Source organism: Plantactinospora sp. CNZ321 (assembly GCF_004217235.1).
The window spans coordinates 4,148,846-4,379,531 of the sequence record NZ_SHKQ01000001.1 but is presented as its reverse complement, the minus strand read 5'-3'; the positions used below and the strand labels follow the sequence as shown (position 1 = coordinate 4,379,531).

The window sequence follows — 230,686 nt, the reverse complement described above, 5'->3', positions numbered from 1 at the left end:
TGACCGCCGAGCGGCACCGCCTGCTGCTCACCCACCACCACATCGTCACCGACGGCTGGTCGGCCGGGGTGACCCTGCGGGACCTGCTCGCCCGGTACGCACCCGGTGGCGAGCCGGACCGGCTACCGCCGGTCACCCCGTACCGGCGGTACCTCGAGTGGCTCGCCGGTCGGGACCGGGCGGCGGCCGGTGACGCCTGGCGGGCGGCGCTGGCCGGACTCGACGGTCCGACCCGGCTCGCCGCCGAGGTCGCGGAGGGACACGCCGGGATGTTCGACCCCGAGCGGACCCGGGTGGTGCTGCCGCCCGAGGTGGCCGCCGGACTGGCCGGCCGGGTCCGGGCGGCCGGGCTGACCGTGGGCAGCGTGCTGCACGCCGCCTGGGCGGTGCTGCTGGGCCGGCAGCTCGGCCGGCGTGACGTCGTCTTCGGCAGTACCGTCTCCGGCCGGCCCGCCGAACTGGACGGCGTCGAGGCGATGGTCGGGCTCTTCATCAACACCCTGCCGGTCCGGCTGCGTTGGAGTCCGGCGGAACCGCTGGTCGAACTCGCCGGTCGGCTCCAGCGGCAGCAGGCCGAGCTGCTCGACGCGCAGCACCTCGGGCTGCCGGCGATCCAGCGGCTGGCCGGCGGCGGAGAGCTGTTCGACACCCTGGTGGTGCTGGAGAACCATCCCGTCGACCCGGTCCCGACCGGGCGGTCCGGCGGGCTCACCCTGGCCGGCGTCGAGTTCCGGGAGGCGACCCACTATCCGGTCACCCTCCTGGTGTCCCCGGCCGGCGGGTCGCTGGATCTCACCGTGGAGTACGACCCGGAGCGGATCGACGCCGCTACCGTACGCCGGCTCCGGACCGGCCTGGCCGAGCTGCTCGGCACGTTCGTCGCCGAGCCGGACCGGCCGGTCGGCCGGATCGACCTGCTGCCGGCGGCCGACCGGGACACCGCGCTGACCCGGCTCACCGGTCCGGTCGCCCCGGTGCCGTCGGAGACCCTGCACGGACTGGTCGCCGCCCAGGCCGGCCGGACGCCGGACGCGGTCGCGCTGATCGACGGCGAACGGTGGCTCGACTACGCCGGGCTGGAACGCCGGGCGAGCGCGCTGGCCCGGCGGCTGGCCGCCCGGGGGATCCGGCCGGGCGACGTCGTCGCGGTGGCGGTACCCCGGTCGGCCGAGCTGGTGGTGGCGCTGCTCGGCGCCCTGAAGGCCGGCGCCGCGTACCTGCCGCTGGACGTCACGCACCCCGGAGAGCGGCTCTCCGCCGTGCTCGCGGACTCCGGCGCCCGGGCCGTGGTCTGCACGGTCGACGTGATGGGCCGGTTACCCCGGCCGGCCGGGGTGGCGCAGCTGCTGGTCTCCGCGACGGCGGAACCGATGGCGCCGGCGGGCGGCGGCGGTGACCCGATCGGCGGCGACGACCCGATCGGCGGCGGTGACCCGTCGGGTGCCGACGTCGGACCCGACCTCCCGGCCTACCTCATCTACACCTCGGGTTCCACCGGCCGCCCGAAGGGGGTACTCGTCGGCCACCGGGCGATCGTCAGCCAGCTCGCCTGGTCGCAGCGGCGGTTCGGGCTCGGCACCGACGACCGGATGCTGCAACTCGCGCCGGCCGGCTTCGACACCTCGGTCTGGGAGATCTTCTGGCCGCTGTCGGCCGGTGCCGCCGTGGTGCTGCCCGGCGAGGACGAGGCCGGTGACCCGGGCCGGCTCGCCGGGCTGGTCCGCCGGCACCGGGTCACCGCGGTCACCTTCGTACCGTCGCTGGTCGAGGCGTTCCTGCTCGCCGACGAACTGACCGCCGACCCCGGCTGGGCGGCCAGCCTGCGCTGGGTCTCCTGCGGCGGCGAGGCACTCTCGCCGGAACTGGCCCGGCGCTGGCACGCGCACACCGGCACCGCGCTGGACAACTTCTACGGGCCGACCGAGACCGCGGTGCAGGTCACCTGGTGGGCCAATGACGGCGGCGCGGAGCGTACGGTGCCGATCGGCCGCCCGGTGGCCAACACCCGGCTGTACGTGCTCGACGACTGCCTCCGGCCGGTGCCGCCCGGCGTACCCGGCGAACTGTACGTCGCCGGCACCCAACTCGGGTACGGCTACCACGCCCGGTACGGGCTGACCGCGCAGCGTTTCGTCGCCGACCCGTACGGGCCGGCGGGGCAGCGCATGTACCGCACCGGCGACCTGGTGCGGTGGCGCACCGACGGTGTACTCGAGTACGTCGGGCGCGACGACGACCAGGTCAAGATCCGGGGGCACCGGGTCGACCTCGGCGAGGTGGAGACGGTGCTCCGGTCCGTGCCGGGGGTGGCGCAGGCGGTCGCGGCCGCCCGGGTCGACGGCCGGGGCCGGACCGGGCTGGTCGGTTACCTGGTGCCGGTCGTTGGGCACCGGCTCGACGTCGAGGCGGTCCGGGCGGCGGTCCGGGCCAGGCTGCCCGAGTCGATGGTGCCGGGCCGGTTCGTGTTGCTCGACGCCCTGCCGCTGACCCCGAGCGGCAAGCTCGACCGGGCCGCCCTGCCTGCCCCACAGGCCGCGGTGACGACGGCTCCCGCCGCGGCGGCACCGGCTGTGCTGTCCGATCCGGACCCGGCGGTGCGCCCCGACGGGGGCAGGACGGCCGAGCGGCTGCTCCGGGAGATCTTCGCCGAGCTGCTCGGGCTGCCGGAGGTCGGTGCGGACGGAGACTTCTTCGCCCTCGGCGGCGACAGCATCCTCTCCATCGCGGTCTCCAGCCGGGCCCGCCGGCACGGCCTGGCGATCGCACCCCGCGACGTCTTCCGGCACCGGACCCCACGGGCGCTGGCCGGGGCCGGCGGTGGCGACGCGGCCCTGTCCCCGGGCGACCCCCCGACGGCGACGGGCCCGGCGACCGCCGCCGGGACGTCGCAGCGGACCACCGTGTCAGCCGGGGCGGCCGTCGCCCCGGTCGAGCCGGTCGCGGATCCGGACGAGACGGGTGAGGTACCGCTGCTGCCGATCGTGCACTGGCTCCGGGACACGGGCCTGCCGATCGACCGGTTCACCCTGAGCACGCTGCTGGTCGTACCGGCCGAACTGGACCTCGGGTCGCTGGCCGCCGTCCTGCAGGCGGTGCTGGACCGGCACGCCGGCCTGCGGCTCCGGCTGCACCGGATCGCCTCGGTGCTCTGGTCGCTCCAGACGCGACCGGCCGGCACGGTGCGGGCGATCGACCTGGTACGCCGGGTCGACGTGACCGGGCTCGACGACGCCGGGCTGCGTGCCGTGCTGGCCGCCGAGTCCGCCGCCGCCACCGACCGGCTCGACCCGGACGACGGGAGCATGCTCCGGGCGGTCTGGTTCGACTGCGGCGACCGGCCCGGCCGGCTGCTGCTCGCCGCCCACCACCTGGTGGTCGACGGGGTCTCCTGGCGGATCCTCCTGGCGGACCTGGCCAGCGCCTGGGCCTCGGTGCGGGCCGGTCGGCCGGCCCGGCTCGCCCCGGTCGGCACCCCGCTGCGGCGGTACGCCCGGGTGCTCGGCGAGCACGCGCACCGCCCCGAACGGCTGGCGGAACTGGCGCACTGGGTCGAGACGCTCGCCCCGGGCGCGGAGCTGCTGCCGGCGCGGTCCCGACCGCCGACGGGACCGGCCCGCCAGCACGTCGTACGCCTCGATCCGGCCGAGACGCTGCCGCTGCTCACCGCCGTACCGGCGGCGGTCGGCGGCGAGGTCACCGGGGTACTGCTCGCGGCGCTCCGGCTCGCGGTGACCCGGTGGCAGCACCGGCACGGCCGAGACGGTGCCGCCGACCTGCTGGTCGACCTCGAACGGCACGGCCGGGAGGAGGTCGAGCCCGACCTCGACCTGTCCCGTACCGTCGGCTGGTTCACCAGCGTCGCACCGGTACGCCTGCCGGCCGGCACCGACCCGGTCGAGGTGCTGGCCACGGTCGGTGAGCGGATCCGGGCGGTCCCGGACGGCGGCCTCGGCTACGGGCTGCTGCGCCACCTGAACCCCCAGGCGGCACCGGTGCTGGCCGGACTCTCCTCGGCGCAGGTGCTGTTCCACTACTACGGCCGGTTCCCCGGCGGCACCGGGCAGGACTGGACGCCGGCGGCGGAGTCCGACGCGATCGCCGTCGTCAACGGCGGGCTGGGCCTGTCCCACCTGGTCCAGGTCGACGTGGTCGCCACCGAGACCCCGGCCGGGCCGGCGTTGGCCGCGACCTGGACGTGGCCGGACGGCGTGCTCGACGAGCCGGACGTGACCGGGCTGGCCGCCGAGTGGCGCGCCGCGCTCCACCAGCTCACCGCCGCCACCACCGTCACCGTCACCGCCGCCGCCCCCGCAACCGCTGCCATCACCGCCGCTGCCGCCGTCACCGCCGCTGCCGCCGTCACCGCCGCCACCACTGCCCCTGGTCGGGTCGGGGACGGGCCCGTGGTCGCGGCCGGGCTGACGCTGGGCCGGGACGAGATCGAGCGGATCGAGCGGACCAGCCCGGTGCCGGTGGCGGAGATCTGGCCACTCTCACCGTTGCAGGAGGGGCTGTACTTCCACGCCAGCTACGACACCTCGGCCCTGGACGTCTACACCGCACAGGACGCCTTCGACCTCGGGTACCGGTTGGACCTGGACCGGCTGCGCCGGGCCGGCGCCGCGCTGCTGGCCCGCAACCCCGGCATGCGGGCCGGGTTCGCGAGTGTCGGGCTGCCCCAGCCGGTGCAGTTCGTCGGAGTGGGTCCGGAACTGCCGGTGACCGAGGTGGACCTGACCGACCTCGACCCGCAGGCCCAGCGGGCCCGGATGGCCGAGCTGATGGCCGAGGACCGGCGTACCCGGTTCGACCTGACCCGGCCACCGCTGTGCCGGCTGCTCCTGCTCCGGCTCGGCGCCGACCGGGACCGGCTGGTCGTCGGTCACCACCTGGTGCTCTGGGACGGCTGGTCCGAGGAGCTCTTCGTCGAGCAGCTCTTCACCCTCTACGAGCGCGACGGCGACGACCGGGACCTGCCACCGGCCGGCTCCTACCGGCACCATCTGGAATGGCTGGCCAGCCAGGACACCGAGCGGGCCGCCCGGGCCTGGCGGGATGCCCTCGCCGGACTCGCCGAACCGACCCTGGTCGCCCCGGAGGCGAACCTGGCGCCGGTCGTCCCGCACCGGGTCCGGGCCGAGCTGCCGGCCGCGCTGGGCGACCGGCTGCGCGGGCTGGCCCGCCGGCACGGGCTGACCCTCAACACCGTGCTCACCGCCGCCTGGGGGCTGGTCCTCGGCGGTCACCTCGGCCGCACCGACGTGGTCTTCGGGATGACCGTCGCCGGCCGGCACGCGGACGTGCCGCACGTGGAGAACACGATCGGGCTCTTCCTCAACACCGTGCCGGTACGCGTCACCGCCGAGCCCGCCGAGCCGGTGCTCCGGCTGCTGCGCCGGCTGGGGGAGCAGCGGATCGACCTGATGCCGCACGACCACCTTGGGCTCGGCGCGGTGCAGCGGGCCAGTGGGCACGCCCGGCTCTTCGACACGCTCTACGTGTTGCAGAACTTCGTCGACGAGGGGGAGTCGGCCCGGCTTCGGGACCGGCACGGGATCGCCGCCGTGGCCGGGGTGGACGCCACCCACTATCCGCTGACCCTGGTGGTGACCCCGGCGCAGCGGCTCCGGGTCGCCCTGGACCACCGCCCGGACGTCGTACCCGCCCCGGCGGCCGGGGCACTGCTCGACCGGTTCGTCGCGCTGCTGGCCCGGCTGGTCGCCGAGCCGGATCTCCCGGTCGGCCGGCTCGACCTGCTCACCGGGGCGGAACGGGCCGAACTGGCCGCCGAGTGGAGCGCCACCCGGCACCCGATCGGCACCGAGTCCGTCGCCGACCTGCTCGCCGAGCAGGCCGCCCGCACACCGGACGAGATCGCCCTGGTGTTCGCCGGCCGCACCCTGACCTACGCCGAGTTCGACGCCCGGATCAACCGGCTGGCCCGGCGGCTGGTCGCCAGGGGCGCCGGCCCCGAACGGGTGGTCGCGCTGGCGCTGCCCCGGTCGATCGAGATGGTGGTGGCGCTCTTCGCGGTGCTGCGCACCGGAGCCGCGTACCTGCCGCTGGAACTCGACCATCCGGCCGAGCGGCTGGCCTTCGTCCTCGCCGACACCGCGCCGATGTGCCTGCTGACGGTGACACCCGCCCGGTCCGGGCTGCCGGCGACCGACATCCCGGCGGTGCCGCTCGACGATCCGGCGGTACTGGCCGAGCTGGCCGGAGTGCCCGGTACGCCGCTCACCGACGCCGAACTGCCGGCCGGGTTCGCCCGTACCGATCCGCACCGGTTGGAACACCCGGCGTACCTGATCTACACCTCCGGCTCCACCGGGCGGCCGAAGGGAGTGGTGACGCCGTACCGGGGGTTGACGAACATGCAGCTCAACCACCGGGAGGCGATCTTCGACCCGACGGTGGCGGCGGCCGGCGGCCGGCGGCTGCGGATCGCGCACACCGTCTCGTTCGCCTTCGACATGTCCTGGGAGGAACTGCTCTGGCTGGTCGAGGGGCACGAGGTGCACGTCTGCGACGAGGAGCTGCGCCGGGACGCGCAGGCGCTGGTCGGCTACTGCGACCGGCACCGGATCGACGTCGTCAACGTCACCCCGAGCTACGCCCACCACCTCATCGAGGAGGGCCTGCTCGACCGGTCCGGTCCGGCCGAGGACGGAACTGGCCGGCACCGGCCGGTGCTGGTGCTGCTCGGTGGCGAGGCGGTCTCCGAGGCGGTCTGGAACCGGTTGCGGGACACCGAGGGTACGGCCGGCTACAACCTGTACGGGCCGACCGAGTACACCATCAACACCCTGGGCGGCGGGACCGCAGACAGCGCCACCCCGACCGTCGGCCGGGCGATCTGGAACACCCGGGCGTACGTGCTCGACGCGTACCTGCGACTCGTCCCGCCCGGTGCCCCCGGTGAGCTGTACATCGGCGGAATCGGGCTGGCCCGGGGCTACCACCGGCGGCTCGGGCTGACCGCGCAGCGGTTCGTCGCCGACCCGTACGGCGCGCCGGGGGAGCGGATGTACCGCACCGGTGACCTGGTCCGGCGCCGGCCGGACGGGAACCTCGACTTCCTCGGGCGCACCGACGACCAGGTGAAGATCCGTGGGTACCGGATCGAGCTGGGTGAGGTCGAGACCGCGCTCGCCGATCACCCGCTGGTGGCGCACGCCGCCGTGCTGGTCGACTCCACGAGCGGTCCCGGGGTGCGCCGGCTCGCCGGCTACCTGGTTCGCGCTGCACAGTGGACGGTGGCCGACGACGACACCGTGCTGGCCACCCTCCGGGCCGACCTGAAGCGGCGGCTGCCGGACTACATGGTGCCGGCCGCGCTGGTGCCGCTGGAACGGCTGCCGCTGACCGTGAACGGCAAGCTCGACACGGCGGCCCTGCCGGCGCCGGCGGTCCGGGCCGGTGTTGCATCCCGCCCGCCGGCCACCGCCGTCGAGGAGGCAATCCGTGCCCTCTTCGCCGAACTGCTCGGCGTGCCGGAGGTCGGTGTCGACGACAACTTCTTCGACCTCGGCGGTCACTCCCTGCTGGCGATCCGGCTGGTCAGCCGGGCCCGGGTGGCGCTCGGCGCCGAGTTGGCGATCCGGGACCTGTTCGAGGCGCCGACGGTCGCCGAACTGGCCGCCCGGGTCGACGCTGCCTGGACCGGCGGCGTCCGGACTGACGCCGCTCGACTCGGCGCCGCCGGGTCCGACGGCGCGGCCGGCGGAAGGGCTGCGCGGAGCCCGCTGGTCCGGGCAGCTGAACGCCCCGCCGTCCTGCCGCTCTCCTTCGCGCAGCAGCGGCTCTGGATGCTCCAGCAGCTCGCTCCGGAGTCGGCGGCCTACAACTTCCCGATCGCGGTACGGCTGCGCGGAACCCTGGACGTCGCGGCGCTGCGTACCGCGCTGGCCGACCTGACCGGCCGGCACGAGACGCTGCGCACCCTGCTCGCCGAGCACGACGGCCGGCCCTACCAGCGGGTACTGCCGGCGGCCGAGGCCGTGCCGGTGCTGGCCACGCTCACCGCTGCCCCGGCAGAGGTGGCCGGGATCGTCCGGGAGGTGGTACGCCGCCCCTTCGACCTGACCACCGAACCGCCGCTGCGGGCCACCCTCGTCGCCGTCCACCCGGCTCCGGGCGGGAAGCCGGAGCACGTCCTGGTGCTGGTGTTGCACCACATCGCCACCGACGAGTGGTCGGACGGGCCGTTCCTGCGCGACATCGGCACCGCGTATGCGGCCCGGCGGGCGGGACGGGCGCCGGACTGGGCGCCGCTGCCGGTCCAGTACGCCGACTACACGCTCTGGCAGCGCCGGCTGCTCGGCGACCCGGCGGACCCGGGCAGTCTCGCCGCCCGGCAGCTCGACCACTGGCGTACCACGCTGGCCGGCATGCCCGAGGAGCTGGTGCTGCCCACCGACCGGGCCCGCTCGGGGCGGCCGGACCCGGCCGGGGCCGAACTCTCCGTGCCGCTGCCCGCCGAGGTCGGCGCCGGGCTGCGCCGGCTCGCCTCCCGCACCGGCACCAGCCTGTTCATGGTGGCGCACGCGCTGGTCGCGGCGCTGCTGCACCGGCTCGGTGCCGGCACCGACATCCCGCTCGGCGCGCCGATCGCCGGCCGGGACGACGCGGCCCTCGACGACCTGGTCGGGTTCTTCGTCAACACCCTGGTACTCCGGACCGACCTGTCCGGCGATCCGAGCTTCACCGAGCTGCTGTCCCGGGTACGCCGGACCGACCTGGCCGCCTTCTCCGCCCAGGACGTGCCGTTCGAGGCCGTGGTGGAGGCGGTCAACCCGGCCCGTTCGGTCTCCCGGAACCCGCTGTTCCAGGTGATGGTGGTGCACCGCAACCGCACCGCCGGGTGGGAGGGTCTCGCCGGGCTGACCGTCACCGACGAGCCGGTCGACGCCTCGGCGGCAAAGTTCGACCTGGTCTTCGACTTCGCCGAGTCCGCCGGCGACCCGGCCGGGACCGTCGAGGAGGCGCTGAGCTGCCTGCTGAAGTACCGGACCGACCTGTTCGACCGGGAGACCGTGGCGCTGCTCGGTGCGCGGCTGCTCCGGCTGGCCCGGGCGGTCGTCGCCGACCCTGACGCGTCGCTGGGCCGGATCGACGTCTTCGTCGGCGACGAGCGGGACCGGGTGCTGCGCGAGTTCAACGCCACCGGCCGGGCGGTGCCGGAGGAGACCCTGCCGGCGATGTTCGCCGGGCGGGTGGCGCGGACCCCGGAGGCGGTCGCCGTCGTCGACCGGCAGCGGATCCTGTCGTACGCGCAACTGGACGCCGAGGCGGCCCGGATCGCCCGGCTGCTCGCCGGGTATGGCGTCGGCCCGGAAACCGTGGTCGGGGTGGCGGTACCGCGCTCGCTGGAGACCGTGGCGGTGGTGCTCGGGGTGCTGCGGCTCGGCGCCGCGTTCCTGCCGCTGGACCTCGGCCACCCGGCCGACCGACTGGGGTACATGGTCGAGGACTCCGGCGCCAGGATCCTGGTGACGACCCCGGAGGCCGCGCAGCGGCTGCCGGAGCTGGTCGGGGTGCACCGGCTGCTGGTCGGGCCGCTCCAGCCCGAGCCGGTGCCGAAGCCGGCGGACCGGACCGGACCGGCGGTGCCGGCCGGACTGGACCAGTGCGCGTACGTCATCTACACCTCGGGCAGCACCGGCCGGCCCAAGGGGGTGGTGGTGCCGCACGAGGGGCTCGGCAGCCTGGTCGCGACCGCCGTCGACCGGATGGGGGTGGACGACTCCTCCCGAGTACTCCAGTTCGCCTCGACCGGCTTCGACGTCTTCGTCTTCGAGTTGGCCATGGCGCTCTGTGCCGGTGGCCGGCTGGTGATCGCCCCGGACGAGGTCCGGGCACCGGGCCGGCCCCTGGTGGAACTGCTGGAGCGGGAGCGGGTCAGTCACGCGATCCTGCCGCCGTCCCTGGTGTCGGCGCTGCCGCCGGACTGCCAACTGCCGGCCGGACTGACCGTGCTGGTCGGCACCGAGACGGTGCCGCCGGACGTGATCGGCCGGTGGGCACGCCGGCTGCGGCTGCACGCCGCGTACGGGCTGACCGAGGCGACGGTGAACTCGACGCTCTGGCGGGCCGCGCCGGACTGGTCGGCCGCGGTGCCGATCGGCCAGCCCGACCCGAACACCCGGGCGTACGTGCTGGACGAGCGGCTCCGCCCGGTGCCGCCCGGGGTGGCCGGCGAGCTGTACGTCGGCGGGCGCGGTCTGGCCCGGGGCTACCTCGGGCGTCCCGGGCTGACCTCGGAGCGCTTCGTCGCCGACCCGTACGGCCCGGCCGGGGCCCGGATGTACCGCACCGGTGACCGGGCACGGTGGCGGGCCGACGGCATCCTGGACTTCCTCGGCCGGGTGGACGACCAGGTGAAGATCAGGGGCTTCCGGATCGAGCTGGGCGAGGTCGAGGCGGTGCTGGCCCGACACCCGGGGGTACGCCAGGCGGCGGTGGTGGTGCACCGCGACGCCGACCTGACCCGACTGGCCGGGTACGTCGTGCCGGCGGCCGGACCGCTCGAGCCCGCCGAGGTACGCGCGCACGCCGCCGAACTCCTGCCCGACTACATGGTCCCGGCCGCCGTGCTGGTGCTCGACGGGCCGCTGCCGCTGACCGCCAACGGCAAACTGGACCGGCGTGCCCTGCCGGTGCCGGACTGGGCGGCGCTGACCGGCGACGAGGTGCCGGTCACTGCGGCACAGCGGACTCTCGCCGACCTGGTCGCGGAGGTGCTCCGGCTGCCGGAGGTGGGGATCTCGGACAACTTCTTCGCCCTCGGCGGGCACTCGATGGCGGCGATGCGGCTGCTCGGCCGGGTCCGGGCGGTGCTCGGCGTCGACCTCGCGGTCCGGGACATCTTCGAGGCGCCGACCGTGGCCGGGCTGGCGGACCGGCTCGCCGGGGCGGTGGCGGAGCGTCCGGCGCTGCTCCCGGCGCCGGAGAGCGCCGCGCCGGTCGCGGCCCCGGTGCAACAGATCTGGTGGGACCGGCACCGCGGCGGCGCCGAGCGGAACCCGTCCGGCCGGACCGGCTGGGACCTCGCCCTGCTGGTCCGGGCCGCCAATGGGTCGGGTGGCGCGGCGACGCTGGACCTGCCGGCGCTGGCGGCGGCACTGACCGACGTGATCGAGCGCCACGAGCCGCTGCGTACCGCGCTCGCGGCGGGTGCGGCCGGCGAACCCGTGCCGGTGCCGGTGACCGCCCGGGCACCGCTGGAGGTGCTGCCGGCGAGCGGGCTGCCGCTCGACGACCGGATCGCCGAACTGGTCGGCGACGGCGTGGACCCGACCCGGGAACCGCCGCTGCGAGCCCGGTTGCTGACCGGGTTGGACGACGATTCGGTACTGCTGCTGACCATGCACTATCTCGGCGTGGACGAGTGGTCGGTGGTGCCCCTGGTCCGGGATCTCGGCACCGCCTACGCGGCCCGGATCGCCGGCCGGCCGCCGGAGTGGTCGCCGCTGCCGGTCGATTACTCGGACTACGCCCGCTGGGCGGGTACCCTGCTCGGCGATCCGGCCGACCCCGGCAGCCGGCACGCGAGGCAACTCGACTGGTGGCGGGGAGCGCTTGCCGGCGTACCCGATCGGCTGGCCCTGCCGACCGACCGGCCGCGACCGGCGGCGCTCTCCGGGCGCGGCGGCCGGGTCGAGTTCGTGCTCGACGCGGCGTCGCACCGGGCCGTCGACGAGCTGGCCGGACAGACCGGGACCAGCATGTTCATGGTGTTCCAGGCCGCGCTGGCCGCGCTGCTGCACCGGATCGGCGCCGGCCCGGACGTTCCGATCGGCACCCTGGTCGCCGGCCGGACCGAGCCGGCCCTCGGCGACCTGGTCGGCTGCTTCGTCAACCCGTTGCTGCTGCGGATCGACACCGGCGGCGACCCGACCTTCACCGAACTGCTCGGCCGGATCCGGGAGGCGGACCTGAGTGCCTTCGACCGCCAGGACGTTCCGTTCGACGCGGTCCGCCGCATCCTGCCGGACGGTGCCACAATGCCGCAGGTGATGCTGGTGCACCACGAGGAGGCCGGGTTGGACGGTCCGGACGGCAGGGCGGCGTTGCGGTTCGCGTCGGTGCCGACCGGGACGACCCGGGCCGAACTGACGGTCAGCTTCTACGAGCCGGTCGGCGACGGCCCGGTGCACGGCGAACTGGAGTACGCGGTCGAGCTCTTCGACCCGGCGACCGCCCGCCGGCTCACCGACGACCTGCTCGGGCTGCTCGCCTCGGCCCTCGCTCGGCCCGACCTGCCGCTCTCGGCGCTCGGAGCCGATGCCGCCGACCAGCCGGCACCCCTGCCCACCCAGTCGAACGGCGCCGCCGCCGACGACCCGGAAAGGATCGACGCATGACCACGAATCCGTTCGAGGACCCGGACGGGCAGTATCTGGTGCTCGTCAACGATGAGGACCAGCACTCGCTCTGGCCGTCTTTTGTGGACGTACCGGCCGGCTGGACGGTGGCGTTCGGCGCGGACGGCCCGCAGTCCCGGGACGACTGCCTGGCGTACGTGGAGGCGAACTGGACCGACCTGCGTCCCCGCAGCCTGCGGGAGCGGATGGCCGCCGCCGAGCCGGATTCCGGTGTCGGAGAGGCGCCTGCCGCCATCTGAGCGGCCGCCTTCCCATGCTGACTCTTCCGCCCGCCCCGAGTTGGGCCTCAGTTCAGGTTCGCCGGAGCCGGTCGAGCCCGCGCGCGGCATCGCCGAAGAGGCGGTTCAGCACGGCCTCACCACGCTGGTCGTCGGCTCCTGCGGCGATGATCGTCTGCACCGCCGGATAGCCGCGCAGGCCGACCTCGGTCGGTCGGCCCACAGAGATGATCGTGTAGATCTCGCGTACCGGGTAGGTGTGGATTGCTCGCACGTATTGGGCAAGTCCGTCGTCGGCGTCCGCCAGGAGATCGCGGATGACGTCCTCGTCGCGCACCGCGAGCTCGATCCAGCCAAGGTAGGTGTCGTCGTTCGGCCACCGGTGCGGTACACCAGGCGAACTCATCGCCGATTCCTGGTACGGGGGAAGCGGCTCGACGCGCAGACGCAGGACATCCGGGTGCCCGCTCCACGGGTGTGCGAGATGGTCGGTCAGGTAGCGGTGGAACGCCTCGGCCGATGCGGCTCCGGCTCTCGGAACAAGGCAGACAGCGAAGGTTGGCACTGGGGGTGGGCCCTGCACGGTGGGACTGTCGATGCGGTCGACCAGGGTGCGGCCGCGGCCGGGGGGTGAGAGCTGGGCACCGATGCGGCCGATGAAGTTGTGGACGTCGTTGGGAATCGTCTCCATCGCGATCGGATTGCTGCCGAACGCGGTCAGGTCGGCCTCGCTCAGGAAGAGCCCGTGGGGCATGCCGTGAGGCTGAGCCACCTCTGACGCCTCGAACGAGATGCCCCGGGTCGCTGGCCAGAGATCGGGTCGATTGGCTGCAAGGCGCAGTTGCCGATATTGCCACAGGCCGGGAACGCGGGCGAACATGATTCCGTGCACGTCGCGCCAGTAGGCCTCGCATACGTCCTGCCGTAGGTCGGCGCGCCACCAGCAGAATGCCGTCAGGGCCAGCTCGGCAGCGTTCTCCCGATCGGCCGTGCCCACCATCCGAGCGACCATACCCATCCCGTCGCAGCCCCTGCAAGCGCACCACAGCCCTCTCGACCACGTCGTAGTCGCCGCCCCTCGTCTGCCTGATCCGGGACGGCGAGCCACCCGACGGTGCCGGGACCCCCGCTCGGCGGCCCGGAGGCGGCCGCCGAGGCCACGCGGTTCAGCCGGTCGGGGTCAGCCGGATCATGTTCCAGGAAAGCGGCGGCAGCACCGCTGCCAGCCGCCCGTTGTCGACCTTGCCCTCGCCGCGCCGGCTCGGCGTCACCCGTTCGGGCGCCTCGGCGCTGTTCGTCGCCTCCGGGTCCGCGTCGTGCAGCGCGACGTGCTCCCCGACCGCGAGGTCGCCGCAGGCCCGCAGGTCGACGTCGAGGGCGAGCGGTTCCCGCTGGTCCCGGTTGACCGCGAAGAGGGTGACCGCACCGGACTCGTCGTCCCGGACGGCGGTCGCGGTGAGCGTCGACACCTCGCCGTGCCGGGCCGTGTCGTGCCGGGGGCCGGTCGGCTCGACCCGCAGCACGGTGCCGCGACCGTGCCGGGAGGTGAGCGCGAACGGATGGTACGTCGGCTGCACCCAGGCCGGTCCGCCCGGTTCGCTGCGGATCGGGGCGATGACGTTGACGAGCTGTGCCAGACAGGCGATCTTGACCCGGTCGGCCCGCCGGAGCAGCGAGATCAGCAGGTCACCGACGACCACCGCGTCGACCACCGAGTAGACGTCCTCGATCAGCCGGGGCGCCTCCGCCCAGTCGAGCTTCTCCTCGCCGACGAACCGGCTCTGGTACCAGACGTTCCACTCGTCGACCGAGAGGTTGATCCGCTTCTGGTGCTTGCCGACCGCCCGGACATGGTCGCAGGTGGCCACCACGGACTCCATGAACCGGTCCAGGTCGACCGCGCTGGCCAGGAAGCTGTCCCGGTCGCCGTCGTGCTCCTGGTAGTAGCTGTGTACCGAGACGTAGTCGACCAGGTCGTAGGTCTCCTCCAGTACGGTCGCCTCCCAGGTGCCGAAGGTCGGCATCCCGCTGCCGGAGCTGCCGCAGGCGACGAGCTCGATGGAGGGGTCGACCCGGCGCATCGCCTGGGCGGTCTGCGCCGCCAGCCGGCCGTACTCCCGGGCCGTGGCGAACCCGGTCTGCCACGGGCCGTCCATCTCGTTGCCGAGACACCACAGCTTGATGTCGTGCGGCTCCGGGCTGCCGTGCTGCCGCCGCAGGTCGGACCAGTACGTCCCGCCCGGGTGGTTGGTGTATTCCAGCAGGTTCCGGGCGGCGTCCACCCCCCGGGTACCGAGGTTGACCGCCATCATCGGCTCACTGCCGACCCGGCGGGTCCAGCCGACGAACTCATCGACGCCGACCTCGTTGGTTTCGATCGACCGCCAGGCCAGGTCGAGCCGGCGGGGCCGGGACTCGCGCGGGCCGATCCCGTCCTCCCAGTTGTAGCCCGAGACGAAGTTGCCGCCCGGATAGCGCAGTACGGGCACGCCGAGCGCCCGGACCAGTTCCGCCACGTCCCGGCGGAACCCGTGCTCGTCGGCGGTCGGATGTCCCGGCTCGTAGATCCCGGTGTAGACGCAGCGCCCGAGGTGCTCCACGAACGAGCCGTAGATCCTCGGGTCGACCTCGGCGATCCTGAACGCGGGATCGACGGTCAACGCGGCCTGGTGCACGAAACCTCCAACGGTTGTTCTTCGGTACGGTGTCAGCCTTTCAGACCGGTGCCGGCGATGCCCTCGACGATCCGTCTCTGGAAGAGCAGGAAGACCAGGACAAGTGGCAGCGCGCCGAGGATCGCCGACGCCATGGTGTCGGCGTAGCGGATGCCGTAGGTGCCCTGGATCGCGGCGAGGCCGACCGGGATGGTCATCAGTTCCGGGTCGGTGACGGCGAGCAGCGGCCAGAGCAGGTTGTTCCAGCTCCAGACGAAGGTGAAGATCGTCACGGCGGAGACCGCGGGCCGGGACAGCGGCATGACGACCCGACGGTACGTCCGGAGGAAGCCGGCGCCGTCCATCCGGGCGGCCTCGTCGAGGTCCCGGGGGATCCCGTCGAAGAACTGCTTGAAGATGAAGATCGCGATGGCGGTGGGGATCTGTGGCAGCAGCACCGCCCACCAGGTGTTGAGCAGGTGCATGCCGCTCATTTCCCGGAACTGCGGCACGATCAGCACCTGGCTCGGGATCAGCAGGCCGCAGAGCAGGAACCAGTAGACCAGCCGGCGGTACCGGAACCGCAGCCGGGACAGCGCGTACGCCGCCATGCTGGCGGTGAGCACGGTACCGGCCGCGGCCAGCGTCGAGGTGACGAAGCTGGCGAGGTACCAGTTGAGGATGTCGCTCTCGGTCAGCACGGTGCGGTAGGCGGCCAACGTCGGATTCTCGATCCACCAGGTCGGGTCGGTGGTCTCCCCGTTCGGCTTGAGCGAGGTGTCCAGTGCCCAGGCCAGCGGTACCAGCCAGAGCAGCGCGAACGCGACCAGGATCCCGATGCAGCAGCGGTTGAACAGCCGGATCCGTCGGTCCACCGAGTTCGCCAGGGCCGCGCCACCCGCCTCGGTGCGGCGGTCCCGGTCGGTGTCGCGGGTCGATTCGAGCAGCGCCATCGTCACACCTCCGATTCCTGGCGACGGGTCATGACCAGCCATATCACCGAGACCGCCAGCACCAGCAGGAAGAACAGGGTGGACGCGGCGGCGGCGTAGCCGGTCCGGTAGTCGGTGAAGCCGACCTCGTAGACGTACTGCAGCGCCGAGCGGGTGCTGAAGTTCGGGCCGCCATTGGTCATCAGGTACATCTGGTCGAAGACCTTCAGCGAGGCGATCACCTGGAGCACCACCACCAGCGTGGTGGTGCGGGCCAGCAGCGGCAGGGTGATCCGGCGGATCTGCTGCCACGGCCCGGCGCCGTCGATCGCGGACGCCTCGTACAGGTCCCGGGGTACGTCCTGCAGGCCGGCGAGGTACAGCACGAAGTTGAACCCGAGCGTCCACCAGACGGTGCTGATCGCCAGCGAGCCCATTGCCCAGGCCGGGTCGCCGAGCCAGTTTGGCGCGGTGAGGCCCACCGCGTCGACGGTCCGGCTCAGCAGGCCGAGTTCCGGCGTGTAGATCCACAGCCAGATCAGCGCCACCACGGCGGAGGGCAGCACGTACGGCAGGAAGAAGGCCAGCCGGAAGAACCAGCGTCCCCGGCGGGCGCGTTCGGCCAGCAGCGCGAAGACCAGCGCCAGGACGACCAGTGGCGGGGTGGTCAGCAGGGTGAACCAGGCGGTGTGCCAGAGCGCCCACCAGAAGTCGGAGCTGCCCAGCGCCTCGGCGTAGTTGCTCAGGCCGGCGAAGTCGCCGAGCCCGGGCCGGACCATGCTGGTGTGGAAGAAGCTCATCACCAGCCCGTACAGCGCGGGTCCGATGATGAAGAGCAGGTAGAGCGCGAGGAACGGGGCCAGGAAGAACAGCGCCGGCCGGCCGTTCCCGCGCCGCGGGTGCGCTGCCGGTGGTGAACCGGATCCGGCGCCGGTCCGGTCGGGGGAGTGGGTGGTAGTGGTGGCCACGGCATACCTCCTCGATGAGGTCGGGTCACACCGGTGACGGAGTCTGGGCGAGGATGGTCAGCTGTGACCGGATCTGCGCTATCGCGGCCTCGGGGGTGAGCTGGCCGCCCTCCACCGCGCCCACCGCCGCGCCGATCACCCTCTCGAAGTTGGAACCGGAGCCGGAGTACCAGGCGGGCGGGTCGTAGACGGCGGTGTCCGCCGCCGCGGCGTAGCTCGACTGCGGACTGAGCCGGCGGTAGGCGTCGCTCTCGGCGAACGGCAGCCAGGTCGGGACGTGGCCGCCCTCCGCCCAGGTGAGGCTCTGGTCGAGCACGAACCGGACGAAGTGCAGCGCCCGGTCCAGCCGGGCCCGGTCCAGGTCGGGGCGGACCGGCAGTACCAGGGTGTGCGAGTCGGCCTGCACGGCGTGCGGCCCGCCGAAGACGTTCGGTATCAGCGTCATCCCGAACGGCATCTTGGCGGTCTGGAAGGTGCTGATCTCCCATTCGCCGTTCAGGTGGAAGCCGGCCTGCCCGGTGGCGAACATCGCGATCGCGCCCGGGTAGTCGGCGCCGCCCGGGATCAGCCCTTCTTCGACGGTGAGCGCGCGCAGGTAGTCGAGCACCCGGCCCGCCTTGGCATCGTCGAGCACCACCCGGGTGCCGTCGTCGGCCAGGATCTCGCCCTCGAGCTGTGAGTAGAGGGTCTGGAAGAGCCGGAACGGCGAGGCCGGGTCGGAGTTGATGCCGTGCGTGGCGCCGTACCGGCCGGTCACCTGCTTGGCCCGGGCGAGCGCGTCGGCAAACGCCGCCTCGCCGACGATCGGCTTGAGCTGTCCGTCGGAGTCGAGCAGTCCGGCCTGCTGGCAGATGTCGGTGTTGTAGAAGAGGACGAACGGGTGGGTGTCCAGCGGGATCGCGTACGCCCGGCCGTCGACCAGCCCGGCCTGCCAGGCCCGCTGGTTGAACTTCTCCGGTGTCATGCCGTGCCGGGCCAGGTCCTCGGGGCGCAGTTCCTGGAGCAGCCCCGCGTCGACCAGGGTCTTCATCCGGGTGAGGTGCGAGATCGCCACGTCCGGCGGTTCCTCCCCGACCGTGGCCAGGGAGAGCTTGGTGTAGTAGGGGTCGCCCCAGGCCAGGATGATGGCCTTGAGCGGGGTGGCGGGGTGCGCCCGGCGGAAGGCGTCCTGGATCTGCTGCATCCGGACGCCGTCGCCGCCACCGAACAGGTTCCAGTACTCGACGGCGCCCGGCGCCGCCTCGGTCTTCAGCAACCCGGCGCCGAGCGGGGTGGCGCAGCCGGTGAGGGTCGCGGCACCGGCACCGGCGAGCGCGCCGAGCAGTACGCCGCGGCGGCTCAGTGCCGGCCCGGCAGGTCGGTGGGTGGGCGGTGGATCGTGCATGGTTCCCCTCCTGACCGGTGTAGTTCATGAACCGTTTCAGGTATCAATACCGGGGCCGGCGGCACTGGCGGCGCGGGGCTGCGCCGGTGGTGGCTGCCGGAGCGGCCCTATGTTAACGATCACACTGGTCCAGATTGTTGCCGGTCGGGTGGGGGCCGTCAATCCATAGCCGCTGTTTTCCTGACGAAAAACCCGGGTAGCTGTCCCGCCGTCGGTCACCCCGCCGACACCGCCGCGCCGCGGGACGAGCTGACAGATTCTTATCGTTTCAACCGGTACTCGGCCGATGACGACGGCAGCGGCGGCGGCGAGTGGCAGCCCCTCAGCCCTCAGCCCTCAGCGCTCGGCGTCGGCCGTCGGCCCCTGCTGCTCCGGCTGCCGCTGCTCCGGCACCGGGTCTGGGTCTGGGGCTGGCCGGGGCGTCTCCCGGGTGCCGGCCCAGGCGGACCAGAGCGCCGCGTACCGGCCGCCAGCGGCGACCAACTCGTCGTGGGCGCCGACCTCCGCCACCCGGCCGGCGTCCAGCAGGATGACCCGGTCCGCGGCGGCCGCCTGGGTGAGCCGGTGCGCCACCACCAGTCCGGTACGCCCGTCCAGCGCCCGCGCCGCCGCCGTCTCCAACTCCCGTGCGCCGGCACTGCCGGCCTCGGCGGTCGCCTCGTCCAGGATCGCCACCGGCGGGGCCACCAGCACCAGCCGGGCCAGGGCCAACTGCTGGGCCTGCGCCGCCGTCAGCCGGTGCCCGCCGTCGCCGACCACCGTGGCCAGCCCGTCCGGCAGCGCGCGTACCCAGCCCAGCGCGCCGACCCGGTCCAGCGCGGCGAGCAACTCCTCGTCGGTGGCGTCCGGCCCGGCCAGCCGCAGGTCCTCGGCGAGCGGCCCGGCGAAGACGTGCACCTCCTGGCTGATCAGCGCCACCGTCCGCCCGGCCACGGCGGCACCGAGATCCTCGATCGGTACGCCGCCGAGCCGGATGCCGCCGCCGCTGGGCCGGTGGATCCCGGCGATCAGCTTGGCCAGCGTCGTCTTGCCTGCACCGCTCGCCCCGACCAGCGCGACCCGCTCGTTCGGCGCCACGCTGAACGTGACGTCGTGCAGTACGTCGTGCCCCGGCACGTAGGCGTGCCGCAGTTCCTTCGCCTCGATCCCGCCGTCCACCGGCACCGGACGGTGCTCCGCCGGCCGGTGCGCCGGCAACCGGGTGACGCCGACCAGCCGGACCAGGCTGGCGGCGGCCGACTGCGCGTCGTCGACCAGGCTCAGCGCGGAGTTGAGCGGACCGAAGAGGTTGTGGAAGTAGAGGGCGGCGGCGGATGCCGTGCCGACGCTGACCGCGTCCGCCCGCACCAGCAGGAAACCGGTCACCAGTACGGCGGTCAGCCCGACGAACTCGGCGAGGTTGAGTCGGCCGAAGAACCTGGTCATCAACCGGATCCCGCGCAGCGTCAGGTCGACCGCCGCGACGGAACTGCCGGAGACCCGCCGCAGGTGCGGCTCGGTGAGCCGGAACGCGCGTACCGTCCGGGCACCGCCGACGGTGTCCAGCAACCGTTGCTGCTGGGCGCCGTGCGCCACCCGCTGACTGGCGTAGAGCGGCTGCGCCCGGCGGGCGTACCACCGGGCGGTGTGCAGTTGGATCGGCGCCGCGAGCAGCGCGGCGAGCAGGAACCGCCAGTCGAGTACGGCGAGCCCGACCAGGGTCAGGCCGATGGTCAGGCCGGAGCGGGCGAGCTGCGGCAGGGCGGTCCGGACGGCCTCGGCGATCACCGTCACGTCCCCGGTGACCCGCGCGGTCAGGTCGCCGGAACCGGCCCGCTCGACCTGCTCCAGCGGCAGGTCCAGTACCCGTTCGATGAACCGTTCCCGCAGCTCGGCGAGGATGCCCTCGCCGAGCCGGGCGACCTGGGACAGCCCCAGCGCCAGTGAGATCCCCTGGACGACCGCGACCAGCCCGAGTAGCACCGTCGGGGTGGTGATCGCCCCCGGTGGCCGTCCGTCGACGACCAGGTCCACGATCTGCCCGAGCAGCGGCGCGGTGAGCAGCCCGACCGCGGTGGAGCCGACGAGCAGGGCGAGGGCGCGGATGGCGAGGAACCGGCGGGGCCGCAGCAGTTCGGCGAGGGTCTGGCGGACCTGCCGCGCGGTCGCGGTCGGCAGCAGCTCTCGGGCCGGTCGGTCGGCGGTCACCGCAGCACCGAAGCCTGATAGGTGCGGTCCCGGCGGACCAGGTCGGGATGACTGCCCTCGGCCCGCACCGCGCCACCGTCGAGCAACACCACCCGGTCGGTGACCGCGAGCAGCGCTGGACTGGTGGTGACCAGCACGGTGGTCCGGCCCTGCCGAAGCTCCCGCAGCCCGGCCGCGATCCGGGCCTCGGTGGCCGCGTCGACCGCGGTGGTGGGATCGTGCAGGACGAGTATCGCCGGCTCGGCGGCGAGTGCCCGGGCCAGGGCCACCCGCTGGCGCTGCCCGCCGGAGAGCGACCGTCCGCGCTCGGTCAGCAGCGTGTCGACCCCCTGCGGCAGGGTGCGGGCCACCTCGTCCACGTCGGCGGCGGCCAGCGCCCGGCGTACGTCGGACCCGGCCGGAGCCGACGCGGCCACGTTCTCCCGCAGGGTCCCCTCGAACAGGTCGGCGTCGTGCGGCGCGACCAGGATCGCCGCGCGTAACCGTTCGGGGTCCAGGGTGTGCAGCCCGACTCCGTCCAGTTCGACCGTGCCGGCGTCCGGGTCGACGTCCCGACCGAGGCAGCGCAGCAGGTCGTCGGCGACCGCCGGCTCGGTCGCCACGATGCCGACCAGCTCGCCCGGGGCGGCGTGCAGACTGACGCCGCGCAGCGTGCCGTGCCGGACGTCCCGCAGGTCGAGACGGCCGAGTACCGGGGTGTCGGGGGAGCCGTCGCCGGTGGGTGTGGCCGGAGCCGCGCCGAGGACCGAGGCGATCCGGTCGGCGGAGGCGCGACCCTGGGCGAACTCGGCGTTCACCCAGCCGAAGACGGAGAGCGGTCCGAGCAGGAACAGCGCCAGGCCGACCGCCGCGACGAGTTGCCCGACGGTGAGCGCGCCCTGCGCCGCCAGCCGGCCGCCGAGCAGGCCGACGGCGGCCACGAAGAGTCCGGTGATGATCAGCAGGGTGCCGTCGTACCATGCCTGGGCCTGGGCCGCCCGGACCGTGGCGGCCAGGGACTCCCGGCTGGTCCGCCGGTAGCGTCCGGCCGCGGCCGGTGCCGCACCGAGACCCTTGAGTACGCGCAGCCCGGCGACCAGGTCGGCGGCCACCCCGGAGGCGTACGCGGCCCGCTCCTGCTCGGCGTGGCTGCGCCGCTCCAGCGGGCGGCCGAGCCGGTGGGCCAGCCAGAGCAGCAGCGGTGCGCCGATCAGCACCAGCAGCCCGAGGGGCACCGAGACCAGCAGCAGGGCCACGCCGCCGACCAGCAGGCCGGTGGATGCCCCGATCGCGGTGGCGAGGGCCCGGTTGACCGCCCCGACCCGGTCGGCGTCACCGGTGGCGGTGGCGACCAGCGCACCGGGCAGCCGGCCGGTCTCCGCTCCGCCCCGGTGGTCCAGGATCCGCCGGGTGAGCGAGAGCCGGAGCTGGTGCGCGGCCTGCTCGACCGCGCGTTCGCCGGTACGGGCGCCCAGCCGGAAGCTCGTCGACAGCACCGCGAAGACCACGGCCAGTACGCCGATCCAGCCGACCAGGTCGACGACCCCGCCCCGGCCGACGGTCCGGTCGATGACGACGCCGATCAGCACCGGTACGAGTGCCTCGCCGGCCTGGTGACTGGCGCTGAGCCCCGCACTGGCCAGTACGTGCCGGAGCTGGCCGGTGATCGCACCGGTCAGCACCGTACGTGCCGTGAGGCTACCGGTCGGCACGCTCAGGCTCCTCCGCTGGTGAACTGAAGGTTAGGCTAACCTAGCATCCGTCGTCTGGGCCTCGTCGGAGTGCCGGCGTACCCGGATGACCGCTGTATTCGTCCACCCGGCGGAGCATCGCCAGCACCATCGCCGGCAGCATCAGCACATGCCCGGCCATCATCAGGAACTCCCCGCTGACCGCCCCCATCCAGTACGGCGGCAGGAAGAGCAGGAACGGCAGGTACATCGCCGCGCCCATCTCGGCGACCGGAGCCCAGCCGTGTGCGCGGTACCGCATCCAGACGGTCATTGCCAGCGTCATGTTGGTGGCCATCACCAGCGCGCCGATGTCGGGGCGGTCGAGTAGGGGGTTCAGGTCGAGCCCGCTGGCGGCGTCGAGGGCGGTGGCCAGCACCCTCCAGACCGGGCCGAAGAGCAGCATCCCGATGACCATCGCGATGGTCATCTCGGCGAAGTGCCGCAGGAAGTGCCGGACGGGTCGGTGCGGGGGCGTACCGGAGACGTGCGATCGGGTGTCCGCACTGTCGGTGGATTGGCTGTCCGGGACCGTGGCGTCCGGGTCCGTGGTATCCGGGACCGTGGTATCCGGGACCGTGCTGTCCGGTGTCGTGGATGTCATGGTGCGAGGCTCTCGGTGTTGCCGCTCAACCGGCAGACGCGCGACGCACGGTTCGACCATGCGGATCGCGTGGCTGGACCGTGCGTCGCGGAGAGCAAGCCGGCGCGAACGCGACCCGACGGCGTCCGTGTCAGTCGAGCCGGTTTCCGTCCGGATCGGGGTCGACGCCGGAGTCCAGATAGGAGTCGAGGAGATTCGTCGGCGCGCCGGCCTCGATCAGCAGGTCGACGGCGGTGATCGCATACCAGTTGTCGGCGACGGCGTGCATGGCGGCAGCCTGGGCGAGCAGGTCGGGATCGGTGGCGAGATCGGCGAGCTCGGCGAGGGCGGTGTCCCGGCTCAGACCCTCGCGATAGCCACCGGCGTAGTCCGTGGCGAGCCGGTGCACTCGGGCGAGGACGAGTCGGCGGTCGGTGGGCTGGTGGGCTGCGGTGCAGGCGTGGGCGGCGAGGGTGCGGCCGCCGGCCTGGTCTCGGCTGTCGTACACCTCGATATTCTATCGTACATGTGTTCGAATTGTGCTCTCGGCGGGGTGCGACGCAAGTGCCGTCCACAGTGTCTGGATGGGCTATGTATCTGCAGGTCAGCCGTGTCGACGCAGCCGGTCGGCCAGTTCGGCGAAGCGTTCGAGCGCAGCCACGCCGTCCGTCGCGGCCACCTGGAGGGCCAGCACATCCGGGCGGAGCCGGTCGAGCAACCGTGCGCAGAAGTCGAGGAGTTGCCGGGGCTCGCCGACCCGGCGATACCGGGCGAGGATCGCGTCCCGGCCGAGCCGGTCGGCCCGCCGACGCAGCCGGGTCGGGCTCGACGCCACGAGCCGGCCGGGCGTACGCAGTCCGCGCCAGGGCCGCAGTGCCCGCATCGCCTCGTCGTCGCTGTCGGCGAGCACCACGAAGCTGCTCAGCACCACCCTCGGTGGCGTACGCCCCGCCGCTACCGCGGCCGCCCGCGCCACGTCCACCACCTCCCGGCCGGTGCGTTCGGGGTCCTTGACCGAGCTGACCACCCCGTCGGCGAGCCGACCGGCGGTGGCCGCCGAGCGGGGACCGGCCGCCGCCAGGTGCACCGGTACGCCGGTCAGCGGTGGACTGTGCAGCCGGATCGACGAGACCGGATAGAACGCCGCATCGGGCTGCCGGACGGTCTCGCCGGCGAGCAGCGGCCGGAGCAGCCCGAGCGCCTCGGTCATCCTGGCCAGCCGCTCCGGGTACGGCGGAAACCGGCCCAGCGGCGCCTCGTTGATGCCCTCCCCGGTGCCGACCCCGAGTTCGAACCGGCCGCCGGAGAGCCGGTCGAGCGTGGCGGCGGCCTGCGCGACCAGCACCGGATGCTGGCGGAACAGCGGGCAGGCCACCGCGGAGACCAGCGTGGCGCGTCGGGTCGCCGTGGCGATCGCGCCCAGCGTGGCCCAACCGTGGCCCGCCGACCCGGCGTCGTCCACCCACGGCTGGAGGTGGTCGGAGACGAGTACCGCGTCGAAGCCGGCCTGCTCGGCCCGGCGGGCCTGGGCCACCAGCCGTTCGGGCTGCCACTCCTCGTGACCGAGGAACCAACCGAACCGGGTCAACGGGCTCCTTCGGAATCGGCGGCACCGTCCCGCGGAGCGGGCGGCAGCGGCGAGGCGGGCAGCATTGGCGGAACCGATGGCGTCGGCGGAGCGGATGGCGCCGGCGGAGCGGGCGGCACCGGAACCGTCGATGGTCGAACCGGTGGCGGTACCGACCGGACGGACGGGGCCGAAAGCGGATCGGCAACCATATCATCATCGATGTAACAGCCTCGGTGAGCGGCGTGTCGGCGTGGTGTACCGGCCGGCGCACGACGGTCGGTTCGGCAGCCGCCTACCCTGACGTCACCGTTGATCGACGCAAGCCCCGGGAGCAGATCATGAGATCCCAGCGCCGCGACCCCGGAAGGCCCACATTGAGCGAGGTCGCGGCCCGGGCGGGCGTCGGACGCGGCACCGCCTCCCGGGTGGTCAACAACTCCTCACAGGTCAGCCCGACGGTCCGGGCCGCGGTGTGGGCGGCGGTCCGGGAACTCGGGTACGTGCCCAACCGTGCCGCGCGGGCGCTGGTCACCCAGCGGACCGACTCGGTCGCGCTGGTCATCTCCGAGTCCGGCGAGCGGGCGTTCGGCGAGCCGTTCTTCGCCGGCATCGCCCGCGGGGTCAGCGCCGGGCTGGCCGACACCCCGCTGCAGCTCTGGCTCTCCTGGATCCAGTCGCCGGGCGGACGGGAGAAGATGGAGCAGCAGCTCACCGACCAGCACGTCGACGGGGTGATGCTCATTTCGCTGCATGACGCGGATCCGCTGCCGGGACTGCTGATGGAGCGCGGGCTACCAACCGTCCTCGGTGGACGGCCGGCCCGGATGCTCGGCCCCGGTACCCAGCCGGCGTACTTCGTCGACGTGGACAATGCGGGCGGCGCCCGGCAGGCGGTCGAGTACCTGATCGGGATCGGTCGCCGGGTGGTCGCCACCGTGGCCGGACCCCAGGACATGGGTGCCGGGGTGACCCGGCTGATCGGCTACCGCGAGGCGCTCGACGCGCACGGCCGGCCGGTCTCCGAGGACCTGATCGAGTACGGCGACTTCAGCGCGAACAGCGGCCGGGCGGCGATGCGCCGGCTGCTGGACCGGCGCGGCGACCTGGACGCGGTCTTCGCCGCCTCGGACCTGATGGCGTTGGGGGCGATGCAGGCGCTGCACGAGGCCGGCCGGCGCATTCCGGCGGACGTGGCGGTGGTCGGCTACGAGGACTCGTCGTTGGCGCTGCACGCCAACCCGCCGCTGACCTCGGTGCACCAACCCGTGATCAGGATGGGCACGGAGATGGCCCGGTTGCTGGTGGCGCAGATCCGGGGCGACGAGATCCCCTCGCCGGCCGTCTTCCTGGACACCCACCTGGTCCGCCGGCGGTCGGCCTGACCGGCCGCGTCCAGGATTGACGCCACGTTGGACCAGTCGGTCGTGCCCGGGATCGACACCGGCCGGCCGTGCGGTGGGGGACACCGGTGCCGCCGGGGGAGCGGCTCAACCGGGGTTCTTCGCCGTGCGGGCCACCAGCAGTGTGCTGCGGGCCGCCGCCGTCGCCACCACCAGGGTCGCCAGGGCGGACAGCGTCAGTGGGTTCAGTACCAGCCCGAGTGGGCCGAGCGCGACGAGCGCGAGGAGGGCGGTGAGGTAGGTCCGGGAGCGTACGCCGAGGACCGCGTTCTTGAACAGCAGGAACCCGGCCAGGAAGAGCACCGGGCCACCGAGCACGCCGACGATCACCGCCGGCCTGCTCTCACCGGTCGGGTGGCGCAGCGTGAGGTCGTCCCCGACCGCGGTGACGATGACACCGGCGACCATCGGGATGTGCAGATAGGTGTACGCCGACCGACCGAGCCGGCCCGGCTCCTCGGCCTCGGCGAGCACCCGCCGAGCCGCGTCGGAGCTGCGGTCGAAGTAGATCCACCACAGTGCCACGCTGCCGAGAAAGGCGCTGGACAATGCCGCGAGGGTGGTCCAGCCGTGTCCCAGGGCGTCGAAGACCGTGCCGGTGACCAGGATGGACTTCCCGAGCGCGATGATCACGAAGAGTCGGGCCCGTTCGGCCAGATGTGCCCCGTTGATCGTCCACTCCGCCGGCGTCGACCGGCCCCATTTCGGCACGTGGAAGCCGCCGGCCGCCGCGGTCGTGTCGACGGCCACCGCCGCGACCCAGAGGCCGAGCCTGAGCGGGCCGGCGGCGAACCCGCCGGCCAGCCAGAGCGGCGCGGAGACCGTCCGCCAGACCAGCAGGCGCTGGAAGTTGCGGTGCAGCTCGGACCGACGGGCCAGGGCGGAGGCGACGAAGAGCGACCGCCCCACCGACAGTGCCACGTACGCCGCCGCGAACCAGAGCCCTCGATCCCCGTACGCCTCGGGCAGCGCCGAGGACATCACCAGGCTGATCCCCATCAGCGCGATGAGCAGCACCCGTACCCTGGGTTGGTCCGGATCGAACCAGTTGGTGATCCAGGCCGTGTCCACCCAGGCCCACCAGATGGCGAGCAGCAGCACCGCGGCCCCGGCGACGCCGGCCGGGTGTAGCCGGTGCAGCAGCAACTCGGTCAACTGGGTCACGGCCAGCACGTAGACCACATCGAAGAAGAGTTCGATGGTGGTGACCCGGGCGTCCTCCGGCCCGCGCAGGACGTCCGGTCGGCCGGCCGGGCTGGTCAAACCTGCCTCCACCGAGGGTCGTCCGGCCCGTCGTTCGCGGGCGCTGAACGGTCAATGAGGGGCAATCGCCATATTACCGGCGTTCAGCCTGTAATACTGCTGTATCCGGCGAGCGGCGTGATCCGGAGAAGTGGCGCGTCGCCGGTCGGGCCGGCCGGTGGCACCGGGTGCGGACCGGTGGGGTCGTTTGCGGGCCGGTCCGGACGGGGATGCGAAGCACTCGATCGCCGGACCGTTGCCAGTTCTCGTGACACCAGGCTCCCGAGGCCGTACGAGACGGGGGATGCCCCAGCGGAGGAGACATGCCCGTACTTGCCAAGAAGGTCCTCACCTGGCTATTCGTGGGTTTCCTGATCTTCTTCATCGCGTTCCGGCCGGATGGTGCCGCCGAGTTGGTCGAGACGATCGGGGCGGTGTTGATGGCGATCGCCCAGGGGATCGGTGACTTCCTGACCCGGCTGATGGCCTGACCGACCCCGGAGCGCGAGGGAGTCCGGGGCAGCCAGGGGAGTCCCGGGTCAGCGCAGCGCCGCGAGTGTCTCGGCGGCGACCTGGAGGTCCTCCCGGGGCTCGACGACCAGCACCGGTACCCGGGCGCCGGCTGCCGAGACCACGGCGTCGGTTTCCTGGTTGCCGCCCTGCGGCGGGGTGACGCCGAGCAGGCCGAGCCCGGCGCAGACGTCGTGCCGCACCTCGGGCTGGTCCCAGCCGATCTCGCCGGTGAAGACCACGGCGTCCAGCCGGTCCAGGCTGGTGGCGGCGGCCGCCAACTCGCGGCGTACCCGGTGGGCGTAGACCTGCAGCGCCAGCGTCGCCACCGGATCGTCCGGGGCGGCGGCGACCAGGTCGCGGGTGTCGTCGGAGCGGCCGCCGGAGAGGCCGAGCAGTCCGGACCGCGAGTTGAGCCCCTCGGAAAGTTCGGCCAGGCTGAGCCGGTCGTCTTCGAGCAGCCAGAGCAGCATTCCCGGGTCGACCGCCCCGGAACGTTTCGACATCGGGATGCCGTCCAGCGGGGTGAAGCCCATCGAGGTGTCGACGCTGCGGCCGTCCCGGACGGCGCAGACCGAGGCGCCCCCGCCGAGGTGGGCCAGCAGGAGCTGGAGGTCGTCGGCCGGCCGGCCGAGCAGTTCGGCGGTACGGCGCAGCGCGTAGGCGTACGACAGGCCGTGGAAGCCGTACCGGCGCAGCCCCCAGCGCCGGCGCCACGGCGCGGGCAGCGGATAGGTGGCGGCGGCGGCCCGCAGGTGGGCGTGGAAGGCCGTGTCCGGGCAGAGCACCTGGGGTACCTCGGGCAGCCGCTCCCGGATCCGGTCCAGCAGGCGTAACGCGGGCGGCAGGTGCAGCGGGGCCAGCGTGCCCAGCCGGTCGAGTTCGGCCCGGAGCGCGTCGTCCACCCGGGTCGGGGTGCGGACCAGGTCACCGCCGTGCACCAGCCGGTGGCCGACGGCGTCGGGCGGGTCGTGGGCGGCGAGGAAGTCGCGTACCGCCCGGTCCGCCTCAGCCGATCCGGGCGGCTCGGTCCGGGCCAGGCCGTCGGTGACCTCGCCCGCCCGGACGTAGTCGAGCCGGAGACTGGACGAACCCGCGTTGACGGTCAGTACGACCGGGGGGCCGGGTGGCGGTCCGCTCGTCCGGGTCGGCATCCGTGCCTCCTTCGGCCATCCGTCCCGTCGTCTGTCCAGGTGGGGGTGTGTTACCCAGCCCGTCCGGGTCCACGCACCGACAACCTGCCGGTTACGGGCTTCCGAAAACATTCGACAACCTTTTCGAAACAACACCAAAGATCAAACCGCGATTCTTGCGGTACACGCTGTCTGGCGTTACCTCCTCGCGATGTGCGGAACATCTTGCCGAAAACCTTTTCGTGCGCCATCGTGTGCAGAACGCCGAAACCCACCACCCCGCCGAACCTCCGGCGGACCCGGCGCCAAGGAATTGATCTTCATCAATCGCTTGAGCCAAGGAGGAGTCCGATGAGGCGATGGTGGCCGGCCCTCGCGCCGTTGCTGGCGCTGGGCCTGGTGTTCACCGGGATGGGAGTGGCCAAGGCCGCGCCCGGGGACAACCTGGCCTGGACCGCGACCGCGAGCGCGTCCTACACCTCACCCTGGGAGAGCGTGGAGGCGATCCGCGACGGGATCGACCCGACCACCTCGAACGACACCCAGAACCCGCGCTGGGGCACCTGGCCCAACACGGGGGAGCAGTGGGTGCTGCTCACCTGGACCCAGCCGCAGGCCATCCGGGCCGCCGAGGTCTACTTCTTCGACGACAACGGCGGCGTACGCCTGCCGGCGTCCTGGCGGGTGCAGAGCTGGAACGGCAGCGGCTACGTCGACGTCGCCGGAGCCAGCGGCTATCCGATCGCGGCCAACCGCTACAACCTGGTCACCTTCAACCAGGTCAGCACCACCCGGCTGCGGGTGCTGCTGCAAAGTGGCGCTGCCTCGGTCGGCCTGCTGGAGGTCAAGGCGCACGCCCAGCCGCCCGGCACCGGCCCGACCAACCCGCCGACCACCCCGCCGTCCTCCGGCTGGAACCCGCCGTCCAACCTGGTCACCCCGTTGGACGAGGTCTGGCGGCACCAGGAGCAGACCTACAACAACGGCAACCTGTACGGCTTCCGCAACTACGGCTGGGACCAGCTCTTCGCCAACCGGGGCTACATCAACTACTGCGTCCGCTGGGACTCCTCGGCCACCGTCACCGCCGCCCAGCGCGACCAGATCCACGCCGCCCTGGCCCGGCAGTACAAGAAGTGGATGGACGTGATGGTCGGGCACAACGCGTTCCCGTACACCGACGTCCCGGTCCGGGTGGTCGGCTGGGCGGTCCGCGACCGCTCCCAGCTCCAGTGGTCGGACTCCTCGGTCGACATCTACGTGGGCGACATCCGGGAGAACGCCCCGCAGTGCGCCGCGCCGTGCGGCCGGTTCTTCAACCAGAACGGCCAGTACCCGAACTGTCCCGGCGGCGCGGCCCGGCACTACGACCACTCGCTCTGGCTCACCGACGGCTTCGGCGGCGGTGCCGGCGGCGACTGGGGGCAGCGGATGGGCCGGGAGTACTTCATGAACAACCTCAACACCGAGAACATGACGATCCTGCTGCACGAGATCGGCCATACCTACGGGTTGGACGACTTCTACGACTGGACCCCCACCGGTCAGTGCTGCTTCATCATGAAGGCCGGCAGCGCGAGCTCGATCACCGAGTTCGACCGCTGGATGTTCCGGGACTGGTGGCGGCACCTGAAGAACCGCTACGGCTACTGATCTGGTCGCGCGAACCCTCGGGTCGCCCGGCCGTGCCGGCCGGGCGACCCCGCCCCCGGAGGTGACCAACCATGCCCTCTTCCGCCCTGTCCCGCCGCGCGCTGTTGCAGACCGGGGCCGCCGTCGCGGTCGGCACCGCCGTCGCCGGAACGCTGCCGGCCGCGCCGGCCGCCGCCGCCCGGACCGACATCGGCGTATCCGCGTACCCGTTTCCGCTCTCCGCGGTCACCCTGCTCGCCGGCCCGTTCCAGGCGAACGCCGGCCGCACCCAGGCGTACCTGACCTTCCTCGACCCGGACCGACTGCTGCACACCTTCCGGCTCAACTACGGGCTCTCCTCGTCGGCGACCCCCTGCGGCGGCTGGGAGTCGCCCAGCACCGAACTGCGCGGCCACTCCACCGGACACCTGCTGACCGCGCTGGCCCAGGCGTACGCGAACACCGGGCAGGCGGCGTTCCGGACCAGCGGCGACTACCTGGTGGCGCAGCTGGCGATCTGCCAGAACCGGGCCACCGCCGCCGGGTACAACGCCGGCTACCTGTCGGCGTACCCGGAGGGCTTCATCGACCGGGTGGAGGCCCGGCAGCAGGTCTGGGCGCCGTACTACACGCTGCACAAGATCATGGCGGGCCTGCTCGACATGCACCTGCTGGCCGGCAACGCACAGGCGCTCGACGTGCTGACCCGGATGGCGTCCTGGGTCAAGTTCCGCAACGACCGGCTGAGCCAGACCCAGCGGCAGAACATGCTGGACACCGAGTTCGGCGGGATGAACGAGGTGCTGACCAACCTCTACCAGCTCACCGGGAACCCGGACCACCTGAGCACGGCCCGCTACTTCGACCACGCGGAGATCTTCGACCCGCTGGCCGCGAACACCGACGCGCTGAACAACTACCACGCCAACACCCAGATCCCGAAGATCCTCGGCGCGATCCGCGAATACCACGCCACCGGCATCACCCGGTACCGCGACATCGCAGTCAACTTCTGGGACATCGTGGTCGGCCGGCACACGTACGTGATCGGCGGCAACTCCAACGGGGAGTACTTCAAGGCGCCGAACCGGATCGCCAGCGAGCTGTCGGACAGCACCTGCGAGTGCTGCAACACGTACAACATGCTGAAGCTGACCCGGCAGCTCTTCTGCACCGACCCGGCCCGGCTGGACTACCTCGACTACTACGAGCGGGCGCTCTGGAACCACCTGATCGGGGCGCAGAACCCGAACTCGTCGCACGGCTTCCACTGCTACTACGTGCCGCTGCGGGCCGGCGGGACCAAGACCTACAGCAACGACTACAGCAACTTCACCTGCTGCCACGGCACCGGCATGGAGACGCACACCAAGCTCGCCGACAGCGTCTACTTCCACAACGGCGAGATCCTCTACGTCAACCTCTTCACCGCCTCCCGGCTGGTCTGGCCGGGGCGGGGGATCACGGTGCAGCAGGAGACCAACTTCCCGGAGTCGTCCACGAGCCGGCTCACCGTGACCGGCTCCGGCCGGATCGACCTGCGGATCCGGATCCCCGGCTGGGCCAGCGGGGCGCAGGTGCGGGTCAACGGTGCGGTGCAGCCCGGGGTGGCCGCCGGCAACTTCGCCCGGATCGACCGGAGCTGGGCCTCCGGCGACGTGGTCGAGATCAGCCTGCCGATGGCGCTGACCCGGGAGGCGACCCCGGACAACAGCACCGTGCAGGCGGTCAGGCACGGGCCGATCGTGCTCGCCGGGGCGTACGGCACGACGAACCTCTCCGCGCTGCCCACCCTGGACCCGGCCAGTCTGCGCCCGACCTCGAACCCGTTGCGGTACACCGGGACCGCCAGCACCGGCACGGTCACGCTGCTGCCGTTCTACCAGATGCACGGCCAGCGCTACACGGTCTACTGGACGGTGACCGGCACCCCGCCGGCACCGTTCGTCGCGCACTACCGGTTCGACGAGACCGCCGGCACCGCCGCCGCCGACGCCACCGGCAACGGCCGGACCGGCACCCTGACCGGCGGCGCCGGCTGGACCACCGGCCGGACCGGCAACGCGGTCAGCCTGAACGGCACGAGCGGGCACGTCAGCCTGCCGGCCGGGCTGCTCGCCGGAGCCACCGCCTTCACCGTCGCGACCTGGGTACGCCGGACCGCCGCCGCGACCTGGGCCCGGGTCTTCGACTTCGGCACCGGGACCGGGACGTACCTCTTCCTCACCCCGCAGAGCAGCGCCGGCACGGTCCGGTTCGCCGTCACCACCGGCGGCGCCGGAGCCGAGCAGCAGCTCAACGGCCCGGCCGCGCTGCCGGTCGACACCTGGACGCACGTCGCGGTCACCCAGACCGGCAACACCGGCGTGCTTTACGTGGGCGGCGTCGAGGTGGCCCGGAACACCGCGCTGACGGTACGCCCGTCCGCGCTCGGTTCGACCACCAACAACTGGATCGGCCGGTCGCAGTACGCCGGCGACCCCTACCTGGCCGGGGCGGTGGACGGCTTCCGGGTCTACGCCCGGGCGCTGAGCGCGGCCGAGGTCGCCGAGCTGCACTCGACCGGCCAGTGACCCCCCGCCCGTCCCGCCTGACCACCACCCCCACACCGAACAGGAGAGCAGACAGTGCGCAGCAGACGATGGTTCCGGGTCGCGGCCGGCGGGGTCGCCGGGTTGCTGGTCGGGGCCGGCCTGGCGATCCCGGCCGGTCCCGCCTCGGCGGCGAACCCGATCATCACCAGCATCTACACCGCCGACCCGGCGCCGCTGGTCGTCGGCAACACCATGTACATCTACGCCGGCCGGGACGAGGCGCCGGTCGGGGACAACAACTTCCGGATGCGGGAGTGGCACGTCCTCTCCTCGACCGACGCCAACACCTGGACCCAGCACGGTGCCCGGGCCTCGATCGCCACCTTCGGATGGGCCGGCGCGGACGCCTGGGCCAGCGAGGTCGAGCCGCGCAACGGCCGCTACTACTGGTACACCTCGGTCAACGGCCGGGGCGCCGGCTGGATGGACATCGGGGTCGCGGTCGCCGACAGCCCGCTCGGCCCGTTCACCGACGCCAAGGGCGGGCCGCTGATCAGCGACAGCACCCCGAACTCCTCCGGGCTGAACATCGACCCGACGGTCTTCGTCGACGACGACGGGCAGGCGTACATCTACTGGGGTGGCTACTGGGGTGCCCGGGCGGCCCGGCTGAAGTCGAACATGATCGAGCTGGACGGGCCGGTGGTCACGCCGCAGGGCCTGACCAACTTCTGGGAGGCCCCGTGGATGTTCAAGCGCAACGGCCTCTACTACCTGATGTACGCCGCCAACGACACCAACGGCTGCGTCACCTCGTCCAGCTACGCCTGCCAGCGGTACGCCACCGCGACCAACCCGATGGGGCCGTGGACGCACCGGGGCATCGTGCTCGGTCAGGTCTCCTCGACCACCAACCACGCCGGCGTGGTGGAGTTCAACGGCCAGTGGTACATCGTCTACCACACCGCCGACGCGCCCGGCGGGGGCAACTTCCGCCGCTCGGTAGCGGTGGACCGGCTCTACTTCAACGCCGACGGCACCATGCAGCGGGTGGTGCAGACCGGGCCCGGTCCCGGCCCCGGTCCGGGCGGGCCGCCGGCCGGCACCAACCTGGCCACCTCGGCGACCGTCACCACCTCGTACGTCTCGGCCTGGGAGAGCCTGGCGGCGCTGAACAACGGCGGCGTACCGGCGAACTCGGCCGACCGGAGCAACCTGGCGTACGGCAACTGGCCGCAGCAGGGCACCCAGTGGGTCGAGTACACCTGGCCGTCGGCCCGCACGCTGAACCGGATCGCCACGTACTGGTTCGACGACGACCAGGGCATCGACCTGCCCGCCTCCTGCCAGGTGCAGTACTGGACCGGTAGCGGGTACGCGAACGTGCCCGGCCAGTCGAGCTGCGGGGTGGCCGGCAACACCTACAACGTCACCACCTTCGACTCCGTCACCACCACCCGGCTGCGGTTGAACATCACCTCCCGGTCCGGCTTCTCCACCGGCCTGCTGGAGTGGCTCGCCTACCAGCCCTGACCCCGGCCCGTCGCGGGACAGACCCCCTCCGCCCCGCGACGGGCCGGTCCAAACCCACCACCGAACCCCCCTCTGGAGGTGACCCGATGCGGTTCGCACCGGGAAGAAAGCGGAGATCCTGGGCCGCCGGACTGGCAGCCGTACTCGCCACCGGTGCCCTGGTGGCGCCGGGTGCGCCGGCCACGGCCGCGCAGACCATCGGCTTTCCCACGTTCTCCGGACCGGCCATCCCGGCCCCGCCGGTCGGCTATCGCACCGGCAACACCATGCAGGCGATCTACGACGCCGAGAGCGGCGGCACCGACTTCTGGCTGGACCGGCTGCTGGCCCGGCCCGGCAACGACCCGGCCGGCACCTGGCTGATGACCAGGGGCCGGGGCATGTTCATGTACACCCACAACCCGTCGGTGATCGGCTTCGGCGGCAACGCCGCCTACTGGGACAACATCAGCAGCCAGCCCGCGTACACGGTCGTGGTCAGCCCGGGCACCTTCACCGAGCAGGTCTCCAGCCGGTGGCAGTCGCCGAGCCACTGGCGGGGCGTCTACACCAGCGGGTCGGTCCGGGTCGAGGTGTCGAAGTTCATCACCGCGCAGAACGTCGCGGTGACCAACCTGACGGTGCGGAACACCGGCTCCGGCTCGACCACCGTGCAGCTGCGGGCCACCTCGCCGTACGCCACCTCGGGCAGCGGCAGCGAGCTGACCGGGACCAGGGCGGTGAAGAACAACCTGAGCACGCTCTATCCGCGGCTGTCCGGGGACGGGTTCACGGTCAGCTCAGGCGGGCTGAACCGGTCGGTGACGCTCGCCGCCGGGCAGTCGGTGAGCACGAAGGTGCAGCTCGGGTTCGTCGCCAACGAAATACCGGAGTCGTTGACCGAGTACACCGCCTACCGGGGCTACACCCCGGCGACGGCGTTCGCCACCCACGTGCGGGCGTACAACCGGTGGTGGGCGGAGAACATCCCCTACATCGACGTGCCGGACGCGGCGATCAAGAAGAACATCTACTACCGCTGGTGGTTGATGCGCTTCAACTATCTCGACGTGGACATCCCGGGCCAGGACTTCCAGTTCCCGACCTCTGTGGAGGGGGCGCTCGGCTACAACAACGCGATCGTGCTCACCCAGCCGATGCACATCGACGACCTGAAGTACCTGCGCAACCCGATCTACTCGTACGGGCCGTGGACCTCGATCGGCCAGGTCTCCCGCAACGGCCGGTTCACCGACAATCCGGGTGACCCGGAGAACTGGTCGAACTCCTACACCCAGTACGTCTCCGAGGCGGCCTGGCGCAGCTACCAGATCCACGGCGGCCAGCCGGCGATCGTGGCGAACCTGGCCCGCTACGCCGAGCAGGACGTCAAGGGGCAGCTCGCCACCTACGACACCAACAACAACGGTGTGATCGAGTACGACTGGGGCGCGATGACCGGCAACGACGCCGACGCGGTGTCGTTCCACTGGCGTTCCGGCAACCTGGACCGGGCCGAGGGCGCGTACGTCTGGAGCAACGCGATGGCGGCGGTGCAGGCGTACACCCTGCTGGGCAACACGGCCAAGGCGAACGAGATGCAGGCGATCGCCGACCGGATCCGCACCGGCATCGTCAATGTGCTGTGGAACCCGTCCCGGCAGCTACTGGAGCACAAGCACGTCTCGACGAACACGCACGTGCCGTGGAAAGAGATCAACAACTACTACCCGTACTCGGTCGGGCTGATGCCGAACACCGACCAGTACCGGCAGGCGCTGCGGCTCTTCGACGACCCGGCCGAGTACCCGATCTTCCCGTTCTTCACCGCCAACCAGCGGGACAAGGCCGCGGCGGCGGCCGCCGGGCAGCCGGGCAGCAACAACTTCTCCACCATCAACTCGACCGTGCAGTTCCGGCTCTACTCCTCGGTGCTGCGCAACTACCCCAACCAGTGGATGACGGCCGAGAACTACAAGCAGCTGCTCTACTGGAACGCCTGGGCGCAGTACATCGGCGGCAACACCCAGTGGCCGGACGCGAACGAGTTCTGGGCGGACTGGAACCCGTCGGGCCGGACCATCAACTACCGGTCCTGGATCCACCACAACATCCTCGGCAGCAGCAACTGGACGGTGATCGAGGACGTCGCCGGGCTCCGGCCACGCACCGACAACACCATCGAACTCTCCCCGATCGACATAAACTGGTCGCACTTCGCCGTGAACAACCTGCGGTACCGCAACATGGACCTCAGCGTGGTCTGGGACGACCCGGCCGACGGGGTGACCCGGTACTCCGGCGTCCCGCAGGGCTACTCGGTCTACCTGAACGGCACCAGGGCGTTCACCGTGGACCGGCTGACCCGGGTGCTGTTCAACCCGGCGACCGGCGCGGTCACCCTGCCGGCCGGCGGCACGACCAACTTCAGCACCGCCGTGCCCGGGCTGCAACTGCCGCAGCAGGTGGTGCAGAACAGCGCCCGGATGGTGGACATCTTCGCCAAGGCCGGCGCCGACCTCAGCTCGACCACGCCGAACCTGGCCCAGGGGGCGACGGCGACCGCCTCGTTCACCGCCTCCGGCACCTCCACCGGGGCGGCGATCGACGGCTTCCCGATCAACGAACCGATCTGGGGCGCCTACGGGACGCCGAACGGCACCGACTCGTACGAGCTGAACCTCGGCCAGGCCCGAGCGGTCGACGAGGTGCGGCTCTGGTTCCGCAACGACCGGGCGACGAACCGGTACCGGCCACCGGCCTCGTACAACGTGCAGTACCACAACGGCAGCGCCTGGGTGAACGCCGCCGCCCAGGCGAAGACCCCGGGCACGCCGCAGTCCAACTACAACCGGGTCAGCTTCACCCCGGTCAGCACCTCCCGGCTGCGGGTGCAGTTCACCCACGCGGCCGGATCGGCCAGGACCGGGCTGACCGAGATCAAGGTCTACCACCGGGGCGGCACCGACCCGGATCCGGACCCCGAGCCGGGTGGCAACGTGGCGGGGGCGGCGACGCCGTCCGCGTCGTACACCTCGCCCTGGGAGTCGGTGGCCGCGCTGAACGACGGGATCGACCCGCCCAGCTCCAACGACACCGTCAACCCGCGCTGGGGCACCTGGCCGAACACCGGCGCCCAGTGGGCGGAGTTGACCTGGCCGACCAGCCGCAGCCTGAACGCCGCCGAGATCTACTTCTTCGACGACAACGGCGGGGTACGCCTGCCGGCCTCGTGGAAGCTCCAGTACTGGACCGGAAGCGCGTACGCCGACGTGCCGGGTGCCAGCGGCTACCCGATCGCGGTCGACCGATACAACCGGGTGACCTTTCCCGACCTCGACACCACCCGGTTGCGGGTGGCGCTGACCAGTGGCCAGGGCTCGGTGGGGCTGTTGGAGGTGAAAGCCTTCAGCCCCTGACCCCGGCCACCGACGAACCGACCCCGCACAGGGGCGCCCGGACCGCCCACCACCCGGGGGCGGTCCGGGCGACCCGGGGCGGGGTCGGCGGCCATGACCTGCTGTCCCTCACGGTCAGGCCTCTACGCTACGGGGAACCGCATGTCACCATTGCCGCCGGACGAAGGAGGCACGGATGACCGAACCGGAGGCGGGCCCGGCCGCTGAGCCGGACGCCCACGAGGGCGGAGCGGCCTGTGGCGAGCACGTCCGGGCCTGCACGGTTCGTGAGGTTCTGGACCGGGTGGGCGGAAAGTGGAGCATCGGGATCATCATCGAGGCGAGCCGGGGACCGGTCCGCTTCACCGAACTGGAACGCTCGGTCGAGGGGATCAGCCGACGGATGCTCGCCCTCACCCTGCGCAACCTCGAACGCGACGGGCTGCTGATCCGGACCACCTATCCCACCGTTCCACCCCGGGTCGAGTACGTCGCCACCGAGATGGCCCGGGAACTCTACGACTCCCTGCTCGTGCTGACCGGCTGGGCGGAACGGCACCGGCGGGCGATCGCCGCCGCCCGGGAGGCGTACGACCGCCGCAACGCCGGCACACACTGAGTCAGGTGCCCCTCTTGTTGCTTCCTCCACAAGAGGGGCCCTTCCTGGCACCGCAGGCGGGTCAGCGCTCGCTCGGGTCGATCCGGGCGCGTACCTCGGCGTGCTCGGCCAGCAGGTGCAGCAGGTTGGAGCCGTCGATCAGCTCCAGCGGCTTGCCGGAGGCGAACTCGAACGAGTCGGGGCCGTAGCCGCTGGTCGTCACGAGGATGCCCTTGGTCGCCCCCTCGCCGAGCACGGTGCCGAAGAGGCCCCGCACCGCCGAGACGTCCATGGTGCCCGGAGGGCGCCGGGCCTGGATCACCACCTTGCCGCCGAAGATCGGGCGGGGGTCGAACGCCACGCAGTCGACCCCGCCGTCCGGCGCCGTCCGGGTCGTCCGGGTCTCCAGGCCGAGCTTGCCGAAGAGGTTCCGGATCAGGTCCTCGAACTCGGTCGGGCTCAACCTGAGCAGGTTGGGTCGGTGGTCCAGATCGGCCAGTACGTCCACCTCGTCGACGAAGCGCTTGTCGACGACGTCGAACTCGAGCACCGGGCGCACCGGCACCAGCTCCTCCGGCCGGGCGGAGAGGGTGGCCCGCAGGTGTCGCAGGCAGGCCGTCGGGTCGACCTTGGCCAGATTGATCGCGGTGAAGGCGTCCCGGCTGGTCCGCAGGGTCACCAGGCAGGGCCGGACCGCCTGCCCCGTGCCCGGGTGGGTGGTCTCGACGATGCCGTTGAAGACGATCGTCTCCACCAGGCGGGTACGGTCGGCCTCGAAGAGCTCGTGCACCGTACGCAGCGCCACCTGGATGATGATGTTCGTGTACCGCTGCCGGATCTCGTCCGCCGGGCGGGCCACCGTCTGCACCTCGTCGTCGGCCTTGACGTAGCGGTACTCCCGAACCTTCGGCACCACCGCGACGGTCGGCAGCAGGTACTCCACGACGATCAGCCGGGAGTCCGGGACGTAGGCGAGGCGGTAGCGCTGCGGAAAGTCCTCCGGGTAGACCGAGTTGCCGAGCACCAGCCCGAAGTACTTCACCACGGCGTTCGGTTCGGCGGCGGCCAGCGCGGCGCCGAACCTGTCGATCCCGGCGTTGTGGTCGGCGACCTGGGCGTCGAGTTGCCGGCAGTGCTGGTCGTACTTCCGTCGGGCCTGGGCGAGCCGCTGCTGCCGGGCCGTCTCACCGGCCGCGTGCTTGGCCTTGGCCTTCTCGAACGCCTGCTCCGCCTCGGTCAGCAACTGTTGGTAGCGGGTTTCGCCGCCGAACATCTTGCCGAGCGCGTTCGGCGGGGGCGGCGCGAACCGTCGCCAGTCCGGCGCCCGCAGCGGCATGCCGAGCTCGCCCGGTGTGAACTCCGGATAGCTGGCCCGCTTCTTCAGGCGTTCGAGGTCGATGTGGTCGTCGATGGCGAGGGTCGTCTGGAGCAGGTTGTCCAGCTCGTCCAGCTGGGACTGGAGGTTTGCGTTGGCGGCCTTGACCCGGGCCGTCCGGGCCTCCAGGTAGAGCCGTCGGCGTTCCCGCTCGTCCGCCTCCGCCGCCCGTTCGGCGGCCCGCCGGGCGTGCTCGGCCTCCCAGAGCATCTGCTGGTGCTGTTGGTACGGGGTGGTCGACGCTCTTTGCTGCGCGTGCACCTGTTGTGCGTGCGCCCGCTGCATCTGCCCCATGATGCCCATGTACGTCCCCGATCACCGTCCAGCACCGTTCACCGTCGGTGACCGGTGGCGTCCCATCCCCCGCGCTGCCGTCCCCTCTTCCGGCCCGCCGTCGACCGTCATCGCTTCGATGCACATTTTGGTCCCGGTCCGACGGGTCCGTCCAGCGGGGACCCCAGGGTAACGTGCGGGGCGAACCGCCGATCGGGGCCGAAAACACCCCTGGTGGCGGCGGGGGTGGCCGGACCGGCGGCCAGGTCCGTCGGTGCTAGGGTGCCCCGGGTGACCGACGCAGATGTGTACCTCGTCGCCCAGCCGCGCCTCGACACCGTCGTGACGGAGTTCTCCGCAGACGCGCGGCGGCTGCGCAGCGACTACGCCGGGATGGCCTGGATCGGCGACCGCCCGGATCCCGACAGCGGCCAGTTGGGGCCCGACTACCGGCAGCGGGAGGTGGACTCGCAGCTCTTCCTGCCTGACACCCACTGGTACGACGTGGACGGGCTCGACGACGTCGAGGTGCAGGTCACCGCGGCTCTGCTCCAGGTGGCCAGCACCGCGATGCGGACCCAGGGGCTGGTCGGGGCGATCGCCGAGCCGGTGGTCGAGTTCTTCGAGCACCCCGAGGGACTGCCGGGGGTGGGGCTCTGCCTCGACCTGCGGGGCCAGATCTTCTCCAACCTCGGCGTCTCCTACCGGGTGACCGTGCTCTGCGCCCCCGAGGCCGTACTCCGGCGCGGCGAGTCCGCACAGCCGGACGAGGAGACCGATCAGCCGGACGAGGAGACCGCGTAGGGCTGGATTCGGGGCGGCGGCCAGCCGGTCCTCCCCGTCGTCGGTGCGGGCTTCACTCGCGTAGCCGCCACCGCCTCACTCGTGCAGCCGCCACGCCCGGCCGCCGCTCGCCGCCCGCTTGCCGGAGGGTGCACCGGAGGCTGCCGGGTCGGCAGGCGTGCCGGCCGCCGGCTCCGTCGGGGAGGAATCGCCGTCGGACGCGGCCGACGCGGTCTCCGCCCGGTCGGCGTCGGTGGCCCCGCGCCGGGGACGGCGCAGGTACAGCCAGGCGGCGACGGCCAGCCCGAGGATCAGCCCGGCGACCAGGCCGGTGGTCAACGAGCCGAGGCCCTGGTCCGGCTCGTCAACCGCCGCGTCGCTCCCCGGCGGACCCGCCCCGGGCGCCGCTGCGGCGGTCGGGCCGGCTGCGGCGGCGGGCGGGGCCAGGGTCAGCACCGGCGCCGGGAAGTCCGGCTGCGGGACCTCGGCCGACGGCGGCTGGTTCCAGTTCGTGACATGACCGTCCGAGTACGTCTGTACCAGGTGGAACGTCATCTGATCGGTCCGGGGCAGCGGGCCGAGCGAGACGACCAGCTCGGCCGGGCCGCCACCCGGCGCGGGTGCACCGGCCCGGGTCCAGACGATGCTGCCGACCACCTCGGTGACCTGCCCGTGGTGCACACCGTCGAGCGTCTGGTCGACCTTGCGCATCGTCATCCGGGGCGCCCACTGCGGGTCCGACATCGGGTACGTCTCCGCGACCGGAGCCGACTCCGGCATCAACAGCTCGATCTTGGTGGTGTACGCCGGCGCCCGGTCCTCGGTGACCCGGAAGACCAGCTTCGCCGCATCACCCTGTACCGCCTGTCCGGGGGTCACCGTCACGTCGGCGATCGCCGCCCCGGCGCCCAGGGTGGTACCCGCGACCATGGCGGTGACCAGGGCGACGATCCAGCACATTGCCCTGTGACGCACAGTGATGTCCCTTCGTCCGGCCGACACCCTGTGGTTCGGCTGTGGGGCGAGAAAGGTTCAACCAACGGGCCGGAATGTTACGCCGTCCACGCGCGGTGTCTCCGCGGCCGGTGACGAACTATCCTCGAAGCTCCGAGTTTCTTCCGTTAGTCGCCGGACGGCCCGGATCCTGGGCGGAGGCCCGACGTTATGCAGAACGTGCATCGAAACGTACGCCCTCTCGCCGTCGCGGCCGTCTCGTTGGCCGCCATCCTCCTCACCAGTTCCTGCGGGACCGACCCGGAAGCCGGCTCGGCGCCGCCGACGCCGACCACCGCCGCCGGCACGCACGGTGGACCGCACGGCACGGTCGACATTCCCCCGGCCGCGCCGCTGCGGCCGGGGGAGCGGTTCGTCAACCTGGGCATGGCGCGGCCGTACCGTCCGGCGGCACCGAACGGCGGCACCGACGAATACCGCTGTTTCCTGGTAGACCCGGACCTGACCGAGCCCGCCTTCCTGACCGGCAGCCAGTTCCTGCCGCAGAACGGCGACATGGTGCACCACGCCATCTTCTTCCGGCTCGATCCGGCGGAGGTGGAGGCGGCCCGCAAGCTGGACGGGGAGACCCCCGGCGACGGCTGGACCTGCTTCGGCGACGCCGGAATCGGCGACGCGGCCTGGGTGGCGCACTGGGCGCCGGGCGCGAACGAGACACTGCTCGCACCCGGTCTCGGCTATCCGATGCCGCCCGGCAGCCAGCTGGTGATGCAGGTGCACTACAACCTGATGGGCGTCCGGGCCGGCGCCGACGACACCGACCGGTCCGGCATCCGGCTCCGCCTCGTCCACGGCGCCGAGAAGGTCAACCCGCTCTCCACCGAGCTGCTACCGGCCCCGGTCGAGCTGCCCTGCGCGGCCGACGAACGGGGCGAACTGTGCCAGCGCGAGTCCGCGGTCCGGGACGTGGCGCAGCGGTTCGGCGCCGAGGCCGGTGCGCAGGCGGAACAGCTCAACCGGTACTGCAACCAGGGGCGTGCCCCGGCGGCCGGCGACACGCAGCACTGCGACCACCAGGTCAGGGAGGCCGGAGTGGTGCAGGCGGTCGCCGGCCACATGCACCTGCTCGGCAGGGCGATCAGGATCGAACTCAACCCGGGCACCCCGAAGGCGCGGACGCTGCTCGACATCCCGACGTACAACTTCGACGAGCAGGCCAACCGGCCGCTGCCGCAACCGGTCGCGGTCAGGCCCGGCGACGTCTACCGGGTCACCTGCACGCACGATGTCACGCTGCGGCAGCGCCTGCCCCAACTGCGCAACCTGCCGCCCCGGTACGTCGTCTGGGGCGAGGGCACCAGCGACGAGATGTGCCTCGGCATCGTCATCCTGTCCCGACCGGCCTGAGCTGCTGCCTCCGGTCCCGCCGCCGCATTGAGCGCGCCGTGGCTGGACCCCGAGGCGTCCCGGGCCTCGGTCGGCGATCTGCGGCAGCGCCAGGGGATGCGTCGTGCCTCCCGGTGCCGCCAGCGGGCCGGCAGGACCGCCAACACCCGGTCGGAGAGGACCAGGTGGGCGCTGTCCACCTCGGCCGTCGCCATCGTCAGTGCCAGGCGGCGCTGGTAGCCGTCGCCGGCGCGCAACTGCGCCAGTACGCCGGCGAGGGTGCCGTCACCGGCTATCGCCCGGACGGCCGGAGCCAGCCGGCGGAGTCGCTCCGGGTACGGCAGTGGGTCCAGTTCGCGGAGCAACCGCTCGGTAGGGGTGGACACGGTGATCCATTGTGCCGACCCGGACCGGCGATGTGTAACCGGCACCGGGTTTCTAGCATGGTGGGGACCTGCCGCCGTACCGGCGGTGTCGGAGGCGGCGAGCGGATGTTACGGACCGAGGGACAGATGGCACAGACCGGTGGCGGGGGACGTCCGTCGACACGATCCACCCGGCTGCCCGCCGAGCCGGCGGCGAGCGGCGGGATCATCGAGCGGGCCGGTCGCATCGCCCGGCCCCATCAGCGGCTCGGCCAGCTCGTGCCGCGCCGCCCCGGGGGCATCACCGGCAATCAGTGGAACGCGGCGAGCCGGGGTCTCTTCGACTTCGTCGTCTCCGACCCGGACGGCCGGACGGCGCCGTACGCGGTCGAGTTGGTCGACACCAGCGTGCAGACCGCGCAGACGCAGCGGGACGAGCGGATGAAACACGCCGTCTGCGACGCGGTCGGCCTGGAACTGCTCCGGATTGAGTCGGCGACGCTGCAGCCGGCCACGCACGGCCGGCGGATCGTCGAGTACGTCATCGACGCCCGCGCCTTCCTGGCGGCGACCGGCGACCCGGCCGAGTATGCCGACCTCGCCCCGGACGCCCCGCGCAGCTACCGGGACATCGTCGGTCGGCTGCCGGACGGCAGCGACGGGCACGTCAACGACCTCGGGGCGGTCGCCCGGACGTCCGCGGTGGACGCCTACGTCAACCGGGAACTGGTCGACCCGATCCTGCGCAGCCTGCACCTGGACTGGAAGGACGGCCCGGCCGAGGGCTGGGCCTGGCTCCAGGTGCGGCCGGGGGCATACCTCTTCGAACGGGTCCGGGTCTGGCAGCACCGCTTCTCCTGCGGGGTCGACCCGGGCCGGTTCGCCGAGGATCTGGCCACGATGGCGGTGGGGGAACGGCTCCGGCTGCGCGAGACCGTCGAGTTGCCGCTGACCGGCCGGGAGCGGTTGGCCGGCGAACTCGACGGGTTGCGCCGGCGCCGTGACGAGCTGCTCAACCCGTACGCCTTCGAGCACGTCTCGTTCGATTGACATCCTCTGGCTCGCATTCCGGCAGCGTCCCGTCCCGCTCGGGCCGGGTCCGCGTCGACGCGGACCCGGCCGGAGGGATCAGGCGGCGGTGCAGGTCAGGGTCGGTACGGAGTTGCTGCCGGTCTGCGACCCGAGGAAGCCGAAGCTGGTGCTGGCACCGGCGGCGAGACTCCCGTTGTAGTCGGTGTTCCGGGCGGTGACACTGGATCCGCTGGTGGTGACCGTCGCGCCCCAGGAGTTGCTGATCTGTTGCCCGTTGGCGAAGGTCCAGGTCACCATCCAGCCCCGGATCGCGGCGCTGCCGGCGGTGACCCGTACGTCGGCCTGGAAGCCACCCGACCAGCTACCGGTGACGGCGTACGTCGCCGAGCAGCTACCCGTGCCGCCGGCCGGCGGGGTGCGGGTCGGAGTGGTCGTCGGCGGCGGGGCGGTGCGGGTCGGCGTCGGGGTGGGGGTACGGGTCGGGGTGGCGGTCGGCTGCGGGTTGCTGCCGCCGAAGTTCACGTCGCTGCACCAGTAGTAGTTCTGGTCGGCGTGGCTGGCCTTCCAGATCACGAACACGATGTGCCGGCCGGTCCGGCCCGGCGCGCTCACCGGCATCGTGATGGAGACGCCGTTCAGCACGGGGTCGCCGTTCTCCCGAGTGCCCTCGCCCGGGGCGTACCGGCCGGTCTCCCGGACAAGTTCGAGGTTGCTCCAGCCCAACCGCTGGGTGAGCGGGTTGAACCCCTGCCGGGTGACGTAGATCAGGAAGTAGTCCGCCCCGTGCAGCGCCTGGTCGTGCACGGTGACGTTGAAGTTGGTGCCGACGTTGGTGGCCTGCCAGTTGCCCGGGTTGTCCAGTGCGGCGTACCGGACGCCGCCGGTCTCGCCGGCACTGCAGAGTTGGCCGCTCGGCACGGCGGCCTGGTGGTTGCCGTTCACACCTTCCCGGTAGAGGCCGTTCCAGTTCCACATGGCGTTCGGGTCGGCCTGCCAGGCCTGCCAGCACATCGGGTCCTGGGTGGCCATCGCCGGGTTCTGGAAGTCGTTGCCCCAACGCTTCCAGCAGCCGTAGTTGCGTGAGGCCGGGTTGATCGTCGAGCCGTGCGCGCTCGCGGTGTCCTGAGTGATCGCGAACGCGGTGGCGAGGAGGACGACCGCGGTCACCGCGACCGCGAGGATCCGCAGGACCATCGGGGCGCGGTGCCGGGCCGGATTCAGAGGTTGGGCGAGTGAAGACATGGGATCCCCAGACGTCGATTGCACGAGCGAGCGAGAACGCGGGAGGCTGCCCGGTGCTCCCGCACCATTCACCCGGCTCCGGCGATGGTGTCCCTGGAGAGAGATTCACATCGCTGAATGGTGCTTGTCAATAGTTTGGGATGCCAACAAAATGCGTTCGACGCGGGCTCAGGGGCGGGGCTGGCCGCGCCGCTGCGCGGTGCGCTGGCGTACCTCGTCGAGGTGTTCGTTCATCGCGGCGACCCGGGCCGCGAGCCCCGGATGGTCGGCCCGGAGGTGCCGCTGGGCGTCCGAGAGCGGCCGGACCAGTGCGTTCGGGTCGGTGCCGCCGAGGGCGTCGTGCAGCCGGTCCAGGCTGGACCGGGCCGCCGAGCCGAGATCGGTCAGTGCGGTGATCTGCCCGGCGAGCTGGCGCAGGTCGGCGCCGTTGTCCCGGGCCCAGCGGGCCGCCGCGCGGTCACCGGCCCGGCGGTCCCGCTCGGCGCGTACCCGGTCGTCCCGGGTCTGCGGCGCGGCGTCCTCCTCGGCCGGACGGAGTCGCAGGTAGCGGCGCTCGGCGGCCTGCCGGCTCGCCACGCCGAGGGCGGGGGCCAGCTCTGCCCAGCTCGCACCGCGCTGCCGGGCGGCGACGATGAGCCGTGGCTCCCAGGACTCGAGTTCCGTGCGCAGGTGCCGGAGCAGGGCGAGCGCGGTGAGCACCTGGTCGAGCGTCACGGCGACCTCGCCGGTGTCCGTGCCGGTGCCCTCGCCGACCCGGGTGGTGACATCCTGCACCCGATCGAACGCCGTACCGGTCGGCGTCTGCTGGTCCATCCCGCTCCCGTCCTCGATTGACGTCATCGGTTAGATGACGATTCCCCTTGTCATCGTTACGACGACATGATACAACCGAGGTGTCGCGCATTGACAGCACTGTCGCCAGCACTAGGAGGTGGATCCGATGTTGATGCGCAGCGACACCTTCCGCGAGCTCGACCGGTTCGCGCAGCAGGCCCTCGGCACGCTGAGTTCGGGCACCTGGTCCCGGCCGACGGCCATTCCGATGGATGCTTACCGCAACGACGAGGAGTTCGTCGTCGCGTTCGACCTGCCCGGGGTCGCCCCGGACGCGATCGAGATCAACGTCGAGCGCAACCTGCTGACCGTCCGCGCCGAGCGCCGGCCGCCGAACCTCGGCGAAGGCGCCCGCATCCAGGTCGCAGAGAGGCCGCTCGGGGTCTTCTCCCGGCAGCTCTTCCTCGGCGACGGACTGGACACCGACCGGATCGAGGCCAGCCACGAGAACGGTGTGCTGGCCGTACGGATTCCGGTGAAGGAGCAGGCGAAGCCGCGCCGGGTGGCGATCACCTCCGGCGGATCCCGGCAGAAGGTCATCAGCGCCTGACAGACACAGCCCAGCCGGACCGGCGGTTCGCCGGGCTCCGGCGCGATCGGCGGTGGGGGTGACGGGGAGATGCGCAGCGGCGTACGACATGGGGTCTCGACACCCCGTTCGGTCCACGAGGCATTCGTCGAGCTGGTGCAGCGGGACGACGACCTCATGCGGGCAGAGTTCGAGGCGCTCGTCGACGCGTGCTGGAACCAGCCTCCTCCTCCGCCGCCGGCTCGGCCACAACCGGGGCCACGCCCGCCACTGTGGCCCGTCGGACCGCCCGACGGCGTGCGGTTCGTTGCCGTCGAAGCAGGTCCCGCCGCCAACCGATGGCGCCGGCAGCGGGGCCCTCCGGGAACTCGGACGGGCCCACCGGCAGACTGAACCTTTTTCAACCTGACCGCGCGGCGCTCACACACCGCGTCCGACCTTGCGCTCCGACGGACCGCAAGGGGAGGTTGAAAAGGTTCACTGAGGCAGGTGATGACTCGACCGTATCTCTCGTCGGCTTTCTCTCCCTGGGTGCCGGCGGACGGCAGCTCCGGAGGCGCGGCGGCGGTCCCAGACACCGCGCCAGGCGCGTAGGCGTACGGCCGTGCCGGCACCCGACAACAACCATCGGCCCGGTCCTCCTCGGGAGGGCCGGGCCGATGCGCTTGTCCGGCCACTTCCGGACGTCGCCACCGGATAGGGTGGGGCCGTGCGCCTGGTGCTGATGGCGGACACCCACGTGCCGAAGCGCGCCCGAGACCTTCCGCCGCAGCTGTGGGCGGCGGTCGACGAGGCCGATGTGGTCATCCACGCCGGGGACTGGGTGCACGAACCGCTGCTCGACGCGGTGGAGTCCCGCGCCACCCGGCTCGTCGGGGTCTACGGCAACAACGACGGCCCCGAGCTGCGGGCCCGACTGCCGGAGATCGCCCGGGTCGAGCTGGCCGGCCTGCGGGTTGCCGTGGTGCACGAGACCGGTCCGGCCGGTGGCCGGGAACGCCGGTGCGCGGCCCGGTTCACCGACTGCGACCTGCTGGTCTTCGGCCACTCCCACATCCCCTGGGACAGCGAGGCCCCGGGCGGGCTGCGGCTGCTCAACCCCGGCTCGCCGACCGACCGGCGCCGTCAGCCGTACGCCACCTATCTGACCGCCGCGATCTCGGGCGGCCGGCTCGACGACGTCGTACTGCACCGCCTGCCGCGCCGGACCTGACCCGGAGAGGAGTCGACCGTGCATGCCGAACTAATCGGGTACGCACGGCAGGTGCTCGGCTCCGCGCAGGTGGTCGCGGACCGGTCGTGGCGGCGCGGTGCGGCGGGCGTGCTGGAGGTGCGGGACGGCAACGGAACCGTCTGGTTCGTGAAGGGGCACGGCGACCCGGAGTGCTACCGGCGGGAGCTGACGGCGTACCGGCGCTGGGTGCCGGGGCTCGGCGGGCGCGCACCGAGGCTGCGGGCCGACGACGACGAGCGGCTCGCGCTGGTGCTCTCGGCGGTGCCGGGGGAGCCCGGCACCGCGTACGTGACGGATCCGGAGGTGCAGCGCGAGGCGGGGGTTGGCCGGCTGCGGGCGTACCCTCGGCGACGCCGACCGGGCGGTGCTGCACGCGTGCGGGGCGCTGACCGCGGTCTTCATCGTGGTCTGGGCGCACGGGCGCGGGGACCCCGGTTTCGCGCAGGCGTGGCGGCAGAACCTGCACCGGTTGATGGACGGGTGGCGGTGAACGGGTGGCCGCGCAGGGTAACCGGCCGATCGGCCCGGAGCGGTCCGATCACCGGTTTGCCAGACTGTAGGGATGCATGACTTCGACGTGCTGGTGATGGGTTCGGGACCGGGTGGCCAGAAGGCCGCGATCGCGGCGGCCAAGCTCGGCCGCCGGGTGGCGGTGGTGGAGCGGCAGCACATGGTCGGCGGGGTGTGCATCAACACCGGAACGGTCCCGTCGAAGACGCTGCGCGAGGCGGTGCTCTATCTGACCGGGCTCAGCCAGCGGGAGGTGTACGGCCAGAGCTACCGGCTCAAGGACGAGATCACCGTCGCCGACCTGACGGCGCGGACCCAGCACGTCATCGGCCGGGAGATCGACGTGGTCCGCAGCCAGCTGACCCGCAACCGGGTACGCCTGATCACCGGTACCGCCCGGTTCGCCGACCCGCACACGGTCACCGTGACCGACCCGGCCGGGCGCGAGTCGAAGGTGACCGCCGAGAAGATCATCGTCGCCGTCGGTACCCGGCCGGCGCGACCGGCCAGTGTGGACTTCGACGAGCGTACGATCGTCGACTCGGACGGCATCATCAACCTGGAACGCGTGCCGAACTCGATGGTCGTGGTCGGTGCCGGGGTGATCGGCATCGAGTACGCCTCGATGTTCGCCGCGCTGGGCACCGAGGTCACCGTGGTCGAGCGGCGCGCCAACATGCTCGACTTCTGCGACCTGGAGATCGTGGAGGCGTTGAAGTACCACCTCCGGGACCGGGCGGTGACGCTCCGGTTCGGTGAGACGGTGGCGGCGGTCGAGCGGCACTCCCGAGGTGCCATCGCGGTGCTGGAGAGCGGCAAGCGGATCGCCACCGACACGGTGATGTACTCGGCCGGCCGGCAGGGGCTGGGCAGTGAACTCGACCTGGAGAACGCCGGTCTGGCCGCCGACGCGCGGGGTCGGATCGGGGTCGACGCGGAGTTCCGGACAACGGTGCCGCACATCTACGCGGTCGGGGACGTGATCGGCTTTCCGGCCCTCGCCTCCACCTCGATGGAGCAGGGCCGGCTGGCGGCGCACCATGCCTGTGACGAGCCGGTGCGGGCCCTCTCCGAGGTACAGCCGATCGGCATCTACACGATTCCGGAGATCAGCTTCGTCGGCCGGACCGAGGACGAGCTCACCCGGGACAGGGTGCCGTTCGAGGTGGGCATCTCCCGCTACCGGGAACTCGCCCGGGGCACGATCAGTGGCGACTCGTACGGGATGTTGAAGCTGCTGGTCGCCCCCGACAGCGGTCGGCTGCTCGGGGTGCACATCTTCGGCAGCGGAGCCACCGAACTCGTGCACATCGGACAGGCCGTGATGGGCTGCCAGGGCACCGTCGACTACCTGGTCGACACGGTCTTCAACTACCCGACGCTCTCCGAGGCGTACAAGGTCGCCGCGCTGGACGCGATGAACAAGATCCGGCACCTCGCCCGACTCCGAGACTAGGTTGTGGACGGCACGGGGGCTGTCGAGCTGGGTGCATGGATGGGGCACGCGGCGCCGGAGTTGCCGCCCCAGGCGGCGACGACCTGGGTGGGCGACGACCTGGCGGGCCGTCATCCCGACCCGGCGTCCTGTCCACGATCTGTCACCTGACTGTCGTGTCGCGGCTGGCGTTGGCCAGTTGCATCGGGTGACGGGCATTGGCCGTAGCGGACCGGGGAGGCGCGACGATGATGATCCGACGGTACGGCGTGGTGGCCTCCGTGGTGGCATTGCTGGCCGCCGGGGCGGGAACGGCCCGGATCGCCTCCGGCAACGCCGAGCGCAACGACGACGACCCGGAGCGCCGAGGCGTCCTGCGGGAACGGCTGACCGGCTACCAGGAGGACCCGTTAGCGATCTCGACAAGTGGCGACGGTGGGTTCCGCCTCGCCGTGGACGAGGCGGGGCAGGAGCTGACCTACCGGCTGCACTACCGGGCGTTGGAGGGAGAGGTCACCCAGGCGCACATCCACGTCGGTGGCTGGGCCCGCAGCGGCGGGATCAGTGCCTTCCTCTGCACCAACCTCGGCAACGGTCCGGTGGGCACCCAGCCCTGCCCCGCCGCGCCGGCCACGATCAGCGGTACGGTCCGACCGGCCGACGTGATCGGGCCGACGGCCCAGGGGATCGCGCCGGGAGAGTTCGGCGAACTGGTCGCGGCGGTACGGGCCGGTGTCACGTACGTCAACGTGCACAGCTCGCGCCATCCCGGTGGCGAGATCCGGGCCCAGCTCTGGCGGCATCGGTACTGACCGGGACGAGCCGGCTCTCCGCCTGCTCTTCAAGCCGCAGACGGCCCGCCGTCGTCGCGACAGGCCGGCTCACCTGCGGCACGCGGGGCAGGTCACCCGGGCAGGGTCCGTCGACGTGCCCTCCGTCGGCGAGAGCTTCGCCACCACCTCGCCGCAGGCTGTCCGCCTGGCGCCGGCCGCGTGTATCCGGTGCACAACCATCCCGGTCTCCTCCCGTGAGCCGATGCCGGTAATCCGGCGCAGCTCCTCGTCCGTCGGCACCACCGTCGGGCGAAGGGCCCGCACGGACGGCGGCAGGCAGTCGTCCCGGACAACCCGCAACCAGGTCGCCGCGACCTGCATCCGGGTGCAGTCCGGCAGCCCGCACGGCCGGCACCCGTCGACACCGTACGGCCAGTGGTTCGTCAGCACCTGCCGGGCGACGGTGGTGACCAGCTTTTCGCCGCCATCTTCCGGCGGCGGGTAGTGCTCGGTGACGACGACCCAGAGTGCCCACTCGGCGTCCCAGCCGAGCCTGACCGCAGGCAGCCGGGTGGGGTGTAATGGGTTGTTAGGTCGCTTCGGTGTCCGGGTCGATCGGGTCGATGCCGATCCGAACCGCCAGCTCGCGGAGTTCGGACGAGCCGTGCCGACGTGCGTCGCAGACCATCTGCCCGGCGATCTCCTGTACCGCCGGCCGGGACCGCAGCTCCTGGCTGCTGATCTCGTCGGCGGCCAGGAACTGGCGCACCGCTCGAAGATGCTGCCCCGCGAGGAACAGGCCCCGCCCGGCGTCGATGTGCAGCCTGGTCCGGCGCTGGACGTTCCGCAGCGCGGAGCGATCGACCCGACGCGCGTACTCGGGCGCCCGCTCCGGCTCTCCGTTCTCCAGCGCGATCGCGACCCGCCAGGTCGCCACGTTCGCCGGGCTGAACTCCATCCGCCAGCGGTCCGGACCGTTCGCGCGCGGCAGGGTGGCCTGCGCCTCCGCGTAGTGCGCCGCTGCGTCGTCGGCGCGGCCCAGCGACGCGGCCGAGATCGACGCGTGTAGGTGGAGCATCCCGTACCACGTCCGCCAGGTCGCCGGTCCGGGTATCGCCGACCGCCTCGGCGGCAGCGGTCGCGGTGGACAGCGATCGGCGCTGCGACCCACCGGTCAGCGCAACCTGGGCGACGGCGAACGCGGCGGCCGCTGTCTCGTCCGGCTCGCCGAGCTGGGCTGCGGCGAACTGGGCCCGCTCGGCGAGCCGCATCGACAGGTCGATGTGCCCCATCGACTTGAGCCCCGTCGCGGCGAAGAATGCCACCCGAACGAACATCGCCAGGCCGGCCCGCTCGGTGGCCGGTGCGCTCGCGAGTAGGCGGGTCTGCTCGACGAGATCCGGAAGTAGTCCGGCCATCGTGGTGTAGTCGCATGCCATCCGGGCCCGGCTCGCCGCCTCCACCCGCCGGGCGACATCGGCGGGGTCGGGCGGTGGCCCGTCAGGGTCGTCATCGAGTGCCCTGCGGATGCCTGGGGCTGCGGAGTACGCCGCGAGTTCGGCGCGGTCACGTGGTAGGCGTGGCTGGGCGGTGAGGTCTTCGACTCGTACGCCCAGCGCCGAGGCCAGGGCGATGATCAGAGCGCGCTGCGGTAGCACGTGCGGAGCTCCATCGGCTCGCCATGCCTGCAAGTCCACAAGGGATGTCGGTCGGCAGGGCCAGCCTCCGCCGTTCCGGCGGAATTGACGCCGGTCACACTGATGCTCTTGACGGAACGTGGCGCCGTGGTTAATGTCCGGTAACTTTGTGACCCGCGCCACAACCGAGAACCGGGGGTTCCCGGATGCTGCAGGTGCGCAATCTGGAGGTCGTCTACGACGACGTGATGCTGGTGCTGCGCGGGGTGAGCCTCGCCGTGCCGCCCGGCGGGATCGTCGCGCTGCTCGGCGCGAACGGCGCCGGCAAGACCACCCTGCTGCGGGCGGTCAGCGGCCTGCTCGGCGTCCACGACGGCGCGGTCACCAAGGGCACGGTCACGCTCGACGGGGAGCCGATCCACCGGCTCCGCCCGGCCGCCGTGGTCCGCCGAGGCGTCTGCCAGGTGATGGAGGGACGCCGGATCTTCGCCGAGCTGACCGTGGAGGAGAACCTGCGGCTCGGCGGGCACACCGCGCACCGGCAGGTCCCGGCCCGACTGGAGTACGTCTTCGGGCTCTTCCCGGCGCTGGCCCGGCACCGCCGGCACACTGCCGGATACCTCTCCGGCGGCGAGCAGCAGATGCTCGCGATGGGCCGGGCGCTGATGGCGCAACCGCGCTACCTGCTGCTCGACGAGCCCAGCCTCGGGCTCGCCCCCCGGCTGGTCGACCAGGTCCGGGAACTGATCACGGCGATCAACTCGACCGGTGCCGGAATCCTGCTGGTCGAGCAGAACGCCACCATGGCACTCTCGCTGGCCACCCACGGCTACGTGCTGGAGACCGGCCAGGTGGTGCTGGACAAGCCGGCCGAACAGTTGCTGGCCGACGACGACATCCGGGAGTTCTATCTCGGGCTCGGAGCCGCCGCCGGTGCCGGCCGGCGGTCGTTCCGGGAGGTCAAGCACTACCGGCGGCGCAAGCGGTGGTTGTCGTGACGACCGGGGCGGCGACCGGGCGGGCGGCGGGCCGGGCCGAGCAGACCGGCAACCAACGCGTCGACGGCGACGCGGACCCGATCCTGCGCTTCGAGGACGTCCGGCTGCACTTCGCGGGCGTACGGGCGATCGACGGAGTGAGCTTCACCGTCGGCCGGCACGAACTCTTCGCCATCATCGGGCCGAACGGCTCGGGCAAGACCTCCATCTTCAACGTCCTCTCCGGGGTCTACCGGCCGCAGACCGGGCGGGTCCTCTTCGACGGGATGGATCTGGTCGGCCTCCGGCCGCACGCCATCGCGGCGCTGGGCATGGCCCGGACCTTCCAGAACGTCGAACTCTTCGGCAACCTCACCGTGCTGGACAACCTGCTGCTCGGCCGGCACCACCACATCGGCTACGGCCCGCTCGCCGCGATCGCCTGGCTGGGCCGGGCCCGCCGGGCCGAGATCGCCAACCGGGCCGCGGTCGAGGAGATCGTGGACTTCCTCGAACTCCAACGGTGGCGGCGGATGCCGGTCGGACTGCTGCCGTACGGGGTGCAGAAGCGGGTCGAACTGGGCCGGGCCCTGGCGATGGAGCCGAAACTCCTGCTGCTGGACGAGCCGGTCGCCGGGATGAACCTGGAGGAGACCGAGGACATGGCCCGGTTCGTCCTCGACATCCGCGACGAGTTGGACATCCCGATCGTGCTGGTCGAGCACGACATGGGTCTGGTGATGGACCTCGCCGACCGGGTGCTGGTGGTCGACTTCGGCCAGGTCGTCGCGACCGGCGACCCGGCGGAGATCCCGCACCACCCGGACGTCGTACGGGCCTACCTCGGCGGGACCGGCGACATCCGACGGGAGGAGCCGCGATGAAGGAGCCCGGCGGTGCCCCGGCCACCACCATCGCGGTACGGGTCCGCGACCGCGCTCTCGCCACCCCGGAAGCCGTGGCGATGCGGGAGAAGGACCGGGGTATCTGGCAGGAGGTCACCTGGGCCGGCTACTGGGACGCGGTGCAGACCGTGGCGCACGGGCTGCTGGCCCTCGGCGTGCAGCCGGGCGACCGGGTGGCGATCCACGCGGAGAACCGTCGGGAGTGGCTCTTCACCGACGTGGCGGCCGTGGCGCTGCGGGCGATGACGGTCGGCCTCTATCCGACCAACCCGGCGCCGGAGGTCGGCTACCTGCTCTCCCACTCCGGTGCCCGGGTCCTGGTCGCCGAGGACCAGGAGCAGGTCGACAAGGCGCTGGAGGTCATCGGCGACTGTCCGGAACTGGAGCGGATCGTCTATCTCGAACCGCGCGGCATCCGGCACCGCTACCGGCACCCCGCCCTGCTCGGCTGGGACGAACTGCTGGCGATCGGTGCCGAGCACCGGGCGGCCGAGCCCGGGGCGGTGGCCGCGCGGATGGCGGCGGCCACCGCCGAGGACGTCGCCACCCTGATCTACACCTCCGGCACCACAGGTCCGGCCAAGGGCGCGATGCTCACCGTCGCCAACGTGGACTTCGCGATCCGGGTACTGGTCGACGGCGGCGGGTTCGCCGACCCGCCGCCGGGGCCGGACGACCTGCTCCTGTCGTACCTTCCGCTCTGCCACGTCGCGGAGCGGATCTTCACCACCTGGTTCAACGCCGGTGCCGGGGTGCAGGTGGCGTTCGCCGAGTCGATCGACACGGTGCAGCCGAACCTGCGGGAGGTGCAGCCGACGATTCTGTTCGGGGTGCCCCGGATCTGGGAGAAGATCCTCGCCGGGGTGACCATCCGGCTGGCCAACGCCTCACCGGTCAAGCGCTGGAACGCCCGGCTCTGGCTCGGGGTCGCCGACCGGATCGCCGGAACGCTGGTCCGGACCGGTGGCCGGCACACCGTCGGCACCCGGGCGGCGTACGGGATCGGCTGGCTCTTCTGCTACCGGGCCCTGCGGGTGCGGATCGGGATGCGCCGGGTCCGGTACGCCGCCTCCGGCGCCGCCCCGATCGCCCCGGACGTGCTGCGGTTCTTCATGGGCATCGGCGTCCGGATGCACGAGGTGTACGGGATGACCGAGAACACCGCGGTGGCCACCGGAAACCGGCCGGGCCGGGTCCGGCTCGGCACGGTCGGCGAGCCGCACCCCGGCGTCGAGTTGCGGATCGACGAGGAGACCGGGGAGATCCTGACCCGGCACGGGGGCGTCTTCGCCGGCTACTACCGGGATCCGGGCGCGACGGCGGCGGTGCGCGACGCCGACGGATGGCTGCGGACCGGCGACATCGGCGAGTGGGTCGCCGGCACCCACGTGCGGATCACCGACCGGGCCAAGGACATCATGATCACTGCCGGTGGCAAGAACGTCGCCCCCTCGGAGATCGAGAACGCGCTGAAGGCGTCGCCGTACGTCAAGGAGGCGATCCTGGTCGGCGACCGCCGGCCCTACCTGACGGCGCTGGTCGGGATCGAGCTGGAGACCGTGGGGGAGTGGGCACAGCGCCGAGGGCTGGCGTACACCACCTATCGGGACCTGGCCGGCAAGCCCGAGGTCCGGACCCTGGTCGAGGGGCTGGTCGCGGCGGTGAACGCCGGCCGGGCCCCGGTCGAGCAGATCCGGCGCTTCACGCTGCTGCCCAAGGAACTCGACCACGACGACGGCGAGCTGACCGCCACCCAGAAGGTACGCCGGGCCGCCGTCGCCGCACGCTTCGCCGAGGAGATCGACGAGCTGTACCGGCGCGCACCGGCCCGGACCGGTCCGGGGGAGGCGGGATGACGGAGCTGGCCGAGAGCCTGCTGCGCGGCCTGGGCACCGGCAGCGTCTACGCCCTGCTCGCCCTCGGGTTCGTGATCATCTACAAGGCGACCCGGGTGATCAGCTTCGCCCAGCCCGCCTTCATGCTGGCCGGTGCGGTGCTGGTCACCTACCTGGCCGGGCCGGTCGGCTTCTGGGCGGCGGTGCCGGTCGCCGCGGTACTCACCGCCGGGCTGGCGCTCGGGGTGGAGCGGGTGGCGGTGCGGCCGATGGTCGGGCGCCCGGCGTTCGTGGTCGCCATCATCACCCTCGGGGTGGACGTCGCCGTCCGGGTGGTGGTCAACGGCTTCATCGGGCTGGATGTCCGGCACGTCGGCGACCCGTGGGGACTGCGTACCGTGACCATCCCCGGCACCGGGATCGACCTGCAACAGCGGCACCTCGCCGCGCTGCTCGCCACCGCCGTGCTGATCGTCGGGCTCTTCGCCTTCTTCCGGTACACCCGGATGGGGCTGGCGATGCGGGCCGCCGCCTACGACCAGGAGGCGGCCCTGGCCCAGGGCGTCTCGGTCGGTGGGGTCTTCGCACTCTCCTGGGGGCTGGCCGGCGGCCTCGCGGCGGTCGCCGGCACCTTCGCCGCCGCCGGAGCCAGCGTCGACGCGGCGCTCTGGCTGATCGCGCTGACCGCGCTGCCGGTGATCATCCTGGGTGGACTCGACTCGCTGCCCGGCGCGGTGGTCGGCGGGCTGGCCGTCGGGACGATCCAGGAACTCACCGCCAGCTACCAGCAGCACGCGCCCTGGCTCGGCGGCAACGTCTCGGTGATCAGCCCGTACGTGCTGATGCTGCTGGTCCTGCTGGTCCGCCCGTACGGGCTCTTCGGCACCAGGGAGGTCGAGCGGGTTTAACGCTTCCCTATGGCTGGAAGCCGGGGGATTTCTGGCTCAGACCGCACGAGACCACCGCACTGGAAGGAGGTGATCGCATGTCTTATGTCGTCGGCACCAGCACGGTTACGCTCTGCCGTGGCGAGGATCGTCCTCGCGGCGTTCCGGTCGCGGCAGGCGGTGTGCCCGCAGGTGTCGCACCGGAAGACTCTGACACCCAGCCCGAGGCGGTGCTTGGCTCTCGTACCGCACTGCGAGCAGGTCATCGTGGTGTAGGCGGGCGGTACCAGCACCACCTTCCGGCCCGCCCGCATGCCACGGTCGACCAGTTCCCGTTTCGCCGCGCCGATCGCCGCGTCGGCGGCCTTGCACGCCATCCGGGACTTGGCCAGGAATGTCGGCTCGAAGTCCTCGACGGCGATCGTCGCATGATTGTCGACGACCTGCTTCGCCCAGACCCGGGCGTCGTGGGTGTTCTGGCGGGCCGCCTTTTTCGCGACCTTCGCCGCATGGTGCTTGGCCCGCAGGTAGCCGTTCGACGGCCGGGCGCCCTTGTCCCGTCGGCGTCGGGCCATCCGGCGGGCCAGGAGTGCGGCGGTCGCAGCCGCGCCGGGACGCAACCGGTAGGTGTACCGCACCACTTCCTCCACACCGACCAGCGTCCCCGCCGGGTACGACATTTCCACAGCTCGGGCTACCCTTACCTCCCCATGGCCGCAGCCAGGGGCTTCTCGGGTGGTAGTAGATGAGCGCCACCGGCCGACGTACCCGGCTGCGCGGACGTCCCGACCTGCACACCTCGTACGCGCAAGAGTTGAGCCTTTTCGACGCCCCGGCCAAGCGGGCGGCGATGGCGGTGCTGCTGGTCGCCGCCCTCCTGATGCCGTTCCTGCTCACCGACGAGGTGCTGCAACTGCTGGCGCTGGGCTGCGTCGCGGCGATCGGGGCGATCGGGCTGGGACTGGTCACCGGGTACGCCGGCCAGGTCTCGCTGGGGCACGCCTTCTTCCTCGCCGTCGGCGCCTACACGGCGGCGGCGATCAGCGGCGACCCGGACGGCCGGGTGATCGGGTTCGGGGTCACCAACATCCTGGTCTGGCTCCCCGCCGCCGGCCTGGTCGCCGGGCTGGCCGGGGTGCTCGTCGCCCCGCTCGCCACCCGGCTGCGCGGGCTCTACCTGGCGATCGTCACCCTCGGCCTGGTCTTCATCGGGCAGCACGTCTTCAGCGAGTGGTCGGCGCTGACCGGCGGTGCCGGGGTCGGCCGGCCGGCGGCCACCCTGGAGTTCTTCGGGCAGCCGATCGCCGCCACCGGCCCGCTGGGCACCCGGGACCAGAAGCTCTACTGGCTGATGCTGCTGCTCCTGCTCGGCTTCGCGCTGGCCGCCGCCAACCTGGCCCGGTCGAAGGTGGGGCGGGCGTTCACCGCGATCCGGGACCGGGACATCGCGGCCGGGGTGATCGGGGTGAACCTGGCCCGGTACAAGACGATCGCCTTCGCCGTCTCGTCGGCGTACGCCGGCTGCGCGGGGGCGCTGCTCTACACCATCACCGGGTTCTTCGACCCGGGCTCGTTCAGCCTGCTGCTGTCGGTGCAGTACATCGCGATGGTGCTGATCGGCGGTGCGGGCACCATCTCCGGCGCGATCGCCGGGGCGTTCTTCATCACCCTGCTGCCCCGGTTCACCCGGGAGCTGCAGGCGTGGGTGCCGTTCCTCAGCGCCCAGCCGAACGAGGTGCCGAACGTCTTCCAGGTGGAGACGATCCTCTACGGCGTACTCCTGGTCGTCTTCCTCATCTTCGAGCCCCGGGGCCTGTTCGGGATCTGGGTACGGGTCCGCAACTACTGGAAAACCTGGCCGTTCTCCTACTGAACTCCAGTGAGGTAGCCATGGGAAGGAACAGACCGTCCGCTGTCGAACCGCGTCGGGTCGCCGCCGCGACCGTCGCCCTGCTGCTCTGCGCCGCACTCGCCGCATGTCGCGGCGGGGACACCGAGACCGACGCGTCCGGGGTGAAGACCGACGTCGGGGTCACCGCCGAGCCGTGCCCCGAGGCGGTGGACCAGAACAAGGGGTGCATCTACCTCGGGATCATCTCCGACCTGACCGAGGGGCCGTTCCGGGCACTGGCGGTGCCGATCACCGACGCCCAGAAGGCGTTCTGGAAGCGGGTGAACACCGCCGGCGGGATCGGCGACTACGAGGTCGACGTGACCCGCTGGATCCGGGACAACAAGTACAACCCGCAGACGCACAACCAGGTGTACCAGGAGATGAAGCCGAACGTGCTGGCCCTGGCCCAGACCCTCGGCTCGCCGACCACCGCCGCCATCCTGGCCGACATGAAGGCCAGCAGCGTGGTCGCGGCGCCGGCCGCCTGGACCTCGGCGTACGCCTTCGAGGACGTGATCGTCGAGTCCGGCGCCAACTACTGCCTGGAGTCGATGAACGCGCTCGACTACGCCCGCGAGGCGCACGGGGTGAAATCGGTGCTGGCCGTGCACCTGGCCGGCGACTACGGCGACGACGCGGCGGCCGGTGCCAAGCTCGGCGCGCAGAGCCTGGGCATGACCTTCAGCGCGGTGAAGACCGACACCGGCGCCGACAAGCAGGCCGGCGCGATCCAGGCGATCCTCTCCGGCCGACCCGACCTGGTGATCCTGACCATGGGACCGGCCGACGCGGCGGCGATCGTGGGCCAGGCGGCGGCCCGGGGCTTCACCGGTCGGTTCATCGGCACCAGCCCGACCTGGAATCCTGCGCTGTTGCAGAGCGCCGCCGCGCCCGCCCTGCTGGCCCGCTACGAGCAGACCGCGCCGTGGGACGCCTGGGGTGCCGACACCCCGGGGCACCAGGCGCTGCGCCAGGCGCTGGGCCAGGTCACCCCGAACGACGGGTACACCGCCGGGTGGGTGTGGTCGTATCCGATGAAGGCGGCGCTGACCAAGGCGGTGGCCGACGGCGACCTGACCCGGGCCGGGCTGCTGGCCGCGGTCAAGTCGCTGACCTCGGTCGACTACGAGGGCATGCTGCCGGCCGGCGCCGGCAACTACGCCGCCGGCCCGAGCGACGGCGCGGTCCGGGTCACCGCGGTGTACCGGCCGGACCGGGCCGCCCCGACCGGGGTGAGTCAGGTCCGGCCGTTGACCGTCGGGCCGACCGCCCAGGCGTACGCCCTGGACCGGCCCTGCTACGAGAAGCTCTGAGCCGCCCCGCGTCAGCGAGAGCGGCGTGCGGGATCGGGCCGGCCGCGGTCGACCGGGTCACCGGGCCAGTCGGTCGACCGCGGCCACCACCGCGCCGGCGCCGTCCTCGGCGGCCAGCCGGTCGGCGAGGGCCCGGGCGCGGTGCCGCAGGCCCGGCTCGGTCACCGCCGCCCGGATCGCGGTGGCGAGTCCGGTCTCGTCGAGCCGGCGGAACGGCAGTACCGCCGGGCCGACCCCGAGGGCGACCAGCCGGGCGGCCCAGAACGGCTGGTCGGCGAGGATCGGTACCGGCACCGCCGGCACCCCGGCCCGGAGTCCCGCCCCGGTGGTGCCGCAACCGGCGTGGTGGACCAGCGCGGCCATCCGGGGAAAGAGCCAGTCGTGCGGTACGTCCCCGACGGTGAGCAGGTCACCCTCCGGCTGCGGCCCGGCACGGCCCAGCCCCTGCAGAACACCGCGTACGCCGGCCCGGCGTAGCGCCCCGGCGACCAGCGCGTGCAGTCCGGGTCGGGTGTCGGCCAGGCTGCCGAAGCCGACGTAGACCGGGGGTGGGCCGGCGGTGAGGAAGTCGACGAGTTCGGTTGGCGGGCGCCAGCCGGTGCGGGCCAGCGGCCACCAGTAGCCGACCACGTCCAGCCCGGTCGGCCAGTCCGGTGGCCGGGGGAGCACGGTGGGGCTGAACCCGTGCAGCACCCCCCAGCCGTCGGCGGTGGCGCCGCGCTCCAGGCGGGCGAGTCCTGCCGGTGGCAGGCCGAGTTGGGCGCGCAGCCGCCGGGAGGCGTCGGCGTACACCCGGTGGGCCAGTCGCCGGCCGAGCCGTCCGGCGAGCCGGTTACCCCAGCCACCCAGTGAGCGCCGGCCCAGCACGATCGGCGGGAACGCACTGGTGGGAGTGGTCGGCTGGAGGAAGACACCGAGGCTCGGGATGCCGTGGTACTGCGCCACGGAGTAACCCAGCGGCGCGGTCGTGCTGGACAGCAGCAGTACCTCGGTCTCCGCCCCGGCGGCGGCCGCGATGCCGGTGCCGAGGTCGCGCACGAACCGGCTGCCGAGCCGGACGAAGTCGACCAGGCCGGGAGCGCCCGGCACGGTCCAGGACCGGTGCTGCCCGGCGGTGGCGGCCCGGATCGCGGACAGGTCCCCACCGATCGGCCGGAACTCCAGGCCGGCCCCGGTGACCAGGTCGGCGTAGGGGGTCGGGGCGGCGACCGCCAGCCGGTGACCGGCGGCCCGCAGTCGGGCGCCGAGGCCGGTGTAGGGGGCGACGTCGCCGAGGGAGCCGGCGGTGACGATCAGGACCCGCATGGCGACCTCCGGGTGGGCCGGGGCTCCGGCCGCGGTGTGGAGTTGGCGTCGGCCGGGCGTCGCGGGATACCCGGAGTCTACGTCCTGCTCCGGTCTCCGGGCCGGGCTCTTGGCGGAGAAAGGGGTGCCGGAGAGGGGTCGGGTCCGCCCGGCGTTAGCCGGTGGGGTGTTCCGAGGATTCTTCGCACCTCCTGTGGGTAGATGGCCGGATGACGTTGAGATCCGGGCGGTACCAGGCGGACCGCAAGGAGGCGTCCGAGCCGCCTGCCCGCGGCGTCGGTGGGGGGCGACCGCGCGTAGTGATCATCTATGCCAGTGCGGGCGCCGGACACGACGGCGCGAGCCAGGAACTGGCCAGCCGGCTGCGCGGACGCGGGCTGCAGGCGGACTGCGTCGACCTGGCCGACATCTTCCCGTGGGGACTGGGCCGGCTCCTTCGCGGTACCTACCACGGGATGTTGAGCCGGCTGCCGTGGATCTACGGGCTGCTCTTCTCGATCGCCGGCAACTTCAGTCGGGCCGCGCCGATCACCCGGACGCTGCTCCGACCGGTGTGGCCCCGGGTGCTCCAGACGCTGCCCCCGGATACCCGGGCGGTGGTGTCGACATACCCGGTGGTCAGCCAGATCGTCGGTCCGCTGCGCCGGGAGGGGCGGCTCGCCGTACCGGTGATCACGTATCTGACCGACTTCGCGGTGAACCCGATCTGGATCTCACCCGGCATCGACGTGCACTGCGCCGCGCACCACACCACCCGGGTCGAGGCCCGGGCGCTCGGTGCCGGTGAGGTCCGGATCGCCGGCCGGCTGGTCTCGGCGGCGTTCCGTCCCGGCTCCACGGCGGAGAAGCGCCGCGCCCGCGAGCGCCTCGGCCTGCCCGTCGACGCCCGGCTCGCCCTGCTGGTCGCCGGCTCCTGGGGGGTCGGCGCGGTGGCGCGGACGGCGGCCGAGATCGCGCGTACCGGTGCGGCGGTCCCGGTGGTGGTCTGCGGCCGCAACGAGGCGCTGTTCCGCCGGCTGGAGCGGCGCCGTACCGGATACGTCTTCGGCTGGGTCGACGACATGCCGGAGCTGCTGCGCGCCGCCGACGTGCTGGTGGAGAACGCGGGTGGGCTCACCGCGCTGGAGGCGATGGCCTGCGGTCTGCCGGTCGCGACCTACCGGCCGATCCCCGGACACGGCCGGGCGAACGCGGCGACCATGGCCCGGGCCGGGGTGGCGACCTGGGTGCGCCGCGCCGCCGAGCTCGGTCCGACCCTGCGCCGGCTCGCCGACGGTACGGCCGGCCAGCGGCAGCGGGCGGCCGGGCTGGCCCTGTTCGCGACCGATCCGGCGGCCGTGGTCGCCGAGGTGGCCCGCGGGGGTGCACCGGCCGGCCCGGCGTCCCTGCGCCGGGGACCGGCGTCCGACGCCGGCACGGTCGCCGCGACGTCGCTGGTCGACGAGCCGCTCGGCGCTGCCGCTCTGGTCGACGTCCCGGCGCTGGTCGATGCTCCGGCCCCGTTCGACCCCCCGGGCCCGCTCGACCCCCCGGGCCCGCTCGACGCTGCCGCTCTGGCCGACGCTCCCACCCCGTTCGGCGCTGCCGCTCTGGTCGACGGTCCCACCCCGTTCGACGCTGCCGCTCTGGTCGACGGCGCGGTACCGGCTGGTCCGGAGGTGCCGGTCGAGGTTGCGGCCGGTATGGCCGGAGCGCCGTCCCGCCGGACGCCGACCCGCTTGGTGGGGCTGCGGGCCAGGCTGCGGATCGGCGCGGACCAGCCCCGGGCCGACGGTACGCACCCGGCGAACCGTCCGGACCGGCAAGGCTGACGTGCGGGCCGCCCATCACGGCGCCCGGCCCACCACGGCGGCGGGACGCTCCGGCACCGGGACGCCCCGGCGGGTCCGATCCGGGGCTGCGTCCCGGTGAACGGCATCGCCATCCTGCTCGGACTCGCCTCGGCCGCCTGCTTCGCGGTGAGTTCGGTAGTGGAGCAGCGCGCCGCCAAGCGGGAGCGGCCGACCCGGACCATCGACCCGCGGCTGCTGATCCGGCTGCTGCACCGGCGGCTGTGGCTGCTCGGCACGGTACCGGACGCATTCGGCACCGTGCTGCAGGCCCTGGCACTGCGCTTCGGCGCACTGGCCCTGGTCGAGCCGCTCCTGGTCAGCGGGCTCTTCATGGCGATTCCGCTGGAGGCGGCGATCGAGCGGCGCCGACCACACCGCCGGGACATCCTGGTGGTGGTGATCGGGGTGGTCGGACTGACCGGGTTCCTGTTCGCCGCCGACCCGCGCGGCGGGGTTGCGGAGCCGAAGACGTGGGCCTGGATCGGGGTCGGCGCGGCGGTCGGCGGACTGGTCGCCATCTGCCTGTTGGTGGCCTGGCGAACCCAGGACGCGGCCCGGGGGCTGATGCTCGGCATCGCCACCGGACTGCTGTACGGGACGGCCGCCGCCCTGGTGAAGAGCGTCACCGAGAAGCTGCCGGGCCATCCGGTCGGGATCTTCACGGACTGGCACCTCTACGCCCTCGTCCTGGTCGGCGGTACCGCACTGGTCCTGAACCAGAACGCCTTCCAGGGTGGCCCGATCGCCGCCCCGCTGACCGCGATCGCGCTGCTCGACCCCTTCACCGGCGTGCTGATCGGGGTCTTCGCCTTCGAGGAGGAACTCTCCCTTGAGGGACCCCGGCTCCTTGCCGGGCTGGTCGCGGTAGCGGCGATGATCATCGGCATCTGGATGGCCCGGCGTACCCGGTCAAGCTGACACGCCGACGCGACCGTCGATCCACCCGGCCGTCCGGTGCGGATCGGGGGTGCGCCGCGACGGATGGTCGAACACGCCGAGAGGAATTCGCCAGGCCGCGCCGCCGACCGTGGGAATTTCGGTACTCTCGGTGAAGATTACTTAGCGCGAGTGGTGGGTTACGACCAATCCGGCGCGGCGGTCTGGCGCGGCCCCGCTGAGCCGGCTGGACCTCGCGAGAGGCGGCAGCGTGCTTCATCTGACCGACGACGCTCCCGATCATCCGTCCGCGGATCGACCGGGTGGGCGCCGGCAGCCGGACACCGTACTGGCCGGGGAGAACTTCCCGGTCGCACTGCGCGTCCTGCCGGCACGGATCCGCCGGCACCTGCTCGCCCTCTACTGCTACGCCCGGTACGTCGACGACCTCGGCGACGAACCGGACCGGAGTGGCCGGGACGAGACGCCGGCCGCCCGGCTCGCCGCGCTGGACCGTTTCGACCGCGAGGTACGCGCCCTCTACCACGGCCGGCTGCCCCGGCACCCGGTGCTGGTCCGGCTGGCCCCGACCGTGGTCGACTGTCGGCTGCCGGTCGACCCGCTGCTCCGGCTGATCGAGGCGAACCGCCGCGACCAGGTGGTGAGCGGCTATCCGACCTTCGGCGCGCTGGTCGACTACTGCCACCTCTCCGCCGATCCGGTCGGCGAACTGGTGCTGCACGTCTTCGGCGCCGCCACGGCGGACCGGATCCGGCTCTCCGACCGGATCTGCACCGCCCTGCAGGTGATCGAGCATCTCCAGGACGTCGCCGAGGACCGACGCCGGGGCCGGATCTACCTGCCGGCCGAGGAACTGGCGGCGGCCGGGGTGTCCGAGGCGGACCTCGACGCGCCGCGGGCCGACGACCCGCTCCGTACCGTCGTCCGGCGTCAGGCGAAGCGCGCCGCCGACCTGCTCGACGCCGGTGCGCCGCTCGTCGGCGACCTGCGCGGCTGGGCCCGGCTCGCCGTCGGCGGGTACGTCGCCGGTGGGCGGGCCGCGCTCGCCGCCCTGGCCCGGGCCGACCACGACCCGCTGCCCGGGCCGCCGAAACCGACCCGGGGCGGGATCGCCGCCGCCTGGATCAGGTCGTACTGGCCGTCCCGGGCCGCCCTGCGGCCGAGCGGGGTGCGCGGATGACCGACGTCGGGCTGGAACGCGCCTACCGGGAGTGTGCCCGGGTCACCCGTAGCCAGGCGCGCAACTTCTCGTACGGGATCCGGCTGCTCCGGCCCGACCGTCGCGCCGCGCTCTGCGCGGTGTACGCGGTCGCCCGGCGCATCGACGACATCGGCGACGGTGACCTGCCCGCCGCCACCAAGCTGGCCCGGCTCGACCAGATCCGGGCGGCGCTGCACCGACTGCCGGAGGCCGGCGGGGATCCGGTACTGGTAGCCCTCGCCGACGCCGCGTCCCGGCTGCCGATCCCGGTGGCCGCCTTCGACGAGCTGGTCGACGGCTGCGTGGCGGACGTCCGGGGCGCCCGCTACGAGACCTTCGAGGAACTGGTCGGCTACTGCCGTTGCGTCGCCGGGTCGATCGGCCGGCTCTCGCTGGGCGTCTTCGCACTCCGGCCCTCGGTGGACCGGGCGGCCGCCGCCGAACTCGCCGACACGCTGGGCATCGCGCTGCAACTGACCAACATCCTGCGGGACATCGTGGAGGACCGGGCCGCCGGCCGGGTCTACCTCCCCCGCCGAGACCTGGAGCGGTTCGGCTGCACCCTGGACCTCGGCCCGGACGGCGGACTGACCGATCCGCCGGACCGCCTCGCCGCGCTGGTCCGCTGGCAGGCGCACCGGGCCGAGCGGTACTACCAGACCGGGCTGCGGCTGCTGCCGCTGCTGGACCGGCGCAGCGCGGCCTGCGTGGCGGCGATGGCCGGGATCTACCACCGGCTGCTGGCCCGGATGGTGACCGACCCACTGGCGGTGACCCGGCGGCGGGTCTCGCTGCCCAGCTGGGAGAAGGCGTACGTCGCGGCGCGGGCGATGACCCGGAGCGCACCGTGACCGACGGCGACGTCTGCGTGGTCGGGGGTGGACTGGCCGGCATCGCCTCGGCGGTGCGGCTGCTCGACGCAGGGCACCGGGTGACCCTGGTGGAGGCCCGTCCGGCGCTCGGCGGCGCCACCTACTCGTTCCGGCGCGGCGAGCTGACCGTGGACACCGGACAGCACGTCTTCCTCCGCTGCTACCAGGAGTACCGCGAGCTGCTCGCCCGGCTCGGCAGCGCCGGCCGGGCGCCCGTGCAGGACGGGTTCGCGGTACCGGTGGTGCGGGTCGGCGGTCCGCCGCACGTACTGGCCCGCAGCCGCCGGCTGCCGGCCCCGGCCCACCTGCTGCCGGCCCTGCTCGGCTACCGTCCGCTGCGGGTCGGGCAGCGGCTGGCGGCGGTCCGGGCCGCGTCCGCGCTGCGCCGGGTCGAGCCGGACGACCCGGCCGCCGACCGGGTCAGCTTCGGCGCCTGGCTGGCCGCGCACGGGCAGGACGCACCGACCGTGGCCCGGCTCTGGGAGCTGATCTGCACGGCGGCCCTGAACGCTCCACCGGAGCGGGCCTCGCTGGCGCTGGCGGCCCGGGTCTTCCGGACCGGACTGCTCGACCGGGCCGACGCCGCCGACATCGGCCGGCCGACCGCACCACTGGCCGAACTGCACGGTGCCCCGGCCGCCGCACTGCTCCGGCAGCGCGGCGCGACGGTCCGCACCGGGGTACGCGTCCAGCGGATCAATGCCGACCGGGGCCGGTTCCAGGTCACCGGTGACGGCGTCGCACTGACCGCCGACGCGGTGGTGTTGGCGGTGCCGCATCCGCAGGCCGCCCGGCTGGTGCCGGCCGAGGCCGCTCCCGACCGGGCGCGCTGGGCCCGGCTCGGTGCCGCGCCGATCGTCAACGTGCACGTGCACTACCAGCAGCGGGTCACCGAACTGGAGTTCGCCGCCGGGCTGGACACCCCGGTGCAGTGGGTCTTCGACCGGACCCCGCCCGGCGGGTCCGGTCAGTACCTGGTGGTCTCCATCTCCGCCGCTGAGCAGGTGCTGGGCGTCCGGGCCAGCGAGCTGGTCCGGACCTATCTGGCCGCGCTGGCGGAACTCTTCCCGGCGGCCCGGCAGGCCCCGGTCCGGGACGCGTTCGTGACCCGGGAACCCAGGGCGACGTTCCGGCAGGGGCCGGGGTCCCGCAGCGCCCGGCCACCGGCCCAGACCCGGGCACCCGGACTGGCCCTGGCCGGCGCGTGGACCGACACCGGATGGCCGGACACGATGGAGGGCGCGGTACGCAGCGGCCACCGGGCCGCCGACGTGGTCCTCGCCCACCTCGGCTCGGCACCGATCGAGACGAAAGGCGCCGGCCTGACCGGGCGCGACGAGGAGAAGACATGACCGTGATGCTGCCCAGCGTCCTCGCCCAGGTGGACGAACTCGTCCAGCCCGAGATCCGGGCGACGCTGGAACGGATCGACGAGCGCACCCGACTCGTCGCCGGCTACCAGCTCGGCTACTGGGACGCGTCCGGCGAGCCTGCCGGCCGGAGCGGCAAGGGACTGCGTCCCGCGTTGGCGCTGCTCTCCGCACAGGCCGCCGGTCAGCCGGTACGCCGGGGCCTGCCGGCTGCGGTCGCGGTCGAGCTGGTGCACAACTTCTCGCTGCTGCACGACGACGTGATCGACGGTGACCTGGAGCGGCGGCACCGGCCGACGGCCTGGGCGGCGTTCGGCGTCGGGCCGGCGATCCTGGCCGGTGACGCCCTGCTCAGCCTCGCCGACGAGGTGCTGGCGGACGACTCCACCCTGGACGTGCGCGCGGGGCTGGCCACCATGCACACGGCGATCCGCCGGCTGATCGCCGGGCAGGCGGCCGACGTGGCCTTCGAGTCCCGGGCCGACGTCACCCTCGACGAGTGTCTCGGGATGGCCCGGGACAAGACGGCCGCGCTGCTCTCCTGTTCCGCGACGCTCGGCGCGGTGCTCTGCGGCGCCCCGCCGGCGCTGGTCGACGGCCTGGCCCGGTACGGCGAACGCCTCGGCCTGGCCTTCCAACTCGTGGACGACCTGCTCGGCATCTGGGGCGAGCCGGCGGTCACCGGCAAGCCGGTCCTGGCCGACCTGCGGGCCCGGAAGAAGTCGGTCCCGGTGGTCCGGGCCCTCACCTCGGGCGGTCCCGCCGGTGAGCAGCTCGCCGAGCTGTACGCCCGGCCGGACGACCTCTCCGACGCGGACCTGAGTCTGGCCGCCGTGCTGATCGAGGAGACCGGCGCCCGGGACTGGACCGAGAAGCGGGCCGACCGCCTGCTCACCGAGGCGCTGGCCGAGCTGGACCAGTTGGGCGAGCCCCGTTCGGACCAGTTGACCGAGCCCGGCGCGGACCGCCAGCCGTCGGCGGCCGCGGTGCAGCCGGCGGAGCGCTCCGCCGTGCACGCCGACCTGGTGGCGATCGCGCACTTCATGACGGGACGGGACCACTGATGGGCGCGACGGTCTCCACCAGCGACGGCAACCCGACCAGCTCCCGCCCCACCCCACCCGAGGTGCACGGAAGGGCCCTTTCTGCACCAGAAAACGATGAAAGGGGGCCCTTCCTTTCCGCGGAGGCGGCTCTGGACCGGGCGCGGGACCTGCTGCTCGCGCGGCAGCAGCCGGGCGCCTGGTGGCAGGGCGAGCTGGAGACCAACGTGACGATGGAGGCCGAGGACCTGCTGCTGCGGGAGTTCCTGGGCATCCGTACCGAGGTGGAGACCGCGCCGACGGCCCGGTGGATCCGGTCGAAGCAGGGCGCGGACGGCGCCTGGGCGACCTTCCACGGCGGGCCGGGCGACCTCTCCACCACCATCGAGGCGTACGCGGCGCTGCGGCTGGCCGGCGACCCGCCGGATGCCGAGCACATGTGCCGGGCCCGGGAGTTCGTCCTCGCGCAGGGCGGCATCGAGCGGAGCCGGGTCTTCACCCGCCTCTGGCTGGCGATGTTCGGCGAGTGGCCGTGGCATCGGCTGCCGGCGATCCCGCCCGAGGTGGTGCTGCTGCCGTCGTGGTTCCCGCTCAACGTCTACGACTTCGCCTGCTGGGCCCGGCAGACCATCGTGCCGCTGTCGATCGTCCGCTCGCTGCGCCCGGTACGCCCGCTCGGGTTCTCGCTCGGCGAGCTGCGTACCGGTCTGCCGGCGGAACCGGAGGCGCGGCGTGGCAGGGGACGCTGGATGCACCGGCTCGACGCGGCACTGCGCGGCTACGAACGCCACCCGGTCGGCCCGGTACGCCGCAACGCGCTGCGCCGCGCGGCGGAGTGGATCGTCGCCCGGCAGGAGGCCGACGGGTCGTGGGGCGGCATCCAGCCGCCGTGGGTCTACTCGTTGATCGCACTGCACCTGCTCGGCTATCCGCTCTCCCATCCGGTGCTGCGCAGCGGTCTGGCCGGGCTGGAGCGGTTCACCGTCCGGGAGGAGACCCCGGACGGCCCGGTACGCCGGCTGGAGGCGTGTCAGTCCCCGGTCTGGGACACCGCGCTGGCGATGGTCGCGCTCGCCGACGCCGGCGTGCCGGCCGAGCATCCGGCGCTGACCACCGCCGCCGAGTGGCTGCTCGCCGAGGAGATCCGGGTCCCCGGCGACTGGTCGGTGCGTCGGCCCCGGGTCGCACCGGGCGGCTGGGCGTTCGAGTTCGACAACGACGGCTACCCGGACACCGACGACACCGCCGAGGTGTTGTTGGCGCTGCGCCGTGCCGGCGCGCCCGCCGCGGTGCGGCCGGCGATGGAGCGCGGCGTCCAGTGGCTCTGCGGGATGCAGTCCGCCGACGGCGGCTGGGCCGCGTTCGATGCGGACAACACCCGGGCGATCGCCCGTGACCTGCCCTTCTGTGACTTCGGCGAGGTGATCGACCCGCCCAGCGCGGACGTCACCGCGCACGTGGTGGAGGCGCTCTGCGCGGAGGGGCTGGCCGGCTCGATACCGGTCCGCCGGGGCGTGGCCTGGCTGCTGCGCCACCAGGAGGGCGACGGTTCCTGGTTCGGCCGGTGGGGTGCCAACCACGTCTACGGGACCGGCGCGGTCGTACCGGCACTGATCGCCGCCGGGGTGCGTCGGGACGACCCGAGGATCACCCGGGCGGTCTGCTGGCTGCACCGACGGCAGAACTCCGACGGCGGCTGGGGCGAGGACATGCGCTCGTACCGCGATCCGGCCTGGCACGGCCAGGGCGACTCCACCGCCTCGCAGACCGCGTGGGCGCTGCTGGCCCTGCACGCCGCCCGTTCCGAGGACTCGGCGTCGATTCGGCGCGGGGTGGAGTGGCTGGTGCGTACCCAGCGGCCGGACGGGGGCTGGGACGAGCCGCACTACACCGGCACCGGCTTTCCCGGCGACTTCTACATCAACTACCACCTGTACCGGCTGGTGTTCCCGGTCAGCGCCCTCGGCCGGCTGCTACGCGACCCGGACGACATCGCCCGGCTGCGCACCGATTCGGGAGAGCCCAGTTGAGCGACGCGAACTGGGTGCTGTTCGCACCGATGCGGGCGGAGGCACTCGCGCTGCGGCGCGGCCTGCCGCCGGGTGCACCGCTGCGGCGTACCGGTCGGGGGCCGGCCCGGGCCACCCGGGTGGCCGCCGGCTTCCGGGACACCGCCGCGCTGGCGGTGGCCGGGATTGCCGGTGGCCTGGTGCCGACGCTGCGCACCGGGGATGTGGTGGTGGCCACCGAGGTACGTCGGGCCGGCGTGGTCGGCGGTGCCCCGGTCCCGTGTCCGGCCGCCCCGATGCTCGCGGCGGCGCTGCGCCAGCGCGGCCTGACCGTCCACCTGGGACCGGTGGCGACCAGCCGACGGATCGTGGACGGCGCCGACCGGGCCCGGCTCGCCGGTACCGGCGCGATCGCGGTGGACACCGAGTCGGCGGCGCTGCTGGCCGGCGCCGCCGGACGGCCGATCGCCTGCGTCCGGGTGGTCGCGGACGTACCGCCGCATCCGCTGTACCGGCCCGCGACGCTGCGCCGGGTGGTGGCGGCGCTGCGGGTGCTGCCGCGGCTCGGCCCGGCCCTGTCGGAGTGGGCGGCGGCGACCACGGCCCGGCAGGTGGTGTTGGCCGCGCCCCGGTCGTTCTGCGCCGGGGTGGAGCGGGCGATCAGCGTGGTGGAGCAGGCACTGGACCGGCACGGCCCGCCGGTCTACGTCCGCAAGCAGATCGTGCACAACCTGCACGTCATCGCCGACCTGCAACGCCGCGGCGCGGTCTTTGTCGACGAGCTGACCGAGATCCCGGACGGAGCGACGACGGTCTTCTCCGCGCACGGGGTGGCACCGGCCGTCCGGCAGGCCGCCGCCGACCGGGGACTGCCGGTGATCGACGCGACCTGTCCACTGGTGACCAAGGTGCACAGCGAGGCACGCCGGTTCGCCGGGCGGGGCAACACGGTGCTGCTGATCGGGCACGCCGGGCACGAGGAGACCGAGGGCACCCTCGGCGAGGCGCCCGGCCGGATCACCCTGGTGGAGTCGGTCGGTGACGCCGAGCGGATCGAGGTCGCCGACCCGGACCGGGTGTCGTACCTGGTGCAGACCACCCTGGCCGTGGACGAGGTGGCCGGGGTCCTCGACGTACTCCGGCGGCGGTTCCCCGCGCTGACCGGACCGGCCTCGGACGACATCTGCTACGCCACCACCAACCGGCAGGCGGCGCTGCGCGAGGTGGCCGCCGTCGCCGACGTGGTGCTGGTGCTCGGCTCGGCCAACTCGTCGAACTCCCGGCGCCTGGTCGAGGTGACCGAGCGCGGCGGCACTCCGGCGTACCTGGTCGACGACGTCGAGCAGGTCGACCTGCGCTGGCTCGCCGGTGCACGGACGATCGGCGTGACCGCCGGTGCGTCGGCGCCGCCCTGGCTGGTCGACCAGACGGTGGCGGCACTGGTCGGACTCGGCGCCGACGCGGTACGGGAGCACACCACTCAAACCGAGGATGTGCACTTCACCCTTCCCAAGGAGATTCGAACGCCATGACGGGGACCAGTTCGCGCAGTGCCGCGTGGGACCGCCGCGCGCCGATCGACCGGCCGACCGGAACGGGGTGCTGACCATGGGAATGCCACTACGCCAGAGCCTGCGGGTCGGCCGCTACCTGATGGGGCAGAAACTGCGCCGGAGGACGCACTTTCCGCTGCTGGTCGAGTTGGAGCCGCTCTTCGCCTGCAACCTCGCATGTGCCGGCTGCGGAAAGATCCAGCATCCGGCGGACGTGTTGAAACGACGGATGCCGGTGGAGCAGGCGCTGGCCGCGATCGAGGAGTGCGGGGCGCCGATGGTCTCCATCGCCGGCGGCGAGCCGCTGATGCACCCGGAGATCGACCGGCTGGTCGACGAACTCGTCAAGCGCCGCAAGTACGTCTTCCTCTGCACCAACGCCGCGCTGCTGCGCAAGAAGCTGCACAAGTTCACTCCGTCCCGGTACTTCTCGTTCGCCGTGCACATCGACGGGCTGCGGGAGCGGCACGACGCCTCGGTCTGCAAGGAGGGGGTCTTCGACGAGGCGGTCGAGGCGGTGAAGGAGGCGAAGCGGCGCGGCTTCCGGGTCACCAGCAACACGACCTTCTTCTCCACCGACACCCCGCAGACCGTGATCGAGGTGCTCGACTACCTCAACGACGACCTGGGCGTCGACCAGATGATGCTCTCCCCGGCGTACGCCTACGACAAGGCGCCGGACCAGGAGCACTTCCTCGGCGTCGCGGAGACCCGGGCGATGTTCAGGAAGGCGTTCGCCGAGGGGCGCCGGAGGAAGTGGCGGCTGAACCACTCGCCGCTCTTCCTGGACTTCCTGGAGGGAAAGGTCGACTTCTCCTGTACCGCCTGGGCCATCCCGTCGTACTCGCTCTTCGGCTGGCAGCGCCCGTGCTACCTGCTCGGCGACGGCTACGTGCAGACGTACCAGGAGCTGATCGAGACCACCGACTGGTCGGCGTACGGCCGGGGGCGGGACGCCCGCTGCGCCAACTGCATGGCGCACTGCGGGTACGAGCCGACGGCGGTGCTCGCCACCATGTCCTCGCTGCGCGAGTCGATCCGGGCGGTTCGGGCCAACTGAGGTGCAGGGAATGGGCTCAGCCGAACCGGTCGGCGAGGCGTCGGTAGGTGGCCGGCAGGGTGGCCCGGACCGCGATCGGCAGCACCATCCAGCGCGGCAGGCAGACCTCGTGCCGGCCGGTGAGCATGGCGGTGAGCAGGGCGTCGGCGGCCCGCTCCGCCGGCACGGGCCGGGGGTGACGGCGTGGGTACGGCCGGCCCCGGCGGGCGAAGAACGGGGTGTCCACCACGGCGGGGACGAGTTCGGTGACCACGATGCCCCGGCCGGTCGTCTCCTTGCGGAGGCTGTCGGCGAATACGCTCAGCCCGGCCTTGGTACCGGCGTAGACCGCCTCCTCCCGTACGCCGAGCCGCCCGGCGATGGAGCCGACGAAGCCGAGCCGGCCGCTGCCCCGGGCCAGCATCCCGGGGAGCACCGCCCGGACGAGCAGCATCGGGGCGGTCAGGTTCGCCGCCACCAGCGCGTGGATCTCGGCGTCGGTCATCCCGGTGAGTGGCCCGGCGAAGCCCTGGCCGGCGTTGTTGACCAGGACGTCGACCCGGCCGGCGCTGTCGAGTACCCGGGCGGCGAGTTCCGCGGTGTGGTCGGGGTCGGTGAGGTCGCACGGGATCGCCGTACCGCCGGACTCGGCGGCGACCGCCGCGAGCCGTTCCGGGTCGCGGCCGCTGAGGAACACCCGTGCGCCGGCACCGGCCAGCCGTCGGGCCGCTGCGGCGCCGATCCCGGAGGATGCGCCGGTGACCAGGGCGACGGCGCCAGCCAGGCGGCGGGAGGTCATACCGGTAGTGTGGCCCATCCGCGGCCGGCGGACCGGACGGAGCGCCGAATGCGTTGCGGCTCAGGAGGCGAGGTCGGCGAGGATGGCGCGGAGGAACGCCGGGGTCTCGGTCGGCGGGACGGCTTCGACGCAGAGCCGTTCCATCGCCGCGGCGTAGTAGTCCACGTCGTCGCGCTTGTCGAGGTAGAGCGCGCTGGTGAGCTGTTCCATGTAGACGACGTCCGGCAGTTCCTGGTCGGGGAAGCGGAGCAGGCTGAACGCGCCCCCGGCGGCGGCGTGCCCGCCGGCCCGGAACGGGATCACCTGGACCGTGACGTTGGGCAGCCTGCCGGCCTCGATGAGGTGCTCGATCTGGCCGCGCATCACACCGGCCCCGCCGATCGGCCGGCGCAGGGCCGCCTCGTCCACCACGGCCCACAGTTGCGGCGCACCGGGCCGGGTCAACACCTTCTGCCGGTCCATCCGGAGCTCGACCCGACGCTCGATCTCGTCGGGCGGTGCCCCGTCGTGGGCGAGCAGCACGACGGCCCGGGCGTAGTCCCGGGTCTGCAACAGCCCGGGGATGTACTGCACCTCGTACGCCCGGATCAGCGCCGCCGCCGCCTCCAGCCCGAGGTAGGACTGGAACCAGTTCGGCAGTACGTCGCCGTACCGGTGCCACCATCCGGGGTTGTTGGCCTGGCGGGCCAGGGCCAACAGCGCGGACCGTTCGTCCTCGTCGGTCACCTGGTAGAGAGTCAGCAGATCGGCTACGTCACGTTCCTTGAATCCCACCCGGCCCAGCTCCATCCGGCTGATCTTGGACCCGGACGACCTGATCTCCCAGCCCGCGTCGTCGCGGCTGACGCCCCTGGCCTCCCGCAGTTTGCGCAACTGGCTTCCGAGCAGGATCCGCAGCACGGTGGGGCCGCCCGCCATTCCGGGGTCGGCGGCTCCGCCCGCGAAGACCGGTCCACCGTCGACGGCCGATCCACCGTCGGCGACCTCGCCGTCGGGGACCGAACCACGGCCGGATGGAGCCATCGTCACGTGTCGCCTCCACACATGCTCGACGCAGCCCGCCGGGGGCTGGGCAAATCCGTCGGTAAGCATGCCATGCCCTGACGGTGAGGAGGGTAGACCCAACGCGCTAATTTTCGCGACTCTCGGCCAGTCGCCGGTCGCGGAGACGTGTCGGGGTGGTGGCGAACGGTGTTGGCGTACCGGCGCCGGAGGCGCCGCTGTTCAGCCGATGAGGTTGTCGAAGTCCCCGTCGCGGGCACCGAGGATGAAGGCGGTGATCTCGTCGACCGTGTAGATCAGTGCCGGCCCGTCGGGGTCACGGGAGTTGCGGACCGCGATACCGGCGCCGCCGGGCAACTCGGCCATCTCGACGCAGTTCCCGCTGGGGTTGCTGCGGCGGCTCTTCTGCCAGGCGAGGGTCGGCAGCTGGCCGGTGGACATGCCGTTGTACGTCTGAATCATCGCCAGTCTTTCTGGAGGTTCCGGAGGGCTGGGGGCGGTGGGCGTCGCGTAGGCCCGACTGCGTACTTGATTCCTCCCCGTGGACGCGTCCTCAGCCGTGACGGTGCGTGGGACACCGCGTCTGGTCATCTCTGCATGACCATCTGCACGTGCATTCGCTCTTGCGTCTGCACCTGACAGCGAGCATGATAGCGCGGTAAGGGTGTGTCCGTTTGTTCACTTTTCGTGATGGAGGCGGGGGGCCGTTGCCAGCGCAATCGAAGCGTCGGGGACCAGGCAAGATCGCTCGCGTGCCCGCCTGCCTGGGCAGATGGTCGCCAACACATCGCGACGGCACGGTTTCCGCCCGTGCTGGGGTAGGCGAACTTGGATCACGGACAGTCACCGTTTACTCTCCGCTACCAGCCATCGGACAGCGGCCCGGTCCGGCCCACGACCCGTCCCCGAGCCGGGTCTCCTGAAGGGACACGGCACCGTGGATCCCTTCACCGTCGCGGCCGGCGCAGCCGCGGTAGCCGGCCTCGGCACGGCCTGGCGGATGCGCGGACGGATGCGGATGGCCGAGGCGGAGGTGGCCCGGCTCCGCGAGGAGTTGCAGTCGGAACGGCACGCGGCCACCCACGACCCGCTGACCGGGCTGCTCAACCGGCGGGCCTTCTACCAGGTCGGCGCCGCGCTGGTCGCCGATCCCGGCCGGCCGCCGCTGGTCGCGGTGGTCCTGGACCTCGACGACTTCAAGCAGGTCAACGACCGGTTCGGCCATGCCGCCGGTGACCAGGTGCTCATCGCGGTGGCCTGGCGGTTCGCGGCGTACGCCGGCAACAACCTGGTGGCCCGGCTCGGCGGCGACGAGTTCGCCGGCCTGCTCGCCGGCGCCCGTGCCGACGGGCGCTGGCTGCACCAGTCCGCGCGACGGCTCGCGGAGCTGCTCTCCGCACCGATCCAGGTGGCCGAGCGTGACCTGCGGGTCACCGCGTCGATCGGACTGGCTCCGGTGCATGGCTGTACACAGTTGACCGATGCGCTCAACCACGCCGACGCCGCGATGTACCGGGTGAAGACCCAACGGGCCAGACTCGCCCCGGCCGATCTCGACGCAGCCGGTTGCGTCGGTCCGTCCGGGGGGTACGTCCGAGGCCAGGCGCACCTGGGCCTGTCGAGCGGTACGACCGGCGAGGCCACCGGCACGCCGGCCGTGCCCCGTGAACTGATCGAGACGACACCCGGTGCCGAGTCAGGAGGGCAGTGACAAAATGCCAGTACCCAACGTGGATCCGCACCGACGGGACCCGGCGGAGATCGACCCCGCCGCGAGTTACCGGCCGACCGATCCGGTATGGGTCTACCGGTCCGGCACCTGGCGCGCCGGGGTGGTCGAGGCGGCCTCGGCGCTGGCCGCGACGGTCACGTACCGGCCGAACAGCGCCCGGGGCACCGGGGTGGACACCCTCACCGCGCAGTACATGATCCGGCGGCAGGAGCCGGACCCACTGCTGGACGGCGAACCCGCCGGCCGGCGCTAGGACTGCCGCCCCGGTGTTCAACGGGCCCGGACTCCGTCGACTGCTCGGCGGGCGCCGGAACCCGCCCCGTCGACTGCTCAGCGAGCGCGGGGACCGCCTCGAGTGCTCAGCGGGCGCCGGAACCTGCCCGTCGGTGCTCAGCGGGTGCGGGTGCGGGAGCGGCGGCCCGCGTAGGCGCCGAGCGCCGCGACCGGGCCGGCGCCGAGCGCCGAGCCGAGCGCCACGAGCACCGCACCTATCACCCAGAGCCCGTCGCCGTCCGGGTCCGTCGCGGCGTCGACCGAGAAGGCCACGGTGAGCACCGCCGGTACCACGACGCCGGCCAGCCACGGCCGGCCCCGGCGCCCCGTCTCGAAGACCAGTAAGGCCAGTACCAGCCCGAGACCGAGTACCTGCCACGCCGAGTACGGACCGGTCTGCGCCCCGGTCACCGGGTCGGTCTCCTTCTGCTGGTCCCAGCCGAGGAACGCCCAGTAGGCCAGTGCGGTGAGGCCGGCGAGCCCGACGATCCAGAGCGGGGTGTGCCGGCGGTGGCCCGGCTGCCGTCCGGTCATCAGGAGCCGCCCGAGTGATTCCCGGCGGTAGCCGTGTGGAGGGACGGGCGGTCGGTTGTCGGCATGGCATCGGCTCCTCTGGCTGGGTGGAACTGTCGAATCCGGCTCGGATGCTTGCGAGCAGACCTCCCCGGCTGCCAACCGTGGGAGGTGCTGAACCCGACTCTCCACCACCGACGTCTGGCGCGATCCGAGTACCCCTACTCAGTCCGTGCGCTCGCTCACCCCTTCAGTCCGGAGGTGGCGACGCCCTGCACCAGGAACCGCTGGAAGAACAGGAAGAACGCGATGACCGGCACCAGGGCCAGCATCGACATCGCCATCAGCGCACCGTAGTCGGAGATGGTGGTCTGGTCGATGTAGAGCTGCAATGCCAGCGGCAGCGGGTACTTCTCCGGGGTGCTGAGGTAGATCAGCGGGCCGAAGAAGTCGTTCCAGGTCCAGATGAAGGTGAAGATCGCGGTGGTGACCAGGGCGGGCCGGGACAGCGGCAGTACGATGTGCCAGAACGTGGCCCAGTGTCCGGCGCCGTCGATCCGGGCCGACTCGTCCAGCTCGGCCGGGATGGTCCGCATGAACTGCACCATCAGGAAGACGAAGAACGCCTCACCGGAGAGGAACTTGCCGACCAGCAGCGGCAGGTAGGTGTCGACCAGGCCGAGCCGCTGGAAGACCGCGTACTGCGGAATGATCAGGACGTGGAACGGTAGCAGCAGGGTCGAGATCATCAGCCCGAACATGGTTGCCCGGCCCCGGAAGCGCAGCCGGGCGAAGGCGTAGCCGGCGAGCGCCGACGAGGCGACCGTGCCGACCACCGAGAGCCCGGCGAGCAGCGCCGAGTTTCCGAAGAACCGCAGCACGCCGATTCCGGCCAGCCCGTCGGCGGCCCGCTGGTAGTTTGCCACCGTCGGTTCGTTCGGCAGCAGGTGCAGGCTGCCGAGGATCGACTGGGACGGCTTGAACGAGGCGGCCACCAGCCAGCCGACCGGGTAGAGCAGCACGGCCAGGATCGCCAGCGCGCCGAGGTGCCAGGCCAGGCTGGCCCACCGGCGGCGGGGCGCGGAGCGGCCCGCGACCGCCGTCCGGGGCGGCGTTCCGGTCCGGGGTACCTCGGTGGTGGTCATCGCTGGTCTCCGGCGTAGTGCACCCAGCCCCGGGCGGTCCGGAACAGGAACGCGGTCACCAGGCCGACGCCGAGCAGCAGCATCCAGGCCAGCGCCGAGGCGTAGCCCATCTGGAAGTCGGCGAAGCCCCGGTCGTAGAGGTAGACGGTGTAGAAGAGTGTCGAGCCGGCGGGGCTGCCGTTCCGGCCGCCGATGACGTACGCCGAGGTGAAGATCTGGAACGAGTTGATGGTCTCCAGCAGCAGGTTGAAGAAGAGCACCGGCGAGATCATCGGCAGTGTCACCGACCGGAATCGGCGCCAGCGGCCGGCGCCGTCGACCTGGGCGGCCTCGTAGAGTTCGGCGGGCACCTGCTTCAGCCCGGCCAGGAAGATCACCATCGGCGCGCCGAACTGCCAGACGGCCAGTAGCACCAGCATCAGCAGTGAGAGCTCGGGATTGCCGACCCAGCCGCCGACCTCCGCCCCGACGGCGCGGAGCAGCCGGTCGACCACCGCGTCGTCGCTGAACAGCGCCCGCCAGACGATCGCCACGCTGACGCTGGCCCCGATCAGCGACGGCCCGTAGAACGCCGCCCGGTAGAAGCCCCGGGCGCGGCGACGCTGGTGCAGCAGCAGCGCCACCGCCAGCGCGGCGGCCAGCTTGACCGGTACGGCGATCAGCACGTACCCGCCGGTGACCCGGATCGACTGGAGCCAGCGCTGGTCGCCGAACATCCGCCGGTAGTTCTCCAGCCCGATCCACTCCGGTGCGGTGAAGAGGTTGTAGTCGGTGAAGGAGAGGTAGAGCGAGGCGGCCATCGGTCCGACGGTCAGCAGCAGCATGCCGAGGATCCACGGAGACAGGAACAGGTAGCCGGCGGGTCCGTCGCCCGGTCGCCGGGGCCGCCGCCCCGGTGCGGCGCCGACCCGGCGGGAACGCGGCGCCGGACCGGCCGGTTCGTCGGGGCGTACGGCGCTCTGGCTGGTCGCCATGCGCTGCTGGTGCTCCTTCCGCTTCAGGAACCGAGCTTCTGCCCCGCCTCGGTGAAGAACTCGTCCACCGCCCGGTCGACGGAGATCCGGCCGTAGTGGAGTTCCTCGCTGATCCGGATGAAGGTCGCCTCGACACTGCCGGCGCCCTTCGGCGGCGCCGGGGGAGCCTTGGTCAACTGGTCGGCGATGCTCTTCTCGTAGGCGGCGACCTCGGCCAGCGGACCCTGGAGCTGGGCGGCTGCCCGCTGGGCGTTGGTGGCCGGCAGACCGCGGTTGGCACCGAAGATCCGGCCGACCTCCGGGTCGTTGATCAGGAACGAGATCAGCTCGGCGGCCTCCTCCGGGTGTTCGGTCCGGCTGGCGGCGCTGAGCAGCATCGCCGGTTTCAGGTACTGGCCGAGCTGCCCGGGGTTGTCGGTCGGCACCGGTGCGAGCTTCAACGGGGTCTTGACCTCGGCGGCGTACCGGACGAGGAAGTTGTCCCAGCCGAGTTCGGAGGCGATCAGGTCGTCGACGAAGCCGGAGCGGGGTTTGATCTGCACCGCCTTGTCCACCGGCAGCACCACCCCGGCCTTGATCAGCTCTTGGCCCTCGGTCCAGAACGCGCCGAGCTGCTCCCTGGTGAAGCCGAGCCTGCCGTCCGGGGTGAAGAGCTGCCCGCCCTGCTGGCGGAGCCGCACCTCCAGGTTGTAGATGATGCCGGTGTAGTTGCCGCCGCCGTAGCTGTCGGTGGCCTCGGTGATCTTCGCCATGCCGTTCCGGTAGTCCTGCCAGGTCCAGCCGGCGGCCGGTTCCGGCACTCCGGCCTTGGCGAAGATCGCCGGGTTGTAGTACATGCTCCAGGTGTTGCCGCCCACCGGTACGCCGTACAGGGCGCCGTCGACCTCGCCGGCGCCCTGGAAGCCGGGGAGCACGTCGTCGAGGACGAGATGGTCGCCGGTCTGCTTCTTCAGGTCGAGCAGCACGCCCCGGTCGGCGTACTCGCGCAGATAGGAGAAGTCCATCTGAAGTACGTCCGGGGCGTTGCCGCCGGCCGTCTCGGTGGCCATCTTCTGCCAGTACGCCTCGTACTCCTGGAAGCTCGGTGTGATCTTGATGTCCGGGTTCTTCGACTCGAAGAGCGCGATCGCCTGTTTCATCAAGTCGGCCCGTTCGGCATTGCCCCACCAGGAGTACCGGAGGGTGGCCGGCCCGGACTCGGAGTCGCCGCCGCAGCCGGCGAGCGCTGTGCCGAGACAGGCGAGGGCGACGCTGCCGGCGACGATAGTTCTGAAACGTTTCATCATAGCCGTGAAACCTCCCGGGCCAGTTCGCGCGGCATCGGACGGGGTAAGGGTGAGCCTGAGAAGCCTGCCAGGTACGTTAGGAGACTGATTTACATTCGTCAATGACTGAGTAAAAACGTTCCAAGGCAACGCTCCCGGCACCCCCGTCACCGGTGCGTTGCAGGGGTCGGACGCACCGACAGGGACAACGCCCCGGCGAGGGCACCGGACACGGCGGTAGGGATACTCAGGCAACCCACATTTTTCCGGTTTATCGGGTGTTACGGTCGAAATCGGCAGTGTTGTTCGGGTCACGCCGAAACCTGAAAGAGGGCCGGACATGCCCAGCCAAGAGGTCGCCGGGGAGACCGGATCGCGGATCCGGTCGGCCGGACCGCAGCCGCAGCCGAGCGTGACCGCCGGCCCGAATCAACGTCCCGGCACCGTCACCGCAGCCTCCCTGTCCGAACTGGTCGGTTACCGGGCGGCGGTGGCGGAGTTGGTCGCCGGGGTGACCGGCCAGGCCGGCCGCGACGACCTGCCCAGGCTGGAGCGGACTCTGACGGACCGGATCACCGGCCCTGACTTCCGCGCGGTGCTCGGGGTACTCCCCGGTGGTGCCGCAGAGGCGGCGAGCCGGCTGGTCCGGGAGATCCGGGACTACCGGCCGAACAACCGCGGCGGCGCCGGCAACCTCGCCGGGCTGGTCCGGATCTACCTGCTCTCCCGGATCGACGTCATGTGGTGGGGACACCTGCCCGGCTTCCCGACCGACGCCGACCTGCACGACTCGGCCGAACTGGTCGACCTCGACGCGCTCCGCCGCACCGGCCTGCTCCGGTTCCGCTACCGGCGCCCGGCCGAGCACCCGCTGACCCGGGCAGCCCGGACGGTGCGGCGCCGGGTCCGGCCGCGCTCGGGCGCGCCGGCAGGTCGCGCCGCGCCACCGGCCACCGGTGGTGGACCCCGGACCACCCGGACCCGACCCGAGGTGGTGGCGTTGCTGAACCAGCTCGCCGCGGACCTCGCCCGGCGCCGTCCGGGACCGACCCCGCCGCTCCGGGTGACAAGCCTCGCCCGCAGCCTGGAACACCAGCATCGGCTCCGGGCCCTCGGGTACGCGGCCATGCTGCCCAGCGGGCACTGCCCCGGGTACGCGATGGATCTGGAGATGTCCTGGCTGCGCCGCTTCGACGCGCCCGGCATGGTCGCGGCCCTGCTCCGGGAGCGGCAGGGCTGGGGTGACGTCAACGTGATCGACGAGGGTCAGACCTGGCACGTCTGTGTCAGTCCGCGCGCGGCCAACCGGCTGCGGCGCGACTTCCTGACCGCACTGGGAGGTTGAGCGGAGTGTCCGGCATCGTCCTACTACTCGGCCCCGGCGCCGACCGCCGCACCTTCCACCGGATGATGGCGGAACTCACCCCGCGCGGCGACCTGGTGGAGACCCGGCTCGGCCCCGACCTGCTCGCCGGCGTCCGGCGGCTGCGGATCGTCGATCGGGAGCGCGCGGTACAACCCTGGTGCTCCGCCGACGGCCGGTGGCTGCTCTGCTACAACGGCGAGGTCTACAACCACCGGGAACTCGCCGCCGAACTGCTCCGGCTCGGCCGTCCACTGCGCACCGCCAGCGACACCGAGGTGGTGCTGGAGGCGTTTCTGGCCTGGGGGCCGGAGGCGGTCACCCGGCTGCGCGGCGAGTTCGCCTTCGCCCTCGCCGACACCGCCACCGGGCGGCTCTACCTGGCCCGAGACCCGCTCGGGGTACGGCCGCTCTACTGGTCCCGACACCTGCGCCGGCTGCATGTCGCCTCGGAGATCAAAGCCCTGGTGCCGGTCGGCGCACCGGTCTCCGAACTGCCGCCGGGGCACCATGGCTGGGCCGACGCCGTCAGCGGGCCGGAGCTGGTGCCGTACCTGGACCTGGCCCGGATCGGCGCCGGAGCGCCGCCGGTCCGCGACGCGGCGCAGGCGGCGGACCTGCTCCGGGAGGCGGTCCGGGACAGCGTCCGGGCCCGGGTCGACACCGACCTCACCGTCGGGGTCCTGCTCTCCGGCGGCGTGGCCAGCACCCTCGCCCTGCTGCATGTCCGGCAACTGCACCACGACTGCGTGGCGTTCACCGTCGGCACCCCGGACAGCCCGGACGTGAGGTGTGCCCGTCGCATCGCCGCCGAGGTCGGCGTGCACCACGAGGTGATCGAGATCCAGCCCCGGGAGATCCAGCTCGACGACATCCGGGCGGCCATCCGGAGCTCCGAACTGACCGAGTACGCCGATTTGATCGACGCGGTCGTCTCGGTGCCGCTGTTCCGGCGGGTCCGGGATCTCGGCGTCCGGGTGGTCCTCACCGGTGACGGCGCAGACGACCTCCTCGGCGTGCAACCCGGCTCGGACCGGGTCGGCCCCGAAGCGGCCGGCCGGCTCTTCCGGCACCGGCTGCGCAACCTCTGCCGTACCCGGTTGCAGCGGCTGGACCGGACCAGCTTCGGGCACGGGGTGGAAGCCCGGCTGCCCTTCCTCGACCTGTCGCTGGTCGAGCTGGCGCTGCGGTTGCCGGCCGAGCTGGGCCGGGACGGCGGGCAGCGCTCGCTGCTCCGGCAGGCGCACGCCGACCTGCTGCCCGCGTACGTCCGGGACCGGCCCAGGGAACCGATGGCGTACTCGTCGGGGCTGTACGACGGGGTGCGACCGTACCGGGCGCTCTTCGCCCGCCAGTACCGGGCCTTCGGCTACGAGTTGCTGGAACCGGTACGCCGGGACTTCGACACCGTACTGGTGCGCTGCGGCCACGACCTCGACCGTGCGGTCGCCAGGGGCGCGGCACCGCCGGACGTCTTCGAACACGCCCGTGACCTGGCCGGGATGGCGAGATGGAAGGTCGGCCCGGCCTGGCGTCGGCTGACCGGCTCCGGCCGACAGAACTGAGCCCTCGCCGGCTGGTGCCGCCGCTGGGCGCCCGGCAGCGGTCCCCGCGCAACCGAGAGCGCTCGCCGTTCAGCCCGGCAACGGGGTGGACCGCTCCGACAGTCCGGCGGCCCGGTACGCCCCGGCGAGCCGGCGCACCCCCTCGACCAGCGTCTCCGGGTCGCACATCGAGTACGACAGCCGCAGGTAACTGTGCCCGGCGTCGGCCACGAAGAACTGCCGCCCGGGCACGTACGAGACGCCGGCCGCCTCGGCGTGCGGCAGTAGTTCGGTGCCGCCGTACGGGTGCGGCAGCCGCAGCCAGAGGAACCAGCCACCGTCGGGTACCACGAACTCCGCCTGCGGCAGCTCGGCGCGTACGGCGGCGACCAGCGCGTCGCGCTGCCGGCGGTACCGGACCCGGATCGCCTCGACGTGCCGTCGGTACGCGCCGGACGCCGCGAACTCGGCCAGGGCCAGCGCGGCGGTGTGGTTGACCCCGCCACCACTGTCCACATAGCCTCGCGCGGTCACCGCCGCGACCAGCGACGGGGCTGCGGTGAGCCAGCCGAGCCGAAGTCCCGGCGCGACGCTCTTGGCGAACGATCCGATCCGGACCACCGTCCCCGGCTCGGCACCGCTGAACAGCGAGGCCGGCGCCGGGGCCGGGTAGGCGAGTTCCCGGTAGGTGTCGTCCTCCACCACGGGTACGCCGCTGCGGGCGGCCACGGCCAGCAGGGCGGAGCGGCGCTCGTTCGGCAGCGACCGTCCGGTCGGATTGTTGAACGTCGGCACCAGGTAGAGCATCGCCACCCGCCGGCCCCGTCGGATGATCGCTCGGATCAGCTCGGCGGTGGCGGTGGGGTCGAGTCCGTCCTCGTCCGCGGGAGCGGGCACCATCTCGACCCGGTGGTCGGCGACGATCCGCAGCGCCAGGTGGTAGGTGGGGGAGTCGACCAGAACGACGTCGCCGGGCCGGCAGAGCAGTGCGGCGACGAGGTCGAGGGCGTGCGACGCGCCCCCGGTGACGAAGACCTGAGCGGGCTCGGGCGGCCCGGCGTCCACCTCGGCCAACCGTTCGCACAGCCACTCGATCAGTGGACCGGGGCCGGCGGCGTAGCCGTAGGTCAGGGCGGCGGCACCGTACCGGCGCAGCGTGGAGTGGGTGGCCTCGGCCCAGGCGTCCACCGGCAGCGCCGCCGGATGCGGATGGCCCCAACCGAGGTCCACACAGCCGGCCCGGCTGTGGAACTGCACGACGGGCAGTGCGGTGGGGCGGGCGGCGGTCATCCGCTCACGATAGGGCGACCGGGCGGTGCGCTCCGGGTGAGGACGTGAGTGAACCGGTGCCCCTCGGCGCGCCCGCGAGCCGGCGCCGTGCGGCGGGTGCGGCGTGATAGACACTGCGTTACGCTTCCGTACCTGTCCGCCTAGCCGAGGAGTGCCTGCGCGACATGGCCGTGGTCCCAGCAGTCCGGCACGTGCCGGGTCCGGTTCGACCGGCCCCCGGCCGGCGAGCCGTCCGACTGCTGGCCCGGATCGCCCTGCTCAGCGGCGGTGCACTCGCCGGGTACGTCCTCCTTGCCATGCTCGACGGACCGGCCCTCGCCGACGAGCGCGGCGCTCCGCTCCCCGGGCCACGGCCACTCGGCGCGCTCGTCGAGACGGTCGCGCCGAGGCTGCCGGCGCTCCTGGACGATCACGTTCAGTTGACTCGAAAAGAGACACCCGGGACCGTTCGCCCCGCCTCCCGCCCGCAGCGCGTCCGTCCGGAGCCCTCGCGTCCCGAGCGTGTCCGTCCCGAGCGTGCCCGTCCCGAGCGTGTCCGTCCCGAGCGTGTCCGTCCCGAGCGTGTCGGTCCGGACCGGGTCCGTCGCTCGGCCGGCGTCGAAGGCGGCGGGCCCGCGACACGGCCGCAGCGGAGGGATTCGGCCGCCGATCCGGCACGCGACGCTGCCGCCTCCCGGCCTGAGCGCGGCGCACTCCCGGTGGTGGTGGCCGGGGGAGTGTCGCTGGTGAATCCTCCGCTCTCGCAGGTGGTGGCCGGGGTGCCCGTCATGGTGGGGGTGCTGCCGGATGTGGCGGCGGGCGTGCAACGGGTGGCCGAACGGTTGGTGGTCGGGAGCGTACCGGAGATCGTCGGCAGGGTACCCATGGTCGTCCGCCAGGTTTCGCACGGCGATTACCCCGGGTCCCTGGCGCCACGGATCCTGATGCACCAACCGGTCCGACCGCCTCCCGCGTACCCCGTCACGGCGCTGCCGGTCCCGGCAGAGCGGACGACGCCGGTCCCGATTCTCGCCGAGCCGCCAGGGCCGGCCGCGCCGCTGTGGCAGTTGCTCCACCACGGTGCCGGCAACGCGGCCGGAGCGAGCCGTACGTCCGGGCCACGTGCCGTCGCCCGGAGCCTCAACTCCGGGTCTCCCTCCACTCCGCATCCACCTTTCGACAACGGCGCCGGCACCCAGCAGGCCGGCCCCGTCTCGTTCACCGGTGGACCGGCCGCCGCGTTGCCGGCCACCGTCGGCTGGCAGCCGTCCGCGCGATCTCTCTCGGTGCTCGCCTACGGCGACGCCCGTCCCACCGGTCGGTCGCCGGGCGTACCGGCGCTGCCTGGCTGATCGCTCCGGCGGCCGTATTCCGGTCGCTCTCCCATTCCCGCCCTGGCCGCCTCCGATCCTGAGGCGGCTGGCGGCAGCCACCGTCGGTGCATCCGGCACCGCCGTACCCGTTCGAACTGGCGGGCCCGACCGACGGCGCCGTACCCAATCGTGCTCGTGATCGGCTCCGCCCGGGTAGGACCCGCTCGGATGCCGCGTTGTCGCTGAGTTTGTGTACCGAGATCGGAGTGACCACGTGATCCGCATTGTGATCGTGGAGGAGATGGGTTTGTTGCGGGGGGCGTTGCAGGCGGTGTTGTCGAGTGAGGACGACTTGGAGGTGGTGGCGGCCCTGCACGAGCCGGGCGGACTGGTGGCGGTCGCCCGTCGGCGGCGTCCGGACGTGGTCGTGGTCGACATGGAGCTGCCGGGCGCCGACATGCTCGACGTGGTGGCGCAGCTGGGTGTGGATGCGCCGGACAGCGCGGTGCTGGCGTTGAGTACCCAGCTGACCCCGGAGGCGCTGCAGCGGGCGATCCGGGCAGGTGCCCGGGGGTTCGTGGACAAGAACCTGCCACCGGCGGAGCTGACCCGGCTGGTCCGGGCGGTGGCGTTCGGCGAGCGGGTGTTCGACCCGGCCGTCGCCGTCGCCGCCCTGAGCCCGTCGGCGAGCCCGCTGACCAGCCGTGAACTGGAGGTGCTGCGGATGGCCGCCGACGGGCTGCCCCTGAAGGAGATCGCCCGTCAGCTCTACCTCGCGCACGGCACGGTGCGTAACCACCTTTCGGTGATCCTGCGTAAGACCGGAACGCGAAACCGGTTGGAGGCGGTCCGGCAGGCCCAGCGGGCGGGTTGGATCTGACCTCGGCGGTCCGGGTCGCTCCAACGGGCGTACTCGGCGTAGTCGTGTTTGAATGTTCACGCGGGGTGATCTAGCGATGACAAGTAGCAGGGGGGAACGTGATCCGAACGCTGCTCGCGCTGAACGGCGCTCTCATCCGCGGCGCCCTGGCCTTCGTACTGACCACTCAGGACGACATCGAGGTCGTCGCGGAGGTCGACCGAGCCGAGGACATCGGCACGGCGTTGCGAATCCAGCGTCCCGACGTGGCCATCGCGGACGTCAAGCTCTTCGGGGCGGGGGCGCTCTCCGGCGCCGTCGCGCCGTCCGAACCACCACCGGTACTGGTACTGGTGGACCCGCGTCGGCCCAGGGTGCTCGGGGACGCGTTGCGGGCCCAGTGCCAGCGTCTCGGGTTCCTCGGCAGTGACGTCGCCCCGGAGCGGGTGGTCGAGGCGGTCCGCCGGCTCGCCTGCGGGGGCTCGGTGGTGGACTCGGATCTGGTGGTCGCGGCACTTCGCCGGGACAACCCGCTCACCCAGCGGGAGGTGGAGGTGCTGGAGATCGCCGCCGAGGGGTGGCCCGTGGTGGAGATCGCCAGCAAGCTCTCCCTGTCGGCCGGCACCGTACGAAACCATCTTTCCCGGATAGCCGGCAAGACCGGCGCGCGTACCCGGATCGAGGCGATCCGGATCGCCCGGGAGAAGGGCTGGATCTGAACCACGCGGGTCCGCCTCCGGCGGCCGGAGCGCGGTGTCGGGCGGGACCGGCGAGGTCCCGCCCGACACCGCGTTCCGCGGCCGGGACGCCGCTCCGCTGGCCCCGTCATGTCGGGTCTGGACTCTCCATGGGTCCCGCGAGGTGGTGGTGGTACGTTCGCACACTCTCGCCATCCGGCGTCGACCGTTGCGCGCCCGCCGTCCACCCCAGCCGCTCGTAGAACCCGGTCGCACCGACAGATCCGGTCGAGGTCTGCGCCTCGACGCGTATCGCGCCGGCAGTCCGTGCCTGCTCGACGAAACGGCGGACCAGCATCACCCCGATGCCGCTCCTGCGCCACCGCGGCCGGACAGCCAGCGCGGTCATGACCGCCACGTTCGGAGCCGCGACCGACGCCGATCGCCCTGATGTCGCGGTGGCCGCGCCGAGGCGGAGCAGCCGCCGGGCCCACGGCCGCACCCGCGATCGCACGGCGCGCACGGCGACCCGGGGCCGGACGATGAGCGCCACACACCCGGCGAGGGCGAGCGAGGCCAGAACCCCTCGCTTCTTCGTCAACTCCGCGATGTGGGCGTTCTGGTCGCTGACGCCCAACACGAAGCCGACGAACTCCCCCGGCGGGGTGGTGGTGTCCACGGCGACGATCCCCACACCGTGCGTCGAACGCAGGAGGGTGCGCTGCCAGCGCCGGACAAACCGGGCGCCGAACGACGGGAACAGCCCGATCGGAAGCAACTCAATGTGTGCTCGGGACATCGCCGGCAGATCGGTGCAACTCGCCGGGCGCAGCATGAACCGTCCGTCGACCAGCTCGGCGTCCGTGGGATCGGCCGGCGGGGTCGCCACGATACTGGAACGGAGATCGTTAGCCATACCGGGCGGAATACGCATGACGTCAGCCTCCCCGTCTCCCCAGGCCAGGCGCCGGGAACCCGGTCACGGCTCACCGGCACCCGCTGGGACAGAGAACGTCGCCGCGATCCGCATACCCCGAACGGATCGCGGCATGCCCGACTACCGCTGCCGGGGCGCTCGGCGATCCATCGGCGGACCACCGAGGCGACGACGAGTTGATCGGGCGGACCGGCTCACAGCACGGGAACGCCCGTCCGGCTGCTGAACCGGCGGGCGTCCGCCCGGTCGTTGACCAGCGGTTCACCCTTCAGGTTCAGACTGGTGTTGAGCAGGATCGGGCAGCCGGTCCGCCGTTCGTACTCGCCGAGCAGGTCGTAGAGGCCCGGATGCTGGTCGCGGGTCACGGTCTGCACCCGGGAGGTCCCGTCGACGTGCACGATCCCGGGAAACGCCCGCGGATCTCGACACCTGGCGGTGAACTGCATGTACGGCGACGCGCTGACCGGCATGTCGAAGTACCTCCCGGCGTGCTCCTGCCGGACCACCGGGGCGAACGGGCGGAACGGCTCCCGCCCCTTCACCCGGTTGACCCGGTCCCGGCAGTCCGGGCCGCGCGGATCGGCCAGCAGGGAGCGGTTGCCCAGCGCCCGGGGACCGAACTCGGCGCGACCGCGCGCCACCCCGACCACCGTCCCGGTGGCCAGCGCCTCGGCCAGCGCCGCGACCGGGTACTCGCCCTCGATCCGGGTGCCCAGGTACGGTCCGGTCCAGTTGAGCTGGCGGCCGAGGACCGCCGCCGCCGCACCGAGGCTGGAACCGGCGTCCCCCGGGTTCGGCAGCAGCGTCAGCCGATCGAAACCGCTGCGCCGGGCGAGCAGTTCGTTGGCGACGCAGTTGAGCCCCAGCCCGCCCATCACGGTCAGCGTCGCCGCGTCGACTCGGCTACGCAGCCAGCGTGCCGCGCCGAGCAGCACCTCCTCGGTCACCGCCTGGACGCTCGCCGCCAGGTCCGCCGGGTCGGCCCGGGGCTGCCAGTCGCCGATGCCCCGATGCACGTTGCGGCGGAGCCGGAAGGTGGGTGGGGTGAGTTCGATCAGGTCGGTCTTGATCTGCGTGACGTATCGGGGCCGGCCGAGTGCGGCCAGCCCCATCACGATGAACTCCTCCTCGTTCGGGGTGAACCCGCAGCGCCGGGTGAAGGCGCTGTAGAGCAGCCCGAGGCTGTGCGGGTAGCGGCAACGGGCGAAGACCCGGTAGACGCCGTCGGAGAACTCGCCGAGGGTCAGCGTCTCGAACTCGCCGATCGCATCCGCGGTGAGTACCGCGGTGTGCCGCTCACCGCTGGTGAAGTGCCCGGCGGCGGCGTGCGAGTGGTGGTGCCCGACGTACCGGATCGGCACCCCGCGCAGTTCCGGTAGGCCGAGCCGGGCGAGGTAACGCCGGGGCAGGTCGTCGACGGCCACGGCGTGCCGGTACTGGCCGGCCCGTACGTGCCGCAGCTTCTTCCGCAGTGGGTGCTCGTACCAGGCGATCAGGTCCGGAGGTCCCCAGGAGAGCGCCTCGGCGAGCAGCCCGGGGGTGAGTTCGGGGTCGTTTTTCCGGCGTGAGTACCGCTCGGCGTGACCGGCGAAGAGGATCTCGTCACCCCGGACGACGCATGCCGACGCGTCGTGCGACAGCGCGCTGAGGCCGAGGACGTGCGTGACTTCCATCGAAGCAACTCTATCCCCCTGTCGCTCCGACTAGCCATCGGCGACCCCGGCCCGAACCGGATCGGCGTGCCAGTGCCCGACCAGCTCCCGATAGGTCGCCGAACCGGCCAGCAGGTCCTGGTGCCGCCCGTGCAGCGGGCGGCCGCCGTCGAGGATCAGGACCTCTCGGGCCCGCAGGGCCGAACTGATCCGGTGGGCGATGACGACCAACGCACCGGGGCGGGCGCCGAAGGCCTCCTCGACGGTCGCCTCGGCCACCGGGTCCAGGTGACAGGTCGCCTCGTCCAGGATCGCCAGCGGGGCGGCGGAGAGGAAGGCGCGCACGGCGGCGACGAGTTGCCGCTCACCGGCGGAGAGCGCCGTCGGGTCCACCGTCGCGGTCAGCCCGCCGAGACGACGTACCAGCGGCAGCAGGCCCAGCCGGTGCACCGCCGCGTCGACCTCGCTGCCCGGCGCGTCGGGCCGCAGGTAGCGCAGGTTGTCCAGCAGGGTCCCGGCGAAGACGTACGCCTCCTGTGGGATCAGCACCCGGTGCCGGGCCAGCACCGCCGGCTCGGCAGCACCGACCGGTGTCCCACCGAGCAGCACCGTCCCGGCCTGCGGCCGGAGCAGCCCGGCGAGCACCCCGGCCAGGGTGGACTTGCCGGCCCCGCTCGGCCCGACCACCGCCAGGTACGCCCCCTCGCCGAGGGTGAGGTCGAAGCCGTCGAGGACCGGGCGCGCCCGAGGGCCGTACCGGAAGGTGACACCGCGCAGCTCGGCCCAGACCGGCGCGGCCCCGGCGCGGGGCGAGTCGACCTCCGCGGCGGCCTCGGTCACGGTCCGGAGCTGGCTGGCGGCGGTGTCGGTCGGGGGTGGTGTGGTGGCGTCGAGGATCCGGTCCAGCGTCACCGCGAACCGGAGTCCGCCGCCGGCCACGCCCTGCACCAGCGCGTGCAGCGCCGGCTGAAGACCGGTGGCGACATACACCAGGGCGCCGAGCACCGCACCGGCGGTGAGCCCGTGCCGAACCAGCCACGGAGCGGCCAGCAGCAGGACCGCCAGCGGCAGCCAGCCGCCGACCGCCAGGCTGAGGCTGCGCAGTGCCGCCATCCGGGCCAGCGCGTACTCCGCACCGGCCTGCCGGTGCACCTGCCGGCCCACCCGGTCGGCGACGATCTCCTGCGCCCCGCAGGCCACCACGTCCCGGTGTCCGGTGAAGGCGGCGCCGGCCACCTCGCCGAGCCGCTCGTCGGCATGGACGTAGTCGCGCTGCCGGACGACCATCGCCGGCAGCGTGGCGGCGAACAGTGCCAGCCCGGCGATCAGCGGCACCGCGACCACCCCGGCCACCACCGGGGTCAGCGAGAAGAGCCCGAGCAGGGCCGCCACGGCGGTGAACAGGAAGCCCCGGACCACCATCACCAGGCCGGCGAAGGTGTCCCGGACGATCTCCACCTGGTGGGTCAGCCGGGCCACGGCGGCGGTCTCCGGCCGGGCTCCGGCGGCGGTCGACCGATGCAGCGCCCCGGTGACGACCCGTTCGGCCAGCTCGTCGCGGAACGGCTCGACGACATCGCCGAGACAGGCGTACGCCCGGTTGGTGCCGACCGCACCGATCGCGACGGCGACGGCCAGTACGCCGAGCCAGGCCAACCCGGTGCCCGGCCGACCGGCGAGGAATCCGTCGTCCACGGCCCGGGCGGTCAGGTTGCCGGCGAGCAGGGCCGGCAGCGCCTCGGCCGCCGACCAACCGGCGAGCCGGCCAAGCGGGCGGGCTCGCCGGCGCAGCGCGGCGGCGGTGAACCGGACCACGCCACTCACCGGACCACCTCGACCGCCGGCCCCGCAGGCCCCGCCGGCCCGGTCGGCGCGATTGCGTCTGCGGGCCCGGTCGGCGCGATCGCGTCTGCGGGCCCGGTCGGCCGGGCTGGCTCGGCTGGCTTCGCTGGCGCCGGGTCGGGCAGTGACGACGCGGCGAAGACGGCTCGGTAGGCCGGATCCCTCCACAGCTCCCGGTGCGCGCCGACACCACGCAACCGGCCGCCGTCGAGCCAGGCGACCAGGTCGGCAGCGGCCGCGGTGGCCACCCGGTGGGTCACCACCAACCGGGTACGCCGGTCCCGGTGCGCGGCGACCGCCGCAGCGATCCGGTGCTCGGTCGCGGTGTCCAGGCTGGACGTCGCGTCGTCCAGGACCAGCAGCCGGTCCGCGTGCAGCGCCCGGGCCAGACCGAGCCGCTGCGCCTCACCGCCGGACATCGGGGTCGCGTCGAGCCGGCTGCGGTAGCCGTCCGGTAACCGCTCGACGAACTCGTCGATCGCCGCTGCCCGGGCAACCGCGACGACCCGACCCACGTCGGACGGCCCGTCAGCCGCTGCCCGCCCGTCCTCGATCCGCTGGGCGGCGGTCACCTGTCCGGAGCCGGCGCGCCCGAGGCCGGGTTGACCGCCGGAGTCGACCGCGGAGCCGAGCGTGACCGCCTCGGCGATCGTGTCGCCGATCAGCACCGGCCGTTCGAAGCCGTACCCGACCGCCTGCCGAAGGGCGGGCCGGCTCAGTCGACACAGTGGTACCCCGTCCAGCAGCACCTCGCCGGCATCGGGATCCCGGAGCCGGCCAGCGACCGCGGCCAGGGTCGACTTGCCCGCGCCGGACGGGCCGACGACGGCGACCGTGGCACCCGGCGGCACCCGCAGGTCGATCCCGGCCAGCACCCGGCTGCCGTCGTCGCCGTACACCGTCACGCCGGAGAGGACGAGCTGACCGGTGCCGGCGGGCAGCGGCGCCGTACCGTACGACCGGGGCGGCTCGGCCAGCACGGCGGCGATCCGCTGCGCGCCGGCCCGGGTCCGGACCAGCCGGTTCAGCGTGGCGACGATGCTGCCGAGCCCGGCGCCGAGCGCCGCGTACTGTACCGCGGCGAAGAGTTGGCCCGGCGTGAGCCGACCGTCGGCCACCGACCAGCCGCCGACCGCGACGATCGCCAGTTGCAGCAGCGGGGCCACCCCGGCGGTCCGGCCCGAGGCCCGGGCCAGCGTGGTCCAGGTCCGGTTACCGTGCGCGCGCAGCAGTGGCAGCGGCGCCAGTACCCGGTCGATCTCGACCTGGACGCTGCCGGCGGCGGCGATGGTGCGGGCACCGTGCAGCGCCTCGGCGAGCCGCCCGGCGATCCGGCCCTGTACCCCGAGATAGCCGGCGGCGGCGGCCGAGGCGTCGGTGACGAAGGCACGCAGGCCGACGGCGAGCAGCAGCAGCCCCGCACCGAAGGTGACGGCGAGGCGCCAGTCGAGCAGCAGCAGCGCGATCACGCTGCCCAGCGGGGGCAGCGCGGCGGTCACTCCGAATACCACCGCGCTACCGGCCTGCCCCGCGTCGGCCGCCTGCCCGACCAGCCGGCCGACCAGGTCACCCACCGGATAGCGGGTCGCGCGGCGCGGGTCGAGGGCGAGCAGGTGCCCCAGCAGCCGCTGCCGGAGCCGCGCGGTCGTCCGGGCGGTGCCGGCGCCGCCGGCCAGGTTGCTCAGCGTGTCGGTGGCGACGATCAGCACGACCAGGCCGCAGGCGGCGAGCGGCCACCACCGGTCCGCCTGGCCGAGCGCGGCGTCCACGGCCAGCCCGAGAGCGGCCGGTAGCAGCAGTTCGGCCGCCGCGCCAAGCAGCGCGGCGGCGCCGAGGGTGACGGTCCAGCCGCCGCCGTACGTGACCGCCTGCCGGAGCAACCGGTTCCCGTCGGCGATCACCCGTCCCACCCTCCTGTCGACACGGGTTGCCCTGGGTGGGGACGTCTGCCCACCCAGGGCCCCGATGCTGACCTGATCAGTTGCAGGTCGTCACGGACAGCGAGCTGTCGCCGCAGAGCAGCAGGCTCGCCCGGCTCCCGCCGCCGTCACCACCACCGGTGCGGTCGGCCAGCTCCATCCCCTGAAGGTCCAGAAGCGCCATGTGTGTTCACCTCCTCCTAGAAGTCGGTCCGATGTGCCCCCGCGGGTAGCGGGGGAGTCTGGTCGCCGCCGGTCAGCGGCGTGAGGAAGGGCAGCGTCACCGGCTCGTCGTGCCGGGCCATCCCGGTGGCGAGCAGTACGCCCGCGCTTCCGGTGGCCAGATCCATCGACAGCCGCAGCAGTTGCTCACCCGGGAAGGCGAGGAAGTCGCGGTACGGCAGCGCGTGCCAGGCCAGCCGTCGTACCTGGCGGTCGAGTTCGGCCCGGTCGTCCTCCGATGGCCGGGCGTCCGCGCCGTTGGGGAGTTCGCGGGCCGGAGGGTGTCCGTCGGCCGCCCGCGCCGCCAGGTAGGCGATGATGCCGGCCCGCCCGGCGAAGAGCCCGGACTGGGCGTAGAACGGGGCCCGGGCGGCTCGGCGCACCGCGGCCGCGGACTCGGCGAGTTCCGGGTCGGGCCGGTGCCGGAGGTACTGGTCGAGTACCAGTCCGATGCCGACGCTGCCGTCTGCCAGGTACGGCATGGTCCGCCAGCCCTCGTTGACCTCCAGCGCGCCGTCCGGACGTACCACGCACCGGCGCAGGTCGTGCCGGAGCGCGTCGCCGGCCCGGTCGAGCAGTTCGGCGTCGCCGCTGAGTTCGTACAGCCGGAGGAACATCAGCGCCGGTCCGGTACGTCCCCGGCCAAGTCCCGCGTACGGGTACTGCCCGCCGCTGATCTGTGCTCCGGCGCCGGTGCTGCCGGCCGTGTCGCCTCCGCCCGGCGCACCGGCGCCGTCGGCTGACCGGTCGGCGACCAGTTCGGCGGCGCGCCAGGCAGCCTGCCGTAACGTCGGTTCGCCGGTCCGGCCGGCCATCTCGGCGAGGTTGAGCGCTATGCCGGAGAGCCCACTCACCAGGTCCTCGCCGAGTTCTTCCCAGGGCTCTCCGAGGCAGATGTCGAGTACGTCGAGCGCGTCCTGTCGCCGGCCGAGGTGCTCCAGGGCGTATGCCACCCCGTGCAACCCGTCGTAGAAGCCGCACCGGGTGCCGGAGCCGGGGTGCAGGGCCCGCTTCACCAGCCAGTCCTCGTGTTCGGGGTACCGACCGGCGCCGGTCGCGTGCAGCGCGTGCAGGACGCCGGCCGCGCCGTACCCGAGGTTGAGGCCGCCGGTGCGGAACTGGTCGATGTCGCCGGGGAAGAGCCGGTCGTCGCGGTCCGGGGTCGCACTGGCCAGGATCGCGCCGGCGATCCGGTCGCGCAGCCTCGGCCAGGCCGACCGGTCGGCGTCGAAGTCGTCGATGCCGGGTACCGGATGGGTGCGGCGGGCGTCGCCGGTGCGGATGGCGTCCCGGCGGTGGGCGGTGCCGTCGACGATCTCGTCGACGGCCGCGTCCAGGAAGTCGCGCGGCACGGGGAAGTGCGCGGCGACCACGTCGGCGAGGTGCGCGGCCTTGCCCGGGGCCAGTCGGACCATCTGGGTCAGCGGCAGGAACAGGGCGAGCCGCAGGCAGGCCAGGGCGTAGCGGTCCACGGCGAACCCGGTCCGGTCGCGCGGCGCGGCGAATGCCTGGTTGCGCAACGCGGGTCGGCTCGCCTCGGCGATCGGGGCCGCGACCTCGAAGTCGACCAGGGTGACCCGGTCGTCCGCTCCGACCATGATGTTGAACAGGTGCAGGTCGCCGTAGACGATCCCGTGCGCGGCGATCGCCTCGACGGTCCGCTGCACCTGCCGGTGGATCCGCAGCGCCCAGTCGGTGTAGTCGGCCAGCTCGGCCGGGGTCGCGTCGGCGTCGACCAGGGGGTACCGCTGCACCACCAGCTTGTTCAGCGCCCGGCCCTCGACGAACTCCAGGGCGAGGAAGTGGTGGTCGCCGAGGACGAACTCGTCGTGTACCCGGGCGATGCCCGGCACGTCGGCCAGCCGGCGCAGCATCTCGGCCTCGCGGTGCAACCTGGTGATCGCGTCCGTTCCAGTGGCGTCCAACCCGGCGTGCGGGCGGGCCTCCTTCAGCACCACTCTGCGGTCGGTGCGGGTGTCCCGGCCGACGTACAGGCCGCCGCCGTTGGAAAAGTGGATCACTTGTTCGATCCGGTACGGCAGGTCCGTGGTGGTGGTCGCGTTGCGGGCGGCGAGGTGCGGGCCGAGGAACTCGGGCAGGGTCACCCAGTCCGGTACGTGGAAGACCGGGTCGCGCCGGTCCGGTACCAGGGTGCCGGTGCCGTCCTCGACGGCGGGTACCACCTGGCCGTCGGGGCCGACGCAGTACCGGGCGGCGAAGCCGCCGTACCGGACGTGGACCGGGCCGTCACCGTAGCGCAGGTCACTGAGGACGTACGGCCCGGCTTCGCCGTCCAGCCGTTCGGCGAGTTCCTTGCAGGCGAGTTCGAGTTCGGCCTCGTCCCGGGGGTAGATGGTGACGAACTTGCCGCTGGAGCCGCGCCGGGCGTACTTCGAGTTGCGCATCAGCAGCATTCGTGGGCCCCGGAGGAACTTGAAGGACAGTCCCCGGGGGACGCAGTAGTCGAAAACGCTGTCCAGGATCCGGTCGGCGTTGTCCAGACAGGCCGACACGTGGATCTTCCAGCCCTGCTGGGGGAGCTTGCCGTCCCGGGGACCGTAGACCAGCCAGTCGTCGCTCGGCTCACGCTGCCAGCCGGCCGGCACCGGCCGGTCGGCGGCCGCGAACCCGGCGGAGGTGGTCACGGAGGTGGTGCTGAGAGAGTCGTAGAACAGCGGATCGACCGCACAGTAGGCGTCGTATCTTGCGTCCATCGTCGCGGCTCCTCGGGTGGTCCCTGGGCGACCGTGCTTCATCGACGCATTCGAGTCTCCTGGTCGGGTCCGAGGTGTTACTAGTGTGCTAAGTCATCCCCCAAGGTGTGTCATACACGGGTACCTATGACAAATGTCAGGGCCGACATGCCAATGATTGACATCAATATTGTTAAATCAGGATATACGAATCAGCTCGGGTGTCCCGACCCCGCCGTCGCCCGCGTCGGGACGAAGGCGGACCACGGAAGCAGACTCGAGGTCTCCGGTTTCAGGTTCTGCGTGGGGCGTGAACCTGAAACCGGAGACCTCGAGTCTCCGGAGATCGCCACCGGACAAACCGGATCTCGCGCCGAGTCGCGGGGCGTGGCCGAGGGGACGCCGGTCCGTCCGGACCGCCTAACTCACTGCGAGGGCTCGGGCACGTCACACTCGATCTCGGGGTTCAGCCCGACGTAGTTGAGCGGCCCGGCGATCACCGTCACGACGGTGGTGCCGGCCTCCGCGCAGTTGTCGTTGTCCCGGTCGAAGTATCCGCGCTGGCCGGCTGCGATCGCGCCGATGATCAGCCACAGCAGGACGATGACGCCGCCTATCGATCCGTAACGCATGAGAGCCTCCTCGGGGGTGGAATGCGGATCGACCCGGCGCGGTGGCCGGCGGGTCGATCCTCGCCGGCCACCGGCCCGCCGGGAGTTGTTGTCGACCTGATACCCATCGCCCGAACACATGCAAACGCCAGCACCGACGCGGCGCCGGGTCACCGGACCGTGGCCCCGGCCGGGAGGTGCCGCCGCGGGAGGGCGGCTCCGAGCCACCGGGCGGCGACGGGAGCGCTCGGCGCGGTCCGGAGCGGCACCGACCAGGTCGGACAATCTGGAAGGTCCATCGGGGTCCGACCGCCCGGTGCGTTCGGGTATCGCCCCTCTCTAAATTTTCCCGATAATCGGCCTATCTCTACAGATAGGCGTATAACGGGATAATAGGTTGGTTTCGGCTCGACCGATCACCGGATCGGCCTGGCCACGATGCGCGAAAGGTCTGGTCATGCGACCGCTTCGGGTGCTGCGGATCATCTCCCGAATGGCTGTGGGCGAGGCCGCGCCGCAGGTCGGCGCGTTGATGCGCGGGCTGGATCCGGACCGCTTCGAGCAGCGGCTCTACGCGGGCCCGGTGGAGCCGGGCGCCGGCGACTACCGTCGGTTGCGGGCCGCCGACGTACCGGTGCGGGTGCTGCCCGCGCTGCGGCCTCCGGTACGTCCGCTCGACAACGTTCGGGCACTGGCCGCGTTGATCGCGGAGATTCGCCAGTTCCGGCCGGACCTGGTGCACACCCACGACCTGCGGGCCGGGGTGCTGGGCAGGGTCGCGGCGGTCACCTGCCGGGTGCCGATCCGGGTGCACACCTTCCACACCCATCCGGTGTCCGGGGCGCCGCCCGTCACCGGCCAGCTGGTCGCGGGTGCCGAGTGGATCCTGGCCCGGACCAGCCACGCCCTGGTCGCGGTCGGTGCCCGGGTGCGCGACGAACTTCTGGCCGCCTCGATCGGCCGCCCCGACCAGTACATCGTGATGCCGCCCGGGGTGAGCCTGTCTCCGCTGCCCGGGCCGGACGACGCGCGGCGTACCCTCGGGCTGCCGGCGACCGGGCCGGTGGTGGCATACCTCGGCCCGCTCGATGCGCCCAAACGGCCGGACCGGTTTCTCGCGGTGGCCCGGGCGGTCCGGCACAGCCGGGCCGATGTCCGGTTCGTCGTCTGCGGCGAGGGTGCCCGGTTGGCCGAGCTGGTCAGGATGGCCGCCGCCCAGCGGATCGAGATGACGTTCCTGCCGTGGCGGTCGGACCTGGAGACCGTCTACGCCGCCGCCGACCTGGTGTTGCAGACCTCGGACCACGAGGGGACACCGCTGACCCTGATCGAGGCCGGACATGCCGGTCGGCCGGTGGTGGCCACCGACGTCGGCGGCACCGCCGAGGTGGTCCGGCACGGCCGGACCGGGCTGCTCTGCGATCGCCGGGATGTCGACGGGTTGACCCGAGCGGTGCTGCGGTTGCTGGCGGACGACGGGCTGCGGCATCGGATGGGCCGGACCGCGCTGGCCGAGACCAGGGAGGCGTTCGGCACGCCCCGCCTGGTCGCCGCCACCCGGGACCTCTATCACCGGCTCGCGATGGCCAGAGGCTGCTGGCCGACCAAGCCTGCCGAGCCCGTCTCCGCCCTCACCCGCGCCCGCTGACCGGGCAGCGGCGGGTCACCTGCCACCCCCACACCGACCACGAGCCGGCACCGCCCGGACGACCGCCCGGCTCCGACACCGGCTGCTGGGGCACCTGCTCGCCCTCGGCCCCGCCACGCGGCGGGCGGGCTACCGACCTGCCTGTGGATGCGGGCCGAGCCGGGGGGCCTACAGGCGCTCCACCACCGGGCCGCGGCAGCGGTCGCGGCTGTCGAAGACGTACCGGGCGGTCCTGATCACCATGTCGTAGTCGAGCCCGTCGTGGTCGGTGACCACCACCACCGCGTCGGCGTCCCTGACCTCGTCCTCGGTCAGCTCGACCATCGCCAGCTCGACCGGTACCTGCCGGGGGTCGGCGTACGGCTCGACCGCCCTGATCCGGGCCCCGAGCGCGTGCAGCCGGTTGGCCAGGGCGATCGCGGGGGAGTCACGCAGGTCGCCGGTGTTCTTCTTGTATGCCAGGCCGATCATCAGCAGCCGGGCACCCCGCAGCGGCCGGCCCCGGCTGCTCAGCCCGGCCATCACCCGCTGTGCCACGTACTCCGGCATGGCGTGGTTGACGTCGCTGGCCAGCTCGATGAACCGGAACTGCCGGCCGAGTCGGCGTTTCACCTGCCAGGAGAGGTAGCAGGGGTCGATCGGCAGGCAGTGGCCGCCGATTCCGGGACCCGGCCGGAAGGGCATGAACCCGAACGGCTTGGTCGCTGCGGCGTCGATGGCCTGCCAGATGTCGATGCCGAGCTGATGGCTGAAGGTGGCCAACTCGTTGACGAGCGCGATGTTGACCTGGCGGAAGGTGTTCTCGATCAGCTTGGTGAGCTCGGCGACCCTGGTCGAGTCGACCGGTACGGTCTGCCGCACGATCCGGCGGTAGAACGCATCGACCCGGTCCAGCGCCACCGGCCCCACTCCGGAGACCACCTTCGGGGTGTTCTCCAGCCTCCAGTCCGGGTTGCCCGGGTCGATCCGCTCCGGGCTGTAACCGAGGTGGAAGTCGTCCGGGCTGCGCAGCCCGCTCCCCTCCTCCAGCAGCGGCCGGAGCAGCTCCTCGGTCGTACCGGGATAGGTGGTCGACTCCAGGATGACCGTACAGCCGGGCCGGACGTACGGCGCGAGTGCCGAGCCGGCCTGCTCCACGAAGCTGAGATCCGGTACGCCGTCCCGCAGCGGGGTCGGCACGCTGATCACGCAGACGTCGAAGTCCCGGGCGTCGGCGTAGTCACTGGTCGGCAGGTAGCGGCCGGTGGCCAGCGCCGCACGGAGTCGCTGATCCGAGATGTCCTCGACAAACGACTCCCCGCTGCCGAGTCGCTTGATCCGGTCGGTGTCGAGGTCCAGCCCGACGACATCCAGTCCGGACTCCACCGCGGCCACCGCAAGGGGCAGACCGACGTACCCCTGACCGACGACAACCAGCTTTTCCCTGCTCATGCGGGCTCCCACCGTACTTTGACGACGGTGCACACCCTAGGGGGATTTAACGGTGATCACCCCGGAAACGGGGGACAAAGAGACGTATTTACCGGGTTCAGCCGTTGTCCGGCTCGATCGGCCCGCCGCTGCCCGGCGGCTCCGCCGGACCGGTCGGTGGATTGCTCGGCGGCGGATCAGTGGGCGGCGCCGAGCGGGTCGGTTCGGCGGTCGGCTCGGCCTCCGGGGTCGGGCTCGGCGTGGCCGAGGTGGACGGCCGAGGCCGGGTGTTGTCCCGTGGCCGCGGGGAGTCGTGTCCGCTCGGCGCCGTCGCCGCCGGCAGATCCGGAATGTCGGCCTCGACCGTGGCGGTGCTGCTCGGTGTCGGGGACGGCGGTGTGTTCTTCGCGGGTGCGTCGTCGGCCAGATTGAAGGCGATCAGCGCGGTGACCGCTGCCGCGCCCAGCCCGACCACGGCGGCGACCCCGGCGAGGGTGAGGACGCCGAGACCGGGTTCCCGGTCCCGGCCACCCGGGCCGACCACCGGATTGTCGGTCAGGGTGCTCGGCTCGCCCGTCCCGGTGCCCCCGGTGCTGCCCGCCGCGCCCGCGAGGACGCCGAGACCGGTGACCGCGGTCGGCTCGGCCGGGGCGATGCCACTTTGCTCGACTCCGCCCGCCGCCTCCGCGGCCAGCACCTCCGGGTGGTTCGCGGCGGCCCGGGCCGCCGCCGCCAGCGCCGCCGCGTCCGGGTACCGGTCGGCCGGGTCCTTCGCCAGGGCCCGGCCGATCAGTTCGGCCACCGGACCGGGTACGTCGGCGGGCAGTGGCTCCGGATCCTCGTGCAGGTGCTTCACCGCGACCTGCAACGGGTTTTCCCCGGTGAACGGCGGCTGCCCGGCCACGCACTGGTACGCCACCGCACCCAGCGCGTAGATGTCGGTGGCGGCCGAGACGGGCTTGCCGGCGGCCTGCTCCGGCGCCATGTAGAGCGCCGTCCCGGGCACCGCGTTCGAACTGGTGATGCTGGTGATGTTCACCGACCGGGCCACCCCGAAGTCGAGCAGCCGGACGTTGCCGTCCGCCTGCACCAGCAGGTTGCTCGGCTTCACGTCGCGGTGCACGATCCCGCCCCGGTGGGCGGCGTGCAGCGCCTGGGCGACCTGGGCCACCACGCGCATCGCGTCGACCACGCTCAGTCGTCCGGTCTCCCGGATCCGGGCGGACAGCGGCTCGCCGTCGACGTACTCCATGACCAGGAAGTCGGTCCGTCCGGAAGGGAGTTCGTCCTCGCCGTAGTCGAAGACCTGCACGATCCCCGGATGGTGCAGGGTGGCCAACATCCGGGCCTCGGCCCGGAACCGCGCGATGAAATCGGGGTCGGTCAGCAGCGAGGGAAGCAGCACCTTGACCGCGACCCGACGGCCGAGCACCACGTCGGTGGCACGCCACACATCGCCCATCCCGCCGGTGGCGACGCGCTCGTCCAAGCGGTAGCGCCCGCCGAGCAGGACTCCCGATTCCAGCACGTGCACACCGTACCCAGGCGCGTGGCCGGGTACGCAATCGCGGCGGTGACGGCGGTGCGTCGGGGAGTGCCGCTGCTGCTCACCGTACCCGGACGGCCCGGCGACCGGTATGGCGGGTCGGTTGCCGTTCAGCCCGGCGCCGCGAGCGCGGTCGAGTCCGCGGGGTCGTAGCAGCGCACCCGGTCCGGGTCGACGGCGAGCCAGACCGGGCTGCCGGGGCCGATCCGGAACGTCGGCGGCGCCAGCACCTTGAGCTGCCGGCCGGCGAGTTCGACGGTGAGCAGGATGGCCGCGCCGGTCGGCTCGACCACCTCCACCCGGGCCGCCAGCCGGTCCGGCCCGTCGGCGTCGAAGACCTCGATGTTCTCGGCCCGGACGCCCACCGTCACCTCGTCGCCCGGGTAGTCGCCGAGCAGCGCCGGGGCCGCCGTGGACTGGTCGCCGATCCGCAGCCGTGGCCGGCCGTCGGCCCGGTCGACCCGGGCGGGGAGGAAGTTCATCGGCGGCGCGCCGAGGAATCCGCCGACGAACTCGTCGGCCGGGCTGTCGTACACCTCCAGCGGCGGGCCGACCTGCGCGACCCGGCCCTCGCGCAGCACCGCGACCCGGTCACCCAGGGAGAGCGCCTCGGCCTGGTCGTGCGTGACGTAGACCGTGGTGGTGCCGAGCCTGCCGACGATCCGCTTCAGCTCGGTGCGGAACTCCATCCGGAGCAGAGCGTCCAGATTGGACAGCGGTTCGTCCATCAGCAGCACGTCGGCGTCGGTCACGATCGCCCGGGCCACCGCGACCCGCTGCCGCTGCCCGCCGGAGAGCTGTGCGGGATAGCGGTCCAGGTATTCGGAAAGGTGCAGCAGTTCGGCCGCCTCGCCGACCCGCCGGTCGATCTCCGCCTTCGGCGTCCTGCGCATCGTCAGCCCGAACGCGATGTTCTGGCGGACCCGCATGTGCGGCCAGATGGCGTACGACTGGAAGACCATCGACAGTCCGCGTTGCCGGGGCGGCAGGTCGGTCACGTCCCGGCCGTCGATGTGCACGCCGCCGGAGTCCGGGGACTCCAGCCCGGCGATCATCCGGAGCAGGGTCGTCTTGCCGCAGCCGCTCGGCCCGACGAGTACCAGGAACTCGCCGTCGCGTACTTCCAGGCTGATGTCGTCGGTGGCGGGGGTATGGGTCCCCGGATAGGTCTTCACCAGGTTCCGCAGCACGATCTCGGCCAACGTCCGTCCCCTCTAGCGGATCGTGGTTCCCCACATGTTCAACAGGTAGCGGCGCATGAACGCGATGAAGACCAGGGCCGGTACGACCAGCGCGAAGCCCCCGGCGAACCGGAACGCCAGGGGCGAGTCGGCCAGCGTCGAGAGCACCTGTGCCGGCAGGGTACGCCGGTTGAGGGTGAGCACGGCCGCCCCGAGCACCTCGTTCCAGGAGGTGACGAAGGTGAAGATGGCGGCGGCGGCGATCCCGGGCAGCGCCTGTGGCAGTACCACCCGGGCGAACGCGCTCGGTGCGGTGGCCCCGAAGATCATCGCCGCCTCCTCGTGCTCCACCGGCACCGCCACGAAGATCGCCGACGTGATCAGTACGGTGGTCGGCAGCGCCAGCGCGGTGTGCAGCAGCGCGACCGCGTACGTGGTGTCGTAGAGCCCGCTGGCCAGGAAGACCCTGGCCAGCGGCACCGAGAGCACCACGATCGGCAGCGCCCGGGTGAGCAGCAGGAAGAGCTGGTACGGCTCCCGGCCCCGGAAGGCGTACCGGGCGACGGCGTACCCGGCCGGCACCCCGAGGGCCAGCGAGAGCACCAGGCTGAGCAGCCCCACCTCGACGGAGTTCTGGAACCCGCCGACCACTCCGGTGCTGTCCAGGAAGACCCGCATCGTCTCGGTCGAGACGTCGGTGGGCAGCAGCGACAGCGGGAACCGGTTCAGTGACTCCCGGCTGGCGAGCGCGGCCAGCGCGATCAGGTAGATCGGCAACCCCATGAAGAGGGTGACCGCGACACAGGCGGCCTGGATCGCGATGGTGCGGCGCCGGGCCGCGCCGCGCCGGTTCACCGGCCGCCTCCGACGGTCGCCGGGTCGCGCAGCACCCGCAGGTAGACCACCGCGGTGCCGAGGGACATCAGCAGGATCACCAGGGCGATCGCCGCCGAGACCCGCTCGTTGCGCAACGTCACGTACCACTGGTAGGTCTCGCCGACCAGCAGCGGGAAGCTGCGGCCGGTGAGCGCCTGGGCGACCGCGAAGGTCTGCAGGCCGAGGATGGTCCGCAGGATCAGCGCCACCTGGAGGCTCGGGCGCAGCTGCGGCAGGATGATGTGCCGCAGCCGCTGCCAGTAGGTCGCGCCGAAGACCGCCGCCGCCTCGTCGTAGTCGCGCGGGATGTTCTGGAGTCCGGCCACCACGATCACCAGTACCAGCGAGGTGGCCCGCCACAGCTCGGCCAGCAGGACCGCGACGAACATCGTGGTCTGGTTGTCATAGGAGAGCCAGGCGTAGCCGTCGCCGAGCCCCAGGTGGGCCAGGACCGAATTGAGGTAGCCCCGGTCGGCGAAGATCGACAGCCAGACCAGCCCGGCGGCCAGGTCGCTGATCGCCAGAGGTACGCACCAGACGTAGAAGTAGCACGACGACAGCCTCGGCCGCTCCCGCAGCAGCAGCGCCATGGCCAGCGCGAACCCGAACTGCAACGGGATCAGTACGACGATCAGCAGCGCGGTGTTCCGGGTCGCCGCCCAGAAGTAGGGGTCGTCGAGCATCCGGCGCAGGTGGGCCAGGGTGGGCCCGTCGCCGCCGGTGAACGCCTGCCCGGCGCCGACCACGATCGGCCAGAGGAAGAGCGCGGCCAGGAAGATCACCGAGGGGGCGACCAGCAGCGCCGCCGTCGGCACCCGGGTCCGCCGGCGCGGCCGGCGCGGCCGGGCCGGTGTCGCAGTCGGGTCGGTGGGCGCCGGATCCGGCGCGGTGGTCACGGCACCCGGCACGTCTGCCCCGCCGCGACCGGGTCCGGACGCCAGCACGGCGCCTTCAGCTCGTCCAGGATCGTGTTGAGCTGCTGGGCCTGCCGGTCCAGGACCTGCTGCACCGGCCGACGGTCCAGGCAGATCTCCTTGAAGCAGTTCTTGAAGATCTGCGAGACCTCGCCGTCCCTGGCCCCCAACCCCACCGGGGGCAGGGCCAGCACGGCGCCCTCGGCATCCTGCTGCCGGCGTACCGCCTCGGCCTCCAGCGCCACGGCCGGCGGCAGGTCGGTCGGGAGCGCGGCGGAGACCACCGGGAAGAAGGCGTTGCGGCGCAGCACCTCGAACTGCACCTCCGGACTGGTCAGCGCCTCGATCACCTGGCGTGCCCGGTCCGGCTCCGGTGCGCCCTTCGGGATCGCCAGGCCGGCGACGACCAGCATGTAGCCGAGTCCCTTCGGACCGCGCGGTGCGGGCGCCATCACCCAGTCGTCCGGCTTGTCTCCGGGGGCGTTGACCAGCCGGGCGACGTGGTCCCAGGCGATCAGGACCTCGCCGCGCTGCAACGGCTCCTGCATGTTGTCGTAGTTGGTCGAGGCCGGCGCGGTCTGTGCCCACAGCTCCACCATGTACTGCCAGGCCAGCACCGCCTCCGGGCTGCGGAAGGTGGTCATCTGGCCGCCGGTGAAGCTCGGCAGCAGGTAGCCCTGGAAGAACCGGTGGTAGAGGCCCTTCGGGCCGCAGGGCAGGCCGAGGACCGGCTTGTTGCCGTTGGCCCGCCGGGCGTTGCCGGCCCAGGTCAGGAACTGGTCGTATGTCAGGTTCTGCACGTCGGCACCGCTGGGCAGCCACTGCAACGCCCGCTTGTGCACGGCGAGCACGTACGACGCCTGCATCCACGGCAGGTAGGTGGTGGCCCCGCCGGCCAGCTTGCCGAGTTGGGCGAGATCGGTCGGGAACTGCCGGTCGGCGAGCTTGCCGGCGAGGTCGTCGAGGTTGACGAACTTGTCGGCGTGTGGGGCGAAGTCGCCGTGCAGCCCGCCGGCGAGGCTGACCTCGACCCGCCCGGCGGCGACCTGCGAGGTGATGGTCGAGGAGAAGACGTTCGGCTCGACGGTGTTGTACGCGACCGCGCCGCCCGGAACCCGCTCCCGGAGAATCCGCTCGAACCGCTGCCGCTCCTCCACCGGGGTGAACTGGGTGGAGAGAAAGGTGATCGACCCTTCCTCGTCCGACCCGGTGGTCGACGCGCCGCCGCAGGCGCCCAGTAGCGGAGTGGCCCCGGCGGCGAGGCCGAGCCCGAGTAGCCGGCGCCGGTCGAGCCGGAGGTCTGTGCCGGGTGTGCCTGCGTGTCGTGTCATCGTGCCTCCCCGGACGGTGGTGCCGGCCCGGTCGACTGCGGAGCGGGCACCGATGCCGGCTGGAGCGGAGAGTCAAAAGTGCACATATTCGCAAGCTTGGTGTCAAGCCGGGAGCGCCGTTCCGGTCCGTCCCGTTATCGAACCGGTGCCCCGTCGAGTCCCGCTCCGGCCGCGATCCCGGGTATGCCCCGACCCGGTCACCCGGTCACCCGGTCACCCGGTCAGCCGTCAGCCGGTCGCTCGGTCACCCGTCAGTCGGTCAGCCTCCTCGGCGAGCTGCCGGGCGAGCGGCTCGATCCGGCGGCGCCAGGCGGCCAACGCGGTGGCCGGGCCGCTCGGCGGATCGGCCGGGCCGGTCTGTTCCAGTACGAGCCGGGCGCCGTGCCCGGTGCCCTGGACCAGCTCCCAGCGAATCCGCCCGGCGGCCGCTCCGGCGACCTCCCAGGTGTACTCCAGCAGGGTCGGTGCGGCCAACGTGCTGACCGGACCGGCCGGGAACTCGTCGGTGGTGAAGCCCGGCGGCGGCGGCGCGCCGAGCGCGGTGGGCCGGTCGGGCGCGGCGTCGGTCAGCGCCGCCCAGACCGCCTCGGCGGGGCGGGTCAGCTGCCGCTCGAAGCGCACCCGCCAGCCGTCGCCGGTGTCTTCGGCGACGCCGTCGGCCAGCCCGAACCGTTCGACGTACGACTCGTGTAGCCGTCCGGACGGGCGTGCCGAGCGGTCGGGCGCCCGGCCTTCCAGCACTCCGTCGAGTGCGTCCAGGCAGATCCGCCAGCCGGAGGCGAAGCTCGCCGCGCCGGCCCGGTCGTCGAAGACGTGGCTGAAGACCAGCAGGCAGCCCGGGCCGTCCGGGTGCAGCTCGATCCGGAACAGCTCGCCCTCCCAGGTGAAGGCGAACAGCCGGGGCGGTTCGTACGCGTCGACCCGGCCGACCGACTCCGGCGGTGCGTCGGGACCGGACCCGAAGCTGAAGGTCATCCGCCCACCGGCACGCGGATCCAGCCGTACCTCGGCGGGAAACCACTCGCGGAGATGCTCGGGCTCGGTGACGGCGGGCCAGACCTTCTCCGGTGGATGGGCCAGCCGGCGCTCGATGCGGAGCACCTGCCGTCCGTGCACGATGTCCAGGCTCTCGTTCACGTCAACTCCTCGGATCTCGGCTCGGTCCGCCGCCGCCGCTGGCTGGAGCCGGAACGCGTCGACGGCGGCGGTTCGACGGCCGGTGGGTGTTCGGAGCCGGCGAAACCGTCAGACCCGGTTGCCATGGTGTCCAGATGCCGCTCAAGCGCATCGAGTCGGCCGGACCACATCCACCGGTATGGCGCGAGCCAGGCATCGAGCTCGGCGAGCGGTTCGGGGCGCAGCTCGTACCAGCGACGTTGCGCCTCCGGACGGACCCGGACCAGTCCGGCGTCGCGCAGCACCCGCAGGTGTTTCGAGGTGCCCGGCTGGGTCAATCCCAGCTGCTCGGTCAGTTCGCCGACCGAGCGCGGGCGCTCGCGGAGCAGATCCAGGATGCGTCGCCGGACGGGCTCGGCGAGGACTTCGAAGGGCGTGGCCACGACGCGAACATACCAGCAGAGTAATATGCCGAGCAAGTTATGGATCGTGCTCGCCACCGGCCGGAGCCTGGCCTCCGGCCGGTGGCGACGCTGCTAGTGGAGCGCGAGCCAGGGGCCAGCCAGGGGCTGCTGTTCGACACCGGCCACGGACCAGTCACACACGCCGTCCGGGAAGATCTCGCGCAGTTGGTCGCGTTGGGCCGGCGTGAACGCGACGTCGTAATCGCTGACGTCGATCGCCTTCAGTTGACACTTCACCACGTCGTCGGCGAGCGGAGCGCCGGCCACCAGGCGTGGCGTCGAGAACGCCGGGAAGAGCCGGCCGCACTCCCCGCGGTTGTCCGCCGACAGCGTCTGGTCGATTCTGCGCTGGGGTGATTCCGGGGTCCAACAGGCGTCGCCGAGGCCGACCGGTTTGTGTGACCGCACCTTGTGCCGCGGAGATCGGCCGGACCGGTCCGAGGTGACCCTGGTGAGCCAGGTGTCCATGCTGGTCAACGCGGACCGCAGGACTGGGCTGTACAGGCTGAACCCGCTGTACCGGCTGTCCTCCATCAGCATCACGTGATTGTCGGCATCGCCGTTCGCGGCCACCAGCCGCGCCCGGGTGGCGAAGCCGTGCACCAGCATGTGGATGTCGCCGTTCGGCGCCGCGTCGGAGTAGGCGCGGTAGTCGATGATGGCGGTACTGGCCAGTCCGGCGCCGCCGGAGAGGATGCGGCCGGTCCGGTACGCCGCGCGGGTGGCCGCCAGGTCCGCCACCGTCCGTGCCGGCGTGCGGTTGGCGTCGATGTCCAGCCCGCCGATGTTCGCGTTGAGGTCGAGGAAGTCCGCTGTGGTGATCACCCCGGCGTTGAGCGCCGCCAGTCCGTACTGCACCCCGACGTTGTCGAGCGGACGGCGGGCGAAGCCGGTCGCCGGATCCCGGCCGTAGACGTTGACGGTGTGGTCGTACACGTCGCCGCGGGCGCCGCCCGGGTTGTCGACCGGGTGGTAACGCAGCGCTTGCGGCACGGTGCTGGAGAACTCCGCCGCCGGGTCCAGCCGGGCGGCACCTTCACTGAGGTTCGGGATGCTGTTGGCCACGGCGAACCCGGAGATTCGCCGCCGCTGTTCGTCCGTGTACCGTCCGGGCGCCCGCTCGTCGAAGTAGCGGTCGAGCAGGCGGGCGTCCAGCAGGGTGAAGTTGGTGGCCGAGGTGACATCGGGGAAGCTCTGGCCGACGATGATGCCGTCGAGCAGCCCGGGATAGTTGTCGGCGATCTGGTGGCCCTGGTAGGCGCCGCCCGAGGCGCCCCAGCCGATGGTGAAGCGGGGTGGACCGTACCGCTCGATGAAGTGCTCCTTGACCATCATGGTGGACTCCGCGGCGACCAGGTCGTTGCAGTTGTTGCCGAACACGTTCAACGACGAGGACGCCACCGCGTACCCGCGACCGAGCATCTCCGGGTCCAGCACCCCGCCGGTGCCGGCGCCCTGGACGTACCAACCGGCCCGGCAGCCACCGCCGAACGTGTAGATCAGCCGCCCGTTCCACCCCTCGCTGCGTTGCCAGAGCGTGGGTTCGGGGCGGGCCGGGTCGTGCAACATGGAGATCTGGTAGATGGCGCGGTTGATGGTGCCCGTCTCGATCCGGATCAGGAACGGGACCTCCACCCCGGTCGTCGTGGTCGTCCGGGCAAGGTCGGCGGGGACGACGGTCGGGTCGGGGAGTGGCTTGATGGTCCCGGCGGTGGACCGGTACGCGTAGTCCACTCGGGTGGCGGCCGAGCAGTCGGCGTCCAGGGCCGGCCCCAGGCTGGTCCCGTCGACCAGTGCGAACCGCGTCGTTGCGCAGACGTACGGCTGCTGATGCGGACCACTGACGACCGGGCCGGTGATCGGATGGTTGGTGACCGTGAGCCGGGCCTGCCCGCGGTGCGTGGTGCGCGTCGACGCGGCAATCAGATTGTGGCCGGGTGCCAGCCCGGTGACCAGCCCCACCAACTCACGCCGGCCCTGGTCCGCCCGGAACAGGTCGGTGACGTCCAGGCCGTTGTGCGTGACCCGTACCCGATCGAGCGCCGATCGTCCCGGGGCGGCCACCCGGATCAGTACGTCACCTCCGCTGACCATGCCGGCGGGAGTCGACAGCGACTCGATCCGCAGTGGACCGGCCGGTCTGGCCGACTCCTTCTGCGCGCTCGCTGGACTCGCGGGCCATCCGCAGAGCAGCGCGCCGACGAGGGCGAGCGCCACCACAGGACGGCCGCGTCGACGGGTGAAGGTGGCATGTGGGAACACGGGTGCCTCCAGTTTCGGCCGACGGACCTGAGGTGGCCCGGGACGCTACTCGGGGCAGGTACGGGGCCACTAAAGGACGTCTCGTGACTCGCTGAAGGCGTTGTCCGGCAGCGGTGCTGGCTTGCGGTGCCGGCGGGCGAGGACTCGGGTCCGGTGGAAGTGTCGGACCCGGATGGCATGGTGTCCAGATGCCGGTCATGCGTGTCCAGCCATCTGTATGCCGAGCAGGTTATGGATGGACGCAGCCGTGCCGGCAGTTCGGAGACTGGGTTCCGACGATCCGGGTAAGGGGAGTCGGTCCATGCAAGGGAGGAACCCGCACGATGTCATCCGACGTGCAGAGCGGCACGATCCTGCGGGCGGTGGAGGACGCCGAGGGATACGTTGCCAAGATCTGTTTCAAGACCGGACCACCGACGCTCACTGGCGTGGAACTGGAATGGACCGTGCACGACGCGGCCGTTCCGAGCCGACCGGTCGACCCGGTCCGGCTCCGCACCGCACTCGGCCCGTACGCCCCGATCACCCTCGATCCCGACAGTCCCGGCCGACCGTTGCCCCGCCGGTGCACGGTCAGCGTGGAGCCCGGCGGCCAGGTGGAACTCTCCACCGCCCCGCGTCGCCACCTCGGCGAGCTGCACGAGAGCACCACGTCGGACCTCGCCCACCTCACCGATCTGCTCGGCGCCGCGGGACTCGCCCTCGGCCACACCGGCATCGATCCGCACCGACCGCCGACGCCGGTGGTCGACACCCCGCGATACCGCGCGATGCGCTGCGCCTTCGACCGACTCGGCGCGGCCGGCCGGACCATGATGTACAGCACCGCCGGGCTCCAGGTCTGCCTGGACGCCGGCACCGTCGACCGGTTCGCCGACCGGTGGGCCGTCGCGCACGCGTGCGGGCCACCGCTGCTCGCGGTCTTCGCCACCGCCCGCCGGCACGCCGGCCGGGACACCGGCTGGGCCTCCGCCCGGATGGCCGCCTGGCAGTTCATCGACCCGGCCCGGACCCGTCCGGCCTGGTCGCCGACGTCGGGCACGGCCGACCCGGTCGGCGCCTGGGTCCGGTACGCGCTCGCCGCACCACTGCTCTGCGTACGCCGGGACGGCGGGGACTGGACGGTCCCGCCCGGGATCACCTTCCGGGACTGGCTGGCCGGAGCGCTGCCCCGACCACCCACCACCGACGACCTGGACTATCACCTCAGCACCCTCTTTCCGCCGGTACGCCCCCGGGGGTACCTGGAAATCCGCTACCTCGACGCGCAACCCGGCGGGGACTGGATCGCACCGGTCGGCGTGCTCGCGGCGCTGCTTGACGACGACCGCATCCGGGACGCCGCCCGGGCGGCCTGCGAACCGGTCGCCGACCGGTGGGCGGAAGCAGCCTGGTGCGGGCTGCGTGACCCGCGGCTGGCCGCGGCGGCCGACTCTGTGCTCGACCTCGCCCTGCGCTCGCTGGACCGCACCGGCCTGCCGCCGGAGACCCGCGAGGAGATCATCCGGATCGTCGCGCGGCGGTTCGCCACCGCGCTGGAGGGAGTCCGATGACCGACGTCCGACCCGACAACCGCCCGACCGAGTCGCTGCGCGACCGGATCGCCACCGAACTGACCCGGGCCCGGGACCGCAGCGTCCGGCTCACCGAGGCGGTCGACGACGCCGACCTGGTCCGGCAGCACTCACCGATCATGTCCCCGCTGGTCTGGGACCTCGCCCACGTCGGCAACCAGGAGGAACTGTGGCTGGTCCGCGACGTCGGCGGCCGTGAGCCGGTACGGCAGGACATCGACGACCTGTACGACGCCTTCAAGCACCCCCGCAGGGACCGGCCCGCCCTGCCGCTGCTCGGCCCGGCCGAGGCCCGACGATACGTCGCGACCGTCCGGGACAAGGTTCTCGACCTGCTCGACGGCGTCCGGTTCGACCGCGGCCGGCTGGTCGCCGACGGCTTCGCGTTCGGCATGATCGCCCAGCACGAGCAGCAGCACGACGAGACCATGCTCGCCACCCACCAACTCCGGACCGGCCCGCCGGTGCTCTCCGCACCCGCACCGCCGGCCGCGGTCGCACCGGTCGGCGGTGAGGTGCTGGTTCCGGCCGGACGGTTCACCATGGGCACCTCGACCGACCCGTGGGCGCTGGACAACGAGCGCCCCGGCCACCCGGTGGAGCTGCCGGCGTACGTCATCGACGCGGCACCGGTGACCAACGCGGAATACCTGGCCTTCGTCACCGACGGCGGCTACTCCGATCCGCGCTGGTGGAGCGGACCGGGCTGGCGACACCGGTCGTCGGCCGGCCTGACCGCGCCGATGCACTGGCGTCGGGACGGCACCGGCTGGGGCTGTCTCCGGTTCGGCCGGTTCGCCCCGCTGGTCCCGGACGAGCCGGTGGTGCACGTCGGCTTCCACGAGGCCGAGGCGTACGCCGGCTGGGCGGGAAAGCGGCTGCCGACCGAGGCCGAGTGGGAGAAGGCGGCCCGCTGGGACCCGAACAGCGGCCGGTCGCGCCGGTACCCGTGGGGCGACGAGGACCCGACGCCGGAGCGCGCCAACCTCGGGCAGCGGCACCTCGCGCCGGCACCGGTCGGGGCGTACCCGGCGGGAGCCTCGCCGCTCGGCGTACACCAGTTGATCGGGGACGTCTGGGAGTGGACCTCCAGCCCGTTCCTCGGCTATCCCGGGTTCGCCGCCTTTCCCTATCGGGAGTACTCCGAGGTCTTCTTCGGCCCCGACTACCGGGTGCTCCGGGGCGGCTCGTTCGGCACCGACCAGGTGGCCTGCCGGGGCACCTTCCGCAACTGGGACCTGCCGATCCGGCGGCAGATCTTCAGCGGTTTCCGGTGCGCCCGGGATGCCCGGCCGGAAGAGGCGGCGTGACCGGTCGGAGCGGTTCGCCGGGCCGGGGGAACCGGGTCCGCTGATGTGCCGTCACCTGGCCTATCTCGGCCCTCCGCTGCCGCTGGCCGCGCTGCTGTTCGAGCCGCCGCACTCGCTGGCCCGACAGTCCTGGGCGCCCCGGGACATGCGCGGCGGGGGCACGGTCAACGCGGACGGCTTCGGCGTCGGCTGGTACCCGGTGGACGGTCCGCCGGTGCGTTACCGGCGGGCCGTCCCGCTCTGGGCCGACGACACCATGCCGGCGCTGGCCGCGGCGACCTCGGCCGGCGCGGTGCTGGCGGCGGTGCGCTCGGCCACCGTCGGCATGCCGGTGGTCGAGACCGCAACCGCTCCGTTCGCCGATGGGCCCTGGCTGTTCAGCCTGAACGGCGCGGTGCCCGGCTGGCCGGACTCGGTGACGGCGCTGGCCGGGCGGCTGCCGACCCGGGACCTGATCACCCTGGACGCGCCGACCGACGCGGCCCTGCTCTGGGCACTGCTGCGTCACCGGCTGCGGGGTGGGGCCGCGCCGGCCGAGGCGGTGGCGGAGACCGTCCGGGAGGTGGCCGCGGCGGCTCCCGGTTCCCGGCTGAACCTGCTGCTCACCGACGGGCACCTGGTGGTGGCGACCGCCGCCGGGCACGCGTTGTCGGTCCGGGCCACCGGTGGCTCGGTGCTGGTCAGTTCCGAGCCGCTGGCCGAGGAACCGGGTTGGCGGCCGGTCCCGGAGGGCCATCTCGTCGTGGCCACCGCCGGCCGGCTCGACGTCGCGCCGATCGGGACGGAGCAGGCGTAGCGACCGCAGCCGCCGCGCGGTGCGGCGGTGTCGATCGAGGGGAGTGTGCGGGTGACCGCGGATCCGTTGGAGATATACCTGGAGGAAGGGGACCTGGCGCGGGCGTTGCGGTCCGACGTCCGGACCGGGCTCACCGACACGCCCCGGTGGCTGCCGCCGAAGTGGTTCTACGACGCCCGGGGCAGCGAACTGTTCGAGGAGATCACCAGGCTGCCCGAGTACTATCCGACCCGGGCCGAGCGGGCCGTCCTGGCGGCCCGGGCCGGGGAGATCGCCCGGCTCACCGACGCGAAGACGTTGATCGAGCTGGGTTCGGGTTCGTCGGAGAAGACCCGCCTGCTGCTCGACGCGCTGACCGCGCGGGGCAGCCTCGGCACCTTCGTGCCGCTGGACGTCTCGGTCAGCGCGCTGGAGCAGTCGACCGCCGAGATCGCCGCCGCCTATCCGGGCCTGCGGGTACGCGGCATCGTCGGCGACTTCACCCGACATCTGGACCGGCTCCCCGCCGGGGGCCGCCGGCTGGTGGCCTTCCTCGGCGGCACGATCGGCAACCTGTTGCCGGCGGAGCGGGCCGGGTTCCTCGCCGCGCTGCGCTCGGCACTGGAGCGGGGCGACTGGCTGCTGCTCGGCACCGACCTGGTCAAGGACCCCGGCGTGTTGGTACCGGCCTACGACGACGCGGCCGGGGTCACCGCCGAGTTCAACCGCAACGTGTTGCGGGTGCTCAACCGCGAGTTGGGCGCGGATTTCGAGGTGGACGCGTTCGAACACGTCGCGCTCTGGGATCCGGACCAGCGCTGGATCGAGATGCGGCTGCGCGCCCGGCGCCCGGTGCGGGTCCGGGTGCTCGACCTCGACCTGGTCTTCGCCGAGGGGGAGGAACTGCGCACCGAGATTTCGGCGAAGTTCCGTCCGGAGGATGTCGACGCGGAGCTGGCTGCCGCCGGCTTCACCGGGCGGGCCCGGTGGACCGACGACGGCGGCCTCTTCGCGGTGACCCTCGCCCAGGCCACCTGAGCTGCCGGAGGCCAGCGCCGGGGGCAGCAGGGCGTCCTCGGGCTGATCGGGTAGGGTCGTGAACAGCGAAGGGGAGTAGCTCCCAACGTCGTGGTCGACATACTGGTGCGCCTGCCGCGCGCCCGGCCACGCGGCCTCACTCCGTTGAGGCGGGCGAGACCTTCGACTCAGGCAGCATGCCGGGTCGAGGTCGCCCATACCCTCGGCCCGGGGATCGACCGGGAAGGGTGACATGGAGGACTTCAACAGCGCCTTGGCGATCAGCTTCGGCGTCATCTTCGTGGCCGAGTTGGGCGACAAGTCGCAGTTGATGGCGTTGACCTTCGCCACCCGGTTCAAGGCACTACCGGTGATCATCGGCATCACCATCGCGACCTCGGTGGTGCACCTGGCCTCTGTCGCGCTCGGCGTCGGCCTCGGCGCCGCCCTGCCCACCGGCTGGATCGCGCTGGTCGCCGGACTGGCCTTCCTCGGCTTCGGGATCTGGACACTGCACGGCGACTCGCTGACCGAGGAGGAGCGGCGCAAGGCGGAACGGACCCGTCGCTCCGCGATCATCGCCGTCTCGGTCGCCTTCTTCCTGGCCGAACTCGGCGACAAGACCATGCTCGCCACGATCACCCTGGCCACCCAGCACGGCTGGTTCGGCACCTGGCTCGGCTCGACCGTCGGCATGGTCGCCGCCGACGCCCTGGCCATCGGCGTCGGCCGGATCCTCGGCCGCCGCCTGCCGGAGCGGACCATTCGGTACGGCGCCAGCGCGCTGTTCGGGATCTGCGGCGTCTGGCTGCTGGTGGACGCCGTGCACCAGCTGACCTGATCACACTGCCAAGTGTGGGACGGCCGGGATGCGGGTAGCCGTTTCGGTGGCCGGTGGTCGGTACGGCCGATCCGTGGCCCGAACGGAGGATCACTGCATGACCAGGCACGATGAGGCGAACGAGTACGGGTTCGCCGGTGAGGTGGCGTTGCCCGAACCGGAACCGCCGCACAAGCGGGACGTGGTGGAGGAGGAGGCCGAGGATATCGCGGTCCCCGGCTCGGACCTGTCGCGTGAGTTCCAGGAGGCGCTCGCCGACTCGGACCAGGTGGACGAGGGCGAGGGGCGGCCCTCGACGCGTTGAGTCCCGGGTACGGAACCTGTTTCCGCCTGCTCTCATGCTCCGCCGCGACCGCGGGTGCGAGCCGGCGGCGCGCACCGCGACAGGTCGGAAGGTTCACTGTCGACGGCGCCGGTCAGCGGTCCGGCGCCGTCGACGTCTGCCAGCCCGTCTGATCGACCGGGACCGGGCGTCGTACGAGCGTCGTTTCGTCCGCCATCCTCCGGTGCCGGCCTCCCGCACACCCGTTGGTTCTTGTCGACGCTATTGTGCCGAGTTCAACTACCGAGGGCACTCAATCATCTACATTCGGTAGGAACTGCCAAGCGACAAGTGGGAACTTTTCATACTGTCGCATTTTTTGTGATCACTAGAGGTCTTTGGCACCCCAGGATCGGTTGGTGCTGAGACGGAAGGCCGGGGCTGATGGATCTGCACACTTACCTGCGCGCGCTGCGCCAACGCTGGTGGGTGGTACTCGCGACCGTGATGGTGGCGCTGGGCCTCGCCGGGTTCGTCACGGTACGGGCGACCCCGCAGTACGCCTCCTCGGTGACCTTCTTCGTCACCTCCTCCGGACAGGGCATGACCGACGCGTACCAGGGCAGCCTTTTCCTCCAGCAGCGGGTCAAGTCGTACGTCGACCTGCTCAGCAGCGACCGGTTGGCGCAGACCGTCGCGGCAGAGGAGCGGGTCGGGCTCACCGCCGACGAGGTGCGTTCCCGGGTCAGCGCGCGGGTCGAGGCGGACACGGTGCTGCTCTCCGCGACGGTCACCGACTCCGACCAGGCCAGGGCGCTGCGGCTCACCGAGGCACTGGCGGCGCACTTCGTGAAACTCGTGCACAGCATCGAGACCCCGCCCGGCGCCAAGGAGCCCCCCATCAAGATCGAGGTGGTCGGCGGCCCCCGGGTGAACGCCGAGCCGGTGTCGCCCCGTCCGGTCCGCAACCTCGTCCTCGCCGGGGTGCTCGGCCTGGTGCTCGGCGCCGCGCTCTCCGTGTTGCGCGGGCTGACCGACACCACCTTCCGGGACGGCGAGACGCTCCAGGAGGCAACCTCGGCGCCGCTGCTCGGCAGCATCCCGTACGACGGGCACGCCCGGTCGAACCCGCTGATCGTGGGGACCGCCGCCCAGACGGCCCGGGCCGAGGCGATGCGGAAACTCCGGACCAACCTGCGGTTCGTCGACGCGCAGGAGCCGGCCCGGGTGATCGCGGTGACCAGCGCGGTGCAGGCCGAGGGGAAGTCCACGCTCGCCTGCAACCTGGCCATCACGCTCGCCGAGGCGGGCTGGCAGGTTCTGCTGGTCGACGCGGACCTGCGCCGGCCCCGGGTCGCGGGCTATCTCGGCCTCGGCGCGGGCGCCGGCCTGACCGACGTGCTGATCGGCGAGGTAGCGGTCGAGGACGTGTTGCAACCGTGGGGTGACAAGTCCCTGCTGGTCCTGCCGGGCGGCTCGGTGCCGCCGAACCCGAGCGAACTGCTCGGCTCGAAGGCGATGGCCGACCTGCTGCTGTCGCTGCGCGAGCTGACCGACATCGTCATCATCGACACCCCGCCGCTGCTGGCCTTCACCGACGGCGTGGTGGTGGCGGTGCAGGCCGACGGCGCACTGCTGGTGGCCCGCCAGGGCAAGACCCCGAGCGCGCAGACCGCCGCCGCCGCGCAGGCGCTGCACGCGGTCTCCGCCCGGGTACTCGGTTGCGTGCTGAACATGTCGAAGGAAAACAAGATCGACGTCGAGCAGTACCGGGCGTACCGGCGAGGTGCGCCGGTGGAGACGATCGCCGCCACCCGCGGCGAGGAGTCCCCCGCCGCCGACCCGGTGCGCCTCCCCCCGGACCACCACGCCGTGGCAGCCATGTCCGCGGACAACACGGAGGAGCTCGACCGGGTACCGCGATGACGCGGGCTCGCCCGGTCGCGGGGTGATCGGGGGATGAGAAGTGAAGATCGGAGTTATCTCGTACTGGTTTCCGCCTGAGCCTGCCTTCATACCGGGCTGCCTGGCCGAGGAGCTGGCCGCACGCGGGCACGAGGTCCGGGTGCTCACCGGGTTTCCAAGCCATCCGACCGGCCAGGTCTATCCGGGGTACCGGCAGCGGTGGCGACACCAGACCGACGATGGCGGAGTCACCATCCGGCGGGTGCCGGCGTTCGCCAGCCACGACGGTACGGCGGCCCGGCGGGCGGCGCGACAGCTCACGTACGCGATGAGCAGTGCCCTGGCCGCGCCCGGCTTCCTGGCCGGGGTGGACGCGCTCTACGTCCACTTCCCGCCGGCCGGCGCGTACGCGGCGGCGGCCCTGCTGCGGGTGTTGCGCCGGGTGCCGTCGGTGGTGCACGTCCAGGACATCTGGCCGGAGGCGGTGACTGCCCCGCCGGACGGGTCGGGGCGGGATTCCTCCGGCGGGTTCACCCAGGGTCTGCTCAGCCGGACGATGCGCGCGATCTACCGGTCCGCGGCCGGGATCGCGGTGATCTCGCCGTCGATGCGGGACGTGGTGCTCGGGCGGGGCGCCGATCCGGACCGGGTGCGGGTGGTGCTGAACTGGACCGACGAGCGGCTCTTCCGGCCGATGGGCACCACGCCGGCGGCCCGGCGGGCGATCGGCCACCGCGGCCACACCACGGTGATGCACGCCGGCACGATGGGTCCGTTCCAGCGCGTCGACACGGCGGTCCGGGCCGCGGCCGCGGTCAACGGCAAGGTCGACCTCGATCTCGTCCTGGTCGGATCCGGGCCGGAGGAGCGACAGTCCCGGCAACTGGCCGAGGAACTCGGCGCGACCAACGTCAGGTTCCTCGGCTGGCGTCCACCCGCCGAGATGGCCGACCTGTACGCCGCCGCCGAGTACCAGCTCGTGCTACTGCGCGATCTTCCGGCGCTGCGCGGCGCGGTGCCGGCGAAGTTGCAGGCGGCGCTCTCCGCCGGGGCACCGGTGGTCGCCTCGGCCGGCGGGGACACCGCGGATCTGGTGGAGCGGGCCCGGGCGGGGCTCTCCTGCCCGCCGGAGGACTGGCAGTCGCTGGCGGATCGGTTCGCGTTGGCCGCGGTTATTCCGAGTACCGCCCGGGCGGAGATGGCGCAGCGGGCCCGGGACAGTTATCTGTCCCGGATGTCACTGCGTACCGGTGTCGATCAGATAGAGCAGATGCTGGCCGAGGCGGCTGCCGGCAGCCGACGGCGCTGACCTGGGTCTTCCTTGGCCCTCGGACGATCACTCTGGGCGATTCGTGAGCTTTCCTCACACAAAGTACTTAAAAGTGGTCTAAGAGGGGTCGAAATACCAACAGCGAACTCTCCACCGTGCTATAGAGATATAGGCGCTAACAGCGTTGTGTCGCAGTTCATCCGAGTTAGTCGAAAGCGGTGGTGGCGGTGGGGGACATGTCCCCGAGACGGCGGACGGTGCGCCGTCGAGCGATTCGGCGGCAGCTCCGCCGGATCATGCTCACCGCACTCGTCGTCGGTTGCCTGCTCGGCGCCGTCGGCGGCTGGCTCGGACTGCGCGGCTGGCAGGCCGGCAGGCACCTGGAGAACGCCGCCAGCCTGGCTCAGGAGCTGAGCCAGCAGGTGCTGGAGGGCGAAACCGGACAGGCGCGCCGCACCCTGGAGGCGCTGCAACAGCAGACGGCCGCCGCCCGGTCGCGTACCGGCGACGTCGGCTGGGGTGCCGCCAGCTCGGCCCCGTACGGCGGCCGGAGCCTGTCGGCGGTCCGGGAGCTGGCGGTCGGCGTCGACGAACTCGCCCGGCGGGCCTTCCCTGCCCTGGTCGAACTGAACCCCCAGGCGCTGCTGCCCAGTTCAGGACGGCTCGACCTGCCCGCCCTGCGCGACGCGATGCCCGCGCTGGCCGATGCCGACAAGGCGGTACGAGAGGTCCGGGACCGCATCCTGGCGGTGCCCACCACCGGGCTGGTGCCCACGGTCCGGAACGCGGTGTGGCGGTTGCGTGCCGAGCTGGACCGGCTGGCCGAGGTGACCTCCGCGGTCCGGCGCAGCGGTGCCCTGCTGCCCGGCCTGCTCGGCGGCAACGGAACCCGGACCTACCTGGTGCTCTTCCAGAACCTCGCCGAGCCCCGGGCGACCGGCGGCATCTTCGGCGCCTACGCCGTCGTCCGGGCCAGCAAGGGCGAGGTGAAGCTGGTCAAGCAGGGCCCGGGCGCCGCCCTGAACACCTACGACCGGCCGCCGCTGCCACTGAGCCGGGAGCTGCGCGCGCTCTACACCGACCTGCCCGGGATCTACCCGGCGGACGTGAACCTCACCCCGCACTTCCCGACGGCGGCCACCCTGATCCGCCAGATGTACCAGCGGGCCGGCGGTGGCACCGTCGACGGCGTACTCGCCACCGACCCGGTCGCGCTCTCCTACCTGCTCAAGGCCATCGGGCCGGTGCCGGTACCCGGACATCCGACCCTCACCGCGCCGACGGTGGTGCGTACGCTGCTCTCGGACGCGTACCGCCGGCTCGACAAGCCGATCCAGCAGGACAACTACTTCGCCCAGTCGGCCCGGGCGGTCTTCGACGCCCTGCTGAAGCGTCCGGTCAACCCCCGCGCACTGGCGCAGGCGGTGAACACGGCCGTCACCGAGCGCCGGATCCTGCTCTGGAGCGCGCACGCCGACGAACAGCGGGAACTCGTGCAGACCCGGCTCGCCGGAGTGCTGCCGGAGCGGGAGTCCGTGCACGACGTCGGCGTCTTCCTCAACGACGGCAGCGGTGCCAAGCTCGGCTACTACCTGCACCGCTCGGCGGAGCTGACCGTCGGCGACTGCCGGGCGGACGGCAGCCGCGAACTCCACCTCCGGCTCACGCTGCGCTCGTCCGCACCCGCCTCCGGGCTCAGCGAGTCGGTGCGCGGCCTCGCGATGTCCGGCGACCCGTACACCGCCCGGGTTCTGGTCTCGGTCTTCAGCCCGGTGCGCGGCTCGCCGCTCGGCGCCCGGCTCGACGGCAGGGCAGAGCCGATGGGCGGCGGTGTCGAGCGTGGCCGCCGGGTCGGCATCGTGACCGTCGACATCGGACCCGGACGTACCCGCGTACTGGAGGTGGGTCTGCTGACCGCGCCCAACGCCAGTGGCGCGGCCGAACTGTGGCTCACTCCCGGCCCGACCCCATGGACCACCCGTGTCAGTTCCGCTCCCGTGTGTGGCCGGTAGGCCGGCACGCCGAACAAGTCATGCGATCCGTTGTGAACGTCATGCGATCAGTAGAGAGAGGGATCCATCATGCGGCTATCCCGCATTATCGGCTCGGCCGTGGCGGCGCTCGCCACGGTGGGCGCGTTCGCCATCGCGGGGTCGCCCGCACAGGCCCAGCCACTACCACAACCGCCGTACCCACCACAGCCACCGGCGCTGACGGTCAGCGACCCGACCGTGGAGGTGAACCAGACCTTCACCGTCTTCGGCTCGGGCTTCGGCGGTAACGAACTCGTCCGACTGACCTTCACGCGTACCCCGCTCGCGCTCGGCGCCGAGGCGGCGGTACAGGACAGCGGCGGGGTCGGCGCGATGCTGCCGATCGGGCAGCAGGCACCGACGGTGCACCGGGACCCGACCACGCTCACCGTCCGGGCCAACGTGACGGGGGAGTTCTCGGTCCGGGTCCGGTTCAGCCGGACCGGCACGGTGACCATCACCGCCACCGGGCTCACCACGGGCCGGGTGGCGAGCACCACGGTCAGCATCGTCCGGCCGCAGCCACCACTGCCGGTCACCGGTAGCGAGACCGGGTCGCAGATCGCGCTCGGCACCACGCTGCTGATCGCCGGTGCGCTGATGGTCCTCGTCGCGATCGCGTGGCGGGCCAAGAGCCGCCGCCGGGGCCGGTCGCGGGAGCTGACCCCGGTCGGCTGACCGCCGGGCGGGCGGCGGCAGCCGACCCGCACGTCGCAGCGGCGCCCGCCGGACGAGAAATCTCGTCCGGCGGGCGCCGCCGTCCTCCCGGCATGGCCACCCGACCGACGGTCGGGGGAGTCCAGCCCGACCGCCACGCGGTCAGGGGTCGAGCCGACCACCACGCGGTCAGGGGTCGAGCCGACCGCCACGCGGTCAGGGGTCGAGCCGGCACCCGGGGCCCTGCACCAGGCGTTGGAAGTCGGGACACTGGAGGAAGTCCTCCACCGGACAGTCGAGTGCGTGGTCGAGGAGGTTACGGGAGGCGGTGGCGACGGCGATGCGGCGGTCCAGCTCGTCGCGGTGCCGCTGGAGCACCGCCCGGCGGTCCGCCGCGTCGTCGGTGCCGAGCATCAGCCGGAGCTGGTCGAGCCCGATGCCGACCTCGCGGCCGCGCATGATGATCGCCACCCGGGTGAGCTGGGCCCGGGTGTAGCGGCGCCGACCGTTGACCCGGCGGTCCGGCCTGATCAGGCCGACCGACTCCCAGTGCCGCAGCACGTGCGTGGCGAGTCCGAACTCGGCGGCCAGCTCGCCGATGGTCAGCTCGGCCTCTTCAGCGGGTGCGGGACTTGACTTCATGTTGACATTAACATACAGAGTTGGCCGTATGGTCAAGCGAGAGAGCGCCCGCCAGGCCTGGGATCGGCGTGCGGTGGGCTACGACAGGACGGGCGACCGGATGGAGCGGCTGACGATCGGGAACAGCCGCGACTGGATCTGTGCGCGGGCCCGGGGCCGGACCCTGGAGGTCGGGATCGGCACCGGCCGCAACATTTCCCGGTACGACGAGGACGTCGAACTGGTCGGCGTCGACCTCAGCCCGAACATGCTGGCGGTGGCCCGCCGCCGGGCCGGGACGCTGGGCCGACGGGTCGACCTGCGGGAGGGCGAAGCGGAGCTGCTGCCCTTTCCCGACGCCTCGTTCGACACCGTGGCCTGCACGCTGGCGGTCTGTGAGGTCGCCGACCGGAACGCGGCCCTCGCCGAGATGTACCGGGTACTCCGGCCGGGCGGCCGACTACTGCTGCTCGACCACGCCGAGCGGCGCTGGGCGCGCGGGCGGCCGGTCGAGCTCGCCCTGCGGCTCGGGTTCGTGGCCGAGGCCCGGAGCCGGCTCCGGCTCGGACTGATCGAACGGCTGGCCGCCCGGAAGCCGGCCCGTGTCGGCGTACCGGGCGACCAGCCGCCGGGCCACGGTCAAATGGGATAGTCGACCGTCGTTGTCCGAGCCTGTTCGGATCCGGCCAAGGAACGGATGAAGGCGTCACCGCCCTGCCGACCCGGTGCTCGGGTGAGCACTGAAGCCTGGCAATGCCGAACAATCGCGGACGGTTCCGAACACGGAGCGCCTTGCTGCGCCAGGTGGATTGCTGGCAGGCTCGGTCCCAGATCGGCACGATCTGACCGGCTGCCTGAGACCTAATCGAAATCGCCCGCAACGAGACCCGACTGTAGTAAAGGAGAGTTGACGTCATGGGGAAATTGAGTCCCGTACTGGGCGGCGCGGTGCTGCTTCTGGCCACAGCCGCCTTCTCCGCCCAGCCGCTGCGGACGTGACGGATGCGCAGGCCCGCTGCGTTGAGCGGAGTGGACGGCACGCGGACAACACGATCGGCGAGATAACGGATGGCGGAACTCCCATCCGGACCGGACCGTACAGCGATTGCCGAGTCATCTGGAGAACGACATCCGCCGAGCAGCGCGCACAATACCACTGCTATGCATTCAATGATGTCGAAAACGACTGGACCTATCTGACGGTCGGCGCATACACCGGCTGGGTCTACAGCGGCAATCTGTACGGGGCGGCAGTTATGTGCCGTGCGACACCAGGATCACCGGGCCCGCTCCGCGCGGATAGACCGCCAACCCGCAAAACCGGTTTGCGGGATCATGGCAACCACTGCTAGCTTTCAGCAGGCCGTGCGAGAGAACGAGGAGGTGGTACCCGTGAACGTTTCGACCTGGGTGCTTCCCTCCGGGGTCACGGTCGGGCGATAGGTCGTCCGGGAGCGCCGTCCACGAGCACTCCCGAAAGGCACGACCATGGAATTCACTGCCGAACAGCGCCTCGACGACGGCGTTCTCGAACGCGAGTTCGCCCTCGGCGAGGTCCCTGGCATCCTGTGGACGCCCGGATCCGCATCCGCGCCGGCCCCGCTGATCCTGCTCGGCCACCCCGGCGGGCTGCCCAGGATGTACCCCCGGCTGGTGGCCCGGGCCCGGCACTGCGCGGCGGAGGGCTACGCCGCGGCCACCATCGAACTCCCCGGGGGCGGTGACCGGCCCCGTTCCATCGCCGCCGAGGAGGCCCGTGCCGACCTGCACCGGGCGCTGGCGGCCGGCCTGCCGGTCGACGACGAGATCGTCGACCGGCTCGTCCTCCCGCTGGTCGAGAAGGCGGTCCCTGAATGGCGGGCCGCCCTGGACGCCCTCCTCTCGCTGCCCGAAATCGGCGGCCCGGTCGGGTACGCGGGAGGAGTGATCGCCATCGGCATCCGGCTGGCGGTGGTCGAGCCGCGCATCTCGGCCGCTCTGCTGTTCGCCGGGAGTTTCGTCCCCCGTTCCATGTTCGCGGAGGCTCGGCAGGTCACCATTCCGCTGCAGGTCCTGCTGCAGTGGGACGACGAGGGTAACGACCGGCAGTTGGCCTTGGACCTGTTCGATGCCTTCGGCTCCACGGAGAAGACGCTGCACGCGAACCTGGGCGGGCACACCGGCGTCCCGCAGTTCGAGGGAGAGGACGGGAATCGGTTCTTCGCCCGACACCTGAGGTGAGCCCTGACGTTGCGGCGGCTAACGATCCGGCCGTGTACCCGTAGGGCGTCCTGCGTCCAGTAGCGTCTTGCCCACCGTGCGGCGAGACTGGATGGCCGCGTGTGCGTCGGCCGCCCGATCCAGAGGAAACCGCTGCCCGATCACCGGACGCAACCGACCCGCCGCCGCCTCGGCCAGCGCGCGGCGGGTCAGCTCCCGCAACTGCTCCGGTGACCGGGTCAGCGACCGGACGACGGTCACCCCCCGTTCCCTCGCGACCTCGTCCGGGACCTGCGTCCAGCTCCCGCTGGACAGCCCGAAACTGACCATCCGACCGCCCCGGTCGAGCAGGTCGAACGCCGAGCGGCCCACGGTGCCACCGACGCCGTCGAAGACGACGTCGATCCCGCCGACTCCGGCTCGGACCCGCGCCGGCCAATCGGCCGTCGAGTAGTCGACCGCGAGGTCGGCACCGAGGTCCCGGGCCAGCGCCACCTTCCGGTCACCGCCGGCCACGGCGACCACGGTGGCACCCGCCGCGCCGGCCAGCTGCACCAGCAGGCTGCCGACGCCGCCCGCCGCGGCCTCGACCAGGATCCGCTCCCCGGGGTGCACCCCGGCGGTCTCCAACAGCAGCAGTGCGGTACGGCCGTCCGCCAGCAGCGCGACCGCGCTCTCCATCGGCAGCTCGTCCGGCACCGCGACCAGCCCGTCGGCGTCCACCGCCACGCGGTCGGCGTAGCCACCCGCACCGCCGGTACTGGTGACCACCCGTCGACCCCGCAACGCCGGGTCGACCTCCGGTCCCACCTCGGCGACCACGCCGCCGACGCCGTTACCCGGGATCGTCGGCAGCCGCACCGGGAACGGGCCGGTACCGGCCCGGAGCTGGGTCTCCACGAAGGTGACGTTGGCGAACTCGACGGCGACCACCACCTGGCCCGGTCCGGCGGACGGATCGGGGGTCTCCGCCGCCAGCAGCCGCTCAGGCCCACCGAACTCCCGCAACCACACCGCCCGCATCACAGCCCTCCCCGGCCCGTCGGTTTCTCGACCGGTCCAGTCAACAACCTCGACCACGGTCGAGGTCAACCGGGCGTACCCGCCCTGTCGGTCCGGCGTACCCGCCTCACCTGCGGATCCGCACCGTTGGTCCGGGCGCCGCCGGTCGCGGGATGGCGACCGGTGCCGCTCAGGCCGCTGCCGCCCCGCCAGCGGTGGTCGGCGGCGTAGGCTCGACCGGTGAGTATCACCGAGCCGATGCCGGGCGAAACCCTGCCGCCGAGCACCGGGGCGGGCGCGGACACCGAGCCGACCAACGTACTGCTGCCCGGTCACGACGTGCCGCTGGGCCGCTACACCACGGTGCGCCGGCTGTTGCCGCAGCGCCGGCTCCGCACCGTCGGGGCCTGGTGTTTCGTCGACCACTTCGGTCCGGACGACGTGGCCAACCGGCCCGGTATGGGGATCGGGCCACATCCACACACCGGGCTGCAGACGGTCACCTGGCTGGTGCACGGTGAGATCCGGCACCTGGACAGCCTCGGCAACGACCAGCTGATCCGACCCGGCCAGCTCAACGTCATGACCTCCGGCCACGGCATCGCGCACGCGGAGTACTCGCCGCCCGAGCATCCCCCGATCCTGCATGGACTGCAGCTGTGGGTGGCGCTGCCCGACGCGGCCCGGTCCGGCCCGCCCGGCTTCGCCCACCACGCCGAGGTTCCGGTGTTGACCGAGCCGAACTACTCGGTGACCGTACTCGTCGGGGAGTTGGCCGGGATCCGGTCGCCGGCGGTGGTGCACTCGCCGCTGCTCGGCGCAGAGCTCTGGCTTCCCGACGGCGGCTCGGCCCGGTTGCCGCTGACCGCCGGCTTCGAGCACGGCCTGCTGGTGATGTCCGGCGCCGTCGAGATCGACGGGGTCGCGCTCACCCCCGGTTCGCTGCTCTACCTCGGGACCGGTCGTTCCGAGCTGGCGGTCCGGGCGGACGGCCCGACCCGGCTGATGCTGCTCGGCGGCGAACCCTTCGACGACGCGCTGGTGATGTGGTGGAACTTCGTCGGGCGCTCACACGAGGAGATCGCCGAGGCTCGCGCGGACTGGGCCGCCGGCAGTCCCCGGTTCGGCCGGGTGCGGGGCGACGACTCGGAGCCGCTGCCGGCTCCACCGATGCCGACGACCCGGCTGAAGAGCCGCGACCGGCAAGGCCGGACCCTCGGCTGAGGCCGGGCCGGACCCTCGGCTGGGTTCGGGCGATCCGCGGGTCACTACACCGCACCGGAAACCCGCCGTCCTGGCCAGCTTTGGTCCGACCCGTCGTGGGTAGTCGCCGGCATGGCGACGACTGCGACAACGAGCGTCGAGGACCGCAAGCGACTCGTCCGCCGGCTGGTGGCGCGCGGCCGCGGCTTTGCCGAGGAGTACGGCTTCCAGGTCACCAACAATCCGGCGAGCCTGTTCCAGGTGCTCTGCCTGGCGGTCCTGCTGCGCCGCACGAAAGAAGTCCGGCGGGCGGTCGAGCCTGCCCGGGCGCTGCGGGACGCCGGATGGGAGAGTCCGGCCAGGATGGCCCGGTCCCGCACCGAGGCGCGGGCGGCGGTGCTGCGTGAGCATGGCCGGGGTGCCGACGCCGCCCGACTGGCCGGCACGTTGGGCGAGCTGGCCGAGGCGCTCGTCGCGCGCTACCAGGGAGATCTGCGCCGGCTGCGGTCCGCCGCGAAGCACGCGCCGGACCGGGAGCGGGTCCTGCTGGCCGAGTTGCCCGGGGTGGACGCCGAGGTGGTCGAGCTGTTCCTCCGTGAGGTCCAGGCGCTGTGGGGCGAGACGGCGCCGGTCGCCGATCGTCGGGCCCTCGCCGCGGCTCGCCGGCTCGGGCTCGGTCGCTCGGCAGCCGACCTGGCCATGCTGGCCGGCGGCGGGGAGTCGGAGAAACTGGCCTGGTTGGTGGGTTGCCTGGCCAGGATCGACCTGGAGGACAGATACCAGGAAATCGCCCGTTGAGCGGCAGAACGGCGTGCTTTGCCACACAGTTTCCAGGATTCTGACTGAACGGCCCATCCCGGATTGTAGGATCAGTGGGCGGTGTCAGCCAGCCCGGTTCGGGCCGGCCGCCGCGATTCGGTGAGCGGGTCCGGTTCGGACGTGTGGCCTCACCGGTGCACTGGCGGACGTGGCGCCCGTGACGCGCGTGTGAGCGCGTACGACACGGGCGCCCCGTCCGGTGCGCCGCCCCAGTTCAGGATGGTCAGTGGGCCAGTCCGGCGACCAGGTTGATGGTCGTGACGATGATGACCGCACCGAACAGGTAGGACAACAGGGCGTGTCCGAGCACCGTGGCCCGCATCGTCTTGGTGCTCAGGCCGGTGTCGGAGACCTGGAAGGTCATCCCGATCGTGAACGACAGGTACGCGAAGTCCGTGTACCGGGGCGGATCCTCGGTGTGGAAGTCCACCCCGCCGTCCTCCCCGGTGTAGTAGAGCCGGGCGTAGCGGGCGGTGAAGACGGTGTGCACGACCGTCCAGGAGAGCAGCACGCTGGCGATGCCGAGTCCGATGTGCAGTCTCCGGTCGACGCCGTGTAGCGCCTGGTCGGTGGCGAGCAGGATGCCGATCGCCGACAGGCTGGCCAGCCCGGCCCCGAGTAGCGTGGCGTCGCGTACCGGACCGCTCGGGTCCTCTCGGACGGCCAGCTCGGCGGTCCGCTGCGCGTCCCGGGGCCACAGCACCGGCCAGGTCCACCCCAGGTAGGTCGCCGCCGCCGCGTCCCAGCCGATCAGCGGCCCCAGCAGCGGTGACAGCACGAGGGTGGCCGGTATGCCGACACAGAGTCCGACAAGCGTGATGACGGCCATCTGGACCGATGCCTTGGGTGGGTCGCGTCGGGGTCTGCCCCGCATCGTCGGAACTGGTGCTCAGATCTGGCGCATGTGCCGGGCGACCCGCTGGTGGGTACGGTCGCGGGTCTTGGCGGCCAGCTCCGCCGGGCTGGCGTCCGGGGCCAGGTCGGTCTTGGCGGACCGGGCGACCTCCTCGGTGTTCTGGTAGTCCACCGGGGGCATCCCGCGCAGCGCCTGGAGCACCTCGCGGGGCGCCCCCGCGCGTTCGGCCTCCCGGACGATGTCCTCCTTCGGCGCCGGAAAGTCCATCGACTCCAGGTACCGCAGTACGTCCGCGTTGGTCACCATGGGATCCCGCTCCTCGCCGGTTGTCTGGTTCGCCGGCCGGCCGGATACCCGTTGTACGCACCCTCACGCCTGCCTCCGCCGTTGATCACCGGCCGGTATCCTTGGCCGAATGGCTCAAACTCCCGTGCGGTACCGGTCCGGCGACGAGGACAGCGCCCGGTGGATCGACTTTCCGTACCGCCCGGGTGACATCGTGATCAGCACCCGGTCCAAGAGCGGCACCACCTGGATGCAGATGATCTGCGCGCTGCTGGTATTCCAGCGGCCGGAGCTGCCGGCGCCGCTGGCCGAGCTGTCGCCCTGGCTCGACTGGCTCGGCGAAGCCCGGGACGACGTCGTCGCCGCGCTCGGGGCCCAGTCGCACCGCCGGTTCGTCAAGACACACACCCCGCTGGACGGGCTTCCCCTCGACGAGCGCGCCACCTACATCGTGGTCGCCCGGGATCCGCTGGACATGGCGGTGTCGCTCTACCACCAGAGCGGCAACCTGGATCGGGAGCGGGTCGCCCGGCTCACCGGCCAGCCCACGCCGACCGGCCCGCCCCGGGTACGCACGCCGGTGCGGGAGTGGCTGCTGTCCTGGATCGACCGCGACGTCGCACCGGCCGACGAACTCGACTCCCTGCCGGGGGTGCTGTGGCACCTCGGTGACGCCTGGGCCCGGCGGCATCGGCCCAACGTGCTGCTGGTGCACTACGCCGACCTGTCGGCGGATCTCGCCGGGCAGATGCGTCGGATCGCCCGGCGGCTCGGCATCGAGGTGCCGGAGCGGCGCTGGCCGGCGCTGGTCGAGGCGGCCACCTTCACCCGGATGCGGGCCAGGGCGCCGGAGCTGGTGCCGGACCGCTCCGGGGTGCTGAAGGACCGGGAGGCGTTCTTCCGGCGCGGCACCAACGGGGCGGGGCGGGAACTGCTGCGTCCCGACGAACTCGCGCACTACCGGCGCCGGCTGGCCGGGCTCGGCCCGGCGGACCTGCTCGACTGGTTGCACCGGGACGGGGAGAACGGCGACCGGCGATAGGACCCGAACCGCCGACAGCGTCCGAACTCAGGCGACGACGCCGTCGCTACGGAGCTCGCCGATCCGGTCGGCGTCGAGACCGAGTTCGGCCAGCAACTCGTCGGTGTGCTCGCCGGGCTGCGGCGGTGGCCGGCGGATCGATCCCGGGGTACGGCTGAACCGGGGTGCCGGGGCGGGCTGCTCGGCCCCGGCGTGCACGACGAAGACGTCCCGGGCGGCGAGGTGCGGGTGCCGGGGCGCCTCCCGCCAGTCGAGGACCGGCACCACGCAGGCGTCCGTCTGCTCCAGCAGCGCGGCCCACTCGTCCCGGGTACGGGTGCGGAACAGCCGGGCCCAGGCCTCGTGCAGTGCCGGCCAGTTCGCCGGGTCGTTCCGGTCCAGCGCCTCGTCCGGCGCCAGCGGGAACCCGGTCAGCCGGACCAGTTCGGCGTAGAACTGCGGTTCCACCGCGCCGACCGCCACGTGCCGGCCGTCGGCGCACTCGTAGGTGTCGTAGAACGGGGCGCCGCCGTCGAAGATGTTCACCCCGCGGTCGTCGCCCCAGTGGCCGGTCCGGCGCAGCGAGTGGATCATCGTTGCCAGCAGCGACACCCCGTCCACCATGGCCGCGTCCACCACCTGGCCGGTACCGCCGCCCCGGATGTCGAAGAGCGCGCAGACCACGCCGAGGGCGAGCAGCATCCCGCCGCCGCCGAAGTCGCCGACCAGGTTCATCGGCGGTACCGGCCGCTCGCCGGCCCGGCCGATTCCGTGCAGTACGCCGGTCAGCGCCAGATAGTCGATGTCGTGCCCGGCGTACCGGGCGTTCGGGCCGTCCTGGCCCCAGCCGGTCATCCGGCCGTAGACCAGTTGCGGGTTCACCGCCAGGCAGTCGTCCGGGCCCAGCCCGAGCCGCTCGGTGACGCCCGGCCGGAAGCCCTCGATCAGCGCGTCGGCGGTGCGGACCAGGTCGAGCACCACCTGCCGGCCGGTCGGTGCCTTGAGGTCGACGGCGAGCGACCGGCGGCCCCGGTTCAGCAGGTCGGGATGGGGAGTGCCGAACCGCTCCGGTCGGACCTCACCGACCCGGTCCACCCGGACCACGTCGGCGCCCAGGTCGGCGAGGACCATCGCGGCGAAGGGGCCCGGGCCGATGCCGGCCAGCTCGACGATCCGGACGCCGGACAGTGGGCCGGCCCCGGCCGGTCGGGGTGTGGTCATCCGTGCACGATAGGACAGTCGGCCAGGTGCCCGTCCAGGTGGTGTCGTCGAGCGGTCGCCGTGGCGTGGGCGTCGTCGAGCGGTCGCCGAGGCGCGATCGCCGTGGCGTGGTCGTCGTGTCGGCCCGCGTCGTTGCCGTCGACCGCCCGGAACAGGGCCTATCGTCACGGGGTGAAGTGGCGTGATCACTGGCGGTTGGTTGGTGTGCCCCGGGCCGGTCGGGCGGAACTCCTTGGCCGCCTCGTCGGCCTGCGCGTACTGCGGATCCCGGGCGTACGGCGGGTGGTGGTTCTCGCCGGTTCGACCGACCGACTCCGGGACCTGCTGGGCCGGCCCGCCGCGCTGTACCCGACCAGGGGGGCGGTGGTCGTCGTGGCGTACTGGCGGGCGCCCCGGCGCGGCTGGTCGGGCGGCATCGGGGCGCTGGAGCACCTGCGCCGGCACCGGGTGGCGCTGCCCTGCCGGGGACGAGGGACCGCCGTCGTCACCCTCCGGCTCTCCCGGCCCGCGCAACTGCGCGAGGTGCTGCGGGCCGCGCTGGCCGCGCTGGCGCCGGGGCGGCCGTTGCCGGCGCCGGCCGAGGCCAGCCTGACCAGCCACGGGACGCTGCCGGCGTACCTGCCGGCGGCCGGGGCGGTGCTCCGCGGCGATGTGGTCGGCAGCCCCGACATCCGGGCCCACGACATACTGCTGCGGGGGCCGGGCGACACCGGGGTGGAACCGGACAGCCCGCCATACGCGGTCGACTGGCCCGCCGTCCGGCACGGTCTGCAGCCGCCGGGGACGGCACCGGCCGTACTCGTCGACGCGCTGCGGATCAACCCGCGCGGCCGCCGGCCGGACTGCTACCGGCCGGACGCTCCCCGGGTACGCCTCGACTTCCTCCCGGCCACCCGCCGGCCCGGCCCCGGGATGTACCCGCTGGACGGGCCCGGGGTGACCGCGCCGGTGCTCGCCGCGCTGCGTCGGACCGGCGTGGTCGACTGCCCGCAGGTCCCCGACGCCGAGCCGGTCGCGGTGGCGGCGCTGCTGGTTCAGATCGCGATGACCGGCGCGGTGCTCTCCGTCCCGGCGTTGCCGCAACGGGTCGCCGGGCTGATCGTGCCGGAACTGCGCACCCTGCTGACCGCCCCGGCACCGGACGGCGGCGGGCTGGCCCTGGAAACGCGCAGCGTCCGGCAGCGCCGGGCGGCGCTGCGCGGGCACGCCACCGGGTTCGCCCTGCCCCGGCTCGCCGCCACGGTGTTCCCGCCGCTCGGCGCGGTGCCGTCGGTGAGCGCGATCCTGCCGACCAGGCGCCCCGAACGGCTGCCGGCGGTGGTCCGGATGCTGGTCGCGCAGACCTACCCGGAGTTGGAGATCGTGCTCTGCCTGCACGGCGTCGAGCTGCCGGAACCGGTCCGGGCCACGCTGGCCGGCTCCGGCCGGCCGTACGAGGTCGTCCGGGTCCCGGGTACCGCCAGTTTCGGTGCGGCGCTCGGTGCCGCGACCGGGCGGGCCCGGGGCAGCCTGGTCAGCAAGTTCGACGACGACGACAGCTACGCCGCCGAACACGTCTGGGACCTGGTGCTGGCCCGGCACTACTCCGGGGCGACCCTGGTGGGCAAGGGATCCGAGTTCGTGCACCTGGAGACCAGGGGCGTGACGCTGCGCCGGCCGTCCGGCACGGCCGAGTCCGACTGTCAGGTGGTGGCCGGCGGCACGATCCTGATCGCCCGGGGGGACCTGGAGGCGGTCGGCGGCTGGCGGCCGGTGCCCCGCTCCGTCGACCTCGGACTCTTGGACCGGATACGCCGGGACGGCGGCGGGATCTACCGGACCCATCCGTTCGGCTACGTCTACCACCGGCGGGCCACCGGGCACACCTGGGACCCGGGGAGGACTACTTCCTCGACACCGCCTCCGCGTACTGGCCCGGACTCCCGGCCGAGGTGCTGGGCGAGGTCGACACGGCCTCCGGGCGACCGGCACCGGACCAGCGCACCGACTCGGCGACCGCCCGGCCGGACCGGTCCTGACCGCACCGGGCGTCCCGGCCCTGACCGCACCGGGCGTCCCGCCGGCACCGCCCGGCGGCAAATCCCCCGGTTGTAACCTGCGCCGCACCCCGAGGTGGTACGACTAGCGGGTGGGCATCGTGTCACCAGGCTTCCAGGGCCGGCGCCGGCAGTCCGGGCCGGATCTGCCGCCGGGGCAGTACCTGACCGAGGACTTCCCCGTGCTCTCCGCCGGCCCGACCCCCCGGGTCACGCCGACGGACTGGGAGTTCGTGATCACCACCGAGACCGGTACCGAGTTCCGGTGGAGCTGGGACGAGATGTGGGCACTGCCCAACGAGACCCCGACGGTGGACATCCACTGCGTGACCCACTGGTCGAAGCTCGGCACGAACTGGCAGGGCGTCTCCCTGGACACCCTGCTCGACGGCGTCGACACCGCAGCCGACTACGCGCTGGTGCACTCGTACGGCGGCTACACCACGAACCTGCCGCTTGCCGACCTGCGTGACGGGCAGGCCTGGGTGGTGCACCGGTACGACGGTGCCGACCTGCCGGCCGAGCACGGTGGGCCGGCCCGGTTGCTGGTGCCGCACCTGTACTTCTGGAAGTCCGCGAAGTGGGTGCGCGGCATCCGCCTCGGCCTGACCGACGAGCCCGGTTTCTGGGAGACCGCCGGCTATCACGATTACGGTGACCCATGGCGCGAACAGCGATACCAGGGAGACTGACGAAGCGGACCGGCTGGTGGGTTGCCCGGCTGGTCGACCGCAGGGACGAGACCGCCACCGCCGGCACGCTGGTGCTGGAGGTGCCGGACTGGCCGGGACACCTGCCCGGGCAGCATGTCGACCTGCGACTGACTGCCGAGGACGGTTACCAGGCGGCCCGCAGCTACTCGATCTCCGCGCCCGCCGACGGTGACCGGATCGAGGTGACCGTCCAGCGGGTACCGGACGGCGAGGTCTCGCCGTACCTGCTCGACGGGCTCTCGGTCGGCGACCAGATCGAGGTCCGCGGCCCGGTCGGCGGCTACTTCATCTGGCGGGTGACCGACCCGGCGCCGGTGTTGCTGGTCGGTGGCGGCTCGGGGATCGCACCGCTGATGGCGATGATCCGGGCCCGCCGGGCGGCCGGCAGCCGGGTACCGTTCCGGCTGATCTACTCGGTCCGCTCCGAGCGGGACGTCTACTTCGCCGACGAGCTGCGTCGGCGCAGCCGGGACGACCGGGGCCTCGACGTCGCCTACGTCTACACCCGGCAGGTGCCGGAAGGGCTCTCCGGCCAGGCGCACCGGGTCGCCGTCGCCGACGTCAACACCCACGGCTGGCCGGCGCAGCTCGAACCGGTCAACTTCGTCTGCGGTCCGACCGGCTTCGTCGAGGCGGTCTCCGACATCCTGGTCGCGCTCGGGCACCATCCCCGGCGGATCAAGACCGAACGGTTCGGTCCGACCGGCTGAGCGACGATCCTGGAGGCGAGATGACCGATCAGCTTCGACCCGACCCGGGGCGGATGGACTACCTGGACGGCAACGTGCTGGCCGGACCGATGCGGGACGTGTTCGCGGTGGACCTAACCACCGCCACCGGCCGGTGTGCCTCCTGCGGCCGGACCGGCCCGATGGCCGCCCTGCGGGTCTACTCGAACGCACCCGGGGTGGTCGCCCGCTGTCCGGCCTGCGAGGAGGTCATGCTCCGGCTGGTGCGTACCCCGGCCAGTGCCTGGCTCGACCTGCGCGGTACGACCTTTCTGCAGATCCCGATGCCGGCCGAGCCGGCGACGATGCCCGGCCCGACCGCGATGTAGCCGCCTCCGGGCCGGCCGCGACGGCCCGTGGCCGGCGGGGACAACCGCGTGCGGTGACGCCTCCGTCGAGTTGGCCGAGGCAGCCGGCCCCTAGGCCCGGATACCGGATGATCATCGGCTGGCACACTTGTCCGGGGGTCGCCCTAGACTGCGGCGCCATGATGGTGCGACTCGTACCGCTGGTCGGTGTCTGATGTCCGGTGTGGAGCAGGAGACGGTGTTCTCGGTGCCGCTGTCGCCGTACGCGGCCGTACTGCTGCGCCGGATGACCGACCCGGACCCGGAGTCCGGGGCGGCCGCCGGGCAGCGGCCGGTGGACCTGTCCCGGGTTGGCGACCGGGAGTTCGGGGTGCTGCTGGTGACGGCCCACAACCTGCCGCGTCCGGCGGACGGGGGCCAGCATCCCGGCTGGACGGTGCGACGGGTGGCGGAGCAGGCGGTCCGGGAGCGTCAGCCGAGGTTCACCCCGGAATCGTGCGCGGCGCTGCTGGCGGCGTACGCCGAACGGGCCGCCGGCGAGCCGTACGCCGCCAACCCGAGGCTGGCCGCCGCTGCCCTGCTCCGCTGTGACGGCCCGTGGCCGGCGTCCGTGCGCCGCTCCGCCGGTGCCATCGCCCGGGGCCTGCTCAGGCACGGCAAGGTCGGCGAGCCGTACGCGGTCGCCGCGCTCGCCGGGCTGGCCGGCGCTCTCACCCGACCGGTCCTGTCCCGACTCTTCGCCTGGTCGTTCCACTCGTTCGCCCGCGACGAGTTCGACCTGCTGGTGAAGCTGGGGGTGACCGCCCAGCTCCTGGTCGCCGAGGTCAGCCCGAGCTCGTCCTACCTCTGCCCACCGCAGCTTCCGGACGCCTGGCAGCGCCTCGCCGCGTTCGGGGAATATGTGTCCTTCGCCCGGCGAGCGCTGGAGACCGCGCACGCCCGGGTCGCCGCGATCCAGGCGGGCGAACTGCCGTACGCGGCCGACAAGGCGTTCGACAGGACCGAGGTCGAGGCGCTGGGCCGGGCCGTCCGGATCGCGTTGCTCCGCGACGAGCCGTGGCTGCCGGAGCTGCTGCGCCCGCTGCTACTCGGCGTGGCGGTCGCCCCGACCAGCGCCAACACCCTGCCGTCGCAGGCACTGCTCTACGAGGTGGCTCGGGCCGGCGCCGAGTTCCCCACTCCGCAGGTGCTGGCGGCGTTGGTCGCCGCGCGGGGGGTGGTCCGGCACAAAGGCGCGTCGAAGCAGCTCGACCGGATGCTGAAGCGGGTCGAGCGCGGGCTCGCGGAGCGGCCCGACGCGGTGCTCCGGCTGCCGGATCTCGGCTTCGACGCCGACGGCGAGTGTGTCGTACCGGTCGGTGACCACCGGGCCGTGCTGACGGTGTCGGAGAAGGTGCTGTTGCGCTGGCGACGCGCCGACGGCACCCTCTCGACGACCGTGCCGGCGCCGGTCCGGCGCGACCACCCCGATGGGCTCAAGGAGCTGCGCGCCCGGGTGAAGCAGGCCACGAATCAGCTCGCGGCACTGGCCCGCACCCTGGAGGCGGGCTTTGCGGCGGCGTCGGCGCAGCCGTACCGGCAGTGGCGGGAAGGGCTGACGGGCAACGGTCTCGGCTGGCAGGTGGCGCGGCGGCTGATCTGGGAGTTCCCGGACGCGTCCGGGCGGTGGCGGGCCGGGCTGCCGGACGACGGCTGGCGGGCGGGGGAGCCGGACGGGGCCGGTGAGCTGTTCCGGGACGTCACGGGCACGCCGCTGCCGCCGCCCGATCCGGAGGCGCCGATCCGGTTGTGGCATCCGGTGCGGTCCGGGGTCGACGAGGTCCGGGCCTGGCGGGACCTGCTGACCGAGCGGCGGCTGCGCCAGCCGTTCCGGCAGGCGTTCCGCGAGGTGTACCTGCTGACACCCGCCGAGGTGGAGACCGGTGACCACTCGCTGCGGTTCGCGGCGCACATCGTGCACTACCGGCAGCTCTACGCGCTGCTGAAGGGGCGGGGCTGGACGACCGGGATGCTCGGCCCGTGGGACGGCGGGGACAGCGGGCAGGCGTACCGGGCACTGGCCGGCGGGGCGTGGCGGATCGGCTTGCACCACGACTACCTCGGCGAGGAGGGGGTGGAGTGCGCGAGTACCGGCCGGGTGTGGTTCGAGCGGATGGGCGAGGGCGCCTGGCGGCCGAGCGCGCTGACCGACGTGCCGGTGGAGCTGTTCAGCGAGGCGATGCGCGACGTGGACCTCTTCGTCGCGGTCACCTCGATCGCCGCCGATCCGCACTGGACCGACGACCAGACGCGGTACCTCGACTACTGGCGGGGCGAGAGCAGCCGGGAACTGAGCAGCAGTGCCCGGGTCCGCCGCGAGGCGCTGGCCCGGATCCTGCCCCGGACGAAGATCGCCGACCGGTGCCTCCTCACCGACCGCTATCTCGTCGTCCGGGGCGAACTGCGGACATACAAGATCCATCTGGGTAGTGCGAACATCTTGATGGAGCCGGACGACTCCTACCTCTGCATCGTGCCGGCCCGACGGAAGGCGCCCGGAGATCTCTTCCTGCCCTTCGAGGAGGACCGGCTCGGGCTGATCCTCAGCAAGGCGTTCCTGCTCGCCGACGACGCCCGGATCACCGATCCGTCGATCGTGGCGCAGTTGCGCGGACGGCGGTGATCCGGGCATCGCGCGGCACCGCTACACCCGGGAGGTGAAGGTGGAGAGGAACCCGTGCGGCGCCGGGCTGCCGGTGTTGTCGAAGCAGATCGTGTCGACCTCGGCGGCCGGGGCGGCGGAGAGCGTCCAGGGCTGGGTCAGGTGGCAGTAGTTGGCGCCGGGTCCGTAGCCGGTGACCTGGGCGTGAGTCTCCTTCTCGGTCAGGAACGGATACGTGACCAGATAGCGGCCGGCCGGCGCGAGTGGGGTGGACGAGTTGAACCCGAACCCGCCGGCCGGATAGTTCCAGTTCGTCTGGCCGGCGCCCGCCGAGAAGAGGTAGCCGGTGTACTTCGGCGGACCGAACGAGCCGTAGACGGCCCGTTCACGGTGGTACGACAGGGTGAATTCGCTGTTCACCGGCGCCCCACCCTGGTCGAAGCAGGTGACGTACGCGATGATGTCGAGCCCGCTGGCGCCCCAGCGGACGACCTTGCAGCGGCGCGGTCCGGCGTTCGGCTGCACCGCCGTCACCTGGAGGTTGCCGGCCAGCGTGCCCGCAACTCCGACCCCGCCGAGCCGGACCTGGTAGAACCCGACCCCACCCGGCACGACGCTGACCCCACCGCCGGCCGAGTTGTACGCCTGCACGATCGCCGCCGGTCCCCACTGGAGCCAGGCGTGACTGCCCTCGACCGTCGGCACCAGCCCGGAGCTGTACGTCCAGAGCACCGTGAACCGGGTGTCGTCTCGTGCCCCACCCGGCTTGTGGCACTGCACGTCGACGATCTCGTCCGCCCCCGACTGGCCCCAGCGGACGATCTCGCAGTAGTGTCCGGTCCGGTTCACCGGCGTGACGTGCACGTTTCCGCGTGACCCGGCGCCGACTTGCGGAAACTTGATCAGGTAGCGGCCGGGGGCCTGCCGCATCCCCTCGGCGAACAGGCCGGGGAAGGCGGTCTTCCAGCTGCCCCACTGCCGGCTCGGGTCGAGCACGGTCCAGGCGGCCGGCAGGATCGGATTGTCGACGTAGGCGAAGCCGAACCGGTCGGCGGCGGCGGCCTGGCCCGGTGCGGGCGGGCCGAGGGCGGTGGCCGCCAGCGCGGCGACCAGGGCGGTGCCGAGGATGCGGGGACGGAGTCGCATCTGACCTCCAATCGGGGTGCTGCGATGTGTGCTCCGGAGTCTGCGATTCCGGCTGCCCGGCCGCTGTCGGTTCCCCGGCAGTAGCGGCGCGACAGCGCCAAATCCCATGTGTGGGCGTAGCCGGAATATGCAGCGGTATCCGGAACGTGGCGGGAGGGCGCTGATCCCTGCCGGTTGCGGCCGACATCGCCGCTTGCCGCCGGCATCGCCGCGTGCTGTTGAGGCTGCGGGGGAGGGGCCGTGGCAGAGGTCCGCCGACCGGCGCGGGCTGCGGCGCCGGACCGGGCCTTCGCAGAACCAGGTGTACGAGCACCGAGCGCCCCCGGTCCGGGCAGCACCGCCAGCAGAGTCCACCTCGGCAGTACCGCCACCAGCGGCGCCAGTCCGGCCGGTGCCGTACGACGAGTGGTGTCGGGTCGGACCTGACCGGTATCGATCCGACCAACTTGTCACCGCGACAGGCGTGCCGCGTAGGCACGTACCGGTACCCCTGATCGCGAGGTGGCGGCTGGTACAGGTCCTGATTCCACCTGTCCAGCTCAGCGCGTCGGCGCGATCCTTCGGGCGTGGGTAGTACCGCAGCACGTCCGCGTCACCAGAAAGCGCGGCCAGCGCGCCAGTCGTGTCCGCAGCTGGACGACGCGTCCACGATGTGGAACGGTCCTCAAGATTCTTGGCGACTAATGGTCCAGAGCGAACCACAGATCGTCAAGAATCTTGGGAACGCCTTGCCCGCTGCGGGTGCCGGGGCTATCGGCCCGGTCCGGTAGTCGACTTTGATTGGCTGGCGGTGAGCAGCAGGGGTGTGCCGACCCCCTGGCCGGCGCTCAGGTCGGCGAGGAAGCCGGCCAGCCAGCCGAGCGCGTCGAGCGACCACTCGGCGAGCCTGCCGGAGAAGGTGGCCCGGTGCCGGGGCGGGCCGCTCCAGAGACCGTCGTGAAACGGGTGTAACGGCGCCGTCGTCGCCAGCGGGTCATGCTCGGTCAGCGAGTAGGACGCGTACTCGAACACGTGCTGCTCCAGTCGGCCCAGCCGCTCGTGCATCAGCGGCGCCGTCGAGGCGATGGCCGGGGCCCGGCCGCTGTCCAGGGTGACCCTCACCGGCGTACGCGACCTCGGGTCGGCGTCGCGGAACCAGCCGGCGGTGCGCAGCGACGGCATGCCGGCGTACTCCGGAGGTGACGACGACGGATCGAGGCCCTGGACGGGCAGCAGCACCTGCACCGCCCGTAGTTCCAGGGTGCCGATCCGGGCCGCCACGTCACCGGCACAGCGCAGGAACGGCTGCACCGGCAGCGGTCGGTCGCCGGGCATCTGCTCGACCCCCACCTGGAACCAGGCGACCAGGGATGTGCCGGCGGTGGCGAGCGGGTGGTCCTGCCCGGCGTCGTTCATGCCCCACAGCCCCGGCGCCCCGGTCGGCCGCTCCTGCACGCCCGCGTCGGTGAACCGGACGATTCCGCCGACGTCGTCGAGCCAGTTCAGGGCGAGCGACCGGTCGTGGAAGAGTCCGTACGCGTCCCGGTCGGCGTCCGGATCCCGCCACGGATGCGGCGTCAACTCGCCGTACAGCGCCGCGAACATGGTGCCCACGGGCGAGCGGGCACCCGGTGCCAGGCCGGGAACGGCACCGCCGCCGGTCACCGTTCCACCTCGTGGCTCCGGCGCGGATCGGCCCCATCGAACAACCCGATGGTGCGGAAGCCCAGCTTGCGTAGAGGCTGTGAGGTCGGTGGCAAGGGGGCCTCCTTCGGTCCTGCGCTTCGGCGATGCTGCGGCAAGTCTGCCCCTTGCCCAATCGACGGGCGAAGTATCCGGATCCTCCGTGCGTCATGCGTCCGTTGTGAGAGGGTTTGCCCAGTGGGGCTCGCGGGTTCGCCGCGACCGCACCGTAGCAGCGTTGGACGTCGACGGGGGCCGACAGATGAGGTGGCTGGTCACAGGGGCGGCGATGGTCGCCGGTGGGCTGGCCGCCCGGCGACTGCTCGGCAGATCGGGGCAGGCTGCCGGGCAGCGGGCGCAGCGCGTGGTCGGTCGCCGGAAGCCACGCTGGCACGTCGCCACGGTGAACCTCCCGGCGGACCAGATCGGCGTGCACGGCCAGCTGCCGGAGCCGCTGACCGGCCTCGGCGACGCGGTGGAGATCCAGGTCCGCCCGGCAGCCGGCGACAGGGGCACCGAGATCGCGGTACGGCTCAGGGACGGCGACCGGCTCCCGGCGGTCGAGGCCGTCCAGCGAGTGCTGGGCCGGGACCCCGACCAGGCGATCCGGGCGGCGCTGCGGGAGGCGAAGCAGCTCATCGAGACCAGCGAGGTGCTGCACCCCGACGCTCCGCCAACCATCGAGTCGACCCCGCTGAACCGGCCCCTCCAACTGGTCACCCGGCACGGCCGCCGGGAGGGTCGACTGTGAAGGCGGTGGTGTGGGAGGGGGCCAACGAACTCGCCGTACGGCAGGTGCCGGAGCCGCGGATCCGCAACGCCCAGGACGCGATCGTACGGGTGCGCCGGACCGTGACCTGTGGATCGGACCTGCACCTGCTCGGTGGGTACGTGCCGTTCATGGAACGCGGCGACGTCATCGGGCACGAGTTCCTCGGCGAGATCGTGGAGGTCGGTCCGCAGGTGCGCAAGCACCGGGTTGGCGACCGGGTGGTGGTCTGCTCCTTCGTCTCCTGCGGGAGGTGCTGGTACTGCCAACAGCAGCAGTTCTCCCTCTGCGACAACGGGAACACCAACCCGGCGATCACCGAGAACGTCTGGGGTTTCGCGCCCGGCGGCTGCTACGGGTACTCGCACGCGCTCGGCGGCTTCGCCGGCAGCCACGCCGAGTACATCCGGGTGCCCTACGCCGACCAGGGCGCCTTCACCGTCCCGGAGGGGGTGAGCGACGAGCGGGCGGTGTTCGCCTCCGACTCGGCGCCGACCGGCTGGATGGGCGCGGAGCTCGGCGGGGTACGGCCGGGGGACGTGGTGGCGGTCTGGGGCGCCGGAGCGGTGGGACAGCTGGCGGCCCGGGCCGCCGTCCTGCTCGGCGCCGAGCGGGTGATCGTCATCGATCGGCTCGACAACCGGCTGGAGATGGCGCAGCGGCACCTCGGCGTGGAGACGCTCAACTACGAACGGCAGGACATCGGCGGTGAACTGCTGGAACGCAGCGGCGGCCGGGGCCCGGACGTCTGCATCGAGGCGGTCGGGATGGAGTCCCGCAGCGGGGGCCCGCAGCTCTGGTACGACCAGGTGAAGCAGCAGTTGCGGATCGAGACCGACCGGCCGGTCGCGGCCCGGGAGGCGATCCACCACTGCCGCAAGGGCGGCAGCGTCTTCGTACTGGGCGTCTTCGCCGGCATGGTGGACAAGTTCCCGCTCGGCGCGCTGATGAACAAGGGGCTGACCCTGCGGGGCGCGCAGCAGCACGGGCAGCGGTACATCCCGATGCTGCTGGAGCGGATGGCCCGGGGCGAGTTGGTCACCGAGCACCTTGGCACGCACACCATGCCGCTGGACGAGGCGCCGCGCGGCTACGAGATGTTCAAGCAGAAGCTCGACGACTGTGTACGGGCCGTCTTCGAACCCGCCGGCTGAGCTGCCCGGCTGGCCCGCCAGCAACCGCACCGTACCGCAGGGCTTCCGGCACCGGTGCCACCCCTCGCCCTACCAGTTCGTTCGTCGATGGGATGAGCCGCGATGCGGAAACGGGTGACCACCGAACCCGGACATGACCCAGGCCGGTTGATCCTGGCCCCCGCTGGTTCGGGTGGTTATCCGGGGCCGGTTCGGGGTGTGGTGCCGGGCAGTACGTTGCTTCGGTTGTTGGGTACCACGGATGCGAAGCAGATCGGGTTGTTGTATCTGGTGACGTCGTTCGCGTTTTTCATCGTTGCTGGTGTGATGGCGATGTTGATGCGGGCGGAGTTGGCGCGTCCGGGTTTGCAGTTTCTGTCGACGGAGCAGTACAACCAGCTTTTCACCGGGCATGGCGCGATCATGTTGCTGCTGTTCGCGACTCCGTTGGCGTTCGCGTTCGGCAACTATGTGGTGCCGTTGCAGGTGGGTGCGCCGGATGTGTCGTTCCCCCGGTTGAACGGGTTGGCGTACTGGTTGTACCTGCTGGGTGGGTCACTGCTGTTGCTGGGTTTCCTGACGCCGAACGGGTCGGCGGACTTCGGGTGGACGGCGTACCCGCCGTTGAGTCGGGCGCAGCACTCACCGGGCATCGGCGCGGACATGTGGATCATCGGGCTGGTCCTGTCCGGGCTCGGTACGATCCTGGGCGCGGTCAACCTGATCACCACCATCCTGACCCTGCGGGCGCCGGGGATGACGATGTTCCGGATGCCGATCTTCACCTGGAACATGCTGCTGACCGCGCTGCTGGTGATCCTGGTCTTCCCGCTGCTGGCCGCGGCGTTGCTCGCCCTCTACGCCGACCGGCGCCTCGGCGCGCACGTCTACGACCCGGCAAACAGCGGGCCGCTCCTGTTCCAGCATCTGTTCTGGTTCTTCGGCCATCCCGAGGTCTACATCGTGGCGTTACCGTTCTTCGGCATCATCACCGAGGTCATCCCGGTCTTCTCCCGCAAGCCGATCTTCGGTTACAAGGGACTCGTCGCCGCCACGATCGCGATCACGGTCCTGTCGATGACGGTGTGGGCACACCACATGTTCGCCACCGGCCAGGTGCTGCTGCCGTTCTTCAGCTGGCTCAGCTACCTGATCGCCGTACCGACCGGGGTCAAGTTCTTCAACTGGATCGGCACGATGTGGAAGGGCCAACTGACCTTCGAGACCCCGATGCTCTTCTCGATCGGCTTCCTGGTCACCTTCCTGTTCGGCGGACTCACCGGAGTACTACTGGCCAGCCCACCGGTCGACTTCCACACCACCGACACCTACTTCGTCGTCGGACACTTCCACTACGTCCTGTTCGGCACCATCGTCTTCGCCGCCTTCGCCGGCGTCTACTTCTGGTTCCCCAAGATGACCGGCCGACTCCTCGACGAACGCCTCGGCAAAATCCACTTCTGGACCATGTTCCTCGGCTTCCACGGCACCTTCCTCGTCCAACACTGGCTCGGCAACGAGGGCATGCCCCGCCGATACGCCGACTACCTACCCACCGACGGCTTCACCACCCTCAACACCATCTCCACCATCAGCTCCTTCGTCCTCGGCGCCTCCACCCTCTTCTTCCTCTACAACGTCTGGAAATCATGGCGGTACGGCCGAGCCGTCACCGTCGACGACCCCTGGGGCTTCGGCAACTCCCTGGAATGGGCCACCAGCAGCCCACCACCCCTACGCAACTTCGACCACATGCCCCGAATCCGCTCCGAACGCCCCGCCTTCGACGCCAAATACGGCCCCCTCGTCGCCGACCTCGGCCGCGACCTACCACAACGGGCCGCCGAACCACCGCAACGGATCCGGGACGAGTTGCATCGCGACCGCCGGACGCCGGAACCACCGATGGTGGAGGGTGCCGAGGCCGCCCGGGAGGCGGTCACGGACCAACCGCCGGAGCAGTTCGGCGCCCGACCGGTGCAGGTGCCCGAGCCGGATGCGGTTCGCCGGCCGAGCTTCGCAGATAGCGATGAGCCGACCGAGAACCCCTTCGACGCCGAACGCACCGGACCGAGTCCGAAGCGGTGGCGGGAGCCCGGCGGTCGGGATCCCGGCGGTGACGAGGAAGCCGACACGGAGGAGGGAGACGCGCCGGAGAGGTAGGCCCGGCCCGGTCGCCGTCCTCGGCGAGTTCCTTCCGCTCGGCGGGTTCTGTCGTACCCCACCGGCAGGATGTCGGCGGACGGACCACGACACCAGGGAGTGACTGTTGATCGGGAAGCTGGAGATGGTCGTGCTCGACGCGCCGGACATCACGGGACTTGCCACCTTCTACCGGGAGCTGGCCGGGTGGGTGACGGCTGGCGTCGACGACGACTGGATCACCCTCGACACGCCCGACGGCTGGCAGGTCGGCCTGCAGCTGGCTCCGGACCACCGGCCGCCGCGCTGGCCCGGCCAGGACCGGCCGCAGCAGGCCCATCTCGACCTGCGGGTGCCGGACCTCGACGCAGCCCTCGACCGGGCCGTCAACCTCGGTGGGACCCTGCTGAACAAGGCCGAGACGTGGTACACGGTGGCGGACCCGGCCGGGCATCCCTTCGACCTCTGCCTGAAGGCGGACAACCCCGACACCACGCTGATGGGCGTGATGCTGGACTGCCCCGACGCCAAGGCGCTGAGCGCCTTCTACGCCGAGCTGCTCGGCAAGCCGGTGACCTACGAGGCCGACGGCATGGCGATGATCGGCAATGATGGCGAGCACCCGGTGCTGTTCCAGCAGGTGGCCGACTACGCGGCGCCACGCTGGCCGGATCCGGCGTACCCGCAGCAGGTCCATCTGGACGTGAGCGTCGAGGACTTCGACGTCGCGGAGCCGGCGGTGCTGGCCCTGGGCGCGACCCGGCAGCCAGGCGGCGGCCGGACGTTCCGGGTTTACACCGACCCGGTCGGCAAGCCGTTCTGCCTCACCCGCTCCGCGCAGTCGTAGTCGACACCGCCGGCCCCGACCGGCGTCGATGCCACCGGTCACGCCGGCCGGCATCGACGCCGGTGCGGCCGGCGTGGTCGAGGGGAGCGCGGGTCATGCGCCGGGCGGGTCGCAGCCGCCCGGCGCGGATCAGCCCTCAGTGCGGATCAGCCCTCAGTGCGGATCAGCCCTCAGCGCGGGTCAGTCTTGCAGCGCGGTCGGCCGTCCCGGGCGGATCAGCCGTCCGGGGTGAAGAGGCCCTGGAAGCCGACGATCATCGCGATGAGCCCGAAGACCGCGAGCAGCAGGCTGACCCCGGTTGCCGCGCCCTCGGCCTCCGTCCGCGGTGCCGGACGGCCGGTCAGTCGGTCCCAGAGCAGGGCGAGGCCGACGCCGATCCCCACCACCTCGAAATGGAACGGGCGGGGCCCGGAGACCAGGTGGACGATCAGGTAGTAGCCGCCCGCCACCAGCGCGATGATCCCGACCACCCAACCGAACGGCGCCACCCTGGCAGCGAAGCGCCCGAGGTCGTCGCCGACCCGGGGTAGCCGGCGCAGCAGTGCGACGGCGAGCAGGAAACCACCCAGAATATTGGCGAGATCGAGCAGCAGGGCCATGAACATGGATTGGCGTCCTCCACAGGCTCAACGAAGGCCTCACGTCTGGCGATCAAGAGCATAGTGAGGCCCGCCCAGGACCGCAGGGTTCGGCCAGCCCGACCGGACCGACCGCACCCTGCGGCAGCGGCCGTTACGCCCAGCGGGGCAACCCGGCCCGCAACTTCGGGTCGTCGGGTTCGCCGAACCGCAGGTGGTTGCCGAACGGGTCGGCGACGGTGAGCACCCGGCCGTCCCACTGGGCCCGCTCCACCCTGGGCGTCCAGACAGCGGGTCCCCAAACCGGCACCTCGGTACGCCGCCGGTTCAACCGTTCACGCAGTTCGTCGACGCCGTCTACCCAGAGGAACACCGTCGCACCCTGTCCAGCGTCGTACGCGGTCTCGGCCAGGTGCAGGGTGGTGCCGTCCCGGGACACCTGGCCGTAGTAGGCGGTGCCGGGACCGGCGTTCGGCCCGCCGAAGTCGAGGGTGAAACCGAGGAAGTCCACATAGAACTGGATCGCCGGATCGACCGCGAAGATGCGTAGCACCGGAACCGTACTGTTGCGGGCACCCCACGGAAGCCCGGCTTCCGCCGCGGCGATGCCGGACGGCGAGGCGTCGGTACCCTGCTGCCGGGCGGCCAGGATGTTCCAGTTGTCGACGCTGTGCTGGCGGGCGACGATCTCCAGGCATTCGCTGTGCGTCACCGCCAGGTCGAACCGGCCGCGCAACTCGCCGCGTAGGGCCCTGGCCATCGCCTTGGGGCCGGGTGTCGGGGGCGTCGGGCCGGCACCGGGTTGGCCCGGGTCGGCTGCGGCGTTCGTGGGGTCAGAGGCTGACGCGGTCATCGAAGCTCCATGCCGGCGGCCGTCGCACCAGCGCTTGCGTTACTGACCGAGCCGCCTTCGGGAGTCTCCGTCACGACAGTCACGCCATCGACCGATGCGTTCACCAAACCCAGCGGGCGCAAGCGGCCGGCCGCATCGGAGCCGGTCACAGCATAGCGCCCCACCCGCCGGCCCCGCCGTCCCGTCGGTCTGCCGGTCTCACCGGACCCGCCGTCCCGCCGGTCCCGCCGTCTCACCGGACCCGCCGTCCCGCCGGTCCCGCCGTCTCACCGGACCCGCCGTCCCGCCGGTCCCGCCGTCTCACCGGACCCGCCGTCCCGCCGGTCCCGCCGTCTCACCGGACCCGCCGTCCCGCCGGTCCGCCGTCTCACCGGACCCGCCGTCCCGCCGGTCCCGCCGTCCCGGTCGCGGCCAATGGTGGGTTTGCCCGGCGGATGACCGGGAACGGGCACTTCCATGACCAAACCGCGCGTTGTGATCGTCGGGGCCGGGTTCGCTGGCTACCACGCGGCGAGGAGCCTGTCCCGGATCGCCAACGGCCGGGCCGAGATCAAGCTGCTGAACACGACCGACTTCTTCCTGTACCTGCCGTTGCTGCCCGAGGTGGCGGCCGGGATCCTGGAACCGAGCCGGGTCTCGGTCTCCCTTGCCGGCACCCTCCGCGGGGTCCGAGTGGTGATCGGCGAGGCGAAGCACATCGACCTGGCCGCGAAACGGGTCGACTACACCGGTGCCGAGGGCGTCCCCGGCGAGCTCGAGTACGACCGGCTGATCATCGCGGTCGGCAGCGTCAACAAGCTGCTGCCGATCCCCGGGGTCACCGAGCACGCGCACGGGTTCCGAGGCCTGCCCGAGGCGCTCTACCTGCACGATCACGTGGTCTGCCAGATCGAGCTGGCCGAGGCGACAGCGGATGCGGCGGAGCGGGACGCCCGGACCACCTTCGTGGTGGTCGGCGCCGGCTACACCGGTACCGAGGTGGCCGCGCACGGTCAGCTCTTCACCGACGCGCTGGCGGCCCAGCATCCGCGACTCGGCGTACGGCCGCGCTGGATGCTGCTCGACCTCGCCGAGCGGGTACTGCCGGAACTCGACCAACGGATGTCGGAGACCGCCCGCCGGGTGCTCGACGCGCGGGGCGTGGACGTCCGGATGGGCACCACGGTCTCCGAGGCGACGGCCGACGGCGTACGGCTCAGTGACGGCGAGTACGTGCCGACCCGCTCGCTGGTCTGGTGCGTCGGCGTCCGCCCCGACCCGCTCGTGGCCGACCTGGGGCTGCCCACCGAGAAGGGGCGACTGGTGGTGGACGAGTTCCTGAACGTGCCCGGCTTTCCCGACGTCTTCGCCTGCGGGGACGCCGCCGCCGTACCCGACCTGACCAGGCCGGGTGAGGTGACGGCGATGACCGCGCAGCACGCACAGCGGCAGGGGAAACTGGCCGCGCACAACGTCGCCGCCTCGTACGGGCAGGGCAAGCGGCGACCGTACCGGCATCACGACCTCGGGTTCGTGGTGGATCTCGGCGGCACCGACGCGGCCGCGAACCCGGTGCGGGTGCCACTGTCCGGGCTCCCGGCCAAGGCGGTGACCCGGGGCTACCACCTGGTCGCGATGCCCGCGAACCGGGCCCGGGTCAGTGCCGACTGGCTGCTGGACGCGGCCTTCACCCGGCAGGCGATCCAACTCGGCCTGGTGCCGGCGAACGCCGTACCGCTGGAGAGCGCCTCCCCGGAGCTGCCGACCCGCCGGTAGCGCGGCCGGGCCGGCCACCCGGCGCTCGGCCCCGGGCAGCTCCCGGCGGGTCGGCGAGCCGTGGGTCACGGACCGAAGCGCGGACCACCCGACCGCTCGGGTGGCGGCGCGGCCATCCCGGCGTTCACCTCGTCGATCGCCTCGTCGACCTGGTGCGCGAGCGCCACGTCCAGCGCGGTCACCGCGTCCAGCGACCGGGTCCGGACGGTGAGCACCGCCGTCTGCGGTGCCTCACGCCCGACCGTGGGGCCCCGGCCGGTCTCCGGGCGCAGTCGGGCAAGCCGGCCCAGCACCCGGTCCAGGTTCTCCGGCGGCAGCTCGATGGTGCGGGTCAGCCTGCGGCGATCCCCGGACCAGTAGGGAAGGCTCGCTAGCGCGTCCCGGAGTTCCTCGTCGGTCAGCGCGGCGGTGGCGCCGCCCGGGTCGACCAGGCCACCGCCGGCCGGTTCCGTGCCGAGCAGGTCCCGCAGTTCCGGCGGCAGGTTCAGCGAGTCGATCAGTGCGCCGTCCTGCGCGGCGAGCGCGCCCAGCGTCGCCTGCGCCTGATACCGGGCCTGCTCCGGGCTGCGGTGGGTCAGCCGGGCCACCTCGTCGAGAAAACCGGCCAGGTCGCGGCGCTGGTTGGCGGCGGCCAGCGCGCCGTCGTCGTGCACCTGGTTTGGTACGGCGTCGAGCAGCCGCTGCCGGTCGGCGGTGTCCAACGCCCGGGCCAGCGCGACCACGGTGGCTCCGGCGGCGGCGCGGGCCTGCTCGAAGTCGATGCCGGCCCGGCGTCCGATGTCGGAGACGAGATCCCGGTATCCGATCACCGGGACGTCGGTGGTCGTCGTACCGACCAGCGCGTCCGGAGCCGGGGTGGGCCGTTCGGCCGGGCTCGGCGGTGGGACGACCGGAGCGCCGCTCTCGGCGTTCGGCTTGCGGCCCCCGGCCTGCGGGGGACCGTCCCGGCGGCCCCGGTCGAGGCTGGTGAGCTGCTTGTCCGCGCCGAAGGTCGCGCCTACCTCGCTCGGCCGCTGGCCCCGCTGCCTAGCCTGCCGGGCCAGAGTGCGCCGCCGCTGGTTGTCGCCCTCCATCTGCTTCCCGCTCATGCCGTCTCCTCGCTGCGCTCGTCGTCGTGAGCCCTCGAGTCGTACCGGCCGATCGGCCGATCCTGGGCCCACCTCGGCTCGCTCCGCGTCTCGCCACCTGCGGGCCGGGTCGGCCGAGCCGGCCGACCGTACGCCTGCCGGCGCGATCAACCGCCTTCCCGACCGGGCACCGGCGAAACGCCTCGGGGCCCGGACTGCGAGGTGCGGGCGGCTCATCCGGCCGGGGTGAGGATCCGTCACCCGACCGGGACAGATGATCGGGTCGGCCAGCGAGACCCGCGTGCCTCCGGAGGTCACCATGAAGAGGATCGTCGAGATCGTCCCGGCCCGCCCCGGTTGGTACGCCCGCTGGCGGCTCGCCCCGGACACGACCCGCTGCTACCCGGTGTCGCTCTGGGCACTGCTCGAGGAGACCGACGAAGGTGGCCGGGAGGTCATCGGGGTGGACGTCGTCGGTCAGTGGCCCGGCTCCGAGGAGAACGAGACCGGCGGCGAGTTCGTCCGCTACCTGTTCCAGCCGCCCGACAGCGGCGCACCGGAGGATGCCGCCCGCCCCGACGAGTTGGGTGTCGAGCCGACTCGCCAGCCGGCCCGGTTGAAGGCCGTCTGACCCGGCCAGCACCGACCCGGCCAGCCGCAGAGCAGCACCGACCCGACCAGCCTCACAGTCAGAGCAGTTCGAGCGGTCCGGGGCCGCCGGGTGCCGGGAAGGCCCGGTCGAGTTCGGCGAGGTCCTCCTCGGTGAGGGTCAGCTCGACGGCTGCCCGGTTTTCCCGGACGCGCTCCGGAGCGCTCGCCTTGGTGATCGTGCAAACCCCCTGCTGGCCGAGGATCCAGGCCAATCCCACCTGTCCGGGCGTGCCGCCGTGTCGCCGCGCGATCCGGGTCAGCACCGGGTGCCCGAGTATCCGGCCGCGCTCCAGCGGCGAATACGCCATGACCGGCAGGCCGGCGGCGCGGCAGCGGGGGAGAAGGTCCCACTCGATGCCCCGGCGGGTGAGGTTGTAGGGGACCTGGTCGGTCTCGACGGCGGTACCGCCCGGGATGGCGGCCAGTTCGACCATGTCCGGCACGTCGAAGTTGCTCACCCCCCAGTGCCGGATCAGTCCCTGGGTGATCAGGCTGGTGAACGCCTCGACCGTCTCCGGCAGCGGTGCGTCGCCGCGCTGGTGCAGCAGATACAGGTCGATCCGGTCGGTACCGAGCCGTTCGAGGCTGCGGGCGCAGGCGTCGGCGGTCCCGATGACGCCCGCGTGCGCCGCGGAGACCTTGCTGACCAGAAAGACCTCCTCGCGCCGGTCGCCGACCGCCTCCCGGACCAGTTCCTCCGCACCGCCGTTCGCGTACACCTCGGCGGTGTCGATCAGGGTGAGGCCGGCGTCCACCCCGGCGCGCAGGGCGGCGATCTCGTCGTCACGCCGTCTCGGGTCCTCGGCCATCCCCCAGGTGCCCTGGCCGAGTGCGGGAATCACCTCGCCGGAGGGAAGTGTGACCGTGGGGACGCCCGGCTTCGCCATCCCGGTTCTCCTTCCTGACCAGGCCGTATCCGGCTGCCCGTCGGTGGGCGCCTTCCCTCGGCCGTTGCGGGCAAACCGACCGCCCGGTCGGTGGACCGGCGGGCGGCGGCCGGGGTGCCGGCCCGGTAACCTCAGGCCGCACCGGCCCTCGATGCCGATCTGGTGGGTGCGTATACTTGCCTGACTGCAAGTATTGGCTGCTGAGCGTCCGGAGGCGGATGTGGTGTTCTCCGTCAGGCACGTGGTGCACTCCAGACTGGTGCGCCTTCACCTGGGCGGTGAACTGGACATCACCACCGTGCCGAAGCTCAGCGTCGAGATCGATCAGTTGGTCGACGACGGGCACCCTCGGCTACTCGTCGACCTCGCGGAGCTGACCTTCTGCGACTCCAGCGGCCTGGCCGCATTCGTCCGCGGTGACGACCGGGCGGGGGCGCGGGGCGGCTGGCTCCGGTTGACCGGTGCGACCGGGCGGGTCGAGCGGGTGTTGCGGATCAGCGGCCTGGAAGAGTTGCTCCGTTATGACCGGGAACAGCATGACCCGGCCACCTTGGGCGACCGTTGATCGGTTAAAGTTCCACTCCGCGTTGACGGCCGAGAGCTCGCCCGGAGAACACCCATGGCCCGGGAATCCGGGCCGCCGCCGCACCATCCCGACGACCAGAGGCAGGTATGCCGTGGACGCAGCCGAGCCGAATCCCGTACGCATCCTGGTCGTCGACGACGACCCGGGCGACGTCCTGATGATCGAGGAGGCATTGGCCGACTCGGAGGTTCCGAAGGCGATCGACGTGGTCAGCGATGGCCAGGAGGCGATGGAGTTCCTACACCAGGAGGGGCGGCACCGCGCGGCACCCCGGCCGGACATGATCCTGCTGGACCTGAACATGCCCCGGATGGACGGCCGGCAGGTGCTCAACCAGGTCAAGAGCGACGACAACCTGCGGACCATCCCGATCGTCGTGCTGACCACGTCCAATGCCGACACGGACATCCTCGGCAGCTACAACCTGCGGGCCAACGCGTACGTCACCAAGCCGATCGGCCTGGACGACTTCAACGACGTGATCCGGCGGATCGACGAGTTCTTCGGACAGATCGTCGTGCTGCCCAGACGTCCCTGACCGGGGCAGCCCCACCGGAACGTCAACCCGGTCCGGCTCGGTAGCCCGGTCGGTTCTCCCGGCCCTCCGGCGGCGGGGTGCCATCGGTTTCCCGATGCCCACCCGGCCCACCGGCCCGACTTTCGATCACCGGCTGTCGGCGGCGTGCATGGCCTTGTTACCGTCGGCGCCCGGTAGATCGAGAGGAGCACGGGCGTTGAACGGGGCCACGGCCTATCTGGTGGCGGCGGCGGGTTTCCTGATCGCGGCGGCGGGCATCCTGGTGGCGGTGGTCGCGTTGCGTACCGCCCGGAAGCGGTCCGCCCGGCCGGCCGGAACACCGGTACGGGATCCGTTCCGGAGCGTCGACGACGACGCCGACGCGCTGCGCGGCGATCCGCGTACCCTCAAGCCCGGCGACCTGGTGGAGATCCGGCACACCTCCTACGGGGTACGCGGCACGCTGCGCTTCCGCGAGGGCGCCTGGGGCTGGGTGGAGCACCTGCTCGACGACGCGCACGGCGGCAAGCTCTGGCTCTCGGTCGAGGAGGACCCCGACCTGGAACTCGTGCTCTGGACGGCGCTGCCGGACGTCGACGTGCGCCCGGGCCCGGCCGAGTTGGAGGTCGCCGGCCGGCGGTACCGGCGGGACGAGTCGGGCCGGGCCACCTTCACCTCGACCGGCAGCACCGGGCTGCACCCGACCGGCACGGTCCGCTACCACGACTACGCCGGCACCGACGGCTCGCTGCTCTCCTTCGAGGCGTACGGCGACAGCGAGCAATGGGAGGTCGGCACCGGTGAGCGGCTGCACCGGGCCGAGGTGCTGATCTTTCCACAGGCGACGGAGGGCGGCGACGAACCGGCGGGACGGATCGGCTGAAGATGCTCGTCACCCTGGAAACCGCATACGAGGACACCACCGCCGCCGAGCTGAGCCTCGCGCTCGACAGCCCAGAGCAGCCCGCACTACACCTGCTCGACCTCGACCTCGACCTCGACCCGCCGGCCCGGCCGGGCCGGCCCGGAGTCCGGCTCCAGCTCCGGCTGCTCGGCGCCTCCCACCAGGTGGTGCTGGACAGCCCCGGCGGCGGCCTGATCGAGACGGTGGCCTGCCTGCCCGGCCGGCGCCCCGAACTGCCGGCGACCCTGGCCGACCCGGCCACCGGCTACCGATTCGCCGCCCGGGTCCGGCGGCTCGCCGCGGTGGAGCTGGCGGCTCGGACGGCCCGGTTGCGGCGGGACCTCGCCGACGACCCGTACGCCCTGGTCGGGGTCTTCCCCGGCGGTCCGGACGCGATCACCGCGCTGCGGGTGGAGTGCCGGACCGACCCCTGTGCCGGGGCCGGCCGGATCGGCTGGCGCACCTGGCACGCGTACCCGCAGAGCGCTGAACTGGTCGAGACGGAAACGGTGGTGACGGGGCTATGACGTACCGCAGGTGGTTCGTGGTCGGCGGTGCGTTCGCCCTGGTGGGCGCCCTCGTCGCCGGCTTCGCCATCTTCTACGGCAACTTCTCGCCGCGCGGCTACGTGCAGGACCGGTACACCCGGGCGGCGGCACAGGACATCGGCGACGACGCGACGGCGTACCGCTCGGACAAGGCGCCGAGCGCGGTGGCCGACGAGATCACCGGGACGTGGCGCCCGGCGGACCGTTACGTCGACGCCAGCGGCGTCTACCTGCGTTACGACGAGGACTCGGTGGTGATCCTGCCGCTGGCCGGCGGTTCGCTGATCCTGCTGGAGCGCCTGGTCACCGCCTATCCCCGGTACGCGGGCACGGTCGGCAACGCCTGGGGCTGGGGACGCGGCAGCTCGGTCCGGGGCGGCGGCCCCGGCGCAGGCAAGTAGTCCCGCCCCGCGCCCGTCGCACCCCCATCCCTACCCCTCATCCCTTCCGGAGCCTGATGTGTTGACGACCCTTGCCACCGACCTGCTGGCCACCCTCGCCTACGGGGCGGTCGGGCTCGTGCTGATGGCCGTCGGCTACGTGCTGGTCGACCTGGCCACCCCGGGCCGGCTGCACGAGCTGATCTGGGCCGACCGCAACCGCAACGCCGCGCTGCTGCTCGCCTCCAACCTGGCCGGGGTGGGCATCATCGTCACCACCGCGATCATGGTCAGCCACGACGACTTCGTGGAGGGGATCGTGAGCTGCGCCGCGTACGGGCTGCTCGGATTGCTGATCATGGCCGGGGCGTTCCTCCTGCTCGACCTGGCCACGCCGGGGCAGCTCGGGGAGATTCTGGTCGACCCGGAGCCGCATCCGGCGGTCTGGGTGTCGGCGGTGATACACCTGGCGACCGGGGCGGTCATCGCGGCAGCGATCAGCTGATGGCGGTCGGCGGAAAGGGCAGCAGCGGGCAGAGCGCGAACGCGCGCTGGGCCGCCGCCGGGCGGGCGAAGGCGGCGGAAAAGACCGCCAATCGACTCAAGATCGTCCTAGCGGTCGTCGTCAGCCTGGCCGTCGTCGGCGCGATCGTCGCCGCGGTGCTGAGCGCCGCCGACGACAGCACCCGGGTGCCGCCGCCCGAGCCCGCCGAGCGGACCGACACCGTCACGCTGCTCCAGCGGGCCCACACGACCCAGCAGATCTGCTACGGCTGGCGGCTGCGCAGCGGCGGAACGTCGTACGCCGCCGATCCCGTCAGCGTCGGTTCCAACCTCGGCGACAACATCGCGGTGAGAAGCGATCCGGCCCGCTGCCCCCGCTGGGTGCAGGTCGAAGCGACGGTCTGGTACACCTCGGCCAGCAGCGAGTCGAACGACAGCGCCTCGTACCTGGTGACCAGCTCGTCCGACCTGGCCCACATCGACTTCGAACGGGGTCTGGCACGGCTCGGCGTCGACCCGGACCGGTTCGTCGACGATCCCGGCCGGGCGGTCTGCCAGGCCGCCGTCTACCTGCCGCTGCTGGTCTCGGAGGCCGGCGCGGGCTCGGCGGCCCGGGCCCCGTCGCCGACCGGGGTCGCGGCGGCACCGCTGGCCGATTCCGGCAACGATTTCTGGCGCGACCGCTGGGGGTACCTGCTCGGTGCCGCCGGGATCCTGCTGCTCACCGTCCTCTTCCTGGCGATCGGCGTATTCGAGCGCCGGCACCAGAATCCGGCACCGGTCACCCCGGCCGCCGGTCCGAGCCCGCCCGCCGGCCCGAAGCCGATTGCCGGCGGCGTGATCGTGCCCGGGAAGGATCGAAGCGGCAGGAAACGCCGCCGATGAGCCCGACCCGGGCCGAGCCGCCGTTCCCGGCCGACTCCACCGGCACCGACGTCCGTCCGCCGGACGGCGCCGAGGTTCCGGCCCCGGCGGGCGCGGAGCCATCGACGGCATCGACCGTCGGGCCGGTATCGGCTGCTGGCCCGGTATCGGCTGCCGGGCCGGGATCGACTGCCGGGCCGGGATCGACTGCCGGGCCGGTATCGGCTGCTGGGCCGGTATCGGCTGCTGGGCCGGCATCGAGCGTCGGGACGGACCCGGGCGGCGGGCCGGCATCGCGCGCGGCGACGGTCCGGCCACGGCGGCGGGCGGCCCGGGTGGGGGTGCTGGGCACGGTCTTTCTCTGCGCCGCCTGCGGCCTGGTCTACGAACTGGCCCTGGTGGCGCTCGGCAGCTACCTGATCGGGGACACCGTCGGCCAGGCGTCGATCGTGCTCGGCGTCATGGTCTTCGCGATGGGCATCGGGGCGCTGGTCGCCAAGCCGCTCCAACACCGGGCCGCCGCCGCGTTCGCGGTCGTCGAACTCGCCCTCGCGCTGTTCGGCGGGCTCTCGGTGCTCGGCCTCTATGCCGCCTTCGCCTGGCTCGACCTCTACGCGCCGGCCCTGGTCGGCACCGCCCTGCTGCTCGGGCTGCTGATCGGGGCGGAGATTCCGCTGCTCATGGTGCTGCTGCAGCGGATCCGGAAACAGTCCGCCGGCAGCGCCGTCGCCGACCTGTTCGCCGCCGACTACGTCGGTGCCCTGCTCGGTGGCCTCGCCTTCCCGTTCCTGTTGATGCCCTTCTTCGGCCAGCTCCGCGGCGTACTGGTGGTCGGGATGGTGAACGCGCTGGCCGGGATGGCGCTGGTCGGCACCGTCTTCCGGCGGGAGCTGACCGCCCGGGTCCGGGTGGCGCTCGCCGCCGGCACCGTCGCGGTCGGCCTGATTCTCGGGTACGCCTACCTGACCGCCGCCGACTTCGAGGTGACCGCCCGGCAGCAGCTCTTCCGGGACCCGGTGGTGCACGCGGAACGCAGCGCGTACCAGGAGATCGTGCTGACCCGGTCGGTGCCACTGGTCTCGCAGGGCGTCACCGACCTGCGGCTCTATCTGAACGGGGATCTCCAGTTCAGCTCGGTGGACGAGTATCGCTACCACGAGGCGCTGGTGCATCCGGCGCTCGCCGGCTCCCGGGACTCGGTACTGGTCCTCGGCGGCGGCGACGGGCTGGCCGTACGGGAACTGCTGCGCTATCCCGACGTCGGCTCGGTGACCGTGGTGGAGCTGGACCCGGCGGTGGTGCGGCTGGCCCGGACCGAGCCACAACTGCGGGCGCTGAATCGGGACGCCTTCGCCGACCCCCGGGTCCGGATCGTCAACACCGACGCCTTCGCCTGGCTGCGCGGGCAGCCGGGCCGGTTCGACGCGGTGGTGGTGGACCTGCCGGACCCGGACGAGACGGCGACGGCGAAGCTGTACTCGGTGGAGTTCTACTCGCTGGTCCGGGCGGCGGTCGCCGATCGGGGCCGGGTGGTGGTGCAGGCCGGGTCGCCGTACTTCGCCCCCCGCTCGTACTGGTGCGTCGAGGCGTCACTGCGGTCGGCCGGGTTCGCCACCGTGCCGTACCACGTCGACGTGCCGTCGTTCGGCGACTGGGGCTTCCTGCTCGCCGCCCCCGGGGCGACCGCTCCGGCGCTGGGACTGCCGGCCGACGTACCCGCGCTGCGCTACCTGGACGCCGCGACGCTGCGGGCCGCCACGAACTTCCCGCCGGATCGGCATCGGCTGGACGTGCCGCCGTCCACCCTGCTGCACCCCCGGGTGCTGGAGTACGCCCGCGCGGAGTGGCGCCGCTACTGAGCCGGTCGGGCGTCACCGTCAGGTCAGCAGCGCACCGACCACGGTGCCGGCCCGCTCCTCGTGCTGGGCATACGCGTCGGGGAAGGCGGAGATCTGCACCGCCTGCGCGGCGGCGGCCACGCTCATCTCGTGCCAGCCGGGTATCTGCAGCAGGGCCGCGTAGAACTGTTCGGCCGCGTACGCCGGGCGCATCAGGTCCGCGACGGTGCCCCAGCCGGAGCTGGGCCGCTGCTGGAAGAGCCCGACCGAGTCGTGGTCGTAGCCGACGCCCTGGTTCGGATGGTTCAGCGACTCCGGCAGTACGCCGCTGGCCAGGTTGTAGAGGTTGCTCTCCTGCATGGCGGTGGCGATCGCGACCACCAGTCCCCGGCGCGGGATCTCCATCTTCTGCCCGACCTGGACGACGGTGTGCGCGTTGTCCATCTGCGCCTGGGTGAGCCCGGCGACCGGGGTCGGCCTGCTGGGCTTCTTGCTCACCCGGGCGACCTTGGTCCGGGCCGCCATCGGTCGGGCGGTCGGCGTGGCGGAGGGGGTGGTGGTCGGCGTCGCGCTCGGGGTCGGCGCGGGGGCCCGTTCGGTGGCTCGGGAGGCTGGCTGACGTTCGGCGCTGGCAGCGCGGTCCGCGAGCAGGTTGGTCGGGGTGGAGTCGGGTGGCGTGGTCGCCGCCCGGGACTCGACGAAGACCACCGCGCCGAGGCAGCAGGTTACCGCGGCGACCGCGCCGACCCGGACCGGCGTCGACGAGAGCAGCGCCCGGGTCCGGCGTAGCCGGCGTGCCGCCGGGGCGCGTCGGCGGCCTCTTACCTTGTCGGTGGAGGCGGCATCGGCCGAACGGTCACCCTGCGCTTCGCTGTCCTGTCCACGATCAATATGTTCCCTGTGAGGCACCCGCCGAGGTTAGGTAACACCGCGCCGAATGGGGTCGCTCGGATTAGTGGTCTCCGCCACACTTTCGCCTGGTCAACCGGGCAGGCGCTGGCATCGACAGCCGACCGTGGCGGGACCGAACAGATGCGACATGTCCGTCTTGCTGCGTTGGCCGTGCCGGTGGGGCACGCTTCCCCTCCGTTGCCCGGGCGGCGTCCAAGATCGCCCGGTTCGGTCGTTCGGTCCAGTTCCGCCGACCCGGTCGGTCGCCTCCCCGGCTGGTCCGAACGGTCGAGTTGTCCGCGGTGCGGTCGTCGGCCCGGCTGGCCGGACCCTCGGGCCGCCCGCGATGCCATCGTCGCCTCGGCGGCGGCATCGGCTCCGATACGATGCTCTCGGTGGCGGAGCGCAGGATCAGGCCGGCGGATGGCGGGGCGGCTGGGCGGGGGCGACGCCGCGGCACGTGGATCCTGGCCGCGGCCGCACTGCTGACCGCGCTGATGGCCGGCCACAGGTTGATTCCCAACGTGCGCGGCCTGGGCAGCCTGGTGGACAGCGGGGCTCCCTTTCTCGGCCTCGGGGTCCCGTTGCTCGGGCTCGCCGCCGCGCTGCGCCGGTCCCGGATCGCGCTGGCCGGGGTGCTGGTGCCGGCCGTGCTCTGGGCGGTGCTCTTCGGCACCGCGTGGTTGCCCGGGGGTGGTGGCGGCCCGGTGCGGCTCCGGGTGGCCAGCCAGAACCTGCGGGCCGGCAACCCCGACCCGGCCGCCACGGTGGACAGCCTGGCCGACACCGGGGCGGACGTGATCGGGTTGCAGGAGGTCTCCGGCGACACCCGGCTACGGGTGGCCGAGGCGCTGACCGAGCGGTACCCGTACCGGACGGATGTCTCCACGGTGGCGCTCTGGAGCAGGTTTCCGATCCGCGACGACGTAGGGGTCGACACCGGACTGGCCTGGACCCGGGCGCTGCGGGCGGTGGTGGCCGCCCCCGGTGGCGACGTGGTCGTCTACGTCGTGCATCTGGGCTCGGCCCGGGCCGGGGACACCGGCATCCGGGACCGCACGGTGAGCGCCCTCGCCACCCAGATCCGGCGGGACCCGGCCGAGCGGCTGATCGTGCTCGGCGACCTGAACACCGCCACCACCGACCGGATGATCGAGCCGCTCACCGACCTGCTCGACGATGCCCAGGCGGACGCCGGTCACGGGCCGGGCTTCACCTGGCCGGCCGCCCTGCCGTTGACCCGGCCCGACCACGTGCTCTACCGAGGGCTCACCGCGGCGTACGCCCGGGTCGTCCATACCCCGGCCAGCGACCACCGGGCGGTCACCGCCGGCTTCCGCTAGCGCCGGCCGCACCGGGTCAGCGCTGGCCGGGCTCGGCCGGGCTGACGGTGAGGGTGTGCCGGCCGCCCTCGCTGGAGAACGGCCAGAGCCGGTCGGCGTACCGGGCGAGCTCGGTCAGCTGGTCGCGGTTGAGTCCGGCCGAGGCGATGCTGGCCTGTACGTCGGCCCGGTAGAGCCCGTCGGCGTCCCGGGCCAGCCGGGCCTGGGCACGGACCTGGACGGTGTGCGACTCGTCGGTGATGTCGGTGGCCGCCTCGACCGCCGCGTGGTGCAGGCAGGAGGCGAAGGCCGCCGCGAGCAACTGCTCGGGGGCGAGCCCGGTGCAGTGCGGCGCCAACGGCGAGGCCAGGGTGGTGGAGAGTTCACCGTCCTCGGTCCGCAACCGACCTCCCTCGGCCGTCGCGGTGGCCTCGTGCACCCAGGCTTCCGATTCCGGCATCCCGCACCCCCCGTGTGGCTCCCCGGGCGGCTACCCGGCACGGCCGTCGGGAAACCCGCAGCTCAGCTCCGCGACGTCGGATCGGCTAGCCCTCCCCTTCGGGACGGTCCGCCGTGCCTCCGGTGATCGGTTCGAGGGCGACCGGTTCGAGCACGATGACCGGGATCTGTCGCTCGGTCTTGCGCTGGTAGACGGCGTAGTCCGGATACGCCTGCACCGCCCGGCGCCACCAGAGGGCCTTCTCGTCCCCGAACACCTCCCGCGCCCGGTACACCCGGGTCACCACCCCGTCCTGAAGTTCGACGACCGGCTCGGCGAGCAGGCTGGCGTACCACTGGGGATTGGTGGGCGCGCCGCCCTTGGACGCGACGGCCGCGTAGTGCCCCTCGTGTTCGACGCGCATCAACGGCGTCCGGCGAATCCTGCCGGTCCTGGCGCCTCGGTAGGTGACCAGCACGGTGGGCAGGCCACCGATCGTGACCCCATCGGTCGTGCCGGTGCGCTCGATCTGCGCGACGTGGTCGCGGACCCACCCCGACGCGCTCGGCTCGTACTCGCCGGTCAACGCCACGCCCCGATGAATGTGCCGGGCCTGTCGCGATTCCGCGGCCGGACCGCGTCGGTCGCCGGGCGGCAGACGCCTGGTGTCCACGTTGCCGGTCAGGGTGTTGAGGATGCCGGGTAGTTCCGTAGCCAGCTCCGCGGGTAGGCCGCGCACCGTCTCCTCCGCCAGCGCGCACCATAGCTGTTTGACCTGCTCAGCCAGGGCTTCGCCGCTGGAGGTGAGTGCGACCATGCTGGCTCGCCGGTCGGCGGGAGAGGGGGTGCGCCGGATGTGGCCGGTGGCTTCGAGCTTGCGGGTCATCAGGGTGACGCTGGGCGGCTCGCAACCGAGGGCCTCACTGAGCTGAGCCTGGATCATCGGGCCGGTCCGGGCGAGTTCGAGGAGCAGTACCTCCTGTCCGGGATGCAGGCGCAGCGGGGCGAGCAGCGCTGCGGCCCTGGCCCGGTGGCGCAGGCTCAGCAGCCGGATGGCCTGGTTGAGGGCGTCGGCGTACTCGAAGTCCACAACTTCTCCTCGCTGGATTGGTTATCGCATAATATTATCCGCATAACTAATTGCCGGCAATGGGAGAGCTGGCCGAGGGTGCCCCGGGTGGCCAGTGCGGTGCACACCCCGCGCGGCAGGTCCACTCTGCACGCCTGCCACCCGGCCGGGGTTCGAGCCGGACATCCGGCACCGGGCGATCGACTTCGCGTTCACCCTGGGCCTGGTGGCGGCCGGGCTCGGTGCCGCGGCTAACGCTGTCCGAGGAAGCGCTGGCCGGCGAGTTCTATCCGTTCGATCTCGTTCCGGAAGAAGCCGGCGATCTCCGCGCACCGGTCGAGGTTGGTCGGGCCGCCCTCCCGGCGCGGCAGGTCCGGATAGGGGCTGCCGATCACGAAGATGTTCTCGTCGTTGTACTGGTTCGCCGGGGCCGTGTAGTTGAACGAACCGGCGACCACCACTGCCTCGTCGATCACCATCAGCTTGTGGTGCAGCTTGCCGAAGGCCGGTGACCGGACCGGGGCGTAGAGCGCGATGTTGGCCCGGTCGAGTTCGCGGGTGGCGGCCCACTTCTGCATGCCCTGCCCGGGGTCGACCGCCCCGGTCACGGTACGCCCGGCGGCGGCCAGCGCGATCATCGCGTCGTCGATCCCGGACGAGCCGGAGAAGGTGAAGATGGCGAAGTCGACCCGCTCGGTCGCCTTCAGCATCTGCTTCATGATCTCCAGTTCCGGGGTGTGGTCCGGCGCGAACAGCACCTTCACCGGCACCCCGCCGACGTTGTACGCGTTCGGCACCCGGCCGTGCTCGCCGCGCCCGAACCGTCCCTGCCGGAGCCGGGCGAACTCGTCGGCGTACTCCCGGCAGATCCGGGCGTCGTGGAAGAGCACGACGTGGTTGAGGTTTCGGTGGCAGTCGGTGCCGGTGAAGTTCGCCGAGCCGGAGAGTACGGCGGTCCGCCCGCCGGCCCGCTGCCGATAGTCCCGGACCGCGAACTTCTGGTGGAAGATCGCCGGGTTGTAGTCGGCCTTGACGTCGACGTCGCAGCGCAGCAGCGCGGCCACGATCCGCCGGTTCGGCTCCAGGCTGCGGCTGCCGGGCTCCGGCTCCCACTGGGCGCGGCGCCGCGCGTCCGCCTCCGGCTCGCCGGGCCGGGCGGTGATTCGGGGCAGTTTCGCCGTCCGCAGGTAGTCCTGCTCCAGCACCATCCGGACGCTGACGCCCCGGAACCGGGCGTCGAGGATCGCCTGGGCGATCGGCTCCGAGTCGAGTTCCTGCACGGCGATGTCGAGGCTCTCCCGGGCGCCGCCGATGAAGTCGACCACCACCGCTTCGAGGTCGTCGGCGGCGCCCAGCTCCCGAGGCCCGACGTACGCCTCGATCTTCCTGCCGGCGAAGGTCGCCATGCCGCACAGGCTCGCACCCGACCTGCCGTCCCGGTGTCGTATTGGCTACAAACCCCACCCCGCTCCGGCCGCGGTAGCCGTTCGGCTGGCAGGCTGGGGCCGTGTATCGGGAGCGGAGGTCCGGGTTGGCCGGCGCGGTCGTCTGGACGGTCACCCGCAGTGCCGATGCCGTCCCGGGCCGGGTTCTGCCGGACGGCTGCATGGACCTGATCTGGTCCAGCCGCAGCGGTCTGCTGGTGGCGGGCCCGGACACGGTCGCCCAGGTCGTCGACGGCCCGGCCGGCGAGCGGTACGTGGGACTGCGCCTCCCGCCGGGCGTCGGCCCGGCGGTCCTCGGCCTGCCGGCACACGAACTGCGGGACCAGCGGGTTCCGCTCGCCGCGCTCTGGCCGGGACCGGAGGTCGTCGCCCTGACCGAGCGGGTGGCGTCGCACCACCGGCCCGGCCAGGTGCTGGAGGCGGTCGGCACCGCCCGGCTCGCCGCCGGCGGCGGCCCGGATCCGCTCGCCGCGCCGCTGGCCGCCGGGCTCGCCGCCGGCCGTGACGTCGCCGGCACCGCCGACGCGCTGGGGCTCGGCACCCGGCAACTGCACCGGCGCAGCCTGGCGCTGTTCGGGTACGGCCCGAAGACGCTGGCCCGGATCCTGCGGATGCGTCGTGCCCTGGCCCTGGCCCGGGCCGGTACGCCGGCCGCCGAGGTCGCCGCCCGCACCGGGTACGCCGACCAGGCGCACCTGTCCCGCGAGGTCAGGAGCCTGGCCGGGGTACCGCTGCGGCACCTGGTCGGCGCGAACCGCCGCTAGCCGGCCGCAGGGGCGAGCGGGGCGTACAGGTCGACCCCGTTGCCGTCCGGGTCGTGCAGCACCGCGTACCGCTGGCCCCAGGGGGCGTCCCACGGCTTGAGCGGGCCGTCGTAGCCGGCGGCGGTCATCTCGGCGTACACCCGGTCGACCTCGGCCGGATCGGCGCACCGGAAGGCGAGGCTCATCTGCGACCCGTCCGGCGGCGAGAAGTCCGGCTCGATCGAGCGGACCACCTCGTGGGTGTCCCACATCAGGCGCACCCCGCCGGGCAGGGTGTACTCGGCGTGTGGCTCGGTGTCGGCGCTCGCCGGCAGCTCCAGCCCCAGCCTCCGGTAGAAGGCGAGGGACCGGGCCATGTCGGCGACGACCAGCCCGAACGCGTCCAGTCTCGGTGTCATGCGGCCAGGCTACGAACCGGCCGCGTCCGGGTCTTGAAAGAATCGGACCCACCGGACCGGCATTCCGGGTGCCCGATGCGGTCGACGGATCATCGGCGTACGGTGTGTGGTTAACGGCACCCGACGGCGTGCTCTCCACCACCTGGCCGGTGGGTGGCGCGGCGTCGGCACCTTGCCGCGCGCTCGGGTCCGACCGCCTGACCGGCGGCCGGACGCGGCGCTCTTTTCGGGTACGGGGGTCGACAGAAAGGGAGGTGGCCGGGAGATGGACCATCTGGCCTACCTGGATGCGGGATCGGGCAGCCTCATCGTGCAGGCCGTGATCGGTGGCGTCGCCGGGGTCGCGGTGGCGGCGAAACTCTACTGGCGCAGGCTGACCAGCCGGTTCCGCAGGCAGCCCTCGAAGCAGGACTGAGGCGGTCCACAGCCGATGGTCGCACCACCTCCTCCCGTTCCGACGACGCCCACCACCGAACCCGAGTCCGTTCCCCGAGCCGATCCCGGCTCCTTCCGCGATCCCGCGAACCGGGTCCTCCACGTCGGCGGCCAGGTCTTCCGGGGCCTCGGCCAGCAGGCCGCCGAGGACTGGCGGGCACTCGCCGGTGCCGAGTTCTTCGACCGGCTGCGCGCCGACGGCAAGATCTGCGGCACCGAGACCGTCGACCCGGAGACGCTGCCGGCGAGCCTCGCCGGGCAGTGGGCGACCGTACTCCGGCACGAGCGGATCCCGTTCGTGTCGTACCCCTACGAGTGGTCGTTCGCGATGTTGCGCGACGCCGCGCTGTTGCACCTGGAGATCCTCCGGACCGCCGTACCGGCCGGCTTCACCACGAAGGACGGTTCGGCGTACAACCTCCAGTGGCGGGGCGCCGAGCCCTGCTTCATCGACATCGGTTCGTTCGAGCCGGCCCGTGACGGCGAGCCGTGGGCCGGCTACCGACAGTTCTGTCAGACCCTGCTCTATCCGCTGCTGCTCCAGGCACACCTGGGGCTCGACTTCCAGCCCTGGCTGCGGTCCCGGATCGACGGGATCGAGGCGGGTGAGCTGCGCAAGCTGTTCGGCGGCACCCGGCGGTTCCGGGCCGGGGTGCTCAAGCACGTCCACCTGCACGACGCCATCCAGTCCCGGTACGCCGCCGCCAGCACCGGCACCGTCCGGGCGGAGTTGAAGGACGCCGGCTTCTCCCGCGAACTGGTCCTGGCCACCCTACGAGGGCTGGAAAAGCTGGTCGGACGACTCGACTGGCAGGCCCCGGCGAGCCACTGGTCCGGCTACCGGGAGACCTGCACCTACTCGGCGGCCGACCGGGAGGTCAAGGAGCGGTTCGTCGCCGAGGCGCTGGCCGAGCCGAACCGGTCCCGGCTGGTGCTCGACCTCGGCGCCAACGACGGCACGTACTCGCGCCTGGCCGCCGGGTACGCCGACTACGTGGTCGCGGTGGAGAGCGACCCGGCCGTGGTCGACCAGCTCTACCGCCGGCTGCGGGCCGACGGTGAGCGCCGGGTGCTGCCGCTGGTGATGGATCTGGCCGACCCGTCGCCGGGCGGCGGCTGGCGCGGGGTGGAACGCGGCTCCTTCGCCACCCGGGCGGAGGCGGACGCGGTGCTCGCGCTGGCCGTGGTGCATCATCTCGCCATCGGGCGCAACGTCCCGCTGCCGGAGGTGGTCGACTGGCTGGTCGGGCTCCTGGCGGCCGACTCCGGCGGCCGGCTGGTGGTCGAGTTCGTGCATCCGGACGACCCGATGGCGGCCCGGTTGCTCGCCAACAAGCCGGCCGGACTCTTCCCCGACTACCACCGGGAGGAGTTCGAGCGGCTGCTCGGGCAGCGGTGCGAGATCGTCCGCCGGCTCGAACTGCCGTCCGGGACCCGTACCCTCTACCTCGGGACACCGCGTGGCTGAGCCCGGTGCCCCGGGGGAGCAGCGCATCGAGCTGCGAGCCCTGGTGGAGGTGGTCGCGCTCTGCGGCTTGGCGATCGCCCAACCGCTGCTGGACGTGACCGGCAAGAGTCCGGACTTCTTCCTCTTCCACGGCGCCGACCGTTGGGACATCCTGCTGCTGGTGACGGCCTACACGGTGCTGCCGCCGCTGGTGCTCTGGGGGAGCGGGGCACTGCTCGGGCTGTTGGCCCGCCGGGTCGCCGGACGGGACCGGGGGCGGACGGTCCGCGCCGTACTGCACACCGCGACCCTGGGGCTGCTGCTCGTCGTCCTGGCGGTCCAGGTGGGCAAACACCTCACCCCGGTACGCGGGGTACCGCTGGTCCTGCTGGCGGCGGCGGTCGGCGCCGCCGGGGCGTACGCGTACCGGCGCTGGCAGGTCACCGGCCAGGTCTTCCGGTTCGCCGCGCTCGGTCCACCGGTCTTCGTGCTGCTCTTCGTCTTCACCTCGTCCGCCTCGGCCGTGCTGCTGCCGGGTGAGCGGGCCGAGGCCCAGGTCGAGGCCGAGGTCGAGGCCGGGGCCAGCGGGGACGGGACCGCCCATCCGCCGGTGGTGATGCTGGTCCTGGACGAGTTTCCGCTCACCTCCCTGCTGGACGACACGGGTGCGATCGACGCCCGGCGCTATCCGAACTTCGCCCGACTGGCCGGGGAGTCGACCTGGTACCGCAACGCGACCGGGGTGAGCGGCTACACCCCGTACGCGCTGCCGGCGATGCTGACCGGCCGGTATCCGGACCAGCAGCAGGCGCCGCACCACTCGCGCTATCCGGACAACCTGTTCACCGCGTTCGCCGGGCCGTACCAGATCCAGGCCCAGGAGAGCATCACCCAGCTCTGTCCGCCGCGACTCTGCCCGGACCGGGCCGCCGGATCCGCCCGGGGCGGCCTGCCGACGCTGCTGCGGGAGAGCGCCACCCTGTTGGAGCAGATCGTCTCGCCCTCCGAGACCGGGCACCGCGACCCCGAGGACTCGTACCGGGAGATCACCCGGCGCGAGGCCGGCGGTGCCGAGGCGGCGGCGCCGACGGATCCGCAGTTCCGCTGGGGGGCGCTGGACGAGAACCAGCCGGCCCGGTTCGCCGACTTCCTCGCCACCCTCCGGCCGACCGCCCGGCCGACGCTGCACTTCCTGCACCTGCTGCTGCCGCACTCGCCGTGGAACTACCTGCCGTCCGGGATCCGCTACGGCTCGCCGGACGGGATGCCCAACGACGGCGACGGCTGGGTCGAGCTGGCCCACCGGCGGTATCTGCTGCAACTTGGCTACACCGACCGGCTGCTCGGTGAGACGCTGCGCCGGCTGGACGAGACCGGCCTCTACGACGACGCGTTGGTGGTGCTCACCGCCGACCACGGGGTGAGCTTCACCCCGGGTGTGCAGGGGCGAGGGCTCGGCGCGGTGGAGCGGGCGCCGGGCGAGGTGCTCTGGGTGCCGCTCTTCGTGAAACGGCCGGGGCAACGGGCCGGCGCGGTCGACGACCGGAACTGGGAGCACGTCGACCTGCTGCCGACCGTCGCCGATCTGGCCGGTGTCGAGGTGCCGTGGCGGACCGACGGTGCTTCGGCGCTGCGTACCACCCGGGCGCCGGGAGACAAGCACTACTACGACCAGCCGGGCCAGCCGCGTACCGTGCCGGGCGACGTCTTCGCCGACGTGGTCGCCGGCCGGGCGGTCCCGGTGCTTCCGGCGCAGCCTCGACCGGAACTGATCGGTCGGTCCGTCGCCGAGCTACCGACAGGGCCCGAGGCCGGCTCGGTGACCGTGCGGAACCGGTCTGATTTTGATCATATCGACCGCTCGGGTGGCCAGCTGCCGGCGCTGGTCTACGGCACCGTTCCCGACTCGGTGCCCAACGGCACCCTGCTGGCGGTCGCGGTCAACGGTCGGATCGGTGCGGTGGCTCCGGTGGTGGCGCCGGACCCGGGCGGGCAGCGGTTCGCTGCCCTGGTGTCGGACGAGTCGTTCTTCCTGCCGGGCCGGAACACCGTCGACGTTTTCCAGGTCACCGACACCGGCACCCTGCGGCCGCTGAGTCACTGACCGGTCCCGGGCTGGGCAGCCGGCGACCCGGGGTCGAGGGCTGCCCGGTCCGGCCGGACTAGCAGGTTTCGTCCCGGCCGCAAACGTGTGACCAGCGTGATCCTTCACTCACCGGCAGGCCATGCGAGGTTCTCGGCTACCCTGCACGTTTACCGTAAAAAGTGAAGGCAATTCAACGTAGATTCTGCCGGCGAAGCGAGGATCACATGACGGATGTCAAACTCGACCACCCGGGCGGCCAGCTGTCGATTCCGGTCAAGCCTGCGGTCGACGGCCCAGCCGGCATCGCCACGGGCAACCTGTTGAAGGAGACGGGGTACGTCACCTACGACCCCGGCTACGTCAACACCGCGGCCTGCTCCTCCGAGATCACCTACATCGACGGCGACGCGGGCATCCTGCGTTACCGGGGTTACCCGATCGAACAGTTGGCCGAGAAGTCCTCCTTCCTGGAGGTGTCGTACCTGCTGATCTACGGTGAGCTGCCCACCGAGGCGCGGCTCGCCGAGTTCGATGAGCGGATCCGGCGGCACTCGCTGCTGCACGAGGAGATGCGGCGCTTCTTCGACGGCTTCCCCCGGGACGCGCACCCGATGGCCGTGCTCTCCTCGGCGGTGAGCGCGATCTCGACCTTCTACCAGGACAGCCTCGACCCGTTCGACCGGGAGCACGTGCAGATCTCCACCGTGCGGCTGATGGCCAAGGTGCCGACGATCGCGTCGTACGCGTACAAGAAGTCGATCGGGCAGGCGATGCTCTACCCGGACAACTCGCTCGGGTACGTCGAGAACTTCCTCCGGATGACCTTCGGGGTGCCGGCGGAGCCGTACGAGGTCGACCCGGTCGTGGCCCGGGTGCTGGACATGCTCCTGCTGCTGCACGCCGACCACGAGCAGAACTGCTCCACCTCCACGGTCCGGCTGGTCGGCTCGAGCCAGGCGAATCTCTTCGCCTCGGTCTCCGCCGGGGTGAACGCGCTGTTCGGCCCGTTGCACGGCGGCGCCAACCAGGCGGTGCTGGAGATGCTGGAAGAGATCAGGGTCGGCGGCGGTGACGTGCCGGCCTTCGTCCGGCGGGTCAAGGACAAGGAGCCGGGCGTCAAGCTGATGGGCTTCGGGCACCGGGTCTACAAGAACTACGACCCTCGGGCCGCCATCGTGAAGCAGGCCGCCCAGGACGTACTGGCCCGGATGAACAAGCCGGACCCGCTGCTGGACCTCGCGCTGCAGCTGGAGGAGATCGCCCTCGCCGACGACTACTTCGTGTCCCGCCGGCTCTACCCGAACGTCGACTTCTACACCGGCCTCATCTACAAGGCGATGGGCTTCCCGACCAAGATGTTCACGGTGCTCTTCGCGCTCGGGCGGCTGCCCGGCTGGATAGCGCAGTGGCGTGAGATGATCTCGGACCCGGAGACCAAGATCGGCCGTCCCCGGCAGCTCTACACCGGCGCCGCCCAGCGGGACTACGTACCGGTCGAGAAGCGCTGACCCGCACCGGGCCGCGGGGCCCGGGTCGTTCACCGGCCGTCGACGCGTACCCGCGTCGGCGGCCGGTTCCTGTCACGGGTGGCCCGGTGCCGGACGAAATCCCCTTTCCGTGTAATGGCTCTCACGCTGGGTAGTCGGCGGTGGCTACGTGCCCGACCGCGTCAAAGCGGTGCGAACCGCTGCGTAGAAGGAGCCTGTGATGACTCATATGTCACGTTCGGCGCGACCCAGCCATGCTGGCGACGGCCACGACGGCGAGTTCGAGTTCTGGCGCAACCACGCGCACATCTCCCTCCAGCCGGTGGCCGCGCCATCGATCCTGGGCCTCTTCGGTTACGCGGCCGCGACCTTCGTCGTCGCCACGCACCTCGCCGGCTGGTACGGCGATTCCGCCACCCAGACGTTCCTGTTCCCGTTCGCCGCGATGCTGGGTGGGCTCGCGCAGTTCCTCGCCGGGATGTGGGCGTACCGGGCGCGGGACGGGCTGGCCACCGCCATGCACGGCATCTGGGGCGGCTTCTGGCTCTCCTACGGGATCCTCTATCTGCTGATCGCGGTCGGGGTGCTGGTCCAGCCGACCCCGTTCGTCGCGCTCGGGTTCTGGTTCGCCGCCCTCGCCGCGATCACCTGGTCCGGGGCGTTCGCCGCGCTGGCCGACAACATCGGCCTGACCCTCGTGCTGGCGACCCTGGCCGCCGGAGCCAGCTGTCTGGCCGTGGGCCAGATCGCCGACATCTCGCCGTGGCGTACCGCCGGTGCCTACATCCTGATCGCCTCGGCGGTGATCGGCTGGTACACCGCGACGGCGATGATGCTGGAGGGCACGTTCCGCCGGGTCATCCTGCCGATCGGCAAGCTGCGCGGCCCGAACGTCCCGGGTCGGGAGCCGCGCCAGGTCATCCAGTTCATGGCGGGCGAACCGGGCATCAAGGTCGGCCAGTAGCGGTCGGGCCGGCGCCGCGACCGGTTTGACGTTTTCCGCAGGTTGTTCGGGTTTATCCCGATAACGTGGTGGTGCGCGGCGTCCGCGACGACGACCGGGCGACGGCGAACGGGGGAACGATGCGGGGAGCACCGGAGGACATGCCCGACGGCATACCGGAGATGCCCGACGCGACGCTTGACGTGCCCGAGGGCAACGGTCAACCCCTGCCCCGCGCACTCGGGCTGCTGAGTCTCGGCCTCGGTGTCGCGGCGCTCGCGGCGCCGCACCAGGTCGGCAGGCTGATCGGACTGGACGACTCGGCACCGACCCGCTCCGTCGTACTGCGGGCGGTCGGTGCCCGGGAGCTGGTGCCGGTCCCCGGGTTGCTGTTCGCCCGCCGGCCGGCCGGCTGGGCCTGGTTCCGGGTCGGCGCGGACCTGCTCGACCTGCTGCTGCTCGCCCGGGAGCTGCCGCACCGGCGCGGCGAGCGCCGCCAGCGGGTCGCCGCCACCCTGGGCGCCGTCGCCGGGATCACCGCCGTCGACGTGCTGGCTGCGGTACGCAGCGGCCGCTCCGCCGGAGCGCGGCGCCGGACGTTACGGGCCAGCGCCACGGTCACCGTTAACCGGCCGGCCGACGAGGTCTACCGGTTCTGGCGGGACTTCGAGAACCTGCCCCGGTTCATGTACCACCTGGAGTCCGTCCGCTCCGACGGCGACGGGCGGTCGCACTGGACCGTCCGGGGCCCGGGCGGGCGCCGCGTCGGGTGGGACGCCGAGCTGGTCGAGGAGAACCTCAGCGAGACGATCGCCTGGCGTTCGGTGCGCGGTGCCCGAGTGCCCAACGCGGGTCGGGTCCGGTTCGCCCGCGCGGCCGGCGGCCGGGGCACCGAGGTCCGGGTCGATCTGGTGTACGCGCCGCCGGGCGGCGCGGTGGGCCGGGCCGTCGCGCAGCTCTTCGGCGAGGAGCCCGGGCAGCAGATCCGGGACGACCTGCGCCGGTTCAAGCAGGTCATCGAGACCGGCGAGGTGGTTCGGTCGGACGGCAGCCCGAACGGGCTGGCCACCCCGCAGCAGGTGCTCCAGAAGCCGGCGCGTCCGCAGGCCCTGCGCCCGGGCAGCTGACCGACCGCGCACACCGGAGGTGGTGCATGAAGGCGAACTGCTGGCAGGGCCGGAACAGCGTCCAGGTGGAGGAGGTGCCCGAGCCCCGGATCCTGAACGCCAGAGATGCCGTCGTACGGGTCTCCAGCACCGCGATCTGCGGCTCCGACCTGCACCTCTTCCACGGGTACATCCCGACGATGAAGCACGGCGACATCCTCGGCCACGAGTTCATGGGCGAGGTGGTGGAGGTCGGGCCGGAGGTGGGCAACCTGCGGATCGGCGACCGGGTGGTGGTGCCGTTCCCGATCGCCTGCGGCAACTGCCTGGCCTGTCAGACCGGGCTCTACTCGCTCTGCGAGAACTCCAACCCCAACGCCGGGATCGCGGAGAAGTTGCTCGGGCACTCGCCCGGCGGCCTCTTCGGCTACTCGCACATGCTCGGCGGGTACGCCGGCGGGCAGGCCGAGTACGCCCGGGTGCCGTTCGCGGACGTCGGACCGCTGAAGGTCCCCGACGAGCTGCCCGACGAGAAGGTGCTTCCCCTCGCCGACATCTTTCCGACCGCCTACATGGGTGCCGAGATGTGCGGGCTGGGCGGTGGTGAGGTCGTCGCGGTCTGGGGCGCCGGGGCGGTGGGCCTGCTGGCGATGCGCAGCGCCTACCTGCTCGGCGCGGAGCGGGTGATCGCGATCGACCGGTACCCGTACCGGCTGCGGATGGCGCAGGAGCGGGCCGGCGCGGAGCCGCTGAACTACGAGGAGGTCGACGTCGTCGAGGCGCTGCGGGAGATGACCGGCGGCCGGGGCCCGGACGCCTGCATCGACGCGGTCGGCATGGAGGGACACCACTCGTCGGCGGTGCTGTCCGGCTACGACCGGGTCAAGCAGTCGGCCCGGTTGGAGACCGACCGGCCGCACGCGCTGCGCGAGGCGATCATGAGCTGTCGCAACGGCGGCACGGTCTCGGTGATCGGGGCGTACGCGGGCTTCGTGGACAAGTTTCCGATCGGCTCGCTGATGAACCGGTCGCTGACGCTGCGCAGCGGGCAGTGCCACGTGCAGCGCTACACCCGGATGCTGCTGGACCGGATCCGTCGCGGCGAGATCGATCCGAGCTTCGTCTTCACCCACAGGTTGCGTCTGGAGGACGCGCCGATCGGCTTCGAGATGTTCCGGCAGAAGACCGACGAGTGCGTCAAGGTCGTGCTCAAGACCTGACCGGGCGGAGGCGTGATGGACGGCGTCGGTCGGCAGTGGACGACGGCGGTCCCGGTCGCGCCGCGCCGTCAGTGGTTGCGGATCTTCCTGGTCGGCCTGGCGCTCTGGCTCGCCACGGTGGTGGTCATCTTCCTCACCGGGAACCCGACCCTGCTGCCCACCCTGGTGCTGCTCGGCAGCTTCCTGGTGCCGGTGACCTTCGTGGCCTGGGCGTTCCAGCGCCGGGACACCGGCGAGGTCACCGTCAGCGCCGTCTTCGGCACCTTCCTCGCCGGGGGCGTGCTGGGAATCCTCGCCTCGGCCGTGCTGGAGTCGTACCTGCTGCGCCCGTCGGTGCTGCTCTTCCTCGGTGTCGGTCTGATCGAGGAGGCCGCCAAGCTGGCCGCGCTGGCGCTGCTGACCCGAGGGCTGCGCGCCAAGACCGTCCGGGACGGGATGGTCCTCGGTGCCGCGGTCGGCTTCGGCTTCTCCGCGCTGGAGTCCGCCGGCTACGCCTTCATCGCGCTCTTCACCGTGCAGGGTCTGTCGGTGGTGCAGGTGGTGCAGACGGAGATCCTGCGTGGGTTGGTGGCGCCGGTCGGGCACGGGCTCTGGACCGCCATCCTCGGCGGTGTGCTCTTCGCGCCGAGCGGCCGGGAGCACTTCGTGGTCGGTCTGCGGCTGCTCTTCGCCTATCTGGGGGTGGCGATCCTGCACGCGCTCTGGGACGCGATGCACGTGATCGCGTTCTACCTGACTCTCCTCTTCACCGGCGCGCGCGGCCCGCTCACCCTGGACGGTTCCCTGGCCCGACTGACCCCGACCCAGGCGGTGTGGATGCCGGTGCTGGAAGGGCTTGGGCTGACGATCGTCGCCGCGATCGGGGTCGTCTGGCTGGTGGTGCTGTGGCGGTCCGCCCCGCCCGGGTCGGGGCGACCGGCGAGCGGGTGGCGGGTGCCGACCGGTTGGGACAGGGCAGCGGCACCGCGCCCCTGAGCCGGACCGGACCCGGGCGCCCGGGCCGCGACCGCCGCCGGTGCGACGCGGGCTGGTCGGCCGCGGCGAGCCGCAGCACGCCCCAGGCGGCCAGGCCGGCGCCGGCCGCCGCGGCGAGCCCGCCCCGGTAGCCGCCCACCGTCCGGTCCCCGAGCAGCAGCATGGCGATGGCCGCCGAGGCGATCGGGTTGGCCAGCGTGACGGTGGCCAGGGGCGCGCCGAGGCCGGCACCCCGGTAGGCGACCTGGGACAGCAGCAGCCCGGCGGCGGCCATCCCGGCCAGCGCCGCGGCCAGGCCGACGGTGGGGAACGCCGGGCCGCCGCCGGTGACGAGGCCGGAGACGAGTTGGGTGAGCGCGGAGGCCACCGCGAAGGCGATCCCGGCCGCGGTCGCGGTGAGCAGGCTGCGCGACAGCGCCGACCGGCTCGCCCGGCCGGCGAGGACCAGCACTCCGACCAGTGCCGCCGCGACCCCGGCCAGCGCCCAGCCCTGCCCGGGGAGCAGGTCGTGGTCGCCCGCACCGGGCACTGTCAGCGTGAGCAGTAGCACCAGGCCGGCCACCGTGGCGGCGGCGCCGGACCACTGCCGGGCCGATGCCCGGCGGCCGATGGCGGCCGCCGCGATCGGCAGCGCGAGCACCAGGGTGAGTACGCCCAGCGGCTGCACCACCGAGAGCGGCCCGTAGGCCAACGCGGCGACGTGCAGGGTCGCGCCGGTGCCGTTGCCGGCCACCGACACCCACCAGCCGGGCCGACGCAGGACGGTGCCGAGATAGCCCCGCCCCGCGTCCCCCGCCGGCCCGGCCTGGGCGGCGAGCCGTTCCTGCAGCACCGCCGCGCCCGCGTACGCCGCCGCGGAGGCCACCGACAGGACGATCGCCAGGACGGGTGCGATCACGGTCGGCCCCCGGGACCATGAATCGTCATGAGCTCATGATCCTCCGTGGCCGCCCTCCTGGCGTCCCCCCGTGGTGGGCATCACCCGTACGCCGCTGGGCGTAGGCGGGCTCCTCCCGGGTCGGCCGCAGGGGTGAGCGTCTCCCTCACCATTGTCGGTGCGGCTCCCGCCCCGCCGTGCCGGTCCGGCTAGCGTGCCAGCGCGAACCAGGCGGCGAGCGCGCCGATCAGCAGCAGGCCGATCGCGGCCTGGAGCAGCAGCGCCGGCCCGAGGTGCGACCATACGGTCGGGGTACGCGGCGTGAGCAGTTGCCCGGTGGTGAGGTTGACGATCCGCTCCACCCGGGGCGCGAGCCCGGCATCCTTCTGCGAGCGTACGGTCACCTGGACGTGGTCGGCCGGCTCCAGCGCGCTCTGCGGCAGGTGCCCGTGGATTTCCATCTCGCAGAGCACACCGCTGCCGTCGCGCAGTCGCAGCGGTGTCACCAGGAACTCCGGCCCCTGGCGCAGTTCCTTCCACTTGCGTCGGGCTCCGCTGCGGGCACCCGCCCGGAGCACCGAGGCGAGCAGCAGCAGGGCGACCCTGACCACCGCCGCCGTGCCGAGTACGGCGACCAGGACGGGCTGCCGGACCCGGATCTGGCGGGAGTAGCCCTCCATCAGCCGTACGACGTGACCGGTGATGACCGGTCCGGGACGCCAGGCGACCCGTTCGGGAAACAGTTCACCGTCCATGTGTTCACCACCGAGAGTCCGCTCCCCGGTACGAATTGTATCGATCATGACGAATGAACCCGCAGTGAGTGAATCGATTTCACCTATGGTGACGATTTGCTCACTCCTGGCTGCTTGGGGCCGTACCGGACGGCCGGGGGTTCGGCCGTCGGCCCTTCAGGTGACAAGCCGACCGGCGTGGGTAACCCCGACACGACCTTGGAGAGGGGACGACCCATGCAGCTGTCCTTCCTGCGTCCGATCTGTGCCCATCCCGGCCCGTGGACGTCGGTCTACCTGGACGCCTCCCGGGACACCCACGACGCCCATCCCGCGCTCGACCTGCGATGGCGGGCCCTCCAGGAACGGCTGGCGGCACAGCGCACCGACCCTCGTGACGTGGCGGCCCTCGACGACGTGGTGCGAGGACACGACCCGATGCCCGGCGACTACGGGCTCGCCGCGTTCGCCACCGGCGGCGAGGTGGTGCTCACCGAGTACCTCTCCGCCCCGCCGCGCAAGGACATCGCCGCCCACGGGCTGGTCGCGCACACCATGCCGCTGGTCGCCCAGCGCCGTGAGCAGGTGCCCTGGGTCCGGGTCCTGGCCAGCCGCACCGGCGCGGACGTGAACGCGGTGAGCGCCGGTGGCGTACCCCGGCACGCGCACGTCAAGGGCGGCAACCAGTGGCCGCTGCGCAAGGTGCACCCGGGTGGCTGGTCGCAGCCGCACTACCATCACGCCGCGGAGCAGGCCTGGCGACGCAACGCCGGGGACGCCGCCGCGGCCACCGCCGCACTGGCCGAGCGGGTCGGCGCCGAGGTGATCGTGGTCGCCGGGGAGACCAGAGCCCGGCAGTTGCTCGCCGCCCAGCTTCCCGAGTTCTGGCAGGACCGAATGGTGCAGACCGATGCCGGCTTCCCGGCCGCCGGCGCCGACCAGACCGCCCTGGACGACGTCACCGTGCAGGCCATCGCCGAGGTGGCCGCCGCGCACACCGACGTGGCGATGGACAGGTTCGGCATGCAACGCGACGTCGGTGCCGGGATCGATGCGGTGGTGACCGCACTGCAACGCGGCCAGGTCGACACGATGCTGATCGTGGACGACCCCTCGTCCGTCGAAGAGCTCTGGATCGGTCCGGAGCCTACCGACATCGCCACCGGTCCCGACGAACTCCGGGCGATGTCCGTCGCGCACCCGCAGCGGGTACGCGCAGACGCGGCCCTGGTCCGCGCGCTGGTCGGTACCGATGCCGGGGTCACGGTGCTCGGCCCCGAGCAGGCGCCGGACCTCACCGACGGGATCGGCGCGGTCCTCCGCTACGTCGACGCCAGCACCCCGGCCGGTCACCATGGCTGACCCGGGCCGGTCCGCGCTGCGGGCGGGCACGGCGACCACCGGCCGCACCGTCGCGGACCTGTTGGTCGAACGGCTGCGAGCCTGGCGGGTACCCCGGGTGTTCGGGCAACCCGGCGAGGGAGTGGCGCTGATCGTCGAGGCACTGCGCCGGGCCGGCGGCGATCCGGACCTGGTGCCGTCCCGCCAGCCGGAGGCGGCCGGCTTCATGGCGGCGGGCCACGCCAAGTACACCGGCACGGTCGGGGTGTGCCTGGCCACCCAGGGACCGGGTGCGCTGCACCTGCTCGGCGGCCTCTACGACGCCAAGCTGGACAGCAAGCCGATGGTCGCGATCATCGGGCAACGGACGTACAGCGCGCTGGGCAGCGCGTACCAGGAGATCGAGCTGCCTCGGCTGTTCGCTGACGTGTGCGCCCAGTTCCTGCGTACCGGCGCGGTGCCGGAACAGCTGCCCTACCTGCTCGACCAGGCGATCCGGACCGCCGTGTCGACCCGGAGCCCGACCTGCCTGGTGGTGCCGCACGACCTGCTCGGGCAGCCGGTACCCGACGGAATGCCGCACCCCGACGGCGGCGGTGTGCTCGGCGCGGCCCCCGGCCTGCCCCCGGCCCGGGTGCTGCCGCACGACGAGGACCTGGACGCCGCCGCCCAACTGCTCGGCGCGGGGCGACGGGTCGCGATCCTGGTCGGCCAGGGTGCCTACGGTGCCGCCGACGAGGTGGTCGAGCTGGCCGACCGGCTCGACGCCGGGGTGGCGACCTCGCTGCTGGGTAAGCCGGTGCTGGACGAGCGGCTGCCCTACCACACGGGCGTACTGGGTCAGGTCGGCACGGTGGCCAGCGCGCAGTTGATGGCCGGCTGCGACACCCTGGTGATGATCGGCACCAACGACCCGTGGACCGGCTACTACCCGGTGCCGGGCCAGGCCAGGGCGGTACAGATCGACATCGACGGCAGTCGACTGGCCAGCCGCTATCCGGTCGACGTTCCGCTGGTCGGAGATGCCCGGGAAACCCTGCGAGCGCTGCTGACCAGGGTGCCGCAGCGGCAGAACCGGGACTGGCGCGGCACGATCGAGGGAGTCGTCGACCGGGCCAGGACCGAGTGCGACGCCCGGGCGGAGGAGCGGACCGCCCGGTTGAACCCCCGGCTGGTGCTCCGGGAACTCTCGCCGCGGCTGTCGGCGGGCGCCCTGGTCGCGGTGGACGTCGGGTCGGTGACCTACTGGTACGCCCGGCACCTGCAACTACCGCCCGGTGCGCGGGCACACATCTGCGGCACGCTCGCCTCGGTCGGTTCGGCGGTGCCGTACGCCATCGCGGCCAAGTTCGCCCAGCCGGACCGGCCGGTCTTCGTCCTGCTCGGCGACGGTGCGATGCAGTCCGGTGGGCTGGCCGAGCTGATCACCGTGGCCCAGCGCTGGCCGGAGTGGCCGGATCCCCGGCTGGTGCTGTTGGTGCTCAACAACTCCGACCGGGCCGGCCGGGGCGGCGAGCCGGAGCGGGGGCCGGAGACCGGCCCCGTCCGGGCACCCTCGCCGGAGCTGGACCGGCCGACCGCACCCGGACTGCCGACGCCCGCGGCGGTACGCGCCGGAGACATCCCGTACGCCGGCTGGGCCCGGCTGCTCGGGCTGCACGGCGTCGCGCTCGACCGACCGGACCAGATCGGGTCGGTCTGGGATGAGGCGATCGCCGCCGACCGGCCCACCCTGATCGAGGCGATGGTCGATTCGTCGGCGCCGCTGGACGCACCGGAACAGCCCTTCGCCGACCTGCGTGGCCCGACCCCGGGCGAGGTCGAGGAAGGGGCGGGCACGGCGGTGCGGCACCGGGCGCAGATCCTGCGGGAACGCGCCGCCAACGGCGCGGACCTGGTCTGACAACTTCTGGCGGTCGGGGGCACCCGCCTGGTCAGAAGAGAAGGTTGCCCCCCAGGGGCCGGCTGCTTGCGCAGCCGGCCCGCCCAGGGTGTCGTCAGCCGGCGCAGAGCACGATGTCGGCGGTCAAGGTACCGGTCGACGGAACCTTGAACACGGCGGGCTTAGGCCGACGGTTGTGTGGCACTCCGCCGTTCTGCCCCGCCGACACGGCCGGTCCGGTGGCGGTGCACCGCAGGTACGGGCCGTCGTAGGACCGCTGTTCGTCGGAGACGTTGTAGCTGAGGTGGATCGGCTGCCTGGGTAGTACCCGCAGGCTGTACTGGCCGTTGGTCAACCAGGTCGAACCGACGATGTCGCCGGTGACGTGGTTGTGCACCAACACCCAGCCCGAGCCGAAGGGGCGGCTGTCCTGTTTGCTGAACGTCCCCCGCACCTCGGTGCCGGGTCGCATGGACATGTCGTAGCCGCTCGTGGTGCCGACGGTGACCGTGGTGGCAGCGGCTCGGTAGCGGTTGGGCACCCCGCCCGCCCACTGCCCGAATCCGTTCCGGTTGAAGAACAACGGCCAGGCGTAGGGGCCGAGGCCGGTGACCTCGTAGCGGCCGTCGGAGTCGGTGACGGCCGAGCCGGGCGGCCCGGTGCCGGGGTGGTAACCCAGCAGACTGACCCGGACATTGGCCAGCGGGGTGCCGGTCTGCTCGTCGGTGACCCGGCCGCTGATGCTGCCGGCCCGGTCGAGCCGCACGGTGGGGCCGGCGACGGTGCTGCCGCTGCTGGCCACGACAGTCACCGCGGCCCGCTGGTCACCGGTGCCGCCGGTCGCGCCCACCCACTGCCGGCCGTACGAACGGTCACCTACCGGTTCGGCGAACAGGTTGTACGAGCCGGGCTCGAGTGGGCCGATCCGCACCTGGCCGGCGCTGTTCGAGCAGATGCCGTAGCCGTCGGGCAGCCGTGGGCCCTTCGCCGGAAGTGCGTGGACACACATGTCGGCCAGCGGGTGGCCGGTGGTCCGGTCGACGACGGTGGCCGTGATCCAGGCGGGCTTGCGCAGGGCGACGGTCACCTCCACCGTCTGGTCCGGCACCGGGGTGATCCAGTCGGTCCAGGTGGCGAGGTACAGGTTTCGCGGAGTGACGATACTGAACCGGTGCGGCTGCGTCGGTCGATCGGGGATCGTGACGGTGCCGGTGCCGTTACTGCACCAATCGTCCGCGCAGAAGCTGGCGATCGGCTGGGCGGTGTCGGCGTCCACCGCTGAGATCCGGATCGAGCCGACGGGCAGCAGACTGTCCGTGACCTCGCTGTCCTGGTTCGCCGTCACGATGATGCGGTCCGCCGTCTCCGGGCTGCGCTTCCCCTTGTAGTACTGGTAGCGGCCATCGTGTGAGTAGGCCAGTAGGTATGAACCGGTCAGCAGCTGCGAGACCTCGAACCGGCCCTCGCCGTCGGTGGTCGAGGTGCCGCCCTCGCTTCCTCGGCTGGTGGTGATCTCGACGGAGGCGTCGGCCAGCGGAGCGCCGGAGGCGGTGGTGAGCCTGCCGGAGATGCCTCCGGTGCCGAGCAGGGTGTCGTCGACGACGGTGTTACCGCCCGCCGTGACGTCGAACCAGGTTGCGTCCGCGTGGTCGATCTTTCCCGGCACGTACTGCGCCTGGGGGGAGCCGGGTACGGGTGAGAAGGAGACGGTGTAGCTGTCGGCGGGAGTGGTGAACTCGTACCGCCCGTCCGTGTCGGTTGTCGCGTAGCCGGCGTACGGGTGCTCCCGCCCGTCGAACGCGATCAGCAGATCAGAGACCGGGTTGCCGGCCGAGTCGCGGATCTGACCGGTGATGGTTCCGGTGTCGGCTGCTGCCAGTGCCGGTGGTGCGGCGGGCAGGAGCAATGCCCCGACGATCGTCCCGGCCAGGCCGGCACGCCCCAGGAGTGCAACAGGCATCAGTGTCCTCAGTGGTGAAAGTACGGGCCGCGTTTCGGCGCTGTCTCGCCAGCCTGGCCCCGGGTCCCGGGTTCGAACCGGCAGCGGTGATGGTAATGGATCCCGCTTGGGGAGTCGCTCGATATCTCACGACCGGGGCGAACGGGACGACCGCGACGACGAAGTGGCTGGCGTACCGAGACCGCCGGCCGGTCCGATAGCGCAACTGGGTCACATCGGTCGATCACCGGTCCGGCCGGTCCCGGGCAACTCGACCCGCACGGAGCGTGCCGGGCCGGAGGCGCTGCCGCCGGACATAACCGGCCGTCCTCCGGATTGTGCCCGCGAGGTTGCTGACCGCCCGTTTAGACCCGATCCGGACGGGAAGCCCCGGCCGGGGAGCGTGGACCAGGGAGGTGAGCCCGGTGCGGGAGATGCAGGAATGGCTGGCCGCGGACGGGTCCGGGCTCCCGCCGGACCGGATCGTGTCGCCGGAGAGTGCCGGGCGGGTGCTGCTGGCCGTGGCGTCCCGCGCGGTGCGCGGCCGGGACTGCGCCGACCTCGGTTACCACCCGCTGCTGTCGCGCTTTCGAGGTGCGCCGGAGGCGGTACGCCGCTCCGCGCTGGCGCGGGCGGCCACCAGGACCGCGCTCACCGGCGGGCAGGCCGGAGCGCTCGACGCCGAGCAGGTGGCCCGGTGGATGGTCGGGCACTATCCGCCGCGCTGGTATCCCGGGGTCGTGATCGGCTCTCCGCACGGCGCAGCGGTTCACCTGGCGACCGCGATGGGTGCGCCGTGGCTGCCGGTCGGCTTCGACGTGGCGGTGCAGTGGCCGGGCGGCCGGGTCGACAGACCGGTCGAGGCGTCGACGTACGGCGCTCGGGTCGCGGAACGGCTGATCGCGGGCAACCCGGGGGTAGGGGTGCGGCAGGTCCACGATCCGGTCGGTCGGGGCGTACTGGCCGGCTCGACGGTGTCGCTGGTGGTTCGCTGGCAGCGGCTGCCGGAGGCGTACCGGGAGTTCCTGGGCAGTCGGCTGGCGCCGGGCGCTCCGGTACTGCTGCTGCGCGACGTGCGCACCTGGCCGGTCCTCGACCCGGGCGGCGGGTACAGCTTCCAGCTCGGCGGGCCGGCCAGCGGGCTGGAGCCGACGGACTTCCGGGCCGGCGGCGATCTGCTCGGGCAGGTGCTGCGGGGAGCCGGCGGTGACGGGGCGAGTTGGGACGCGCCCGAGGGTGGCCGTCCGGGCTACGCCGAACAGGGCGTCGAGCCCGGTTTCGAGTCCAGCCTGCTGGACTGGGTACGCGCCGCCGGCAGCCCCGTGCACCGGGTGCTGTTTCCCGGCCCGGACGCGCTGAGCGCCGCCGCCGCGGACGTGTACCGGGCCTGGCTGCGCGGAGCCGGCAAGAGCGGTGACCGGTGCGTGGTGGAGTGCGGGCGGCTGATCGACCCGTGGCAGGTGGTCCGGGCCGGGCTGGTGCCGTACTGGTGTGAGAACGCCACCGAGCGGAGCGTGACCGGAGCGGAGTGGTGGCTCGCCGGCAGCGCGCCGTTCAGCTCGCTGGACGTCCTGCCGGAACCGCCGGGGCTGCGGTCGCCGGCGCTGGCCGGGCTGCCGCAGTGGCTCGCGGTGGCCTCGTTCGGGCGCCGCCGCCGGGCGGTGGACCGGGTGGCGGCGCGCGGCTACCCGGTCACCTCGGTGGCCACCCGGCACGCCACCGAGGTGCTCCGGAACCAGCCCTACGACCTGCCGGCGCCCGCCCCGCTGCGGGTGGTGGAGGCGCTGGCCGGGCTGCGGGCCAGTGGCACCCCGCAGGGGCTGCTGGTCTGCTGATCCCTGATCGCAAAATCTCCTCGCGGACGTCACGTCCCGTGATTGAGTACCTACAGGGCGGGAAGAACGCTGACTGCTACTGGTCATTAGCGCTGGTTATCGCAGCGCGAGGTGACGTTCGCCCGTTCAGCTTGGCTACGTGTTCGCTTCCGGCGCGGTGACGTCCCGTACGGCACCGGTGACCGGATTCGCACATCCCGGGCGGGGGACCTTCCTGAGGGAGGCGCGGATGTTCGGACAGATCACCACCACACCACCAGCCGAACGGGGGCTGGAGGACCTGGACGCGGCCGCGCTGGCGTACGCGGCCAGAATCGCCGGCCTGCCGCCGGAACGCCGGCAGGAGGCCCGGGACGACCTCGTCCGGTTCGCCCTGCCGTTCGCCGGCAGGCTGGCCCGGCGGTACCGGGGCCGGGGCGAACCGCTGGAGGACCTGGAACAGGTGGCCCGACTGGGCCTGGTGAACGCGGTCGACCGGTACGACCCGGAACGTGGCTCGTTCACCGCGTACGCCGCGATCACCATCGTCGGCGAGATCAAGCGGCACTTCCGGGATCGCACCTGGGGTGTGCACGTACCCCGGCGACTGCGCGACCTGATCCTGGAGGTCGGCCAGGCGACGGCGGCGTTGACCAGCGAATTGTCCCGCTCGCCGAGCGTGGCCGAGCTGGCCGCCAGGTTGGAGACGCCGGAGGAGGAGATCCTCGCGGCGCTGGAGTCCGCCGCCGGCTACAGTCCGGCGTCGCTGAACGCGCCGGTCGGCGGGGAGAGTTCGGCGGAGTTCGGTGACCTGGTCGGCGAGTCCGACACGGACCTGGAGTCGGTGGACGACCGGGTGACGGTCAGCGGGCTGCTCGGCCGGCTGCCCTGGCGGGAGCGGCGGATCCTCGCGATGCGCTTCTACGGCAACCAGACCCAGGCCGAGATCGCCGCCCGGTTCGGCATCTCGCAGATGCACGTCTCCCGGCTGCTCTCCCGGGCGCTCACCTGGCTGCGCCAGGCGATGCTCGCCGACTCGCCGGCGCCGTGGCAGACCGGCGGGGCCGACGCGGGCGGCCAGCCGGCCCGGCTCTCGGTGCGCCAGGTGGGGGAGCGGGTGGTGGTCGAGGTGACCGGGGAGATCGACCGGGACACCGCCGAGCAGTTGCGCCAGGCGGTGGTCGAGGCGGTCGCCGACCGGCACCCGGCGGAGGTGGCGATCGACCTGACCGACGTGGCGAGGTTGGACGGCCCGGCCCTGGCCGCCCTGGTCGCCGGCCGGGACGCCGCGCACCGGGCCGGTGTCCGGTGGCGGTTGGCCCGCGCCCAACCCGTGGTACAGCATTCGCTCAACGCCGCCGGCCTGGTCGCGCTGCCTGCGGACTGAACCGGCGCGCGGAATCCACTGGTACGTCGCCGGTCGGCGCGTGATCGGGTACGCCGCTGGTCGGCGCCTCATCGGTCGTCTTCCTCCGCGTCCTCCGGCTGGCTCTCGGGGCGCGCCCGTCCGGTACGCCAGCGCGGGCTCTCGGCGCCGCCCCGGTCGGAGTCGTCGACGTGCTCGTCGGGTCGGCTCGGCTCGAACGTCGGCCGGCGTACGTCGTCGGGCTCCGGCACCTCGATCGGTCGGGCACCGGACCCGGCCGGCGGGTGGTACGCGACCGCGGCCTCGGCACCGTGCGCCCCCTCCTCCGTGGGAACGTCGGCCTCGGGATCGTGTACCTCGTGGCGCAGTTCGTCGCCGATCAGTTGTGGTGGTCGGGTTGATCGTTGTGGTAGGTCGCGGCCGAGGTCGGCGACGAGGGGGCCGTATTTGGCGTCGAAGGCGGGGCGTTCGGAGCGGATTCGGGGCATGTGGTCGAAGTTGCGTAGGGGTGGTGGGCTGCTGGTGGCCCATTCCAGGGAGTTGCCGAAGCCCCAGGGGTCGTCGACGGTGACGGCTCGGCCGTACCGCCATGATTTCCAGACGTTGTAGAGGAAGAAGAGGGTGGAGGCGCCGAGGACGAAGGAGCTGATGGTGGAGATGGTGTTGAGGGTGGTGAAGCCGTCGGTGGGTAGGTAGTCGGCGTATCGGCGGGGCATGCCCTCGTTGCCGAGCCAGTGTTGGACGAGGAAGGTGCCGTGGAAGCCGAGGAACATGGTCCAGAAGTGGATTTTGCCGAGGCGTTCGTCGAGGAGTCGGCCGGTCATCTTGGGGAACCAGAAGTAGACGCCGGCGAAGGCGGCGAAGACGATGGTGCCGAACAGGACGTAGTGGAAGTGTCCGACGACGAAGTAGGTGTCGGTGGTGTGGAAGTCGACCGGTGGGCTGGCCAGTAGTACTCCGGTGAGTCCGCCGAACAGGAAGGTGACCAGGAAGCCGATCGAGAAGAGCATCGGGGTCTCGAAGGTCAGTTGGCCCTTCCACATCGTGCCGATCCAGTTGAAGAACTTGACCCCGGTCGGTACGGCGATCAGGTAGCTGAGCCAGCTGAAGAACGGCAGCAGCACCTGGCCGGTGGCGAACATGTGGTGTGCCCACACCGTCATCGACAGGACCGTGATCGCGATCGTGGCGGCGACGAGTCCCTTGTAACCGAAGATCGGCTTGCGGGAGAAGACCGGGATGACCTCGGTGATGATGCCGAAGAACGGTAACGCCACGATGTAGACCTCGGGATGGCCGAAGAACCAGAACAGATGCTGGAACAGGAGCGGCCCGCTGTTTGCCGGGTCGTAGACGTGCGCGCCGAGGCGCCGGTCGGCGTAGAGGGCGAGCAACGCCGCGGCCAGCAGCGGGAAGACCAGGATCACCAGCAGCGCGGTCAGCAGCATGTTCCAGGTGAAGATCGGCATCCGGAACATCGTCATCCCCGGCGCCCGCAGGGTCAGGATGGTGGTGATCAGGTTGACCGCGCCCAGGATCGTACCGAGCCCGGACAGGACCAGCCCGATGATCCACATGTCCGCGCCGATGCCCGGTGAGTGCTGCGCCCGACTCAACGGCGGGTACGCCGTCCACCCGAAGTCCGCCGACCCGTTCGGCGTCAGGAAACCCAGCAACAGCAGTGACCCACCCAGCAGGTACAACCAGTACGCCAACCCGTTCAACCGGGGGAACGACACATCCGGCGCACCCACCTGCAACGGCACCACATAGTTGCCGAACGCGAACGCCAACGGAGTCGCGAACAGCAGCAACATGATCGCGCCATGCCCGGTGAAAAGCTGGTTGTACTGCTCCGTCGACAGAAACTGCAAACCCGGACGCGCCAACTCCGCCCGCATCAACATCGCCATCACACCAGCAACGATGAAAAACGCGAACGACGTCACCAGATACAACAACCCGATCTGCTTCGCATCCGTGGTACCCAACAACCGAAGCAACGTACTGCCCGGCACCACACCCCGAACCGGCCCCGGATACCCACCCGAACCAGCGGGGGCCACGATCACCGGCTCGCGCTCTGGCTCTGGCTCGGTCACCACTCGGTTCGACATCGCCGGCTCACCCCTCGGTCACGGCTGGGACGAGGGGCGACTACCCGGTGTTCCACCGGCAAAACCCGGCAGGACACCAACTTCCGCTCTCTTTGCTTCTAACGGGTGAAAACCGGTGATACCCGCCCAGGCGCCGAGGAGCCGGAGCGGCGCCGACTCACCCGCGCACCGGCTCCGCTCGCTGCCCCGCCGCGGCCGAGCGGCGTACCCGCTCGTACAGCTCGACGTAGCGCTCGGCCATCGTCGCCGGGGTGAACCGGCGGCTGGCCTCCAGCCGGCAGTCCCGCTCGTCCAGCACGGCGACCTCCCGCACCAGATCGGCGAGGCCGTCCTCGTCGTCGGCGAGCAGGCCGGTGCGGCCGTGCTCGATCAGCTCCGGCAGGCAGCCCCGGCCGATCGCCAGCACCGGGGTACCGAGCGCCAGCGACTCGATCACCGCGGTGCCGCCGGGCTCCTCCCAGCACAGCGGGAAGAGGCTGGCCCGGGCCGCCGCCACAAGATCGTCCCGGGCACTGCCGGCCACCATCCCGACCCAGCGCACCCGGTCGTCGTCCACCAGCGGGGCAACCTGCTCGCGCCAGTACCGCACGTCCGGATTCTGTCCCGTCTCCGGCCCGGCGGCGGCCAGTTCCTCCGGCCGCCGGTACGGCCCGACCGGTCCGGCGAGCACCAGGTCGAACCCGGCCTGGTGGGCGAGTCGGGCCCCGAGGTGCTGCCCCTTGCCCGGTGTGATCCGGCCGAGGATCACCAGGTGGTCGGACTTCTCCACCGGCGGCCGGCGGTCGGCGTCCACCGCGAGCGGGGTGGCCAGGTGCACGTGCCCGACCGCGTGGTCGCGCAGCGCCCGCGGGGCCCGGGCGAGCTGTGCCGCCGAGACCCCGTTCACCCGCACCCGGCCGCCGCCGTCCAGGTATCCGTAGAGGTCGGGATGCTTGCCGAGGTCCCAGTGCAGGGTGTGCAGCGCAGGACCGCTGCCCGGACCCATCGCGGTCAGCACCGCCAGCCCGACCGCCTCCACGTGGTCGTGCACCAGGTCGATGTCGTCCCGTTCACGCAGCGCCCGGACCACCCCGTTCAGGTGCGCGTGTGAGATCCCGCAAACCTGGTTGTACGGCCGTTGCAGCGCCCCGAACTGGCCGTCGGGAAAGACCGACAGCAGTTCGTCGACCGGCAGCGTGGCGTCGCCGGTCGAGGCGAGCACCACCCGTACGCCGAGCCGGCGCAGCTCCGGCACCAGCGTGGCGACGACGTTCTCGATCCCGCCGTACCCGGGCGGTGGCACCGGAAGCCACGGGCCGGCGTTCATCAGTACCGTCAGGCTCATTGGTCCTCCCGGGCCCGCCCGGCGGGAGCGCCGTGCCCGGTCACACCGCGGCCCTGCGCGACGCCGGTTGCAGCTGCACCAGCGGCGGGCGTTCCCGGACCGAGATGTCGCTGACCACGATCTCCCGGTGCAGGTTGGGTAGCGCGCTGCTGCCGTCCCGGCGGAACTGCACCAGCAGGTTCCCCGGTGGCGCGGTCTGTTCGACCAGTCCCCGTCGGCACAGTCGCTGCCAGACCGTGTGCATGATCTGCCCGGACATCCGGCCGAGCGCCTCGGTGTCCTGGTGCCGGTGCAGGCGCTCGCCGAGGTCGACCTGGGCGAGGGCGTCCAGGCCGCACATCTCCAGCAGGTCGATCAGCATCGCCGTCTCGACGCCGTAGCCGGAGACGAAGGGCACCCGTTCGAGTACGTCCCGCCGGCCGGCGTACTCCCCGGCGAGCGGCTGGACGAACCCGGCCAGTTCCGGCCAGAAGAGGTTGAACAGCGGTCGGGCCACCAGTTCGGTCACCCGGCCGCCGCCTTCCGTCTCCACACCACCGGTGCCGACCAGCGGGCGGTGGTAGAAGCCCTTGACGAACGCGACGGAGGGGTCGGTGAGCAGTGGACCGAGCAGGCCGGTGACGAAGTGGGGCTGAAACTCCCGCAGGTCGGCGTCGACGAAGGCGACCAGGTCACCGATTGACGCGGCCAGCCCGGCCCAGAGTGCGTCCCCCTTGCCGTCGAGCCGGGGCAGCCCCCGGGTCATCTCGTCCTGGCCGACCACCCGCGCCCCGGCCGCCGCGGCCACCGCGGCGGTCCGGTCGCTCGACCGGGAGTCGACCACCACGACCTCGTCGACCAGGTCGACCTGCTCGACCAGGCAGGCCCGGATCGCCGCCACGATCGCGCCGACGGTGGCCTCCTCGTCCCGGGCCGGAATCACCACACTGACCGTGCGGGTCCCTTTCAGGTGTGCCAGCTGTCGCGGCGTCCACTGGTCGGCCACCCCGGTACGGTGGGTGGACCACGTCTCCAGCGCCGGTGACACGGGCGTACGCGAGCGACGCACGGCGACCTCCCCAACTGTGCCTCGACCGGCGCCCGGCCGGGCCCCGGTGCAGCCCTACAGCCTTCCCCGCCGGTGCCGGCTCAACCGTCCGGGCCCTGCGCCCCGGAGGACGCCGGTACGGCTCGCCGGGCCGTCGGGGTCAGGTCTCCGCGACCAGCCGGAGCAGAGCTCCCAATCCGCCCATTCGGGCACACTCGGGCGGTACGGACATCCCGCCACCGGTCCGGCCGAGAGCGGATCCGGCACCGGCCGGGCGGGCCGCACTTTGCGGGGAAGTTCGCGTACCGTTGCGCGTCATGGGTGTGTCGCAACGGTTGAAGACCAGGGTCCGGCGTTTCCTCCAACGTCCGGGCACCACAGTTGATCTGGCGCCGCTGGAGAAGCTGCTGCCCACGATCGAGGCGCGCGAGGAGGAACTCACCGAGCTGGACGACGCCGAGCTGACCGAGGCGGCCGGCAAGGCCGAGGACTTCGTCGAGATCTGCGCGGTGGGCCGCGAGGCCGCCCGGCGCGGGCTCGACCAGCGGCCGTACGACGTCCAGCTGCTCGGCGCCATGTCGCTGCTGGCCGGCAAGGTCGCCGAGATGGCCACCGGTGAGGGCAAGACGCTGACCGCGACGATCGCCGCGTACGGGCACGTGCGGCGGGGCAACGGGCCGGTGCACGTGCTCACCGTCAACGACTACCTGGCCCGCCGGGACGCCGAGTGGATGGCGCCGGTCTACCGGCTGCTCGGGCTCCGCGTCGGCTGGGTGACCGAGGCGTCCACCCGCGAAGAGCGCCAGGCAGCCTACGCCTGCGACGTCACCTACGTCTCGGTCAGCGAGGCCGGCTTCGACTTCCTCCGCGACCAGCTCGTCACCGACATCGACGACCGGGTGCAGCCGCCGCTGACCACCGCGATCGTGGACGAGGCCGACTCCATCCTGATCGACGAGGCCCGGGTGCCGATGGTGCTGGCCGGCGCGGTGCCGGGTGAGCAGGACCCGGTGCACCAGGCCGCGGCGGTGGTCCGCGGGCTGCGGGCCGGGCGGCACTACACGGTGGCCGACGACGGCCGCAGCGTCGCCTTCACCGACGCCGGACTCGCCGAGGTCGAGGCCCGGCTCGGCGGCGTCGACCTCTACGACGACGAGCACGTCGAGCAGCTCTCGGCGGTCAACGTCGCCCTGCACGCGCACGCCCTGCTGCACCGGGACGTCGACTACATCGTCCGCAACGACGGGGTCGAGCTGATCGACGAGATGCGCGGCCGGGTCGCCCAGCGCCGCCGGTGGCCCGACGGGCTCCAGGCGGCGGTGGAGGCGAAGGAGGGGCTCGACGCCACCGCCGAGGGTGAGGTGCTGGGCACCATCACCGTGCAGGCGTACGTCGCGCTCTACCGGACCGTCTGCGGGATGACCGCCACGGCGGTGCTGGTCGGCGACCAGTTGCGGGAGTTCTTCTCGCTCGAGGTCGCGGTGATCCCGCCGAACACGCCCTGCGTCCGGATCGACGACCCGGACCGGATCTACGCCACCCGGGGTGAGAAGGAAGAGGCGCTGATCCAGGAGATCCAGGAGCAGCACGAGACCGGCCGCCCGGTGCTGATCGGCACCCTGGACGTCCAGGAGTCCGAGCGACTCGCCGAGGCGCTGCGCGGGGCCGGGGTGCCGTGCACGGTACTGAACGCCAAGAACGACGCCGAGGAGGCGGCGATCATCGCCGAGGCCGGCAAGTACGGCGCGGTGACCGTCTCCACCCAGATGGCCGGCCGGGGTGTCGACATCCGGCTCGGCGGCAGCGACCAGGCCGACCGCGACCGGGTCGCCGAACTCGGCGGCCTCTTCGTCATCGGCAGCGGCCGGCACGACAGCCGGCGGGTCGACGACCAGCTCCGGGGCCGGGCCGGCCGGCAGGGCGACCCGGGTCGCTCGGTCTTCTTCGTCAGTCTGGAGGACAACCTCGTCGTCCGGCACGCCCCGGACGCGATCCCGCCGTCGCCCCGGATGAACGCCGACGGTCTGGTCACCGACGAGCAGGTGGACTTCGCCGTCGAGCACGCCCAGCGGATCGCCGAGGGCGTCAACCACGAGATCCACCGCAACACCTGGCGGTACAGCGTGGTGATCGAGCAGCAGCGCAAGGCGCTGGCCGAGCGCCGGGAGCGGCTGCTCACCACCGAGGTGGCGGCGCAGATGCTGACCGAGCGCTTCCCGGACCGAGCCAAGGAGATGGACGAGGATCTCCTCTCCAAGGTCGGCCGGTCGATCGCGCTCTACCACCTCGACCGGCTCTGGGCGCAGCACCTGGCCGAGCTCTCCGAGGTGCGCGAGGGCGTGCACCTGCGGGCGCTGGGCCGGCTCGACCCGCTCGACGAGTTCCACCGCTCGGCGGTGCCGGCGTTCAACGCGCTGGTCCCGGAGATCGAGACCCGTACGGTGGAGACCTTCGAGGAGAACGAGTTCGACGAGGACTGGGAGCCGGGCGAGGGAGAGCTGGTGCGACCCAGCGCCACCTGGACCTACCTGGTGCACGACAACCCGTTCGGCTCGGAACTCGACCGTCTGATCGCCGCCGTCGGCCGCCGGCTCAGCTCCACCCCGCGCTGACCGCACCGCACCCGCGGATCCCGGGGTTGATCGTCGGAAGCCTGACGGCAACCCCGGGACGGGGGCGATCGTTCTCTTCCTGGAACGGGTGGTTTGTCCACCCGGCGCTCGGGTAGTAGCGCAGGTCCGTACCGGCACGGGATCGCCGAACGGCGGGGGAGAGGCGACATGAGACAGGCGACGGCACGAACCGGGCGTACCGCGGCAGCGGTACCGGCGGGGGTTCCGGAACGGTGCTGAGGCTGAGGACGACGACGGAGCCGTCGACCGAAGCCCCGGGCGTGTTGGAGACCGCCGCCCTGCTCCGCGAAGTGACTGCCGGACTGATCGCGAGCGACGACTTCGACGCCGCACTGGACCGGCTGGTACGTACCGTACGAGACGCCATCCCGGCGGTGACCTGGTGCGGGGTCACCGTGCTGCGGGCCGGGGCACCCGCCTCGGTCGCAGCCTCGGAACCCCGACTCGGCGACCTCGACGACGTCCGGCACGGCCAGGACGGACCGGCGATGGTGGCGATCCGCTCCCGGGAACTGGTCTGGTCGGCGGACCTGCGTACCGAGACCCGGTGGCGGCCGTGGACCGGCCGGGCGCTGGCGCTGGGCGTACGCGGGGTGCTCGCCGTACCGGTCGACGTCGACGAGCACGTGGTCGGGTCGATCAACCTGTACGCCCGGGAGCCGGGAGTGCTGACCGCCAGTCAACAGCTCACCGCGATGCTGCTGGCCGAACATGTCGGCCTGCTCCTCGGCGCGGTCCGGGACCGGCAGACCGGGTCGGCCGGCGAACCCGAGAACGCACTCACGGCCGGGCAGGTCATCGACCAGGCGGTCGGGGTTATCATGACTCAACGTGGCTGTCCGGCCACGGAGGCGCTACGGGTGTTGCGGTCCGCCTCGGCGGCACTGGCCATCCCGCTACGGGAGGTGGCCGAGCGGCTGGTCACCTCGGTGGCCCGGCGTCGCGACAGCTGACCGTCCGGCGTGGACCGCGCGGGCACGCGTCGTTTCGGCGGGGCGGCCCGGGGGTAGCACGCTGGAGGTTGGCCGAGAAGCGAGCCGGGGAGGCGCCACCATGCAGAGCCGCCTGCGGGTGCACGGACATCCGATCCAGCCCATGTTGGTGACCTTTCCGTTCGGGCTGTTCGTCTGCGCCACGGTCTTCGACCTGACCGACGTACTCGGCGGACCGGCGTTCCTGGGACTTGTCGGCTACTGGACGGCGGTGGCGGCACTGGTCGCCGGGGGGCTCGCCACGGCGGCCGGCATGGTCGACCTGTGGGACGTGCCGGGCGACCCGACCCGGCGAACCGCCGTCACCTTCAACCTGGTGAACGCCGCCGTCGCGGTGCTGTTCGTCTTCGCCTGCCTGATCAGGTCGGGCGAGCCGGAGCACGGGGCGAGTGGTGGGCTGGTCGCGGTCGAGCTGTTCGGCCTGGTCCTCGGCGCGGTCGGGGTGCGACTCGGCGGCAGCCTGGTCCGGCAGTTCGATCAGAGGCGTGGCGAACCGACCAGCTTCGACGGGTTCGGCCCGCCGACCACGTCGGTGGCCGGAGGGTTCGGCCGACGCCGGGGCGGCTGAGGCGGTCCGTCCGCCGCCCGACTCAGGAGTGGGCGGTGGCGCGGTGCTCGGCGAGCAGGTCGGCACCGAAGTCGCCGCGCGGGCGCCGCAGCACGGTGTGCGCGTGGTTGCCGTCCTCGCTGGTGTTGTCGTACTCGATCAGCAGGTCCTCGCCCTGGACGCGGTAGTAGTGCCGCCCGCCCGGCCTGGTCGGCCCCTCCCAGGCGAAGTAGAGATCGCCCCGGCGGACCCGGGCCGCCTCCTGGCCGGCGAGCTCCGGCGGAAGCCGGTCGAGATAGAGCGCGACGAGCTGGTCGAGCAGCGCCCGGCCGGTTGGTCCGAGCTTGCCGGCCCGGAGCCCGGGCGGCTCGATCCGGCGGTCGTACCGGGCCCGGGTGCCGCTGCGGATGTCGGCCGGCGCGTCGTCGGCGACGATCGCCGCGCCGCGTCCGTCCGGACCGATCGCGTCGAGCACGGCGCGGGCGAGATCCTCCTCGGGGCCGAGTGGCCGGCTGACCGGACGGCCGGCGTAGCTCACCGTCGCCGGGTTGGCGCCGAGGAAGAGCGGCGCGGGGGAGACCCGGTCGCCGGCCACGGTCATCGTCACCGAGAGGTGGTGCCCCTCGAACCGCCAGGACCAGCGGTCGTCCCGGGCCGGGTCGCCGAAGACCACGATCCGGTAGTCGTCTCTGTGCCGGCCCCGTCGCCAGTCCTCCTGCCGGTCGAGTACCTCCTCCAGGGCCATCACGGTGGCCGCCTGTGCGTACGCGTGCGGACTCAGCGCGGTGGCCAGCAGCCGGTGCGTCGCCTTGCGACCGGTCCGGTCGAGGTCGGCGAGGCTGGCGCCCGGCCGGGGCAGTGGCCGGTACTCGATCCAGCGCCGGCCGGCCTCGTCGTCGAACGGGCGGGCGGCCAGCGCCCGGGCCGGCCCCGGTAGCGCGTCCAGCAGCGCGGTCGCCGCCGTACGCATTCGTCCGGCCAGGGTCGTGTTGCGCATCCCCCCTGTATACCGGCTGTCCCGGCCGGCGCGGGTACCGGGCCGCCGCAACCTCGGCGGCCTGGTCGTGGCGGCCGCGGTGGCCCGTGATAGCTTGCCCGACCGGTGGAGGGAGGGCCGGTGCGGGACGGCATCTACGTCGGCCAGGCGGGCGTCGACGGTGCGGACAACGAGGGCTGGCTGCTGGGTCACTTCATGCCGCCCGGTGTGGATGTGCGGCACAGCGCGGACGTCGAGGTCAAGTGGGGCGTGCATCCGGCCGGTGACACCCGGGCCGAGTGGGTGACCGGAGAGCGGCGTACCGCCCTGCTGGTGCTGGTCTCCGGCCGGTTCCATGTCGAGTTGCGGGACCGTACCGTCGTGCTGACCCGCCCGGGTGACTACGTGGTCTGGGGGCCGGGTGTCGACCACTCCTGGCTGGCCCCGGAACCGGCGGTGGTCCTCACCGTCCGTTGGCCGTCGATCGCCGGTTACCGGGTCGCCGAGGGCTGAGCCAGCGCCTCGCGCGGGGGCACGCCCCGGGCCGGAGGCGGCCCGGGGCGATCAACGGTGTGCCGGTCAGCCCAGGGTGCAACTGACCGCCGGGGCCGGGTTGCTGCCGGTCCAACTGCCGAGGAAGCCGAAGGTGGCGGTACCGGCGGGGGCGAGCGAGCCGTTCCACCCGACGTTGCGGACGGTCACGGTCCCGCCGCTCTGTGACACCGTGGCGTTCCAGGCCTGGTTGACCTGCTGGCCGGCTCCGAAGGTCAGCTCGACGGTCCAGGACCGGCTCGCGGCGGTGCCGTTGTTGCGTACCGTCACCTCACCCTGGAAGCCGCCCTGCCACTGCCCGATGCTCTGGTAGGTCGCCGCGCAGCCGCCGGCCGGCGGCGGAGTGGTGGTGGGCGGTGGTGCGGTGGTGCTCGGCGGTGGGGTCGGCGTGCGGGTGGGCGGTGCGGTGGGCGTCCGGGTCGGCGACGGGGTGGGCGTGACACCGTCCAGCGCCGCCGTCAGCGCCGGATACCACCGGTCGGACATCTTCTGGTCACCGGCGGCGTTGGGGTGTACGCCGTCATAGGTGTCGCTGCCCGTGCTGAACCCGGTCCACTGGTCGACCACCACGATCGGCGATCCGGCGGTGGTCTTCGACGCGGCCCAGGCCGGAATGGCGTCGTTGAGCGCCACCACGCGCTGGCCGCACTCGGCGCAGGTGCTCGGCGCCATCGGGATGATCTTCGCTACCAGGATCGTCATGGCCGGGTTGCTGGCCCGCATCTGGTCCACCAGCTTTCCGTACGCGGCGAGGATGGTCGCGGTGGCCCGGTTGCTCCAGACGTCGTTGGTGCCGAAGTGCATGAGCACCACGTCCGGGCGGGTGGCGGCGAGCCAGGGCGGCAACTGGTTCTGGTCGGCCACGGTGGTGACCAGGGCACCGCCGTGCCCCTCGTTCTCACCGTCGTACGGCTGCCCGCAGCCCTGCGGGCCGAGCGTGCCGACGAAGTCGATATTGGTGTACCCGGTGTTCTGCAACCGGTTCCAGAGGATGGCCCGCCAACAGCCCGGGGAGCCGGTGATGGAGTCACCGAGTGGCATGATCCGTACGGCTGCCGGTGCCTCCGCCGGCAGCGCGGGTCTGGCGACGACGAGCGTGCCGAGCGCGACGACGAGCGCGGTCAGCACGGTACTGAGCAGGGGCCTGCGGAGCATGGTTGTCTCCTGTCACGGTGCGAGAGGTGAGACGTGCCCGGCCCTGTGCTCCCCAGACATTCAAGCAGGTAAGTGGATCGGAACTCAACCGGTCAAGCGGGCGCACGGCTGGCCGTCGCCGAGGAACCGTTAGGCCCGTGGTGAACCGGTCTTTGTCCCGGCCGAACTGGCCGCCGCCCGCCAGCCCGGTCACACCATTCCCGACCTGGTCGACTTCCCGGCCGCCCGCTAGGAGGAGTTGGACGGCTCGCGCCGCGGCCGGTGCGACGCTGGAGGTGCTTGCCCGAGGGCTCAGCGCCGGCTCCGAATTTCCGCTCGGTTCTCTCCGATCCCTGGACACCCGAGGAAAGATCATCCAGGATTGACGGCCGTCGACGTTCTCGGCTCGGCCTTCGGTAGCCGCGCAGCCAGGCGTCATGAGATCTTGGGGAGGACTTGTGCCAGAAGAGAGTCGGAGTCGCCGGGCGCTTCTGCGGAGCACCGTCGCCACGGCCGCCGGTGCGGCTGCGATAGCGCCCTTCGTGGGTGCGGCCCCGGTGCTGGCAGCGGAGACCAGCGGCGTGCCCTGGGTGGGACCGGCCGGTTCGGGCGCCACCTACGAGGTCGACGACAGCCTCGGTGCGCAGGACGCGATCAACAGGGCGCTGCGGGCGGTCGGTCAGGGCGCCGTGTATGTCGCCGGCGGCACCTACACCATCAAGGCGCCAGTCATCCTGGGTGACCGGCAGACGTTGGTCGGTGCCGGTCCGCTCGGCACGGTGCTGCGGGCCGGCAGCGGGTTCACCGGCGCGATGGTCAGCACCCCGTCGGGCACCTTCGACGGCTCCCGGATGTGCCTGTTCGACATCGGACTGGACGGGGCGAGGCTGGCGACGAACGGCGTCAACCTCCAGATCAGTACGAAGCCCGCGCGGTACGGTCCGGATCCGGCCCCGTGGCTCGGGCGGGTCTTCGTCACCGGCACCACCTCGGACGGCATATACCTGGGCGGCGCCTACTCGGGCGGGATGCGCGAATACAAGATCACCGACTGTCGGGTGGAGAAGGCCGGCGGCTGGGCGTACAACCTCCAGTCCTCGGACGGCTTCGTGAGCGGTTGCTCGGCGCAGGGCGGCGTCAGCGGTGGGTACCTGGTCGGCGGCGGCAACACCAAGGTGTGGGGCTGCAAGGCGTACGGCACCGGCAGCGGGTCCACGCCCGGCCCCGCCTTCCGGATCTCGTCGGCCCGCGCCACCGTGGTGGGCTGTGAGGCACAGGACACCTACGGCTGCGGGTTCGAGGTGACCGGCAAGGGTTCATCCGTCTCCGGCTGCACCGCGGACTCCACCGGCGTCGGTGCCGACGGAACGGACCGCTACTCGGCCGGCTTCTTCATCGGCGCCTCCGCGGTGAACGTCGAGGGCTGCTCCTATCAGCGGCCCGGCGGTGGCGGAAGCTGGATCGGTGCGAACGGAATGTTCTGGGCGCTCTACCTGAACAGCGGGGTGGACTACCTGTCCGTACGGCTGGTGAGTGATCCGGCCAAGCCGGCGCCGTTCAAGGGCAAGATCTTCGGCACTGTCGGCCCGAACTCGTCGGTCAGCGTGATCGGGTAGGAAAGACCCGGGAAGAGAGCTGGTGGGCTGCGCGGCGGACCGCGCCAGCCACGAAGGCGGGGCCGGCCGGTGCTTCACCGGTCGGCCCCGCCGCAGCACGTCCTGGTCCAGCACCGGCGCTCCCCGCGCGGCCGTACCCTGGATGGTCGTGGAGCGTTGCGAAGAGTGCGGGTTCGACTATTCCACCGTTGCTTCCGAGGCGCTGCCCGACCGGCTCCGCGGGTTCGGGCCGCGGTACTCCGCCGGGCTGCGCGCGGCACGGGATCCGCGACGGCGCCCGGCCGAACGGGTCTGGTCGCCCCTGGAGTACGCCTGCCACGTGCGGGACGTCTTCCAGGTACAGGCGCAGCGGCTCGCCCTGGCACTTGCCGTGGACGAGCCGGAGTTCACGCCGATGGGGCGGGACGAGCGGGTGGTCGCGGACGCGTACAACCAGCAGGACCCGGCCGTGGTCCTCGACGAGCTCGGCACGGCGGCCGGAGAACTGGCGACGGCGTTCGGCAGGCTCGGCCCGGCCCAACTCGCCAGGACCGGCAGTTATCCCTGGCCGCAGCGGCAGGTCCGGACGCTGTTGTGGCTGGGCCGGCACACCGTGCACGAGGGGGAGCACCACCTGCTCGACATCAGCCGCGGCTCGTAGCCCCGCCCGGTCCGGTCGGACAGGATCGACATCGGCTTAATGCAGCACCACGGTTGTTGCAAAAGCTTGGCAACTCTGCCACGGTGATCATCAGTGGGTGTCGGCGCGCCGGTGCCCCGCTCGTTGCTGCCCGACCTCCGTGGAGACCTCCGTGATCCGGATTCGTCCGACCGCCCGGCGACTCGTGGCGATGGCCGCCGTAGCTGGCCTGCTCGCCGTCGCCTCCTGCTCGTCCTCGACCACACCCGGGGCGTCGACGGCGGCCGGTGACACCTTCGTGGTCGCCACCGGCGGCGAACCGGACACGTTGAACCCGGTACTCAACTACGGTGTCGACGGCGCATCACTGATCTTCGACGGGCTGGTCGCCCGGGACGAGCAGAATCAACTGGTCCCGGGCCTCGCCAGGGAACTGCCGGCGGTCTCGGCGGACGGCCGGACCGTGACGGCCACGCTGCGCGACGGGGTCGTCTTCCATGACGGTACGGCGCTCACCGCCGACGACGTGGTATTCACCTACCGGGCCGTGCTGGACCCGAGGGTGGACTCCACGCTCCGGTCCGACCTGGAGATGCTGGAATCGGTCGAGGCGCCGGACCCGGCCACCGTGGTGTTCCGGCTGCGGTACGCGTACGCGCCGTTCCTGCAACGTCTCACCCTGGGCGTCGTGCCGGCCGGGGCACTGAGCGGACAGGACATCAACAAGGCCGAGTTCAACCGCAAGCCGGTCGGCACCGGCCCGTACCAGGTGCAGTCCTGGACCCCCGGCGACCGGTTGGTGCTCACCGCCAACGACCGCTACTTCGCCGGCGGGCCGACGAACCGGCGGCTGGTGGTGGCCTTCGTCGCCGACGACAACATCCGGGCCCAGCGGATGCGGGCCGGCGAGTTCGACGTCGCCGAGCTGGCCCCGAAGCTCGCCGCCGGTTTCGACGGCCGCGCCGGCTACCGGGTCGAGCGGGTCCCGACGGCCGACTACCGGGGCGTGATGCTGCCGATGGGCAACCCGGTCACCGCCGACCCGGCGATCCGGCGGGCGCTCAACCTCGCCGTCGACCGGGCCGCGATGGTCAACGGGGTACTCGGCGGCGCCGGTGAGCCGGCGTACGGACCGGTCCCGCCCACCTCGGAGTACGCCGAACCGGACGTCGTCGGCAAGCCCACCGCCGACCCGGCGTCGGCCACCGCCCTGCTCGACGCGGCCGGCTGGACGCCCGGTGCGGGCGGTATCCGGGCCAGGGACGGCCGGCCGGCCCGGTTCGCCCTGATGTACCCGGCCGCCGACAGCCTCCGCAAGGAGCTGGCGCTGGCGGTGACCGCGGATGCCCGCAAGGTCGGCATCGAGATCACCCCGACCGGTCTGACCTGGGACGCGATCGACGCACGGCTCAACTCCGACGCACTGATCATGGGATACGGCAGCCCGTACGACCCGGACTTCGTCTCCTACAAGCTGTTCGGGTCCCGGTTCGCGGGTCAGGGCTACTTCAACCCCGGGCACTACCGGTCCCCGGTCGTGGACCAGGCGTTGCAGCAGGGCCGGGACCAGTCCGACCCGGCCCGGCGCAAGCAGGCGTACTCGACGTTCCAGAAGCAGCTCGCCGCCGACCTGCCGTGGGTGTACCTGACCTACCTGAAGCACACCTACGTGCTGCGGGACTCGATCGACGGCGTGGCGCCCCGGGTGGAGCCGCACGAGCACGACGTGGCGAACAGCCTCTGGTGGAACATCAACACCTGGACCCGGCGGTGACCCGGCGACCGGGGAGCCGGCTCGCCGCGGCGGGTGTGGTGGTGCGGCGCCGGCTGCTGGTCGGCGTACCGGTGCTCGTCGCCACCAGCATGGGCATGTTCGCCCTCGGCGCGTTCTCCCCGGTCGACCCCGCGAAGCAGTACGCCGGGGCGGCCGCGTTCACCACCAGCGAGGAGAACCTGGCGCAGATCCGCGCCAACTGGGGTGTCGACGACCCGCTTCCGGTGCAGTACCTGCGCTGGGCCGGCAACCTGCTCCGCGGCGATCTGGGCTGGTCGACGAGTCGACACGAGGCGGTCGGCTCGGTCATCGCCGCCCGCGCCGGTTGGACACTGCTGCTGGTCGGCGCCGCGCTCGCCGTCGTACTCGTGGCGAGCCTGCTGCTCGGGTCGCTGGCCGCGTACCGGCGTGCCGGGCTCTTCGACCGCGGCCTGCGGGCGGTCGCGTACGCGGTCCAGTCGATGCCGGTGTTCTGGCTCGGTCTCGCCGCCATCGCCCTCTTCGCGCTCGCCCTGGGCTGGCTGCCGGCCGGCGGGCTGACCGACGTGACCGCGACCGGCACCTCGTGGAGCGACGTCGCCCACCACCTCGTGCTGCCGGTCGGGGTGCTGGCGGTCTCCCAGGCCCCGTGGTTCGTGCTCTTCGTCCGGGACGCGGTCGCCGACAGCCTCCGCGACGACCACGTGCTCGCCGCCCGAGCCCGGGGACTGCCCGGCCGGACGGTGCTGTTCGGGCACGCGCTGCGCACCGCGCTGCTGCCCTTCCTCACCCTGGTCGGCACGCACCTGCCCGAACTCGTCGGCGGCGCGGTCCTGGTCGAGACCGTCTTCTCGCTGCCCGGGCTCGGCGCGGTCACCGTGCACGCCGCGCTGGGCAGCGACTTTCCGCTGCTGGCCGCGACCACCCTGCTGACCACCGCCGTGGTGCTGGCCGCGAACCTCGCCGCCGACCTCGGCTACGCCGCCGCCGATCCCCGGGTACGCATCGATGGCTGACCTCACCCGAACCCGTACCGTCGCCCTCCGGCGGCCCCGCCTCCGGCTGCGTCCCGGCCAGACCGGTGCGGCCGTGGCCGGCGCGGTGCTGCTGGTGGCGGTCGCCGCCTGCCTACTCGCCCCGCTGCTCTGGCCGCTCGACCAGAGCGCCGTTGCCCTGGACCGGATCCGGCTGGCCCCGTCCTGGGCGCATCCCGCCGGTACCGACGAGCTGGGCCGCGACGTCGCACACCGCGCTCTCTACGGGCTGCGGGTCTCGCTGCTCGTCGGCGCGGTCGCCGCGCTGGTCGCCACCGTGATCGGCGGCATCGTCGGCGGGATCGCCGGCGCCGTCGGCGGGTGGGTGGACCGGATACTGATGCGGATCGTGGACACCGTCGCGGCCCTGCCGCACCTGCTGCTCGGCATCTTCATCGTCGGGATGCTCCGGCCCAGCCTCGGCGCGGTGATCGCCTCGATCGGGCTCACCCACTGGCTCTCCACCGCCCGGATCGTCCGGTCCGAGCTGTTGAGCCTGCGTAACCGGCCATTCGTCGACGCGGCGATCACCGGGGGCGCGAGCCGGCGGCGGGTGTTGACCCGGCACCTGCTGCCACACGTACTGCCCCGGCTGGCCCTGGCCATCACGCTGATGATCCCGCACGCCGTCTGGCACGAGACCGCGCTCTCCTTCCTCGGGCTCGGCCTGCCGCCGCACCTCGCCTCGCTCGGCAACATGATCAACGACGGTCAGGGTTCGCTGCTGGCCGGCGCCTGGTGGGCCAGCCTCGCCCCGGGAGCGGTCATCGTCGTGGTCACCCTGGCCATCGCCGTCCTCGCGGCCCACTGGCGGGACCGACTCGATCCCCGCGTCCGAGCGGAGTTGCAACTGTGAAGACCGACCAGAGCGTCACCGCCGAGCGGCCGGCCGGCATCGCCTCGCTGGTTGACCCGCAGCGGCCCGGCGGGCCCGGTCCGGTGCTCGACGTCCAGGGGCTCGGCGTCCGGTTCCGACTCCGGGACGCCACCGTGCACGCCGTCACCGACCTCACCCTCGGCGTGCATCCCGGCGAACTGCTCGCCGTCGTCGGCGAGTCCGGCTGCGGCAAGTCCGTACTGGCCCACGCCCTGCTCGGGCTGCTGCCCCGGAACGCCACCGTCACCGGCCAGGCCCGGCTGCACCAGCTCGACGACGGACCGGTCGACCTGGTCACCTGTGGTGAACGGGTACTCGCCGGCCGGGTCCGGGGGCGGCTGGCCGGTCTGGTGCCGCAGAGCCCGGCCACCGCGCTCAACCCGGTTCGGACCGGCCGGCGCCTGATCGAGGAGACGCTTCGGGCCCACCGGCACACCCGGGCCGAGGCCGTCGGCGCGGCGGAACGCGTCGCCGCCGAGGTCGGCCTCGACGTCGCCGACCTGGACCGCTATCCGCACGAACTCTCCGGTGGCATGGCGCAACGACTGGTCACCGCCCTCGCCCTCGCTCCGGACCCGGTCCTGCTGATCGCCGACGAGCCCACCAGCGGGCTGGACCGGCCCCTGGTCGACCACACCCTCGACCTGCTCCGCCGCAGGTGCGACGGCGGGAAGTCCGTCGTGCTGATCACCCACGACCTCGCCGCCGCCGAGCGGGTCGCCGACACCGTGGCCGTGATGTACGCCAGCCGCGTCGTCGAACACCGACCCGCCAGGCGGTTCTTCACCGCACCGGCCCACCCGTACGGCGCCGCCCTGCTCGATGCGCTGCCGGACCGCGCCTTCCGGCCCGTACCCGGGCATCCGCCGATGCTCACCGCGCTGCCCCCGGGCTGTGCCTTCGCCACCCGCTGCCCGTACGCCACCGACGTTTGCGAGCGTCAACCCCGGTCGGCGGCGTACGACGCCGGGGCGGTCGCCTGCCACCACCCGATCGGCGCCGGAGTCGTGTCGTGAGCGGGACAGCGGGACAGCTCGCCGCAGAGCAGGTCACCGCCGGCTACGGCCGGCAGATCGTCCTCGACCGGGTCGACCTGCGCATCGGACGTGGCGAGACGGTCGGGTTACGTGCGGCCTCCGGCGGCGGAAAGTCCACTCTGGTCCGGGTGCTCGCCCTGCTGCACCGGCCGGACCGGGGTCGGGTGACCATCGATGGCGCTCCGGTCACCGGCACCCGGTACTCGGTGCCGGTCGCCGTGCGTACCCGGATCGCCGTCCTCTTCCAGAGCCCTCGCGCTGCCGCCGATCCACGGCTGAGCCTGGCCGACCTGATCGCCGAACCGCTCCGCGCCACCCGGCGCCCCGACGACGAGATCCGCCGCCGGGTCGCCGACCTCGCCGACCTCGTCGGACTCACCGCCGACCTGCTCGGCCGTCGGCCGCACGCGGTCAGCGACGGCCAACTCCAGCGCGCCTGCCTTGCCCGGGCCCTCACACACCGCCCCGACTACCTGCTCTGTGACGAGGCCACCGCGATGCTCGACGCCTCCACCCAGGCACACGTGGCCGCCGTGATCACCGACTATCAGCGGACCGACCGGGCCGGGGTCCTGCTCGTCACGCACGATCCGGCCCTGATGAACCGTTTGGCCGACCGGGTCGTGGACCTTCCGCCCAGTGGTGTCGTGCCCGGCCGGCCATGATGGTCGCGTTGGCGCAGATCGGTTCGGGACATGGCACAGCCGAGTCCACCCGGAGTGCCGGTGCGCGGTGTCAGACCCGGTCGAGTGGCCGGTGGGGCTCTGCCGGCAGGTCCACAATGATCTCGTCACCGGGCCGGATCTCGCCGCTCTCGCGTACCACGCCCATGATCCCGGCCAGCCGGACCAGGTTGCCGGCCCCGTCGAGGCGGACGACCCGTTTCAGCAGCCCGGGCTGGAAGTTGTCGATCTGCACGCACGGGTTGCGCAGCCCGGTCACCTCGACGACGGCCGCGTCGCCGAGCCGGAGCAGCGTCCCGACCGGCAGCCCGAGCAGGTCCACGCCCCGGGTGGTGATGTTCTCGCCCATCTCGCCGGGCGCCACCTCGTGACCGGCTTCGCGCAGCTCGTCGTGCAGCTCGGCATGGATCAGGTGGACCTGCCGCAGGTTCGGCTGGGTCGGATCCTGCGCCACCCGGGAGCGGTGCCTGACGGTGACGCCGAGGTGCGCGTCGCCCTCCACACCGAGCCCGGCGAGCAGTCGGATGCTCTGCCGCGTCGGCTTGCTGAAGTGGTGCCCCTCGTTCCGGGACACCGCTGTCACCACCGCACCCATCAGTCCTCCCCGTCGGGTGTGGGCCGCCCGCCCCCTTGACTCCGCCGACTCTGCCGAGCCCACTGGCAGCGCTGCCAGCGGCGATCGTCGGTTTCGCCGTCTGATCCTACTGCGCCGTCCGCTTGGCTCCACGGGCCGTGCTCGCCGGAGCGGCTCAGCCGAGCAGGGCGGCGATCGCGACGAGCGAGACGGCGGCGGCGATGGTGGAGAGCACCACGACGTCCCGGGCGTGCGACTGAGCCTGCCGGTAGTGGGTGGCGAAGACGAAGACGTTCTGCGCGGTCGGCAGGGCCGAGGTGACCACGGCGGCCAGCAGCGCCGGCCCGGCCAGGCCCAGCGTGTACCGCGCGATCAGGTATGCCACCCCGGGCTGCACGACAATCTTGAGGGTCACCGCGACGTACCGCTGCGCGGCGCCGGGGCCCGCCGCCAAGGGGCGGCTGCCGGGCAGCGACATGCCGAGCGCGATCAGGGCCAACGGTACGGCGGCCGAGCCGACCAGGTCGAACGGGCGCAGCAGTTCGGCCGGCGGCTGCCAGCCGGAGATCGAGACCAGCACCCCGGCGGCGGAGCCCAGCATGATCGGGTTCCGGGCCGGCAGCAGCGCCAGTCGGCGCACCGACATGCCCCGGGCGGTGGTGGTGGCGTCCAGCACCCCGAGGACCAGCGGTGCCGCCACCAGTACCTGGAAGATCAGGACCGGGGCGACGAAGGCGACGTCGCCCAGCACGTACGCGGCGACCGGCAACCCGAGGTTGGCCGCGTTGACGTACGAGGCGGACATCGCCCCGACGGTCGTCTCGCCGATCGGACGGCGCCAGGAGAAGCGCGCCACGAGCAGGTAGGCCGCCGCCACGATCACGGTACTCAGCACGAAGGCGACCAGCGCCGGGGTGGCCAGATCAGCCACTGTGGAGCGGGCCAGGGTGCCGAAGAGCAGCGCGGGGGTCGCGATCAGGAAGACCAGCCGGGCGATCACCGCTGTGCCGTGCGGGCCGAGCAGGTCGTACCGGCCGGCGAGGTAGCCGATCAGGGTGACCGCCCAGATCACCCCGAACCCCGTCAACACCCCCCGCATCTTGACCATCCTGCCGGGTGTGCGATTCCCGACGTGATCTGGTACTAAGAGCGAGCAAGTGATTCCGGTGAGTTTGTCGATTGTCACATTCATGCATCGTCGTGTCCCCTTGACCCTCGCCCCGGTGCCCGGAACCATCGAGGCAGCGGCGGTTCGGGCCGTTGGGGGAACACCCGGAGCAGCCAAGGAGGACCATGTCGGTCAGCCCCGCCTCGTCGCGTACCGGGTGGCACAGCGCCCAGCCGGTCGGCCCCGGCCGACCGCCAGGGGCGTCCCGCCGGCCCGCCGGGTCGACCGCGCCGACGCTGACGGTGACGTTGTCCATCCCGCTCGTCGGCAACGAGGAGGTCCTGACCGCACCGGCCCGCCGGCTGCTCGAGGCCGCCCGCGAGCTGGTGGAACGGGGCGAGGCGACGATCACCGGCGGTTCCGCCGGCGTGCTGGAGCGCCGCGCCGATGTCACCGCGTCACGCCCTCCGGCCCGACCCGCCACCGCCACCGCCACCGGTGCCACCGAACTGCACATCCTGGCGGCGTCCCGGTCCGTGTTGCTCGGCGGCGAGCCGCTGCCGCTCACCCGGCTGGAGTTCGACCTGCTGATGCACCTGGTCGCACACCCCCGGCGGGTCTTCACCCGACTCCAGTTGCTCACCGCGGTCTGGGGCTACGAACACACCGGGGTACGCACCGTCGACGTGCACATCCGCCGACTGCGCGGCAAGGTCGGCGACGTACCGTTGATCACCACCGTCTACGGGGTCGGCTACCGGCTGGCCGACGACGCGGTGGTCACCATCGACCGCAACGCCTGACGGTCGACCGTTGCGCCCGGCCCACCGGCCGAGGCGTCAGTTCCAGGGAGTGGGTCCGGCGTCGCGGGCCAGCAGGGCGGCCTGAACCCGGTTGGTGCAGTCGAGTTTCGCCAGGATCCGGCTGACGTACGTCTTGATGGTCATCTCGCTCATCCGCAGCCGCCGGCCCACCTCCGCGTTGGACAGCCCCTCGGCGACCAGGCACAGGATCTCCGTCTCCCGTGTGGTCAGTGCCGTCAGCCGGGCCCGCGCCTGCTGCCGACGGCCCGCCGGTTCCGGTGCGACCATCCCGAGCAGCAGCCGGGTCACGGCGGGGGAGAGGTAGGCGTCGCCGTCGTGTGCGGCCCGTACCGCGCGGATCAGTTCCTCCGGGGTGCAGTTCTTCAGCACGAACCCGGCCACCCGGGCATGCACCGCCCGCAACACGTTCGGTTCGGCACCGAACGAGGTCAGCACCACCACCCGGAGGCTGGGCAGCCGCCGGCCGAGTTCGACGACCGCGTCCAGGCCGTCCAGCACCGGCATCCGGATGTCGAGCAGCGCCACGTCCGCCCGGTGCCGCAGGGCCGCCTCGACCGCCGCGGCGCCGTCCGCCGCCTCGGCGACCACCTCGATATCGCCGGCCGATTCCAGCACCGTACGGATGCCGGTCCTGATCAGCGGCTCGTCGTCGGCGAGCAGGACCCGGATCACCTCACCGCACCCCCAGCAGCATGCTCGCCGGTACCGCCACGAACATCACGGCCGCCGTGGCGACGCCGAGGGCCAGGGTACGGATGGTGGCTGCCCCGGGTGGCTCGGCCTGCTCCCCGTCCGGTCGCGTGGCGGGCAGCATCGCGAGGAGTCGCCAGCTCCGTCCGCCGCCGCCCGGGTGGGCGGGGTCACCGGGTTCGAGGATCCGGTACGCCACGAAGCCGCCCGCCTGGTCGGCGCGCTCCCGCAGCCCGGCCAGTCCGTGCCCGGCTTGCTTGTGCCCGGCTGGCTCGTGTCCGGCTGGCTTGTGCCTGGCCGGCTCGTGCCGGTCGGGGCCGGCATCGGCGGTCGGTTCGGGGGCGGGCCCCGGCCCAGCCCGTTCGGGCAGCGGGTTGTCGAGGGTCAGCAGCAGGGCGTCGGGTTCCCACCGGAGTCGTACCGTCACCGGCTGGCCCGGGGCGTGCTTGAGCGCGTTCGTCAACCCCTCCTCGACCACCCGGTACGCCGCCCGCCCGGCCGCGTCCGGCAGCGGGTGCGGCGTGCCCTCCGCACGCAGCGCCACCGGGGTGCCGGTCGTGCGGACCTCCGCCACCAACGGGCCGATCCGGTCCACTCCCGGCGACCGCTGGTCGGCGTCCTGCCCGCCGCGCAGCGCACCGACCAGGTCGTAAAGTTCGTCCAGGGCGCCGCGCGCGGCTCCGGCGAGCTGCCGCACCGCCTGCCGGTGCACCGGTGGCAGCTCGGACACCTCCAGCGCGGCGGCCTGCACCGAGACCAGGCTGAGCCGGTGGCCGAGGGAGTCGTGCATGTCCCGGGCGATGCGCAGCCGCTCCCGGAGCTGCTCCTGCTCGGCGAGCAGTTCCCGTTCCCGGCGGAGCTGCCGGTTGTGCCGGTCGAGGGTGGCGACCAGCCGCTCGTGCTGGGCCAGGTATCGGCCGACCAACACCGGCAGCGCCGCGAAGACCAGGTACGTCGAGATCAGATTCGGGATTGTCCGGGGAGCCGCCGGCGCGGTCACCAGGTGCACCGCGAGGGTACCGGTCAGCGCCCCGGCCACCATCACGGCGCCGGCGCGGTTCAGCGACTCGCGTCCCGCGTGGTAGGCGGCCCAGAGCAGCAGGACGTACCCGCCGCCGGAGAGCGCGCCGAGCAGCAGCGCGCCGATCAGCGCGCCGACCGGGGCCCGACCGCGTACCGCGATGACCAGCGCCACCAGCGCGGCATGCCCGACGACATCCCGGGGTGGAGCCCCGGGGACGGCCAGCTGAAACGCGATCTCCGTCAGCATTACGACCGCGGGTAGCAGGTGTCGGCGCATGCCAGCAGGCTACGTCCGTCACCGCGTGAGCCGGTGGTCGCGGGCCGGCCGGCAACCGGCGTCGACCCGACCGGTGGGGTGTGGCATCCGGCTCCCGGTCGCCACCCGCGCGGTGCTGTCGCCGCGCCGCGTCGACATTGGTGGGCAATCTCCGCGACTTTCGAGGACTGTTCCGGCGGTCGCCGCTGCCTAACGTGGCGGGCGTGATCGAGGTGTGCAGTCTCAGTAAGCGCTACGGCGCAACGGTCGCGGTCGACGGGATCTCCTGCACGATCCGGCCGGGGCGGGTGACCGGTTTCCTCGGCCCGAACGGTGCGGGCAAGTCGACGACGATGCGGATGATGCTCGGCCTCGACCGTCCGAGCGCCGGACGGGTACTGATCGACGGCCGGGCCTATCCGGAGCACGTCGCGCCGCTGCGGTCGGTCGGTGCGCTGCTGGAGGCACGGTCCGCGCACCCGGGGCGCAGCGCCTACCACCACCTGCTGTGGTTGGCGCGGAGCAACCGCATCGGGCGGTCCCGGATCGCCGAGGTGCTGGCGCTGGTGGGCCTACAGGACGTGGCGAAGCGGCGGGTCGGCGGCTTCTCGCTCGGCATGGTGCAGCGGCTCGGGATCGCCGCCGCACTGCTCGGGGATCCGCCGGTGCTGCTCCTCGACGAGCCGGTCAACGGGCTCGACCCGGAGGGCATCCGGTGGATCCGGGAGCTGATGCGCGGACTCGCCGCCGAGGGGCGGACGGTTTTCGTCTCCAGTCACCTGATGAGCGAGATGGCGCTGACCGCGGATCACCTGGTGGTGATCGGTCAGGGCCGGCTGCTGGCCGACACCGGGATGCGGGAGTTCGTCGAGGCGAACTCCGGCACGACGGTACGGGTGCGTTCGCCGGAGCCGGAGCGACTGCGTGACGTACTCGCCGCCGCCGGCATCCGGGTCGAGGTGGGCACGGACGGGGCGCTGCTGGCGTACGACAGTGAGGCCGCCCGAATCGGGGAGCTGGTCGCGGCCAACCGGCTGACCGTGCACGAGGTGGCGGTGCAGCGTGCGTCCCTGGAGGAGGCGTTCATGCGGCTCACCGCGACGGCGGTCCGCTACCGGGCCGACCTCGACGGGCCGGCGGACGTCGACCGGTCGGCAGACCTCGACCGGTCGGCCGACCTCGACCGGTCGGCAGACGTCGACCGGCCGGCCGGCGTCGACCAGCACGCGGCCGGGGATCGGCACGCGACCGGCGATCGGGGCGCGACCGGCGCTCGGCCGGTCGGTGGGCGGCCGGGGGCGGACGGCGGCCAGCGGTTGCCGGACGGTCGGCGGGTGGACGGGGGCCAGCGGTGACCCGGACGGATGCGACGGCCGGTGGATCGGCGCGGGCCGGGGCAGCCCTGACCGGGCTCGGCGCGGTGCTACGGGCCGAGTTGACGAAGATCCGGACCGTCCGGTCCACGGTCTGGACCCTGCTGCCCACCTTCGTCGTCGGCGCCGGCATCAGCCTGCTGGCCGGGCTCAGTTTCGCCACCCAGACCCCGGAGCGGCAGGCCAACTTCGATCCGCTCTTTCCCGCCTTCTACGGCCTGACGCTGGGGCAACTCGCCCTGGTGGTGTTCGGGGTGCTGGTGATGGCGAGCGAGTACAGTTCCGGCACCATCCGGGCCACCCTGGTCGCGGTACCGCGCCGCGGTCGCTGCTTCGCCGGCAAGGTGCTCGCCGCCGGGCTGCTCGCCGCCGCCGTCGCGGTACCCACCGTGCTGGGCGGCTTCTTCGCCGCCCAGGCCGCGCTCGGCCGGTACGGCGTCGGGCTCGGCGCCGACGGTGCGCTCAGCGCAGTAGTCGGCGGCTGCCTGCACCTCGTGCTGCTCTGCCTCTTCGGGCTCGGGGTGGCGGCGATGCTGCGCAGCCCGGTACGCGCGCTGGCGGTGCTGCTGCCGGTCTTCTTCCTCGGATCGCAGGGGCTGGGCAACATCCCCGGCCTGCGTACCGTCACCCAGTACCTGCCGGACCAGACCGGCTGGGTGATCCTGCACCTCGCGGGGCCGCAGGACGAGGCCCGGTGGGCCCGGGACTACGGACCGTGGACCGGGATCGGCATCCTGGCGCTCTGGACCGCCGCCGCGCTGCTCGGCGGCTACCTCGTGCTACGCCGCCGCGACGCGTGACCGGGTGCCGCCCCGGGAGGCGTGACCAGGTGCCGCCCGGGGAGGCGTGACCAGGTGCCGCCCGGGGAGGCGTGACCGGGTGCCGCCCGGGGGAGGCCTGTCCGGTGCGACCGCGACGCGTGACCGGGTGCGGCCGCCCGGGACGCGTGACCGGCCGCCGGCCGCCCGGGGCAGCGCGAGTGCCCCGGGCGGCCGACGCCGGTCCGGATCGGGGCAGGATGGTCGAATGAAGGTCCGCCCGATCACCCCGGAGCTGCTGGTGCAGGAGCTGGCCGACCGGCTGGCCGGCGAGCGTCCCGGTGACCGGCTGCGAGTGGCGGTCGACGGGCCGCCGGCCGCCGAGCCGGGCCGGCTCGCCGATGCGCTGGTCGACCCGCTGCGGGTCCGGGGCCGCCCGGCGGTACGCGTCGACGCGGCGGACTTCCTCCGGCCGGCGTCGCTCCGGTACGAGCAGGGCCGGACCAACCCGGACGCCTACTACCTCGGCTGGCTCGACGAGGCGGGGCTGCGTCGGGAGGTGCTCGATCCTGCGGGCCCGGCCGGTTCCGGGCGGATCCTGCCGACGCTCTGGAACGCCGAGACCGACCGGGCCACCCGGGCGGAGTACCTGACGCTGCCGTCCGGCGGGGTGGTGCTGGTGAGCGGGCCGCTGCTGCTCGGCGGTGGTCTCCCGTTCGACCTCGCGGTCCATCTGGTGCTCTCGCCCGGTGCGCTGGCCCGGCGTACGCCGACGGCGCAGCGCTGGACCCTGCCGGCGTTCGCCCGGTACGACGACGAGGTGGGACCGTCGACCTTCGCCGACGTGGTGGTCCGGCTGGACGATCCCCGGCACCCCGCGCTGGTCGAGCCGGGCAGCGTCGGCTGACCGGTCCCGAGGACGGTCCGGGGGGACGAACGCGCAGGTCACGGCGGGTCGGGGAAGTCGGCGGTTTGCCGGCGACGGCGGTGGGGTAATCGCGCTGCTCATGACGGAGCGACCCGGACGATCCCGTCCAGGGTCGCGGATGCGTACCTTCGACGGAAAGGCAGGCAGCGAATGCTCGTCAACGAGGCAATCGGTACTCGCCGCTCGGCAGCCGACAGTGACCAGATCCGTCTTGCCCTGCAGGCCCGCTACGACGAGCTGACCGTCGAGTACGACGAGGCGTTGGCGCAGAGCCAGGTACTGCGGCTGGTGGAGGTCGGCGACACGGCCGGCGACGACCAGGCGGACAGCGGCACGAAGACGGCCGAGCGGGACACCGCGCAGTCGCTGCTGCGGACCATCCTCGACCGCCGGGCCCAGTTCGAGCACGCGCTCACCCGGCTTGCCGAGGGGACGTACGGCTGGTGCGAGGGCTGCGGCGACTCGATCCCGGTGGAGCGGCTGGAGATCTTCCCCTCCGCGACCACCTGCGTCGCCTGCAAGCAGTCCCGGGAACGCCGGGCCGCCTGAGCGGAGCGGACGCGAGTCGACGACGGAGGTGGACCGCGCCCGGGTTGCCCGTCCCGGCCGGGGCGGGTGAACTGTGCTCATGGGTGAGATCAAGGTCGGCACGGCGTCGTGGACCGATCGGACCCTGCTGGAGTCGGGCTGGTATCCGGCGGGCGCGGACACTCCGCAACGGCGGCTGGGCTTCTACGCCGAGCGGTTTCCGCTGGTCGAGGTCGACGCCACCTACTATTCGCCGCCCGCCGAGCGGACCGCCGAGCTGTGGGTGGGGCGTACCCCGGCCGGTTTCACCTTCAACGTGAAGGCGTTCAGCCTGCTCACCGGACACCCGACCCGGGTCTCCGCGCTCTACAAGGACCTGCGGCCGGCCACGGAGAAGCGGAACGTCTACCCGGGCGACCTGCCGGCGCAGGCGTACGAGGAGGTGTGGAGCCGGTTCCTGTCCGCGCTGGAGCCGCTGGCCGAGGCGGGCAAACTCGGTGCGCTGCTGTTCCAGTTCCCGCCGTGGTTCACCATTCGGCGGGACAACAAGCAGTACCTGCTGGAGGTGCGGCGGCGCTGCGGCCCGCTCCGGCCGGTCTTCGAGTTCCGGCACGCCTCCTGGTTCGCCGACGGCAACCGGGACGAGACGCTGGAGTTCCTCCGCAAGCACGAGCTGGCGTACGTCTCGGTGGACATGCCGCAGGGCCACCGCTCGTCGGTGCCGCCGGTGCTGGCCGCCACCGCCGACCTGGCCGTGGTCCGGTTCCACGGGCACAGCGACAAGTGGACCAGCAGGGACATCTACCAGAAGTTCGGCTATCACTACTCCGATCGGGAGCTGGCGGACTGGGCGCCCAAGCTGCGCGAACTCGCCGACGAAACCGCCGAGACGCACGTGTTGTTCAACAACTGCTACCGCGACTACGCGCAGACGAACGCCGCGAAGCTGCGGGACCTCCTGTCTGGCTAGTCCTGGCCGACCGGGATCACCCCCTGCGGGCGAGCGGGGCTCACCCGCTCTCCGGTGAGCATGGCGGGGTGGACAGTAACCGAGACGGGACGGGGGATCAGTCGTGCCGAACAATTCGTACTCGGTCTTCGATTCGTCGATAGACAAGACCAACCTCATCCTCAAGGACATCGAGCAGGCGTACGGGTGGCCGAAGGAACGCCGCAACCAGTCGTACGCCGCGCTGCGGACCGTACTGCACCTGCTCCGGGACCGGTTGCCGGTGCAGGAGAGCGTGCACTTCGCGGCCCAGTTGCCGGTGCTGGTGCGCGGGGTCTACTTCGACGGCTGGGACCCGAGCGTTGTCCCGATCAAGCTGAATCGGGAGGAGTTCCTCTACGAGGTGCGGGCCGGCTTCCCGTTCGACGTCGAGGGCGGCCCGGCGACCGTGGTGAACACGGTGCTGAACGCGCTGCGCCGGCACGTCACCGAGGGTGAGTGGGACGACGTCAAGTCGAGCATGCCGAAGGACCTGGTCAAGATCATGCCGTAGTGGCCGCCGGGTCTGGGTCCTGCCCGGTCGTTCCCGTCGGAGCCGGGGATCAGCCGAGATCAACAGTGGCACGAAATCGGGATACCTCCCCGGTCGGAGGTTCATAGTGTCGGGCGGAACCGACACGTCACCTCCGTGCCCCGACCACCGCGCTTGACAACCGCCGATGGAGGGGGTCGGGACACGACCGGAAGGACCCAGCTTTGCGACTCCGATTGACCACGTCCGTGCTCGCGGTGACGCTGGCGGCGGTGCCACTCACCGCCGGCTGCACCGCTGGCGCCGAGCCGGACCGGGCCCGCGCGACCGGTTCGGCGGCAGGACCGCAGGACGGCGAGGGCAGGGCGGCGGCGCGGCGGGACGGCGCCGGTGCGGCGGAAGGACGGCCGGCGGAGCCGGGATCGGTCGTCGCCACCCGGGAGGTCCAGTTCGACGGCAACGGGGCGGGCGAGATCGTTCCGGTGAGGGTCGAACTGTACGGGCTCCGCCGGGACGAGGGTTTCCTGGTCGTCCGGGTGCGTCTGACGAACCTCTCCCCGAACCCGAAACAGGACTGGCAGATCAGCTCGACGTTCCAGGGTGACGCTCCTCGGCTCGGCAGCGGGAGCGCCTTCTCCGGCGTCTACCTGCTCGACCGGAAGAACCGCAAGCAGTACCTGGTGGCGCGCAACGCGAACCAGCAGTACCTCGCCTCCGCCGATCTGGGCGGGGTCTTCGTCGAACCCGGGCAGGCGGTCGACCTCTTCGCCACGTTCGCGGCGCCACCCGAGGACGTGCCGAGCGTGGACGTCGTCATTCCGCGAGTTCCGGTGTTCGAGAATGTCCCGCTCGGTTAGCCCGCCGTGGGTCGGCCCGCCGTACCGCTGGGCCGGCCCGCCGTACCGGTCCGGCAGCCTGCCGTACCGCGGAATGGTCCTGACGCTTGTCGGCCTGTTGCTGCTCGTCCCCTCGCAGGTCCGGGCGGCGCCCGGCCCGACGCTCACGCCGGAACCGACGGCGGTGGGTGGACCGACCTACCGGGCGCCGGGTGGAGAGGTCGAGACTCCGGTGGTCGACGTGCGGGCCCCGACGGTGGATGTCTTTCTCGTCTCCGGCGATGTCGACGGGGACAGCACCGAGGCGGAGTCCGCCGACCGGGTCGAGGTCACCATCGGTGCCGACGTGCTTTTCGCGTTCGGCAAGGCCGAGCTCACCCCGGCGGCGAGCCAGCGGCTGGCACAGGCAGCCGGACGAATCCGCAGCCAGGCCAGGGGAACTGTGCTCGTCGACGGACACACCGACTCGATCGGCAGCCCGGCGGCGAACCAGCGGTTGTCGCGGCGACGGGCCGAGGCCGTCCGTGACGCGCTGGCCGCGCTGCTGGCCGACACTCCGGTGACCTTCCGGGTCACCGGACACGGTGAGCGGAAGCCGGTGGTGCCGAACAGTACGCCGGAAGGGAAGGACGATCCGGCCGGGCGGGCGAAGAACCGCCGTGTCGAGATCCGCTTCGACAAGTAGCGCCGAGGGCCGGGTGGGTGCCCGCCGGCCGGTACAGCCGATGGCGTCGGCGGTCGGTCGCGGATGCTATGGCGCACGGCCGACCAGGAAGGCGTGCCGGCGGGCGAGCGCGGCCAGGGCACCGGCGTCGACGATCGCGGCGCCGCCCGGGTCGTTGTTGAAGAAGACGAAGACCGGCTCGTCGCCGGGGAAAACCGCGCCGATCCGGTCCAGCCAGGAGCGCAACGCGGCTCGGCCGTACCGGGGCCGGGGCTGGGCACGGCCCTCGTGCAGCCGGAGGTATCCGAAGTCGGCGGTACGCCACAGCGGCGTCACCGGACGACCAGCCCGGTCGGCCCAGCAGAGCGCGGCGCCGTACCGCTCCAGTACCCGCCGGGTCTGCCCGGTCCACCAGGACGGGTGTCGGGGCTCCACGGTGACCCGTACGTCCGGTGGAAACCGGGACAGTACCTCGGCCAGCGCGTCGACGTCGGCCGGCAGGTTCGGCGGCAGTTGTAGCAGCACCGGGCCGAGCCGGTCACCGAGTGCGGTGGCCCGGTCCAGGAACCGGGCGACGGGTTCGGCCGGTTCCCGCAGCCGCTTGATGTGGGTGAGGTAGCGACTCATCTTCACCGCGACGCAGAAGTCGTCCGGCGTTCGAGCCCGCCAGGCGGCGAAGACGTCCCGGTCGGGCAGCCGGTAGAAGGCGTTGTTCACCTCCACCGTGCCGAACCGTCCGGCGTAGTGTTCGAGCCAGCGTCGCTGGGGCAGGCCGGCCGGATAGAACCGGTCCCGCCAGTCGCGGTACTGCCACCCGGAGGTGCCGACGAGGATCACCTCGGCCAGTATGCCGGCACTCGGCCGTCGTCACCGGCCAGCCGACCCGGGTGGGCCCGGCGCCCCAACCGCCGACCATCGGGGCGCCGGGCGGCTGTCAGTGCAGCGTTACCTCGGCGACGAGCTGCCGGCGGTGGTCGACCCGCCGTTCCGGTCCGGTCAGCCGGAGCGGGACCGTGTACCGGTGGTCGGCGCTGGAGGCGGAGAGCCGCAACTCGAGGTCGCCGGGCTCGACCACCCGGTGACCGCGCCGGCCGGTGAACGAGGAGAGGTCGGCGTGCACCCGGAAGTCGACCTGCCGGGTCTGGCCCGGCTCCAGTGGCACCCGGGCGTAGCCGACCAGTCGGATCACCGGGCGGTTGACCTGGGCGACCGGGTCGTGCAGGTAGAGCTGCACCACCTCGGTGCCGTGCCGGTCGCCGTCGTTGCGGACCGAGACCGCGACGGTGACGGCGCCGTCGGTGGGCACCTCCACCGGTTGCTGCGGGTCCGGCGCCGCACCCTCCACCCGGACCTCCGGCCAGGTGAACCCGGTGTACGACAGGCCGTGGCCGAACGGGAAGAGCGGGGTGGGGTCGACACTGCTGATCTCGGTCTTCTGACCCAGCGTCGGGGAGAGGTAGGTGCTGGGCTGGCCGCCGGGGTTACGTGGGACGCTCACCGGCAGCCGGCCGGACGGGCAGGTCACTCCGCTGAGTACCCGGGCCACCGCCGGTCCGCCCTCCTCGCCGGGGAAGAACGCCTGCACCACCGCGGCGAGCCGGTCGACCGAGTCGCCGAGCGCGTACGGGCGGCCGGCGAGCAGCACCAGCACCACCGGGGTTCCGGTCTCCAACAGTGCCGCCAGCAGTTCCGCCTGGGCACCGGGCAGCCGCAGGTCGTCGCTGTCGCAGCCCTCGCCGGAGGTGCCCCGGCCGAAGAGTCCGGCCCGGTCGCCGAGCACGGCCACGCAGACGTCCGCTTCGCCGGCCGCCGCCGCGGCGGCGCTGATCGCCTCGGCGTCGAGGTCGGCCGAGCCGTCGACGGTGCAGCCGGGCGCGTACTTGATCGGGGTTTCCGGCAGCTCGGACCGGAGCGAGGCCAGCAGGGTCGGGATCTCGACCCCCTCCGGCAGCTCCGGATGCTGGCTGCCGACGTGGCCCGGGAAGGTGTAGCAGCCGAGCATCCCGGCGACGTCGTCGGCCAGTGGCCCGACCATGGCGATCCGGCTCTCCGGGCGGAGCGGCAGCGCCCCGGAGTTCGCCAGCAGCACCACCGACTCCTCGGCGATCGTCCGGGCCAGCGCGCGGTTGGCCGGCGGGTCGAGATCGACGGAACCCTCGACGAGGTCCGGCCCGCCACCGTTGCTCCGCCCGGCGGTGCCGGCGAGTACCGGCGGCAGTGCCGACCAGTTGGCGTCGAGCAGGCCGAGCTCGCACTTCTGCCGGAGCACCCGGGTGACCGCCGTGTCGACCAGGGACTCCGGCACGGTGCCGGCGCGGATCGCGTCGAGGAGCGGGTCGCCGTAGCAGTGTGCCGCCGGTAGTTCGACGTCCACCCCGGCCGCCAGCGCCAGCGCCGCCGCCTCGGTCAGGTCGGCCGCGACGTTGTGCAGCCGTTGCAGGAAGCTGATCCCGAAGTAGTCGGAGACGACCGTGCCGGTGAAGTCCCAGTCGTCCCGGAGCAGCCGGGTGAGCAGTTCGGGGTCGGCGGCCGGCGGAACGCCGTCGATCTCGTTGTAGGCGTGCATCACGGATCTGGCACCGCCGTCACGCAGGGCCATCTCGAACGGCGGGAGGAAGACGTCGGCCAGTTCCCGGGGGCCGGCACTGACCGGCCCGTGGTTGCGGCCGCCCCGGGACGCCGAGTATCCGACGAGGTGCTTCAGGGTGGCGACCACGCCGGTCGACTCCAGGCCCCGGACGTACGCGGTGGCGATGGTGGCGACCAGGTACGGGTCCTCGCCGATCGACTCCTCGCAGCGCCCCCAGCGCAGGTCCCGGATCACGTCGAGCACCGGCGCCAACCCCTGGTGTACGCCGAGCGCCCGCATCGCCGAGCCGATCTGCTCGGCCATCCACTCGACCAGGTCCGGGTCGAAGGTCGCGCCCCAGGCCAGCGGGGTGGGGTAGACGGTCGCCTTCCAGGTCATGATGCCGGTGAGGCACTCCTCGTGCGCGATGGCCGGGATGCCGAACCGGTTCGCGGCGACGATCTCCTCCTGCATCCGGGCCAGTGCCCGGGCGCCGAGGGCGGGGTCGACGGGCGCGGTGCCGAACGCCCGGGTGATCTGGCCCAGGCCGGCGCCGATCAGGCTGCGCCAGTCCGGGGCGTCGCCGGTCATCTCGTGCTGGTGCGGCGCCAGGTCCTCACCGGTGGAGTCGCCGCCCACCCAGACGCCGTACAGCTGCGCTATCTTCTCCTCGAGCGAGAGCCGGGCGACCAGGTCCTCGACCCGCTGGTCGACGGGTAGTCGTGGGTCCTGCCAGCGGGGCAGGGCGTCGGGAGCGGTGCTGTCGCCGTGCGCTGCGTCGTCCGCCGGGACGGTCGCGGTAGCGGTGAGCTGTCCGTCGTGCGGATGCCCATCGTGCACCCCCGTGACCTCAAGCCGCTCGACGTCGGTGGTTGTCCGACTGGTGTCGGCGGCGTTGCGGTTGCTGCTCACGGGCAGCCTCCTGTCGCTTGTTGCTGGCCTCTTCCTAAGCCGCCGCACGTCGAAGTGAGGTTGGACGCGGGCGCAGACGTACTTCCGACATGTTTCCGGAAATTCTGGCCCGCGTCGAGAGGGTACTCAGGCCGAAAGTAGCTCACAAGTTCCCCGACGAGCGCAATCCTTGACCGTTCGTTCACAGCGTCGTAGCGTGCGCCGCATCACGCCGAATTTATCGGGCGAGGACCGAAAGTTTGCGGATCATTCGGTTCGTCCGGCGCGGGGACGTCCAGCCGTCCCGGGCGTCGGGTCCGGGACAACGGTGTGCGGAGATGGCGACTCACGCGACGACTCGGGAACAACGGAACGCTATCCCACTCGCGGGGCGTGGTGAGAGTGATGATCATCTCGGATCGCATCCGGGGGGATGACGGCGGAAGAGCGCCGCCGAGGACGCGGGCGGGCCGGCCGGGCGGGGACCGGCTCGCCCGCCCTCGCGGGAGCTGATCTGGACCGTACCCGTGGTACATTGACGAACGTCTCTATCTAGCTGAGTGGCCGTGCCCGGGCGGAGATCGGTTCGCCTGGAGGTGCGGCAGGGGGACTGGAGGCGCGGCATGCGGAGTAGTCGACTTCTCGTCACGGGTGCGGCACTCGCGGTCGTCATCGGCGGTGCCGGGTTCGCCGTCGCCGGCCCGCCGTCGACGCCGGGCCGGGCCGGGGTACTGGCCGCCGGAGAGTTCGACTTCAGCCGACCGCAGACCGTCGCCAGCAACCTTCAGGCGCCCTGGGGCATGGCGTTCCTGCCGGACGGCAGCGCGCTGGTCGCCGAGCGGGACACCGCCCGGGTCGTACAGGTCCGCCCGGGGCAGAGCCCGCAGCAGGTCGCCACCATCTCCGGCGTCTCGCCCGGCGGCGAGGCCGGGCTGCTCGGCCTGGCGGTCTCGCCGAACTACGCCAGCGACCGTTACGTGTACGCCTACTTCACCTCTGCCAGCGACAACCGGATCGTCCGGTTCCGGCTCGACGCGCCGCAGACCCAGACCCCGATCCTCACCGGGCTGGCCCGGGCCAACTTCCACGACGGTGGCCGGATCGCCTTCGGCCCCGACGGCATGCTCTACGCCGGGGTCGGCGACGCGGGCCAGACCGCCAACTCGCAGAACCCGTCCAGCCTGAACGGCAAGATCCTACGGATGCGGCCGGACGGCGGCGTCCCGTCGGACAACCCGACCGCCGGCTCGTTGGTTTACAGCCTCGGCCACCGCAACGTGCAGGGCCTCGCCTGGGACGCCCAGGGTCGGCTCTACGCCAGCGAGTTCGGGCAGAACAGCTGGGACGAGGTCAACTACATCGTGCCCGGCGGCAACTACGGCTGGCCGACGGTGGAGGGCCAGGGCAACGACCCACGGTTCCGCAACCCCATCGTCACCTGGACGACCGCCGAGGCGTCGCCGAGCGGTGCCGCCATCGACGGCAACATGCTCTTCGTCGCCGCGCTGCGCGGAGCCCGACTCTGGCAGGTACCGCTGAACGGCAGCGGCGGGGTGGCCGGCAGCCCGACCGCCCAACTCGTCGGCCAGTACGGCCGGCTGCGTACCGTCGAACGCGCCCCGGACGGCTCGCTCTGGGTGGCCACCAGCAACCGGGACGGACGCGGTACGCCGGCCGCCACCGACGACCGGATCCTGCGATTCCCGCCGGTCGGCGCGACCCCGACACCGACCGCGACCACCCGGCCGCCCACCTCCTCGCCGACACCGAGCGTCCCGCCGACGGTGCCGCCGACCAGCACCCCGCCGGGCAGCGGTGCCTGCACCGCGACCTACCGCCAGGTCAACCAGTGGCAGGGCGGCTTCCAGGGTGAGGTGACGGTCCGCAACAACGGCACCAGCACACTGAACGGTTGGACCGTGCGCTGGACCTTCACCAACGGGCAGACGATCAGTCAGCTCTGGAACGGCACGCTGACCGCGAGCGGATCGTCGATCACGGTCCGGAACGTGAGCTGGAACGGCACGCTCGGCGCCAACGGCTCGGCCACGTTCGGCTTCCAGGGCTCGTGGACCGGGACCAACTCCGCGCCGAGCGACCTCACCTGCACCAGTCCCTGAGCCACCGACCCACCCGCCGTGCCGGATCGATGCCGCAGTCAGGCCGTTACCGTCGACGAGCGGGCCGGCCCGCCGATGGCCTCCCGCATGCCCCGGACGGCGAGCTGGTCCGCCCGCTCGTTCTCCGGATGCCCGGCGTGCCCCTTGACCCAGTGCCACCGCACCTGGTGCCGGCCGGCGGCGGCCTCCAGCCGCTGCCACAGGTCGGCGTTCTTGACCGGCTGCTTCGCGGCGGTCTGCCAGCCGTTGCGCTTCCAGTTCGGCAGCCACTTGGTGATGCCGTCCCGGACGTAGGTGCTGTCGACGTAGATCTGCACCGTCACCGGGCGGGTCAGGCTCTCCAACGCCCGGATCGCCGCCATCAGTTCCATCCGGTTGTTCGTGGTGGCCACCGACTCACCGCCGTGGAGTTCCTTCTCCACCGTGCCGTACCGCAGCACGGCGCCCCAGCCGCCGGGACCGGGATTTCCGCTGCACGCTCCGTCGGTGTAGATCAGCACCTGCTCTGTCACCCGGGCAACATACCCTGCCGGGTCAGCCGAACAGGGCGCCGACCGACGTCGCCCGGCCGTCCGGATCGACCTGCGCTCTGAGCGAACACGACTGGCCAGATACCCCGCCCGGTGCGGAAATTGAACCAGCGCATGGTGCGGCCGACCGGGGAGGGAACCGATGCGAGGTGGCCCGGGATACGACGAGATCGCCGACTGGTACGAGGCGGAGTTCCTGCCCCAGCGTGCCGTAGCCGACGACGAGCTGGGGATCGGGCGTACCCTGCGTCTGCTGCTCGGTCCCGGCGACGGCCCCTGCCTGGAGGTCGGCTGCGGCACCGGCGCGTACGCCGACGCGGTCCGCGCCGTGGGCCGGACACCGCTCGGGGTGGATCTCTCGGCCGGCATGCTCCGGTACGCCCACGGCCGGCTGCCGGTCGTCCGGGCCGACGCCACCCGGCTGCCGGTCCGGGACGGTGCGCTCTCGGCGGTCGTCGCGGTGATGGTGCACACCGACATGCCCGGATATCCGGCGGTGCTCCGGGAGACGGCCCGGGTGCTGGCTCCCGGCGGGACCTTCGTACACGTCGGCGTCCACCCGTGTTTCTGCGGCGGGTTCGCCGACCGCACCGACCCCAACGCGGTGCTGATCCGCCCCGGCTACCGGGACAGCGCCTGGACGAGGGAGTCCTGGACCGACCGGGGGATCCGGGACAAGGTCGGCGCGACACACAATCCGCTGCCCGAACTGCTGCACATGTTCCTGGACGCCGGGCTGACCTTCGAGCGCTTCGCCGAGGGCGGCACACCCACCCCGATCGTCTTCGCCGTCCGGGCCCGCCGCGACAGCCAGGCTCAGCACCACTCACTTCGCTGTCGGGCCACTGGTGCGCATGGCTTTGACTGACCGATGCGGACCCGGAGGAGACGGTCGTCCGACGAGACGACGGTGAGCTGAACGCCGTACCGGGGCACGACGACGCCATATCGCACGTGCGCATCGATGTCCTCCGTGTAGTAGCTTTTCCGGTCGTCGAACATCGGCTCGCCGGTCCGGCCTTCGATGGAGTTCGGGCGGCCGCCCTCGTGCAGGGTGAAGGAGTCGGCGCGCCGGTGTGAGAATGGTGCGTCGTACGCCTGCACGCGGGGACGCCACGGCTGACCGTCCGCGCGGTAGATGAGCTGCGGATGTGCGTCGATCGGCAGGATGAGGCCGTGGCCTGGATGCTGACTGGTGTTGTTGTCGCGGTACGACGTGTCCCAGTACCAGACGAGCAGACCCTCCTGGTACGGGAAGTGCTCCACCAGGTTTGGGTGTGCCGGCTGGAAAGCGAAGTGGTAGGGCCCGGATTTGAGGTAACGACCGAATGACGCATGGGACTGGTACGACGCCACGTAGTAGTGACTGCGCTCTTCGACGCCGCGGGAGCCGACGGCGGTGAAACCAGTCGACTTCCAGCCGTTGAGGCCGTTCTCCGCCCCGTCGCGGAACAGGGTCCGGTCGCCGGCGGTCAGCCGGACGTTGTCCACCAGCACGCCTTTGCCCTGAACCGAGCCGTCGGTGCGGTAGCGCAGGCGTACGACGATTGTCTGCCCGGCAAAGGCTGCGAGGTCAAACGTGGCCCGCTGCCACCCGTGGCTTGCCCCGTGAATCCCATGGTCGACATCCGGCTCTGTGACCGATCCGGGAATTGCGACGAATCCGGCGCCTGTCAAGACCTCGACAGCGGCGCGATCGCATCGGTCCGGGCCGCACTTCTCGATGTCCCACCATGCGTCGAAGGTCAACTGGGCCGGCTCCGTTGGAAGCGTTACTGACCTGGCCAAGGTGTTGTCGACCGCGTTTCCCGAGCCGCTCCACCAGGAGTGCCGACCCTCGGGCGGCGCAGCGAGGGTGACCTCATTCCACTTCGTGGGCAATGCCACAATCACCGCCTGCGGTCGCTCGTCGCGTTGACCCTGCTGGCCAAGCGTCATCTCGAGGGGTTGATCCGGGTTTACGAGCGCGTAGTCCAGCCACCCAAGTTGGAGCTTCTCCCAGGGTCCGAAGTCGTTCGCCCGGGTAGCGATGCCAGGGTCGCCGGGGGCGCTCACATGGCTTCTGGCCATCACCGACCACCAGTTGACCGGACCCTCCGCATTGCCGCCCGGGGCGAAGGCGTCGTAGAGGTCCGGCAGGCCGAGATCGTGGCCGTACTCGTGCACGATCTCGCCCAAGCCTGCGTTCTCGGCCACGGTGACGTAGTCGCGCACCCACAGGCCGGTGGAGCCGATAGGGATACCACCGGCTCGGTTCAGCCCAGGACCAACCGGACTTTCCGTGAACGCGGCGCCGAAGTGACTGGTGACAGCGTCCTCACCCTGGCCGGGGTCCTCCTGGTCGCCGCCGGCGTGCACGATCTGGAGGTGGTCGAGGTAGCCGTCCGGTTCGGTGAAGTCGCCGTCGCCGTCGAAGTCGTACCGGTCCCGGGTGTCGAAGGACGCGATGTCGGCGGCGATGTCGGCGGCGGTCCGGCCGCGCTGGTACTGGCCTGACACCCACGCGTCGATCGCGTCGCGCACCAGCTCCCAGACGTTGTCGCAAACCGGGGCCTGGCACGGGTAGCCGTTGCTGCGTCCGTACCGGGCCTCGTTGAAAGGTACCCTGACCCAGTCGGCGACCCAGCCGTCAACGTGATATCTGCCGGACGACTGATCCTCGTACCAGGTTCGGACCGATTCGACACCGGGGCCGGTGCCGAAGTAGAGCCGCCGGTAGTGCTCGACGTCATAGTCGACCTGCCAGTTCGTGCTGTTGTCGAGTGACCGGTCAGGCTCGGGAATCTCGCCGTGGCGCGGCCCGTCGAAGCGGAGCGGGCCGGCGATGTCCCGTTGGGTGTCGACATCGGGGTAGTCGGGGTGTCGCCGGTCGCCGAACTCGACGGGCAGGACGAACACCCTTTCGGCTCCCTCACGGACGAGCTCCACATACTGGTCGAATTGTCCAGGGTGGTCGTCGACCTCCGGTCCGCTGTCCCGCCCGGTCACCGTGCCGGCCCTGACCACCGTGTTGCCTCCCCGCCGTTCCGGGTGAAGCCGACCGTCGAGGACCTTGGGCAGGGCAGCCTCGCGGGTCGCGCGCTGCTTGGCCCGCAACTGGTCGGTGGGTTCTCGGCCGGGGGAGGCCGGCCCTGAGGCGAGGCCCCTCCGTGGGTCGTGGACGTCACTGGGCGACACGGCAAGGATCAGGCTTGCCGTCGCCACGCCGGCAACCAGCGCGATCACGACTTCCCGCCGCGAAATAATCCGCTTTCGCATTCGAACTCCTCCCGGTGGCGTTCCGGTACAGCCGACGCGTCGGCTCTTCCACGAGGTGGTAGCTGACGACCGCCAGCGCGCTGGTGAACGCCATGACGGCGAACAGGTTGAACCAGAACCCGCCGGTCCATGGCCGTTGGTTCGTCACGTCGTACCAGGCAATCAGCACGACGAACTGCCACAGGTACACGCCGTACGAGATCCGGCCGAAGTACGCCGCGACCCGGTTGCCGAACAGCTGGCCAGGGGTGGTCTGCCGCGCCGGCAGCAGCGCCAATGGGGCCAACAGGGCGGCAGTGATCGCCGAGTACACCGACAACTCGGCCAGTGCGGTGCCCACACCACTGAACGGGATCATCCGCGGCCCGGTGAGTGGGGTGGCGGCGACGAGGTACAGCGCGGCAGAACCGCACCAGCACAACCACCACGACCGGGTGACCCGGCGGCTGAACCGGCCGGCCGGGCCGGCAGGCGCCATCCGGGCCCACTCCGCGAGCACCGCTAGGGCCATGCCGACCGCGAAGTAGACCAGGCATCGTGGCATGTACATATAGAGGTAGCCGCGGTACGTCGGGACGAAGACGATTACCGTCCACAGGTACGAGACGCCGCCAAGCACGGCCACTCCCCACAGAAGCCGCCGGGCACGCGCGGCAAGGTCCCCGCCCCGCCCCGCGTACGTGCGGTTCGCAGCCGCGAACAACGGCAGGACAGCGTAGAAGGAGACCTCCACGCACAGACTCCAGATGTGCTGCAGCCCGTCCGGTGTGTCCCCAGTCCACCACAGCGACGGCACGTAGTTCTGCACGAGCAGGCTCAGCGGCAACCAGGTGCTGAGCTCCGTCGCGCGCCCCCGTGACCACAGCGCCAAGGCGACAACCAGGAGGATCCAGTACGCGGGAAGGATCCGAACCGCGCGCCGCAGCAGGAAGTCCGCAACTGGTGGCGCTGGACGCCGGCGCAACGCAGCAGTGGCGAACGGGCGGTACAGCAGCAGACCGGACAATGCGAAGAACACCGGCACACCGATGTCGCCCCGGGCCAGCACGGCACCGATCGGGCCCGGCTGCAACGCCAGGCCCGTCTCCATCGCCACGTGGAACACCACGATCAAGACCGCGGCGAATCCACGCACCCCGTCCAGGGCGCTCGACCGGCCGACGGTGGCGGGCACTTCAGGATGCACACGGCCGGCGTCCGGCCGCGCGGTTGCCGAGGTCATCGCGGCCGGGGCACGACGCCGCCAACGACGCCAGCAAGGGCTCGCCCCGGTTGATCGACGCCGTCCAGCCAGCCGGCGAGATCGATGAGGTCCGGTGCGCTGCCTTCCTGGGCCCGGACAGTGAGGTAGACGGCGCGAATGAGCTCAGGGTGGCGCTGCAGCGTCCGCGCGGCCGCGTCGTCGACGAGTTGGCGACGGGCGAGCACCAAGCCGGCCCAGTGCTCCGTGTCGTCCGGCTCCCGGTCGATCTGCGCCTGGTACCGCTCCGCCGCGCTGGCTGCGTCGCCGCTGAGATAGGCGAAGTCCGCGGCGGTGGCGGCGTCGGGCCCGCCTTCGGCGGCCTCTGCCGCGCGTGCGGCGAAGCGCTTCGGGTCCTGCTCCATGAGCTGCCGAAGCTGAAACCGAGGGTTGGGAATCCGGTCGGCGGGCGCCGGTCGTGGCGCCGGTGGTGTGTATCCGTTGCCGGGAGGGGACTCTCCGCGCTGCCACGCCGCGGTGAGCCGGGCCACCTCGGCCGGGTCCGGGTGCAGGTTACGCAGCCGCCATCGTAGGTGGTGGTCGTCGGCGTCGTCCCGGGCCGCAGCCCGCTGCGCGCTGGACGGAACGACATTGTTCCAGCGCCGCATCTGGGCCCGCAATCCGGTGACGAAGTCCACTCCGCTCGGGGTCAGGCGGCCTACGTCGAGAAGCGCGTCGCAGACCCGTTCGACCTGCTCCCGCCAGCGGGCGAACTCCATCTCGGCGTGCTGTTCGGGGTGGACGCCCCGGTAGCGGCGCCAGTAGTCGGCCACCCCGGCATAGGCGTACGCGCCGTGGAGTATTCCGCCGATCGGACGCGGATCGTCACGGGCCGGTGAGTAGAACAACTCGTCCTCACCAGCCGTCGACAGCGGTACCAGGTCCATGATCGCGCTGAGCTTGGAGTGCTGGAACTCGTGCACCAGCGTCTCCGCGAACAGCCTAGATGTGTACGGCAGGCTGAGGACCATGGCGCCAAAGGCGTCATACAAAGTGGAACTCGTGTCGATTCCGGACGCACTGCGCGGGCTGGGCACGAGGCTGACCAGGCCAACGACCATCGCTTCCGCGCGGTCTCGGCACACCGTTACCAACAGCCGCCATGCATCGTCGAACATGCGTTGCCATTGTTGTACCGACTGATCAGTAAGCCGGTCGGCGACGAGTCGGTCGCCGACGTTGCGATAGGGATCGATGTCGTCGAGATCGAGCGTCAGCCGTAGGCCATCGGCCTCGCTGGTGAGCCGGCGCAAAGGCTGCCAGCCCGGTGCGTCCTGTCCGAGATCTGCAGGCGCGAGGACGCTGTTGCCGTGCGGATCCGATACGGTCAGCGTGTCCCCGTCGAACTCGATGGTCGCGAGGCCGGCCGGCAGGTCGGTCTGCAGGGAGCACCGCCCCAGCGTCGGTAACATGACCTGACCGTCGCGCATGGCGACGCGTGTAGTGAAGGGATGGCCAGCCCGGACTGCTGCTGCGGCGGCGATTGCCCCGGCGTAGCTCAGATGGGTGCGTAGCGGGGACCGACCCGGGTCGGTGTCGGCCCTCCGCTGGCCGCTCCCGTCGGTGAGGCGGTGGAACCGGCGCGCTTCGACCAGGCAGGCGCCGGCCCAGGCACCAATGTGCGGGTGGGTCAAGACCGCTGCCACCGCCTCCGGCGCGCGTTGCTGCGCCCGATCCAGCAGTGTCAACGCACTTGCGAAATCGGACCGGTTGTACTCGTCGTTGCAGCCGTCCTGGACAAGGTGCATGATCGCGCGGATTAGCACGAGGTTCTTACTCAGTCGGCTTGTGCGTAGGAGACCAACAGTTTCGTCGCTGCCGCCGGTGGCGAGCTCGGCAAACTGGTCGGTGGTGAGCGTATGAGTGCCGGTCATCGGGTTCCCCCTCGGGTCAGTCGGGAAAGGTCGGCAACGATCCGCCGCCGGATGTGGGTAATCAGCCGCGCCAGGTCAGGGCAGTAGACTGAGGGATTGCGGAAGCCGGAATCCGCACGGTAGCGATGCGGGTAGTAGCCGCCGCCGCAGATGTCACGTAGGTCGCAACGCATGCAGGTCTCGCTGAGCGCCGCCAGCCCTGCCTGCCTGGCCACTGCACCCGGGTGGTTCATCGCCTCGTCGAATGTGTGGGCGAAGATATTGAGGCCCGTGCACGTGGCGCCGTGAAATGCCGACTTCAGCGAGCAGACCTGGTGCAAAGACCCATCCGTCTCGACCTCGACGGCCGCGGCGGGACTGAGCCCCACACCTTCGAACTCGCTACGCCCACTCAGCACCCCGTCCACGATGGCCTGAAGCAGGCGAACCTGGGTCTCCTGCACCGGTGCCGAATACCACCGGTTGAACACCGCGGCCAACCAGTCGCCGTAGGGTGTCTGCCCACGAGGGGCCGGCAGTCCTGGTGGCGGACTGGTCCAGTTTCCGAGCGGAAGCAGGAAGTCGATCGCGGGCGGGTCGAAGTCCAGCAGCGCTTCGTAGGTCTGCACTGGGTCGTTGGCAAGGTCGACGACACAGAGCAGCATCGCGAACAGGTGCCGGTATTCGTCATTGACTCGGCGCAACGCCTGCGCCACCTGATGAAAGCTGCCCTTGCCGTTGGCGTAGCGGCGGTGCCGATCGTTCGCGTCAGGCCCGCCGTCAAGGCTGATGCCCAGCCTGACGTGATGCGCGTCGAGGGTGCGCAGCATACGATCGTCGAGCAGGACGGCGTTGGTCTGAACCGCCAGATCCAGGCGACAGCTCCCGGGCAGCGCGGCGCGGAACTCCGCCGACGCGAAGTCCACAAAGTCGGCGCCGACCAGCAGCGGCTCCCCACCGTGATAGATGACATGCACCGAGGTATGTCCATGCCGAGCGGCGTACTCACCGATGCGCTGAGCGGCCCGGCGCACCGTTTCGCGCGATATGGTCCCCGGCAGGTTCTGCCAGTTCTGATCGGCCATTTCGTAGATGTAGCAATAGTCACAGGACAGATTGCACCGGCTGTGCAGCTTGATGATAAATTGCTGAAATGGGACCGGTTGCCAGTTCCTGTCGGCAACGACCTGGGCCTTCCATTCCTCGTCGGGCCACTCGGCGGCCGTCGGTCCCGCCCGGTGCGGCGGGGGGACCGACAACCGAATTGGAATCGCTCTCAATATGCACCTCCGAGGTTAGGCGCTGGGCGCGGCCTCGACCGCGCCCAGCACTGGGAGTGTGGTCGGCAATTGCGGGCGCGGCCTACCGGATCGGCGCCTGGGAAAAGCCCCCGTACGTAGCCTCGCCGGTCTCAGCGATGGCCCGGTTGACCGAGTTCATCAGCACGGTGTCGTCCGACGCGGTGATGCTGGACAAACTCACATTGGACAGGTCGGCGAGTGCGGACTGGAGGGTGCCGTTGCTCGCGGACGCCACGCCGGCGCCCCCGAATACACCGATAACCGCACTCGCCGCCAAGCCGGCAGCACGGATGAGCCGTTCACCCATTGAACCTCCTTGTGTCTTGCCGCCGGGCGGCGGCGTGGATGCCTGCAGCCGTGAGGATGGCAATCCCCTGCCCTCCTCGTGATCTGTCTCTCCCCTCTCTGGGCGTTCCGCGCTACCATGCCGGACGGATCTTGGAGGTGGCATGCCAACGGCTTGCCACGCCGTCGTGCCCCACTGACGGTGGAGGTCTCGGTGGAGTTTCGCGTGCTAGGCCAGGTCGAGGCCGAACATGACGGCGTGCCCGTCGCGCTGGGGCGCCGTGGCGAGCGGCGTCTGTTGGGCGTCCTGCTGCTACTGGCCGGGCAGGCGGTGGATGCCGAGCGACTGGCGTCGATGTTGTGGGACGACGACCCGCCAGCCAGCGTCCGGACCAGCCTGCAGGCCCATGTTTCCCGGCTGCGCCAGCGGCTTGACCCAGGCGGCGAGGGCAGGCTGGGTGTGCGGCTGATCAGCCGCCACGGCGGATACGCCGCCGAGGTGGATCCAGCCCGCGTGGACGCGCACCGGTTCAAGTGCGCGGTCGAGTCGGCGCGCGTGATCGACGATCTGACAGCACGGTCATCTGCACTGCGCAACGCCGTCGCGCTCTGGAGGGGACCGTTGCTGGCGGACGTGGCATCTGACCGGCTCCGTGAACGTGTCGGTGCCAACCTTGTCGAGCTCCGGCTACGCGCACTGGAGCTTGCGGTCCAGGCCGACCTTTCTCTGGGGCGGCATCAGGAGGTCGTTGGTGAGCTTGCAGCGTTGGCGGCCGACTATCCAACTCGTGAACGGTTCATAGAGCTACTGATGACGGCCCTGTTCCGCAGCGGGCGTCAGCACGAGGCGTTGGGCGCATACGAGCGACTGCGGGCCTACCTCGCTGACCAACTCGGCGTTGATCCAAATCCAGATCTGCAGCGTCTGCGGGCTGCGTTGCTGCGGCACGACAACGGTCTATGCCTGGCCGCCAGGCAAGCAGATACGCCGAAGCCCGCGCAACTACCGCCCGATATGCGCGGCTTCGCGGGCCGCCGCGCCGCACTCGAACAGCTGGACGCGATGCTTGCCAACAGCGCCGAGATTCCTACCGCCGTTGCTGTGTCTGTGCTGTCCGGTACGGCGGGCGTAGGCAAGACCACGCTTGCGGTGCATTGGGCTCACCGCGTTGCCGCGAGGTTTTCCGGCGGTCAGCTCTATGTGAACCTCCGCGGATTCGATGCGAGCAGGTCGGTGACTAGCCCGACCCAGGCACTCCGAGGATTCCTTGATGCCCTGGGGGTGCCGCCGCAGCGAATTCCGGCATCCCTCGACGGGCAGGTGAGTCTCTACCGGAGCTCGCTGGCCGGCCGAAAGGTACTGGTCGTGCTGGACAACGCACGGGATGCCGATCAAGTACGGCCCCTGTTACCCACCTCGCCCGGCTGCGTGGCGGTGGTTACCAGCCGCAACGAGCTCACCAGCCTGGTCGCTGCGGAAGGGGCGGATCTGCTCGCCGTAGATCTGCTCAGCGAGTCGGAGGCGCGCCATCTGCTGGAGCGCCGCCTTGGCACCCGGCGGATGGCCAGCGAACCAGCCGCGGTCGACGAGATCGTGGCCCGGTGCGCTGGTCTGCCACTTGCTCTCGCCATTGTGGCCGCCCGCGCCGTGGCCCGCCGGGATTTTCCACTGGAAGTACTCGCGAGCGAGCTTCGTGACGCAGACCGTGCGCTCGACGCGCTCGTCGTCGGGTCCGCCACCACCAACGTACGATCCGTGTTCTCATGGTCATATCGGGTGCTCAGTCCCGAGGCTGCCCGGCTGTTCCGCCTGCTCGCACTGCATCCTGGTCCGGACATCTCACTGCACGCCGCAGCCAGCCTGGCCGGAGCCACTGGGCAGCGAGCACGTCGGCTGTTGACGGAGTTGACCCAGGCGCACCTGATCATCGAGCGGACCGTTGGCCGGTACATGCTGCATGACCTGTTACGCATGTACGCAGTCGAACTCACCCAGGCCAACGATTGCGCCGCCGAACGCCGCGCCGCGGTGGCCCGTCAACTCGACCACTATCTACACACGGCCTGGACGGCAACACAGCTAGTGGACACGACCCGAGCGCCGATCACGCTGCCGCCACCGCGCGCCGGGGTGAGTTGCGAAGACATCTCGACTGCTGAGGCGGCACTCGACTGGTTCGTTCGCGAGCGCCCCGTACTACTCGCCGCCATACACCAGGCCGCCGATGACTTCGAGGCACATGTATGGCAGCTCGCCTGGGCAGTCGGCACCTTCCTGAACCGGCAAGGCCATCGCGACGACCTCCTAGCGGTTCAGCAATGCGCGTTGGACGCCGCGCTTCGGCTTGCCGACCCGATCGGACTGGCGCACAGCCACCACGGTCTCGGCCTGGCGCACCATGCACTGGGCAACCTTGACAATGCCCAGATGCACCTCGATCACGCATGTGGCGCCTACGCCCGCGCCGGTGACCTCGGTAGCCAGGCGTGTTCCCGCCTCAATCTCGGTGCCGTACTTGACCAGCAGGGCCAGCACAGGGCGGCTCTTCGGCACGCCGAACAGGCGTTGAC

At 72.2% G+C, this 230,686-nt stretch carries 188 protein-coding genes and 6 pseudogenes (2 of these 194 cut by a window edge); 113 read left to right on the top strand and 81 right to left on the bottom strand.

Annotated features, from left to right (window positions below; genetic code table 11):
- Positions 1-12,365, top strand: partial view of a non-ribosomal peptide synthetase gene (locus EV371_RS19150; RefSeq protein ID WP_207230539.1) — the 3' portion only. It extends 3,790 nt beyond the left edge of the window; 12,365 of the gene's 16,155 nt are visible here — the last part of the coding sequence; the start codon falls outside the window, past its left edge; it ends in the stop codon at positions 12,363-12,365.
- On the top strand, positions 12,362-12,625 hold the full coding sequence (locus EV371_RS19145; protein ID WP_130463259.1) for an MbtH family protein: 264 nt from the start codon (positions 12,362-12,364) through the stop codon (positions 12,623-12,625). The genes EV371_RS19150 and EV371_RS19145 overlap by 4 nt, the downstream gene beginning before the upstream one ends.
- A 52-nt stretch (positions 12,626-12,677) precedes the next feature.
- Here EV371_RS19145 and EV371_RS19140 read toward each other — a convergent pair whose 3' ends face one another.
- The 10 genes from EV371_RS19140 to EV371_RS19095 form a co-directional block, all read right to left on the bottom strand.
- Complete coding sequence (locus EV371_RS19140) at positions 12,678-13,604, bottom strand: hypothetical protein (RefSeq protein ID WP_207230538.1); 927 nt, start codon at positions 13,602-13,604, stop codon at positions 12,678-12,680.
- A 166-nt stretch (positions 13,605-13,770) separates the two neighbouring features.
- Positions 13,771-15,279 carry an arabinosylfuranosidase ArfA gene (arfA, locus tag EV371_RS19135; RefSeq protein ID WP_130463257.1) on the bottom strand — a complete coding sequence of 503 codons (1,509 nt, stop codon included), beginning with the start codon at positions 15,277-15,279 and terminating at the stop codon, positions 13,771-13,773.
- 32 nt (positions 15,280-15,311) lie between these two features.
- Positions 15,312-16,211 (bottom strand): ABC transporter permease subunit, encoded by a 900-nt coding sequence (locus EV371_RS19130; protein ID WP_130463256.1) that lies wholly within the window; start codon positions 16,209-16,211, stop codon positions 15,312-15,314.
- A 2-nt stretch (positions 16,212-16,213) separates the two neighbouring features.
- On the bottom strand, positions 16,214-17,158 hold the full coding sequence (locus EV371_RS19125) for an ABC transporter permease subunit (protein WP_130463255.1): 945 nt from the start codon (positions 17,156-17,158) through the stop codon (positions 16,214-16,216).
- A 25-nt stretch (positions 17,159-17,183) separates the two neighbouring features.
- Positions 17,184-18,542 carry an extracellular solute-binding protein gene (locus EV371_RS19120; RefSeq protein ID WP_130463254.1) on the bottom strand — a complete coding sequence of 453 codons (1,359 nt, stop codon included), beginning with the start codon at positions 18,540-18,542 and terminating at the stop codon, positions 17,184-17,186.
- Between the two features lie 336 nt (positions 18,543-18,878).
- Positions 18,879-20,729 carry an ABC transporter ATP-binding protein gene (locus EV371_RS19115; protein ID WP_486484693.1) on the bottom strand — a complete coding sequence of 617 codons (1,851 nt, stop codon included), beginning with the start codon at positions 20,727-20,729 and terminating at the stop codon, positions 18,879-18,881.
- Positions 20,726-22,420: an ABC transporter ATP-binding protein gene (locus EV371_RS34420; protein ID WP_130463253.1), complete on the bottom strand. Its 1,695-nt coding sequence runs from the start codon at positions 22,418-22,420 to the stop codon at positions 20,726-20,728. The genes EV371_RS19115 and EV371_RS34420 overlap by 4 nt, the downstream gene beginning before the upstream one ends.
- A 40-nt stretch (positions 22,421-22,460) precedes the next feature.
- The gene (locus EV371_RS19105) at positions 22,461-23,042 is read right to left on the bottom strand and encodes a hypothetical protein (RefSeq protein ID WP_207230537.1); all 582 of its coding nucleotides are present in this window, start codon (positions 23,040-23,042) and stop codon (positions 22,461-22,463) included.
- A gap of 130 nt (positions 23,043-23,172) precedes the next feature.
- Positions 23,173-23,529: a hypothetical protein gene (locus EV371_RS19100; RefSeq protein WP_130463252.1), complete on the bottom strand. Its 357-nt coding sequence runs from the start codon at positions 23,527-23,529 to the stop codon at positions 23,173-23,175.
- A 96-nt stretch (positions 23,530-23,625) separates the two neighbouring features.
- Positions 23,626-24,609, bottom strand: coding sequence for an LLM class flavin-dependent oxidoreductase (locus EV371_RS19095; protein ID WP_165436736.1), 984 nt, complete (start codon positions 24,607-24,609; stop codon positions 23,626-23,628).
- 320 nt (positions 24,610-24,929) lie between these two features.
- On the opposite strand from EV371_RS19095, the gene EV371_RS19090 reads away from it, so the two are divergent.
- Entirely contained in the window at positions 24,930-25,973 is a 1,044-nt protein-coding gene (locus EV371_RS19090) for a substrate-binding domain-containing protein (protein ID WP_130463250.1), read from the top strand.
- A gap of 105 nt (positions 25,974-26,078) precedes the next feature.
- Here the strand turns inward: EV371_RS19090 and EV371_RS19085 are convergent, their stop codons facing one another.
- A complete protein-coding gene (locus EV371_RS19085; protein WP_165436735.1) occupies positions 26,079-27,254 on the bottom strand; it encodes a low temperature requirement protein A in 1,176 nt (391 codons plus the stop codon).
- A gap of 302 nt (positions 27,255-27,556) precedes the next feature.
- On the opposite strand from EV371_RS19085, the gene EV371_RS33460 reads away from it, so the two are divergent.
- On the top strand, positions 27,557-27,724 hold the full coding sequence (locus EV371_RS33460) for a hypothetical protein (protein ID WP_165436734.1): 168 nt from the start codon (positions 27,557-27,559) through the stop codon (positions 27,722-27,724).
- A 48-nt stretch (positions 27,725-27,772) separates the two neighbouring features.
- On the opposite strand, the gene EV371_RS19080 is transcribed toward EV371_RS33460, so the two are convergent.
- On the bottom strand, positions 27,773-28,897 hold the full coding sequence (locus EV371_RS19080) for an acetate and sugar kinases/Hsc70/actin family protein (protein ID WP_130463248.1): 1,125 nt from the start codon (positions 28,895-28,897) through the stop codon (positions 27,773-27,775).
- A gap of 330 nt (positions 28,898-29,227) precedes the next feature.
- On the opposite strand from EV371_RS19080, the gene EV371_RS34415 reads away from it, so the two are divergent.
- The 5 genes from EV371_RS34415 to EV371_RS19050 all read left to right on the top strand — a co-directional run bounded on the left by EV371_RS34415 (position 29,228) and on the right by EV371_RS19050 (position 38,571).
- Positions 29,228-30,529 carry a hypothetical protein gene (locus EV371_RS34415; protein ID WP_349340138.1) on the top strand — a complete coding sequence of 434 codons (1,302 nt, stop codon included), beginning with the start codon at positions 29,228-29,230 and terminating at the stop codon, positions 30,527-30,529.
- Positions 30,530-30,600: 71 nt separating this feature from the next.
- Positions 30,601-33,081, top strand: a complete 2,481-nt coding sequence (locus EV371_RS19065; protein ID WP_130463247.1) for a glycoside hydrolase family 127 protein — start codon at positions 30,601-30,603, stop codon at positions 33,079-33,081.
- A 54-nt stretch (positions 33,082-33,135) separates the two neighbouring features.
- Positions 33,136-34,575 carry a glycoside hydrolase family 43 protein gene (locus tag EV371_RS19060; RefSeq protein ID WP_349340020.1) on the top strand — a complete coding sequence of 480 codons (1,440 nt, stop codon included), beginning with the start codon at positions 33,136-33,138 and terminating at the stop codon, positions 34,573-34,575.
- Positions 34,576-34,661: 86 nt separating this feature from the next.
- Positions 34,662-37,973, top strand: coding sequence for a discoidin domain-containing protein (locus EV371_RS19055; protein WP_130463246.1), 3,312 nt, complete (start codon positions 34,662-34,664; stop codon positions 37,971-37,973).
- Between the two features lie 175 nt (positions 37,974-38,148).
- A complete protein-coding gene (locus EV371_RS19050; RefSeq protein ID WP_130463245.1) occupies positions 38,149-38,571 on the top strand; it encodes a winged helix-turn-helix transcriptional regulator in 423 nt (140 codons plus the stop codon).
- A 61-nt stretch (positions 38,572-38,632) separates the two neighbouring features.
- Here the strand turns inward: EV371_RS19050 and EV371_RS19045 are convergent, their stop codons facing one another.
- Complete coding sequence (locus EV371_RS19045) at positions 38,633-40,210, bottom strand: restriction endonuclease (RefSeq protein ID WP_130463244.1); 1,578 nt, start codon at positions 40,208-40,210, stop codon at positions 38,633-38,635.
- A gap of 279 nt (positions 40,211-40,489) precedes the next feature.
- Between EV371_RS19045 and EV371_RS19040 the strand changes: the two genes are divergently transcribed.
- Positions 40,490-41,002, top strand: coding sequence for a hypothetical protein (locus EV371_RS19040; protein ID WP_130463243.1), 513 nt, complete (start codon positions 40,490-40,492; stop codon positions 41,000-41,002).
- 75 nt (positions 41,003-41,077) lie between these two features.
- Here the strand turns inward: EV371_RS19040 and EV371_RS19035 are convergent, their stop codons facing one another.
- Complete coding sequence (locus EV371_RS19035; RefSeq protein WP_130463242.1) at positions 41,078-41,956, bottom strand: DUF1775 domain-containing protein; 879 nt, start codon at positions 41,954-41,956, stop codon at positions 41,078-41,080.
- A gap of 189 nt (positions 41,957-42,145) precedes the next feature.
- On the opposite strand from EV371_RS19035, the gene EV371_RS19030 reads away from it, so the two are divergent.
- Positions 42,146-43,342 carry a monooxygenase gene (locus EV371_RS19030; RefSeq protein WP_130463241.1) on the top strand — a complete coding sequence of 399 codons (1,197 nt, stop codon included), beginning with the start codon at positions 42,146-42,148 and terminating at the stop codon, positions 43,340-43,342.
- Positions 43,343-43,833: 491 nt separating this feature from the next.
- A complete protein-coding gene (locus EV371_RS19025) occupies positions 43,834-44,736 on the top strand; it encodes a DUF2726 domain-containing protein (RefSeq protein ID WP_130463240.1) in 903 nt (300 codons plus the stop codon).
- 78 nt (positions 44,737-44,814) lie between these two features.
- On the opposite strand, the gene EV371_RS19020 is transcribed toward EV371_RS19025, so the two are convergent.
- Both EV371_RS19020 and EV371_RS19015 read right to left on the bottom strand, forming a co-directional pair.
- Positions 44,815-45,912 carry a lytic polysaccharide monooxygenase gene (locus EV371_RS19020; protein ID WP_130463239.1) on the bottom strand — a complete coding sequence of 366 codons (1,098 nt, stop codon included), beginning with the start codon at positions 45,910-45,912 and terminating at the stop codon, positions 44,815-44,817.
- A gap of 216 nt (positions 45,913-46,128) precedes the next feature.
- On the bottom strand, positions 46,129-46,800 hold the full coding sequence (locus EV371_RS19015) for a type III effector protein (RefSeq protein WP_207230536.1): 672 nt from the start codon (positions 46,798-46,800) through the stop codon (positions 46,129-46,131).
- Between the two features lie 100 nt (positions 46,801-46,900).
- On the opposite strand from EV371_RS19015, the gene EV371_RS19010 reads away from it, so the two are divergent.
- The 5 genes from EV371_RS19010 (at position 46,901) to EV371_RS18995 (ending at position 51,314) form a co-directional block, all read left to right on the top strand.
- A complete protein-coding gene (locus tag EV371_RS19010; RefSeq protein ID WP_130463238.1) occupies positions 46,901-47,344 on the top strand; it encodes an Hsp20 family protein in 444 nt (147 codons plus the stop codon).
- A 688-nt stretch (positions 47,345-48,032) separates the two neighbouring features.
- Positions 48,033-48,536 carry a YfcE family phosphodiesterase gene (locus EV371_RS19005; protein ID WP_130463237.1) on the top strand — a complete coding sequence of 168 codons (504 nt, stop codon included), beginning with the start codon at positions 48,033-48,035 and terminating at the stop codon, positions 48,534-48,536.
- Between the two features lie 343 nt (positions 48,537-48,879).
- The gene (locus EV371_RS33455; protein WP_165436733.1) at positions 48,880-49,047 is read left to right on the top strand and encodes an alpha/beta hydrolase family protein; all 168 of its coding nucleotides are present in this window, start codon (positions 48,880-48,882) and stop codon (positions 49,045-49,047) included.
- A 72-nt stretch (positions 49,048-49,119) separates the two neighbouring features.
- Complete coding sequence (sthA, locus tag EV371_RS19000; RefSeq protein ID WP_130463236.1) at positions 49,120-50,523, top strand: Si-specific NAD(P)(+) transhydrogenase; 1,404 nt, start codon at positions 49,120-49,122, stop codon at positions 50,521-50,523.
- A gap of 227 nt (positions 50,524-50,750) precedes the next feature.
- Positions 50,751-51,314 carry a CHRD domain-containing protein gene (locus tag EV371_RS18995; RefSeq protein WP_130463235.1) on the top strand — a complete coding sequence of 188 codons (564 nt, stop codon included), beginning with the start codon at positions 50,751-50,753 and terminating at the stop codon, positions 51,312-51,314.
- A 69-nt stretch (positions 51,315-51,383) separates the two neighbouring features.
- Here EV371_RS18995 and EV371_RS18990 read toward each other — a convergent pair whose 3' ends face one another.
- Together EV371_RS18990 and EV371_RS18985 are read right to left on the bottom strand one after the other, a co-directional pair.
- On the bottom strand, positions 51,384-51,725 hold the full coding sequence (locus tag EV371_RS18990) for a hypothetical protein (RefSeq protein WP_130463234.1): 342 nt from the start codon (positions 51,723-51,725) through the stop codon (positions 51,384-51,386).
- 139 nt (positions 51,726-51,864) lie between these two features.
- Positions 51,865-52,353, bottom strand: coding sequence for a hypothetical protein (locus EV371_RS18985; RefSeq protein ID WP_130463233.1), 489 nt, complete (start codon positions 52,351-52,353; stop codon positions 51,865-51,867).
- Between the two features lie 765 nt (positions 52,354-53,118).
- On the opposite strand from EV371_RS18985, the gene EV371_RS18980 reads away from it, so the two are divergent.
- From EV371_RS18980 to EV371_RS18965, 4 genes are read left to right on the top strand one after another with little or no spacing between them, the layout of a single operon-like run.
- Positions 53,119-53,910 (top strand): branched-chain amino acid ABC transporter ATP-binding protein, encoded by a 792-nt coding sequence (locus EV371_RS18980; protein WP_130463232.1) that lies wholly within the window; start codon positions 53,119-53,121, stop codon positions 53,908-53,910.
- Positions 53,907-54,773 carry an ABC transporter ATP-binding protein gene (locus tag EV371_RS18975; RefSeq protein WP_130463231.1) on the top strand — a complete coding sequence of 289 codons (867 nt, stop codon included), beginning with the start codon at positions 53,907-53,909 and terminating at the stop codon, positions 54,771-54,773. Before EV371_RS18980 ends, EV371_RS18975 begins: the two co-directional genes overlap by 4 nt.
- Positions 54,770-56,650: an AMP-binding protein gene (locus EV371_RS18970; protein WP_130463230.1), complete on the top strand. Its 1,881-nt coding sequence runs from the start codon at positions 54,770-54,772 to the stop codon at positions 56,648-56,650. Before EV371_RS18975 ends, EV371_RS18970 begins: the two co-directional genes overlap by 4 nt.
- On the top strand, positions 56,647-57,537 hold the full coding sequence (locus EV371_RS18965) for an ABC transporter permease subunit (protein ID WP_130463229.1): 891 nt from the start codon (positions 56,647-56,649) through the stop codon (positions 57,535-57,537). The genes EV371_RS18970 and EV371_RS18965 overlap by 4 nt, the downstream gene beginning before the upstream one ends.
- Here EV371_RS18965 and EV371_RS33860 read toward each other — a convergent pair.
- Positions 57,534-58,196 carry an RNA-guided endonuclease TnpB family protein gene (locus tag EV371_RS33860; RefSeq protein ID WP_207230535.1) on the bottom strand — a complete coding sequence of 221 codons (663 nt, stop codon included), beginning with the start codon at positions 58,194-58,196 and terminating at the stop codon, positions 57,534-57,536. The genes EV371_RS18965 and EV371_RS33860 overlap by 4 nt on opposite strands.
- 65 nt (positions 58,197-58,261) lie before the next feature.
- Here EV371_RS33860 and EV371_RS18955 point away from each other — a divergent pair, with 65 nt between their 5' ends.
- Positions 58,262-59,389 (top strand): branched-chain amino acid ABC transporter permease, encoded by a 1,128-nt coding sequence (locus tag EV371_RS18955; protein WP_486484692.1) that lies wholly within the window; start codon positions 58,262-58,264, stop codon positions 59,387-59,389.
- A 17-nt stretch (positions 59,390-59,406) separates the two neighbouring features.
- Entirely contained in the window at positions 59,407-60,723 is a 1,317-nt protein-coding gene (locus EV371_RS18950) for an ABC transporter substrate-binding protein (RefSeq protein WP_130463228.1), read from the top strand.
- Positions 60,724-60,780: 57 nt separating this feature from the next.
- Here EV371_RS18950 and EV371_RS18945 read toward each other — a convergent pair whose 3' ends face one another.
- Positions 60,781-62,028, bottom strand: a complete 1,248-nt coding sequence (locus EV371_RS18945; protein WP_130463227.1) for a nucleotide disphospho-sugar-binding domain-containing protein — start codon at positions 62,026-62,028, stop codon at positions 60,781-60,783.
- 299 nt (positions 62,029-62,327) lie between these two features.
- Here EV371_RS18945 and EV371_RS18940 point away from each other — a divergent pair, with 299 nt between their 5' ends.
- From EV371_RS18940 to hpnH, 10 genes and pseudogenes are all read left to right on the top strand, one after another.
- Entirely contained in the window at positions 62,328-63,839 is a 1,512-nt protein-coding gene (locus EV371_RS18940; protein WP_165436732.1) for an MGDG synthase family glycosyltransferase, read from the top strand.
- A gap of 96 nt (positions 63,840-63,935) precedes the next feature.
- Positions 63,936-64,778 carry a DMT family transporter gene (locus tag EV371_RS18935; protein ID WP_130463225.1) on the top strand — a complete coding sequence of 281 codons (843 nt, stop codon included), beginning with the start codon at positions 63,936-63,938 and terminating at the stop codon, positions 64,776-64,778.
- A gap of 229 nt (positions 64,779-65,007) precedes the next feature.
- Positions 65,008-65,937 (top strand): squalene synthase HpnC, encoded by a 930-nt coding sequence (gene hpnC / locus EV371_RS18930; protein WP_207230534.1) that lies wholly within the window; start codon positions 65,008-65,010, stop codon positions 65,935-65,937.
- Positions 65,934-66,809: a presqualene diphosphate synthase HpnD gene (gene hpnD, locus EV371_RS18925; protein ID WP_130463224.1), complete on the top strand. Its 876-nt coding sequence runs from the start codon at positions 65,934-65,936 to the stop codon at positions 66,807-66,809. Before hpnC ends, hpnD begins: the two co-directional genes overlap by 4 nt.
- Positions 66,806-68,182 carry a hydroxysqualene dehydroxylase HpnE gene (gene hpnE / locus EV371_RS18920; RefSeq protein WP_130463223.1) on the top strand — a complete coding sequence of 459 codons (1,377 nt, stop codon included), beginning with the start codon at positions 66,806-66,808 and terminating at the stop codon, positions 68,180-68,182. The genes hpnD and hpnE overlap by 4 nt, the downstream gene beginning before the upstream one ends.
- Positions 68,179-69,264 carry a polyprenyl synthetase family protein gene (locus tag EV371_RS18915; protein WP_130463222.1) on the top strand — a complete coding sequence of 362 codons (1,086 nt, stop codon included), beginning with the start codon at positions 68,179-68,181 and terminating at the stop codon, positions 69,262-69,264. The genes hpnE and EV371_RS18915 overlap by 4 nt, the downstream gene beginning before the upstream one ends.
- Positions 69,264-71,273: a squalene--hopene cyclase gene (shc, locus tag EV371_RS18910; RefSeq protein ID WP_130463221.1), complete on the top strand. Its 2,010-nt coding sequence runs from the start codon at positions 69,264-69,266 to the stop codon at positions 71,271-71,273. Before EV371_RS18915 ends, shc begins: the two co-directional genes overlap by 1 nt.
- A gap of 29 nt (positions 71,274-71,302) precedes the next feature.
- Positions 71,303-71,737 (top strand): annotated as a pseudogene (locus tag EV371_RS34410) (phosphorylase family protein); the annotation flags it as partial.
- Positions 71,738-71,827: 90 nt separating this feature from the next.
- On the top strand, positions 71,828-72,784 hold the full coding sequence (ispH, locus tag EV371_RS34405) for a 4-hydroxy-3-methylbut-2-enyl diphosphate reductase (protein WP_486484953.1): 957 nt from the start codon (positions 71,828-71,830) through the stop codon (positions 72,782-72,784).
- A 76-nt stretch (positions 72,785-72,860) separates the two neighbouring features.
- Entirely contained in the window at positions 72,861-73,865 is a 1,005-nt protein-coding gene (gene hpnH, locus EV371_RS18900; RefSeq protein ID WP_130463220.1) for an adenosyl-hopene transferase HpnH, read from the top strand.
- A 16-nt stretch (positions 73,866-73,881) separates the two neighbouring features.
- On the opposite strand, the gene EV371_RS18895 is transcribed toward hpnH, so the two are convergent.
- From EV371_RS18895 to EV371_RS18885, 3 genes are all read right to left on the bottom strand, one after another.
- Complete coding sequence (locus EV371_RS18895) at positions 73,882-74,643, bottom strand: SDR family NAD(P)-dependent oxidoreductase (RefSeq protein ID WP_130463219.1); 762 nt, start codon at positions 74,641-74,643, stop codon at positions 73,882-73,884.
- Between the two features lie 60 nt (positions 74,644-74,703).
- Positions 74,704-75,561, bottom strand: coding sequence for a Scr1 family TA system antitoxin-like transcriptional regulator (locus EV371_RS18890; protein ID WP_130466041.1), 858 nt, complete (start codon positions 75,559-75,561; stop codon positions 74,704-74,706).
- 306 nt (positions 75,562-75,867) lie between these two features.
- Positions 75,868-76,107, bottom strand: a complete 240-nt coding sequence (locus EV371_RS18885; RefSeq protein ID WP_130463218.1) for a DUF397 domain-containing protein — start codon at positions 76,105-76,107, stop codon at positions 75,868-75,870.
- 475 nt (positions 76,108-76,582) lie between these two features.
- Here EV371_RS18885 and EV371_RS18880 point away from each other — a divergent pair.
- Positions 76,583-77,170 (top strand): annotated as a pseudogene (locus EV371_RS18880) (GGDEF domain-containing protein); the annotation flags it as partial.
- Positions 77,171-77,360: 190 nt separating this feature from the next.
- Positions 77,361-77,630 carry a hypothetical protein gene (locus EV371_RS18875; protein ID WP_130463216.1) on the top strand — a complete coding sequence of 90 codons (270 nt, stop codon included), beginning with the start codon at positions 77,361-77,363 and terminating at the stop codon, positions 77,628-77,630.
- Positions 77,631-77,767: 137 nt separating this feature from the next.
- Here the strand turns inward: EV371_RS18875 and EV371_RS18870 are convergent, their stop codons facing one another.
- From EV371_RS18870 to EV371_RS18855, 4 genes are all read right to left on the bottom strand, one after another.
- Positions 77,768-78,184 (bottom strand): hypothetical protein, encoded by a 417-nt coding sequence (locus EV371_RS18870; RefSeq protein ID WP_130463215.1) that lies wholly within the window; start codon positions 78,182-78,184, stop codon positions 77,768-77,770.
- 221 nt (positions 78,185-78,405) lie between these two features.
- Positions 78,406-79,308: a carbohydrate ABC transporter permease gene (locus EV371_RS18865; protein ID WP_130463214.1), complete on the bottom strand. Its 903-nt coding sequence runs from the start codon at positions 79,306-79,308 to the stop codon at positions 78,406-78,408.
- Entirely contained in the window at positions 79,305-80,282 is a 978-nt protein-coding gene (locus EV371_RS18860) for a carbohydrate ABC transporter permease (protein WP_130463213.1), read from the bottom strand. Before EV371_RS18860 ends, EV371_RS18865 begins: the two co-directional genes overlap by 4 nt.
- A gap of 23 nt (positions 80,283-80,305) precedes the next feature.
- Positions 80,306-81,568, bottom strand: coding sequence for an ABC transporter substrate-binding protein (locus EV371_RS18855; RefSeq protein WP_165436731.1), 1,263 nt, complete (start codon positions 81,566-81,568; stop codon positions 80,306-80,308).
- Between the two features lie 319 nt (positions 81,569-81,887).
- Here EV371_RS18855 and EV371_RS18850 point away from each other — a divergent pair, with 319 nt between their 5' ends.
- Positions 81,888-82,892 (top strand): hypothetical protein, encoded by a 1,005-nt coding sequence (locus tag EV371_RS18850; RefSeq protein WP_130463211.1) that lies wholly within the window; start codon positions 81,888-81,890, stop codon positions 82,890-82,892.
- 5 nt (positions 82,893-82,897) lie between these two features.
- Positions 82,898-84,475 carry an asparagine synthase-related protein gene (locus EV371_RS18845; RefSeq protein WP_130463210.1) on the top strand — a complete coding sequence of 526 codons (1,578 nt, stop codon included), beginning with the start codon at positions 82,898-82,900 and terminating at the stop codon, positions 84,473-84,475.
- Positions 84,476-84,544: 69 nt separating this feature from the next.
- On the opposite strand, the gene EV371_RS18840 is transcribed toward EV371_RS18845, so the two are convergent.
- Positions 84,545-85,744 (bottom strand): aminotransferase-like domain-containing protein, encoded by a 1,200-nt coding sequence (locus tag EV371_RS18840; RefSeq protein ID WP_130463209.1) that lies wholly within the window; start codon positions 85,742-85,744, stop codon positions 84,545-84,547.
- Between the two features lie 140 nt (positions 85,745-85,884).
- Positions 85,885-86,157, bottom strand: coding sequence for a hypothetical protein (locus EV371_RS33450; protein WP_165436560.1), 273 nt, complete (start codon positions 86,155-86,157; stop codon positions 85,885-85,887).
- A gap of 312 nt (positions 86,158-86,469) precedes the next feature.
- Between EV371_RS33450 and EV371_RS18830 the strand changes: the two genes are divergently transcribed.
- The 3 genes from EV371_RS18830 (at position 86,470) to EV371_RS18820 (ending at position 88,614) form a co-directional block, all read left to right on the top strand.
- Positions 86,470-87,075 (top strand): hypothetical protein, encoded by a 606-nt coding sequence (locus tag EV371_RS18830; protein ID WP_165436559.1) that lies wholly within the window; start codon positions 86,470-86,472, stop codon positions 87,073-87,075.
- Between the two features lie 235 nt (positions 87,076-87,310).
- A complete protein-coding gene (locus EV371_RS18825; protein ID WP_486484691.1) occupies positions 87,311-87,916 on the top strand; it encodes a response regulator transcription factor in 606 nt (201 codons plus the stop codon).
- 98 nt (positions 87,917-88,014) lie between these two features.
- Positions 88,015-88,614: a LuxR C-terminal-related transcriptional regulator gene (locus tag EV371_RS18820; protein WP_130463207.1), complete on the top strand. Its 600-nt coding sequence runs from the start codon at positions 88,015-88,017 to the stop codon at positions 88,612-88,614.
- A 106-nt stretch (positions 88,615-88,720) separates the two neighbouring features.
- On the opposite strand, the gene EV371_RS18815 is transcribed toward EV371_RS18820, so the two are convergent.
- The 7 genes from EV371_RS18815 to EV371_RS18785 form a co-directional block, all read right to left on the bottom strand.
- Positions 88,721-89,488, bottom strand: a complete 768-nt coding sequence (locus EV371_RS18815) for a GNAT family N-acetyltransferase (protein ID WP_165436730.1) — start codon at positions 89,486-89,488, stop codon at positions 88,721-88,723.
- Positions 89,489-89,703: 215 nt separating this feature from the next.
- Entirely contained in the window at positions 89,704-91,182 is a 1,479-nt protein-coding gene (locus tag EV371_RS18810; RefSeq protein WP_130463205.1) for a carbamoyltransferase C-terminal domain-containing protein, read from the bottom strand.
- A gap of 30 nt (positions 91,183-91,212) precedes the next feature.
- Positions 91,213-92,985: an ATP-binding cassette domain-containing protein gene (locus tag EV371_RS18805; protein WP_130463204.1), complete on the bottom strand. Its 1,773-nt coding sequence runs from the start codon at positions 92,983-92,985 to the stop codon at positions 91,213-91,215.
- Positions 92,982-94,904: an ABC transporter ATP-binding protein gene (locus EV371_RS18800; RefSeq protein ID WP_207230532.1), complete on the bottom strand. Its 1,923-nt coding sequence runs from the start codon at positions 94,902-94,904 to the stop codon at positions 92,982-92,984. Before EV371_RS18800 ends, EV371_RS18805 begins: the two co-directional genes overlap by 4 nt.
- A gap of 76 nt (positions 94,905-94,980) precedes the next feature.
- Entirely contained in the window at positions 94,981-95,106 is a 126-nt protein-coding gene (locus tag EV371_RS18795) for a SapB/AmfS family lanthipeptide (protein ID WP_130463203.1), read from the bottom strand.
- Positions 95,107-95,122: 16 nt separating this feature from the next.
- A complete protein-coding gene (lanKC, locus tag EV371_RS18790; RefSeq protein WP_130463202.1) occupies positions 95,123-97,858 on the bottom strand; it encodes a class III lanthionine synthetase LanKC in 2,736 nt (911 codons plus the stop codon).
- A gap of 404 nt (positions 97,859-98,262) precedes the next feature.
- A complete protein-coding gene (locus EV371_RS18785; protein ID WP_130463201.1) occupies positions 98,263-98,469 on the bottom strand; it encodes a hypothetical protein in 207 nt (68 codons plus the stop codon).
- Positions 98,470-98,905: 436 nt separating this feature from the next.
- Between EV371_RS18785 and EV371_RS18780 the strand changes: the two genes are divergently transcribed.
- Complete coding sequence (locus tag EV371_RS18780) at positions 98,906-100,096, top strand: glycosyltransferase (RefSeq protein WP_130463200.1); 1,191 nt, start codon at positions 98,906-98,908, stop codon at positions 100,094-100,096.
- Positions 100,097-100,264: 168 nt separating this feature from the next.
- On the opposite strand, the gene EV371_RS18775 is transcribed toward EV371_RS18780, so the two are convergent.
- From EV371_RS18775 to EV371_RS18735, 9 genes are all read right to left on the bottom strand, one after another.
- Entirely contained in the window at positions 100,265-101,527 is a 1,263-nt protein-coding gene (locus EV371_RS18775) for a nucleotide sugar dehydrogenase (protein ID WP_130463199.1), read from the bottom strand.
- A gap of 97 nt (positions 101,528-101,624) precedes the next feature.
- The gene (locus EV371_RS18770; RefSeq protein WP_349339989.1) at positions 101,625-103,034 is read right to left on the bottom strand and encodes a serine/threonine-protein kinase; all 1,410 of its coding nucleotides are present in this window, start codon (positions 103,032-103,034) and stop codon (positions 101,625-101,627) included.
- Between the two features lie 128 nt (positions 103,035-103,162).
- A complete protein-coding gene (locus EV371_RS18765) occupies positions 103,163-104,254 on the bottom strand; it encodes an ABC transporter ATP-binding protein (RefSeq protein ID WP_130463198.1) in 1,092 nt (363 codons plus the stop codon).
- Between the two features lie 12 nt (positions 104,255-104,266).
- A complete protein-coding gene (locus EV371_RS18760; protein ID WP_349339987.1) occupies positions 104,267-105,088 on the bottom strand; it encodes a carbohydrate ABC transporter permease in 822 nt (273 codons plus the stop codon).
- Positions 105,085-106,005 carry a carbohydrate ABC transporter permease gene (locus EV371_RS18755; protein WP_349339986.1) on the bottom strand — a complete coding sequence of 307 codons (921 nt, stop codon included), beginning with the start codon at positions 106,003-106,005 and terminating at the stop codon, positions 105,085-105,087. Before EV371_RS18755 ends, EV371_RS18760 begins: the two co-directional genes overlap by 4 nt.
- On the bottom strand, positions 106,002-107,354 hold the full coding sequence (locus EV371_RS18750) for an extracellular solute-binding protein (protein WP_130463197.1): 1,353 nt from the start codon (positions 107,352-107,354) through the stop codon (positions 106,002-106,004). The genes EV371_RS18755 and EV371_RS18750 overlap by 4 nt, the downstream gene beginning before the upstream one ends.
- Positions 107,355-107,582: 228 nt before the next feature.
- Complete coding sequence (locus EV371_RS18745) at positions 107,583-108,491, bottom strand: SRPBCC family protein (RefSeq protein ID WP_130463196.1); 909 nt, start codon at positions 108,489-108,491, stop codon at positions 107,583-107,585.
- Positions 108,488-108,913, bottom strand: coding sequence for a metalloregulator ArsR/SmtB family transcription factor (locus EV371_RS18740; RefSeq protein ID WP_130463195.1), 426 nt, complete (start codon positions 108,911-108,913; stop codon positions 108,488-108,490). Before EV371_RS18740 ends, EV371_RS18745 begins: the two co-directional genes overlap by 4 nt.
- A 93-nt stretch (positions 108,914-109,006) precedes the next feature.
- Positions 109,007-111,196, bottom strand: coding sequence for a DUF6351 family protein (locus EV371_RS18735; protein ID WP_207230531.1), 2,190 nt, complete (start codon positions 111,194-111,196; stop codon positions 109,007-109,009).
- A gap of 323 nt (positions 111,197-111,519) precedes the next feature.
- On the opposite strand from EV371_RS18735, the gene egtA reads away from it, so the two are divergent.
- From egtA to EV371_RS18685, 10 genes are all read left to right on the top strand, one after another.
- Entirely contained in the window at positions 111,520-112,749 is a 1,230-nt protein-coding gene (gene egtA, locus EV371_RS18730; protein WP_130463194.1) for an ergothioneine biosynthesis glutamate--cysteine ligase EgtA, read from the top strand.
- Positions 112,746-114,080: an ergothioneine biosynthesis protein EgtB gene (gene egtB, locus EV371_RS18725; protein ID WP_130463193.1), complete on the top strand. Its 1,335-nt coding sequence runs from the start codon at positions 112,746-112,748 to the stop codon at positions 114,078-114,080. Before egtA ends, egtB begins: the two co-directional genes overlap by 4 nt.
- Positions 114,081-114,123: 43 nt before the next feature.
- Positions 114,124-114,876, top strand: coding sequence for an ergothioneine biosynthesis protein EgtC (gene egtC / locus EV371_RS18720; protein WP_130463192.1), 753 nt, complete (start codon positions 114,124-114,126; stop codon positions 114,874-114,876).
- A gap of 51 nt (positions 114,877-114,927) precedes the next feature.
- Complete coding sequence (gene egtD / locus EV371_RS18715) at positions 114,928-115,893, top strand: L-histidine N(alpha)-methyltransferase (RefSeq protein WP_130463191.1); 966 nt, start codon at positions 114,928-114,930, stop codon at positions 115,891-115,893.
- Between the two features lie 232 nt (positions 115,894-116,125).
- A complete protein-coding gene (locus EV371_RS18710; protein ID WP_130463190.1) occupies positions 116,126-116,713 on the top strand; it encodes a TMEM165/GDT1 family protein in 588 nt (195 codons plus the stop codon).
- Positions 116,714-116,810: 97 nt separating this feature from the next.
- Positions 116,811-117,017, top strand: coding sequence for a hypothetical protein (locus tag EV371_RS18705; RefSeq protein WP_130463189.1), 207 nt, complete (start codon positions 116,811-116,813; stop codon positions 117,015-117,017).
- A gap of 402 nt (positions 117,018-117,419) precedes the next feature.
- Positions 117,420-118,901, top strand: coding sequence for a polysaccharide biosynthesis tyrosine autokinase (locus EV371_RS18700; RefSeq protein WP_130463188.1), 1,482 nt, complete (start codon positions 117,420-117,422; stop codon positions 118,899-118,901).
- A 40-nt stretch (positions 118,902-118,941) separates the two neighbouring features.
- The gene (locus EV371_RS18695; protein WP_130463187.1) at positions 118,942-120,189 is read left to right on the top strand and encodes a glycosyltransferase; all 1,248 of its coding nucleotides are present in this window, start codon (positions 118,942-118,944) and stop codon (positions 120,187-120,189) included.
- 197 nt (positions 120,190-120,386) lie between these two features.
- The gene (locus EV371_RS18690) at positions 120,387-122,162 is read left to right on the top strand and encodes a DUF4012 domain-containing protein (protein ID WP_486484690.1); all 1,776 of its coding nucleotides are present in this window, start codon (positions 120,387-120,389) and stop codon (positions 122,160-122,162) included.
- Between the two features lie 69 nt (positions 122,163-122,231).
- Entirely contained in the window at positions 122,232-122,861 is a 630-nt protein-coding gene (locus EV371_RS18685; RefSeq protein WP_130463186.1) for a hypothetical protein, read from the top strand.
- A gap of 195 nt (positions 122,862-123,056) precedes the next feature.
- On the opposite strand, the gene EV371_RS18680 is transcribed toward EV371_RS18685, so the two are convergent.
- The gene (locus EV371_RS18680; protein WP_130463185.1) at positions 123,057-123,482 is read right to left on the bottom strand and encodes a MerR family transcriptional regulator; all 426 of its coding nucleotides are present in this window, start codon (positions 123,480-123,482) and stop codon (positions 123,057-123,059) included.
- 28 nt (positions 123,483-123,510) lie between these two features.
- Between EV371_RS18680 and EV371_RS18675 the strand changes: the two genes are divergently transcribed.
- Both EV371_RS18675 and EV371_RS18670 read left to right on the top strand, forming a co-directional pair.
- Positions 123,511-124,113 (top strand): methyltransferase domain-containing protein, encoded by a 603-nt coding sequence (locus tag EV371_RS18675; protein ID WP_130463184.1) that lies wholly within the window; start codon positions 123,511-123,513, stop codon positions 124,111-124,113.
- An 836-nt stretch (positions 124,114-124,949) separates the two neighbouring features.
- Positions 124,950-125,681, top strand: a complete 732-nt coding sequence (locus EV371_RS18670; RefSeq protein WP_130463183.1) for an alpha/beta hydrolase — start codon at positions 124,950-124,952, stop codon at positions 125,679-125,681.
- 18 nt (positions 125,682-125,699) lie between these two features.
- Here the strand turns inward: EV371_RS18670 and EV371_RS18665 are convergent, their stop codons facing one another.
- On the bottom strand, positions 125,700-126,683 hold the full coding sequence (locus EV371_RS18665; protein WP_130463182.1) for a zinc-binding dehydrogenase: 984 nt from the start codon (positions 126,681-126,683) through the stop codon (positions 125,700-125,702).
- A gap of 219 nt (positions 126,684-126,902) precedes the next feature.
- Here EV371_RS18665 and EV371_RS18660 point away from each other — a divergent pair, with 219 nt between their 5' ends.
- Both EV371_RS18660 and EV371_RS18655 read left to right on the top strand, forming a co-directional pair.
- The gene (locus EV371_RS18660; protein WP_130463181.1) at positions 126,903-127,886 is read left to right on the top strand and encodes a pirin family protein; all 984 of its coding nucleotides are present in this window, start codon (positions 126,903-126,905) and stop codon (positions 127,884-127,886) included.
- Positions 127,887-127,997: 111 nt separating this feature from the next.
- A complete protein-coding gene (locus tag EV371_RS18655; protein WP_130463180.1) occupies positions 127,998-128,663 on the top strand; it encodes an HhH-GDP family DNA glycosylase in 666 nt (221 codons plus the stop codon).
- A gap of 244 nt (positions 128,664-128,907) precedes the next feature.
- On the opposite strand, the gene EV371_RS18650 is transcribed toward EV371_RS18655, so the two are convergent.
- Both EV371_RS18650 and EV371_RS18645 read right to left on the bottom strand, forming a co-directional pair.
- Complete coding sequence (locus EV371_RS18650) at positions 128,908-129,513, bottom strand: DUF1345 domain-containing protein (RefSeq protein WP_130463179.1); 606 nt, start codon at positions 129,511-129,513, stop codon at positions 128,908-128,910.
- Between the two features lie 60 nt (positions 129,514-129,573).
- Positions 129,574-129,846: a DUF2795 domain-containing protein gene (locus EV371_RS18645; RefSeq protein WP_130463178.1), complete on the bottom strand. Its 273-nt coding sequence runs from the start codon at positions 129,844-129,846 to the stop codon at positions 129,574-129,576.
- Between the two features lie 109 nt (positions 129,847-129,955).
- On the opposite strand from EV371_RS18645, the gene EV371_RS18640 reads away from it, so the two are divergent.
- Positions 129,956-130,867 (top strand): sulfotransferase domain-containing protein, encoded by a 912-nt coding sequence (locus EV371_RS18640; RefSeq protein WP_130463177.1) that lies wholly within the window; start codon positions 129,956-129,958, stop codon positions 130,865-130,867.
- A 27-nt stretch (positions 130,868-130,894) separates the two neighbouring features.
- Here EV371_RS18640 and EV371_RS18635 read toward each other — a convergent pair whose 3' ends face one another.
- Positions 130,895-132,067: a CaiB/BaiF CoA transferase family protein gene (locus EV371_RS18635; protein ID WP_130463176.1), complete on the bottom strand. Its 1,173-nt coding sequence runs from the start codon at positions 132,065-132,067 to the stop codon at positions 130,895-130,897.
- A 171-nt stretch (positions 132,068-132,238) separates the two neighbouring features.
- Here EV371_RS18635 and EV371_RS18630 point away from each other — a divergent pair, with 171 nt between their 5' ends.
- The 5 genes from EV371_RS18630 to EV371_RS18610 all read left to right on the top strand — a co-directional run bounded on the left by EV371_RS18630 (position 132,239) and on the right by EV371_RS18610 (position 138,514).
- The gene (locus tag EV371_RS18630) at positions 132,239-134,161 is read left to right on the top strand and encodes a glycosyltransferase family 2 protein (protein ID WP_130463175.1); all 1,923 of its coding nucleotides are present in this window, start codon (positions 132,239-132,241) and stop codon (positions 134,159-134,161) included.
- 43 nt (positions 134,162-134,204) lie between these two features.
- A complete protein-coding gene (locus tag EV371_RS18625; protein ID WP_207230784.1) occupies positions 134,205-134,795 on the top strand; it encodes a molybdopterin-dependent oxidoreductase in 591 nt (196 codons plus the stop codon).
- Positions 134,765-135,526 (top strand): FAD-binding oxidoreductase, encoded by a 762-nt coding sequence (locus EV371_RS18620; protein WP_130463173.1) that lies wholly within the window; start codon positions 134,765-134,767, stop codon positions 135,524-135,526. Before EV371_RS18625 ends, EV371_RS18620 begins: the two co-directional genes overlap by 31 nt.
- Before the next feature lie 20 nt (positions 135,527-135,546).
- Positions 135,547-135,873: a DUF6510 family protein gene (locus tag EV371_RS18615; RefSeq protein ID WP_349339970.1), complete on the top strand. Its 327-nt coding sequence runs from the start codon at positions 135,547-135,549 to the stop codon at positions 135,871-135,873.
- Positions 135,874-136,066: 193 nt separating this feature from the next.
- Positions 136,067-138,514, top strand: a complete 2,448-nt coding sequence (locus EV371_RS18610) for a DUF4132 domain-containing protein (RefSeq protein WP_130463172.1) — start codon at positions 136,067-136,069, stop codon at positions 138,512-138,514.
- A gap of 21 nt (positions 138,515-138,535) precedes the next feature.
- Here the strand turns inward: EV371_RS18610 and EV371_RS18605 are convergent, their stop codons facing one another.
- Both EV371_RS18605 and EV371_RS18600 read right to left on the bottom strand, forming a co-directional pair.
- Positions 138,536-139,639: a hypothetical protein gene (locus EV371_RS18605; RefSeq protein ID WP_130463171.1), complete on the bottom strand. Its 1,104-nt coding sequence runs from the start codon at positions 139,637-139,639 to the stop codon at positions 138,536-138,538.
- Between the two features lie 750 nt (positions 139,640-140,389).
- Entirely contained in the window at positions 140,390-141,283 is an 894-nt protein-coding gene (locus tag EV371_RS18600; RefSeq protein WP_207230530.1) for a hypothetical protein, read from the bottom strand.
- Between the two features lie 256 nt (positions 141,284-141,539).
- Between EV371_RS18600 and EV371_RS18595 the strand changes: the two genes are divergently transcribed.
- The 4 genes from EV371_RS18595 to EV371_RS18580 all read left to right on the top strand — a co-directional run bounded on the left by EV371_RS18595 (position 141,540) and on the right by EV371_RS18580 (position 146,192).
- The gene (locus tag EV371_RS18595; RefSeq protein ID WP_130463170.1) at positions 141,540-142,052 is read left to right on the top strand and encodes an SRPBCC family protein; all 513 of its coding nucleotides are present in this window, start codon (positions 141,540-141,542) and stop codon (positions 142,050-142,052) included.
- Entirely contained in the window at positions 142,049-143,224 is a 1,176-nt protein-coding gene (locus tag EV371_RS18590) for an alcohol dehydrogenase catalytic domain-containing protein (protein WP_130463169.1), read from the top strand. The genes EV371_RS18595 and EV371_RS18590 overlap by 4 nt, the downstream gene beginning before the upstream one ends.
- 102 nt (positions 143,225-143,326) lie before the next feature.
- Positions 143,327-145,366, top strand: a complete 2,040-nt coding sequence (gene ctaD / locus EV371_RS18585; protein WP_130463168.1) for an aa3-type cytochrome oxidase subunit I — start codon at positions 143,327-143,329, stop codon at positions 145,364-145,366.
- Positions 145,367-145,472: 106 nt separating this feature from the next.
- Entirely contained in the window at positions 145,473-146,192 is a 720-nt protein-coding gene (locus EV371_RS18580) for a VOC family protein (RefSeq protein ID WP_130463167.1), read from the top strand.
- A gap of 215 nt (positions 146,193-146,407) precedes the next feature.
- On the opposite strand, the gene EV371_RS18575 is transcribed toward EV371_RS18580, so the two are convergent.
- Positions 146,408-146,797 (bottom strand): hypothetical protein, encoded by a 390-nt coding sequence (locus EV371_RS18575; protein ID WP_130463166.1) that lies wholly within the window; start codon positions 146,795-146,797, stop codon positions 146,408-146,410.
- Between the two features lie 127 nt (positions 146,798-146,924).
- A complete protein-coding gene (locus tag EV371_RS18570; protein WP_130463165.1) occupies positions 146,925-147,623 on the bottom strand; it encodes a glyoxalase superfamily protein in 699 nt (232 codons plus the stop codon).
- Between the two features lie 456 nt (positions 147,624-148,079).
- Here EV371_RS18570 and EV371_RS18565 point away from each other — a divergent pair, with 456 nt between their 5' ends.
- Entirely contained in the window at positions 148,080-149,378 is a 1,299-nt protein-coding gene (locus tag EV371_RS18565) for an NAD(P)/FAD-dependent oxidoreductase (protein WP_130463164.1), read from the top strand.
- Positions 149,379-149,443: 65 nt separating this feature from the next.
- Here the strand turns inward: EV371_RS18565 and EV371_RS18560 are convergent, their stop codons facing one another.
- Positions 149,444-150,466 carry a DUF2267 domain-containing protein gene (locus EV371_RS18560; protein ID WP_130463163.1) on the bottom strand — a complete coding sequence of 341 codons (1,023 nt, stop codon included), beginning with the start codon at positions 150,464-150,466 and terminating at the stop codon, positions 149,444-149,446.
- Between the two features lie 298 nt (positions 150,467-150,764).
- Here EV371_RS18560 and EV371_RS18555 point away from each other — a divergent pair, with 298 nt between their 5' ends.
- Positions 150,765-151,076, top strand: a complete 312-nt coding sequence (locus tag EV371_RS18555; protein WP_130463162.1) for a hypothetical protein — start codon at positions 150,765-150,767, stop codon at positions 151,074-151,076.
- Between the two features lie 58 nt (positions 151,077-151,134).
- Here the strand turns inward: EV371_RS18555 and EV371_RS18550 are convergent, their stop codons facing one another.
- On the bottom strand, positions 151,135-151,983 hold the full coding sequence (locus tag EV371_RS18550) for an aldo/keto reductase (RefSeq protein WP_130463161.1): 849 nt from the start codon (positions 151,981-151,983) through the stop codon (positions 151,135-151,137).
- 220 nt (positions 151,984-152,203) lie between these two features.
- Here EV371_RS18550 and EV371_RS18545 point away from each other — a divergent pair, with 220 nt between their 5' ends.
- The 8 genes and pseudogenes from EV371_RS18545 to EV371_RS18510 all read left to right on the top strand — a co-directional run.
- Positions 152,204-152,548 (top strand): STAS domain-containing protein, encoded by a 345-nt coding sequence (locus EV371_RS18545; RefSeq protein WP_130463160.1) that lies wholly within the window; start codon positions 152,204-152,206, stop codon positions 152,546-152,548.
- 112 nt (positions 152,549-152,660) lie between these two features.
- Positions 152,661-153,107 (top strand): response regulator, encoded by a 447-nt coding sequence (locus EV371_RS18540; RefSeq protein WP_349340739.1) that lies wholly within the window; start codon positions 152,661-152,663, stop codon positions 153,105-153,107.
- Positions 153,108-153,303: 196 nt separating this feature from the next.
- Positions 153,304-153,969, top strand: coding sequence for a DUF4178 domain-containing protein (locus EV371_RS18535; RefSeq protein ID WP_130463158.1), 666 nt, complete (start codon positions 153,304-153,306; stop codon positions 153,967-153,969).
- 2 nt (positions 153,970-153,971) lie between these two features.
- Positions 153,972-154,517, top strand: coding sequence for a DUF2617 family protein (locus EV371_RS18530; protein ID WP_130463157.1), 546 nt, complete (start codon positions 153,972-153,974; stop codon positions 154,515-154,517).
- The gene (locus EV371_RS18525; protein ID WP_130463156.1) at positions 154,514-154,939 is read left to right on the top strand and encodes a DUF4247 domain-containing protein; all 426 of its coding nucleotides are present in this window, start codon (positions 154,514-154,516) and stop codon (positions 154,937-154,939) included. The genes EV371_RS18530 and EV371_RS18525 overlap by 4 nt, the downstream gene beginning before the upstream one ends.
- Positions 154,940-155,000: 61 nt before the next feature.
- Complete coding sequence (locus EV371_RS18520) at positions 155,001-155,423, top strand: DUF350 domain-containing protein (protein WP_130463155.1); 423 nt, start codon at positions 155,001-155,003, stop codon at positions 155,421-155,423.
- The gene (locus EV371_RS18515; protein WP_130463154.1) at positions 155,423-156,307 is read left to right on the top strand and encodes a hypothetical protein; all 885 of its coding nucleotides are present in this window, start codon (positions 155,423-155,425) and stop codon (positions 156,305-156,307) included. Before EV371_RS18520 ends, EV371_RS18515 begins: the two co-directional genes overlap by 1 nt.
- Before the next feature lie 296 nt (positions 156,308-156,603).
- Positions 156,604-158,145 (top strand): annotated as a pseudogene (locus EV371_RS18510) (polyamine aminopropyltransferase); the annotation flags it as partial.
- Between the two features lie 18 nt (positions 158,146-158,163).
- Here EV371_RS18510 and EV371_RS18505 read toward each other — a convergent pair.
- Positions 158,164-159,033, bottom strand: coding sequence for a hypothetical protein (locus EV371_RS18505; RefSeq protein WP_130463152.1), 870 nt, complete (start codon positions 159,031-159,033; stop codon positions 158,164-158,166).
- A gap of 377 nt (positions 159,034-159,410) precedes the next feature.
- Between EV371_RS18505 and EV371_RS18500 the strand changes: the two genes are divergently transcribed.
- Positions 159,411-160,358: an endonuclease/exonuclease/phosphatase family protein gene (locus EV371_RS18500; protein ID WP_349340742.1), complete on the top strand. Its 948-nt coding sequence runs from the start codon at positions 159,411-159,413 to the stop codon at positions 160,356-160,358.
- 16 nt (positions 160,359-160,374) lie between these two features.
- Here EV371_RS18500 and EV371_RS18495 read toward each other — a convergent pair whose 3' ends face one another.
- The 3 genes from EV371_RS18495 to EV371_RS18485 all read right to left on the bottom strand — a co-directional run bounded on the left by EV371_RS18495 (position 160,375) and on the right by EV371_RS18485 (position 163,251).
- Positions 160,375-160,797: an OsmC family protein gene (locus tag EV371_RS18495; RefSeq protein WP_130463150.1), complete on the bottom strand. Its 423-nt coding sequence runs from the start codon at positions 160,795-160,797 to the stop codon at positions 160,375-160,377.
- Positions 160,798-160,882: 85 nt separating this feature from the next.
- Positions 160,883-161,866, bottom strand: a complete 984-nt coding sequence (locus EV371_RS34400; RefSeq protein WP_130463149.1) for a nitroreductase/quinone reductase family protein — start codon at positions 161,864-161,866, stop codon at positions 160,883-160,885.
- Between the two features lie 230 nt (positions 161,867-162,096).
- Positions 162,097-163,251, bottom strand: a complete 1,155-nt coding sequence (locus EV371_RS18485; RefSeq protein ID WP_130463148.1) for a phospholipase D-like domain-containing protein — start codon at positions 163,249-163,251, stop codon at positions 162,097-162,099.
- Positions 163,252-163,352: 101 nt separating this feature from the next.
- On the opposite strand from EV371_RS18485, the gene EV371_RS18480 reads away from it, so the two are divergent.
- A complete protein-coding gene (locus EV371_RS18480) occupies positions 163,353-164,054 on the top strand; it encodes a helix-turn-helix domain-containing protein (RefSeq protein ID WP_130463147.1) in 702 nt (233 codons plus the stop codon).
- Here EV371_RS18480 and EV371_RS18475 read toward each other — a convergent pair.
- Entirely contained in the window at positions 164,051-164,452 is a 402-nt protein-coding gene (locus tag EV371_RS18475; RefSeq protein ID WP_130463146.1) for a VOC family protein, read from the bottom strand. The two genes, EV371_RS18480 and EV371_RS18475, sit on opposite strands and share 4 nt — an antisense overlap.
- Before the next feature lie 265 nt (positions 164,453-164,717).
- Between EV371_RS18475 and EV371_RS33445 the strand changes: the two genes are divergently transcribed.
- The 8 genes from EV371_RS33445 to EV371_RS18440 all read left to right on the top strand — a co-directional run bounded on the left by EV371_RS33445 (position 164,718) and on the right by EV371_RS18440 (position 174,151).
- The gene (locus EV371_RS33445; RefSeq protein WP_165436729.1) at positions 164,718-164,867 is read left to right on the top strand and encodes a hypothetical protein; all 150 of its coding nucleotides are present in this window, start codon (positions 164,718-164,720) and stop codon (positions 164,865-164,867) included.
- Between the two features lie 15 nt (positions 164,868-164,882).
- Positions 164,883-166,355 carry a class I SAM-dependent methyltransferase gene (locus tag EV371_RS18470; protein ID WP_130463145.1) on the top strand — a complete coding sequence of 491 codons (1,473 nt, stop codon included), beginning with the start codon at positions 164,883-164,885 and terminating at the stop codon, positions 166,353-166,355.
- Positions 166,348-168,438 (top strand): sulfatase-like hydrolase/transferase, encoded by a 2,091-nt coding sequence (locus EV371_RS18465; RefSeq protein WP_130463144.1) that lies wholly within the window; start codon positions 166,348-166,350, stop codon positions 168,436-168,438. The genes EV371_RS18470 and EV371_RS18465 overlap by 8 nt, the downstream gene beginning before the upstream one ends.
- 206 nt (positions 168,439-168,644) lie before the next feature.
- Positions 168,645-169,928, top strand: coding sequence for a citrate synthase (locus tag EV371_RS18460; RefSeq protein WP_130463143.1), 1,284 nt, complete (start codon positions 168,645-168,647; stop codon positions 169,926-169,928).
- 199 nt (positions 169,929-170,127) lie between these two features.
- Positions 170,128-170,871 carry a GPR1/FUN34/YaaH family transporter gene (locus EV371_RS18455; RefSeq protein ID WP_130463142.1) on the top strand — a complete coding sequence of 248 codons (744 nt, stop codon included), beginning with the start codon at positions 170,128-170,130 and terminating at the stop codon, positions 170,869-170,871.
- 65 nt (positions 170,872-170,936) lie between these two features.
- Complete coding sequence (locus EV371_RS18450) at positions 170,937-171,977, top strand: SRPBCC family protein (protein WP_486484689.1); 1,041 nt, start codon at positions 170,937-170,939, stop codon at positions 171,975-171,977.
- 26 nt (positions 171,978-172,003) lie between these two features.
- Entirely contained in the window at positions 172,004-173,176 is a 1,173-nt protein-coding gene (locus tag EV371_RS18445; RefSeq protein WP_130463141.1) for a zinc-dependent alcohol dehydrogenase, read from the top strand.
- 15 nt (positions 173,177-173,191) lie between these two features.
- Positions 173,192-174,151 (top strand): PrsW family glutamic-type intramembrane protease, encoded by a 960-nt coding sequence (locus EV371_RS18440; protein ID WP_130463140.1) that lies wholly within the window; start codon positions 173,192-173,194, stop codon positions 174,149-174,151.
- A 76-nt stretch (positions 174,152-174,227) separates the two neighbouring features.
- On the opposite strand, the pseudogene EV371_RS34395 reads toward EV371_RS18440, so the two are convergent.
- Together EV371_RS34395 and EV371_RS18435 are read right to left on the bottom strand one after the other, a co-directional pair.
- Positions 174,228-175,049 (bottom strand): annotated as a pseudogene (locus EV371_RS34395) (DMT family transporter); the annotation flags it as partial.
- A 188-nt stretch (positions 175,050-175,237) separates the two neighbouring features.
- Positions 175,238-175,783, bottom strand: coding sequence for a hypothetical protein (locus tag EV371_RS18435; protein WP_130463139.1), 546 nt, complete (start codon positions 175,781-175,783; stop codon positions 175,238-175,240).
- 216 nt (positions 175,784-175,999) lie between these two features.
- On the opposite strand from EV371_RS18435, the gene EV371_RS18430 reads away from it, so the two are divergent.
- Positions 176,000-177,124 carry a baeRF2 domain-containing protein gene (locus EV371_RS18430; protein WP_130463138.1) on the top strand — a complete coding sequence of 375 codons (1,125 nt, stop codon included), beginning with the start codon at positions 176,000-176,002 and terminating at the stop codon, positions 177,122-177,124.
- Entirely contained in the window at positions 177,117-179,006 is a 1,890-nt protein-coding gene (locus EV371_RS18425) for a thiamine pyrophosphate-binding protein (RefSeq protein ID WP_130463137.1), read from the top strand. Before EV371_RS18430 ends, EV371_RS18425 begins: the two co-directional genes overlap by 8 nt.
- Positions 179,007-179,100: 94 nt before the next feature.
- On the opposite strand, the gene EV371_RS18420 is transcribed toward EV371_RS18425, so the two are convergent.
- A complete protein-coding gene (locus tag EV371_RS18420; RefSeq protein ID WP_130463136.1) occupies positions 179,101-180,945 on the bottom strand; it encodes a carboxypeptidase regulatory-like domain-containing protein in 1,845 nt (614 codons plus the stop codon).
- 413 nt (positions 180,946-181,358) lie between these two features.
- On the opposite strand from EV371_RS18420, the gene EV371_RS18415 reads away from it, so the two are divergent.
- Positions 181,359-182,759: a hypothetical protein gene (locus EV371_RS18415; protein WP_130466031.1), complete on the top strand. Its 1,401-nt coding sequence runs from the start codon at positions 181,359-181,361 to the stop codon at positions 182,757-182,759.
- 229 nt (positions 182,760-182,988) lie between these two features.
- Entirely contained in the window at positions 182,989-184,125 is a 1,137-nt protein-coding gene (locus EV371_RS18410; RefSeq protein ID WP_130463135.1) for a SigB/SigF/SigG family RNA polymerase sigma factor, read from the top strand.
- Positions 184,126-184,193: 68 nt separating this feature from the next.
- On the opposite strand, the gene ctaD (EV371_RS18405) is transcribed toward EV371_RS18410, so the two are convergent.
- The 3 genes from ctaD (EV371_RS18405) to EV371_RS18395 all read right to left on the bottom strand — a co-directional run bounded on the left by ctaD (EV371_RS18405) (position 184,194) and on the right by EV371_RS18395 (position 188,593).
- Positions 184,194-186,221 carry an aa3-type cytochrome oxidase subunit I gene (gene ctaD / locus EV371_RS18405; protein WP_130463134.1) on the bottom strand — a complete coding sequence of 676 codons (2,028 nt, stop codon included), beginning with the start codon at positions 186,219-186,221 and terminating at the stop codon, positions 184,194-184,196.
- Positions 186,222-186,378: 157 nt separating this feature from the next.
- Entirely contained in the window at positions 186,379-187,545 is a 1,167-nt protein-coding gene (locus EV371_RS18400; RefSeq protein ID WP_130463133.1) for a glycosyltransferase, read from the bottom strand.
- Between the two features lie 40 nt (positions 187,546-187,585).
- Complete coding sequence (locus EV371_RS18395; RefSeq protein ID WP_130463132.1) at positions 187,586-188,593, bottom strand: glucosyl-3-phosphoglycerate synthase; 1,008 nt, start codon at positions 188,591-188,593, stop codon at positions 187,586-187,588.
- Positions 188,594-188,889: 296 nt separating this feature from the next.
- Between EV371_RS18395 and secA2 the strand changes: the two genes are divergently transcribed.
- The 3 genes from secA2 (at position 188,890) to EV371_RS18380 (ending at position 192,765) form a co-directional block, all read left to right on the top strand.
- Positions 188,890-191,184: an accessory Sec system translocase SecA2 gene (gene secA2 / locus EV371_RS18390; protein WP_130463131.1), complete on the top strand. Its 2,295-nt coding sequence runs from the start codon at positions 188,890-188,892 to the stop codon at positions 191,182-191,184.
- Between the two features lie 242 nt (positions 191,185-191,426).
- On the top strand, positions 191,427-192,158 hold the full coding sequence (locus EV371_RS18385) for an ANTAR domain-containing protein (RefSeq protein WP_130466030.1): 732 nt from the start codon (positions 191,427-191,429) through the stop codon (positions 192,156-192,158).
- Positions 192,159-192,258: 100 nt separating this feature from the next.
- The gene (locus EV371_RS18380) at positions 192,259-192,765 is read left to right on the top strand and encodes a DUF2231 domain-containing protein (protein ID WP_130463130.1); all 507 of its coding nucleotides are present in this window, start codon (positions 192,259-192,261) and stop codon (positions 192,763-192,765) included.
- Positions 192,766-192,787: 22 nt separating this feature from the next.
- On the opposite strand, the gene EV371_RS18375 is transcribed toward EV371_RS18380, so the two are convergent.
- A complete protein-coding gene (locus tag EV371_RS18375) occupies positions 192,788-193,741 on the bottom strand; it encodes a DUF3500 domain-containing protein (RefSeq protein WP_130463129.1) in 954 nt (317 codons plus the stop codon).
- A 120-nt stretch (positions 193,742-193,861) separates the two neighbouring features.
- Between EV371_RS18375 and EV371_RS18370 the strand changes: the two genes are divergently transcribed.
- Complete coding sequence (locus EV371_RS18370) at positions 193,862-194,233, top strand: cupin domain-containing protein (RefSeq protein WP_130463128.1); 372 nt, start codon at positions 193,862-193,864, stop codon at positions 194,231-194,233.
- A gap of 66 nt (positions 194,234-194,299) precedes the next feature.
- Here the strand turns inward: EV371_RS18370 and EV371_RS18365 are convergent, their stop codons facing one another.
- Positions 194,300-195,427 carry a cellulose binding domain-containing protein gene (locus EV371_RS18365; RefSeq protein ID WP_130463127.1) on the bottom strand — a complete coding sequence of 376 codons (1,128 nt, stop codon included), beginning with the start codon at positions 195,425-195,427 and terminating at the stop codon, positions 194,300-194,302.
- Positions 195,428-195,963: 536 nt separating this feature from the next.
- On the opposite strand from EV371_RS18365, the gene EV371_RS18360 reads away from it, so the two are divergent.
- The 7 genes from EV371_RS18360 (at position 195,964) to EV371_RS18330 (ending at position 203,007) form a co-directional block, all read left to right on the top strand.
- The gene (locus tag EV371_RS18360; RefSeq protein WP_165436728.1) at positions 195,964-197,022 is read left to right on the top strand and encodes a right-handed parallel beta-helix repeat-containing protein; all 1,059 of its coding nucleotides are present in this window, start codon (positions 195,964-195,966) and stop codon (positions 197,020-197,022) included.
- 148 nt (positions 197,023-197,170) lie between these two features.
- Positions 197,171-197,662 carry a DinB family protein gene (locus EV371_RS18355; protein ID WP_165436727.1) on the top strand — a complete coding sequence of 164 codons (492 nt, stop codon included), beginning with the start codon at positions 197,171-197,173 and terminating at the stop codon, positions 197,660-197,662.
- Between the two features lie 151 nt (positions 197,663-197,813).
- Positions 197,814-199,415, top strand: a complete 1,602-nt coding sequence (locus EV371_RS34390) for an ABC transporter substrate-binding protein (RefSeq protein WP_486484688.1) — start codon at positions 197,814-197,816, stop codon at positions 199,413-199,415.
- The gene (locus EV371_RS18345; RefSeq protein WP_349340916.1) at positions 199,385-200,410 is read left to right on the top strand and encodes an ABC transporter permease; all 1,026 of its coding nucleotides are present in this window, start codon (positions 199,385-199,387) and stop codon (positions 200,408-200,410) included. Before EV371_RS34390 ends, EV371_RS18345 begins: the two co-directional genes overlap by 31 nt.
- Positions 200,403-201,284, top strand: a complete 882-nt coding sequence (locus EV371_RS18340; protein ID WP_130463124.1) for an ABC transporter permease — start codon at positions 200,403-200,405, stop codon at positions 201,282-201,284. Before EV371_RS18345 ends, EV371_RS18340 begins: the two co-directional genes overlap by 8 nt.
- On the top strand, positions 201,281-202,321 hold the full coding sequence (locus tag EV371_RS18335) for an ABC transporter ATP-binding protein (protein WP_486484687.1): 1,041 nt from the start codon (positions 201,281-201,283) through the stop codon (positions 202,319-202,321). Before EV371_RS18340 ends, EV371_RS18335 begins: the two co-directional genes overlap by 4 nt.
- On the top strand, positions 202,318-203,007 hold the full coding sequence (locus EV371_RS18330; protein WP_486484686.1) for an ABC transporter ATP-binding protein: 690 nt from the start codon (positions 202,318-202,320) through the stop codon (positions 203,005-203,007). Before EV371_RS18335 ends, EV371_RS18330 begins: the two co-directional genes overlap by 4 nt.
- Before the next feature lie 70 nt (positions 203,008-203,077).
- Here the strand turns inward: EV371_RS18330 and EV371_RS18325 are convergent, their stop codons facing one another.
- Complete coding sequence (locus EV371_RS18325) at positions 203,078-203,620, bottom strand: MOSC domain-containing protein (protein WP_207230528.1); 543 nt, start codon at positions 203,618-203,620, stop codon at positions 203,078-203,080.
- Positions 203,621-203,774: 154 nt separating this feature from the next.
- Positions 203,775-204,698 (bottom strand): AEC family transporter, encoded by a 924-nt coding sequence (locus tag EV371_RS18320; RefSeq protein ID WP_130463123.1) that lies wholly within the window; start codon positions 204,696-204,698, stop codon positions 203,775-203,777.
- Positions 204,699-204,892: 194 nt separating this feature from the next.
- Here EV371_RS18320 and EV371_RS18315 point away from each other — a divergent pair, with 194 nt between their 5' ends.
- Positions 204,893-205,510 (top strand): winged helix-turn-helix domain-containing protein, encoded by a 618-nt coding sequence (locus EV371_RS18315; RefSeq protein ID WP_130463122.1) that lies wholly within the window; start codon positions 204,893-204,895, stop codon positions 205,508-205,510.
- A 36-nt stretch (positions 205,511-205,546) separates the two neighbouring features.
- On the opposite strand, the gene EV371_RS18310 is transcribed toward EV371_RS18315, so the two are convergent.
- Positions 205,547-206,203, bottom strand: a complete 657-nt coding sequence (locus tag EV371_RS18310) for a response regulator (RefSeq protein ID WP_130463121.1) — start codon at positions 206,201-206,203, stop codon at positions 205,547-205,549.
- A 1-nt stretch (position 206,204) separates the two neighbouring features.
- Positions 206,205-207,521, bottom strand: a complete 1,317-nt coding sequence (locus tag EV371_RS18305; protein WP_130463120.1) for a histidine kinase — start codon at positions 207,519-207,521, stop codon at positions 206,205-206,207.
- Positions 207,522-207,724: 203 nt separating this feature from the next.
- Between EV371_RS18305 and EV371_RS18300 the strand changes: the two are divergent.
- From EV371_RS18300 to EV371_RS18265, 8 genes and pseudogenes are all read left to right on the top strand, one after another.
- Positions 207,725-208,627 (top strand): annotated as a pseudogene (locus tag EV371_RS18300) (ABC transporter ATP-binding protein); the annotation flags it as partial.
- Positions 208,628-208,851: 224 nt separating this feature from the next.
- Complete coding sequence (locus tag EV371_RS18295) at positions 208,852-209,673, top strand: ABC transporter permease subunit (protein WP_207230527.1); 822 nt, start codon at positions 208,852-208,854, stop codon at positions 209,671-209,673.
- 226 nt (positions 209,674-209,899) lie between these two features.
- Positions 209,900-210,538, top strand: coding sequence for a nucleoside/nucleotide kinase family protein (locus EV371_RS18290; protein ID WP_130463118.1), 639 nt, complete (start codon positions 209,900-209,902; stop codon positions 210,536-210,538).
- A 171-nt stretch (positions 210,539-210,709) separates the two neighbouring features.
- Positions 210,710-211,108, top strand: a complete 399-nt coding sequence (locus tag EV371_RS18285; RefSeq protein WP_130463117.1) for a TraR/DksA C4-type zinc finger protein — start codon at positions 210,710-210,712, stop codon at positions 211,106-211,108.
- 79 nt (positions 211,109-211,187) lie between these two features.
- Positions 211,188-212,057, top strand: coding sequence for a DUF72 domain-containing protein (locus tag EV371_RS18280; protein WP_130463116.1), 870 nt, complete (start codon positions 211,188-211,190; stop codon positions 212,055-212,057).
- 103 nt (positions 212,058-212,160) lie between these two features.
- The gene (locus EV371_RS18275; protein WP_130463115.1) at positions 212,161-212,589 is read left to right on the top strand and encodes a DUF2267 domain-containing protein; all 429 of its coding nucleotides are present in this window, start codon (positions 212,161-212,163) and stop codon (positions 212,587-212,589) included.
- Positions 212,590-212,792: 203 nt separating this feature from the next.
- Positions 212,793-213,425: a hypothetical protein gene (locus EV371_RS18270; protein WP_130463114.1), complete on the top strand. Its 633-nt coding sequence runs from the start codon at positions 212,793-212,795 to the stop codon at positions 213,423-213,425.
- Positions 213,409-214,089 (top strand): OmpA family protein, encoded by a 681-nt coding sequence (locus tag EV371_RS18265; RefSeq protein ID WP_130463113.1) that lies wholly within the window; start codon positions 213,409-213,411, stop codon positions 214,087-214,089. Before EV371_RS18270 ends, EV371_RS18265 begins: the two co-directional genes overlap by 17 nt.
- A 66-nt stretch (positions 214,090-214,155) precedes the next feature.
- Here the strand turns inward: EV371_RS18265 and EV371_RS18260 are convergent, their stop codons facing one another.
- Both EV371_RS18260 and EV371_RS18255 read right to left on the bottom strand, forming a co-directional pair.
- Positions 214,156-214,905 carry a DUF72 domain-containing protein gene (locus tag EV371_RS18260; protein ID WP_130463112.1) on the bottom strand — a complete coding sequence of 250 codons (750 nt, stop codon included), beginning with the start codon at positions 214,903-214,905 and terminating at the stop codon, positions 214,156-214,158.
- A gap of 97 nt (positions 214,906-215,002) precedes the next feature.
- Positions 215,003-217,549: a glycoside hydrolase family 3 protein gene (locus EV371_RS18255; RefSeq protein WP_486484685.1), complete on the bottom strand. Its 2,547-nt coding sequence runs from the start codon at positions 217,547-217,549 to the stop codon at positions 215,003-215,005.
- A gap of 602 nt (positions 217,550-218,151) precedes the next feature.
- Here EV371_RS18255 and EV371_RS18250 point away from each other — a divergent pair.
- Positions 218,152-219,234, top strand: a pseudogene (locus EV371_RS18250) (PQQ-dependent sugar dehydrogenase); the annotation flags it as partial.
- A 78-nt stretch (positions 219,235-219,312) separates the two neighbouring features.
- Complete coding sequence (locus EV371_RS34385; protein ID WP_486484952.1) at positions 219,313-219,648, top strand: cellulose binding domain-containing protein; 336 nt, start codon at positions 219,313-219,315, stop codon at positions 219,646-219,648.
- Between the two features lie 38 nt (positions 219,649-219,686).
- Here EV371_RS34385 and rnhA read toward each other — a convergent pair whose 3' ends face one another.
- On the bottom strand, positions 219,687-220,160 hold the full coding sequence (gene rnhA / locus EV371_RS18245) for a ribonuclease HI (protein WP_130463110.1): 474 nt from the start codon (positions 220,158-220,160) through the stop codon (positions 219,687-219,689).
- 160 nt (positions 220,161-220,320) lie between these two features.
- Here rnhA and EV371_RS18240 point away from each other — a divergent pair, with 160 nt between their 5' ends.
- Positions 220,321-221,046, top strand: a complete 726-nt coding sequence (locus EV371_RS18240; RefSeq protein ID WP_130463109.1) for a class I SAM-dependent methyltransferase — start codon at positions 220,321-220,323, stop codon at positions 221,044-221,046.
- On the opposite strand, the gene EV371_RS18235 is transcribed toward EV371_RS18240, so the two are convergent.
- The 5 genes from EV371_RS18235 to EV371_RS18215 all read right to left on the bottom strand — a co-directional run bounded on the left by EV371_RS18235 (position 220,995) and on the right by EV371_RS18215 (position 228,137).
- Positions 220,995-223,436: an immune inhibitor A domain-containing protein gene (locus EV371_RS18235; protein ID WP_130463108.1), complete on the bottom strand. Its 2,442-nt coding sequence runs from the start codon at positions 223,434-223,436 to the stop codon at positions 220,995-220,997. The genes EV371_RS18240 and EV371_RS18235 overlap by 52 nt on opposite strands.
- A complete protein-coding gene (locus EV371_RS18230; protein WP_130463107.1) occupies positions 223,342-224,658 on the bottom strand; it encodes an acyltransferase family protein in 1,317 nt (438 codons plus the stop codon). The genes EV371_RS18235 and EV371_RS18230 overlap by 95 nt, the downstream gene beginning before the upstream one ends.
- Complete coding sequence (locus EV371_RS18225; RefSeq protein ID WP_130463106.1) at positions 224,655-226,550, bottom strand: HEXXH motif domain-containing protein; 1,896 nt, start codon at positions 226,548-226,550, stop codon at positions 224,655-224,657. The genes EV371_RS18230 and EV371_RS18225 overlap by 4 nt, the downstream gene beginning before the upstream one ends.
- The gene (locus tag EV371_RS18220) at positions 226,547-227,809 is read right to left on the bottom strand and encodes an FxsB family cyclophane-forming radical SAM/SPASM peptide maturase (RefSeq protein ID WP_486484684.1); all 1,263 of its coding nucleotides are present in this window, start codon (positions 227,807-227,809) and stop codon (positions 226,547-226,549) included. The genes EV371_RS18225 and EV371_RS18220 overlap by 4 nt, the downstream gene beginning before the upstream one ends.
- A gap of 82 nt (positions 227,810-227,891) precedes the next feature.
- Positions 227,892-228,137: a hypothetical protein gene (locus EV371_RS18215; protein ID WP_130463105.1), complete on the bottom strand. Its 246-nt coding sequence runs from the start codon at positions 228,135-228,137 to the stop codon at positions 227,892-227,894.
- 192 nt (positions 228,138-228,329) lie between these two features.
- On the opposite strand from EV371_RS18215, the gene EV371_RS18210 reads away from it, so the two are divergent.
- Positions 228,330-230,686, top strand: partial view of a BTAD domain-containing putative transcriptional regulator gene (locus tag EV371_RS18210; protein WP_165436726.1) — the 5' portion only. It continues 433 nt past the right edge of the window; only the first 2,357 of its 2,790 coding nucleotides appear in the window; it begins with the start codon at positions 228,330-228,332; the stop codon falls past the right edge of the window.

Excerpts from the sequence above, each read along its gene's own strand:
- EV371_RS18950 (WP_130463228.1), top strand. The coding sequence starts at position 59,407 with ATGGGAAGGAACAGACCGTCCGCTGTCGAACCGCGTCGGGTCGCCGCC.
- EV371_RS18890 (WP_130466041.1), bottom strand. The coding sequence starts at position 75,561 with ATGGCGGGCGGCCCCACCGTGCTGCGGATCCTGCTCGGAAGCCAGTTG.
- EV371_RS18470 (WP_130463145.1), top strand. The coding sequence starts at position 164,883 with ATGGTCGCACCACCTCCTCCCGTTCCGACGACGCCCACCACCGAACCC.
- EV371_RS18525 (WP_130463156.1), top strand. The coding sequence starts at position 154,514 with ATGACGTACCGCAGGTGGTTCGTGGTCGGCGGTGCGTTCGCCCTGGTG.
- EV371_RS18365 (WP_130463127.1), bottom strand. The coding sequence starts at position 195,427 with ATGCTCCGCAGGCCCCTGCTCAGTACCGTGCTGACCGCGCTCGTCGTC.
- EV371_RS18655 (WP_130463180.1), top strand. The coding sequence starts at position 127,998 with ATGGCGACGACTGCGACAACGAGCGTCGAGGACCGCAAGCGACTCGTC.
- ctaD (WP_130463134.1), bottom strand. The coding sequence starts at position 186,221 with ATGTCGAACCGAGTGGTGACCGAGCCAGAGCCAGAGCGCGAGCCGGTG.
- EV371_RS18895 (WP_130463219.1), bottom strand. The coding sequence starts at position 74,643 with ATGACCTCCCGCCGCCTGGCTGGCGCCGTCGCCCTGGTCACCGGCGCA.
- EV371_RS18840 (WP_130463209.1), bottom strand. The coding sequence starts at position 85,744 with ATGACCGCCGCCCGCCCCACCGCACTGCCCGTCGTGCAGTTCCACAGC.
- EV371_RS18455 (WP_130463142.1), top strand. The coding sequence starts at position 170,128 with ATGACTCATATGTCACGTTCGGCGCGACCCAGCCATGCTGGCGACGGC.
- EV371_RS18865 (WP_130463214.1), bottom strand. The coding sequence starts at position 79,308 with ATGACCACCACCGAGGTACCCCGGACCGGAACGCCGCCCCGGACGGCG.
- EV371_RS18550 (WP_130463161.1), bottom strand. The coding sequence starts at position 151,983 with ATGGCGAAGCCGGGCGTCCCCACGGTCACACTTCCCTCCGGCGAGGTG.
- EV371_RS18215 (WP_130463105.1), bottom strand. The coding sequence starts at position 228,137 with ATGGGTGAACGGCTCATCCGTGCTGCCGGCTTGGCGGCGAGTGCGGTT.
- EV371_RS19055 (WP_130463246.1), top strand. The coding sequence starts at position 34,662 with ATGCGGTTCGCACCGGGAAGAAAGCGGAGATCCTGGGCCGCCGGACTG.
- EV371_RS19090 (WP_130463250.1), top strand. The coding sequence starts at position 24,930 with ATGAGATCCCAGCGCCGCGACCCCGGAAGGCCCACATTGAGCGAGGTC.
- EV371_RS19080 (WP_130463248.1), bottom strand. The coding sequence starts at position 28,897 with ATGCCGACCCGGACGAGCGGACCGCCACCCGGCCCCCCGGTCGTACTG.
- EV371_RS18445 (WP_130463141.1), top strand. The coding sequence starts at position 172,004 with ATGAAGGCGAACTGCTGGCAGGGCCGGAACAGCGTCCAGGTGGAGGAG.
- EV371_RS18485 (WP_130463148.1), bottom strand. The coding sequence starts at position 163,251 with ATGGCGACCTTCGCCGGCAGGAAGATCGAGGCGTACGTCGGGCCTCGG.
- EV371_RS18420 (WP_130463136.1), bottom strand. The coding sequence starts at position 180,945 with ATGCCTGTTGCACTCCTGGGGCGTGCCGGCCTGGCCGGGACGATCGTC.
- EV371_RS18670 (WP_130463183.1), top strand. The coding sequence starts at position 124,950 with ATGGAATTCACTGCCGAACAGCGCCTCGACGACGGCGTTCTCGAACGC.
- EV371_RS33445 (WP_165436729.1), top strand. The coding sequence starts at position 164,718 with ATGGACCATCTGGCCTACCTGGATGCGGGATCGGGCAGCCTCATCGTG.
- EV371_RS18235 (WP_130463108.1), bottom strand. The coding sequence starts at position 223,436 with ATGCGAAAGCGGATTATTTCGCGGCGGGAAGTCGTGATCGCGCTGGTT.
- EV371_RS18810 (WP_130463205.1), bottom strand. The coding sequence starts at position 91,182 with ATGGAAGTCACGCACGTCCTCGGCCTCAGCGCGCTGTCGCACGACGCG.
- EV371_RS18325 (WP_207230528.1), bottom strand. The coding sequence starts at position 203,620 with ATGGGTGCGGTGGTGACAGCGGTGTCCCGGAACGAGGGGCACCACTTC.
- EV371_RS18680 (WP_130463185.1), bottom strand. The coding sequence starts at position 123,482 with ATGAAGTCAAGTCCCGCACCCGCTGAAGAGGCCGAGCTGACCATCGGC.
- EV371_RS18560 (WP_130463163.1), bottom strand. The coding sequence starts at position 150,466 with ATGAGCGGGAAGCAGATGGAGGGCGACAACCAGCGGCGGCGCACTCTG.
- EV371_RS18225 (WP_130463106.1), bottom strand. The coding sequence starts at position 226,550 with ATGACCGGCACTCATACGCTCACCACCGACCAGTTTGCCGAGCTCGCC.
- EV371_RS18410 (WP_130463135.1), top strand. The coding sequence starts at position 182,989 with ATGTTCGGACAGATCACCACCACACCACCAGCCGAACGGGGGCTGGAG.
- EV371_RS18615 (WP_349339970.1), top strand. The coding sequence starts at position 135,547 with ATGACCGATCAGCTTCGACCCGACCCGGGGCGGATGGACTACCTGGAC.
- EV371_RS18280 (WP_130463116.1), top strand. The coding sequence starts at position 211,188 with ATGGGTGAGATCAAGGTCGGCACGGCGTCGTGGACCGATCGGACCCTG.
- EV371_RS19105 (WP_207230537.1), bottom strand. The coding sequence starts at position 23,042 with ATGACATCCACGACACCGGACAGCACGGTCCCGGATACCACGGTCCCG.
- EV371_RS18850 (WP_130463211.1), top strand. The coding sequence starts at position 81,888 with ATGCCCAGCCAAGAGGTCGCCGGGGAGACCGGATCGCGGATCCGGTCG.
- EV371_RS18915 (WP_130463222.1), top strand. The coding sequence starts at position 68,179 with ATGACCGTGATGCTGCCCAGCGTCCTCGCCCAGGTGGACGAACTCGTC.
- EV371_RS19130 (WP_130463256.1), bottom strand. The coding sequence starts at position 16,211 with ATGGCGCTGCTCGAATCGACCCGCGACACCGACCGGGACCGCCGCACC.
- EV371_RS18750 (WP_130463197.1), bottom strand. The coding sequence starts at position 107,354 with ATGACACGACACGCAGGCACACCCGGCACAGACCTCCGGCTCGACCGG.
- EV371_RS18610 (WP_130463172.1), top strand. The coding sequence starts at position 136,067 with ATGTCCGGTGTGGAGCAGGAGACGGTGTTCTCGGTGCCGCTGTCGCCG.
- EV371_RS18570 (WP_130463165.1), bottom strand. The coding sequence starts at position 147,623 with ATGACCGCGTCAGCCTCTGACCCCACGAACGCCGCAGCCGACCCGGGC.
- EV371_RS19120 (WP_130463254.1), bottom strand. The coding sequence starts at position 18,542 with ATGCACGATCCACCGCCCACCCACCGACCTGCCGGGCCGGCACTGAGC.
- EV371_RS18620 (WP_130463173.1), top strand. The coding sequence starts at position 134,765 with ATGGCGCGAACAGCGATACCAGGGAGACTGACGAAGCGGACCGGCTGG.
- EV371_RS18315 (WP_130463122.1), top strand. The coding sequence starts at position 204,893 with ATGTCGGTCAGCCCCGCCTCGTCGCGTACCGGGTGGCACAGCGCCCAG.
- EV371_RS18375 (WP_130463129.1), bottom strand. The coding sequence starts at position 193,741 with ATGCGCAACACGACCCTGGCCGGACGAATGCGTACGGCGGCGACCGCG.
- EV371_RS18340 (WP_130463124.1), top strand. The coding sequence starts at position 200,403 with ATGGCTGACCTCACCCGAACCCGTACCGTCGCCCTCCGGCGGCCCCGC.
- EV371_RS33860 (WP_207230535.1), bottom strand. The coding sequence starts at position 58,196 with ATGTCGTACCCGGCGGGGACGCTGGTCGGTGTGGAGGAAGTGGTGCGG.
- EV371_RS18795 (WP_130463203.1), bottom strand. The coding sequence starts at position 95,106 with ATGGCGCTTCTGGACCTTCAGGGGATGGAGCTGGCCGACCGCACCGGT.
- EV371_RS18665 (WP_130463182.1), bottom strand. The coding sequence starts at position 126,683 with ATGCGGGCGGTGTGGTTGCGGGAGTTCGGTGGGCCTGAGCGGCTGCTG.
- EV371_RS18965 (WP_130463229.1), top strand. The coding sequence starts at position 56,647 with ATGACGGAGCTGGCCGAGAGCCTGCTGCGCGGCCTGGGCACCGGCAGC.
- EV371_RS18675 (WP_130463184.1), top strand. The coding sequence starts at position 123,511 with ATGGTCAAGCGAGAGAGCGCCCGCCAGGCCTGGGATCGGCGTGCGGTG.
- EV371_RS18815 (WP_165436730.1), bottom strand. The coding sequence starts at position 89,488 with ATGGCTAACGATCTCCGTTCCAGTATCGTGGCGACCCCGCCGGCCGAT.
- EV371_RS18425 (WP_130463137.1), top strand. The coding sequence starts at position 177,117 with ATGGCTGACCCGGGCCGGTCCGCGCTGCGGGCGGGCACGGCGACCACC.
- egtA (WP_130463194.1), top strand. The coding sequence starts at position 111,520 with ATGTCATCCGACGTGCAGAGCGGCACGATCCTGCGGGCGGTGGAGGAC.
- shc (WP_130463221.1), top strand. The coding sequence starts at position 69,264 with ATGGGCGCGACGGTCTCCACCAGCGACGGCAACCCGACCAGCTCCCGC.
- EV371_RS18430 (WP_130463138.1), top strand. The coding sequence starts at position 176,000 with ATGCAGCTGTCCTTCCTGCGTCCGATCTGTGCCCATCCCGGCCCGTGG.
- EV371_RS18320 (WP_130463123.1), bottom strand. The coding sequence starts at position 204,698 with ATGCGGGGGGTGTTGACGGGGTTCGGGGTGATCTGGGCGGTCACCCTG.
- EV371_RS18705 (WP_130463189.1), top strand. The coding sequence starts at position 116,811 with ATGACCAGGCACGATGAGGCGAACGAGTACGGGTTCGCCGGTGAGGTG.
- EV371_RS18635 (WP_130463176.1), bottom strand. The coding sequence starts at position 132,067 with ATGACCACACCCCGACCGGCCGGGGCCGGCCCACTGTCCGGCGTCCGG.
- EV371_RS18290 (WP_130463118.1), top strand. The coding sequence starts at position 209,900 with ATGAAGGTCCGCCCGATCACCCCGGAGCTGCTGGTGCAGGAGCTGGCC.
- EV371_RS18265 (WP_130463113.1), top strand. The coding sequence starts at position 213,409 with ATGTCCCGCTCGGTTAGCCCGCCGTGGGTCGGCCCGCCGTACCGCTGG.
- EV371_RS18985 (WP_130463233.1), bottom strand. The coding sequence starts at position 52,353 with ATGCTCCACCTACACGCGTCGATCTCGGCCGCGTCGCTGGGCCGCGCC.
- sthA (WP_130463236.1), top strand. The coding sequence starts at position 49,120 with ATGCATGACTTCGACGTGCTGGTGATGGGTTCGGGACCGGGTGGCCAG.
- EV371_RS19025 (WP_130463240.1), top strand. The coding sequence starts at position 43,834 with ATGGCACAGACCGGTGGCGGGGGACGTCCGTCGACACGATCCACCCGG.
- hpnH (WP_130463220.1), top strand. The coding sequence starts at position 72,861 with ATGGGAATGCCACTACGCCAGAGCCTGCGGGTCGGCCGCTACCTGATG.
- EV371_RS18980 (WP_130463232.1), top strand. The coding sequence starts at position 53,119 with ATGCTGCAGGTGCGCAATCTGGAGGTCGTCTACGACGACGTGATGCTG.
- EV371_RS18955 (WP_486484692.1), top strand. The coding sequence starts at position 58,262 with ATGAGCGCCACCGGCCGACGTACCCGGCTGCGCGGACGTCCCGACCTG.
- EV371_RS18970 (WP_130463230.1), top strand. The coding sequence starts at position 54,770 with ATGAAGGAGCCCGGCGGTGCCCCGGCCACCACCATCGCGGTACGGGTC.
- EV371_RS18775 (WP_130463199.1), bottom strand. The coding sequence starts at position 101,527 with ATGAGCAGGGAAAAGCTGGTTGTCGTCGGTCAGGGGTACGTCGGTCTG.
- EV371_RS19030 (WP_130463241.1), top strand. The coding sequence starts at position 42,146 with ATGCAGAACGTGCATCGAAACGTACGCCCTCTCGCCGTCGCGGCCGTC.
- EV371_RS18305 (WP_130463120.1), bottom strand. The coding sequence starts at position 207,521 with ATGCGCCGACACCTGCTACCCGCGGTCGTAATGCTGACGGAGATCGCG.
- EV371_RS18460 (WP_130463143.1), top strand. The coding sequence starts at position 168,645 with ATGACGGATGTCAAACTCGACCACCCGGGCGGCCAGCTGTCGATTCCG.
- EV371_RS18285 (WP_130463117.1), top strand. The coding sequence starts at position 210,710 with ATGCTCGTCAACGAGGCAATCGGTACTCGCCGCTCGGCAGCCGACAGT.
- EV371_RS18685 (WP_130463186.1), top strand. The coding sequence starts at position 122,232 with ATGCGGCTATCCCGCATTATCGGCTCGGCCGTGGCGGCGCTCGCCACG.
- EV371_RS18785 (WP_130463201.1), bottom strand. The coding sequence starts at position 98,469 with ATGCGTTACGGATCGATAGGCGGCGTCATCGTCCTGCTGTGGCTGATC.
- EV371_RS18710 (WP_130463190.1), top strand. The coding sequence starts at position 116,126 with ATGGAGGACTTCAACAGCGCCTTGGCGATCAGCTTCGGCGTCATCTTC.
- EV371_RS19045 (WP_130463244.1), bottom strand. The coding sequence starts at position 40,210 with ATGCAGCGGGCGCACGCACAACAGGTGCACGCGCAGCAAAGAGCGTCG.
- EV371_RS18380 (WP_130463130.1), top strand. The coding sequence starts at position 192,259 with ATGCAGAGCCGCCTGCGGGTGCACGGACATCCGATCCAGCCCATGTTG.
- EV371_RS18240 (WP_130463109.1), top strand. The coding sequence starts at position 220,321 with ATGCGAGGTGGCCCGGGATACGACGAGATCGCCGACTGGTACGAGGCG.
- egtB (WP_130463193.1), top strand. The coding sequence starts at position 112,746 with ATGACCGACGTCCGACCCGACAACCGCCCGACCGAGTCGCTGCGCGAC.
- EV371_RS18650 (WP_130463179.1), bottom strand. The coding sequence starts at position 129,513 with ATGGCCGTCATCACGCTTGTCGGACTCTGTGTCGGCATACCGGCCACC.
- EV371_RS18995 (WP_130463235.1), top strand. The coding sequence starts at position 50,751 with ATGATGATCCGACGGTACGGCGTGGTGGCCTCCGTGGTGGCATTGCTG.
- EV371_RS18690 (WP_486484690.1), top strand. The coding sequence starts at position 120,387 with ATGTCCCCGAGACGGCGGACGGTGCGCCGTCGAGCGATTCGGCGGCAG.
- EV371_RS18440 (WP_130463140.1), top strand. The coding sequence starts at position 173,192 with ATGGACGGCGTCGGTCGGCAGTGGACGACGGCGGTCCCGGTCGCGCCG.
- EV371_RS18415 (WP_130466031.1), top strand. The coding sequence starts at position 181,359 with ATGCAGGAATGGCTGGCCGCGGACGGGTCCGGGCTCCCGCCGGACCGG.
- ctaD (WP_130463168.1), top strand. The coding sequence starts at position 143,327 with ATGCGGAAACGGGTGACCACCGAACCCGGACATGACCCAGGCCGGTTG.
- EV371_RS19020 (WP_130463239.1), bottom strand. The coding sequence starts at position 45,912 with ATGGTCCTGCGGATCCTCGCGGTCGCGGTGACCGCGGTCGTCCTCCTC.
- EV371_RS19145 (WP_130463259.1), top strand. The coding sequence starts at position 12,362 with ATGACCACGAATCCGTTCGAGGACCCGGACGGGCAGTATCTGGTGCTC.
- EV371_RS19010 (WP_130463238.1), top strand. The coding sequence starts at position 46,901 with ATGTTGATGCGCAGCGACACCTTCCGCGAGCTCGACCGGTTCGCGCAG.
- EV371_RS18855 (WP_165436731.1), bottom strand. The coding sequence starts at position 81,568 with ATGATGAAACGTTTCAGAACTATCGTCGCCGGCAGCGTCGCCCTCGCC.
- hpnD (WP_130463224.1), top strand. The coding sequence starts at position 65,934 with ATGACCGACGTCGGGCTGGAACGCGCCTACCGGGAGTGTGCCCGGGTC.
- lanKC (WP_130463202.1), bottom strand. The coding sequence starts at position 97,858 with ATGGACGCAAGATACGACGCCTACTGTGCGGTCGATCCGCTGTTCTAC.
- EV371_RS19140 (WP_207230538.1), bottom strand. The coding sequence starts at position 13,604 with ATGGTGGGCACGGCCGATCGGGAGAACGCTGCCGAGCTGGCCCTGACG.
- EV371_RS18530 (WP_130463157.1), top strand. The coding sequence starts at position 153,972 with ATGCTCGTCACCCTGGAAACCGCATACGAGGACACCACCGCCGCCGAG.
- EV371_RS34415 (WP_349340138.1), top strand. The coding sequence starts at position 29,228 with ATGAGGCGATGGTGGCCGGCCCTCGCGCCGTTGCTGGCGCTGGGCCTG.
- EV371_RS18640 (WP_130463177.1), top strand. The coding sequence starts at position 129,956 with ATGGCTCAAACTCCCGTGCGGTACCGGTCCGGCGACGAGGACAGCGCC.
- EV371_RS18870 (WP_130463215.1), bottom strand. The coding sequence starts at position 78,184 with ATGACCGGACGGCAGCCGGGCCACCGCCGGCACACCCCGCTCTGGATC.
- EV371_RS18435 (WP_130463139.1), bottom strand. The coding sequence starts at position 175,783 with ATGGACGGTGAACTGTTTCCCGAACGGGTCGCCTGGCGTCCCGGACCG.
- EV371_RS18700 (WP_130463188.1), top strand. The coding sequence starts at position 117,420 with ATGGATCTGCACACTTACCTGCGCGCGCTGCGCCAACGCTGGTGGGTG.
- EV371_RS18475 (WP_130463146.1), bottom strand. The coding sequence starts at position 164,452 with ATGACACCGAGACTGGACGCGTTCGGGCTGGTCGTCGCCGACATGGCC.
- EV371_RS18875 (WP_130463216.1), top strand. The coding sequence starts at position 77,361 with ATGCCAGTACCCAACGTGGATCCGCACCGACGGGACCCGGCGGAGATC.
- EV371_RS18565 (WP_130463164.1), top strand. The coding sequence starts at position 148,080 with ATGACCAAACCGCGCGTTGTGATCGTCGGGGCCGGGTTCGCTGGCTAC.
- EV371_RS18230 (WP_130463107.1), bottom strand. The coding sequence starts at position 224,658 with ATGACCTCGGCAACCGCGCGGCCGGACGCCGGCCGTGTGCATCCTGAA.
- EV371_RS18515 (WP_130463154.1), top strand. The coding sequence starts at position 155,423 with ATGGCGGTCGGCGGAAAGGGCAGCAGCGGGCAGAGCGCGAACGCGCGC.
- EV371_RS33460 (WP_165436734.1), top strand. The coding sequence starts at position 27,557 with ATGCCCGTACTTGCCAAGAAGGTCCTCACCTGGCTATTCGTGGGTTTC.
- EV371_RS18555 (WP_130463162.1), top strand. The coding sequence starts at position 150,765 with ATGAAGAGGATCGTCGAGATCGTCCCGGCCCGCCCCGGTTGGTACGCC.
- EV371_RS18780 (WP_130463200.1), top strand. The coding sequence starts at position 98,906 with ATGCGACCGCTTCGGGTGCTGCGGATCATCTCCCGAATGGCTGTGGGC.
- EV371_RS18860 (WP_130463213.1), bottom strand. The coding sequence starts at position 80,282 with ATGGCGACCAGCCAGAGCGCCGTACGCCCCGACGAACCGGCCGGTCCG.
- EV371_RS18885 (WP_130463218.1), bottom strand. The coding sequence starts at position 76,107 with ATGATTCAGACGTACAACGGCATGTCCACCGGCCAGCTGCCGACCCTC.
- EV371_RS19065 (WP_130463247.1), top strand. The coding sequence starts at position 30,601 with ATGCCCTCTTCCGCCCTGTCCCGCCGCGCGCTGTTGCAGACCGGGGCC.
- EV371_RS18575 (WP_130463166.1), bottom strand. The coding sequence starts at position 146,797 with ATGTTCATGGCCCTGCTGCTCGATCTCGCCAATATTCTGGGTGGTTTC.
- EV371_RS18605 (WP_130463171.1), bottom strand. The coding sequence starts at position 139,639 with ATGCGACTCCGTCCCCGCATCCTCGGCACCGCCCTGGTCGCCGCGCTG.
- EV371_RS18645 (WP_130463178.1), bottom strand. The coding sequence starts at position 129,846 with ATGGTGACCAACGCGGACGTACTGCGGTACCTGGAGTCGATGGACTTT.
- secA2 (WP_130463131.1), top strand. The coding sequence starts at position 188,890 with ATGGGTGTGTCGCAACGGTTGAAGACCAGGGTCCGGCGTTTCCTCCAA.
- EV371_RS18400 (WP_130463133.1), bottom strand. The coding sequence starts at position 187,545 with ATGAGCCTGACGGTACTGATGAACGCCGGCCCGTGGCTTCCGGTGCCA.
- egtC (WP_130463192.1), top strand. The coding sequence starts at position 114,124 with ATGTGCCGTCACCTGGCCTATCTCGGCCCTCCGCTGCCGCTGGCCGCG.
- EV371_RS19050 (WP_130463245.1), top strand. The coding sequence starts at position 38,149 with ATGACCGAACCGGAGGCGGGCCCGGCCGCTGAGCCGGACGCCCACGAG.
- EV371_RS18945 (WP_130463227.1), bottom strand. The coding sequence starts at position 62,028 with ATGCGGGTCCTGATCGTCACCGCCGGCTCCCTCGGCGACGTCGCCCCC.
- EV371_RS18495 (WP_130463150.1), bottom strand. The coding sequence starts at position 160,797 with ATGCCGGAATCGGAAGCCTGGGTGCACGAGGCCACCGCGACGGCCGAG.
- EV371_RS19015 (WP_207230536.1), bottom strand. The coding sequence starts at position 46,800 with ATGACGTCAATCGAGGACGGGAGCGGGATGGACCAGCAGACGCCGACC.